Genomic DNA, 171,121 nt, shown 5'->3' with positions numbered 1-171,121 from the left:
ACATTAAGGTTAAACTGTAATTGAGTCATCTTTATTCCTCTTTTCATTGTTTATCGTGGTTGAAAACAGTGTTGCCAAGAGTGAATAAAATGACTCTTTCATTTTACACAATTATATGGACTTAATCGGTAAAAAGCCCTTCATAGCACGGATGATGAGCTTTTTGGAGGCGTGGCCGGGGCAAAAAAAGCCCTTCATTACCCCTGTGATAAGCTTTTTGGCGGTGCGCCAGGGTAAAAAGCCCTTCATAGCACGGATGATGAGCTTTTTGGAGGCGTGACCGGGGCAAAAAGCCCTTCATTACCCCGATGATAAGCTTTTTGGCGGTCCGCCAGGGGTAAAAAGCCCTTCATAGCACGGATGATAAGTTTTTTTGGGTTCCTCCAATAGCAAAAGCCCTTCATAAAACGTGAAGGACTTTTTGCACCATTTGAGAATGGTCGTAATCATATTTTTTTACTCAAAGTATGCCCATTGGCGAACCCCTAGTTTCTTATAGTTCTTTCCAAGTATCTTTCTTATTCTTTCTTTTGATTTCACTACCTCACACCATTCATACATAATATTTGTTGTAATCTTCTTATCGGGAAATAGCATTTTATATTCTTTAACACTCCGCATCACAGCCTCTCCAGCCTTTTCTACATAACCACACTCTCCACAAACACAGTTATGTCCCTCAATAGCAAGGGAAAACGAGGCACACTTCAAACATAATATCCCTTTTCTCAATCCCTCAAGAGTATAAGCGGGTATTTGTTTATAAGGAGAATCTGTGCAATGCAGGGAAACTAGTTGTGCAGCCAGTTGCTTATGTTTGTTAGATAGTTTTGTAGACGTCTTATCTATGCTATTCAAATGTCTATCAAGTTGAGTTGGGAATATAAATGGTTTGTCAAGTGGGGTTTGATAAAGCGTAAAAGCGGGATTGATAAATACCACGGAAGGATCAATCTTCATGTTAATGCCAAGGCTTTGAAGCAATTGCCGAAACAGAGAAACACCTCTATTCAATTGGTTCAACGGATTATTTATTTCCGTTTTGGATTTTGTATACAATCTTTCGGATTCGTAATAAAAATCACCTTCAAAATTTTTCACTTCATAAAAATGCAATACATTAGCAGTAAGGATCAACGAGTCAATTTGAAACACAGTGTTATTAATTTTGAAAAGCAAATCATTTAGAATGAGGCATTCACACTGTAGATTTCCTGTTAATGAATCAAACATCACTTCCCCATCGTAACCCTTTTGAAGAGAATGATAGTGCTGTTTGTCTTTTTCCGACAATTCCATTCTCACGTTTAATGATCTCAATATTAGCAATTCAGCAGATTCGGTACGAGATTTATAAATCATAGCCCACTCCCTTTCATATATCTACTATACCAATTCCACTTAAGTATTTGTTAGAATATTTTAAAAATAACTAAACAAAAACAAGCACCATGTTACTCCTCTCCCAGCACATTCAGAGAACGAAAAAAAACCGCCGGCTTCAACACGTAGCCGGCGGTTCTAATCATTATTATTTATTCAACACATACACTCTAGTTTCATAAGGCTTCAATGTCATTTCAGAAGCATCCTCATGCTCTTCCACTTCATAGTTCTGCATGCGCAGGTCGCTTGAAGAAACGTTCAGGGTATCCAGTTCGATTGCTGCTTCTTCCCCGCTTAGGTTACATAGGACAACCGCCACTTTTTCACCTAATGTTCTTGTGTAGCCGTATACTTGCGTGTCCTCTTCCAGGATCAGATCATATGCTCCATAAACGAATACATCTTCCGCTTTACGAAGGTTGATCATGTCCCTGTAGAAGCTAAGGACGGAATTTGGGTCATTCCATTGGTTTTCCACGTTGATGGTTTTGTAGTTTTCGTTTACTCCCATCCATGGAGTTCCGGTTGTGAATCCGCCGTTCGGCTGATCGTTCCATTGCATCGGTGTGCGGGAGTTGTCACGGCCTTTTGCCCAGATGATTTCCATCACCTTCTGTGCTTGCTCTTCCCCTTTTGCACTTTCGATGTTGTAAAGGTTTTTCATCCCTACATCATCATAGTCGTTGATGCTTTCGAAACGGACATTTGTCATACCCAGCTCCTGGCCTTGGTATATGAAAGGTGTGCCCTGCATCAGGAAGTAAAGTGCACCCAATGATTTTGCACTCTCCACCAAGTACTCCTTGTCATTTCCCCATGTTGAAACAGAACGCGCTTGGTCATGATTTTCAAGGAACAATGCATTCCAACCATTGCCTTCCAAGCCTTTTTGCCATTTGGTCAAGGTCTCTTTTAGTTGAAGAAGGTCCACGCCGCCTTCTGTCCCTTTTTCCCAAAGACCTAGATGCTCGAATTGAAAAATCATATTGAACTTTCCGTTCTCTTCTCCAACCCACTCGTCGGCCTGGTTCAGCTTAACTCCGTTCGCCTCGCCGACCGTCATGATATCATAACGCGCAAACGTTTGCTCTTTCAGTTCTTCAAGATGCTTTTGAATGCCTTCTACATTCATCATGTAATCGAAAGATGGTACATAGTCCAATTTCTTTGGATTTGGAAGATCAGGGAATCCAGGTTCTTTTTTGATATGGGAAATTGCATCCACACGGAATCCATCGATGCCTTTATCCAGCCACCAGTTAACCATGCTATACAGTGCAAATCGGACATCTTTGTTTTCCCAGTTGAGGTCAGGCTGCTCTGTTGCGAAAATATGCATATAGTACTGTTCTGTCTTTTCATCATACTGCCAAGCAGGACCGTTGAAAATACTTTCCCAGTTATTCGGCTCCTTGCCGTCTTTTCCGTCTTCCCAAATATACCAGTCACGTTTCGGGTTATCCTTTGAGGATGCAGATTCAATGAACCAAGGATGCTGGTCACTTGTATGGTTGATAACCAAATCAATGATCAACTTCATTCCACGGTTATGGGTTTCTGCCAACAACTCATCAAAGTCAGCCATGTTTCCGAAGTCTTCCATGATATCCTGATAGTCACTGATATCATACCCATTATCTACGTTCGGAGACTTATACATTGGACAGATCCAAATTACATCTATGCCAAGCTCTTTTAGATAATCCAATTTTGAAATCACACCACGTAGATCACCAATTCCATCTCCATTGGAATCCATGAAGCTTCTTGGATATACTTGGTAGGCGACAGCCTCTTTCCACCATATCTTTTTCATCACGATACACTCCCTTGTCAACAACACTTAAACTTCAGAATTTATATGGTAACGATTGCGTAACCGTTTGCACAAATTGCGAAAAAATATATATAGGAATAAATCCACTACTTTACTATACCATCTTTTTTCAGTTTTTCAACTAGCTTTTTCATGAAATACCAGGTCATAGGGGACACTATCAAGATAGACAACTACTCATTATAGAAAAAATAGGAGGAAGGCACCATGAAAAAAATTTGGCTGACTTTGGTCCTGCTCATCATTATGATTCCCCAAGTAAATGCCGAAGATACCAATGGCCTTCAGGCGGCATTCGTCCGGGACAAAGCGTTATGGCTTTATATGGATGGCTCTGAAGTGCTGCTGCAGGAAAATCTGGCTATTTCCAATCTAGGCTGGTCCTTTGATGGACAGTGGCTCACCTTTGAGGCAAAAAACGACGTGGAGGGGGAAGAACCTGATATCTGGCTCTACCATGTTCCCACCAATACACATACTAAACTAAAAATGGTTGGCCATGACGTTCAATGGAATCCAAAGAAGAACAGTTTCGCTTTTTTGACTGGATCCTTTTTAACAGTCGTAGAGCTTAAGGAGAACAAGCCGATCATTCACCAGCTGAACGGCGGCGTTTCCCATTTCTCATGGGATGCCGATGGCGAAAATCTGATTGCCTCTGCAAGTGCCGTCATGTTTCCGGACGGATGGAGCCACCCAAGGCTTTATGAGGTCAATTGGGAGATGGAAAAGCAAAACCAGGAAATGGATGTCAAGGTGGAACCTCTTTTAACAATCTCCTCGCCCATGAAGCTTGATGAATTATCAATTCTATCCATTGATGCAGAGAATTTCAACTGGTCCAAGGATGGGAGGCTCCTGGCATTCGTCGTCTCCCCTACTGCATCGTGGTCAGAGGACAGCAATATGTTGAGTGTGTTTGTAAAAGAAAACAAAGTGTTGATTCCGATGGGAGAGATTCTCCGTGAAAAGGATTGGATTAAATGGGCTCCCACGAAATCTCTGCTTGCCTCCATCCAGGGCGGCGGCCGTTTGCGAGGCGGTGTCAAAAATAAAACACTGACTGTACAAAGCGTACTTCCGAGTCAAACGAAACGCTTTACCCCGAACGGATTTGCAGACGTAAACTTTGACTGGCTGGATGATGATAGACTTGTCGTTGCACGGGGGAAAGAATCCGACACCTTATCCGATTTTCGCTCCAGCTTAATTTTGGTCAATAGCAAAGAGGATGAACAAAAAAGTGCAGGCAAGCCTTTTGTCGATCTGCCCGAGGGATTTTCTGATGACTCCCCAGTCACATTGGATAAACAGAAAACGCTCAGCTGGATCCGTACGGATGCAAACGGCTGGAAGAGTGTATGGATGAGCGCGCTGGACGGTTCGGATGCACGGAAGGTAATTGAAGGGGTTAAAGAAGTGGTTTGGTATGAAAATTAGTACGGAGTGGCCTGCCTTAGTGCAGGCTTTTTTTCCATATAAAAAGGAAAAGGCCAACTTCAGCCCTTTCCCTTCTCTTAAAATTATGCTCTGGATACGTAAGATCCGTCAGTTGTATTAACAATCAGCACGTCGCCTTCGTTTACGAAGAATGGTACGTTTACAGATAGGCCAGTTTCCACGATTGCCGGCTTGGAACCGCCGGAAGCTGTGTCACCTTTAATACCTGGCTCCGTTTCTACCACTTTCAGCTCTACTGTGTTAGGAAGCTCTACTCCAAGCGTTTCACCTTGGTACATCATAATTGCAACTTCCATGTTCTCTTTCAAGTACTTCAACTCATACTCGATTTGGCCTGCTGGCAATTCAAGTTGGTCGTAGGACTCATTGTCCATGAATACGTGCATGTCGCCATTTGCATAAAGGTATTGCATTCTGCGGTTGTCGATTTGAGCTTTCCCTACTTTTTCACCAGCACGGAAAGTTTTTTCCTGGATCGCGCCTGTACGCAGGTTGCGAAGTTTGGAACGAACGAATGCCGCTCCTTTTCCTGGCTTAACGTGTTGGAAATCCATTACACGCCAAATTCCGTTGTCTACTTCAATAGTCAAGCCTGTACGAAAATCGTTTACTGAAATCATTAATATGTTTCCTCCTAATGCTATGTAAATAGTAGTCCTATCGGTATTGTATCCCCGAGTGATTCAGTCTACTCCACCAGACTAATGGATTACCTTTACAAAATAATAAGTTCTTTTGTGGAATAGGACAGAGATTCATTGCCGGATTCTGTGACAATCGTATCATCCTCGATACGAACTCCACCTAGTCCTGCAACATAGATACCCGGTTCTACGGTTACCACCATTCCTGGTTCCAATACAGTTTCGGATTTCACCGATAAGGATGGCCCTTCATGCACTTCCATTCCCAGTCCGTGGCCTGTTGAGTGACCGAAGTACTCGCCATAACCCTTTTCCGTAATATAGTCACGAGTAAGAGCATCCGCTTCACGGCCAGTCATGCCAGGCTTGATGCCTTTCATCCCTCTCAATTGAGCTTCCAATACGACGTTGTAGATGTTGCGCAATTCGTCACTTGGCTCTCCAACTGCAAGGGTACGCGTAATATCGGAGTTGTAGCCTTTATAATAGGCACCGAAATCAAGCGTGACAAACTCACCTTTTTCGATGATTTTATCGGACGCAACACCATGCGGCAGGGCAGAGCGATACCCGGAAGCAACGATGATATCAAAAGAGGATGACACCGCACCTTGTTTTCTCATGAAGAATTCAAGCTCGTTGGAAACATCCAGCTCTGTAAGGCCAGGCTTTATGTACGTGATGATATGCTCAAAAGCTGCATCAGCAATCTGCGTAGCTTCCTTTAATATCTTAATCTCTTGTTCATTCTTAATCAAGCGTAACTTTTCAATAACACCGGAAACCGGTACAAGATCCGCTTTGATGGTCGTTTTATAGTTTAAGTAGCTGGAGAATGTAACATGATCCTGCTCAAAGCCAAGCTTGTTTATGCCGAGTTCTTTTACAACCGCAGCTATTTCTTCCACAAGTCCGCCTTTATGCTGGACGATATCAAAGCCCTCACACTGCTTTGCCGCCTGCTCGGTGTAACGGAAATCGGTGATGAATACCGCTTTATCCTCCGTGATGACAGCTACTCCAGCGCTGCCTGTAAAGCCTGTTAAATATTGACGGTTTTTTCCACTCGTCACCAATAATGCATCGATGTTCGATTCTTGAAAGCTCTCTCGTAATCTTGTTAATTTTTCCATTCCCTTACTCCCCCTTAATTATCCTTACCAACCCTTGTACTGCCAAGTGATAGCCATACAGTCCCAGACCTATTATCTGCCCGTGTGTGACAGGTGCGGTGACGGATGTATGACGGAACTCTTCACGCTTATGTATGTTTGAAATATGTACTTCCATTACCGGAATTGAAATGCTTGCGATGGCATCGCGGATCGCGTAGCTATAGTGCGTGAATGCACCGGGATTGATGATAACTCCCTCGTAGGCATCGTCGGCGGCGTGCAGCTTATCGATCAGATTGCCCTCATGATTGCTCTGATAACAGTCAATCGAGATCCCCATCTCCACAGACAAGCTTTCCAGCTGCTTTTCCAAATCCTTTAATGTGTCTTTCCCGTAGATTGCCGGCTCTCTAAGTCCAAGTCGATTGAGATTCGGTCCATTCAGCACAAGTAGGCGCATAGCATGACTCCTTTTACTAAATATGAACACGTAAAAAAAGAATGTCCAATTACTGAACATTCTATCACATTCCAACTTTTCCTACTACCTATTTGCTGAGGGCTGATCCTGTTGCTGCTGCTTTTGTGTCACCATTTCAGAATGTTCGAACGAAATGGAATAGCCGACGAATACACCGAAGAGAATATAAAGGCAAATATTCGTGATATTTGTATCAAGCGTCAACTTCGGGACAGTCTTAATGGATGGAAACATGGGATTGAGCAGAAAGAAAACAACACCCCATAGTACAATTCCATAGATGATTCCTATCCAATAATGCCTGAATTTTTTTAGTGTGGCTGCGTAGATAAGCGCAGCACCGATACCGAACAGGCCAAGCAGGATAAAGCTGATGATATACCCCAGCACCCCTTTTTTCCAATCGCCCAAAGCCCATGGCTGCAGCACCACGTTCGGACTTATTTCTGTAAAATGAAACAAATAGGCGAAAAATCCGATCAAACTCCAGAAAATCCCACCCACAAACCCTGTTACCATCACCTTGGTCATAAAGCTCATTGGCTGCTCGCGTTTATTCTGTTCAAGCTCTTGGTTTTCATTTTCACTCATACACGGACTACTCCCTCTCAAAATGGCATATAAACATATCTTTCCATTATAAAAAAGAACCATTCATGAGATTTTAAAAAAATGAAAAGTAACTGGAGTAGAGGTTTTTTCAAGATTCAGGTAGAATATTAGTAAATAGGAAATATTTATCCTCTTAGAATAAGTTAGGTTGGTGTCTATATGTCAAATGAATCAAAGCCCGTCTATGGTGGACAGGCCGTGGTGGAAGGTGTTATGTTCGGCGGGAAACGCCACTATGTAACTGCAATCCGCAGAAAAGATGAGTCCATCGAGTATTTACATGTTCCGAGAAAAACAAACCCTACCATGCAAAAATTGAAGCGAATTCCCTTTCTTAGAGGGGTGGTCGCAATCGTGGAAGCTGCCGGAAACGGCTCCAAGCATCTGAACTTCTCTACAGAACGTTATGATGTGGACCCAAGTCAGGACGAAGAGGTCATCTATAACAAAAAGGAAACTTCCAAGCTTGAAATGTTCCTCAGCGTTGCGGCTGTCGGTATCCTTTCCTTCCTTTTTGGAAAATTCATTTTTACACTTGTGCCTGTATTCCTGGCTAACTTGACAAAGCCTATATTTCCAGGTGATTTCGTACAGGTTTTAGTCGAGACGATCATTAAGTTGATGCTTCTATTAGCCTATATATATTTCATTTCTTTCACTCCGATTGTGAAAAGAGTGTTTCAATATCATGGGGCAGAACATAAAGTGATTAACGCTTATGAAAACGGGAAAGAATTAACTGTAAGCAATATTCAGGCGCAATCGAGACTTCATTACCGTTGCGGCAGCAGTTTTATCCTTTTCACAGTGATCGTCGGCTTTTTCATCTACCTGCTAGTCCCTACAGATCCGCTATGGGCACGCGTGTTGAACCGTTTGGCGCTTATCCCTGTGGTACTGGGCATCTCATTTGAAGTACTGCAGCTTACAAACAAGGTTCGTGAAGTACCTGTACTGCGTGTCCTGGGATACCCTGGTCTGTGGCTTCAGCTCCTTACGACAAAAGAGCCTTCTGACGATCAGGTGGAAGTGGCAATCCACTCCTTTAATAAACTTTTAGAGCTTGAACAAGATTCAGAGAAAAAGAATACCGAAGAAATAGTATAAAAATCCGCAACAAGCCTTATCCTATAAAATATACTATTTACACAAACTTAAATTATCGGAAACACTTTTCTAACAGACGACCAGGGAGGTGACTAGGGTGAAACGAGGCTTTGGCAAACCGATTTTAATCATGCTGTTATCTTTGGCTGGATTCTATCTTGCTATCCAGCTGTTCCAGAATCCCGGAGGACTATTCAAAAGCCTTCTTTTAATCGTTGGGGCAGCAACTGTCCTCTATCTCTTCTTCCGTTATTTCCTTCAAGGAAGAATCGGCGGTGGTAAGACGGATGCAAGGTACAGCAAGGCGGTTAAGCAATCAAAAAAGAAATATCCTGCTGCGAAACCAAAAACCAATGTGACTCCCCTCATTGGCAAAGATAGGAACGGCGTTAAATCCGCTGCACAAAAAAGAAGAAGCTCTTCCCACCTGACAGTCATTGAAGGGAAAAAGGGCAAGAAAAAAAATCGGGCGTTTTTTTAAACGGACCGATTTTTTTATGTGAAAAATCAAAAGCTCCATGTTCTCAAAAATGCTTCCGCCCGCTTTTTCCCGATCTCCACCAATCCCCTTTTTCTTTCTTCCGTCAAGGCGAACTCCGTGACCGCAATGTGGTCCATCGGAATGAAGATGATGTTCTTCTCGTGTTTCCTGTCGATGTATCTTGCATCATGTGCATCCTTCATCGTTTCAAATAGAGCACCAAACATGGTAATTGCATTATTTATTTTATTTACCGGCAAATCCCGCTGTTTGGCGCTCAGTTTGATTCCAAGTACAGGTCGGATTTTCGGGATTCGATCATTATCAAATAGCCAGATAGGGAAATTGCTGAGCACGCCACCGTCCACAAATAGATGGCAGACTCCCTTCCCCTTTATTTTCACCGGCTCAAAAAAATATGGGATACTACAGCTCATCCTCACTGCCTTCGCAACCGAGAATTTCGATGGATCTATATGATATCTAGGAAGATCATCAGGCAGGACAGCCATTCTCCCGCTCGTCAAATCAGAAGCAATGATCCGCAATCTCTGTCCGGGAAGATCGCCGAATGTATGCACTCCTTTAGCTGCCAGTTTCTCTTTTACCCAATTCTCCAGCAATTCCCCCTTGTACAATCCCAATCGCCAATATAGCAAAAGCCATTTTGCTACAGGGGAAGGCAGGAACGTTCTTCGCTGGTCCAGGAAATCCAAGACATCCGTCTCCCCGAGCATCTTATATATCTCATCCGCCGTATAGCCTGCAGCAACAAAGGAAGCGATGATGGAACCGGCGCTTGTACCTGCAAGACATTGAAATTTCAATCCCCGTTGTTCCACTGCTTGAAGTGCCCCTATCAACGCGAACCCTTTAATCCCCCCACCGGAAAACACTCCATCAATTACCAATTGTCTCCCTCCATTCACATCCAACCAAAAACCTCTATAACCTTTTTTATGTAAAGGAATGGGAATTATAACTATTCAAAAGAAAAAGGCCGACCATCCAGCATAACGCCTGGTCCAACCTTTTATTGATTTTCTTCATTTTGCTTTTGGATGAGCTGCAGAGCCTCTGTTCGATCTTTGCTTTCTTCAAAGTATTGCACTAGGTCCCCGATGCGATCAATCGCATTCCAGCTCAGATGATGCTCGATGCCTTCCACATCTTCATAGATGTTCTCTTCATCCACACCGATCACCCGCAGGAACTGCTCTAAAAGCTCATGGCGATAGACGAGACGCTTTCCGGTCTTCTTGCCTTTAGCAGTCAAAACGAGGCCTCGGTACTTTTCATAAATCAGATACTTATCCTTGTCGAGCTTTTGAACCATTTTCGTTACAGATGAGGGATGTACCGCCAATGCTTCAGCTATGTCTGATACACGCGCATATCCTTTATCTTCAATTAGCATATAAATTTGTTCTATGTAATCTTCCATACTTGGGGTAGGCATAATATCCCTCCATTTCCAATCCACGATCGTAACCGTCATTAAAATGATACATTAACTTGGCGCTACTGACAAGTTATGTAGAAAGGTTCGAAGATTTCAATTTTTCATTAAAGCGCTCTAAATGATTCTTAGAGTTAGTGACTCCGTTAAACACCCCTGTTGATTTCCGTTCCAGGCATTCGCTTATCCAGGGCGGCCTCGGGAGCCTCCTCGGCGCTATTGCGCCTGCGGGGTCTCCCTCGACACGCTGCTTTCGCATGAGTCTCATGCCTTGCACTCCAATTAACAGGGGGCGAGCAAAATAAATAATTCGCTTTTTTAACAATTTAGTCATCCAATACGGACAATTTTCAAGCCACTCAGTGACAGCCAGGAAAAGGCAGAATGTCCTGTACGGTCTGGTACTCATATTGCTTGATGGCAAACTGTGTGTGATATAGATATTCCATCACATAGAGCTTTTGACCATCGGCACTGCATAGGACTCCTGAGGTGCCTGTGCCGTTTGTAAAGGATACACCGATTGGCCGTCCGATCAGGTATGGTATTTTCATTTGCCACATTAGGCATTCCCCCTTTTTGGATAATGTATGAAAAAGGGGGATGATGAGTACATAATAATAAAAGACCTATTCAAACTAAGCGAATAGGTCTTTTACTTTATTCATTTATAGACCGCATTTCAGCTGTGCACCACAATCTGTACATGTGTTGCATCCGCCGATTTCCTTTACCGTCCCGATGCGGCATACCGGGCATGTGTTTCCGACTTCCGAACCGAATTGTACGTTCGTGGAACGCAGATCATTGATCGTTTCCACCAGCACAACAGGTTTTTTCACGACATCTTCCATTTGGATCTGTTCGCTTTCTTCATCCATCGTGTTCTCTTCAGCTTTCAGAGTCAACACTTGGGAATCACGACTACCATCCACGTAAACCGTTCCGCCTTTTGCGCCACCTTTGTAAAGTCGTTCATACACTTTTTTCACCTGATCAACCGTATAGCCTTTCGGTGCGTTTACGGTTTTGGAGATGGAACTGTCAATCCATTGCTGGATGATGCATTGTACGTCCGCATGCGCTTGTGGAGCCAATTCCATCGCAGAGATGAACCAGTTTGGCAGGTTCTCCGGATCTGCTTCCGGATTGGCATTCAAGTACTCCTGCACGATATCAGCCTTCACTTCAATGAACTTCCCTAAGCGTCCGCTGCGGAAGTAGGAGAAGGAGAAGTATGGCTCAAGTCCTGTTGACACACCTACCATTGTTCCTGTAGAACCAGTTGGTGCAACTGTCAGCAAGTGAGAGTTACGGATACCGGAAGTCAGGATACCTTCTTTGATATCTTCCGGCATTTTGCTCATAAAGCCCGTTTCCGTGAATGCTTTACGCAGACGGTTCGTTTCTTCTTCTGTTGCGCCCTGTAAGAACGGGAAGCTTCCCTTCTCTTTTCCAAGCTCAACGGATGCACGGTACGCTGTCGTTGCGATTGTTTCAAATACTCGATCCACTAGCTCATTTCCTTTTTCGGAGCCGTATTCCGTTTCGCAATAGATCAGTAGGTCATGTAGACCCATTACTCCTAAGCCGACACGGCGCTCGCCAAGTGCCTGCTTTTTGTTCTCCTCGAGGAAATAAGGTGTTACATCGATCACGTTGTCCTGCATTCTCACGCCGACTTCCACTGTTTGCTTCAGCTTTTCGAAGTTGACGGTCTTTGTTTCTTTGTCTGCCATCTCTGCAAGGTTTACTGCAGCAAGGTTACAGACACTGAAAGGTGCGAGGGGTTGTTCCCCACATGGGTTCGTTGCTACAACCTTCTGACCGTATGCTTTCGCATTTGTCATGTCGTTTGCATTATCAATAAAGAAGATACCAGGCTCTGCAGAATAGGTGGCACAGATGTTCACAAGGTTCCAAAGCTCTTTCGCCTTGATTTTTCTGTACACTCGTACTTTATGGCCAAGTTTCTCCCATTCACGTACGTCGCCAACCTCCGACCATTCCTTATTGTAAATTTCCATTTCCTCTTTATCATAGCCCTCTACATCAGGGAAGCGAAGGTCGTAATCCGCATCATTTTCCACAGCTTCCATAAAGTCCTTTGTCAAGGTGATGGAAATATTGGCGCCGGTCAGGAATTCCGGATTATGCACCGTATACGTTCCGCCCACTTTCAACTTCTGCTCTGCGTCTCTGATGATCTGTTCCGTAAATCCACCATAGCCAGGGATGTGCTTGAAGTTTGTCACTGATTGGTACATCGTAACTTCTTGATCTGTCAGGGGAGTGAATTTCAATTTGTCCTCTGCCGCTTTTTTGATGCTTTCATCATTTGTATTTTCAATTAAGTAGCGTAGAATTCTTGGGTTTTGCATTTTGGAGATGATGAATTCCACGATGTCGGGATGCCAGTCTGCCAGCATGATCATTTGAGCCATTTCGTTACGTCGATTCGCTATATCGACTCTCTATGTCACCATAGAGTTCAGACCATATCTTACACTTATTAAAAGTGTCCTCGCACTTCGGATTCGCTTGAATCCTACTCTACTCACTTCTACCCTAAATGGGTATGTTTTCGATGGTCGTTGAACCTTCACCATTTTATAGGTGCTTGGCTGCTGATTATCTTTAACCACTCGTTGTTTTCAAGCATTCACGCTCACCGTTTCCAGTCACGTTGTAGCCAACAAGTCATAAAAAAAGATTTTCCAGCAATTCACGAGGTTTATTTATAGACGAGGCACTTAAGCTGATTTACCACGTCTTGATCCACCCTGTTCCACTAAATGCGTCAATTTCGCAATGTCATCTAACCAGGATACACTTCCGGATGATTTTCCGTTTACTCCTCTAGCAAGTGCATTTCTTGGTCGAAGAGTAGATCCGTTCGTTCCTACCCCACCGCCGCGGCTCATGATCTCCATCACCTGCTTGCGGTGCTCGGAAATGCCTTCGCGTGAATCCTGGACAAACGGCATCACGTAGCAGTTGAAATAGGTTACGTCCGTATCCGCTCCCGCTCCGTACAATACCCGTCCTGCAGGTACAAAGTTGAGGTTGACTAGCTCGTGGTAGAACTTTTCGAACCACTCCTGGCGCTTCTCTTCAGTTGTTTCAGCTGCAGCTAGTCCTGTTGCATTACGTTTGGCGATCTGCTCGTAAAACACTTCCAGTGGCTTCTCGATGACGTCCAGTGTGCGGACCACGACACCCGTTTCCACTTCGCCCTGCTTAGTTAGAACTCCACGATACTCCTCTTCAATTAATACGGAAGCTTTTTTGGTAGACCAGTCTATATCTTGTATATAACCTAGTCCTCTTGCTGGGAATTTCGGATCCTCCTTGATCGTCAATACAACAAAATCTCCAGCTGTCAAGGTTACTTTTTCTGTATCTTTGAATGCGTAACGATCGAGCATCACTAGACGGGAAACACCTCTGTGCGTCGTTGTCATGTCTTCTGTAATAGGATGAACCTGAGGAAACAAAGTAATATCCTTATTCAGTCGTTCTACATCAATTTTCGGTTTATTTTCATTCATGGCTATGGTCATTATTACAACTCCTCTAAAACTAGTAGTTCTACCAACATTTACTTCAGTAAAAATTGTGTGTACAGATAAGGTATCATATCTTCACATATAATATCAATATATAGTGTCTGATATTTTTTCGACAATACTATATATTGATTTTCAGTTTGATAAATCAATTTTTGTCAAATGGAAAATCAATCAAAAAAATGAGATTGAGAGAGGAAAACAGAGATTACTTCGACAAAATCTCTTATAATGACGTATTTTGTCACTTGCGAAATATCACGAATTATAGCGAGGTTTATGTATCAACCTTTCAAGAAATTCCTTCCTTTTGCAAGAAAAATATTTTTTATTTTTTTTGGTTGACTACTACCTATATGGGCGCCACATTTTTAGTACCCTACTATATCTAGTGTAAAACAAAAAGATAACGAGGAAAAAATTCCCCGCTACCTTTTATAATTCCACTCATCAGTCGAATATTTACTATCCATGATTGCCTGTACTTCCTCAAGCTCGGATTCCGTTAGTTCATATGGCTCCAACTTTATGTTCAAGCCTTTTTCAAATCCTTTATAGAAGGCTGCCTTCGCCTCTTCTATCGTCACCGGGGTTTCTCTCAGCGCATTGATAGCAACAGCCTTTTTCTTGAAATTCTTCTGCATGCGCTCTTTGACGCGTTCGCTTGGATAGTTGAACAGACTGAACAACAGATCCTCATCTATTTCAAGTAAAATGGAGCCGTGCTGCAGTATGACACCCTTCTGGCGGGTCTGTGCACTGCCCGCCACTTTACGGCCTTCCACCACGAGCTCATACCAGGACGGTGCATCAAAGCATACGGCGGAACGAGGATTTTTCAAGCCTTCCTTTTCCTCTTCCGTTCGGGGAATCGCAAAATAGGCATCCAAACCAAGCGCTTTAAATCCTTCAAGTATTCCCTCTGAAATGACGCGATACGCTTCCGTTACGGAGCGAGGCATTTCTGGGTGCTCTTCGGAAACGATGACACTGTATGTCAGTTCTTTATCATGAAGAACGCCACGTCCACCTGTCGGACGACGGACAAAGCCAAGTCCCAATTCCTTTACGCGTTCCATATTCACTTCTTTATCCACTTTTTGAAAATAACCAACCGATAAAGTAGGTGGATTCCATCCATAGAACCGGATGGTCGGGGGAATCTTGCCTGCGCTATGCCAATCGAGCAGCGCTTCGTCCAATGCCATGTTGAAGGCAGGAGACTGCTCCCTTGAATCAATATATCTCCAAATTTCATTTGTCATAGGATGTACCTCTTTTTATTATGTATGATGATTTAGTGTAACAAAACAACACCAGTAATTCAAAGTTAAAGCTTGGCAGTTTTTTGTTGCAGCTTTAGTAAAAGGATGACATTTTGTCCAAGCTTTTATATAATATACTTTGGAATACTAAGATAAAGAGGGGTTGTCAGCATTGTACGTTTTATTAGGAGTTTTGGGAGCTATCATTGCCTATTCGGTGATCATGTTCCTCTACCAACGCAAAATTCTTACCACTCTAACAGAAGAGGATTTTCGTTCCGGCTATCGCAAAGCACAGCTGATTGATGTTCGCGAACAAAAGGAATATGAAGGCGGACACATCCTTGGAGCAAGAAACATTCCTCTTTCTCAACTTAAAATGAGAAGCAAAGAGATCCGCAACGATCAACCAGTCTACATCTACTGCCAAAACACATTGCGCAGCGGCCGTGCAGCACAGATGCTGAAAAGACAAGGCCACACAAAGCTTTATCAGTTAAAAGGCGGCTTCAAGCAGTGGGGCGGAAAGATCAGAACAAAGAACTAATAAGCAAAGAGCACTTACATGGTGAATGTGAGTGCTCTTTTTTGTACTCTATTGGATGGTTTCTTTTATCTGATTGATATGTCTTCTTTCATGAAACCCGATCAGCTGTACCCATTGCTGAGCAGAGAGGTCGCCAATCCAGCGATGGTTGAACCCGTATGCTTGCAGGGATTCATCTTCAACTTCCTGGATGAAGTTATTCAGGTTGGCTCTCGATTTCTCAAGCAGCTGCAAGAGCTCCGCCTTAGTATAAGGATGGCCGGAGGGTACGATATCTTCCGGCGCCTGCACCTTGTATGTACGGTTTGCGAGCATCTTTTCCAGGTTCAGGTCCTTTTCTTCCACAGCAAGTTTCGCTTGAATCGCTTTTTTGAGTCCGTTCACAATCTTGTTTTCTATCAGGTATAGATGCTCCACGTTTTCGCTTACAGACCACAGCTCAGGACTTTTTTTGTGGTGGAGCTTTTCCTCTTCAAGCCCTTTCAGTACATGCAGCAGTTCTTCCCTTGCTTCGTAGGTTTTTGCGTAATACATTCGTGATCCCTCCCTTTGTTTCTACTATTTATCATACTTGGTGGTGAGGAAAATGAGAAGTGATATGATGTTTGGAAAGATTTTTATAAAAACAGGTAATTGGTTCAGTTAATAACGAGGTAGATACGGGATTTATCCCGGTTTAGAAGAGCATGGAATTGGTGATTGGACCCATATGCAGTTCATGTCTGCAAGCCAGCTGACCTCAGAGGACAGTAAGCTCCGCTATTTCGCAAGGATATTATCTCTCCGCTTTTGATTCCCTCACTAGCTCGTTTTGGCCCGAGTGAGGGTAGCATCCTATGCTTTTGATTCCCTCACTAGCTCGTTTTGACTCGAGCGAGGGTATCATCCGATGCTTTTGATACCCTCACTAGCTCGTTTCCACCCGAGTGAGGGTAGCATCCGATGCTTTTGATTCCTTCACTAGCTAGCTTTGACCCGAGTGAGGGTAGCATCCGATGCTTTTGATTACCTCACCATCTCTTTTCCAACAGAGTGAGGGTATCATCCGATGCTTTTGATTACCTCACCATCTCTTTTCCAACAGAGCGAGGGTATCATCCTACGTTAAACCGAATCTATCCAGAATTCACATTAATCAGTCGACTTTCTCCATTAATCTAGCCGGAAGCCCACTGAAACGATCCGAAATGTGCTTTAATCTATCCAAATCCCTCCATTATCTATCCTCCCAACAAAAAACATTAATTTTCGACACCCTGCAAAGCAAACTACAAAAAAAATGAAAGCAGCGACCCCTATCGAAGGGTCGCTGCTCTCAAATTCAATTATTCAAAGATGGGACAAGGAACCTGTCCCGCTTATGCTTCCTTCTGGTAACGCAGAACAGGCTTACGGGCCGCCAGCGTTTCATCCAATCTCTTGATCACGGTCGTATGAGGTGCTTCTTGCACTACTTCCGGGTTTTCTTCGGCTTCGCGGGCGATCTGGATCATCGCATCGATGAAGGAATCCAATGTTTCTTTTGATTCTGTTTCGGTCGGTTCGATCATGATGCACTCCTCTACGTTCAATGGGAAGTAGATGGTCGGCGGATGGTAGCCAAAGTCGAGCAGGCGTTTTGCGATATCGAGCGTACGGACGCCAAGCTTCTTCTGACGCTTACCGGATAATACGAATTCATGCTTGCAATGTCTGTCAAACGGCAGGTCGAAATGCTCTGCCAAGCGACGCATCATGTAGTTTGCATTTAAAACCGCGTATTCTGTTACAGCCTTCAAGCCATCCGGCCCCATGGAACGGATATATGTGTAAGCACGGACATTGATTCCGAAGTTTCCGTAGAACGGCTTCACACGGCCGATGGAATCCGGGCGGTCATAGTCAAAGCCGAAGCTTCCGTCTTCTTTTTTCACGACAAGCGGTTTAGGCAGGTAAGGAATCAAGTCCGCTTTCACTCCAACCGGACCTGAACCTGGGCCGCCGCCTCCATGAGGTCCTGTAAAGGTTTTATGCAAGTTCAAGTGAACCACGTCAAAGCCCATGTCCCCAGGACGCGCTTTGCTTAGTACGGCATTCAGGTTGGCACCGTCATAATAGAGCTTTCCGCCTGCTTCGTGGACGATGTGTGCCATTTCCAGGATGTTCTCTTCAAACAGTCCAAGTGTGTTCGGGTTAGTCAGCATCAATGCCGCTGTGTCTTCCCCTACCACTCTGCGAAGATCCTCCAGATCTACCAATCCGTCCTCATTTGATTTAACAGTAATCGTTTCAAGACCGGCAACAGTTGCTGAAGCAGGGTTTGTACCGTGAGCAGAGTCTGGCACGATAACCTTTGTACGCTTTGTATCATTGTTCGCTTCATGATAGGCACGGATCATCATCAATCCTGTCCACTCACCGTGTGCACCGGCAGCCGGCTGAAGGGTCACTTCATCCATACCTGTGATTTCGATGAGATGCTCCTGCAGGTCATGCATCAATTCCAGCGCACCTTGCACCGTGGATTCGTCCTGTAGGGGATGGATATGGGAAAAACCAGGGAAACGCGCGACGTTTTCATTGATTTTCGGATTATATTTCATTGTACAAGATCCTAATGGATAAAATCCTGAATCCACCCCATGGTTACGGTTGCTCAGTGCAGTGTAGTGGCGCATGATATCAAGTTCTGATACTTCCGGAAGCTCAGGTGCTTCTTCACGAATGAATTCTTTTGGGAACAGCTCGTTTAAATCTACTTCAGGCACATCATTTTCAGGCAGGCTGTAGCCGATGCGGCCTTCTCTGGAAAGTTCAAAAATAAGTGGTTGATCTTGCTTATTCATGGCTGCCATCCCCCAATTCTTTCACTAGTGTGTCAATTTCTTCTTTTGTACGCAGTTCCGTTACTGCGATCAGCATATGGTTTTCAAGCTCAGGGTAGTACGTCCCAAGGTCATAACCGCCAATGATTTCTTTATCAAGCAGCTTACGGTTCACTTCTTTGATAGGAGTGGAAAGCTTCACGACAAACTCATTGAAGAATGGTCCGCTGAACGTCACTTCCAATCCAGCAGCTTCCATTGAGCGTTTAGCATACTGAGCTTTTTGGATGTTCTGTACAGCCATTTCCTTGACGCCCTTTTTACCTAGGGCTGTCATCGCTACAGATGCAGCCAGTGCATTCAATGCCTGGTTTGAACAGATATTGGAAGTCGCTTTATCGCGGCGGATATGCTGTTCGCGCGCTTGAAGTGTCAACACAAAGCCGCGTTGTCCTTCTTCATCCACTGTCTGCCCAACTAATCTACCGGGAACTTTACGCATCAATTTCGTTGTGACCGCAAAATAACCACAATGCGGTCCACCGAATTGAGTCGGGATCCCGAATGGTTGTGCATCACCTGTAACGATGTCTGCACCGAATTTACCAGGAGGTGTCAACGCTCCAAGTGCCAATGGGTTGGAGGAGACTACGAACATCCCCTTACCGGAATGTGCAAGCTTTTCGATCTCCTGCATCGGTTCAATCTGACCGAAGAAGTTTGGATACTGGACCATAACCGCTGCGATTTCATCCGACATCATTTCTTCGAGTGCCGCAACGTCTGTCACACCATTCTTCGTCGGTATTTCCACCACTTCAATGTATTGTCCCTTTGCGTAGGAGTTTACCACTGCCTTCGCTTCAGGATGAACAGCACCTGAGATCAGGACTTTCTTTTTCTTAGTATGTCCTGCAGCAAGCATTGCCGCTTCTGCGAAGGAAGTCGAGCCATCATACATCGAGGAGTTTGCTACGTCCATGCCAGTGAGTTCGCAGATCATCGTCTGGAATTCAAAGATTGCTTGCAGCTCCCCTTGGGAGATTTCTGGCTGGTATGGGGTGTATGCCGTATAGAACTCGGAACGGGAGATGACATGGTCCACGATGACCGGCATGTAATGGTCGTACACACCTGCTCCAAGGAAGGAAGCATGCTTTCTCAAGTCTTTGTTTTTAGCAGCCAGATCACTTAACTCACGCATTAATGCGGATTCTGATTTAGCTTGTTTGATTTTCAGTTCTCCATCAAATCTTACACTTTCAGGGATATCTGAAAATAGTTCATCTATGGAAGATACGCCAATTACGTTCATCATCTCTTTAATATCTTGGTCAGTCATCGGCAAATAACGATGTTTCATGTTGAAAGCCCCTCTCCACTCAGTTTTTTGGACGTTGATAAAATGGTGTTTTGACAACTTTAGCTTTTAAGCGCTTTTTTCGGACCTGAACTTCCACTTCCGTCTCAAGCTCCGTGAATTCCTTCTTTAATAAGGCGAGGCCGATGTTTTTCTTCAGGGTTGGAGATTGTGTGCCAGTCGTCACTTCCCCGACTAGTTCCTCCCCTACATACACTTCATATCCATGGCGCGGGATGCCTTTATCGATCATTTCGATCCCTACCAGTTTGCGTGGTACGCCGTTTTCCTTCTGGTCCTTCAATACTTCTCTTCCAAAGAAATCCTCTTCCTTGTTCACCTTTACCGCAAAGCCGATTCCAGCCTCAAGCGGAGTGATATCCTTGGATAGTTCTTGGCCGTATAAGGCAAGATTTGCTTCAAAGCGCAGCGTATCACGTGCACCAAGTCCACATGGCACCACGTTTCCATCTTTTAGAATTTCATTCCAAAGCTCCACCGCTTTTTCACTTGCACAGTAGATTTCAAAGCCATCTTCCCCTGTATATCCTGTGCGTGAAACCAAGGCAGGGATGCCGTTTATTTCTACATTTTCTTTAAATTTAAAAAATTTGATTTCTGATAGGTCTGTGGTGGTCAATTTTTGAAGAGCTTCCTCTGCCAATGGGCCTTGGATCGCAAGCTGTGCCATGGTTTCTGACACATTTGTAACAATAACTTCCTCTGTCACCTTGCTTGCCAGCCAATCATAATCCTTTTCGATATTGGAGGCATTGACCACAAGCAGATAGTCCTCATCGGCTTTTTTATAGACAAGCAGATCATCCACTGTACCGCCATTTTCATAGCACATTGCGGTATATTGGGCTCCGCCATCCTTCAGCTTGGATACATCGTTGGTCATCATTTTTTGCAGATATGCCAGACTATCTTTGCCTTTGACCTCGATTTCCCCCATATGCGAGACATCGAATAAACCTGCTTTTGTACGTACGGCTTCATGCTCTTCCTTGATACTGGAAAATTGCACAGGCAAGTCCCATCCACCAAAGTCGATGGTCTTCGCACCAAAATCTTTATAAACTTCAAACAACGGAGTTCTTTTTAATTCAGTCAATTTCTTCTCCTCCTCTACCCTTATAAAAGATTGTAAGCCTACTAAAAATGCTGTTTTCCAAAAAAGGACAGAGAAACTCCTTTTTTCAAAAAAGAGTTCCTCTGTCCTTGGCACCTGAAAGTTTACCTTATGTAAGGCTTTCCCCTTTGGTGGTTCATCTAAAGTTGAACGCTCTCCAGAGATGCGTCAAACAAGTGTCTTTTTGCCTGAGAGATTCACAATTAAGGTTGTTTGCTCCTTCGGCGCCGCCATATTTCGGCAGTCTCTCCCCTTGTTCTCATTCGCGAATATATATTTTTGCTGAAAATGGTAACAATAATAGAAAGATAAATCTTTCTCACCATTGAGTACCGTGTTGTAGGTAAATCAATCTTTCAAAGCTCACTATTATCCTACCATTAGAGAAAGCTTTCTGGCAATACAAAAAGACTGACATTATTATTTTTATATAGCTAATTGTTCGTCTTTCAAGCGTGCAATTATCATTATTTTCTAATGAAAACGTTATCTATTTTTCAACCACTATAAATTGGATAATTCAGAAAGGATGCTCATGCATGAACGTGGAGATTGTATTTGACAAAGGTTGGCAGGAAGAACTGTTAAAAAGGATGGATGATGACGGTCCATGGGCGAACTATGAATTATATAAGCTAGCATTGGAAGTGGAAAACCATTTAAGCATACCGGAGTTTGAAGGGTTGCTTGCTCCTTCCCACCTGCCTCAATTGACTCCTCTACCCCATCAGCTTGAGGTGGCAAGGAATGTGGTGGAAGACATGAATGGGAAAGCGATTCTTGCTGATGAGGTGGGACTTGGTAAAACGATTGAAGCCGGGCTTGTCCTAAAGGAATACATGATTCGCGGACTCGTAAAAAAGGTGCTTATATTAGTTCCCGCCTCCCTTGTTTCCCAATGGTCGGTTGAGCTCTATCAAAAATTTTACATACCAGCTATCGCGCAGCGCAAAAGCTATGTGTGGGAGCAGTGCGATGTGGTCGTCTCCTCGATTGATACGGCTAAAAGAAGTCCCCATCGTGAAATTATCAATAGCCTGGAGTACGATATGGTCATTATCGATGAGGCTCACAAACTGAAAAATAATAAAACGAAAAACTATGAATTTGTCCAAAACCTGAAAAAGAAGTTCTGTTTGCTACTGACTGCCACCCCCATCCAGAATAAGGTGGAGGAAATCTTCAATCTTGTTTCGCTCCTGAAACCGGGACATCTGGGCAGTTTAAGCAATTTTGAAGAAGTGTTTCGCGCGAAGGACCGGAAGCTTGAAAACGATGAATACCTGAAGGAGCTTGTCAATAAGGTGATGATTCGGAACCGACGCGGCGATACCGGAATTGACTGGCCGAAGCGTCACGTAGAGTCCTGCATGATTGAATTTTCACCGGAGGAACAGGAGTTGTATAACGCCATCAATAAATTACGTACTGATTCTTCTGTTGCGATTACCAGCCAGTTTTCCATCATGACCCTTCAAAGGGAAGCCTGCAGCAGCAGGGAAGCGGTCTATTATACAGTCAAAAATATGATCGAGCGCAAGCAACAGGAGAATCCAAACTACATTCCGTCGCCTGGGTTGATGGAAATCTTTCAGAAAATCGATCTTGTCGGCCGAAATTCCAAGGCGGAAAAAGTACTGGAGCTTATCCGGAAGGTCAATGATAAAGTGATCATTTTTACGGAATACCGGGCCACCCAGATGTATCTTCAATGGTTCCTGAAACAGCATGGGATTACGTCCGTCCCTTTCCGCGGTGGATTCAAGCGTGGAAAAAAGGACTGGATGAAGGAGCTTTTCAAAAATCATACACAGGTGTTGATTGCAACAGAGGCAGGCGGAGAAGGAATCAATCTGCAGTTCTGTAATCATATCATCAACTACGACCTTCCCTGGAATCCAATGCGGCTCGAGCAGCGGATCGGCCGTATTCACCGTCTCGGACAGGAAAGGGATGTTCATATCTATAATTTTGCAACAAAGAACACGGTCGAGGAGCATATATTGAAGCTGTTATATGAAAAGATCAACCTGTTCGAGCGGGTCATCGGAGAGCTTGATGATATCCTGACAAAGCTTGAAATCAAGAATTTGGAAGACCACATCCAGGATATCATGCTGCATTCGAAGTCGGAGGGTGAAATGAAAATCAAGATGGAGAACCTTTCTTCGATCATAGAATTTGCGGATAGCTTGAAAAAGGAGGAGGAGCCACATGCAGCAGCAGGAAATTCATAGGTTCCTGGAGCGTTATTTTACGGCAAACAGCTGTGAAATCATAGAGAATACGAATAGTCATTTGGCCGTCCAGCTCTCCATCGAGATGGACAAGGAACTGATGAACCGCCCATTCTATTGGCATTATCTCGAGAAAACAGGCGGTGTGCCTAATCCGATGCAATTGACGCTGATTACAAATAACAACGAGGCACCGGATGACCTGAAGGGTGATACCGTACATTTCGGATCCCCGAGACTGCACCAGATCTTTGAATCGACCAAGCGTCTTGCAGGATACATCCGACTATATGAGGATACAAAAGTTGCACCAAATGTCGGCCATCTCCCCCTTCATCCTTGGCTCAATGTGAATATGAAGATCAGCTACCAATGTGATCGGAAAAAGGACGTTATCATGTCACTTGGGATTCACCTTATTTCAGGAAGCATTATAGAAGGGTTTCAGGATGTCCTGAATAATACCCTGGTCACTCCCAAGATTCCCGATTTCTGTTTCACCATGTCGCCTATCATTAAGCCGGCAAGCGGACTTTCAAGATTGGAGCATTATGTGAATGGGTTTATTGCAAGCGAGGACCACACATGGGCGGATGCGGCAAGAGAGCGCTGGAAAAAGGATCTTCAGCTTTTGGATCATTTTTATGAGGATGAAGAGGAAAAACCCGAATCCTATGAAACGGAGAAAAAGGCACTCCAGGAGCAGTATGAACCAAAGATTCATGTGTCCATCATCAATGGCGGGCTTTTTTATCTTACTCCAGGATTTATGAACCGCGTCCAGAATGGTAGGTAGGAGTTGGCCATCAAATTAATGTAAAAGAGAGCGATCCGTGGATTTCACATTGAACCGGATTGCTCTTTTGTTATTTATTTGGTCCCCTTCCTTCTGATACTATAAAGCTGAAGGTCAATCGTTGTGAAGGGAGTGGTTTGGTGATAGTAATTGAAACGGATAGACTTCTTCTACGAAAGGTGGAAGAGACCGATGCGGCATTTATACTGCGATTGTTGAATGAACCAGGTTGGTTGGAGTATATTGGGGACAAAGGGGTCCGTTCTATGGAGGATGCTGTCCATTATATTAAAACCGGCCCTCGTGCCATGTATGAGCGAGAAGGCTTTGGATTGTTTCTGGTCGAATGGAAGGGTAACCAAGCACCTATCGGTTTATGCGGGTTAATCAAGCGGGATGGTCTTGAAGATGTGGACATCGGGTATGCACTTCTTGCCGATTATCATGGGCAAGGATTCGCCTTTGAAGCAGCCCAAGGAACTTTTGAATACGCCAAAGAAATTGGACTGAAAAGGATTATCGCCATCACAACAAAAGATCACCATTCATCTGTTAAGCTTTTGGAGAAGCTCAGAATGAAGCCAGATGGATTTGTAATTCTACCAAATGATAAAGAGGAATTGAAGAAGTTTACATTAGATTTATAGAAATACAGATGGGACAAGGAACCTGTCCCTCTGTTTCAAGGCATGATAATGATGATCACAACAGTAATCATAATAAAGGCGGTCAGCAGGCCAAATAAGATACCAAAAATAATGTTGAATCGGTTTTCCCTTTTTGTAAATCCCATCACTTCCCAAGGGGCAATATTGTCCACTTTTTTAGCATGCCTGATAGCTGAGAAATTACTGACAACCGTTAGAATAAGCAATACAAAAACTCCAAACAAGGATCCGGGAAAGGCAATCATAGCATCCATAGGAATAATGAAAGAGTTAAACATTATGATAAATATCAAAACCACATTTCCAATCAGTTGGGATTTTTTCAGAGCTATATATTCTGTACCTAGTTTAGCTTTTTCATGATCTTCAATCTTCTTTAACACCGGGAACATTCTTCGGATAAAGTCCACTTTTGGATTAAAGTGGGCAATAATATGATGAGTCACTGCTATAAGTGCGAAGGTGTTTATATATAATAGTTGTATTCCATAAAATGAGACACCCAAAAATACAAAAGCAACAGTTAGCATGATGAGATTCATGAGCAGTAGCTGCTTTTTCCGAAGCAACGCAATAGATACGTCAGATTGCATTCTCTCTCCCCCTCTTCATTTTCTCTTTAATTCTACGGTTAGTATGGGGAAAAATTTCGTACTTATGATATATAATGGAAAATCCAAAACAGATGGACACCCGCAACTGCTCCATAACCTAGAACAGCAGCGAAGCTTATGTATTGGACTAGTAAGGATCTAATATCTTTTACATAAAGAAGAAGGAATAGCAGGAAGAACGAAAAGGATGCTTTTACCCCAAGAAACAGAAAAGGATCTTTTTTGTAGAGAGTTGCCATCATAGGATTCGCTTCCTCTATCATATTCACCTTCAAGCCGATGAAGGTAGCAATAGCATCAAATAGATTTAAAACAAGTAATAGGATTAATAGCTTCTTCATCAGCCTCTCCTCCTCTCGTTCTTTTTTAAGAACATTATACAACGTTTCGTTCACTTAAAACAAATAATTGTTCTTTTTAAAGAAACGCCAAACATTCGACATCTATTAAATTGCCCAGTTATAATGGAAAGAAAAAAGTTTTAAGGGGAAAAGTTATGAAAATGAAGCTTATCTGCCTCATGTTGATGCTGATACTAGCAATGTTGATAAGTGGCTGTAGCGGAAATGACAAATCCAAAGAAAACGAGAATGTTGACGCGGATCGGGAAATTACCATTATTGGGCATACAGGGACGGAAGTGGATGACTTCTACTTCGAGCCTTCCGAGATTACTGTTAAAAAAGGAGAAACTGTCAAACTTATCATGGAGAGTGCCAATAATGTCGGCCATGGCATACAGGTACCTGCTCTGAAAATCAATTTGACTGAAAGAGAGCCTGAGGTTTTCACTGCGGATAAGACGGGAGAATTTGAAGGAAGATGCAGCGTATTATGCGGAGCCGGACATTCTGTGATGAGCTTTAAAGTGATTGTGGAGGAAGAATAGAAAAAAGCAATTCTCTCTCGTATCTTGGAGAGAAGATTGCTTTTTTAGTAGGAAACGCTGTAATAGCTATCATTTGATCGGTATCCATACCTCCGAATACAAATCAGGGCTGGATGGATCCTCTTCCGTGTACAGTTCAAACTCTGGTGTTCCTGCATGCTGATAGCTGTTGGACGGAAACCACTCGGAATAGATCTGCTTCCACGCTTTTTGCATTGCTGTTGGCATAGGGCCGTGCACTTCGAATACAACCCACTTGGATGCAGGAATCTCAAGGCTCTCCATTCCGCCCGGCACTTCCCCGTCATATGACGCCGCTACCCAATAATCCATCACCTTGTTGCTGCGTTTTTCTTCACTTGAACCATCGCAGACGCCAAGGACACCCTTTACGACTCCATCATTCAGTTCAAACAGGCGGTCACATGTACCGTTCCCATTCACTTCATCCCAAAGCTTCGGGATACCCATCTGATTTTCTTCACCAGTACATGAAAACTCCCTCTTAACACCAACAATACGAAATGCTTCTTTTTCCACCACACTATACTTCATCGGTTCTGCCCCTTTCAATGTCACCTGAATCACCAGGCGGTTATAGGATTGCAGCTTGCCACTGTTCTTTCGCACTTCACTTGGTGTCACACCATGCTGCCTGCGGAAAGCTTTCGTGAAAGCCTCGGGAGTGTCATAGCCATACTTCATCGCGATATCAATGATTTTGGAATCAGTTGTCAGAAGGTCCTGTCCAGCCAGCGTCAGCCTTCTTCGCCGCAAATACTCACCTATTGAAGAATCAGTCAAAACTGAGAAAATCCGCTGAAAATGAAAGACGGAAACATTCGCTTCCTTCGCAATATCCTCCATTTGCATATCCTCCAGCAAATGATCTTCCATATATTCAATTGCCTTCTGTATCGACTCCACCCATGCCACTATTAACCCTCCCTTACTTTTTATTTTATCGATTATGTATACAGCCTTCCTGTCATTTTCTGCTCATCGATGACAGGTCTATCTTTTTTCCATCTCTTTGATTTTTGAATTTCTCACGATGCTGTATACACCAAAGGAAAACAGAACAACCGCGAGAACCGTAAAGGTGATTCCGGGACCGACATTTTTCAATTGAATATTATCGATGGCAAACAACACCATTGCCATTCCATTTATAAACAATGCCAGAATAATCATTAGATGTGTTTTCTTTTTCTGCAAATTAATTTCTCCTTTCTATTTCAGCTTCTATACTTATTCTGCATTAAATTCCTGCTTCCTCTAAAAACATGCATACACTTCCAATATAAGTAAATAATAGTTAATACTATTAACAAGAGGAAATGATATTTATATGCATGTTGTCTATAATCTAATATTCCTACTAATTGCATGGAAATGGGGAGATTGGAAAAACTGGGAGAAATATTATCCGACCATTCTTTTTTTTATACTTGGGGATCTCCTTCATAATTTTATCTTGTATAACCATCATGTTTGGTTATTCCACGAGAACCTGCTACCTAAATTGTTGCCAAATCACACCTTTATCTCATTAGTCATCATGTTTATTTGCTATCCGGCAACCATATTGATATACCTTAAATACTTCTTTCGAACAAAAAACATTATTGGTCGTGCACTTCAATATGTATTCTGGGTAGGCATATATCTTGTTGTGGAATATGTCAATCTCCATTTGGGACTCATCTCCCATCATAATAGCTGGCACATGGGGTGGTCCACATTATTCGTGATGGTGATGTTCGCTTTATTCCCCATTCATTTTAAGAAACCATTAGTTGCTCTAATACTATCCATACCTTTCGTATTATTTTTGTGGTTTCATTTTGATATTCCAATTGAAAAATTGAAGTGATGTAAATAACTAATTTTTAAATAATGGAGAGATGATTATGGAAATTACACACAACCCGAAACTGACTTCCGCAGAATTGGCTACCTTATGGAATACCTATGTGGCTGATTCATTAGCAATATGCGTATTGCAGCACTTTTTGAAAACCAATGAAACAGCAGAGTTTCAATCAATTTTAGAGTTCGCCCTATCCATTTCAGAAGAGCATATACAGGATATATCGACCCTTTTCATCAAGGAAAACATCCCAGTTCCCCATGGTTTCGATGAAAGTGATGTAAATCTTAACGCTTCGAAACTTTGGTCCGATACTTCTTATATTCGTTATCTCCAACATATGGGAAGAACAGGATTGTCTACCTATGGACTTGCTAAAGCCATTTCCTCGAGGCAGGATATTCGCGCACTATACAAAAAGTATTACAGGCAAACAGAGGAGCTTTACGATATGGTTTCAGACAGCCAGTTAGCAAAGGGTGTTTATATTCGTTCGCCTTTTATTACCTATCCGACAGAAGTGGAATTTGTCAAAGACACGTCATTCCTTGGCAGTATTATCGGACAAAAAAGAACGTTGTTAGCAGTTGAAATAGCTCACCTTGGAACAAATATCGAAGTGACAAACGTCGGCAAAACACTCTTTCTCGGCTTCAGTCAGGTGGCACAGTCCCGTAAACTAAGAGATTATTTCAGAAAAGGATATGAAATTGGAAAGAAACAGGTAGATACTTTTTTAGACATACTAAGGGAAAATGATACCGCCTATCCCTCTACTTGGGACGGAACATTAACCACTACTACGGATGCCCCATTTTCGGACAAGCTTATGCTATTTCATGCAAATATGCTGGGGGCCATCGGAATTGCAGATTACGGTACTGCCATAAGTGCAAGTCTCCGGAAAGATCTTGGCGTGCATTATTTACGTCTCCTATCAGAAATAGCAGATTATACAGAGGAGGGTGCAAAGATTCTAATCAATAATGGCTGGTTTGAGCAGCCCCCATCTTCGGTTGATCGCAAACAATTAAGAAAAGAGCCAAGATAAGCAGTCTTGGCTCTTTTCTCTGTCTACCGCTGCCCTTCCCATCGCATTTCTCTTTCACTGAAAATCTTTTTTAATTGGCGCTTGCTTATATGAAATACTGCAATCAAAATAAGGGATGACACTGGGTAAAAGGGAATGGAATAATACAATTTCCAACCGGTATAAACCAAAACATTATTTTTAATGCAAAGCCATTCATAAAAGATAGAAACCCCTGTCCAAAAAAGGATATACAAAACAAGCTTTCTTCCCTGCAGTTGGAACTTATCATAAAAAAATAGAAATATCATGGAAAAGCTCGGATATAAAAAAACATGAATTAATGCAGTCGATACTTCATAGGTGGAATTATCCCCAAAGTAATACAATTCATATGGGGTGGCAGCCAAAAAGTAATCAATCATTTCAAGGAATGCTATATTAAATATCCAAATAATAATAATTATCACTGGATGAAAGTATTTTCGTATTGCCCAAAATAACAAAAAGATTATTACGGAGGAAATAATCATGAACATCTCATTCCAATCAAAGGTAAAGTTCATGGCTGATTTCTCCCTTCGACGAGTTTCTTTTGAAAATACTTCATGAATAGTATGGATAAGAATAGAGACAATGCCCAATACAAATATGACCACCAAAGCTTCCAATCAACATGATCAAAAACACCCAACAAGTCACTCAACCATTCCAGACCCGTAAGAATCACTACAAAAAGCAGGAAAATAAAAAACCTGTATTTCTTTGACTTGCTCACTCTATAGACTTGAAGAAATATGACAAAACAGATTGGCAAAAGCACAAGTCGATTTAACACATGGGCATACTCAAGACTTGGATATGCCGAAATAATCAACGTCTTCCAGTTCATAAAATGTATAGCTGAAAAATTTTGGACGAAAATGGAACCTATCATCCAATACATGAATATCTCAAGAGGATAGAATATTTTCTTTCTATCACGAAAAAAGAAAAATAATACAAGAAGATTCAAGATGATGTAAAAGGAAAGTATCATGGATATGCTCCCATTGTACGAACTGTTATCTTTCCTTGATTATTATGTCGTTTTTTGTCGACGTGTATGCGTTTTTTATCCAAGAGGTTCAATTGCTACACAAATGACATACGCCTTCTAAAACTATCATAAGCGTATAATAGCAGATTGATTTCATGCTTATAAAAGATGTGATGAGAAATGGCCCGTAGTCAAATATCCTGGTTCTTACTATTACCTGAAAAAATGATGAAAGGGACAGTCCCTGCTAGAGGGCACTGTCCCTTCCTTTTCTCCGTGTAACTTTTCTTAATCAAATAACTACAGCCAAAAAGGATAATCAAACTGCCCATCTGAGATCCGGATAAACCTCCCCATAATCCCAAGGTGGGTGATTCCCTTTTCCAAATAAACAACTGGTGTATAAGTGGAAAAGATGAAAAAGTTGATTCTTTCTATATCCATTTCTACATCATCAGGTGGGTGCCCGTATTCCTGCTTGGAGAACTCTTCATAATCCTGTTGGCTAGGATTGAAATAAATGAGGGCCAGAAGAACTGTCACTAGGCATAGTACCCATAACAACTTTTGCTTTCTATTGTTTTTAGACACCTTTTTGATCCTAATTGAGTTCAAGCCTTGCAAGCTGCTCCCCCCAAGACGCCATTTCGGTTTCAACAAATCCTACCTTTTCATAAACATGCTTTGCCACTTTGTTCTCCGGGTGAAAACCAAGAATGATACAAGGTATGCCACCTGTGTTGTTTACCTTGATATCTTCTATTATTTTTCCGATAGCCTGCTTCCCTACTCCACGGCCCTGATACTTCTTATCTACCATCAACCGATAGATCCAATAGTTCCCATCATCCGGGTCGATTCCATACATGGCAAACCCAACCATCTGTTCATCCATATACAGTCCCACCGCTTTAAAGGCCTTTAGAAATTGAAACTGTGCAATGGAATACAAATTGGAAGCAACAAATTCCTCTTGATCCTCACTAACCTTTAACTGTATCGCTTCTTTCCAGTTTGTTTCATCTATTTTTCTTAGATTGATAATATTCACCATTATCTTTAACCTCTCTCTATATATAAATACTTTCAACCTTAGTTATTCTACTTAAGATATACCAATACCTTTCATCTTTATAGCAATATTCAGTGGCTTGGCATGAACTCTGGGTGGTTTGGCACGAACTCTCCTTAGTTTGGCATCAACTTTCCTTAGTTTCGCACGAACTCTCCTTAATTTCGCATGAACTTGATTAAAACCTTGGAAAAATACTGCCCGCAAACTAAAAAATGGAACTCCTCAAGGGGAATTCCATTTTCTACTCTATCTATATCGCCCATTCGCCATTCTCAATTACAGTTTTTAGTGTTCCATCCACGGTTTCCCCTTGAATGGTCAACTCTGCCGAACCAATCATGAAATCCACGTGAATCATGCTGGTATTCACGCCTTTTGCTTCTAATTCTTCCTTAGTCAGGGACGCGCCGCCTTCGATACAAATCGGGTAAGCGGAACCTAGCGCTAGATGGCAGGACGCATTTTCATCAAATAGCGTATTGTAGAAAATGACCTCCTGCTTGGAAACAGGTGAACTATGTGGAACCAACGCTACTTCACCAAGGTAAAGTGCCCCTTCATCCGTTTCAAGAAGCTTCTTCAATACCTCATAGCCTTCTTTAGCCGTAAACTCCACAATCTTTCCATCCTTGAACGTCAGTGTGAATACATCTACAAGGTTACCATTTAGATTTAAAGGCTTCGTTGAGGATACCACGCCGTTCACGCCGGTTTTCACTGGAAGCGTAAAGACTTCCTCGGTAGGGAGATTCGGCACAAAGTATGTTCCTTGTTCATTGTTCATACCGCCTCCGAGCCAAACCTGCTCTTTTGGAAGTTCAATCGTAAGATCTGTGCCTGGCGCTTTGTAATGCAGCTTTGTGAATTTCGTTGTATTTAGAAGCTCCAGCTTTTCCTGTAAGGTTTTTATGTGCTCATTCCATGCAGCTATCGGATCCACTTCATTGATTCTCGTAACAGCAAAGATGTTCTCCCAGAGGCGTGCAACCTGTTCATCCGACGAAAAGCCTGGATACAGCTTTGCAGCCCACTCCTTTGAAGGAACAGAAACTACTGCCCAACTGACTTTAGCCGTCTGGATATAAGTACGATACTTCTGAAGAGCCTGCGCCTGAGCTTTGTTTGCAATGGAAACACGCTCTGGATCAACCGCTTTCAGAAGGTCAGGATTGGATGCAACAACGGTCAAAAATGCCGCTCCATCTTCCGCCATCTGTTCACGGCCTTGAACAATCCAGTCTTGGACATCTTTTAATGTTTCTTCGGATGCCAATTCAAATTTGATTTTTGTAAGTTCCTCGTCATTCCAATCCGTATGTACAAACTTCGCACCGATCTGATACGCAATCTTTGCCACTTCCCGCACAAAGGGAGCAGCTGAAATAGGGGCATTGATGACTAGTCCCTGATTTTCCTGCAGGTTGATTCCAACCTTTACTGCCAATTCTGCATACTTAGATAATTTTTCTTGTAGCACCGGTTTTTCCCTCCTATTTACGAATGGTCTAATTGTATCATAGGTTGGATTTCCGGGGTAAAAAAGTGGCGTGCACCATACTATTCCATATCCTCCATTTTTATCGTCCGGTTTTTTATCGCGCCGGTATGAAGAAGGGTAATATCCAATTTTACGTCTTTTAATAAATCTTCCTTTAAGAAATCAGATCCACTACTAGAGGCCACATTCTTCCACGTTTTATGTTTCTTCCGATACAAAATATGTTCCAATTGAAGAAAATCCGTCCCTGTTTCAACTCCCAATTCAAATAAATCATTAATCTCTTTTTTTATTGCATCCCGGATGTGGACTTCCATTTCATTAAGATTAGTAATATTATTTTCGTCCCGGTCCGCCATGACCCCTTTTATTCTCAGATGAACATTAAATTGGGTGTTTCCAGTACTTTTATCCGTTACTGGTTCTATTTCCACGTCATTCTCTTCAAATACTATATTGAAGTCAGGTATATCCTTTTCATCATAAATTTGAACACCTGCTCTTTCCGTTTCTGGTGAAACCCACCTTAAACCTTTTAGCTCAGACAAGGAATAGTAACCTTTATATTCTGTATTTTTAATAAAGAAAGCCCCATCTATCTCAAGTTTCGAATCCTCTTCCAAATTTTTTACCCAGTCTTGCTTGTTTATACTCACAGATGGAAGGTAGGTGGTAAGGGCGGGTTCAAATAATTCTCTAGCAAATTGTTGGAGCTTCAATGGCCTGATGGAGGAGTTCTGTTCAAAGGTACCTATTGGTTGATGAAGTATTGTCTCTAAAGCAGATTGTTCAAAAAAGCTTGTTGTAGAGAACACTTCTTTGATTGGATCATTGGTACCAAATATCCAAGTTGTTAAACGTAGCTCATAGTACCTTGTTAAAACGTCAAAGATATGATGAAAGCCTTCTTTCAAGGCTGCATCACTCACTAGGATTGTATTGACATGAGCCCATATTAGCTTCTGCTGTGCAGTGTTGTATACCTCGGAAAGTGCCTCATCGAATGTTTCCCCTTTTGTTTCCGAAACCCACACAGAAGGTTTACCCCCCCCATCTTTGGCCTCCGATTGAAAGCTGATTAATTGAATGTATCCAACATATTCATCATCCTTAAAGTCCACCCCTATTGCCGTTACATAACTCATTTTTTGTATCTCTTTTATATCGGAGCAGCTCGAAAGGATTAATAACAGGAGAATAACCATTCCGCATTTATAGAACTTTTTTTGAAACTTCATTCCTTTTCGCTCTCTTTCTGAATCATCGGTGCAGTGAATTTATGGTTGATAAATGGATTTACTATTAATGCTGAAAGGAATTCTTTGAAACTCAGCTTGGAAACAGGCTCCAGATACCCAACCTTAAAGGACTCCAACCGAGCCATATAAAATAACACACTAAACAATCCGATAAACACTCCGTAAATTCCTAAAAAAACACTTAATAGCATAATGTAGATTCTTAATATACTCACTGTACCAGTTAAAGATTGATTAACAAGTGTAAAGGTTGCAACAGCTGTAAGTGCTACGACTACAATCATTGTTGCTGAGGCTAGACCTGCACGAATTGCTGCATCCCCGATGATGAGTCCACCTACTATTGCCACTGTCTGTCCAACTGCCTTTGGCATGCGAATCCCCGCTTCTCTCAGCAGCTCAAAGAGCCCCAAAATGAAGAATGCCTCCAGTGCTAATGGAAAAGGCAGACCTTTTCTAGATGCAGCAACTGTATTTAATAAAAGAAAGGGAAGTTGGTCGATATTTACAGCTGATATCGCAATCCAGAATCCAGGAAGCATTACTGCTATCGTAAATCCGATAATTCGAAAAAAACGTTGGAAAGCGACAGTGTGATATGGATAATGAATATCCTCCGGTGACTTTAAAAGGACAAAAACATTATTTGGACCGATAAGTACCATGGGAGATCCGTCGACAATAATAATAAACCTGCCTCTCAATAGGCATTCAACAGCAAAGTCAGGTCTTCCTATATAGTCGAATAGAGGAAACAAAGAAAAAGTCCTGTTAGATAACCATTGCTCTAATTGCCCACTGCTTATCACACTTTCCGTTTTTAAATTTTCAAGACGATTCCGCACTTCACTCAGCATTTCCTTGTTTACTTTATTATCAATGTACATTAATGAAACGTTTGTTTTACTTAATGTTCCCAACACAAAATGTTCATTATGCAACTCTGAGGACTTCAGCCTTTTCCTGATGAGGGACACATTGATGTTTATCTCTTCGGTAAATCCATCTTTCGGCCCTTTGATGGATACCTCTGTATTCGACTCAGAAGGCTCTCTTTGCGGAATCTTGGATAGTTCAAATCCATAGAAGTAAGGCAATCCTTCCTGATAGAACATTAGGTAGCCCGAAAAAACTTTATCAACCAGGTCATTGAAGGAAAAAATTTTATCTATAGGTGGAAAGTCCTTTGCCCCAAACGCACTGTCCCCCTTATTCAAGTATTCAAGAATAGAATGGAAATAATCATTAACCTGATTGATTTCTATCATTCCAGCAGAATAAAAGGAAGAAATTCCATCATACTTTTCATCCAAAGGTAAGAAATGCACATCTGCATGATTTTTGAAAAAGGCTTCAATGCTTTTACTGCTTAGCACTTGCTTCTTTAATTTCTCATCTAATTTCTCCAGATTGGCTTCATCTTGTTTTTGGACCTTCATAAACTCTTCGTCCCCTTCACCTTTTGAGGTATAAAACAGATGACAACCAATATACAAGTAAGAAACACTCCGATTGAGAGTACTGCTGGATAAAAATACTTTCCAATAGCTGTTTGCATCCATATATCACTTATAGGCAACACCCCAGCCAAAAATAATATGGAAGCAGAAGTCCAAAACACCGACATCTTGAACACCTTATTTTTCATTCCTAAATCTTTAAGAAAGTACAAACATAACGCCACCCTTATTACCGCACCAGATATTAGTTGAAAAACCGCCAAAAAATCCAAATGAGATACATGCTCTCCCAATTCCACCAAACGCCATTGTTCAAAGGCTGGAAAACGTAGTACAGAAGCCACATTCGGTCCAAATGCAGAAATGGAACCTAGTGCAGGTCCAAGGACAAGTCCAAGCAATATGGTGACCAATAAAAGTATATGCCACCACGCAAATTGTTTATTGATATACGGTTGTAATAATAAGAGCAGCAGAATATCCACACTCCCGCCTAAAACGATAATTACACCTTGTATTATCGGGGTACTGCCACTGACCAACACAGGAAAAATATACGAATAGTCCTTATTGGACATGGTGGAAAAGGCCACAAAATAACCAAGAAGCCAGACAATAGGCAAAAGAAATGTGGAACTATAGACTATCGTTTTCAAATTGGAGCTTGCTCCCCACACACATAAAAGCAAAAATGGCAGTACCACAATCCATTGCGGAGTTAATGGCAAAAAATATATTTTGATAGAAGTGATGAAGTCATAAAAAGAGATAAAGGCAATTAATAGAATGTGGATGAAAAAGATAATTATAATAATACCCGAGATCAATTTACCGGTTTTCAAAGATATCCAAGCTGCAAGCTTCTTATTTTGTTTATTTTTTGACATGATAATATAAAGGATGGATCCCCAGAACAGCAGGATTATATAACCTATTAACACACATACCCAAGCATCGCGTTTCGCTACATAGAGAAGGTGCGGCAACATCAGAACATGATTGGAAATCCCAATAAATAAAATCACGACAAAGGATATCTGCAAGCGAGAAAATATCATGGCTCTCCCTTCCCTCCTATATAATCGTAGTATTTAGTAGTATGAGTGGAAACGGCTAATTTATTAAGTTACTTAACCTGTACCACAATCGATTCGTTTCTTTCTTACCTACAAGAAAAATTGCGCAACAGAAAAAGCCAATCCCTCATCAAAAGGGATTGGCTTATCATCTATCATTACTTCATGAATTTCTCTTTTACAAACTCTACCACTTCTTCTGCTGTGCCCATGGATAGAATCTGCTCTCTGTAGGAAGCTGCTTCTTCCTTGGAGATGCCTCTCAGCTGGGTCCGTGCCGGAAGGATGCTTGTGGCGCTCATACTGAACTCGTCCAGTCCAAGACCAAGCAGGATCGGAATCGCAATCGGATCACCAGCCATCTCGCCGCACATACCGGCCCATTTGCCGTTTTTGTGCGCAGCCTGGATGACGTTATCGATCAAGCGAAGGATTGCCGGATTGTATGGCTGATACAGGTAGGAAACCTGCTCGTTCATTCGGTCGGCAGCCATCGTATATTGGATGAGGTCATTCGTCCCGATACTGAAGAAATCTACTTCTTTTGCGAAGATATCAGCCAGGACAGCTGTGGATGGAATTTCCACCATGATACCAAGCTCGATATTTTCGTTCACTTCTGTACCGTTCTTCACTAACGCTTCTTTCTCTTCTAGAAGAATAGCTTTCGCTTGGCGGAATTCATCCAGCGTCGCAATCATAGGGAACATGATTTTCAGGTTTCCATATGAGCTGGCACGCAATAGCGCTCGAAGCTGAGTACGGAAGATTTCCTGCTCCTCCAAGCAAAGTCGGATAGCACGGAAGCCAAGGAAAGGGTTCATCTCTTTAGGAAGATTCAGATAAGGAAGCTCTTTGTCCCCACCGATATCCAATGTACGGACAACCACAGGTTTGCCATCCATTCTTTCCAATACTTCTTTATATGCTTTGTACTGCTCTTCCTCTGTCGGAAGCTCGGTTCTGCCCATGTAAAGGAACTCCGTGCGGTAAAGGCCGACACCTTCTCCACCATTTTCAAGAACCCCTTTAACATCCTTAGGCGTTCCGATGTTCGCAGCAAGCTCCACTTGCTGACCGTCTGATGAAAGACTGTCTTCGTTTACAAGCTTTGCCCATTCTTTCTTCTGCTCTTCATGCTTTTTCTGTTTTTCGGTGTATGTAGCAATTTCGACGTCAGTCGGATCAACAATTACTACCCCATCCAGGCCGTCCACTATGACCATGGTGTCATTCTGGATGATTTCCGTTACATTTTTCGTTCCCACTACCGCAGGAATTTCCATGGAACGGGCCATGATTGCGGAATGGGAAGTGCGCCCGCCGATATCGGTTGTAAAAGCTTTTACATATTGGCGGTTCAATTGAGCTGTATCGGAAGGAGTTAGATCTTCAGCAATGATGATCACTTCTTCGGAAATAAGGCTCGGATTGGATACGCCTACACCAAGTAGATGAGCAAGAACACGTTTCGTCACGTCGCGGATATCCGCTGCACGCTCCTTCATGTATTCATTATCCATCTGTTCAAACATGTTGATGAACATGCCAGCCGTTTCATCTAAAGCAACTTCCGCATTTACACTGTCGCTTTTGATTCTATCATTGATTGGATTCAAAAGTTCAGGATCACTTAATACGAGCAAGTGAGCAGAGAAAATCTCAGCTTTGTCCGCACCTAATTCGCGATGGGCATGCTCCTTGATCTTTTCCAATTCATTCTTGGAGGTTTCTACAGCTTTTTCAAATCTTTCCACTTCCGCTTGGGCATTGTCAATCGTCTTTTTCTCCACAGTCAATTCCGGGTTTTCAAGACGATATGCTTTCGCAATGGCAATACCGCTAGAAGCAGGTATACCTTGGATCGTGTTTGACATTATTCCCCTAACCCTTCTGATTTCAAAGTTTCTTCAATAGCAGAGATTGCCTCGCTCTCATCAGAACCTTCTGCAACAATCTTGATTTCCGCTCCTTGAGGAATCCCTAAGGACATAACACCCATGATGGATTTAAGGTTTACGGATTTTCCGTTGTACTCAAGGTTAACTTCAGCATCGAATTTACCTGCTGTTTGCACCAATTGAGTAGCTGGACGTGCGTGAATTCCTGAATCTGCTGTTACTTTGAATGTTTTTTCTGCCATTGTAATCGAACTCCTTTAAGTATGTTTTATTTTATTGATAGTACTTAATGTACATGGTTCCTCTAATAGTTTTCAACAAATAAGCAACTATCACCTTTAAATTTGTTGAAAATCAGCCTCAAGGAATTTTCAGAAACCCTCATTACATAAATAACTCCCTATTCCATTTTTCCTATACCCTGTTGCCGCTGCTGCTAACCACGAGGTAAAAGGGAAAATCAAAAAAGGCATGAGAAAGAAGATTGATCAAATTCAAAGGGTATGTCTTCCTCCCTTAGTATTGGTCAAAACCTCTTTACTCATGCCTGATCGTATCAGTAACACGTAAAGTTCCTATGCTCACTTTGAAAGCATTTGCATAGATATGTAATTGATTGCTTCTAACTGTCCGAAGAGATTGTAGCATAAAAATCTAAAAGCATGCAATACTTTTCTCCCTTTTGCACCTTTACATTTTTTTCTTTTTGAAGAACATCATGATTGCGAAAGGGATTACTCCAAAGAGCTGATACACGACAGGTGACCGTTCAAGCTTTCGCTGGTTGCGCTGCGCCTTCTTCACTTCTTTGGGCTGATCCATATAGGTTACTAATTGCTGTGTCACATATTTGACATAATCATTCGTTTTCAATGGGCTCACCACCAGGTTTTGATTGCCTATTAGTGTTGACGAGAATGCCAGCTTTTAATCGCATCAGCCAACTTTTCCACTGCTTCAAGAATACTAAGAGAACTCGTATCCATCATGATATGCGCCATTTTATATAAAGGGAGCCTTTCGGAAAATAGTGCCTTGATTTCCTCTTTGCTTTTTTGTTGAATCAGCGGTCTGGTGATGTCATTTTCCAGCCTTTGAAGCACTACTTCCATGTCACAATATAAAAATACCATTAAACCATTTTCTTTCATCAAGGAGATATTATCCGCTCTTTTAATGATTCCTCCGCCGGTCATGATAATGGAATCGGTCACAGGCAATCTCTTTAGCACTTCCTCCTCCAACCTTCGAAAATCCGCTTCCCCATATTTTTCAAAAAATTCACTGATGCTCTCATTTATTTTTTCTTCTATTAGAATATCTGTATCATATACGGCCAGGCCTAGCTTCTCTCCCAAAGCATGTCCTATTGAAGTTTTTCCCGCTCCCATGAAGCCTGTAAGGTAAATGCTTTTCATCAAACTCCCTCATTTCCTTGTTGCTATTCACTCCATTATAGGAAAATATTGCGGATTTCTCCACTATAAAAGGTGCTTAATCAGTTTTATCAAATGATTAAACACCTTATTTTGGTTAATCAGGCATGACCCATATAATTTCTGCTGTCCGAACAAAGAAATTTGAATCTCCTTCATATAAAACAATATGATCCGGCTTAACATCACGTAACGTTCCTCTGATCGACCCGCGGGAGGTTTCGACCACGACCGTACTTCCTTTTATACTCATCAACGTTTGATAAACAAATGGCTCAACAAGCATGTATTGAATCGGTTCTCCATTTTGACCTTGGTTCACCTTACATATACCTCCTTTATCACACGGTACATTTATATGATAAAAGATGTGCTTTGGTGTAGGCATTCGCCCAAATCAATTGGATTCCACCCAGGATACTACTCTATACGTTGTCCGTTCATATAGGATGGTTGCTTCGTATTTCCTGTCTTTTGTGGTCGTACAAATTATTTTGATCTGTGTCACGGGATACTCATCGTTTGCGGTGATCACTGCATTCCCATTTGGAAAATTGATGTTGGATAAGGGAGGAAAACGATCCACTTCGAGTTCCCCCTCTACCTTCTCCCAGGAATATCTCATCATGCCTTCCAATTCGAATAGCTCCCCTGACTCTGTATAAAATGCTTTTTCCATCCTGTAAAGCTCTATTTGGTGAAGCAGCATGGAAGATAGCAATAAGGATATGAGGAGCGTCACCGGGAAAATATATCCCTTTTCCTTTCTATTCATGCGGCCAATCCATCAAGATGGCATAGATTGGAATCTCATAGAAATCACCTTCTTCTCCGGTAATAAAAAGTATCGCTCCGTTCCTTGCTTGCACAAATACCACATCCTTTACATTCTGCAGCATTATCTCATGACCTGTGCCATTTACACGCCTTCTGATGTTACCTTGATATTTCTCATAGGTGATACTCTGATTGTTCCTGTTCTTGATTGTTAGTATCTTATCTGTTGCCGTTACCGATTTTGCCGTTCGGATCTCTACCTTTGCCTGTTGAGTGAATACCTCCAGCTCAAGGGGGTGGATTCCCTTCTCTTCCTTCAGCAAGGTGTAGATTGTCTGGAATAGAATCGGGAGAAATGCAGTAATGATCAGTACGACCGAAAAACTGACAAGTGCCTCCATAAGTGTAAACCCTTGTTCATTCCCCTTCTTCATCCCGGTACACACACCTTCTTTTTTCCCTTTTTCGATAATCCAGGTATTCGGCACAAATAGCCGGGAGGGTAGTTTCAACTGATTGGTAAAGCCGAAATCTGGTTCCATTACTTTCAATTTCCTTTCCGATAAACATACCTCCACTCAATCGCACATTTTCCAATTCTTTTGTAAGAAGAAGCCTGGCTTCCCGATCGAGCTTAAAGTTGTTTCTTTCTTGATTGATCCTGACAAGGCTTGGCAGCAATAAGGTCATGATGATCATCCAAACGATTAGTGCGGCATGCACCTCAAGTAGGGTGAACCCCTTAGACTGATTCCACATAGAATCTACCCTTTCCCAATTGGAAAACTAAACGGTAATTTTCCAGATTCTTATAGGATATTCCCATTGTTCCTGCTTTTTGGATGCTTCCATGAGATTGAAATACCAATAACGTTCCCATTGTCCGCGGGTCGATCTGGATGTCCTCATGATAGTTTCTTCTTAGGAGTTCATTTCCTGGCCCTTGGGTGACCCGGTAATAGTGATTGCTTGGACTGAAAGTGATGGTTACCGACCTTCTTGTACTCATGGCATATTGCTGGGCAAATAACAGGTCGTTGGTAAGCTCACTGAAAAAGTTTTTTGTTACATGTTTTTCTTCTATCGCAGCTATTTTCAGGATGGTAAATGAAAGAATAACAGACACTACCGATAGGACCAGAAGCGACTCGACAAAGGTAAAACCTTTTTGTGATTTACCTTTACGGCGTTTCCGGGGCATCAACCGCTTCCACTACTCCGTCAACAGTAAGTGCTATCACCTTGTCATTCGGACAATAAAGGACATCATCATCTGCAAATTTATCCTCTAAATAATCCGGAGTATTCAAATCCTGAAGATCTGATGGTTCCCGGTCATTTTCCAAGCGGTAGGCCTGCATCTGAGCCTCGACCATCTTCACCAGGGCATCGCACCCCTTATCACCGATCAGCCCGGAATTCTTCGATACATTCGGCAGCATGATCAATAGTAGAATCGTAATGACAAGCATCACCAAAAGCATTTCCACCAGTGTAAAACCTTGTTCATTTTTGAATAGCTTTATCATTTTATAACCCTCCTAATAATTGAAACATCGGAATGAAAATACATAGATATAGCAGCAGCACGAACAAGCCAATAGCCAGGAAAAGGCAAGGCTGTATTTTTCCAAGTGCACTCTCCATTTTTCTTTGGAGCTTATCCAGCAGAAGTCCACTGAAATCATCCAGCTCCCGAGGCAGTCTCCCATTCTTCTGTCCATGTAAAATAGTCGGTGCCAGACCCTTATCGAAAACAGATTCGTTTTCTACAACCTTCTCCAATTTTTCCCCTTCTAACAGTCGCTCCCTGTATTCGGATGCTCTGTATTTGAAATAGGGATTATATGTTTGCTGCTCAAATACGCCGATGGCATCATTGATGGTCATTCCGCTAGCGAGCAGACTACTGAGTTGCTGGGAAAAGTAATGGGAGTAGTGAAGGGTTAGAAACGTTCTAAGTATAGGGATTTTCATCATCCAGGAGATTTTATGGACGGGATGAATGGTTTTGGCATAGGTTTTAATGAGTAGGAGAAGGACACCTGCCAGAAAACATACGGAAAGCAGGAAAAATGGAAGATTGCTTGTTACGGTGAAGAAAATTTGTATTCCTTTGTTTATCGAAATGTTCATCTGTTGAAATAATAGCGTAAATTGTGGCAGCAGTACCGTTTGCACAAAGAATAGCATCAACATGACCAGGATCATCAAAAAAATTGGGTAGCGTATCAGTGTAAGCAGCTTTTGCTTGTAATACCTCTTTCTTTTCATCAACTGTCCAGCAGTCCGAAATGCCTCACCAAGATTACCGTGTCGCTGGGAGAAGAAGAGCAGGGATAAAACATCCTGATGAAAATGGAGCAACTCCAGTACCTTGTGGATGCTATAGCCGTTTTTCAATTCATTGACGGCAAGATGCAAATCAGTCTTTTTGTGACCTTCATAATGAATGCACATCAATTCTATGGCCTCAAGGAGCGCATATCCATTCACATACAGATCCCCTATACGAAGAAGAAATTCCTCCTGCTCCTTTAGGCTCCACCCTCTATTTCTCCATTCCATCAAAGACCCACCGCTCATACTCGCTCTGTTTGATAAACCCGAGAGCTATCCCTTTTTTTATCACTTCTTTAAGCGTCGGGTACGTCAACTCCACTTCCGCCCCATTGCATTCTTTCATAACCTTTCCAAGCTCTTTCCCATAGAGCAGTTCATGGACACTTGCAAGGCGATGGATGCGATATTTTCTGCAGAATGCTGTGCATTCCTCCAGACAAAATGGACACTTCAGCTCCACGAGCCTCTGCGCAGAAATGGCAATTAGCGTCTGTTCCAGCTCTTGTGGAGTGACGCCGAATTCCAAAAGCCGATAAACCGCCCCTTTTGCATTCCTCGTATGCAAGGTGCTCAATACAAGATGTCCGGTCATGGAGGCTCTGATTGCAATCTTCGCTGTTTCCTCGTCCCGGATTTCCCCAACCATAATGATATCGGGGTCATGTCTGAGTATCGCTTTTAAACCGGTGGTATACGTAATTCCGGCCTTTTCATTCACTTGAACCTGCAACACATTCTTGCTTTTGCGTTCCACAGGATCTTCTAGGGTGATAATATTCCGTTGTAAAAGGGATTTCGTTTCTTCAATTAAGGAGTAAAGGGTGGTGGTCTTGCCCGATCCGGTAGGACCCGTAAAAATAATCAATCCATGGGAGTATTTCATTAAGGAAAGAAGCTTGGTGGTGGAGTTGGGAAATAGGGTCATGTATTTCAATGGTTGATGAGAATCCTGTGGGAGGATGCGAATAACTACACTTTCGTTATAAAGGGTCGGTAAAGTCGAGAGTCTGAGGTTGATCTGTTTGGTATCAATGGTGAGCGTTAGGGCGCCGTTTTGCGGTTTTCTTGTTTCTCCAATGTCCATGGAGGCTTGGAATTTAAGATGGGAGACCATTCTCTCATAGATGTCGAGTGAAATTTCCTCCTGCTCATATAGGTAATGGTCTACCCTGAACATGAGGATTGCGGAAGATTCCAAAGGCTTTATGTGGATGTCTGAAACCCGAAGCTTAAGCGCTTGACGAACGAGGTCTTCACACTTTTGTTCAATAGTCATTTTTCACCTCGATTATTTTTTTACGGTACGTTTCTCCTCTCCTAAATTTTTACTTGCTCCTATGATTTCTACAAATATCGAGCAATTCCTGCAAGTTTTTTATTTTTTTCAGAAATGCTCTTTTAAACACCGCTATTGATTTCCGCAATAGGCTGCGCTTTCCGCGGGGCGTTTGGGAAGCCTCCTCGGCTACGCCTGTGGGGTCTTCCCTAAACGCTACCTCCCGCAGGACAAGGAAGGCTGCGGCAGCGATACATCGCACGAGGAAAATGCTCGCATTTTCGAGGAGTCTTCGCCTATTGCTCCAATCAACAGCTAGTATACAGAAAAATACCAGACCGTCAATTCGGCCTGGCTTAATTGAATTTTATTTCAATAGTTTCAATGATTCACGAATGAAGGCTGGAAGGTCGTCAGGTGTTCTGCTTGATACCAGCTGTTCATGGCAAACGACCACTTCTTCGTCATGGAAGTTTGCTCCTGCATTTTTCAGGTCCACTTTAATGGAGGTGTAGCCAGTTATATCCCGTCCTTTTAACGCCTCCGCTGTAATCAGCAGCTGCGGTCCATGGCAGATTGCAAAAACAGGCTTCTGGTCATCCATAAATGCTTTGGCAAACGTCACGAATCGATCATCAGCTCTTAATATATCAGGTGAGAAACCACCGGGAATAAACAGAGCATCAAATTGATCAGGCGTCACATCATCAATCCCAGTATCTGATGTCACTTCCGTATCTTCAGTTTTACCAGTCAAGGTTTCCCCCTTCGACTTTTCGATGACAGTCAGGCTATGCCCAGCTTCCTTGAAGGCTTTTGCCGGTTCTGTGTATTCCGAGTCCTCGAACATATCTGTCATCACTACCGCAATTTTTTTACTCATATCTATCGACTCCTTCTCCTATTAGTTACATAGATTAGGTACCCGTCCATCATCAGAATAAACTTAGATTTCCACATCGGGCATGAATTGCTGGAACACCGCATCGTTTGTAATAGGATAGATTTCCTGTTTTGCTATCTCATTAATGATGATCTGATTTCGCATCACGGCGAGGCTCAGGTTGGTAGCTGCCGTCCCGTGGCTGTGCTCCAAATTCGTTGAAACAAAAATCTGATGGATGCGTGTTTCTTTCCAGACAAGCCTGAACCTTTCATCCACTTTATATTCCTTCTCACTTTCCCAGACAAGCTTATCCTTCATGTCCCAGATCCATCCGGGGATATGCGGCTTGTATCCGGTTGCCAGTACCACCTTTTCCGCTTCCCTTCTGAAGTGCTCCCCTTTTTCCCATTGCAGGCAGGTCAGTTCCACTTCAAGGCCATTGTCTACTATTTCTTCCACCTCTGTCAGAGGCTGTATCGTTATCTTCTTATCCCTGCCTTCCACCGATCTATTATAAAGTAAATCATAGATTCTCACTAAAGTGTCCCTATCGACCCCATTACGGACCGTATGCAGCCTCTCTAAGGCTTCTTTTCTTTTTTCATAGTCCAATCCATGGAAATAGCGGACATACTCTGGTGAGAATACCTCCTGGCCAAGCTTTGCCATTTCCAGCTGGGAAAAGGTCGCTGCCCTTGTATACCAGGTTAACGTATAATCATAATGCTTCTGATCCTCCAACAGCTCATAAAAGACCTCGGCAGCACTTTGTCCAGACCCCACAACTACAATGGAGCCCGAGTCTTTAATCCTTTTTGCATGTGGCAGATACTCGCTCGTATGCACCACATTGTTCCTGCTTCCCTTTTTCAATTTCTCTGGAATAAACGGGACATTTCCTGTTCCCAGAACGATATGCCTTGAAAAGTAGGTGTTTGTGTCCTTTGTAATCACGTCCCTGACCTTCACAGAGTAGACCATTTCCCCTGAATGGTTGTCTTCTGAGACATCTATCACTTCTTTACCGAAGTGACAGGATGGCAATTGATCCACTACCCATTTTGCATAAAGATTGTAATCCCGGCGCGGAATATCAAATCGTCGAAAAAAATAAAACTGGTACAACCTATTCTGTTTATGTACATAGTTCAAAAAGCTGTATTTACTGGTAGGATCGGCAAATGTGACCAGGTCCGCTATAAACGGCACTTGCAGATCAGATTGCTCTATCAGCATTCCTGGATGCCAGTTGAACCCTTCCTCTTTATCAAAAAAAAGCGCCTGCATGCTCTTCTGTGTGTCCAGCAGTGCAGCCAGTCCAAGGTTAAACGGACCAATGCCTACCCCAATGCAATCATAAATGATAGTTTTTTCCATTCCTGTTCCCCCAATAATCGTTTCTTTCGTCACTTGTGTCAGCATTTTATTATTACCCTTTTTCCCTGAATTTCTTATCTTCATAAAAAAAAGGACAGAAAAGTTTCTGTCCTAAAAGTATTACGTGCACGAAAGGAGAAGGAAGTTGTACACCATACATTCTATGTGTTTTTTTTCGAACTGCTTGGTCATCTATCTTCTATCAAACGCACATTTTTTAAGAGGTCGGTAGAGATAGAGTAACAACAGTACCTACGCCTTCCTTGCTTTCAATGGATAAGTGGCCATTATGCTCCTGGATGATTTTATAAGTAATCGTTAATCCGAGCCCCATCCCTTTTTCCTTGGATGTGAAAAAAGCATGTCCGAGAAGTTTCTGGTTTTCCACACTTATGCCCATCCCATTATCGCGGATTTTTATCGTTATATAATTTTTACTTGTCCCAAGGGAAGATATATCAATTACGCCTCCGTTCGGCATTGCCTCCATCGCATTTTTGATGAGATTGAGGAATACCTGCTTCAACCCATTTATATCACCTTTCACCATGGTTGACTCGTCAATGTTATTCAAATGAATATGTATATTGTTTTTCAATGATTCATTACTCACTAAATCGATCACATACTGAATCGCATCCGTCAGTGGGACAACCACCAATTTCTTGGTATGCGGCTTGGAAAGTATCAGCATTTCACTAACAATGTCATTGATTCGATCAATTTCCGACAGCACCAGATTTACATGATCCTTGTTTGTTTTTCCTGATTTCTGGATAAGCTGGATGAACCCTTTTATCGCAGTTAACGGATTTTTTATTTCATGAGCAATACCAGCGGATAATTCCCCTACTACCGACAGTTTTTCTTTAGTCACCAGCAGCTGTTCCGCCTTTTTCAAGGAAGAAATGTCTCTCCCGATGGTTACAAGCGCTCTTCTTTTCCCATCAGGATAGAACAGTGGAACCTTGATGACATCAAAGGTCTTCTGTTCTCCACAAGGAATCGCAAATGATTCCTCGTCTCGGGTGATTTTACCTTCTTTCCATGTCCGCTCATCCGTATCTGTGCAATAGGCAAACGCTTCTTTGAAATGAGGAGAATATTCGCCCAGTTCCATATCCGTTTTGCCCTTATAATCGACATTTTGCAGTTCATATAAGGAAAGGCCATATTCATTTGCCAGCAGCCACCTGCCCTCTCCATCTTTGAAACAGACAAAGTCCGGCATATTATTGATGAGAGTCAAGAGCTCGTGTTCTTTCTGCTCCAAAGCTTTTAGGGCCTCATGTTTTTTAATGATTAAATATATAAGTACGGCGGTTATGATGATGAATACCCATCCCTTTAACAGGTTGATATATTCCGCCATAACGAGATTATTATTTTGCCGTAGGCTGTATAGCCAATAATCAGTCAGGGTAACCCAAAGGATTCCAAAAAGCAGATAGATTAATGGCAATAGCCGTAGCCAATTATTTTTCATACAATACCCCTATTATCTTAGATAGTCTAATTTTGTCAGGTTCCGCTTTTTCGACTTGTGCTCCCTATATTATAAAGGTTTCCTTAAAAAATAAACACAAAGTCCTTGTTGGGAAAGTAACACCACAAAACATCGTTTAATTCATCATTTTCATTATACACTTTCCCAAGTCCCAATTTCCATCTTCTTATTCAATCGAACCTACCTTGCTAAAAAGCTTGGCAGGTTTAGAAGGATTCTTACAGGGTATATATACCATATACAAAAACAGTGATGAAAGGATGAGGATGAACATGATCGAAGACAAAGATGTCAGAGTGGAACGGAGAGAAACAAAAGAAGATAGAGGATTAGTTGCATCCACATTTATCAAATATACCGCATACTTGGTAATTTTCTTTGGTATCATCTGGTTTATCATTTCTTATCTGCTACCTATGTTCCAATAATATTATTAACAGTAAAGATAAAGACAGGAAAGGTCCATAAGACCTTTCCTGTCTATTTTGCATTTTAGTAGAATGATTTGCCTACAATCACTAGTAAGATAAACAATACTAAAATTAACACAAAGTTGTTGCCATAAGACCCACTCATCTATCCACACTCCTTCCCGCAAGTGATACTATATACTATGAAAGGCTATTTAATTGTGTATAGACAAGTGTTCTTAGTATCCAACATTTTTACTAGGATAAAATCAAAAAGTACAGGAAATCCCTTAATGGGCCTGCGCTTATTCCTGTTGACCATGACTAGTGTGCATGAAACAGCATCGGGGCCATGATAGCGAGAACCGTGGCTGCAACCCCAATAAGTAAAAGTAGTACATAGGTGATAAACCTGGCATTCTTTTGATAGAGCATGACACAGGTAAAATAGAGGAGGGCTGATATCGCGATAAAGACGAGTGCCTCCACCCTGGTGTCCCATCCATGTTTTTCCAGCTCAAACTGCAGGAATGTCTGCAAAATAAGACCACCGAAAATTAACAGACCAATCCAATAAGCGAGTGTGTTACGTTTCATCCAACTCATCCCTTTATTTTTCTCTTTCTCTACTGTAACACACCAGCCATCCTCAACAGAAGCGATACCCTCCACTTATAGTGCCGTTCCTGAGAATTGGGGCATTTGCAAAGTAATGGATTTTATCCTTTCTCCATTCAGATCCAACGCCCATAGCTTGAAATTGGCTTGTCCTTTTGTCCAGCTTTGATCTTGAATAAAAAGCACCCGATTGGATTGGTGAAAGAATGTCGGTTCCGTAATGAAAGTGCGGAAGCTTGTCACAGGCTCGACTTTATCCCCATTAATATCCATCGTATATAATTCATAGATGGTCTGTGATTCTTTCCGGGGATTCGCACTACCAGCTGAAAAGGCAATAAGAGACCCGTCAGGAGAGATCCTTCCACTGTAGATAAGATCTGAAGCAACGCCTTTGTTGTTCGGCTTTACCATTTTTGCTTCCTTCTGTTCTTTATCGTATACAATGTAGTTTGAAGTCGTTTTCCCTTCTTCCCCTTCATCCACCTGGACATACCCAATCTTTTTCCCATCCTCGGTAATGGACAGGCTTCGTTTCTTTAAGCTTTGCGTCTTCGTTAATCTTTCTTTGTTTTCTCCCGTTACCGAAATGGAATAAAGGTCCACATTAACCGGGCCTGCCTTTGGACCGATACCTTCACTATTGTAGTTTTCAGCCCCCAGATAGTAGATTTTTTTGTCATCCTCGGAAAAAATGGCGTCAATGATAAGCTCCTTATTTTCCGAGAGCCTCATGAGATCATTGCCATCCCTGCTCATGATATACAGCGACTGCTTCAAGTTTTCCGTTGTTTTCTCTTGCGATAAGAATAGAAGTTTCTCTCCACTCCTGGAGTACCTTGGATGAACATGACTTTCATTCTGCCTAGGGTAGGTCAGCTGCACAACCTCAGTGCCATCAAGATTAGCTTTATATAGTGCTCCATCTCCACTTTGATAGAAAGGAAAAACTATCTTTTGATCATCCGGTGACAAGGTGACGGTATCTCCAAAACCATGGTCGATCGGAATCCACGACCTAGTAAACCGTTCCGAGAAAAAATACAGTAGCACCGATATGATAATGACAAACGCAATGAGAGATATAGTAAATAGCTTCAATGTTTGTTTTTTCAATAGAATCGCCATCTTTCATTTTTTTCTCTGCATAGTTTACCCAAAACCATGGAAATCCTTACAAAAAAACAATCTTTAACAGAGGTGCCTGTTAAAGATTGTTCCTGTTATTTTGCTATCTTGATAATTTCAGAAAGAATGATTTCCAGTGTATTAGGCGCACTGTCCTTCTCCATATTGCCTACAAGTAACTCTTTTTCATTCTGCAATTCCTGTATTTTGGCCGCTAGAGATGATTCAGTAAGCTCCTCCTCAAGCAATACTTTGGCAAATCCTTTTTTCTCAAAGGAGTTGGCATTTAGAATCTGATCGCCTCTGCTTGCTGCCCGGGAAAGCGGAATTAGAATCATAGGCTTGCGCAGCGCCAGAAATTCAAAAATGGAATTCGCTCCAGCCCTTGAAATAATATACTGGGAGGCTGCCAAAATGTCAGGCAGTTCGTTGGAAATGTACTCGAACTGCTTATAGCCTTTTAGTTGGAGCAGGTTTTCATCGACATTCCCTTTTCCGCAAATATGGACAATTTGAAAGTTCTCTGTCAACGAAGGAAGGATCTTTCTTACCGTTTCATTGATTTTCTTCGCACCTAAACTTCCACCCATAATCGTAAGAATCGGTTTTGGCTCATGAAAGCCTAGAAGCGCTTTCCCTTCTGTTGCTCTGCCTTTGAATAGTTCTTCACGGATAGGTGACCCGGTGAACAGAACCCGATCCGACGGAAAATGCTTTAACGTTTCATCAAACGTAACAAAAACCTTTGTTGCAAACTTGGTTGCGATTTTATTTGCAAGACCAGGTGTGATATCCGATTCATGTATGACAACCGGTATCTTCAGCATCTTCGCTGCAACTACCACCGGAACTGTCACGAATCCACCTTTGGAAAATACAACCCTAGGTTTTTCTTTTCGCAGAACGAAATAGGCCTCCATTGCCCCTTTCATAATTTTCAATGGATCGGAAAAATTCTTCCAATCAAAATATCTTCTCAGCTTTCCGCTTGAAATGCCGTGAAAGGGGATATTTTCCTTTTTGATGATATCCTCCTCTATGCCTTTTCTAGATCCGATATATGTAATGTCCCAGCCTTTTTCCTTCAGCTTGTTCATAATGGCAATATTAGGGGTAACGTGTCCGGCAGATCCTCCACCAGTAAAAACAATTTTATTTTTTTTCATACCTTCATCATCCTTTTTTATTCCTCTTAAGTCTCTACCCTATATTATTATCGAAATGCACCAGAAAGGCAAAAATATTTTCAAACAAGAAAAAGCCCAGAAGACGGGTCTGTCCGCATTCTAGGCTTTTCTACCTATTTTGTGCTTCGCTTGGGCTGGGTGTGGAAAGTCATTTGGTAAGGCAATTGCTGCAGCGTTTTGGTCACATTATCAAGCCTCTGCTCGATCCTGTGCAACAGATAGAACGTCACAACAATCGGGAATCCCACTTCACTGATCCACGTCCACCATTGTTCCATATATAAACCTCCTTTCTTTAGTTGAGATTGTTTAACACTTTAAACACCGCTGTTGATTTCCGCAATAGGCTACGCTTTCCGCGGGGCGTTTTGTGGAGCCTCCTCGGCTACGCCTGTGGGGTCTCCACTAAACGCTACCTCCCGCAGGAGTCTTCGCCTATTGCTCCAATCAACAGCTAGATTCTTAATAAATCAATACTAGATACTAACAGAAGCCCTCATGTAAAAGATTTACAACATGAGAAATGAAAATATAGTGCAGACGTTATGGGTAACTTGCCGCCCGTGTTGATTGGAGTGCAAGGCGTGAGACTCCTCGAAAATGCGAGCATTTTCTTCGTGCGATGTATCGCTGCCGAAGCTTTCCTTGTCCTGCGGGAGATAGCGGTAGACTTGAGACCCCGCAGGCATACCGAGGAGGCTCAAGCACCGCCCCGCGATCGCTGCCACCTGGAACGGAAATCAACTGGGAGTTAAACCGAACAGACACTATTTTCATTGTTGCCTTTCTGTAAAAGAAAGGGCCTACTGATGTAGACCCTTCCCTTTGGATTATGCTATTTCGATTTCGGTTACGTTGCGCTCAATGACTTTTGCTCCAACAGCTGAAACCAGATTCCCGCCACTGGAAGTGAAGACATCAGCTGCAATAATGGAATCCATCGCAGTTGCCAACTCTTCACCTGTCACATCTGAACGAGGATCATCGACCGTGATTTTCACGGATTTTGCTTCCTCATTTAAGAAAAACAATTCCAATGTGAACATTCCCATTCCTCCTTTCCTCTAGTTTAGTAGGGGTTACCCTAAGTGTTGAAGCTCGTTACGCTTGACACTTGCAACAGGTGTGTTCTGTAAGCCGGAAATGGCAAATCCAGCTGCCAATAGTCCGTCTGCTGTAGCATCCACCTTGATGTTGTTGTAGTTCTTCGTACGATACTGCATCTTACCGTTCTCATCATCCCCAAGCTCATACACCAGACGCAATTGGGAATTCTCAATAGTTACTTCCGCCATGTTCTCACCCCCTTTCACCTCTTATATAAAGGGAAATGAGAAGAAAGTAGCGCCTTTTTAAAAAACATAATAAAAAGACTTATTCAGCCAGGAGGAATAAGTCTTCTTAAGGGTGCACCTTATGCATTTATGATACGGACTGCTTTAACTCCTGCTTCGCCTTTTTCTTCGCGATCTTCAGCAGCCCTGATTCATTGTAGCCCACGATCAGTTTATTTCCGTTCGTAATGATCGGTCTTCTAAGTAGTTTCGGCTCCTCGATCATCAACTTGATTAACTCCGAGAGGGACAGCTCATTTACATCTATCCCCAGATCCTTGAATGTCTGGCTTCTAGTTGCAAGTATTTCATCAATTCCATCTGTCGTTAAGGAAAGTATTTTCAGCATTTCTTCATATGATGGCGTTTCTCTGAAAATGTGCTTTTCACGAAAATTGACATTGTTGCTGGTTAGCCACTTTTTAGTCTTACGGCATGATGTACAACTTGGATAGCTGTAAAATATGATTTCATTCATCACAAATACCTCCCAATAAATTTTTACGAACAGGATATTTTCTTTGTTGCATTCATTGTACATCACTTGTATAACTTTTGTATAGTATTTTGTTCAATTAATTTTGATATATTTTTCCCCATAATTTTTGCAAGGTTTGTCACCCGCTCAGAAAGGCAATACATAATAAAGAGATTCCTTGAGAAACAACCTAATTTGACCATGCGGATCTTTTTAATTGCTGTATAATATGTAGATAGATAGCGAAAAATGTATTTATTATGTAATCGTCACAAACTAGAAACAAACGCTTATTTACAAGTAAAGTCTTGGTACATTATAATAAGTAAGTGACAAGCATATGGATAAGTGCGTAAGGAGGGGATACATATGGATCGTATGTACCGTGTAATGGGTTTCTGGACAGGGATATTTGCTGTTATGTTCTACCTTGGACACATGACTCAAACGTCTTTACTATTCTTTGGACAAACGGTATTCTTCATTTTATTAAGTTACTTAAAGCTATCAGAACGTATGTACATTTATATCTTTGGTGCATATTTAACAATTTTCTTCGTCGGCTTTACGTATTGGACAACATTTATGATGGTACCAGGTGCTGATACTGGCGGACATTAAGCCGTAAGCACTTTGCCATCACAAAAAGCGATGACTCCTGTCATCGCTTTTTTTCGTTGTCATCGACTATTCCAGCCCATGAACCGTTACTATTCTTTTCATGGATCAGGACTTGGAATCCATGGCTCCATCCTGAATCCAATATTAAATTTCTTATCGCCCTGTTTCTTTTGCTTTGTTCCGAAAAAGGGTTGGGATCATAATTTTCCTGCAGGTATTCCAGGATACCCGCTGAGACGAGGAATTCCCCTTGATGTTTTGTGAGAATCGACAGCATGCCCTCAACCGATAAAGCATGATTCAAAGCATCAAGGTGAATGTGTGAGGTCAAATCCATTTCACCCGGATGGAGAAGCGGGTCTCTGATCATCTTATGCTGATAATAGCCTCTCAAGCTTCCGTCGTGGTGCTCAGGCTGCATCAGCTCTTCGAAGCTATACCCGTAATCCACTGTAATGATGGAACCTTTGGTGAGGAAGCAGGATAGCTTCTTTGCATAATTCATCATGGCTAAGGGAATTTCCATCCGCTGTCCTTCCTTCAGGTCCAGGTCGAAGCAGGTCAGGTATTGCTCGATTTCGGGTGAGGATGGACTATCTGTGCTTTCCATCAACTCCCCACCATCACTCACACTAACAAATACCTCCAACAGTTGCCCGTTCTTTCTTTCCACCACATGAACAGGAAAAGCATCAAATAGTTCATTGGAGAAGATGATGCCTTTCATTTCCTTTTCCGGCATCTCATCCAAGGATGAATAGAAAGAAACACCGCTTTCCCCTGCCAATACCGCACGTTGACACTCTAAGTGAAAGGGACTGGACTCTATCATCCTATAGGAGACCATATGATATAAATCCTCATCAAGTATCTTCATTTCTTCTAACAGCTGCTTGGCAAACCTTCCAGTTCCACCACCTATCTCACAGATAACCGGAGCAAATGCATTTTGTTTAAAATAACGGACAAATAATCCTGCAAATACCCTGCCATATATATCCGAAACATTACTGGAGGTCAGAAAATCCCCTTTTGCACCCACCTTGTCCTTGTGCTTCATATAATAACCAAACTCGGGATGGTACAGGACTTCATTCATATAGGTCGCATAACTGATTTTCCGCCCTGCCGAATTTCTTATTTTATCTGCCAGGAAATCCGGAACCATGATCAGAAGCCGTTCAGGAAAGGATTACTGTCCATTTCCCGTTCGATGGTAGTAGTCATTCCATGCCCTGAAAGTACTGTCGTCTCCTCAGGCAACACCAAAAGCTTATCATGTATACTTTTAATCAGCCTGTTATGATCTCCGCCTGCCAGATCTGTTCTACCGATGCTTCCTGCAAAAAGGGCATCTCCGGCAAAAACCACCTTGCTCGCTTCATGATAAAAACTGACACTTCCCGGTGAATGGCCAGGAGTAAATAAAACATCCAGCGTAAAATCGGAAATGACAAGCTTCCCTTCTTCCCCAATCAATTGATCGGCAGGTTGAGCGGTGATAGGGCCAAGTTGAAAGAACTGCGACCCGTTCAGGCTGGGATCCATCAACCAATTTTTTTCTTTCTTATGCAAGTAGACAGGAACCTTCCAATGGTCGCGGACAGCATCCACTGCTCCGATATGATCGAAATGTGCATGTGTCAAGAGAATAGCTATCGGCTTCCATCCTTTTTCTTCTATGTATTGGATCAATGCTTCGCCCTCACTCCCAGGGTCGATGACCAAGCATTCTTTTTTCGAATTTATTAATAGGTACGCATTGGTCTGTAATGGCCCAAGCGGCAACTGCATCCATTTCATTTTTTATTCACACCTTTCTTGAAGTATCCTCCCAACTATTTTACACTATAGGAAGAAGCTTGAGAAATGAAAGGATACGTGCCTATGAAGTCGATGTTTGGATTGGAAATACAATGCGCCGATGATACTCCACAATACTTACAGAATCTTTTGTTGCAAATTAAGCACACAGCGAGCATCTATGATGTGGACGAGAATTTATTGATTACCGATTCCGCGATGGAAGCAAAGGTGGTCAAGAACCTGTTGAAAGATCGATGCCTGCTCGAAGAAACCTACATACTATCCCTATTGGAGAATCCTGCTCCCTCCTCTCTCTTTACCGACTATGGGTTTATATCGGAAAAGGAAAACCATTACCTGTATCAGGCCATGACAGCTGCTTTTCATATCAAAAGCGGGAAAGTGGAGGATATCAATATGGCGCTCATTCAAATGGATGAATCAATCATCGCCGTGGAGGAACAATATAAAAAGCTGTATTTCATTGATAAGGAAAGCAGGGAATACATCCTTAAGGTCGCAAAAGCATATGACATAGAAGTGTCATTTTTGGACCTCGACAAATAGTGGGAAAAGATTTAAAATATAAAAAGAGTGTAATGTCTTATTACATACTTTTTTACCGCCATTTCTCATAAATATGAAATGATTCCGAAAGGAGCGTTAACATGCCATTAGTTATTATCTTTGGTCTAGTAACGATATTGTGTTTATTCGCTATCGTTCGTTCTTTGCGTGAGAAGAACTTCCTAGCACTGCTATTCGCTTTAGGTACAGTTGTTGTATTCGGAGCATTTACGGTAGCTACCCTGATCACATCGGGTTACCCTGTAGCCCACTAATCTAATGAGAAAAAGAGTACTTCGCAAATATGCGGAGTACTCTTTTTTTTGACAACACATTATTCCCGATCTGAATATACTGATACTATCTGAAGTGTTGATAGAATCAGCGTATAAATTGATCGCACTTTATACAAAATTAAAGTAGGAACATGACATTGAATTCTACTTATTCTAAAGAAGGGTGTGACGGGAGATTGTCGGTAAAAACAGTTTGTGGTATTTGTAATGGGTCCGGTAGGATAAAGCTCGGTTTCCTGCCTATTATGAAAAAATGCTCGAGGTGCAATGGGTGCGGAAAATTGAAACGGCCTATTTCTTTCTAAAGATACATTTCCCTTGAATTTCTTGAAGTTTTTTTATTTCAACAAACGCCTGACATTCCTTTTAGAAATCCCAGGCGTTTATCTTTATCGTTGTGACCTTTTGGCTGCGACCGCAGCCAGTTTGTCCTGCATTTTGACCTTTTTATCTCGACGGTCATCGATACGTATATTGGTTGCAACACGATGTAAACCTTGTTGAAAAGGAGCCTCATGTATTGCCAAGATCACGTTAAAAAGTTCCGGCAGATCCCCTTCAATAATCGTGCTCATCGGAGTCAACTGATAATTGATTTTACCTTCTTCTTTGTAGCCCTCCAGTATCTCCTGGATCTCGGCCACATAATCACTTACACTCGGTCCGTCTGTTCCAATTGGAATAACGGTTACGTCCACAATTGCCATAATCGTCCCACCATCCTTGCTACGAATATTTAACTAAGTCTATCATCTCTTTTTCAGGAATGAAAATCAACTGTTCCAATTGATAGCCGTACAGACAAAATAGCCCGTTTGGAGAAAATTTGATCGGTTTGTTTTCGAGCTTTTCTAGCAGGACTTCCTTTTCACCTTCTTCGACATGGAAGGATATAAATTGGAACGAATCTGTAAGTCCTTCAACAGTCCCTCCACTAGAAGGAATAAAAGTATAGAACTGGTTGGCGGAACTGACATATTCATAAAACGGTGTAACATAATTGGAGTACATGGATAATAGGGGTGCCTGGAACTGATGCACATTCTTGTATGTGATTGTATTGAGAAAATTGTATTGTGCCAACAGTTCATTTTCCATGTTAGTGGTCATTGTCATCACTAAATCTGAAAGTGAAGTAAACATGATCACATTCTCCATGAGTTGTTCTGTTTGGTCTGTCAGCACATCATATGAAAGTAAAGGAGCCGTTAAGGATGGTTCATCCTGATTCCAATTAATGTAGCCCACTTTGCTCTCTCCAAGCCATTGAACAAATGGGTTGGTGAAATTCTTCTTTTTCATTTCTTTAGTTGAGATATCCAGCAGATACCCTTCAAATGTCCAGTCTTCATGAAAAGAAGAGACGGCGATATGTTTGTTGGTATATGGGTTCCACGAATAGACCAAATCTTGAGAATCAGGGAATTTCCAATGGGTGACAAGATTTCCGGAGGCATCCACCACACTTATGTGTCCTTCAGTGAAGGATGGGGCAGTTTGGATGACAAACAATTCATTGGTGCTGTTTGCTTCCACGGTCATAATAGGTGAATCAGAGGTATAAAACAGGGTACTTTCTCCTGATCGTACGTTGAAGGTATGGACTTCAAACTTTCCTGAGGACTCCATAATATATAAAACCGTTTCATCATTCAGCCATTCCACTACAGCACTGAACGATTCGAAAGGAGTTTCAATTTGTTTAATTTCATCTATTTCGTAAGGAACAGGATTTTCTTTCACCACTCCCTCCGATATAGGAGGGGAATCCACTACTTCCTTCGGTTTCTGAGATGGCTGGCATCCTATAAGAAGACTACATATCACACTTAAATAGACCATTCCTTTTTTCATTCCAGCCCCCCTAAATTTTCCTTTTCTTCTATTACGATTATGAGGCAGGAATAGTTTCAATACAAGGGTAAAAAGGGAAGAAAAATTAATAATTTTTTAAAGGAACGTTCTTGTAAAACACCGCTGTTGATTTCCGCATTAGGCGCAGCGACCCAAGGGGCGTTTGTGGAGCCTCCTCCCGCAGGAGTCTTCGCCTATTGCTCCAATCAACAGCTAGACAACACCTTAGTAATCTTCACTAGTCTTTAACAAAGAACGACCCTCACTAAAAATATTTACACCATGAGAAATAAAAATATAGTGCGGACGTTATGCTTCACCTGCCTACCCTGTTGATTGGAGTGCAAGGTGTGAGACTCCTCGAAAATGCAAGCATTTTCTTCGTACGATGTATCGCTGCCGAAGCCTTCCTTGTCCTGCGGGAGATAGCGGTAGACTTGAGACCCCGCAGGCAAAGCCGAGGAGGTTCAAGCACCGCCCCGCGATCGCTGTCGCCTGGAACGGAAATCAACAGGGAGTTTAACAGGACACACACTTATTTTCTAGGTAGCCAAAAGAAAAAAACGCATCCTCCAGATATGGACACGTTGGTTAAAATAAAACTATATATAGAGCGAAGCGAGACAGATGCCGAACACTTTCTGATAGATGTTTTCAAATTGTGAGAGGGGTAAAGGGTTAATCCCTTTGCCAAGCTCCAGGGTAAAGCCAGGCTTTTTAAACTCCTGGATAAACCAATCTTTATAACCTGCATGACTGTCCACATACCGCACGCTCTTATAGTTGCTTACCCGTTCAAACTCCTCCGCCATTCTTTCTGCTTCAGCAGGTTCGAATCCTTCATAGCCCCAGTAGAACTCTTCCCCTTGCGTATGAAAGGCTACAACCATGTCGAAGTTTTCCCTTTTCGTCAATTCCGCCATTGCAACCACTTCCGGTTCCGTCAGCGCATCATCACCTGGGTAGTCTCTCGGCGCAGGGGCTTTCGGCTCTTTACGCTCCTTTTCAATCTCCCACTTTGCCGGAAATTGATTATTCAAATCCACTCCACGAATATTGGCCTTCCATCCTGTAAAATCAGGATGATCCCGATTGATGGTCGCAGCTTCCTGATGATACCGCTCTTCTTCTAATGGCCCCATAAGCACAAGATCTACTCCATCAGGATTGACCATCGGCACGATAGAAAGTGTCACCTCTTCGAATAAGGGATAAACCGGCACCCCTCTCAGAGGTTGATTATTTGTTAGTGCTAGCAGATAATCATTCAGAAAAGTCATAATCACAGAGCTCGTAATCCACTCATTTGCATGAAAGCTCCCATTCCAATGTATTTTCTTTTTCCCTCTCCCTAGCTTCAGATGGTAAAGTGGCTTTCCCATGACAGATTGTCCGATAGTGGCACACTCTAGAAAAGGATAAACATCAATCAATTGGTTAAGGTCTTCCGTGTATACGTTAGAATCATATTTACGAGTGGAGTCTACGATACGGTCCGCCAATCTTTTTGGTAAATCAATCGTTTCCCCTACGTTTAACATGGTAAGATCCTTATTGTGATTGACTAAATAGAGGGCATCCAATCCAATATGAAGACTTCTTGCAAGACTATATGCGGTATCTCCACTTTTGACCCTATACGCTTCCCTTACAAACCCGGCAATCGCAACTTCAGAGGCTTGCTGCAGGTTTTCTGCATTCAGCTTTTTATTAGCTTCTGTTAAAAGCTCAAGCCGCACTCCAAATAGCTGACTGTAATACCAAATTGTATCTCCACGTCTCGGATTCACCTTCAATGCAGTGAACTTGTTTTCTGTTGCACTGTTTAAACCTTTATCTTTTTTCATCACTATCTGTCACCATCCGGTCCATGTCGAAATCTACCTCTATTTGCCCTTATTGTTTCTACTACTGTATGAAAGGCTTTCATTCGCTAGAACAGAAATTTGGCAACAAGAAAGGGGATGTTTCAAATAGGTGACAATATGCGTTTTACTCCTGAAAAGCAAAAAACTCACAGACATTAAATCATTCCGGACAGACGAAAAACCCCGACAAAGCGGATGCTTCATCGGGGTTAGATTTACATTATTCTTTTATTTTAGTTTGATCCATTTGAATGGAAGTTCCATCGTAGAATCTCAATAGATCTCCATAGATGATCTGATCGGAGTATTGAAGCTCTTTTTTGGCTTTCTCCATGTAAGGTTCACATGCTTCCTGATCAACTTCTTCCTCAGACTCTTTATCGTAGCAAGCATTTTTTGTGTAAATGACTTCATCTGTCACGAAGCTTCCGTCACGGAACACTACAAATTCGCTGTGGTCCTCAGAGAATAAGTCTTCCCCAAACTGGATATCGTTCTTCGTTTCCATGCCAAGTAAATGTTTGATGGTAGGCTTAAGGTCGATTTGACCACTTACCGTATCAAATTCCTTTGGATTCTTATCCGTTACACCTGGAATGTGTACAATCATCGGTACACGCTGCAGTTGTGCGTTTTCAAACGGACGAATATCTTTCCCAAGATATTGCGCCATTGCATCATTGTGGTTTTCAGATATTCCATAATGGTCACCATACATGATGATGACTGAGTCTTCATAAAGGCCAGCCGCTTTCAATTCATCAAAGAAATGCTTGATGGACTGATCCAAATAGTTTGCTGTTGGGAAATAGCGGTTCAATGTACGGCTATTAGAATCAAACTCATCAACAAGCTTATCTTCTTCATCCAATACGAATGGGAAGTGGTTAGTTAATGTGATCATTTTCGCATAGAAAGGTTTTTCCATTTCCTTCATGTAAGGAACGGACTGCTCAAAGAAATCTTTATCCTTAAGTCCCCAGCCAACTGAGTTCTCTTCCGTTACTTCATAGCTATCCACGTCATAGAAATTTTCGTAGCCTAATGCGTTATACATAACATCACGGTTCCAGAAGCTTTTGTTGTTCGCATGGAACACTACTGGGTTATAGCCTTTTTCTTTTAAAACATTCGGTGTAGCAGTATGGTAGTCATTCGTACCATGCGTAAAGAACACTGCTCCACGGCCAACAGGATATAAAGAGTTATCTAAGATAAACTCTGAATCAGATGTTTTACCTTGCCCGGTCTGATGGAAAAAATTACTAAAGTAATAACTTTGATCTTTAATTTCATTTAAGAATGGTGTAACAGGCTTTCCATTGATTTCTCGGTCAATGACGAAGCTCTGCAAGGACTCCATTTTTACAACAATGACGTTTTTACCTTCCGCAATCCCGTAGAAGTCGTCATTTGGAGCTTTATAATTGGCATTGATATAGTTCTGAATTTCTGCCAGTTCACTTCCATCCGCCAATGCACGCTGCGCGCGTGTCTTGGATTGAAGGACAGCATCATATACGTGGTAATTGTAAGTTCCAAGGTTTTTCACAAGGATTTCACGGTCGAACGTACGTGTCAATAGCTGTGGTCTTTCCGTTTCTGCCAATCCTAGGTTGAACAGGAAAATTCCTACAATAGAAAGGAAATACATTTTTCTTACCTTTGGACGCCATGTTGCAAAGCTTACGAATGCAGGAGTCCATTTGGAAAGTACGATAAGAATCACCACATCAAGGAACATAAGCACGTCTGCGGGATACATCAATCCAGTAATACTTCCACCAAGATCACTCATGTTACCTGATTGGAACAACAGTGGGATCGTGATGAAATCGTTGAAGAATCGATAATATACGGCATTTGCATAAAGTACAAATGAAATGATAAAGCTTGTAATGATTAAATATCGCTTGGCACCCTTTTCACCAAAGAAGAGCGCGATACCGGCTATCAATAAAATAAAGCTCAATGGGTTAATAAAAAGGATAAATTCTTGTTTAACGGATTCAATGGTAATGTTAAATGCTGTTTTGTATACAATATAGGTTTTTACCCATAGCAGAACCACTGCAATTAGGATAAAAGGAACTTTTGATTTAAAAGCTTGCTTCATCTTTTTACCTCCTTATAACGAAAGACAGGGAAGCTCTTTTATTTATCTTCTTCATTATCTTTAGAAATAATATCTGTTGTTTTTTTAAAGAAAAAATGACTACGACATATCTTAAAACTTTTTTAACAAAAAATCAATGGATAATTAATACTGTGAGAAAAAGGGATTGATAGAATAGTAGTATTTAGGCTATTCAACTTACTATATACATAGACGTTGAACAAGCATAAAAGTTTCATCTTTTTCTGAAGTTTATATATTTAGAATTTTCAAATAAATAATAACTGTTATACACCGCTGTTGATTTCCGCACTAGGCGCAGCGACCCAAGGGGCGTTTGTGGAGCCTCCTCGGCCTTGCCTGCGGGGTCTCCACTAAACGCTTCCGCCAGCAGGAGTCTTCGCCTATTGCTCCAATCAACAGCTAGTATATATTAAAGCAATTCATTCTTTAACAAAGCCAAAAAAAAGAAGACTTGCACAAGAAGCCTCCTTTTTAGTTTATTTCGCTTCTTTCTTTAGTAGATACCCTCCTTTAGAAAGATTCAAACGAAAAATTGATGTTAAATTTTTGTTTTTGCCAGATAAGCCGCTCCGATTACCCCGGCATCATTCCCCAACGTTGCAGTCGCAATTTGAACACCAACTTTAGTCCTTGGGAACAGGAATTGATCGAAGTGCTTGCGCAATGGATTTAATAATGCCTCACCAGCCCGTGATACTCCACCGCCGATCACAATCTTTTCAGGATTCAGTGCATTTGCCAGGTTTGCCAGAACAAGCCCGAGTGGTGCTGTCACCTGATGAACAACCATGGAAGCGACTTCTTCTCCTTCACTAGCAAGTTCAAAGACCACTTTTGCGGTAAGGCCTTCTTCTTTTGCCACTTGGGCAAGCCTGCTTTCAGGGTGCTTCTCCACTTGCTCACTAGCTGTACGGACAATTCCTGTTGCAGATGCAATTGTCTCGAGGCAACCCGTCTTACCACAATTGCAAGGTGCCCCGCCTTCAGGAATGACGGTAATGTGGCCGATTTCCCCGCCGGCTCCGTTAATGCCATGGACAATATCACCATGGGTAATGATGCCTCCACCAACACCCGTTCCCAGGGTTACACAGATAAGATCTTTCGACCCTTCTCCTGCACCCTTCCACATTTCGCCTATTGCAGCAAGGTTTGCGTCATTATCTACTACGACAGGCAAACCTGTTTCCACTTCCAGCAGGTCTTTCAAGGGATAATTCTCCCACCCTAGATTTACTGCTTCATAGATAAGACCTGTTGCCATATTTACCGGACCAGGCGCCCCCATGCCGATAGCTTGAAGCTTTGATTTTGGCTCTTGAAGCTCATCCAGTTTCATATCGATCGCCTTTGCGATATCGGTTGTAATGTTCTTCCCTTTTTCACTTATGTCTGTGACAATCTCCCACTTGTGGACGATTTCACCATATTGGCTGATAAAAGCCATCTTAATTGTTGTACCACCTAAATCAACGCCGACTAACCATTTGCTCTCCATATTTTCCACCTTTTCTTTATCTTTGTTTGGATATTTCCTGTTTTATCAACAACATCGCCGTCCCGAAGCTTTGTGCATCCAGGACACCTGAGTGATAGAGCTCTCTTACTTCATCCTCCATCATCTCCAGGTCCCCGATTTTGTCGCCTGTATAGATGTATGTACCATATCTTTTTAGTAGCTGTCTTATATCTAGAATCGATTTCATATTTCCACCTATTCTCCTTGCGAAAGAAGCGCTTTCTCCTATTAAGTATAAAGAATTAGCTTCGTTCGTCAAGACCACCACATCCGCATTCAATGCATCGATGAAGAGTCATCCCCCTCAAAACAGAAAAAAAGCCGCTACCACGGCTTTTCTATCTGTCAGGATCCCCAGGATGCAAGATGGTGGGTCTTCTATTTTTCAATGGCATCGGGGCTCTGATCAATACATCCCTCATTCCGCGGTAGTTGAATGGAATGAATGGCCACATATACGGCACATTGAAGGACTGCATGCGTAGAAGCAGCATGATGAATGCCAGCAGGCCGATCATGAATCCAGGTATACCGAATAATGCAGTCAGTACAATCAGGACAATCCGAACCAGGCGATTCGCCAGGCTGAGTTCATAGCTTGGCGTGGAAAAGGTTCCTATTGCAGCAATGGCGAGATAAAGTATGATCTCGGGGACGAACAATCCTACTTTTACCGCAACATCTCCAATTAGTATTGCAGCCACCAGGCCAAGAGCCGTTCCGAGCGAGGTAGGCGTATGGATGGCTGCCATCCTCAGCATGTCCATCCCAAGCTCAATGATGAGTATCTGGGCAATCAACGGGACGGTTCCCATTTCTGATGGACCGATATAGGACAACTGCGGTGGCAGAAGCTCCGGATTCAAAGCGAATAGATACCATAAAGGCAAGATGAAGAGGGATGCCCACACGGCAAGAAACCTTACTAGTCTTAGATAGGCACCAACCAATGGCTTGTTCCGATATTCCTCGGCATGCTGGAGGTGATGCCAGAAAGTACACGGAGTGATGATGACACTTGGTGAGCCATCTACAATTACAAGCACATGGCCTTCATACAGATGGGCCGCTGCAGTATCCGGCCTTTCCGTATAGCGTACGGTTGGATATGGGTTCCAATGTCTTCCGCCTACGAATTCTTCGAGTGTTTTTTCTGCCATCGGCAAGCCGTCTGTATCAATCTTCTTTAGAGCATGCTTGATGCGTTCGACAATATGAGGGTCCGCTATCTCCTCCAGATAACAGAGACTGATATCTGTCTTTGACCGGCGTCCCACCTGCAGATATTCCATCCGGAGGGAGCTGTCTCTGACTCTTCGGCGAATGAGTGCACAGTTGAAAATGATGGTCTCGACAAATCCGTCCCTTGATCCTCGGACCACCCTTTCCATATCCGGTTCTTCCGGTCCCCTGACAGGATAGGTTCTGGAGTCGATCATAATCACTTCAGGCACACCTTCCACAACAAGTGCTGTAGGTCCTGAAAGCACCTGGTCGACCACCTGCTCCAGATCGTCTGTTTTGCTCAATTCCACATAAGGAATATATTTTTGGAGTAATTTATCAAGCGGGTGCTCTTCCAGCTCCTCAGGCTCCAAGTCGGAAAGGAATTTCATCAGGAAGAGCATGATGTCATCTTTTCCGAATCCATCTACAAGAAACAGGCCGATTTTTCTGCCTGCATAGTGGAGGTCAAGAAATATCAAATCAAAGCTTTTATCGACAGCCAGTCTATTTTTCAGATAGGCGATATCTTCGTCAAAATTCCCTGTCATCTTTTTTGTTTGCTTGGTCCAAGTCAACGTCTGTTCCTCCTCGCTGCAGCTATCTCTTACATTTTTTACTTATTCGAAAAAAAAATACCAAATAGTAAAAACTAATTAACCGTTTCTTGATCTATTCATAAAAAAATAGACAAGCTCATAAGTTGGTAGAAAGTCTACTTTTGGAGGAGCAAGATGAAAAAAATTTATATAGTAGGAATTGGACTTATATTCGGTTTGGCAGCCACTGTCTTCTTGCTTTTCATGTTTAAGCAGAAAGCCGTCGAAAGCATTATTTTCTTTCCGATTGACCCAACCATTCAAATAAAAGAAGCAGATACAAGTTTGCATCTACTTAATGAAAAGGATAACGACGAATATGTAATAAACTGGGAGGTTACATCAGATACCGGTGAGCCGGTCTACCTTAGACAGGATATTTCTCTTTTATTTGCTGATGGAAGATTAAAGGCAGTTTTATCCGATTGGAAGGATAACAGCAGCGAGTTGACTCAATATGCCACCTATTCAGGCGAGGACAGCAGTCATTTTGTGGCGCTTACCTTTCATCACGGGGAAATTCATCATAAGGATGAAAAGATTACGAGTACCCATAGAATGAGCAAAGACCAGTTATATGTGATCGACTCTTCCTTCAGCCCCCTACAGTCATTCAAGGATGCTGAAACAGAAGAGCAAAGGGAATGGAAAGAGGTCTTGGACAAAGTGACTGCTCAGCAGCTGGAATACTCGTGGGAAAAGGCGGTTGATTTCTTTGATATTCCTGTACAGAATTATGACTTATATTCATTGGAGGAGATTATAGACCTCCAGGAAAAAGGATTGCCTGGAATAGATAATGCCCGTTCAAAGGAGATTGTCGGGAGGCTTTGGGAGGGATTATACAAGGAGTACTTTCTTGGAATAAAAACAGCGGCCGGAACTACCATTCCACCGATAGATAGCTCCCTGCCACTGATATTGATTTCCAAAGACTATTCACATTTGCTTGTTTTATTCGAAACGAGAGAAGGAGAATCCGTCAAGCTCATTCAGAATCTAGGGACTGAATGATTTCGGAACGGAGATTTTGATAATTTGCGCCATCCTCCTCAATTTCAATGGCTCGTTCAATTGAAACGAGCGCTTTTTCTGTTTTCTTCAATTCCAGATACACCAAAGCCAGGTTATAGTGAGCTTCATGGAAGTCGGGTTGTAAGGAAGTAACGTCAACGAGCCGTGACTCCGCTTCTTCCAGCCGCCCTTTTTTAATATCTATAAAAGAAAGATAGAAAAGTACCTCCGGATATTCCTCCTTCTGCTCTTCAAGTGGCAGAAGTATATCATGAGCTTTGTCATACTCCCCGTTTTGAAGAAGCGTTTCTGCTTCGGATATCCTGGTATACGGATTTTCATTGTTATAACCGTAATCGAGCATGTAAAAGGTGATGGTGCAGGCTAGGAGAAGGCCTATTATTCTTGGGAGAGGTTTCACATGCTTCGGCAGATGGACAATAGCCGCTGCAAGGAATCCACCAACCAGCCCGCCGATATGCCCTGCATTATCAATCCCGGGTATAGCGAATCCTATTGTAAGATTGACCCCTATCAACACAAGGATATTCATCCCCATGGTGCGGAGAAAGAGCTTCGGATAGGCAGTACCGACAAAAAGCAATGCCCCGAAGCAACCAAAAATCGCACCCGATGCCCCAGCTGAAATGGAGGGTGTATAGACAAAACTTGCAAGTGAGCCTGCAAAGCCTGCAAAAAGATAGACAAATAAGAAACGGGTATTACCATAGATTCTTTCGACTGCAGTTCCCAGATAATAAAGGGCAAGTGTATTCAGCAGCAAGTGGATAATCCCGATATGCAGGAATATCGGTGTAAAAAACCTCCACCAATCCCCTTCAAGGATCAATGGGTTGAATTTAGCCCCATACTTGATGAGGGTCTCTGTATTCTGACTTCCTCCATTCATTTCCAGGAGAAAGAAGACGATCAATTGTATCCCAATAAACAGATAAGTGAATAATGGCTTGCCGAACTGGAATATTTCCTTTTCTTTCTTGATTGCCCGTGCGGACGCATCCAACACTAGTTGTTTTAAAGGAAAGAGAGCATCCTCTTCTTCATTTTCCACTTCCACCTTAACTTCTTTTCCAATCAGATTGGATATTCTGTTGCAGGAATTCTCAACATTCCCTTCATGGACAATAACGCTATTTACCGTGGCATGATTCTTCTCCAGAGGCTCCTGCACCCGGAATTCCCAGTCATCCACAGGGGGGTAGGTGGAAACATATATATTGACAGCAGCTAGCTTGCTTTTTCTTAGCTGTTTCCTGAAGTTCGCAACCTGGAATACCGTCTTTTCCATATCCCGCTGAAGCCATGTGCTCCAATCGAGATCATAGCGGTACACTCGTATGATCGGGGCTTGTTTATTTCCCAGTCCCTCCAGCCATACTTCCTTATGGTCGGGGGAGATATGTATGATTTTATATTCATGCGTTACAACCAAGCTATATAAAAGATGCCAAAATACAAAATCCTGCTTCAACGGCACACCTCCTCATTCATTACCATTTTATATGGTAGGAATTGAAAAGTAAAAATATTAACTTCTTATACAAAAAAGAAGATACCTATATCTATGAAGGCATCTTCCCTTTAGAAGCACTGTTCAAACTAACAGATTAAATTATTGTAGATGAAACCTCGAAGTGATTGCCGAGAGAGAGTTTGACAATTCATTGAGATGTTTTCCTATGTGGTGATTCCCTTCCATCTGGTCGATCTGATATTCACTGGCAGCAAGCATTTCATCCGAGCTTGCAGAGGTTTCCTGGGACACAGATAAAAGTCCGTCTGCAGACTGTTCAAGTTCAGGTAGAATATATTCCAATTCTTTAAGTTTCCCTTGCATGACCTTCATGTTTTCATTTACGTCCCCAATTTCCTTCATCAGCTCATCAAAAGTGAGCTTTGATGAATTTGCCAAGGTCAGGTTTGACTTCATTTTTGATAGCATTTCATCAAACTCTTCGGTTGCACTTACTGTTACTTCTTCCATGTGAATGATAGAATTGGTGATTTGCTCTGCAGCGTGGGAGGACTGTTCGGCAAGTTTTCGGATTTCCTTGGCAACTACCGCAAAACCTCTTCCTGCCTCTCCTGCTCTTGCCGCTTCAATGGTGGCATTCAATGCCAAAAGTTTTGTCTGCTCAGAAACACCCTGAATAAGCACTACCAGATTGGATATAGAGGATGCATAGTTTTTTACATGCCTGATTGTGGTGTTCAACTTATCAAAATCCTTTTCAAAGGTGGCAATCGTGCCAATCAATTCTTTCATGGTATGCTCACCACCCTTGGCGGACCTGTTCATCGTTTTGGAACTGTGGAATACCACATCCATGTTTTCCATTGTCTCCTCAATCTTTTGTTTCATATCTCTAAAACAGTTTACACTGTCCTCTGAACTGCTTGCAGTCTGTTCTGCACCATGCTTTACCAACTGAATGGCAGATACGAGCTGTTTACTCGATGCAAGGGCATGTTCGGACGAGGATTGAAGCTTTCCACCGGTTTCCTCAAGCTCCACTGTTGTACTTTTAAGTTCATGCACCATACTTCTCATCTGGTCAATCATTGCATTATAGCTTTTATGCAAGGAAAGAATCTCCGGAACCGTTGTATTAATGTCTGCGGCTCGTTCCAGCTTTCCTTCCCTGACCTGCTTCATTGTTTCTCTAAGTATGGAAAGGGGTCTGGTCAAGGTTTTGACAAATAGGACCATCAATAACGTAAAGATAACCAGACTGATAGCAGTGACAATCAAGGTGAAATGAGCCATTTTATCCACTGGTCCCAAGTAGGTTTCTGTTGGGATCAGGATTACATAAGTACCGCCAATTTCCTTCATCGTCCTATATGTAATGGTGTAATCCTCCCCATCCAATTCTTTATGTAAAAGACCGATGCCGCTTTTATCCATTTGAGCAATGAGAGAATCTGATATTTCGGGCAGCTTATCCTTGCTTACTTCAAAAGGGATGATTTGCTGGTCTTTTATGTAGAAGAATTCAGAGAGTATTCCGTCTTTCTCCAGCTTTTTCTGCTGATCCCTGATACTGATCTGAAGTTGCTGCATGAAATAGCTATCTTCACTGACATAGAGGAATTTGAGGTTTTCAGCAAGATGCCCCATCAGTTCTGATTCCCTGAAAAATCTATTTTCCATCGTCTCCATGGTCATTTCTTTTGCCTTCACATAGGAGCTGATGCCGACCGATAGAATGGATCCTACTAACAATGAAACAACCAGAATAAATAATCGTGTGCCCAAATTAACTTTCTGAAAAGCCCGTTGAAACCAATCTTTTATACTTTTTTGTATGTTATCTGTTTTTTCCAAGGTGAACCCCCCGTTGTATCAAAAATGCTAACAGGATAAATTATACAGGTGGAATATTAATCCATTGTAAATATAGTGTAAGGTTTCAAAAGTTAGCTTCAACAAAAAAACTACCCACTAAACCACTCCCAGTTAAGAGAGGATTGACAGGTAGTCCATCATTTTAATTTCCAGCCTGAATTTTCACCCACGAAAAACGGTTTGCAGGAAGCGATCCCGGACAAATGGGATGTCCATTCCAAAGGCCACCACAAACCTTCTAATCGGACTTATGCCAAGAATAGAATTCAAGATCCGATAGCGGTTCTGGTAAATCGCATAGGCTCCTGCGATGATAAAAACTAATCTGATTAAATATCCCATTATCATCCCTCCTGCTATTATGATGCTTCAAATAAAAGAAAAACATGCCTAATATCAGACATGTTTTTCCACCTTATGTTAAAAGACATTCTCTTTAATGCTAGTAAGTACTTCTACAGAATGATGAAACTGTGCTTTTTCTTTTTCATTCAACTCTAACTCTACCACTTGACGGATACCATTTCTGTTTACGATTGACGGGACACCTATATAAATATCCTTGCTGCCATATTCCCCGTCCAAGTAAGCGGAAACTGTCAGGATGGAGTTCTCGTTTCGTAATATCGCTTTCGTCAGACGTACAAGGCCCATGGCAATTCCATAATAGGTGGCACCCTTGCGTTCAATAATCTGGTATGCAGCGTCCCTGACATTTACAAACAGTTTCTCGAGGTCTTGCTCTTTATACTCTTCTTTTTCTTTCATCAATTCAAGGATCGGCTTACCGCCGATGTCCGCTTTACTCCAAACCGGGAGCTCCGTATCTCCATGCTCCCCGATAATATAGGCATGAACATTCCTGGCATCGATTTGAAAATAGTCTCCCAAAAGAAAGCGAAACCTGGCCGTATCCAAAATGGTTCCGGAACCGATTACCCTTTCTTTCGGTAATCCGGAAAACTTCCATGTAGCATAGGTAAGGATGTCAACCGGGTTGGTCGCTACAAGGAATATTCCGTCGAACCCATTTTCCATTACCTGATCGACAATCCCCTTGAATATTTTGGCATTCTTTTCGACCAAATCCAACCTGGTCTCACCAGGCTTCTGGTTCGCACCGGCACAAATCACCACAATATCAGCATCCCTGCAATCCTTATAACCCCCATACCAGATCTTTGTCGGAGCAGGAGCGAAGGCAATACCATGATTCAGGTCCATGGCATCCCCTTCCGACTTTTCCTTATTAAGATCAATAAGGACGAGCTCCTCCGCTACACCTTGGTTCAGCAAGGCAAATGCATAGCTTGAACCAACGAATCCCGTACCAATTAAAGCGACTCTACTGATTCCATTTCTCAAACCAATCTCCCCGTTTCTTATCAAGGATTAACTATAACTGTATTTTACACCGAAAGTTTGTGAAACACTGAGCAATATGTTTCTATTCTGTGTCAAATAGATTTATGTAAAAGCGAGCATCGCGGCCAGGAATGAGACAAATACGATGGATCCGATATTCACCATATCATTATTTACAGCTCGAAATCCTTTCACCAGTTCAGCAGGCTTTCCGCAGTGATGAGGACTTTCCACAGTCCTTCCACAGAATGAGCATCGGTACGAAGCCTGGATCGAAGCGCCAAGAAAGGTATCAACAAAGCAGCCAAGTATGCCAAATAAGGAAATTAACACAGCTGTGCCAAGCGATACCTCTGTCCAAAACAGAAAAGCCGCAACAGCAATGAGTCCAGCTCCGGCAACAGAAGCTCCCGTCCCCAAAAGACTTATGGCCCCTGATGTTCCCCTGCTTACTCTTTTAAGTGTAAGAATGGAAACTGGATCCTTCTTGCTAAGAGTGCCTATTTCGGATGCCCAGGTATCTGAATTTGCCGCTGCTATCGCTGTTACAAACCCGACCAACCATGCTTCAGAGGGATATAGTAAGAAGCTCAAACTAAACAGTGCCGGGACCATCCCGTTTGCAAACACTTGAAAGATGTCGCGCTGGGACCCTTTTTCCAGAACTTCATCTACTTTTAACTTGCTCTTCTTTTTATACCTGCTCCAAAGGCTTGAGGTTACAAAAAAGATACCGATCAATAGAAGCCCATAGCCTTTGAACCCGGCAGCAATCATGATGCCGATGATGCACGTTCCGATTGCGCCTGACCTTGAAAGTGCCTTGGCTTTATACCCCAGCCCTGCAAGCAGGAGGATTCCCCCAAGCAGCACCGCGCTATTCTCCAAGAGTACAGTCATATGTAGTCTCATCCGTCATGATTTTGCTTACAGGAATATCAAATGTTTCATGTTCCAACTCTTTTTTCACCTGTTCTTCGAAGGCCAATGAAACCGTGATCCCGTTGTAATCTGTTAAAAAGCGGTCATAGTAGCCTCCACCAAACCCGATCCGGTAGCCCTTCTTATCAAATACGAGTCCCGGTACGAGTATGAGATCTATAGCTGATTTTTCACAAGGCCAGGTTCGAGTGGGGTTTGGCTCCCGTAACCCAAAGTAGACAGTCTCCAGTTCATCGAATGATTTCAATAGATAGAATTCCATGCTTTTATCCCTGGGATGGCATTTTGGAACAGCAACTAGTTTCTTTTCAAGCCATGCCTGTTCGATAATGGAGATGGTGTCCACTTCCGGAACCCTCGAAACCGTCACCCCAACTGTCTGCACTTTCTTCCAATCAGCCGATGAAAAAAGTGTTTGATGAATTTTTTGTGATTTCTGCTCGTATTGATTTTTCGAAAGTCCAGACAACCATTTTTTCATTTCTTCCCGCTGTTTTTCTTTGTCCATATCAAAAACGCTCCTTACCATTATCATTTCTCTCTATAAAGAATATACCAAGAAACACTTCTTTCTTCTATTGGAGGAGAGGAAAAGATGCAGGATTTCCCGTCTATTTTGCCACCTCTGAAAAAAGACTGGCATTCCGAAAAAAAAGGTGATATTATAGTAAGGTCTGAATTGAAAGCTTTATATGTTTGGAGGGATAACGATGCGCGTAAACGTAACTTTAGCTTGTACTGAAACTGGTGATCGTAACTATATCACGACTAAAAATAAACGTAACAACCCAGATCGTCTTGAGCTTAAAAAATATAGCCCAAGATTGAAAAAAGTAACTGTACACCGTGAAACAAAATAAGCAGCAGGATTTTCCTGTCTGCTTATTTTTTTTGCCTACACTTAAGATCCCGCTTTCACCAACGTTTTGCTCTTGCCGCTTTTTGCAGAGAAGGAGGATCCCCTGATATATCGGACATGTGAGCCAACCCACAACTTTGGCAGGACATCTTCCTCTTGCAGGGAAACCTGCACTTTTCTCTCAAGCATATCATACTGCGCTTGGCGGTAATCCTCATGGCTTCCGATATCCTTCCAATACCCCTTCGCCTTGAATCCATATAGCCCCATATTGTTTTCCATGAGTTTAGGAAAGAGTTCCTTGCTGAAATCATATTCCCTGTTTTTCTCCATCAAGCAAAGTACTAGGGGATCTACAATATAGATTCCGGTATTCACCACTCTGCTGAATTCCTGATTCTTTTGCGGTTTTTCCAAAAAACGCTTTATTTTCCCATTAAGGTCGGTTTGGATGATGCCGAATTTTGCAGGTTTTTTTACTTCTTTCATGAAAACGGTGAAAAGTGATTTATTCTGTAGATGGAATACCAATCCATCAATCAGATCAAAGTCCGTCAGGGCATCACCGCTTATAACAATAAATGGCTCATCCAACAGTTCTTCCGCATTTTTCACACTTCCTGCAGTACCAAGTGGGGCATCCTCGAATACATAAGTAAGATTCACTCCCCACCTCGATCCGTCTCCAAAATAGTTCATGATTTTGTCCCCGAGATACTGAAGCGTGACGATGATATCGGAAATGCCATGTTTTTTTAGCAACTCAATACTATATTCCATGACAGGTTTATTAAGCAAAGGTACGAGTGGCTTTGGCATTCTTCTTGTAAAAGGATGCAGGCGTGTGCCCCTTCCACCAGCCAGTATAACTGCCTTCATACATAATCCCTCCTAGTGGACGGAAGAAGTAGTGATGGTGCTTTCGTAGATGTACTCTGTTTTTCGTCTTACATCTTCCCAATCATATTCTTTCAAAGCTATTTCTCTCGCATTCTCCCCAAGCCTTTTTCCTAAAGCGGGATCTTCCAATACATTTGCAATCTGACCTACTAACTGTTCGACTTTTCCAGGCTCGAAATACAACCCTGAGAATTTATCCTCCAGTATGGTTGCTAGACCCCCTGTTCTGGACGCGATGACGGGCTTTCCTGCCATCATTGCCTCAAGCGCCACGATACCAAATGGTTCATAAGTGCTCGGTACAATCATTAGATCACATTGTTTCAGCATCGTTGTTTTTTCCTTCTCATACAAAAACCCTACAAACATAATCGACTTTTCCAATTCCAATTGGATGACCCGATTTCGGTAGGTATCCAATAACGGGCCTTTCCCACCTGCTACAAATAGACAATCCGGGTAATCCTTTAAAATTGTGGCGGCTGAATCTATAAATAAATCGAATCCCTTTTCCGGTACCATTCTTCCAAGAGCAAGCACGAGTCGATTATGCGTATACCGCTCCAAGAGCAGCTTGATGTTTTCACTTTCCTCGATTTCCTCCACCTTGCTCACACCATTCGGGATAACGGCAAACTTCTCTTTTCTAAAAGCAAATTCACGTTGCAATTCCTTTTCCATATAATCGCTGCAGACAATCACCCTATCCGAATAGGAAATCAGATCCTCTTCCTGCTGGATCGTCATTTCCTGGAGAAGAGTAGGACGCTTCCCGTTCAAACGGCCTGTTTCAGACGCATGTATCGTTGTAATCAAGGGGATGGATAGACTATCCTTGATGCTTCTTGCTGCAAGCCCTACCATCCAATCATGCGCATGGATGATCGTAAAATCCGATTGAGCGTTCAGCTCCATCGCCTTTTCCACCATATTCATATTGAATCTCGCTACATACAGATGAAAATCATCCAAGGTTTGATGAAATTCCTTTATACGATGAACATGAATGGAATTGCATAGTTCATAATTCGGCGCACCGACAAAGCTTGGTGTCAATACAGTGACATCATGACCTTCCATCGTCAAAGAGTTCGCAAGTTCCCAAACATGCTTTCCAAGCCCCCCTACCACAGAAGGCGGAAACTCCCAGGAAAGCATCAGGATCCTTTGCTTACCGGTCTTTTTTTCTACGCGTATCAAATGATTATGACTCTGGATAGAAGAATAGAATAGTTCCTTCCTATCCACTTCTGGAAAAGTTGCTTCTTTCTTTTTTTCAAGATTGAAGATTGCTTTTCCGTTCATCATAACTTCTGGAAATAAGGTAACTTCATTATCTCTAATACCAGAAGGTGTAATCCATTCCATCCAACTACTTGCCACAACTTTCCTCATAAACACTTCCAGGAAATCCGGTAATTCCAGCCAATCCGTTCCGATTTTCCCCAGGGAAAGGGTAACATTCAAGTTGGATGGATTAGAAGTTTCTTTTGCAGCTGCGTGTAAATGCTCTACGAGATGTATTGCATGTTTTTCCAGGGATTGATGTGCAACCGTGCTCTCATACCACATTCGGTTCGCTCGATTCTTCATGCCTTTTTTAAAAAGCTTGATGCCTATCGGTCCGCGATAATCCTGCCATACGGAATAGTCCTTAATCTCATCCCATGTTCTTTCATATACCACATCACTCACGGGATCGAGATAATTTGAATCACTGGAAAAGCCTGTTTCCCCAAATAGCTGATCCTGCAAGACCGTTCCCTCATCCCGAACTTTTGAAATGGCAATCAGTTTTCCACTTTCCACCAAGCTTTTAAGCAGCAGTTTTATATTTTCTTTATATTCCGCCAGCAGCTGGGTGAGTTTATCAGATTGGTTTTTATGGAAGGAGAAGACCGCCTTTTCGTCAGGGAGGGATGTATTGGCGATCTCCTGTTGAAGGAACGCCGATCTTTTATGCAGGTAGGAGGAGTAACGCCGTATTAAACGTTCATCGGAGAGGTTTTCTAGAAAAGAAGTGGAAAAGGCCACCGTTAACGGGATATCGAAATCATCGTTGTGACTGTGTGAGAACAATGGAAGATATAAAAGGGTAAGCTGTTCAAAAAAATTGACTTCCGATTGATAATCCTCCTGTTCCACGAAAGGAAAGTCGGCTTTAATCACCATGGAAAAAAATGTTTTTTTCATTCTACTTCCCTCCTTCATTTTCATAATAGGTGTATGTAGAAAACTGTGAATACCAAGTTTTGCTATCCATCTGGAGTGAAGTCCATTCAGCTTTTTCGGAGTTGCAAAGCCTTTGTTTTCCATTAAATCTTGCACGTTCTGATTGCAGAATCGGGAAAAATTCTCCCCCATAACCGAAACCAACCTCGACAATGATTTCATGCAATTCAGGTAAAGAATGTACTGCAACAATATTAGAGCCTTCTTCTACCACTATATCGAGATACTGCCCATAATGGCTATTAATCTGAAAGTTTTCCTTCCATCCAATAATTCGGACCGTAACAGGCAAAGACAGTTCATCTTTTCCTTTGTACATGTGAACAAAGGACTTGCGCCAGGAGGCGTATTGCCATTGGACAATCAATTTGCCATGTTCATCACTATGAATATGGAGGAATTCTTTATGGGGTTCAGACATTTTCAACCATTCCTCCTCACGTTCATGGACCTAGCTTTCTTTCATCATATCATGTGAAAATTCTTTCCCACAACCACCCTTTTTTGTCGTCTTTTCAGTTATTGTGTTAATTTTTCAAAGATTTTTTATGACCGTACCTTAAAAAAATTCACAAATATGTCATATTTAAAAGAAGAAATTGTCGAAGAGGTATGTTGCCTTGCTTTTGTGTATGTTATAAAAAAGAGAGAGAAATTTAGATGAGGTGACAACATGTTAATCGCAAGCATTCTACTAATAGCCATCGCTGCCGGGCTAATCGCCCTTTCATTCTTTGTGGGTGACAAATATTCCGAGCTTCAAGAAGAAGTGGAACAACTGTCCTTGGACGTTGTACAGGATAAATACAAGCTTGAAAGAAAAATCAAAGTATTGGAAGAAGAGCTTCTAATTGGAGCAGCACCCTTACATACTAAGAAAGTCCAAGAAAAGAAGGCTGCCCATCAGGATGTCAGCCAGGAAGATGTAACCATCTCCCTTTTCAAAAAAGGATACACCGCTTCCCAAATCTCCCAATTCACTTCCACTTCCATCGAAAAAGTGGAGAGTGTATTACAGTCAGCAAAACTGAAAGGGAATGCAGTCAATGAAAACTAATTTACGTGCATTTGCAGTTGGAATCATTTTTGCAACAGGAGTAATGGGAGTCGCTTATTCTATTGTCAGCTCTGATACTTTAGGAGAATCGGATGTCAAAGCTTTTGCTAAAGAGAACAATATGCATCTATTGACAAACGAAGAATACCAGGAGCTTCTTCCTTCCATTGAAGAAGAGAAGCCTGAAGAACAAAATACTGAACAAAGCCCTCCTGACGAGGAGCAGCAAAAGCCGGAAGACGAAGCCCCAGCGGAAGAGTCGAACGAACCTTTTGATGTAAATATACCGGATGGAATGGCAACCTACGAAGTTTCTGAGCTTTTGGAAGCTGAAGGTGTCATCAAGGACGCAGATGAATTTGATGCTTTCCTGGAAGATCGTGATATTGCCACTCGCGTAAGAGCAGGTACTTTCACAATGAAAAAGAACATGAGCTATGAAGAAGCTGCAGGCGTTCTGATTCGCCAATAATCATAGAAAAACGAGGATGATGCTTGATTGCATGATCCTCGTTTTTTTGTTGGCTGTTTCCGAAAGTAAAGATTGTTGCTTTAAAACTAGTATCTCTGTTCTTATACCCCTGTTGGTTTCCGCTCCAGGGGTTCGCTTTCGCGGGCGGTACGGTAGAACGCTTGGGATGAAGATATTAAATCAGTGTTGCGAATCACGTTGATTCGCAACACTGATTTAGTAGATAATAGTTATTGTCCTCTTGCTGTTTAGGGTGCGAATTAGCCTGCTTTTTATGATGCTACTTGTTATTTTCTATCCTTAAATGGAACCCCTTAGTACCTTTCTCTGACGGGGTTTACTGCATATAAAATAACTCATGATCAATTCTAACTGAGTCTATTTTCTCACTTTCAAAAGTCTCAATGAATTGATGATGACAATCAAGGTAGCTCCCATATCGGCAAGGATTGCCATCCATAAGGTCAGCAAGCCCGGAATAATCAACAACAACGCTAAAATTTTCAATCCTAGTGCAAGAAGAATATTCTGCTTGATGATGGCTAGTGCTTTGCGGCTCAGGTTAATGGTATATGGCAGTTTTTCGAGATCATCGGCCATGAGAGCAATGTCTGCCGTTTCCAAAGCTGTATCTGTTCCTGCTCCACCCATTGCAATACCTACCGTTGCAGCAGCTAATGCGGGGGCATCATTTACACCGTCGCCAACCATCGCAACTTTACCGTATTGAGCGCGAAGTGACTTGATTGCTTCAAGTTTATTCTGTGGAAGCAACTCAGCTTTCACTTCGTTAATACTTACCAATTTCCCGATCGCTTGGCCTGTTGCATCATTGTCGCCCGTTAACATAATCGTTTTTCTGATTCCGATACTTTTTAGCTGTTCAAGTACTCGTTTACTGCTTTCCCGGACCTGATCTGCAACTGCGATCAGTCCGATGATGTGTTCACCAGTCCCAACAAGCATGACTGTCTTCCCTTGTGTCTGCAGGTCTCTTATTTGTTCATTAATGCCAGGAGACACAACCATCAACTCGTCAAATAGTGATGGACTTCCGATAAAGTAAGTCTTATTTTGAATGGTTGCTTTTGCACCTTTACCGGTTATCGATTGGAAGTCTTCAGCATGATAGTCTGCTTGGAAAATACCTTGCTGTTCCGCTTTTCTCATAATCGCTGAAGCAAGGGGATGCTGCGAGTACTTTTCAATGGCCATGCCGATGCTAAGTATCTCTTTTTCCTCCATGTCCTCAAAGGTGAGTATATTGGTAACCTCAGGTGTTCCTTTAGTTAATGTACCGGTTTTATCAAAAGCGATGACATTCAATCGGCCAGCTTCCTCCAAATGAATGCCGCCTTTTATCAACACTCCCATCTTTGCTGCGTTTCCTATTGCCGTTACAATGGCGACAGGGGTGGATATGACTAATGCACACGGACATCCAACCACCAATACCGCCAATCCCCGATAGATCCATTCGGACCAATCCCCTCCAAGAAACAAGGGTGGAATCAGGACTATCAAGAGTGCAATGACCATGATTGCAGGAGTATAGTATTTCGCAAATTTATCAATGAAGGCTTGGGTAGGTGCCCGCTCCGCCTGTGCCTCCTCCACAAGATGGATGATTTTTGCTATCGTGGTGTCTTCCACCCGCTTGGTTACTCTTACTTCAAGCGCCCCTTCTTCATTTAAGGTTCCGGCAAAAACTTCATCCCCTATGACTTTCAGAACAGGGATCGACTCGCCGGTAATGGTTGATTGGTTAATGGATGACTGCCCACTTACCACTTCCCCATCCATGGCGATTTTCTGACCGGGTTTGATGAGCAGGATATCATTGATTCTAATATCCTCTACATCCAGTTCCAACTCCTCTGTCCCTCTTCTGACCACTGCTTTTTTAGGGGCAATATCCAAAAGGGAACGGATGGACTCCCTGGCCTTATCCATGGAATAGCCTTCAAGAGCCTCACTTAGAGCAAACAGGAAAACAACTACTGCACCTTCGCCCCATTCCCCAATGATGGCCGCCCCGATGATGGCAACGGTCATCAAGGTTTTCATATCAAATTCCAGCTTGAAGAGATTCCTGATCCCGACTTTGAATAACGGGTATCCCCCAACAATGATAGATACACCGAATAAAAGGATGGTAGGAAAATACTCCTCTCCGTACCTATAGACGGAAATATAGCCTAAAAGAAGAAAGAACAAGGATACCATCGTGTTCCTGTTTTCTTTCTTTTGCCAGAATGGGATTTTCTGCTCCTCATTCCTTTTTTGCCTCTCGGGTATCACTTTTATTCCATCAAAAGCTCCTGCTGCTTCCAGTTGTTCAACTGTTGCTTCTCCATATACCGTAATTTTTGAAGCACCAAAATTAAGCTGCACTTCATTCACCGTCTGGATATCACGGATATTTTTTTCGAATTTAGCTGCGCAGTTCGTACAGGACAGCCCCTGCAATCTATATGTCTCTTTGCTATTTTGTAATGCTTTCTCCTCCATGATCTACACCTTCTTTGGAATGTATTAATGCAATGGAAACCAATTGATGAATATGATCGTCAGCCAAGGAATAAAATACGAGCTTCCCTTCCTTGCGAACCTTCGCCAGGTTCAAACCTTTTAGCAATCTCAGATGGTGGGAGGCTGTTGCAGTGGAAGATCCGATTATATTCGCAACATCACAAACACACAGTTCCTTTTCCAACGTTAATGCGTAAGCAATCTTTATTCTGGTGGAATCGGAGAGTGCTTTGAATAGCAATTCCACTCCATTGACTTCTTCCACCCTATTTTTAAGAATGTCTACCTTCTGCTCATCATAACAAAATGTCTCACAAGTATCTTTTTCCACAGCTTGCATCACTTTTTCAGTCACCATTGACCCTCCTATTCAAACGGTCATTTGAATGTTTATTATAGTTTTATCGTATGTGATGATGTGACAATTGTCAACGGTTATTCAAACAAACTTTTGAATAACTAAAAAAATGACATCTTCCCCTTTAGTATCCTGAAGTGGGGAAGATGTCATCCACATAAACTTTTCTTTACACAAGGTAAAACAAGAATCCTGACACCGTACTCATACTAATCACAGAAAACACAAATGCCGCAACTAGCTTCTTTTTAAAAATAGAATTCAGGAGGGCCAATTCCGGTAAGCTTGCGCCAGCCGAACTGATGACAAGCGCCATAACTGGACCGAGCGCCATTCCTTTTGCAATCATCATTTGGGAAATCGGAATCATCGTACTTAGCCTGATATATAACGGTATCCCGATTATTGCAGCAATAGGTACCAACCACCAATTATCCCCGCCAAAATATTGTGTAATGAAGCTCGTTGGAACAGCTCCGTGAATGATCGCTCCGATCGCGGCACCGATAATGAGATACGGAAACACTGTCTTCATCAGCACTAGTGTTTCTGAGACCGCTTGTTTGAAACTGAAGCCTTTGTTTTCAGGATTATAGCTTTTCAGAATGACATTTTTCACTTGCTTTTCAAAACCCAATTTTCCAAGTGTCAATCCAATCGCCACAGAAAGAGTCGTCGTGATGATGGTGTAGAATAGTGCCACCTTCCAACCGAGAAATGCAGTCATGATGGTGAGTATCGTTGGATCCAACACAGGGGAAGCAAAAAGGAACACCATGACAATGCCAAAGGGAACCTTCTTCTGGAGCAGCGTTACGACAACCGGAATGGTGGAGCAGGAGCAAAATGGTGTTATAAAAGCGAACAGCACTGCAAGAATGGAACCGAGCCAAACATTAGGATGATTCATCCACTTTTCCATTTTGTGATAGGGGATGACCATTTGAACAACGGAAACCAGGAATGTAACAAGAATAAATAATAATGTAAGCTCAAGCGCAATATAGAAAAAACTTGAAAGGACTTCTTTCCACATTATAAACACCTCTGCTTTGGATTTACTTGCATTTTACAAGTATTGTTTTATTTTAAAAGCAAGCTTTTCACTTGCTTAGGAGAAAGGTTTGCAGCACATATTACTTTTGCCCATTGCTTCATTCAGTATTTGTAGAGATTTGATTACTTCGTTTTGCTCTTTTTCATTTAAGTGGGAAAAGACACTTTTCAGGTAATGCTTCATTTGATCGTTGATGCCTTCCTCTACTTGCTTCCCTTTGGTAGTCAAGCTTAGGTGGTATACTCTCTTATCCAATGCCGATTGGCTTTTTTCCACAAGCTCCATTTTTTTGAGTGTTTGTATCTGTCTGCTGAAGGTGGTTATGTCCATCCCAATGGTATCAGCCACCTCCTGCATGGATGGGAGATGCTTTCGTGCTATTTCATATAGGATATGACTTTGCACCATTGATATATCCAGACAGTCGACTGTACAGCAGTTTTTGTTCAACATACCGAATCTACGCATGGTGACTTGTAGCATTGCTCTAATATCTTCCATTATTTTCACCTCTTACCATTATTATATAAAATTATTTGTATTTTGCAAGTATTATTTTGAGTTTGATGAACTTTTTTATCTACACCTAAATGGGCAGTTCTACTGAAATGTTTTTTGTCGAAAAATGCGCTTTATCGATATCTCACCTGTTTTCGTGGATATATGGAAATATTCGTGGATAAATTTTTTTATTCTTTGATATTTGGTTCGAATTCGTTGAAATATTCATTTTTTTGTGGATAACAGACTTTGAGGAACAAATATTTTAACCACTAGGGCATACTTTTATTATAAAAAGAACATTTCTTTAAAAATTTGGAAACTTTTTTAGTATTTCCCTCGTATTTATTATAGGATAGTCGATCAGAAAAGCTTTAGGTGGGTTGCGAATGGAGAATAGTACGAAAACAGAAGTCTTCTCATGGATGAAGTCCCTTTTGGCTGTGGTGGTGCTTGTTATTATATGCCGCCAGTTTCTCTTTACACCAGTCACTGTTAATGGAGGTTCCATGAGTCCTACATTTCATCATAATGATCGGGTAATGGTGATGAAAATGAGTGAGATCGAACACTTTGATATGATTGTCTTTGAAGCACCAACCTCAAGCGATAAGCATATTAAAAGAGTGATCGGGATGGCAGGAGATAGGCTAAAGGTACAGAATGATAGGTTATACATAAACGATGTACTCGTGGAGGAACCATATTTGGAGGAAAACAAGGCGTCTTCCCCTTTTGCATTAACCGAGGACTTTGAAGTAGTGGTCCCTGAGGATTGTTTGTTTGTCATGGGGGATAACCGATTGCACAGCGGAGATAGCAGAATGTATGGATTTGTCCCGGAAGAGGATGTGTTCGGGGAAGTGAAAATCCGCTTTTACCCTTTAGTCGGGGTAGGTATACCTGAGTAAAATACAGCAAAAAGGGGCATTTCCTCCCCTTTTTTCTGTATTTTTTTTGCTCTGTTATACATCCCGCAGCGGTCTTTGTCCCTTGCTCCAATCAGCACCTTAATCAACAATATTCTTTAAGATCCTTTTTTAGGAAACCCTTCTTTCATTGACAATCTCTTTCTTTTGAGGCTTTTGGGATATAAACGCTGAAATTATTCCTAATAATGGAAAAATCATCATAAAAAATAAGATTTCCTGATAACCGCCATAAAAATCATAAGCAATGGCGAACGGTAAGGGACCAAATGCTGAACCTATGACCATAACAGTGGATGATACTCCTTTAATGCTCCCAATATTAGCTCTTCCAAAGTAATTTGACCAAATGATTCCTAGACTAATTGTCTCAAACCCTCCAACTACGCCTCTTGCAACTCCAAATAATATAGCTTTCCCATAAGAATCTGTAAACGCAAGCATCGCCATAATACCAATTTGTCCACAGAAGGAAATGGCAATAATATTATTAACCTTCATTCGTTCGGCTATAAATCCCGCAATAAAAGTGACAGGGAAAGAAACAAGGGCCATGATACTTAGAATGAATGCAGCCTGAGTGCGTCCGATGCCACTCTCAGCTAAAATCGGGACAAAGTGAAATATAATACCTGTGTTGACCATTGCAGGAACCGCCACACAATAGAGCAATAACCAGAACTCTTTAGTTTGCTTTGCTTCCTTTAACGTCCAAGCTTCTTCAAAAATTGCTGACTTGATAATATTTTCATTTTCTTTCATTGATACATTGTCCGGAAGAAGCCCCACATCTTCGGGTTTATTTCTAATAAATATATATGCGAGGGGCATAAAGACGAGAAAAAGCAGACCTGCCCAGATCAGCCAGGAGTTTTGCCAACCAACCTGATTAATCAGCCAAGCATTAAAGGGAGGCAGAGCTGCAGCACTTACAAAACTTCCAAATGCCATAAAGCTTAATGCACGACCTCTCTTTATTACAAACCATTGCGGAACTAATGTCCCAGGTAGTAAAGTTAGAGAACCCTGCCCAAATAATCTCAGCATAAAAAATCCAATAAACAGCATCGTAGGGCCTAACAGAAAACTATTAAAAATGCACGCCACTCCAAGAAGGCCTGCAACTAGTACAGTCATTTTCCTCTGGCCCAACCTGTCTACCATTTTACCTATTAAAAATAACAGAAAACCAGCAAGCATGGTTGCAAATAAATACATTGTAGAAATCAAGGTACTACTCCACCCAAAATGATCTAAGTATGCATCAATAAAAATAGAGATGGAATATGTCTGACCCGGACCAGAGAAGAAAACCGAAAGAGCAGCTAAAAAAACAATGACCCAACCATAAAAAAACGGTGTAGATATAGGAACGTTTTTATCTTGGAACATACCTTTTACCCCCAAGTTATTTCGATAACCTAAATAATATAGGATAACTATAACAAATATGAGGTATATCGTAAATATTCACTTCCTTTTTATCAAAATAGACCCAGTCAGAATGATGAATCTGACTGGGTCTATTCTTAACAGCAATCGCTATCCTTCATACCATGTAGCACAAGACCTTTACCTTGTGGGCCCTCTTGGACATCCAGCACCAGATCGGTTGTCATGCTTTCGATTTTCGGATCGATTGCGACTTTGATACTATTTAATGTTTCCACTTTATCATCCGCTTTTGCCTCATCCAGAGACAATCCTAATTGTGGGCTTCCTCAGCCCCAGCCTGCAAAGTAGACACGTATGTTCCCTGCTCCGTTTTGACGGAGTACATCAACAAGGACGTCTCTTGCTTCGTTTGTAACCTTCACGGCCAGTCACCTTCCTTATTATCTTATTTTTGATACATTTTCTGAAGTACTTCCTTCAATTCAGGCTTTACGCTAATGATGGGACGAATGGCAACCGCTTGTTTCTCCGCATCATCAACGGTGTTAGCCTTCCCCATCTGCAGAAGGGTACCCATGGCGACCGTCCCTGTTCTGTTTCTTCCACCTGAACAATGAAAGTAAACCTTTTTTCCTTCTTTTTGAGCCTGTACTACGTAGTCGATAGCTCTTTTCACCGATTCATCCTGTTTGGCTTCATCGTCTACAATAGGCATATGGATTCTTGGGAGACCATCCTCTAAGTTGTTTGATTCTGCACGGAGGTCGATGATAACATCAAGTCCTTCACTTTCATGAGCTTCTCTTGCTTGGTCTGCACCACCAATAAAAATGTTTTCCATTAATGCCTGATAGCTTTTTTCTTGTGACATTTCAATCCCTCTTTTCTGTCAGTTGCTTGGTTGACGCCATGGTATGATGGCGCAATTCAAATGTTCATTTGCGACTCTTTTTATCCAGCGGAATTCGTGCTTTCCTCGTCCACCCAATACTTTATCAACTGTCTTCGTTAAGGCAAAGCTTTGGTTGATAATCCACCACCGGGGCGAAATCGAGGCACGTTCAAGGTCGGCATGCAGCCGCTCAGCTTCCAGAACAGGTGTAGCCTCTGGCAGGGTAACAATGAGAACAGCAGTTTCCTCTTTATTTCTCAGACGCGGTAAGAGATTCTCCACTTCCGGGGAGACCTCCCCTGTCGAACGGAGCAGCTCTTTATGATAGGACTGTGCAGCATCCAAGAGCAGCAGCGTATGACCAGTTGGTGCCGTGTCAATGATGACAACCTCTTCATCTGCCTGCGCTACAATTTTCGCAAACTTCTGGAATACGGCAATTTCTTCTGTGCATGGAGAGTTCAAATCTTCCTCCAGGTATGCTAGCTGTTCGTTTTCTAGCCCCTCGCCGGCCTTATCTAGCACCGTTTTCTTGTATAGTTCCACTTCACGCTTTGGATCAACCCGGCTTAAGGAAAGATTTCCCGCGACCTTCCGGGAATGCAGCGCCTGCTCCAAATGGGCCGCCGGATCGGTAGTTGTAAGATGAACGGCAACACCTTTTTCTGCAAGCTTAACTGCTAACTCTGCTGCCAACGTCGTTTTTCCTACTCCTCCCTTCCCCATTGTGAAAATAACCCTCAGATTCTCTTGAATGACATCCTGAACGACATCATCGAAATCAGATAGATCAGTTAAGAGTGTGGGTGACATAGCTCCCGACTCATCAAGCTTCATCGTTTCGCCTTTCAACCACGCTTTCAACGATTCCATGCCGGTCAAAGAGAAGGAAACATACGGTAAATAAGAAATGTCCGTTTCTTTGAATGTATCAGTAACCATCACCAAAGCTTTTTGCTGCTTTTCATAAAATGCATGGGAGACTTTGTCGCCAAGCACCGGATTTTCGAATAGACCATTTACAATAAGGTGCTGGTTCTTCAAGCCGATTTCCTTCAATTCAGCTGAAGCACGAGCCGCTTCCACAATGGGGGACTCATCTGGACGGGTTACAAGGAATAGCTGTGTCTGATCCGGATCTGATAGAGCTTTCACTGTCTGCTCGTATAGCGCCTTTTTTGTATTAAGTCCTGATAGGGGTCCCAAACAGGATGCACCGTGTGTACTTTCCTCTAAAAAGTTGTTCCATGCAGTTGGCAGTGACAAGAGTCTTAGCGTATGTCCCGTTGGTGCCGTATCAAAGACAATCACATCAAACTGTTCGGTAATTTCTTTTTTCGTCAAAAGTGTCGAGAACTGGTCAAACGCAGCAATTTCAACGGTACATGCCCCTGATAACTGCTCCTCCATGGTGGCAAGAACGGAATCTGGCAACCTTCCTTTATACGGACCAATCACACTTTCCCGATACTCCTTCGCCGCTTCTTCCGGATCGAGGTTACATGCGAACAATCCACTTACCCCTTGAACCTGCGAAATCTCATTGGTTAGGTCCTGTTCAAAAACATCCTGCAGATTTGAGGCAGGATCTGTGCTGACAATCAATACCCTTTTGCCCTCTTCAGCAAGGGAAATCGCCGTGGCACAAGCAGTTGAAGTCTTCCCTACCCCTCCTTTTCCTGTGAAGAAAAGATAAGGGGTCCTCACCATCTCTTTCGGATCAAAAGTCGAAAGCATAGTCGACACTCCTAGCCTTTTGGATTTAACGTGATATTCAGCTTTGTTTTAGGTTCTTGGTGTGCAAGTTCCTCTTCCTTTACCTGTGTCCAGGAAGCAAGCTCTTCATTAGTCGGATATGAGGCAACTTTTTTCACTTGCCCATCGACGATAACAACCGGCAAACACTCTGGACCTTTTTCCATCAACAAGTCATTTACCTGTTTATTTGTTACAAATGGTTCAGGTTCGGAACCAAGGTTGTATCTGCTGATCCCTATACCTTTTTGCTGCAAAGAGAATATGGCACTTGCCACTCTTGTCAGCTCTGGATCGACAGTTGGTCCACATACACCAGTAGAGCAGCACATCGCCGGATCAAATATTTCAATCTTTGTCATTTCTAATTCCTCCCCTTTTTTTAATAAAGAGCCGAGAAAAAAAGACTCGGCTCTTCGTTTTTATTATTATTTTCCAGTCTCAGCGAATGTCTTGATGCGATCGCCGATTTCATCACGTACTCGTTGGAAAAACTTCCATTTTTCCTCTTCTGTTCCTTCAGCTTTAGCCGGGTCATCAAAGCCCCAGTGCACTCTTTCCTTGTTTGGAGGAGTAGCAGGGCATACATCTGCTGCATGTCCGCAAAGTGTTACAACAAGATCTGCTTTTTTGAGGATTTCAGGGTCGATCGTATCGGACGTTTGGTTTGTGATATCCACGTCCACTTCATTCATCGCTTTCACGGCACTCGGATTTACGCCATGTGCTTCAATACCCGCACTGTAAACATCCCACTCATCGCTCAAATATTTTTTTCCCCAGCCTTCTGCCATTTGGCTGCGGCAAGAGTTGCCTGTACATAGGAAGTAGATAGTCTTTTTTGTCATGATGAAAAGCTCCTTTTAATTATATTTGATGTTATTTTATATAAACAGAAATTCTCTGTTTTTAGCCAATGATCAATAGCCAGAAATACAAACCAAGCAAGGTAATGAATAATGTTGGTATGGTTAGGATGATACCCACTTTGAAGTAGTATCCCCAAGAAATTTTTACACCTTTAAGACTTAATACATGAAGCCATAGAAGTGTTGCCAAGGAACCGATCGGCGTGATCTTTGGTCCCAAATCTGATCCGATTACGTTCGCATAGATAAGTGCATCTCGAATGACACCATCTGTCGCTGTATCCTTGATAGCTAAGGCGTCTATCATCACAGTAGGCATATTGTTCATGAAGGACGATAGTATTGCTGCAATAAAGCCCATGGAGATCGTTGCTACAAACAACCCTTCACCTGCTGCCATCTGGATGAGATCGGTCAGGACATTTGTAAGTCCTGCATTTCGAAGTCCATATACCACCACATACATTCCAATGGAGAAGAATACGATGGCCCATGGTGCGCCTTTGACAATTTCCTTAGTATGAATGGCTGGGCTTCTTCTACTTACGATTAAAAAGAAAACCGCTACTGCTGCTGCTACAAATGAAACTGGAATTCTTGCAAACTCACTGATGAAATATCCAACAAGAAGAACTGCTAAGACAGCCCAGGATAGTTTAAAAAGCTTTAGGTCTTTGATGGCTTCCTCCGGCTTTTTCAACACGGACATGTCGTAGTCCTTTGGTATGCTTTTGCGGAAAAACAGGTAAAGTACTGCTATACTCGCACCAAGAGCAAAGAAGTTCGGCACAATCATGTGAGTGGCATATTCCACAAAACCTATGTCAAAGAAATCTGCAGAAACAATATTAACCAGGTTACTTACTACAAGCGGTAAAGAGGTCGTATCCGCAATGAACCCACTCGCCATAATGAATGGCAGGATCATCTTTTCTTTAAAGTTAAGGTTTCTTACCATTGCCAGTACAATCGGAGTCAGAATAAGCGCTGCTCCGTCGTTGGCAAAAAACGCTGCAACGAGTGCTCCAAGCAAGGTAATATAGATGAACATTCTTATTCCGCTTCCTTTTGCGAAACGGGCCATATGAAGTGCGGACCATTCAAAAAAGCCAATCTCATCAAGTATCAAGGAAATGATGATGAGTGCGACAAACGTCAAGGTCGCATTCCAGACAATACCGGTTACATCATACACATCCTGTAGTGATACGACTCCAACAAGCAAAGCCAAGAGTGCTCCAGCGCAAGCTGACCAGCCAATGGACAAACCTTTAGGCTGCCAGATGACAAATATCAAAGTAAGTAAAAAAATGGATGATGCTAAAATAATTTCAAGCAAGCGTATACCCCCGTTTAATTACAAGTTATTCTAAGTCCTTTTCTCTCAAGCTCCAGCATTTTCTCCTCTAGCTTAGGTACGTGCTCCAAAATGGAACTTACCAACTCATAGTGAGCATGACTACTGTTGAGTGAATACATGATCCACTGGCCCTTTCTGGACTCCTTTACAAGCCCAATGTCTTTGAGCTTCTTCAAATGCTGGCTGATGGAGGGTTGACTCATCTGAAAGATTTCGACAAACTCACAAACGCAGCAATCATGATCCTGGAGCAATGCCACCATGGATAGCCTTGTTTTGTCCCCTAGCAGTTTAAGGGTTGACGCCGCTTCTTCCATTTTCAAGACAGTTTGCATAGTTTCACCAACCTTTGGAAAAAATAGATATATAATAAAACACTTATATAACAATATACTTATATAATAAGACACTTATATGTTATTTTCAAGCACTCTTTTGTAAAGAATCTGTAAATGAATAATTGCAGAATTATCAGTTAATTGATATAATTTATAAAGAAAACGCTTCCAAAATATCATATAGATAGAAAGGTGATGCTGTTTTGATGGATTATCAGTACAGACGTAAAGCTTTTCAGAATCTGCATGTGGAACAAGAAGAAGCTAAGAAGGAATTAAAAGAACAACTTAACAAAAGTAAATCAGTGATGGCTTACCTATCATCGTTTTTTTCCTTTTTTCATCACACTTCATAAAGGAGCCTTTAAACGCTCCTTTTTATTATGCTCAAATTTATTTTTGAACTACTAAAAAAAGAGTGAGACAGTTTCGTCTCACCCTAGCTACACATTAATGCCCCGACGGAACAGATAATCCGACTCTGTTAACAAGTGCTTCACTTTCTTCATTCAGCCCGATTATCGTAACCTTTTTGCCTAAGCGTTGATATTTTAATACCGTTTTGGAAATTGCCGTAACGGCTGATTGATCCCATATATGTGTGTTGCTGAAGTCAATCACGATTTCTTCTGGATCGTTCTGATAGTCGAACAAGTCAACAAAATGACTCATTGTTCCAAAAAACATCTGTCCTGTAATTTTGTAAACCATTTTGTCGTTCTCCAGTAGTATAGTTGCTCGGATCTTTGCCATTTTCCAGCCAAAAATCAAAGCACTCAAAACAACCCCTGCTCCCACACCTTTTGCAAGATCATGCGTATAGACAACAATGGCTACTGTTACAACCATTACAACTGCATCTGCACGCGGTATCTTGTGCAGTTCTCGGATAGACTGCCAATCAAACGTTCCAATGGAAACCATTATCATGACACCGACCAAGGCGGCCATTGGAATTTGCACCACTATGTCACCTAGGACCATGATCAGGAACAATAGGAATGCCCCGGCCACAAATGCTGAAAGCCTTCCTCTTCCGCCCGACTTCACATTGATGACAGATTGCCCGATCATCGCACATCCTGCCATCCCTCCAAAGAATCCAGTAACAACATTCGCGATACCTTGTCCTTTCATCTCACGGTTCTTATTACTTTTTGTATCAGTCATTTCATCTACGATTGTTGCTGTTAATAATGACTCCAATTGACCCACAATCGCTAGTGTAAATGCGTATGGCAAAATGATCATGAAAGTTTCCCATGAAAGCTCCACCATAGGGACATGAAACATAGGTAATGACCTGGTTATTTCACCCATATCACCAACAGTATTTAATCCGAATCCTCCTCCGAACACTACAACCGCAGTAATGACAACAATTGCAAATAATGCGGAAGGAATTGCTTTTGTAAATCGAGGCAAGATATAAATGATTGCAAGTGTCGCTGCAACAAATGCGTACATCACCCATGTTGCATCTACAAACTGCTCTAACTGAGCCATAAAAATTAAAATTGCCAAGGCATTCACAAATCCAATAATTACAGCCTGTGGTAAAAAGGAAATAAATTTACCCAGCTTAAATACACCCATCAATATTTGAATGATTCCGGTAAGGATGGTGGCAGCAAATAAATACTCCAGACCATGATCGGCTACTAAAGTTATCATCAATAGTGCCATCGCTCCGGTTGCTGCAGAGATCATACCAGGTCTTCCACCAGTAAATGCAATAACCACTGCAATACAGAAGGATGCATATAGTCCTACCATTGGGTCAACACCCGCAATGATAGAGAATGCAATTGCTTCTGGAATGAGGGCTAAGGCAACGGTCATCCCTGAAAGAATATCCCCACGCACATTACCAAACCATTCTTGTTTTAAAGTTGCTATGTTCATAGCACACCTCTTCCCTGTTATTTAGTTTTTGTGACTTTCTACTCTCAAGAAAGTCGGGTCCGTTTGCAACAGGAAAAATCATAACATATATTTGAAAATGTGAAAATCACCACGAAAACGGAAACAAACTAATATATGTCTCTCTATCTCTTCATTTCTCTCTTTTCCTCCTCTTTTCGTATAATCTTTCAAAAAAGACAAATTTCATTTCCAAAAACAAAAGCTCTGTCTATGGAGTTAGACAAAGCTTTCCGTTTCTATTCATTCAATTCGTAGTGACGACCTTTTACAAGGTATAAGATATTTTCAGAAATATTTGTAGTATGATCAGCCATTCTCTCAATGTAACGGCAGATGAAGGATAGCTGAGTAATCTGTGGGATCATGTCAGGAAAATCCTTTGTAAGCTTCAATAGCTCACGGATGTTTTCACCATAGAGCTCATCAACGCGATCGTCCATCTCTGCTACCTGCTTGGCTAAAATAACATCTTCATCGTAATAAGCCTTCAAAGAGAGTGACAGCATCTCCGTAGCGATGTTATGCATCTTTACAATTTTCTCGATTGGAATAAGATCCTCTGACTTTTCTCCAATCCGGATAGTTGACTTTGCAATATTTACAGCAAAGTCCGCAATGCGTTCCACATCAGTTGAAATTTTGATAGCAACAATGATTCTGCGCAGGTCTACAGCAACTGGCTGCTGCTTTGCTATCAAAAGAATCGCGAAATCATTAATTTCTTCATCAAGACGGTCTGCTTTATAATCATCTTCAATAATCATAAGTGATTGTTCTATGTCCTTGTTAGTTAGGGCATTAATGGATTTGCCTAATGCAATTTCCGCCAGGCTTCCAAGTTCCAATAACTTATCTCTTAGTGTATTCAAATCTAATTGAAACTGTCCGCGAACTGTCATTGTAGTACTCTCCCCTTATCCGAAGCGACCGGTAATATAGTCTTCTGTACGTTTATCTGTCGGGTTGGAGAATAGCTTATCCGTTTCGGTGTATTCTACCACTTCCCCGTTTAAGAAAAATGCTGTTCGATCCGAAATACGAGCTGCCTGCTGCATGTTATGTGTCACAATTACGATACTGTAATCCTTTTTCAGTTCCTGAACCAGCTCTTCCACTTTTAGTGTGGAAATTGGATCAAGGGCGGACGTAGGTTCGTCCATCAGGATCACGTCCGGCTCAATAGCAAGACAACGGGCGATACACAGACGCTGCTGTTGCCCACCGGAAAGTCCATAGGCATTTTCCTTCAGACGATCCTTTACCTCATCCCAAATGGCAGCTCCACGTAAGCTTTTTTCCACGATTTCATCAAGAATTTTCTTGTTGCGGATTCCATGAATTCTTGGACCATATGCAATATTATCGTAGATGGATTTCGGGAACGGATTAGGCTTTTGGAACACCATCCCGACATTTGTTCTTAGTTCTTCAACTTTATACGATTTCGCTAAGATATTCTTCTCACGATATAGGATGTCACCAGAGACCTTTACACTTGGCACTAATTCCACCATACGGTTCAATGTTTTAATATAGGTAGATTTCCCACAGCCAGAAGGTCCGATAATTGCCGTCACTTCGTTTTCATAAATCGGCAAATTGATGTTTTTCAACGCCAGGTTTTCTCCGTACCATAGGTTTAAATCTTTTGTATGATAAACGATTCTTTTATCTTTTGGGGTGTTGGTTGTTGAAGAAGAATTGTTCTTCGCTTCACGTTCTGGTACCACAACTTGCATGAATGATTCCTCCTTTAAGGGTTAAAATCTTCTTTGAAATTTATTTCGAATGAGTACAGCAATAGAGTTCATGACCAACAATATGAAAAGTAAAACCACGATTGTAGCTGCAGCTAAATTTGCGTATTCTGCCACAAGAGCCGCGTCAATGGTCCAGTAGTAAATCTGCATTGGAAGTACCGTGAATTTGTCAAATATCCCTTCAGGTAGCGGGAGCAATAATGCAGGTATACCCAATACAACTAGTGGAGCAGTTTCCCCGATGGCACGTGATAACGCTAATATTACTCCTGTTGAAATACCCGGAATAGACGCAGGCAACACAATATTTTTGATTGTCTGCCATTTCGTCGCACCCATTCCATATGATGCCTCTCTTAGATAACCGGGTACTGCGCGAATCGCTTCTTGACTAGCTACTACCACAATAGGAAGAACTAATAATGCCATAGTAAGCCCACCAGCCAAAACGATGTTTCCAAGGCCAGCTGCCCTTACAAAAATAGTTAATCCTAAAATACCGAATACAATCGAAGGAACACCAGCCAAATTGGAGATATTTGTTTGCAGAAAGCGTTGTAGGCGTCCTTTTTTTGCATACTCTTCTAAATAGATTGCCGTTCCGACTCCAAGAAACATGGTTATTGGTGCAACCACCAGCATCAGCCAAAGAGTACCCATAATGGCTCCCATGATTCCGGCCCTATCTGCCATAGTAGATAGTTTATTCGTAATAAATTGAAGATCAATCCAACCCATACTTTGTGATATAACACGGTAAAATAAGATTACGAGTACTACAAGACCAATTAGAGTAGCAGCTAGAAATAAAGTTTTAACTAAACTGTTCACCTTTAATCTTGTATTCATTTTCTTTTGTACTTGTGCAGCATCAACATACTTCATCTTAATATTCCTCCCTGTACTTGCGAGAGATATACTGGGCGATCAAGTTCATTATAAGAGTAAAAACAAATAATGTCATCGCAACAGCATACAAGCTATAATATAAAGTTGAACCAGCTGGTGCATCTCCACCGGTTACTTCCACAATGTACGCAGTCATCGTTTGCATAGATTGCGTGATATCAAACGTGAAATTCTTCGTACTTCCGCTCGCAATGGTTACAATCATTGTTTCACCAATTGCACGGGAAATAGCAAGAACAAAAGAAGCGACAATTCCAGACATAGCTGCAGGGACAATAACCTTCCAAGCTACCTCTAATTTGGTTGATCCGAGTGCTAAAGCTCCTTCTCGCATAGCATTAGGAACCGAACTCATCGCGTCCTCCGATAATGAGGCAACCATCGGAATTATCATTATTCCCATCACTATTCCTGGACTGAGGATATTGGTTGGTTCTAAACCAGGAATGATTGCTCTTAATAGAGGTGTTACAAAAGTAAATGCAAAGAATCCGTAAACGATTGTAGGGATTCCCGCAAGCACTTCAAGAATCGGCTTTAAAATTCTCCTTACTCTATCGGATGCATACTCACTTAAATAGATTGCAGACATTAAACCAACAGGAATTGCAACTATCATGGCTATGACAGATGAAATGATGGTACCAGTCAATAAAGGCAGTACGCCAAATTGTGCATTTTCACCTAATGGCTTAAGTTTGGTACCTGTAAAGTAATCCAGAAATGGGACAGCTTTAAAAAACTCGATTGTTTCAAAAACTAATGTAAGTATGATCCCGATTGTCGTAAATATAGAAATTGTAGCAATTGCCAATAAAAATTTCGGAATAAATGCTTCCATAAAACGGTTTGTGTTAAGAGTTGTTTTTTTCTCATTAATCAACTCTCTAACGTTGACGCTATCTTTCTTAGCCAATTTGAAATACCCCTTTCATCTTAAAACCAGGTTCATCCATTGCCTGTTTTATAAAAACATAGAGGAAGATGAGCAGCATAATAGCTCCCCATCTCCCAAGAGACTTACTTTAAACCTTCAAGTTCTTCTACATAAGTGGTAATTTCTTCGTCAGTCAGTGGGGCAAACCCAGTTTCAGATGCAACAGTTTGTGCGTTTTTCATTGTATAGATTGCATAATCTAATACTTGAGGTTTTTCCTTAGCCATGTTTGTATTCAAGTAAGTGAATACTGGACGTGTAAAGTTTGCATAGTCTCCATCTTCAGCAATCGTGTCAAGAGAAGGTGCAACTGGTCCATTTCCAAAGTCAACTTTTACAGCTGTTAACTTGTCTTTGTTGCTTTCATAGTAACCATACCCGAAGAATCCGATCGCATTTTTATCTTTAGAAACAAGGTCTACTAGTGTTGAGTATTCTTGTTGTAGGTTTGTGCCTTCAGCTAAATCTTTTTCTTCAAGGATAACTTCCCAGAAGAATTCATATGTTCCGTGGTTTTCGTTAGGGCCGTAAGTTTTAATTGGCTCATCCGGGAATTCAGGACGTACATCAGACCAATTTTTCTTTCCTGTATCCGCTAGGAAAATATCGATAATTTCTTGTTCTGTTAACTCTTGAGCCCAGTCGTTATCTTTATTGATTACAATTGTTAATCCATCAAGTGCTACCTTTAATTCTTTTACATCGATACCAAGCTCTTCAGCTTGTGCTTTCTCTTCGTCTTTGATAGCACGGGAAGCATCGTTAAAATCTGTTCCATTTTCCACTAGGAATTTCTTGAATCCTGCAGATGTACCAGCACGGCTCACTTCAACAGATACACCCTCTTGAGCTTCTGTCATGTATTTTTCAGCCATTACTGACATGAAAGGAAAAACTGTTCCAGATCCATCAATTACTACACTACCTTCAAGTTCTTCTCCACCTTCAGTAGCTGCTCCTTCTGAAGATCCTTCATTACCACCGTTGTTGTTTGCATTTCCACATGCTGCAGCAAATACTGCGAGCGATGCAACGATAGCTAGTAATAAAAAACGTTTGAAGCTTTTCATTTCTTAATTCCCCCTAAGGTTTTTGTTTTTTGATGTTTCTGTTTATCTTGCCCTACGAGATATATAATATAATCAACGTATTAACCACGTATGAACCAAGTGTAAAGGTTTTGTAAATCTCTTCTTTTTTGATGAAATGTGGGGAATACTAGCGATTTTTGTGAGGTATTAGCTATTGAAATCTGGCTTTCTAGGTAGAATGCAATAAAAAAAGCACTCGCATTGAGTGCTTTTTTCAGTCTATTCGTCGTCTTCTTGGTTTTGTTCTTCATCTTCTGGTAATGTGCCATCTTCAGTTGTGATGGTATTCTGCTCTTCCGGATTATCCACACCATTCGTCCGTTTCTCTTTGAGTTCAAAATATGCCTTCATTATTTCGTCCCCGATTTCGGTACTGATTCCTCCAGTTACGTTGAAACCAGTGGAAGCATAAGGAACCATGATGGCAAAGGCAAGTTCGGGATTATCGTATGGCGCATAGCCGATCAGATTAAAGTTTAGCGTGTCATGTCCAACTTTTTTTCCGTTTTCCAATATCTGCACATATCTTGATTGTGCCGTACCTGACTTACCTGCCGGCTTATATTCCTTCATTTCAGATCCTCTTGCAGTACCCTGATTGCCATTATACACTCGGATGAAACCTTCCTGGACGCGCTTGATTTCCGCATCTGTCATATCCACCCTGTTAAGGATTTCCGGCTTGAATGGCTGAAGGACAGGTCCTAGACCATCTTCTTCAACTGGTTCCCTTACTTCTCTTACAAGTTGTGGCTTTACACGATAACCTCCATTTGCAATGGTAGATACATATTGTGCCAATTGAAGCGTAGTATAGTTGTCATACTGACCGATGGATAAATCCAGTAGCAAACCTGGCAATGATTTGTCCGGGCCAATTACCCCTGTGGATTCATTCGGTAAATCTATACCGGTGTTCACACCCAAACCAAATTGAGCAAAGTAGCTTCTTAATGTATCATATGCTTCCGGCTTTACGTAGAGCGATTCTCCAGGTCTGTAATTTGCCCCTGCGATTGCAAGTGCAGTCTTAAACATATACACGTTCGAGGAACGTTCAAGAGCAGTGAGGTCATTGATACTCCCCATATTTACATAGGATCCTTTTTTAAGACGCTGTTGCCCTAGATATAACGGGGTATCTAATTGATAGCTTCCAGGTTGGATGACTCCATGCTGAAAACCTGCCAATACTGTGGCACCCTTTACGGTAGATCCAGGTTCGAACGCTGATTGGAAAGTTCCAAGTGCATGATCCAGCACTTCCAGTTTACCGTTTTCATCCTTGACTAGCTGTTTTCCGGCAAGTGTAAGAATTTCACCTGTCTTAGGATCCATGACTACTGCATAGGCACGATCCAAGAATTCCGCTTTTGCTGCAGGATTGGCTTTAGCTTCCAGCATCTTTTCAACCAAAACTTTTTCAACAATTTGCTGCAGTTCCATATCTATAGAAAGAACTAGGTCTTTTCCTCTTTGTCCTTCAAACACTTTTTCCTGGCGCAACAGGTTCCCAGAGGAATCTGTCACATTTTTCACTCTCGCCTTTTGACCCTGCAGCACATTTTCGTACTCCGCCTCGATCTGACTCATACCAACACGGTCATTACGGCTGTATCCTTTTGCAAGGAATTCCTCGAGACGTTCACTTGGTATACCACTATCGGTGTCTGACACCCTACCCAATATGGAACGAAGCGTGTTTCCAAACACATATTGGCGGTCCCAGTCCGTCATGATATCAACACCAGGTAAATTGCCGAGGCTTTCACTGATGATTGCATACTCTTTTGCTGTAACATCCTCATTTTTCACTATTTGCGGGGTAAGTGGATAGCCTTTGATTAGTTCACGGAAGATAGCAAGGACTTTCATATCCTCTTCGGATTCTGTAATTTCCTTCAAATGATCTTCGGTTATCCGATCCAACTGAAGCTGATACAGGTCCCCTTCTTCAATCTCGCCATCTTCGACTTTTTTCATATCTGCATCTGTAATCAATTTCTTGGCTTCATCCGGATGAGTCAGGATCCAATAGTCCTTTTTGTCCCGCTCCTGAATTTCCTCCGTATCAAGCGTGATGACCTCGGATAATTCCCTTGCTATTTCCAACTGTTCCTTGGAAGAGGTGGATTGCATTCTCGTATATGTAATCGCATTTAATGGGGTATTATCCACCACCACGTTATGGTTGCGATCAAATATTTTCCCTCTTGGGGCCAATGTATTTACAGTAACATTCTCTTCTCTATCCACTTCCTTGCGATAGTCCTCTCCAAACACGATCTGGACAAATCCTAAGCGAAGTATTAGGGCAGAAAACAACAAGAATACCGCAAAAAACAAAAGATTCAACCTATATGGGACATAATTCTTTTTCTTCTTTTTTTGTTTCTGATTGGTCATACCCTACACCTTTTCATTTGAAATTTTTGCATAACAAGCAATAGACACCTATTTGTAATCTCCCTAGGTGTCTTTGTCTATCTTTATTGTATAAGAAATCACTTCAAATATCTATTAATAAATGGAACTAAGGCTTAGATTCTCCCTCGCCATCCCTCAAAGTTGTCACAAATGGGTGCGGTTCCTCTTCTATGACTGGTTTCGTCGGTTCCAATTCAATTTTCCTTACAAAAGGATAGATCATAGCATGACCGGCCCCAATGATACACATGAGGACCGGTATACTTTTTTGCTGATCGAAAAAAAGGACAGCTATAAGGAAAAGTAAAACGGAAAAAGTCCTGCCTCCATTCAGGAAAATCTCGCGGACCACAATATACTCAATGCGCATCTCGCCAGCCTTCCAGCTTTTGCCGATCACGTCATATGTCAGGGAAACGTATGGGACCAATAACAATGGATAAGCGATCGCAATCGTGACTGCATAGAAGAGTAGTTTCACATATGTAAGCTCGAATACTAGGAAGAATATCGCCCCGTACAAGATCAGCCCGCCAATCAGGATAGCTTTTTTTCGATGGCGCTTCTTAATAAGCCTTGTGGCAAAATAGTAGGCTACAAATGCTACAGCCGAATTCAGCAACCCAAAGGTTCCGAGTGCCATCTCACTGTTTGTTGTGATATACACCAATACGGATACTGCAAAAATGAATGTCCCTTCCCTTATACCTTGAAAGAAGTGTGCATTGGTAATATAACGCCAATTGTCATTGTTTTTTCTTTCCTTTATGATGCGCTTCAGTTCATAATTTCCCTCTGCTCCTCTTCGCTTAATGAATAAGCTTAAAACGACCGCAGCAGAAAAAAGGATCAGGGAAATCGTAAAAATGACCGTGTACCCAGTAAACTTCTCCAAAGTGGAAATGATGTAGCCTGCAGCAAACGGACCTATCATCCCGCCTACAGATGTCAGGATTCCTAAAAACCCGTTGAAAAAATCCCGGGTTTCCGGTTCCGTAATTTCAAATGTAAGGACATTAAAGGCAAGCCAATAGAACCCGTAGCCGATTCCAAGTAAGGAACCGAGCATCAATAAGTAAGTGGATGCCTGATCCCCAATAAAGAGTACAGACAAATAAAAAAGTGCTAAGAATACGACTCCTAAACGTAGCACTATGACTCGATCGATTTTTTTTGCCCACCTCCCTGCCAGGATGAATGTCAGAGGCTGAAAGATGACCACCGCCAGGTTATAGAAGCCCAGATCACTGAACTCTCCCGACTGCTTCCACAAGTACACATTTACAAAGGTGTTCGATAACGCGATGCTTAGTGAATAGAGTCCACCAATGACCAAGAGCAGCAGCAAGTCTTTATTCACTTCCACATCACCAATTAACTTTTTTAATGCAACCATATTACCCTCGCTCCTTTATCTACGTTTATTGTGGCTTAATGGAGAGGTAATATGTATTGTTTTTGGATACTTATAGTCGCTGCCTGAATCGAAAATTTATGACTTTGCCTTTATGATGAGCTTTTCACTTTGGATTCCCCTTCATATAGCTCTTCATACACCTCATGATGAGCTTTTCACTCGATATCCCCCTTCAAAAAGCTCTTCATACACCTCATGATGAGCTTTTCACTCGATATCCCCCTTCAAAAAGCTCTTCAAATTCCTTATGATGAGCTTTTCACCCTTAATCCCTCATCAAATTGCCTTTCATCTAGCATGTTGGCTATACACTTGCTCCAAGGAAAATAAAAAACTCCCGCCCACAAAGGACGAGAGTCATCAAACAAAAATTATTTTGCTTCGTTATAAAGCTTTCCAACCACATCCCAGTTGATTACATTGTAGAATGAAGAAATGTAATCCGGACGGCGGTTTTGGTAGTTCAGGTAGTATGCATGCTCCCAAACGTCAAGACCTAGGATAGGCGTTTTGCCTTCCATTAAAGGAGAGTCCTGGTTTGGTGTGCTTGTCACTTCAAGCTCACCGTTGTTTACTACTAACCAAGCCCAGCCAGAGCCGAAACGGGTTGTAGCAGCTTTCGTGAACTCTTCTTTAAAGTTTTCAACGCTACCGAATTTGCTAGTGATGGCATCTGCCAATTCACCAGTTGGAGAAGTTGAGCCGCCTGGAGTCAGGATGTTCCAGAAAAGGCTATGGTTCGCGTGTCCACCACCGTGGTTGCGAACTGCAGTTTGGATTTCTGCAGGAACAGCTTCCATGTTGGAGATCAGCTCTTCCACACTTTTGCCTTGAAGTTCAGTTTTTCCTTCAAGCGCTGCGTTAATACCAGTTACATAAGTATTGTGGTGCTTTGTGTGGTGAATGTTCATAGTTTCTTTGTCGATATGAGGCTCCAATGCGTCATAAGCATAAGGTAATTGTGGTAATTCGTATGCCATAATTATCTCCTCCTAATTTGTTATGTAGTATAAATCCGGGTTGGCTCTCCCATCCCATGATTCATTATTTTCAGATTACCAAAACTTGTAGTATCTTTCAATTAATCTGCCTTAAACTTGTCACATTTATTTAAATGGATAGTTCCTGAGAGAGGCGATACATGCTCTCATCTATTTTATGGGGCATGGAAAAGACCTCATCAAAGGAATAGTCAACGATACGATTTTGTTCCATACCGACTGCACGTCCACCTTTACCTTCTATCAGCAATTCAACTGCACGTCCTCCAAGTCTGCTCGCAAGCACGCGGTCAAATGCCGTCGGAGTGCCACCACGCTGTATGTGACCCAATACAGATACACGTGTTTCAAGACTTGTTTCCCTTTCAATCAGCTTCGCGAAGTCCATTCCATTGCTTACACCTTCAGCCAAGACGATAATGGTATGCTTTTTGCCACGCTTTTGTCCGCTTTGGATACGGCCTACGACGTCTTCGAGTTTAAAATCTATTTCCGGAATGATGATTGTTTCCGCTCCACCGGCCAATCCCGCCCATAAGGCAATATCACCGGCATGGCGTCCCATCACTTCGATAATAAAGGTACGTTCATGCGATGTGGCTGTATCCCTTATTTTATCAATCGCATCAATGACAGTGTGCAAGGCAGTATTAAATCCGATCGTATAATCGGTTCCTGCAATATCATTGTCAATGGTACCAGGCAGTCCGATACATGGGAATCCGTGCTCGGTCAGCTTCTGCGCTCCTCTATAGGAACCGTCTCCACCAATGACGACAAGTCCCTCCACACCATGCTTATTCAGCTGTTCTATTCCTTTTTCCTGACCTTCTAGTGTCTTAAACTCTTCGCTTCTTGCTGTATAGAGAATCGTTCCTCCGCGATGAATGATATCCCCCACCGACCCTAGCTCAAGTTTCTTGAAGTTGCCCCCCATCAGACCAGCATACCCCTGATATATTCCATACACATTTAAATTATGGTAGATTGCTTTCCGCACTACAGCACGGACGGCTGCGTTCATGCCAGGCGAATCTCCGCCACTCGTCAATACCCCGATCGTTTTCATTGTCTTCACTCCCTATAATTGAACATACCATTCCATAACACAAAAGCTTGCCAGTTAAACAAAGATTAGTATATCCATATTAAACCATTCCATGATGCTAAAATGCCAATGTTATGGTATTTGATTTCAAATAAAGAATAGAAAACAAAGAATCATCACCATTTGTATCAATCCTTTTGCAAGAACACTGCTGAAAAGTCCTACAACAGAGCCGAAGCCGATTTTCACCGCGGCCTTCCATTCCTTTTTATTGAAAAGCAGTTCCCCAAGAATTGCCCCCAAAAACGGGCCGAGAATAATCCCTGCAACCGGTATGACAAAGGGGCCAGCCAGTAGACCAATCGTACTGCCCCAAATTGACGCTTTGCTTCCGCCGAACTTTTTGACTCCCAGTAGGTTGGCAAAATAATCGGCAACAAATAGAAGCACGACAAACAAAGAAGTAATAATCCAAAACCAGACATTCAGCTCTTCAAAGGAAAAGAACACTCCATATAATAGAAATCCCCCTACAATGAATAGCACACTAGGAATGATCGGGTAGATCAATCCTACAAAAGAGATAACAAACAGTGCAATGATGATGATCCAATAGACGATATCCATATTCATCCTCCAATTCGATAATATGCAAGAAAAGCCGGACCCCCTAGAGAGTCCGGCAATTTCTAAGTTACTATCTATTATAGCGTTTCGTGGTCCTCACCTAAAACTGCTTCTGCAATATTTACGGCATGGTCCCCGATTCGCTCTAAGTTGCTCACGATATCGACAAATACGATACCGGCTTGACCGGAGCATAATCCTTCGTTTAGACGAAGAATATGCTTTTTACGTAAAGAACGTTCCATTTTGTCAATCTGATCTTCTTTTAGTCTTACATCGTTTGCAAGGTCTTTGTTGTTTGTACGTAATGCTTCAACTGCTTCTTTTACAGTAGTAATCGTCAATGTAAACATTTCTTCAAGATCTGTATCAGCAGCCTCAGTCAAGTCCACCTTATTTGCTTTTTGGTAATCCACAAGTTCCACGATGTTCTCGAAGTGGTCACCGATTCTTTCGATGTCTCGAACAGTGTCCATTAAAGTAGAATGTTCTTCAGACTCATGATCTGATAATGAACTTGAAGACAATTTCACTAAATAGTCCGTGATTTTTCTGTCCAGATTATTGATTGCATCCTCAATTTGGTAAGCCTGTTCAGAGTATTTTGTAGTACCAGTTTTCAAATATTCATGCGTAGACTCTAGACCCTTAATGGAAAATTCACCCATTCTGAGCACTTCTTCTTTTGCTTGACCTAATGCAAGTGATGGTGACTGTTCAATAAAGATCGGATCCAAGTGTTTTGCTTTATATTCAACGATAGCATCTTCACCAGGAATGATTTTCGTCACGATAAGGGCCAGTAATCCAATGAATGGGAACTGTATAATTACATTCGCTACGTTGAACGTTCCGTGTGCAAATGCTATCGTCATTTCCGGATTCAGGTTTAGCGAATTTTGGAAAAACACGATCAATTTTTCAAAAGGTATTAAAAGTATCAATACTAAAGTAGTCCCTAACAGATTGAAAAGAACATGTGATAAAGCAGCTCGTCTCGCAGCAACAGAAGCACCGATTGCAGCAAGAACCGCGGTAATCGTTGTACCGATGTTATCACCGAAAAGTACCGGTAAAGCAGCGTCTAAGCTGATTGCACCCTGACCGAACAGTTCCTGTAGAATTCCGATTGTGGCACTTGAACTTTGAACAATAACTGTAAACACTGTTCCAACTACAACCCCAAGAATCGGATTGTCACTCATTGATACAGTCAAGTCATAGAATGCTTGAAGCTCGCGCAACGGTTTTAGACCGTCTCCCATTGTTTTCAAACCGTAGAATAATGCACCGAATCCAAATACGATTTGTCCGAAATATTGTATTCTTTGGTTTTTGAAGAAGAATAAAAGCACTGCCCCAGCTGCAATAATCGGCAACGCATACTCATCTATCTTGATACCTATAATAAAAGCCGTTACGGTAGTACCTACGTTTGCACCCATAATTACACCAATTGCCTGGCGAAGGGTCATGAAACCTGCACTAACCAATCCTACTGTCAGTGCCGTTGTTCCGGAACTCGTTTGGAGCAGGATGGTAACGAGAATACCTGCCAATACACCCATAAATGGATTCGTTGTGAATCGATCTAAAATATCTCTCAGCTTGTCTCCTGCTGATTTTTGCAGTCCGTCACCCATGTATTTAATACCAAATAGGAATATACCCAGACCACCAACAAATTCAAATATCAACCTCTGAACATCCAAGTCCAATACTTTCAACCCCTTAATTTATGTACTTATTATCGACAAAAATCAACAAAACCAAGTACAATTATTAACCTAATGTAGAGGTAATGTAAATAGAAAACCTGATAAATTTACATTATCTTTACAAACCGACACTTGAAATTAACAAAGGATTCTGATACTTCACTAAAATATTGTATACATACCCATATTAAGGTAACATTAGGATGACTAATCATTATCACTAAAGGACTGATCCATTTGAATATTTTCAAACAATTCATCAAAAGCCTATACTCACCTAAAACGATGGCGAGCTTTCGTTTTCAGGGTATCGGAAAGACGATTCTTTTTGTATTTTTCCTTGTACTCCTTACTTCTATTCCCAAGTTTGTCAATATTGGAACCGATGTAACAAATTTTTATAATAGCGCACAAGAAATATTCGAATCCGATGTTCCCGATTTCTACATAGAAGAGGACAGATTTCACGCTGATGTGCAGGAGCCATATGTTATGGAGGAAAGTGGAATGACCATCATTTTTGACCCCGAAAATGAACTTTCCTTAAGTGAAATTAAAGCATATGAGGAAGTGCTTGCTTTCCAGCAGGATGAAGCACTTCTTGTATACCAGGGCACTGTCGAATATATTCCCTTCTCGGATTTTCAAGGTGCATATATAGGAAAGGAAGAGGTTGTCGCCTTTTTGGATTCTATGGAAGGAACGCTTCCTGTCTGGATTACCCTCATCATCATTGCAAGCTATGTTTTCTTCAGTGCCACTAAATTTATTCAAGTGACCATTCTTGGTCTTATCGGACTGGTATTAAAGAATGCCCTAAAACGCACGAACCTTAACTTCCGTCATACATGGATCATGTCAGCATACGCTGTTACGATACCAAGCGTATTTTTTGCCATCATGGAGGCCCTTGCCATTCCTGTACCTGGCGCGGTGTGGTTGAACTTTGCCATTGCGGTATTTGTTCTCTTCCTTATAATCAAAGAAGTAAAAATCAGAAAAGCACAGGAATAACCTCTCTAACCGCCGGTAAAAGCCCGGCGGTTTTTTTGTTCTGTTTTGTCATAACCTCCGTGGACAAGCATATAGTGAACTAACTATATTGTCTTAGGAGGAACTTTTTCATGATTCGACTATTCATTGCAGCCCTTATATGTATAACCATCTTCAGCATCTATTACGACCTGTCAAAAGGCACAATACCCATTGCAAACGAACAACAGGCAGCCCCGGTCATGACCACACCTTCTTTGACAGAGGAACCGGATACGGAAACTGATTCCAATGTAACCTACATAGAGGTGGAAGTGAAAGCCGGAGATACCGTTCTTACTGTTGCTGAGCGAATCGCCAATAAGCCCATCCCTGTGTCAATCACCCAACTGGTGGAGGACTTTCAGATTCTTAATGAAGGAATGGCGCCTGAAAAGATCCAAGTAGGCAAAATATATAAGTTTCCCCTATACTAGAAGCACTTAAACATTTCCACTTGTCTTTCTAAATCGCAATTGTTAAAATATGTTGGGAGCTAGTGGATAATACTAGCTTTTTTCCTGGATTAAAGGTAATCTGATGAAGATAGATGTTTTGATTTTAGATCATTCCTAAAAGGAGCGATTCACTCGTGAATGAAATGATACATCGTACTAAAACCCGTCCGGTAAAGGTTGGCGACATTACTATCGGCGGAAGCAATGAACTATTTATCCAAAGTATGACTACAACAAAAACTCATGATGTCGAGGCGACAGTTGCTGAAATCAAACGCCTGGAAGAAGCGGGCTGTCAGGTAGTCCGGGTAGCAGTTCCTGATGAGCGTGCTGCCAACGCCATTCCAGACATCAAGAGACAAATTAATATTCCATTAGTGGCAGACATCCACTTTGACTATAAGCTAGCGTTAAAAGCCATTGAAGGCGGTATAGACAAGATCCGTATCAACCCGGGGAATATTGGACGCCGTGAAAAAGTGGAAGCTGTAGTAAATGCAGCCAAAGCCAAGGGCATTCCGATCCGTATCGGAGTAAATGCAGGTTCCCTCGAGAAGCGTATCATTGAAAAATACGGCTACCCTACTGCTGACGGCATGGTGGAAAGCGCGCTTCACCACATCAGGATTCTCGAAGACCTGGATTTCCACGACATCATCGTATCCATGAAAGCATCAGATGTGAATCTTGCGATTGAAGCTTATGAAAAAGCCGCTAAAGCATTTGACTACCCTCTTCACCTAGGTATCACTGAATCCGGAACATTGTTTGCAGGTACGGTGAAAAGTGCAGCAGGACTAGGAGCGATCCTTAGCAAAGGAATCGGGAACACTCTACGCATCTCCCTCAGTGCCGATCCTGTTGAAGAAGTAAAGGTTGCCCGTGAATTGCTGAAATCATTCGGACTTTCTTCCAACGCCGCTACATTGATTTCCTGTCCTACTTGCGGACGAATTGAAATCGACCTGATCAGCATCGCAAATGAAGTGGAAGAATACATTTCCACAATCAAAGCACCAATCAAGGTCGCGGTTCTTGGATGTGCGGTAAATGGTCCAGGAGAAGCACGCGAAGCGGATATCGGAATTGCAGGGGCACGCGGCGAAGGACTTCTTTTCCGTAAAGGTGAAATCGTCCGCAAAGTTCCCGAGGCAGTCATGGTCGACGAATTAAAGAAAGAAATCGATAAAATTGCAGAAGAATACTTTGCAAAACAGGAAGCCGAAAAAGCAAAAGCTTGACACTGAAAAGTGCCAAGCTTTTTTCTTTGCTTCTTCTAAAAAAGTGGAAGTACAAACAAACCAACGACGATTGATACTATACCGATACCAATCGCCCATGCTCCTAACCCTGCAGCACCTCGTTTGCGGGCAATGAAGCCCACAATGATACCAGCAGCACCCATGATGATCGGTAGGAAGAATAAAGATAGTATAGAAAGAGCAAGCCCTAGAAACCCAAGGCCTCTGCCGCTCATTCCCATTACATCGCTTCGTTCCTCCTCAAAGATCTCTTCTTTTTCCCTGCTTCTATCTGAGCGTAGTACAGGAGGAGCAACCGCAACCTCTGCCGCATTTTCTTCCAAATACAGCTGTTGCGATTTTCCTGCGGCTACGTGAGGATCTTGATAAGCCAATTCTGAATCAAAACGTTCTCGTGCTTCTTCGTTTTTCTCCATTTCATTTGCCATTCGTATCCCTCGCTTTCATAAGAAGTTAGGAGCATTACTTATTATGACCTCCGCCATCGAAAGAATAGATGTTAACTTTTTCCGAAGCGAAATGCATTTTTCATTATTTTAGGCTTCCCTTAAATAAGTGTGTCCCGTTTAACTCCCTGTTGATTTCCGTTACAAGTGTTCGCTTTCCGCGGGGCAGTGCTTGAGCCTCGGCTTTGCCTGCGGGGTCTCAAGTCTACCGCTGTCTCACACCTTGCACTACAACCAACAGGGGCGGCAAGTGATGCATAATGGCCCCACTTTATTTCATTTCCTGGTGTAATTTTTTTACATAAGAGGCTCTTAAAAGAGTTGATGTTTATTGTGTATAATAGCTGTTGATTGGAGCAATAGGCGAAGACTCCTGCGGGAGGAAGCGTTTAGGGGAGACCCCACAGGCGAAGCCGAGGAGGCTCCACAAAACGCCCCTTGGGTCGCTGCGCCTAGTGCGGAAATCAACAGCGGTGTTTCACAAATCTCTACTTTATAAGTTGAAACTTAGTTCTTATTAACTGTTTTTTGGACAAAATATGATAAGATGTCCTTATGAAGAAAAGCGGGAGGTACTACATGAGAAAAAGACTTGGCATCGATATCGACGGAACATTGACCTGCCCTACCACCTTTGTTCCTTTTATCAATAAAACCTTAAATAAAAACATTACCCTCGAAGATATGACACAATACGACTTGACACCTCTTATGGGATTAACGGAAGAAGGATTCTGGAACTGGATGGACGAAATGGAGCCTGTCATCTATCAAGATGCCCCATTGGCAATAGGCGCCAAGGAGATTGTTCAGAAATGGCAGGGGGAATTGGATTTATTTTTTATAAGTGCACGAAGAAGCCATCTATTCGAGATCACGAATAATTGGTTCGCCAAGCAAGAGATTGATTACGATCATTTGGAGCTTTTGGGCACCCATAATAAGATTAGCGCGGTAAAGAAGCATCATATCGACCTCTTTTTTGAAGATAAACACGATAACGCAGTGGATATCAGCGAACAATGCCAAATCCCTGTCATTCTCTTTGACACACCCTATAACAGAAATCCAATCCCGGATAATGTACATAGAGTGAGCAACTGGTTTGAAGCAGAGAAAATAGTACAAAATCTCCTTCAAACTACCGTTTCCCTAAAATAAGACTTTATACCTATCTTTCGACAATTTTCTTTACAAATTGGATAACATTGTCGATAATTATGATGAAAAAGCCGTACGAAAAGGCAAAATCATTGAAAAGTGATGACGCAAAGCTATGGAGCTAAAGTTCTTTCATGAAGAGAGCCATGCTAGCCAGCTACCGAACACGCACACGAAACAACCTCCGTACGGGCTTAAACGTTAAAGGAGGAAAATAATCATGCATAATGAAGAAACATGGTTCACACCTGAAAGAAAAGAAAAGGTATTATATGCTTCCCTTATTGCTTTTTCTGTATTTGTTGGTGCTGGAATTACAGTTCTAGTCAACACTGCCATTTAATAATCCAAAAAAGCTGACTTATCTACGCAAAAGTGCGTCTGATGAGTCAGCTTTTTTCAATTCCAATCAACCATGTTTTCTCATGGCTTTGATTAACTGATTTTTTATGCTGTCAACAAAATCAATCGTATTGATTTCCTGATTTTTCGTGCCCATTTCCTTTGCTGTTTCCAAAATGACAACCAGGTCCTCCTTATTTAAAGAGGACTGCTCTACCTTCTCCCTGGACATTGCATACACCCTTATTTTTTCATATACCAAAAAGTTCGACTGCTTTCCCTTTTTTTCGAGGGCTAGTATTACATATAAGACTATAGTACCTTTATATGTTGGTGTTGGAGAAAAGGTGAAGTAAAAAAACGACTGCAGGTACGCAGCCGTTTTTATTTCATCTTCTATAGTTTCTAAACACATTCAGGACATTTCCCATAGATCTCAAACTTATGCCCTGTTACATCGTAGCCGATTAGATCTTCTCCAAGATTTCTCATCGGACAGGTTTCGATTTCTTTCGTTTTTCCACAGTCCAGGCAAATAAAATGATGGTGATGGTGGTTTGTTGAACAGGTAAAGCGGAAATGCTTTTCACCGGACAGTTCCGTACTTTCCAAAATATCAAGCTCCACAAAGAGTGCAAGATTACGGTAGATTGTATCAAAGCTAAGGCCAGGATAGTTTTCCTTCATAACATCCAATACGTCCTTAGCAGTCAAATACTTATCCTCTGCTGCAAACAACTCCAGCATTTCCTGCCTTTTACCTGTATATTTGTACCCTTTGTTTTTCATTAAGAGCAAGGCTTGTGAGACATTCATTTACTTTCCTCTCCTTACTTTATTCCAAAGAATTGTAATAATGAGAATCAAGACAGAAATAATGACGATCGTTCCACCAGGAGCAAGGTCCAGGTAAAAAGAAGTGGCAAGTCCACCTATCACCGCAATTTCCCCAAACAGCACCGACAAAAAAATGGTCTGCTTAAAACCGCGGCTCAGACGCATGCTTGCAGCAACAGGCAATGTCATAAGAGAAGAAACAAGCAGTATCCCTACAATGCGCATACTTGCGGCAATAACAAGTGCTACCATGATGATAAAAATCAAATGAAACATTCTTGCATTCACACCTGACACCTTCGCATGCTCCTCATCGAAGGATAGGACGAAAAATTCTTTATAGAAAAGGACGATGGTTGCAACAACCGCAATCGCGATAACAAAAATGGTCCAAAAGTCGACACTTGTTACCGCACTGACACTACCGAACAGAAAATTGAACAAGTCGGTGTTAAATCCATCCGCAAGTGAGATGAAAATGACTCCTAGTCCGATCCCTGACGAAAGAATGATAGGTATGGCAAGCTCCTGATAATGCTTATACACACCTCTCAATTTCTCAATAAAGAGGGCACCAGTGACGGAAAACGCCATCCCAAAATATATCGGGCTTAACCCGGTGAAAAGACCGAACCTCTTTTCCAAAAGCAGGCTCGCTGCTATACCCGCAAGCGTCACATGGCTAAGGGCATCCGCAATCAAGGACAATCTCCGGACGACAACAAAGACACCCAATAACGGCGCTAAAAATCCAATCAATAAACCTGTATAAACCGCATTTCTTAAAAATTCGAATTGCATGAGTGCTGAAATCATTACATATGCCCTCCATCATGGTGGTGATGACTAAGAACATGGACGTCATGACCATAGAACTGAGATAAGTCATGGGAACATAACTTTTCAAATTCATCCGTTAAACCATGGAAGTGCAGTGTTTTGTTCAGACATGCCACATGTGTCACTTTTTCTGTTATTGTCCCGATATCATGCGTCACCATCACCAAGGTGATTCCCAGATCTTTGTTAAGCTTTTCAAGCATCTGATAGAAATTATGGACATTCTTTGCATCCACGCCTACAGTCGGCTCATCCAATATAAGCAGCTCCGGGTCACTTACCAAGGCTCTTGCGATAAAGATGCGCTGCTGCTGACCACCAGAAAGATCGCCGATATTCCTATGGGCAAACTCCTCCATCCCAACGGCTTTGATCGCATCCAACACTTTCCGTCTGTGCTCCTTATTGAAGAAACGAAGCAAACCGACTTTTGAAACAAGACCTGTAGATACCACTTCAAAAACGGTCGCAGGAAAACCTGAATTAAAGCTATTGGCCTTTTGTGAAACAAAACCTATTTTGTTCCACTCTCTAAATTTCCGGATGTCCTTGCCAAAAAGCTGAATGGATCCTTGCTGAGGTTTCAATAAGCCAAGGATACATTTAAGCAGCGTGGATTTTCCGGAACCATTAGGACCCACCAATCCAAGGAATGCTCCTTCAGGTATCGTAAGGTGGATATCCTCCAATACATTCTGCTGTTCATATTTAAAGGAAAGTCCTTTTATTTCTAACACATTTTCGATAGGTTTCATCTATTTCACACCTTATAAGATAAGAATCATTACGATTTTTCAACAATAGATTAGTATACAGGAGACAAGTAGAAAAGTAAATCTTTTGAACCTGCTGTTTTTATTATCCTCCACCCTCTTCAAAGCTAAACAAAAAAGCCTGGAAATCAGGCTCTTTTATGCAGAGGCAGACGATAGCAAAAAGTGGACCCTTCTCCAAGCTTACTATCGATAAAAAGCTCCCCATCGTGATCTTCAATTATTTTTTTGCATAGCGGAATTCCAAGCCCGTTCCCTTTTTCCTTGGTTGTAAAGAATGGCTTTCCAATACGGTCAAGCACATCCTCAGCCATGCCTTTCCCGTTATCCATGACAGTTATTTCATAAAACATATCCGATTTTTTTGCTCGCAATAGGAAGAACTTGCTCTTCTGGTTCTCCGGATACGCTTCAATTGCATTTCTAAGAAAGTTGAGCATAACCTGCTTGATCATTGCTTCATTCACCACTACCTGGTCTTCCACTTCGTCAATTTCAAAATCAAAATCGATGTTATGCAACAAACATTCTGATTGGAAAATGTAAACAAGTGAACGAAAAATCTGTTGAGGCTGAATCGGCTGCTTTTTCACTTTTTTACGGGAAACCGACAGGAAATCCTCAATAATGGAGTTCATCCGATTGATCTCGGCCATGATGGTATCATAGTATTTGCTCCAATTGTTCGTAATCTGTGATAACTGAATAAACCCTTTTATCACGGAGAGCGGGTTTCTCAATTCATGGGCCATCCCAGCGGAAATCTGCGAAACAGACTCCATCTGCTGCTTATAAATGAGTAGATTTTCAAATTTTTGCTGGTATGAGCGGTCATGGATAATAAAAATCACTTTCTCCGTCTGTTCAAAGTAAAGGCCTTGTATCTGAAAAAGCATTTCATCATCATAACAGATACGTTCTTTGAAGTTTTTATTAAAATAGACCTCTTCGTGGATTTCCATTAGTTTCTGCTTCAAAAAGCTTGGAGTATGAATGCTTGAGAAATCGGCATTGCGGTATGTATCTTCTTCCACATCAAGCTCCAGAACGGTCAAGCAGCGCTTGTTGATATATTCAATGGTAGCCTGTTTAGTAAGAACCAATATGGCTACATCCAGTGCGTTTGTAGTGAATTCATTCAATTTAAGTGATTGCTCGATGGTCCCATAATGCAATGGGAGGATACTCATCACATCATTGGTTTCAATGACATTCCCTGACAAATAAATGCGGTTCTCCGCAAACTTTCCATTGTACACCACTTCTATGTATTTCCCATCTATTCGGTGAAAAAGAATCTTTTTTCGCATTTCCCCATTAGCCATGACTAGTTCTTGAATGTATGTAAAGACTTTTTCCCTGTAGCTGGTCGGAAAAGTCAAGAAAAATGATCTATCCCCATCCATCAACGAGAAAAAAGAGGCAGCATGCTCATTCCACTCCTCAATTGAACCGTTTACATTCAATATCAAACGCAAATCAGAGCTCAATGTACGAAAAATATCTTGTTCCTTCTGATCTATGATAAAAGACAAGGCGACTCCCCCTTGTTACCTTTAAATATCGTTAAAAATGAATTATTGTTTATCTTTTTTTAATTATACAATAATTTCCTAACTATTGTCATATTATTTCGTAAAGGTAGCACTTTTGTTTATTTTCCATAGGCTATCATGGGAGGGATTCTATGAATATTTACCAGCAGATTGTAAACAAGAAGCTTCACAACATTTCACCCGAAGAACTGATGAACTACAGCGCTCAGTACAATATTTCATTGACTTCAGATCAGGCAAAGAAGGTTTCGGCTCTATTACAATCAAAAAAAGTGAATGTCTTTAACACATCGGAACGAATCCAGCTGATGAAGGAAGTTGCAAAAATCACCGGCCATGAGACGGCAAAAAAAGTGAATCAATTGTTTATGGAGTTTACAAAATGACAAAAAGGAGCAAGGGTGTGAATCCCCTGCTCCTTTCTACTTTAGTCATTTATTATTTTCGTCAATATATCTTCCTCGAACACTTTGTTTCTCAGCATTGCAATCTCGTGTTTGTAAGGCGGCTTTCTGTCTTTTTTATCTTCTCCGACATAAGGCGTCTCCAGTATTTTCGGGATGGAGGACAGCTGGTCGTGATGCACAATATAATTCAATGCATCAAACCCGATGTTTCCAAATCCAATATTCTCATGACGGTCCTTCGCTGCCCCACGTACATTTTTACTGTCGTTGATATGAAGTACCTTGATTCTATCCAGCCCTACAATGTCATCAAATTGTTTTAATACGCCATCAAAGTCATTGACAATATCGTAGCCTGCATCATGAACATGGCATGTATCAAAGCAGACGGAAAGCTTTTCGTTGAGATGAACACCATCGATGATAGCTGCAATTTCTTCAAAGGTTCTTCCGCACTCCGAACCTTTTCCTGCCATCGTTTCCAGTGCTATTTGCACATTTTGTTCTTTTGTAAGAGCTTCATTGAGTCCCCTTATTATCTGGGAAATACCAATTTCCGCTCCCGCTCCCACATGTGCGCCTGGATGAAGCACAATCTGCTTTGCTCCGATTGCTTCTGTTCTTCTGATCTCTTCCGCTAGGAAGTTCACTCCGAGCTCGAAAGTTTCCGGCTTTTCGGAGTTTCCAATATTGATGATATACGGGGCATGAACAATTATATCCTTGATCCCATGGTCCTTCATATGCTGAAGACCCGCTTCAATATTAAGATCTTCTATTTTCTTTCTTCTTGTATTCTGGGGAGCACCTGTATAGACCATAAATACATTCGCCCCATAAGAAGCAGCCTCTTCACTTGCAGCCAGAAGCATTTTCTTTCCGCTCATCGATACATGAGAACCGATTAAAAGTTTATTTTCCACTACAACATCACCTCATTAAAAAATCCATCTTTATTTTACCATAATGTTGTCGGGAAAGGTCAGATTAGAGCTCGGCTTATCTTTTCTTTAAACGACGTTGTCTTTTCTTGAATTGCTCCACTTCGTACTTATGTTTCTTTTTGTAACCCGGTTTTACCTTTTCGGACTTTTTAACTGCTGTTTTCGCAGCCACATCTATCTCATTGATTTTCTTTTGACGGTTCTGACGCTTATTACGAGCACCGATCTCTACAAGCTCGCCGCCTTTAAGGTCCATCTGAGTAAAGGTAATTCCAAGCTTTTCGATTTGAGACAATGCATTTTCATCCGTGGGTTCATAAAATGTAATTGCTTTTCCGGAATATTCTGCACGGCCAGTACGGCCAACACGGTGTACATAGAAATCCAAATCTGTTGGAATTTCAAAATTAATGACATGACTGACACCATCAATATCGATACCTCTGGCAGCCAGATCTGTTGCAACCACATATTGGTAGTCCAGTTCATTGATTTGCTTCATCATTTTCTTGCGTTCACGTGGATTCAAATCCCCATGGATTCTTCCTACCTTCAACCCTTGCTCAAGGAGAGCATCCGCCACTTCATCGGCTTTCTTCTTTGTATTCGTAAACACAATTGCAAGGAAGGGATTCAATCGCACAAGGACATCATGCAAAAGAGTCATTTTATTTTTTGATTTAACCGGGATGAGCAAGTGATTGATTTTCGTTGCAGTAACTTGCTTCGGTGCTACATGTGTATATTTTGGATTTTCCATATATTTGCGCAGGAATGGCTTTAACTTTTCAGGAATCGTTGCGGAAAATACAAGTATCTGAAGGTCTTTTGGCATGGCAGAAGCGATTTTATCTATATCTTCAATAAAGCCCATTTCGAGCATCAAATCCGCTTCATCGACTACGATTGTTTTAGCTGTATAAACCTGTAGTGCTTTTTCACTCATCAGGTCCTTGATACGACCTGGAGTTCCCACGACAATTTGAGGCTGCTGCTTCAAACGATCTATCGTACGTTGTTTGTCTGTTCCGCCAATATAGCATCGAGCGGTAATTTCTTCGTCAGGTGCACAAAACTTTGTCATTTTTAAAACTTCCTGATAGATCTGGTTGGCTAATTCTCTTGTAGGTGCGGTGATGACAGCTTGCACCTCTTGTACAGATGGATCAATTTTGCTTAAGATGGGAATCAAATATGCATGAGTTTTACCGGTACCTGTTTGCGATTGGCCTATTGCGCTTTCTCCATTCAATAATGAGGGAATCATTCTTTCTTGAACCTCAGTCGGTTTTTGAAAACGAAGTTCTTTCACCGCTTCCAATATAAACGGTTTCACTTTGAATTTCTCAAATTGTGTATTCATTTATCTTCCTCCAGCATTTCTAATTTAAAATCATGATTATCTATGTTAATGTTCCATAATTTTCAAAGAGATCATTTTTTTAGTTTGTCTCATTTTTTACCCAAACTACTATTATAAATGACTTTCTCCGTTTTGGCTACATTACGGTTGTGCCCATTCTTATGGGACGATAAACATTTCAAGTACTAACGGCATAAATTATAAAAGAATAAGCAATTGTCTCATGTAAAATGTTAATGTCTTTCTATTTTCCCCATTAATCACGCTGATGTAACAAACACACAAGAATTTTTAAGAAAGAAAGGAGGATTACCATGTTTTTTGGACCAAACCGACCGATGCCAACAAATAATGCTTCACCTTTTCAGTTCGGAGGCGGCATGCAACCATTTGGGCAGATGCAGCCACCAAATATGTCAAATATGCCTAATCCAATGATGATGAGAAACCCATCTCCTTTTATGGGGGGAATGGGAGGAGGTTCCAGGGGACCATTATTTGGTGGTAATTTCGGAGGATCTGGTTTTGGTGGTTCCGGATTTGGCGGACCTGGATTTGGAGGCGCGAACGTTGGCGGTTCCGGTGGCGGAGGGGGCTTGCTTGCCAAGCTTTTTGGCCGAGGAGGAGCAAGGAGCATTGGCGGTATGGGCGGACTGGGGCAACTGGCTAACACCGGCGGAGGCTTAGGTCAGTTGGCAAACAGTGGCGGCGTCCTTCAGCAACTTGCAAATCCAGGGAATCTTACCGGGATGTTAACGAATGTTCAAAAGGCGCTTAAGATGGCGGAATCCGTCATGCCAATGGTTCAGCAATATGGGCCTCTCGTTCGAAACGTGCCTGCCATGATCAAATTATATAGCGAATTGAAAAATGTCGATGTGGATGATGAGGAAGAAACTGCTGCCGCGGAGACAACTGATGAAAACGCGGATTCTGACAGCAAAAAGGATACGGCTGCCTCGTCTAAACCGCGTCGAAAGAAAAAAACAGAAACAGATACGAAAGAAGTAAAAAATGCAAAATCAAAAGGGGCACCCGGACCAAAGCTTTATGTTTAGAACTGCCCTTATCTTCCTTTTGTACTATCCGTCCCATTTATATTATAATAAGAGAATAGTAGCGAGAGAGTGTGTATCGTATATCACTCTCTTTATTTATTAATAAGGAGGGTAACATAGTATGGAGATTATTAAGATTGCCCCACGTGGCTATTGCTACGGCGTAGTGGATGCTATGGTTATTGCAAGAAATGCAGCTTTAGACAAAACGTTACCACGCCCAATCTACATTCTTGGTATGATTGTTCATAATAAACATGTTACAGATGCATTTGAAGAAGAAGGAATCATAACGCTCGACGGTGCGAACAGAAAAGAGATTCTGGACAAGATTGATCACGGAACCGTCATATTCACAGCTCACGGTGTGTCCCCGGAAGTGAAAAAGCTTGCCAGTGAAAAAGGTCTGAACACCATTGATGCTACATGTCCGGATGTTACCCGTACACATGACCTGATTCGTGCAAAGGAAGCAGAAGGCTATGATGTCATCTACATCGGCAAAAAAGGCCATCCAGAGCCGGAGGGAGCCGTTGGTGTCGCACCGGGCATCGTCCACCTTGTAGAAAACGAGGCTGACGTGGCAGGACTTGACATTAATAATGAAAAGATTATCGTAACGAACCAAACGACAATGAGTCAATGGGACGTTGCTGACATCATGGTAAAGGTGCAGGAAAAATATCCGCACGTGGAGCAGCACAAAGAAATCTGCCTGGCTACCCAGGTCAGACAAGAGGCTGTTGCCGAGCAGGCTGGAGAAGCGGACGTCACGATTGTTGTCGGTGATCCAAAAAGCAACAACTCTAATCGCCTTGCGCAGGTTTCCCTTGAGATTGCCGGCACTCCTGCATACCGTATTTCAGACATCAGCGAATTGCAGGTAAAGTGGCTGATGGGTGCAAAAAAAGTTGCTGTGACTGCTGGAGCATCCACTCCAACGCCTATCACGAAGGAAGTCATCACGTTCATCGAAAACTTCGATCCAACGAACGAAGCAACATGGAATACGACGAAAAATGTTCCTTTGCAGAAGATATTGCCAAAGGTGAAGAAGAAGACAGTTTAAAAAGGATTGCTGCCGGGATTGCTGCCGGTAGCTTTTTTTGGTTGATGTTAATCTAGTGCAGAAGTACTTTCTGTTAGAAAGTGACCGATCGGGTGATGATATCATTCCTGTCTTTTGATTCCTTCACTCCTTCTGTTCCGACCAGGTGAAGGTATCATTCCTCCCTTTTGATTCCCTCACTCCTTCTTTTCCGATTGGGTGAAGGTATCATTCCACCCTTTTGATTCCTTCACTCCTTCTGTTCCAAGCGGGTGAAGGTATCATTCCTCCCTTTTGATTCCCTCACTCCTTCTGTTCCGACCAGGTGAAGGCATCATTCCTCCCTTTTGATTCCCTCACTCCTTCTGTTCCGATCGGGTGAAGGTATCATTCCACCCTTTTGATTCCCTCACTCCTTCTGTTCCAAGCGGGTGAAGGTACCATTCCTCCCTTTTGATTCCCTCACTCCTTCTGTTCCGACCAGGTGACGATATCATTCCTGCGTTCCCAAATAACAAAAAAGCAGCCCGACACCACATGTGCCAGACTGCCCCATAAATACCAATCACAAAAACGTAAAAGGGTCTGTATTTGATTCCGAGACCACCACTTCCAGCTCCCATTTACTATCAGCAGCGGCAGCATCAAGCTTATCAGCTATTCCTTTTTTCATAATCTTTTCTGCATAGTGACCGGGATCTACTACATTCAACCCGATTGCCATCGCATCATGCGCAGTGTGGAAATAAAGATCTCCCGTTACATATACATCAGCTCCTGCAAACTTGGCATGGTTGATGTACTTGTTCCCATCTCCACCCACCACAGCGACTTTCTTTACCATATCGTCCAAACCGCCTACAACACGGACATTCTTCACATCAAGCGTCCGCTTCACAAGCTCGGCAAATCTATCCAGAGTCATCGGCTCAGCAAGCTTTCCTACTCTTCCTAACCCGAGCGTTTCCCCTTCGTTTTTCAAAGCAAAAATATCATAGGCGACCTCTTCATATGGATGCGCCTTTATCATCGCATTCAACACTTTTCTCTCGAGTGATACAGGATAGATGGTTTCCACCTTCACTTCCTCGACCTTTTCAAGCGCTCCCTGCTTACCGATAAAAGGATCTGTTCCTTCCATCGGGAGGAAACAACCTTCCCCTACCGAACTGAAAGAGCAGTGGCTGTAATTGCCAATATGACCAGCTCCGGCTTCCCCCAATGCTGAACGCAAATCTTCCGCGTGAGAATCAGGAACAAAAACACTCAGCTTACGCAGCTCCTCGGTCATGGTTGGTACAAGTATCTTTGTATCGACCAAGCCAAGCGCTTCAGCGAGCATATCATTCACCCCACCAACTGCAATATCCAGATTCGTATGGGCCACGTATACACTAATATCATGCTTGATACATTTCGTCACTATCCGTCCTGCTGCATTGCCGTCCGTCACATGAGGCAACGCACGGAAAATTGGTGGATGATGCGCGATTATTAAATCTATTTCTTTCGCAATCGCTTCATCGACTACGTTGTCCAAAACATCTAAGGTGATCATCACTTTTTTCACAGGCTTATTCAATGTTCCGATCTGCAAGCCGATCTTATCGCCTTCCATCGCATAGCGCTTTGGTGAAAATTGCTCAAACCATTGTATGATTTCATGGCCGTTAGCTGTTTTCAATTCCAAGTTCCTCCTCTACCAGCTTGATTTTCGCTTTCAATTCCGCTTTCTTCTTTTCGTTCGCATCTGTAACAGGAGCATCATCAAGCTGACTGACAATTTTCTTCCAGTGCTCTCTTTCATTTGTCCATTTTTGTACGAAAATGTCATTCTTCTCATTGCTTAGAAATGGTCCCATCAACAGTCCTGCTTCTTTATTATTCAAATATGGCTTCCTGCTATCGCCACGGTCTGCAACAAGGATTTCATAGATACGTCCTTCATCATCCAGGATCTTCTCCGCAGTAAGCTCCCAGCCATTGGACAACAGCCATTCTCTTACCTTCTTTGCACCGATATTCGGTTGAAGGATCAATCTTTGAACACCTGCAAGCTTGTCCTTCCCCTTCTCGAGAATGGTCTGGATAAGCGTACCTCCCATTCCTGCAATTGTAATGCAGGTCACTTCATTCGGTGAGATGACCTCAAGTCCATCCCCTTTTCGCACATCAATTACATGGGAAAGGTCCGTTCTTCTTACCTGATCCAATGCAGATTGAAAGGGTCCTTCCACCACTTCCCCAGCAACCGCCCGTTCAATCATACCTTGCAGATAGACATAGCACGGGAGGTAGGCATGGTCAGATCCGATATCTGCCAATATGCTGTTTTTAGGAATATAGGAAGCGACCGCCTCCAGCCGCTTCGATAATTTTAATTCATTCATCAAAGATCACCACAATTATTATGTATTTTGTTACAGATACGATAAGTATAAAAAAAAATCCTTCACAAATGCAAAGGACCTTTTATATGAAAACATGGTTGTAAAGATTGAGGGATTAATGGCCTCCGCCGTCTTCTTTCGCTTCGCCTTCAGCGCCTTCTTTACCGTAGTTTGCCAACCATTCGGCTAAGACTTCAGCTTCCTGCGCATTAGCTTGGCCAGCTGGCATCGCGCCTTGACCATTAATGATAATATCCTTGATTTCTTCTTGATCTAATCTTTCGCCTACATCAACAAGAGCTGGTGCTCCCGCTCCCCCTGCAAGGTCATTACCATGACAGCCAATACAAGATTTTGATGCATAGATCTCCTCAGCAGACATATCCGCTGTCGCACCATCTTCACCGTTAGCAATTTTCTCGGCTTGATCTAAACCAATAAAAGAGAATAAGAACATTAATCCCAGTCCTAAAACTGCAATAAATGCAAAAGGAATAAGTGGATTACGATTCATAATTTTCAAACCTCCTTATGTACATGTACGAATGTCGAAACTTATACAAGCACTATCTATTTTACTTTATATTTTACTATAGGAAAAGACCAAAATGCCAACTTCTGTTTTAAATTCACAGTTTAGACAAAAACCTTCATCCTGGATGAAGGTTTCAGACTGTTGGCAACATATTTAGTTTTCTCTAATGCCCATTCTATATTCTACCTTTTAAAAAGTTTTTCACAAAAATATTTAGCAGCCTAAATGTCTAGCAATCACCATTCTTTGAACTTCCGAGGTTCCTTCTCCAATTTCCAGGAGCTTGCCGTCCCTCATGAACCTCTCTACATGATATTCCTTCATATAGCCATATCCGCCGTGCAGTTGGACAGCCTGGTCTGCAATTTCCATACAGACCTCGGACGCGTAGAGCTTACACATCGAAGCTTCTTTGGAAAAAGGTCTTCCCTGATCTTTCAGCCATGCCGCTTTATACACCATCGTTCTTGCAAGCTCAAGCTTCATTGCCATGTCGGCAAGCTTGAATTGGTTCACCTGGAAGCTTGATAAGGATCTGCCGAACTGTTTCCGTTCTTTTGAATAAGCGAGCGCTCGCTCAAAGGCCGCCTGAGCTATCCCTAAAGCCATTGCACCAATTCCGATGCGTCCACCATCCAGCGTGATCAGGAACTGTCTGAAGCCCTCTCCACGCTTTCCAAGAAGGTTCTCTTGCGGTACCCGGACATCTTCAAGTACCAATTCAGTCGTATTGGAAGCGTTCAGCCCCATTTTTTCATAGTTATCAATTACCTGGAAGCCTTGTGCATCCGTTGGGACAATCACAGCAGATATTTCTTTTTCATTACCATTTCTGCCTGTAATGGCAGTAAGCGCCAAATGCTTTGCATAGGATGCATTGGTAATGAAGCATTTATTTCCATTGATGATATAGTCATTTCCATCTTCCACTGCTGTCGTCTGGGTTCCCCCGGCATCAGAGCCTGCGTTCGGTTCTGTCAATCCGAATGCTCCCAAGGACTCACCTGTACAGATAGGAACAAGGTATTGGCGTTTCTGTTCTTCCGTCCCAAAAAGGTTGATTGGTGCCCCCCCTAATGAAACGTGGGCGGAATAGGTAATCCCAGTGGAGCCGCATGCACGACTGAGTTCCTCTACCACAATGGCAAAACTTACTGTATCAGCCCCAGCTCCTTCGTATTCTTCCGGAAACGGCAGACCCATCATTCCCAGATCAGACAGTTGGCGAAAAACTTCAACCGGAAATTTTTTGTCACGATCCCTTTGAAGGGCTCCAGGTGCTACCACTTCATCAGAAAACTCTCTAATCGTTTTTCTTATCATTGTTTGTTCAGATGTTAAATCGAAATTCATCATTTTCCCCCCTTGATGTTTAGCAAAAAAACCTTTTCCCGTGTAAAACTGTGTATCAAAAGGAAAAGTAATTTCCATCTACACTTACATATTGAATACGCTTTCAAATGTATTATAATAGAAAGGAGGGAATATTCTCAACTTTTAAAAATAACAAAATTATATGTAAATTACTTTAATATAATAACTCCTAAGATTAAAAGACCAGTGATAATGGCAGCCACATTCAGGTAGTACCATTTCTTGAGAAATCCGACTACAAACCACCCAATAGCCTGAGCACCTACTGTAACTAGCATCTTTGTGGAATGGTAGCCGGTCGCTTCCACCAATTTCAAGGATAGGAGAAGCACAAGCAGAGCGGTTGTAACTATTGGTATATGTATAAAGAAATGTTCTTTCCGAAAAACAAAATAGCCCAATAACGACAGCAGAATAAAAAATATTATCGGGAGCATTTGCAAATCAATTGACAATTCAGTAAAATAAATGACAAGAAATGTTATTGGAACGAACAATGGAATAAGGAATGCAAAAAATATATGAAAGAGATTCTTTTTTTGAACTTTTGCTTGTTTATTGCTCCCCTCCCCCTCGGTATATAGCGCTAGCAGATAGTCACAATAGTGTTCCGGAAGCAAGCGGCTTTCCTTCCAATAATGTATCTCTTGAATGATAGTATCTTTTCTTTGTCTATTCAAAGTAAATAACACTCCTCTTGCAGGTGCAGATAACTGAAAATTAAAAATAAATATAATGAAAAAAAGAAATAGTTCACCTTATAAATAAAAGCGAACTATTTCGGAGTTTAGATTCTATTCGAGGAAATCCTTTAAGCGTTTGCTGCGGCTTGGGTGTCTCAGTTTTCGAAGTGCTTTCGCTTCAATTTGTCGGATACGCTCTCTAGTCACACCGAATACTTTACCAACTTCTTCGAGTGTACGTGTACGTCCGTCATCAAGGCCAAAGCGGAGTCTTAGCACATTCTCTTCACGGTCTGTCAATGTATCCAGTACATCCTCCAGCTGTTCTTTCAGCAACTCATAGGCAGCATGATCAGATGGGGATGTAGCATCCTGGTCTTCGATGAAATCACCAAGATGTGAGTCATCCTCTTCACCAATTGGCGTTTCCAAGGAAACTGGCTCTTGTGCAATTTTCAGGATTTCACGTACTTTATCCGGTGTAAGGTCCATATCTTCTGCAATTTCTTCCGGACTTGGTTCACGTCCAAGGTCCTGAAGAAGCTGTCTTTGAACACGAATCAACTTATTGATCGTTTCCACCATGTGTACCGGGATACGGATGGTTCTCGCCTGGTCTGCAATGGCACGGGTGATTGCTTGACGAATCCACCATGTGGCATATGTAGAAAACTTGAACCCTTTTCTGTAATCAAATTTTTCTACCGCTTTAATCAGACCCATGTTACCTTCCTGAATCAAATCAAGGAACAGCATTCCGCGTCCTACATAACGCTTTGCAATACTTACAACAAGACGCAGGTTCGCTTCAGCCAGACGACGTTTTGCCTCTTCGTCTCCTTCTTCGATGCGGTTTGCCAAGCTGATTTCTTCTTCAGCAGACAACAGGTCCACACGTCCGATTTCTTTTAAGTACATACGGACAGGATCATTGATTTTCACACCGGGTGGTACCGTCAGGTCATTAAGGTCGAATTCCTCTTCCTTTGCAAGCTGTTGAGTGTTTGGGTCATCATCTGATTCAGCTTCCCCGATTATTTCGACACCCTGCTCCCCAAGGAACTCATAGTACTCATCCATCTGGTCGGACTCCATCTCGAAGCCGGACATTTTTTCTGCTATCTCTTCATACGTCAGGACTCCACGTTTCTTCCCAACTTCTGTTAGTTGCTCTTTTACTTGATCGATGGTCAATTCTGTTTCCATCTCTTTTGATTGCGCTGATTTTTCAGCCATCAACAGTCCCCTCCTTCCAACATTGAACGCGATAAAGAGGCATATTTATTGTTTTAACTCTTTTTTCAATTGGATAATTTCCATCGCGATTTGTGCAGCACGCAAAAAGTCGTTTTGAACTTCTGCCTGTTTCTTTTCTTGTTCTTTTTCCTTTATTGTTAACAACTTTGGATAATTAAACACCTGTTTCATGTAATCCCGCAGAACTGCCTCACTTAATTCTTCCTCAAGTGTCAGCATTCCGAGCTCGGAGATTTTTTTCTTCAGCTCCACCTCAGGGATGCGCTCCATGAATACGCTAATATTCGGTTCATATCCTTCCTCATAAAAGGCATAAAGGTAAGCGGCTATAGCCCGATGCTCCTCCATGATGAAAGCTCCTTCGATGGATGCTTGCACTTTGTCGGAGACCGCTCTATTTTTCAGCATATGTGCCAATAGAAAGCGTTCTGCGTTTTCGTAGGCAGGTTTTAACGTTTTAGAAAAGAGCTTTGGCTGGTTAGATATATTAATTCTATTCTGCTCCCGATAATCCTTTTTTTGGTTAAGAGATTTATACACTTGAAACTGCTGTTGCTTCAGCGCATCAAGGGAGATGGAAAATTCATCTGCCAGCTGGCGTAGATAATGATCCCGCTCCACCGCTTTTGAAAGCATACTGATTTCCTTCAGAACATCTTCTATATACCTGATCTTTTCTCCTTCGTCTTTTAAGTTTCTGCCTCGGCGAAGGTATTGCAACTTAAATGCCATAAACGTTAAACTTGCCCCTATTACATCCTGCTTGAATGACTCAGGCCCTTTTTTGCGGATATAGTCATCAGGATCTAGTTTATCTGGCATCAAGGCGACTCGCACATAACAACCCTGCTCAATCAGAATCTTAGCCGCACGATATGCAGCCTCGATCCCTGCATTGTCCCCGTCATAGCAGATGATGACACTTTCTACATGACGGCGGATGATCCTTGCCTGATCCTCTGTCAGGGAAGTCCCCATCGTTGCAATGGAATGATGCAATCCTGCACGATCGGCAGCAATTACATCTGCAAACCCCTCAAAGAGTATCACTTGCTCCTGTTTGCGTATGTGTGGTCTTGCCTGGTGGAAGTTGTACAGGATTTTGCTTTTATTGAAGAGTGCCGTTTCAGGAGAGTTCAAGTATTTTGGCTCCCCTTTTCCCAACACACGTCCGGAAAAAGCAATCACGTTTCCTTTATGATCATGTATCGGAAACATGATCCGGTCCCGGAAACGGTCAAAATATTCGGCGGTGTGCTCCTTTTCAATAAGAAGACCCGCTTTTTCAAGAAGCTTTTGGTTGTATCCTCTTTTGGTCAAAAACTTAAGGGCAAAATCCCAGCTGTTCAGCGCATATCCAATACCGAACTTTTTCATCATTTCATCGGTAAATTCTCTTCCGCTTAAATAGTCGTAGGCTTCCTGACCCTCTTTTGTATTTAAAAGTAAATGATGGTAAAATTTCTGTAAGAGCAAATGTGCATCCATCATCCATTTTGTTTCTTTTGACTGACCTGAATTTCCGGAAGGTTCATTTTCCGGGACTTCCATTTCAATATTCGAGGATTTGGCAAGCTTTTGGGCCGCCTCTACAAAACTGACGCCTTCTATATCCATGATAAAGTTAAAGGCATTCCCTCCAGCTCCGCAGCCAAAGCAATGAAATATCTGTTTATCCGGGGAAACGGAAAAGGAAGGTGTGCTTTCGCCATGAAATGGGCACAGTCCAAAATAGTTACGACCTTGTTTCTTTAATTGTACATATTCACCAACTACATCGACTATGTCGGATGATTGTCTTATTTGATCAATGGTCTGTTCAGGAATTCTATAGTTCATAACAACACTCCGTGACTAACTATTCGCTTTCTATTCCCGAATTCCTGCAATATTCGACAAAGTTTTTTTGAATGAATGCACAAAGTTTTCCCGGTTCTGCTGAGAAAACGCTTTAGGCCCTTTTGAATAGTTTCCTTTTCTTCGTTCTTTTGCCGATAAAAATCTCATGTGAAGCATCATGTCCATTTCGCTCTCTTCGTATTGTTTTCCACGAGGAGATAGAACATAAACGTTCCGCGACACCAACATACTGGCCAGCCCTTGATCCTGGGTTACCACCACATCATTTTTTCTTGCATGGTTGAGTATGTAAAGATCTGCAGATTCCTTTTCATCATCCACATATACCCATGTACCTTTTATTTCGTTTTTGACTACGTGGGAGTAGGATGCTACAAAGTAAACGTCCAATTGATATGTATGACCGATACTACTGATCTCTTCTTTAACAGGACAGGCATCTGCGTCGACCAAAATAATAGGTTGTCGATTATTTTGCATGTTAAATGGTTTCTACATCCCTTCCCAAAAACCTTCTTTTTTCGCTAGTTTTTTTATGGTTGTCGAACGAAACTGTCTCCTCGCTATTGACTTATAGCTAGTTTTAGTTTATTCGATTAACTGGAACTCTAAACCCTATACGGGAATTTTTTTATCACAATTTTTTATTATAATATAAACCTTTTGAATTGACCACTAAAATACATCCGAAAAAATCATGTTTTCCCCGAAGAAAAAGAGCACTTTGTATAAGCGCTCCTTCTTATAATTATGATTTGTTCTCCTCGAACACCGCTGTTGATTTCCGCGCAAGCCAGCAGCGACACGCGGGCTTTCGCCTGCGGGGTCTCTCCGACTCCGCTTCTCCCGCAGGACAAGGAAAGCTTCGGCAGCGATACATCGCACGAAGAAAATGCTCGCGGAGTCTCCGACTTGCGCTCCAATCAACAGCTGCAGACGGTATAGATCAATAATCTGCCCTAACGGGGATTAAAACCAAAAAGGGCAATCTACTTTAACCGGTTGTTGTAGATGTTTGAGATGAGGTTGGCTGTTTCTTCTACTGCTTTGTTGGTGACGTCGATTACCTCACAACCTATTTTATTAACGACAGTCTCAAAAAATGCAAGCTCTTCTTTAATTCTTTCCATATTGGCATAGGCTGCCTTATCGTTCAATCCCAGTGCCTTTAGACGCTCTTTTCGGATGTCATTCAGCTTTTCGGGACTGATTTTCAGGCCGAAGCACTTTTCAGGAGAAACCTTGTACAGCTCTTCCGGAGGATCTACTTCAGGGACAATGGGCACATTCGCTACTTTCAGTCGTTTATGCGCCAGGTATTGGGATAGCGGAGTCTTGGAGGTTCTGGAAACTCCAACCAATACGATGTCAGCTTTGATAATCCCTCTTGGATCACGGCCGTCATCATATTTTACCGCAAACTCAACCGCTTCAATTTTCTTGAAATAATCATCATCCAGCTGTCGCACCAGTCCTGGCTGATACTTTGGCTTCACTTTATATTCGTGTTCCATCAAGTCGACCAATGGACCGATAATATCGTAAACCGGAACCCCCTCCTTCTGGGCAAGGGAAATCAGGTGTTTCCTCATTTCAGGGACAACAAGGGTGAACGCGATAAGTCCGTGATTAATTTTTGCTATGGAAATTACTTCTGTGATGGTTGCGATATCCTCCACATAAGGTATTCTTTTCAAATGGAAATTCGCTCCATTAAACTGGCTGATTGCCGCCTTCACTGCGAGTTCTGCTGTTTCTCCAACTGAATCTGAAAGAATGTATACCGTTCGCTTTTCCATGATTCTCCTCCAATCTAGATTATTTCGTTATGCGCAAGAGCAACAAGAACCTTGGTAATATTTGTTTTCGTAATTCTTCCGACCACTTCATAGCCTTTGTCTGTTTGCTTTACGACTGGAAGAGCATCAATCTGCTTTTCGATCAATTTCTGTGCAACATCGATAATCAGATCCTCTTTAAAACAATAGGTGACATTCGGCATTCTTGTCATGATGATATTAACCGGGATGGAGGTGAGCTCCTGTTTCCCGATGCTTGCACGCAACAGGTCTTTCCGGGAGAGCACTCCCACAATGATAGAAAATTTATCCACCACGAAAAGTGTTCCGACATCCTCTAAAAACATCGTGCAGATTGCGTCATAAACCGAGACGCTCTCATGAACTACGACGGGAATCGATGAATGGTCATGAACCTGGATTTTATTGATTTTATCAGACAGAAGTTGGGATCCCGTCTTTCCTGTATAGAAATACCCCACTCTTGGCCTAGCATCCAGATAGCCTGCCATGGTCAGAATGGCCAAGTCGGGACGCAGTGTTGCTCTCGTCAGGTTAAGTTGATCTGCAATAGCTTCTCCGGTGATAGGTCCTTGGTCTTTTACAATCTGTAAAATATGTTCTTGCCGTTTATTCAGTTCTATTGTCGTTCACCACCTATCTTAGAAATGCTTCTAATTGTGACATACTTTATATGTAAATATTATATACTAATTATACTGAAATACGACAGAAATGGAAAGAGGCTGACTAAATAATGTTTGCTATTATTAGTCAGCCTCTTTCTTCAATTTTCTTATTTTATCACAGGATGTTTCGTTTGTCTCAGGATATTACTTTACAATAATGACGTTTATATTTCCAAAAATAGAAATCAATCGAGACAGACTTGCCATTAAGGCAAGACGGTTGCTACGGATTTCTTCCTTGTCTGTCATTACCATGATATTGTCGAAGAAGGCGTCAATCGCCGGTTTCAAGGTAGCGAGCTCCTTCCAAACCTCCGTATAATCCTGGGATTCTGAAGCCTGAAGTACCTTTGCTTCTTTTTCTTTGAACAAGGAGTAAAGTTGTTGTTCCTCCACGTCGATGAGAAGTTCTTCTTTTACCTCGTCATTATTAGTAGCCTTTTTGGCGATATTTCTAACGCGGCTCAATGATTCCATCGTTTCCTTGAACTTCGCATCCGCTTTTGAAGAGTCCAGAACTTCCGCTTTTTTCACGCTTGCACTCATATCATGCAGAGGCAGCTCCAGTATGGCATCCACTATATCATAGCGAATTCCGCGTTCTGACAGGTTATTCTTTAAGCGCATTTTGAAAAATTGAATCACTTCGGCAGCAATTTCTTCTTTTGTACGCTTTCCGATATTCTGTTCCTCATAATAAGTGACAAATTTAGTGATCAGTTCTTCAACAGAAATCGGCCATTTTTTATTGATCAGCGTCTGGATGATCCCGGATGCTTGGCGTCTTAATGCATATGGGTCCTGGGATCCTGTTGGAATGACACCAATTGCAAAGAAACCGACTATTGTATCCAATTTTTCCGCAATGCTTAGAATTGCTCCAACATCGGAATTCGGAGTATCATCATCGGCAGATCGTGGCATATAATGCTCATTTATTGCACGAGCCACTACCGGGTTTTCCCCTTTCGCTGTCGCATATTTCTCACCCATGATACCTTGCAGTTCCGGGAATTCATATACCATGTGTGAAACCAAATCAAATTTATAGATGGAGGCTGCGCGGCTTACATTCTTCACAGTCTCTTGATCCACCTGAAGGAGATCTGCTAATTGAAGAGAAAAGTTGTGCACTCTTTTTACTTTTTCTCCAGTTGTTCCTATTTCTTCATGGAAAACGATTTTATCTAGTCTTCTTACCGCGTCTTCAATGACAAGCTTTTCGTCTTCCTTTGAAAAGAAGGCTGCATCTGATAGTCTTGCACGAAGCACCTTTTCATTACCTCTTGCTACTAAATCCAGATTTTCGTGGTTCCCGTTTCGGACTGTCACAAAATAAGGAAGTAGCTTTCCATCTTGGCTTTTCACCGGGAAGTATCGCTGATGCTCTTTCATGGATGTAATCAACACTTCCTCCGGCAAGGAAAGATACTCGGACTCGAATGTACCGAATAGTGCTGTAGGATACTCAACCAGGTTGTTTACTTCTTCAAGCAGGTCCTCATCCACGGGGATTTCCCAGCCATTTTCCTCTCCGATGATGGACAGTTGCTGTCTGATCGCTTCTTTTCGCTCAAAAGCATTTACAATGACGTAATGGGAAAGAAGGGCATCCACATAGCTCGCTGCTTCCTTCAACTCCACTTGCCCTCCTAGGAAACGGTGACCGGTTGACACTCTTCCGGACTCCACACTGGTGATTTTCATGGGAATGATCTCGTCACCGAATAAGGCGACCAGCCACTTGATTGGACGAACATAGCGCAGCACTTCACTGCCCCAACGCATGTTTTTCGGGAAATGCAGGCCAGTAAGAACAGGAACGATCGTTTCAAGGATCTCTTTTGTTTCTTTCCCTACGACATGCTTTTGTACGTGTGCATATTCCACGCCGTTGATTTCTTTGAAGTAGATATCATCTACAGTCAGACCTTGACCCCTTGTAAAGCCTTGTGCCGCTTTGGACCATTCCCCATCCTCATTCTGGGCAACTTTCTTTGCAGGACCTTTTGCTTCAACAGTAACATCCTCCTGCTTTTCCACCAGGTCTTCTACCAGCAGAGCCAAACGACGTGGCGTGGAATAAACGTGAACATAACCGAATTCCAATTGATTGGCCATCAACCATTCCTTCACTTTCGCTTCCAGTTGGTTCATCGAGTCTGTCACAAAGCGAGCAGGCATTTCTTCTAGTCCGATTTCAATTAAAAAATCCCGTTTACTCATTTGTGTTCTCCTCCTTATTCAAAATTGGAAAACCTAGTTTCTCTCTTTCATCATAGAACGTTTTCGCTACTTTCCTTGCGAGATTACGAACACGTCCAATATAGCCGGTACGCTCTGTTACAGAGATCGCGCCTCTGGCATCCAATTGGTTAAAGGTATGGGAGCATTTCAAAACATAGTCATAGGCAGGATGCACGAGTCCATGGTCCATTTGACGATGTGCTTCCTTTTCATAGATATCAAAAAGATTGAATAGCATGTCAGGGTCAGACGTTTCAAATGTATATTTGGAATGCTCGTATTCCGGTTGAAGGAAGATGTCACGGACCGTAAAGCCTTCTGTCCACTCCAGATCAAAAACATTTTCCTTATCCTGAATATACGAAGCCAAACGCTCGATACCGTATGTGATTTCTACAGATACCGGCTTACACTCCAAGCCGCCTACCTGTTGGAAATACGTGAATTGAGTGATTTCCATTCCATCCAACCAAACCTCCCAGCCCAGTCCAGCTGCACCGAGTGTTGGAGCCTCCCAGTTATCTTCCACGAAACGGATATCGTGTTTTAACGGGTCGATCCCTAGCTTTTTAAGGGATTCCAGATAAAGCTCCTGAATATTATCAGGTGAGGGCTTCATGATCACCTGGAATTGATGATGCTGATACAGTCTGTTCGGATTTTCCCCGTATCTACCATCTACCGGTCTACGGGAAGGCTCTACATAAGCCACATTCCACGGCTCTGGACCAATACTTCTAAGGAAAGTATAAGGGCTCATCGTTCCGGCACCCTTTTCGACATCATAGGCCTGCATCAAAATGCAGCCCTGTTCGGACCAATGATTTTGCAGTGTTAAAATCATATTTTGAATGTTCATTTTCATTTCCCTCCAATTCTTATTTTCATGTTGACCAAGAGATGAAAATAGAAAAAACCTCCCATCTCTATGCCAACTTTCATCAGCATAGGGACGAGAGGTTTTCCCGCGGTTCCACCCTATTTGTAAAGGGTCAGCCCTTTACCACTTTATCCGTATTGCTCCAGAATGCCTTCTCCATCTCTCTAATCCCTAGCTTCCACTATCCTAGGTTCGCTTTATTAGAGGGCGACAGGTACTACTTTCCTTCACCGCAATCATTATGAACGTAATAGGATAATAAATGATTTTTTTCACAAAGTCAATGTATCACCGCTATTTTTTATCAAGATTTACTTTTAACGTACCAATCTGTTTAAGGAACCGTTTGGATTTTAACATTATCCCTGAATATGCCTCGTAATATTCATCAATGATCAGACGCAGCTCAGCTCGAGTCTCCTCTTTAAGAGACAGATTCCCTATTCGATGCAGATCGTAATAATAAAAGGTTCTCAAAAGCCTTAAAGCTGCTGGTGATGCCTTTATAAGATATGGGTCCTTATGAAAGCAGCGATGACAAATAAAGCCCCCTTCCTTGATTGAAAAAGCAAATGTACCTTCCGTGCTTGCACAGGAAGCACATTTATTCAATTCAGGTGTTATTCCGATCACATCGAGCATTTTCATCTGATAAATGAACGTTAATATTTCTGCATCCATTCCATCATTGATATAGTGTAGAGTCAGGTAAAGTAGGTCGTATAGATGAGGGTTGCGGTTTCTTTCTTCTGTAACACGGTCCATGAGTTCCACCACAAATGAGCAATAGGCGGTCAGGAATATATCTTCCCTTATGGCCCGCATCGACTCCATAATATCTCCCTGCTGTAGACTTCCAAGGCCGGTGCCTTTCTGGAATACATAAGTGCCATGTGAAAACAGCTGGGAAACTGCCGTCAACCGGCTGCTCGGTTTATTGGCCCCTCTTGCCATTACACCCACTTTCCCCAATTCCTTCGTATACAAAGTCACAATTTTATTGTTTTCCCCGTAGGCATTTGTTCTGATAACTATCCCTTCACACTTATGTAGCAATTCGTACACCATCCCGCACTGATAATCCTGTCTTTATCAATTGTATAGACCTATATGCAAAAAGGCAATCTACAAGGGTAGATTGCCTTTATCGGGTAGTCATCATCGTCATGAAATTGGTAAGTCTTGATTCGCCAGCTCTTCTGATTGTTCGGGTATATCGACATTCTCCTTTTCAAGCTCTTTAAAAAGAAGATAGGTATCAATATTACCTGTTTCTTTAAACACTTTCCAGGTAAAATCCAACATTGTAAACCCCACCCTTTCTGTAGTAAAGACCAGCATACTTATTCCAATTCCTATATGACTATGATGACCGTTCAAGGGCCAAAACATGTTAGATAAATAATGTAAATTTCCTGCAAAGTTAAGTGCTGCGTATATGCTTGCCTTTTATTTCCCATAAGGTTTGAATAAGTAACTGTTTGCCAAATGGCTTTAGTATTAACGGCTCTGTGTAACACCGCTGTTGATTTCCGCACTAGGCGCAGCGACCCAAGGGGCTTGCGAGAGCCTCCTCGGCTTCGCCTGCGGGGTCTCCACTAATCGCAACACCCGCCGGAGTCTTCGCCTATTGCTCCAATCAACAGCTAGCATAGTTAATAATAACACTTTTATTTCTGATTAATATTCATCCGCATTAAAGCCGAAGTCTCTTAGCTGGGATTGCTTGTTGCGCCAGTCTTTCTGGACTTTTACCCATAGCTCGAGGAAAACTTTTGAGCCGAGGAGCGCTTCAATATCCATTCTTGCTTTTTGTCCCACTTCTTTTAATACCTTACCTTGTTTTCCGATGACGATGCCTTTTTGAGAATCACGTTCCACCACAATCGTTGCCTGAATATCCACGATATCTCCACGTTCGCGCTTTTTCATCGAGTCGATAGCAACAGCAATGCTATGCGGCACTTCTTCCCTCGTTAAATGCAGTACCTTTTCCCGAATAAGTTCTGAAACAATGAATCGTTCAGGATGGTCTGTCACCTGGTCAGCTGGGTAGTATTGTGGTCCCTCAGGCAAGAATTGCTTAATCTGCTCAAGTAATGTTTCAACATTATTTCCTTGAAGTGCAGAAATGGGAATGATCTCTTTGAAATTGAATAGAGATTTGTACGTTTCCATTAAAGGAAGCAATTCGTCAGGGTGAACCTCGTCGATTTTATTTATGACCAAGTATACTGGAGTACTTGTTTCCTTCAGCTTCTCAATAATAAATTCATCGCCTCGACCCAATCCTTCTTTTGCATTGATCATGAATAGGATGAGGTCCACTTCTTTCAGGGTATTCTGGGCTACTTTCATCATGAAATCGCCAAGTTTATGTTTGGGCTTATGGATACCAGGGGTGTCGATGAAGACAATCTGTGCGTCATCCTGAGTAAATACACCTTGTATTTTATTACGGGTCGTTTGAGGTTTGTCGCTCATAATGGCAATTTTTTGTCCGATGACCCTGTTTAAAAATGTCGATTTTCCTACATTCGGTCTGCCAATAATGGAAACAAAACCTGATTTGTAGTTTGTATTGGTATTAAGCATTTAAGTCCTCCGGCGAAAAAGCTCCTGGCAGCAATTCAGCTACAGTCAATTCCTGTACATCACCGTGAAGGTTGGTTAAGATGACTTTCATTTCAGGTGCACATAATTCAGAGATAACTTGGCGACAGGCTCCACAAGGGGGCACAGGGCGGCGAGTATCAGCTACAACTGCAATTGCGTCAAACTCTTTCTGACCTTCTGAATACGCTTTAAATAATGCCGTACGTTCTGCACAATTGCACATACTGTAAGCGGCATTTTCAATATTGCATCCGCGATAGACATTTCCGTCTTTTCCTAGTAGGGCTGCACCAACTTTAAATTTGGAGTATGGTACATAGGCTAATTCTCTTGCTGCTTTTGCTTCTTGGATCAAAGCTTCGATGTTCAATATTGTTCTTCCTTTCTACTATAAGCTTCAGGGTTCGCGTTACTTTTATTTTACCTTAATTCACGTGGTAAATCACGTTAAAATTAAATAAAAATTTAAAATTTTCAATTTATTTAATAACAGCCCACAAATAAGGCGAGAATAAGAGTATTCCTATTATAACAGAGATAAAAGCAAATACCAGCGCAGCCGAAGCCGCTACATCCTTTGCAATTTTTGCCAAAGGATGATATTCCTCCGTTACAAGGTCCACCACATTCTCTATTGCAGTATTGAGTATTTCAATGACGAGAATACCTCCAATGACCATAAAAAGGATGAGCCATTCCACTTTGGATATATTCAAGAATAGGGAGAGCGCTATCACGCAAAAAGCTATACCGACGTGAATTTTGATATTCCTCTCTGTTCGGAGGACGAACATCAATCCACTCCACGCATAGGTAAAGCTTTTTGCGAAAGAGCTCCTATAACCCTTCTTATTCCGCTCTTTTGAGTCCATAGGCGTCAAGAATTTCCCTTTGTTTATCGAACATTTCCTTTTCTTGCGCTTCGGTTTCATGGTCGTAGCCCAGAAGGTGGAGTAGTCCATGGAGCGCAAGAAAACCAAGCTCCCTTTTCATTGAATGGCCATATTCCTCCGCCTGCTCCATTGCCTTTGGAACCGAAATGATGATATCTCCAAGCATTCTTGGTGCATCCTCTTCATAGATGATCTCCATTTCCCCTTCTCCCATTTCTTCCATTGCAAAAGAAATGACATCCGTAGCCTGGTCCTTATTGCGATAATCACGATTGATTTCCCTTATTTTTTCATTATCAACAAAAGTAACAGAAAGCTCTGCGCCTGGAGTTATCTCTTCTTTTTTCGCTGCAAATTGAAGCAGCTGCTCTATATCCTTCCATTGCTCATCTGATATTTCCGTAGTTTCATCCATCATATCTATTTCCAGCATCATTCATCATCTCCCTTTTTCTTGGTGGCATCCGGATATTCTATTCGAGAATGAAAAATTCCCTGGAGGGTTTCACAGAAAGATTGTCCAACCGTCTCCAGCTCTCTGAAGGTCAGGGAGCAGTCACTATATTGCCCGTCCTGTAACCGGTCACTGATAATAGCTTTTACGATGCTCTCGATTTTATCTGGTGTCGGATTGTTCAGGGATCTTACTGCTGCTTCAATGCTGTCAGCAGTCCCAACAATGGCCGCTTCTCTTGTTGTAGCTTTCGGGCCAGGGTATCGGTATTCCTCTTCCCTGATATCTTCATTCTTCTCTTTCGCTTTATGGTAGAAGAATTTCAATAAAGTGGTGCCATGATGCTCGGCAGCAATATCCACAATTTCTTTCGGCATATTATGCTCGCGCAATATTTGAGCTCCGTCGGTAGCGTGTGCCACAATGATATTCCTGCTGGTTTGCGGTGGCAATTTATCATGTGGATTACTGCGACCCATTTGATTTTCGATAAAATAATGCGGTCTTCTTGTTTTTCCGATGTCATGATAATACGCCGCCACCCTTGCCAACAGCCCATTTGCCCCCACCGCTTCACATGCTGATTCAGAGAGGTTGGCGACCATGACACTATGGTGATACGTTCCTGGTGTTTCCATCAAAATCTTTCTTAACAATGGATGATTAGGATTAGACAATTCCAACAGTTTCATGGTGGAAAGCATGCCGAAACCTACTTCAAAAAACGGCAAAATCCCTATTGTCAGTACTGCTGATACGACTCCAGATCCAATTGCCATGGTGCTGTGCGTACCAATTTCCAGCCATTGACTGACTCCTGAGAGATCACGGTTTGTCAGCAGCATCATTGCAATGACCGTAATCACATTGATCAGGGACACAAATAGCCCTGTCTGGAGAATCGTCAGACGGCGATTATGCTGATTAAGGAACAGGACGGAAGCTATTGCTGAAATGATCAGATAAGCCCCTACCGTATAATTCATAGCTCCTGGGACTGTATTAAATATGAGACTTCCACATATCCCGAAAATAATACCTGAAATGATCGCTATCCTGTCATCTATTAACATCTTTATCAGCATGGCCCCCATTGCTACCGGTGCAATAAAGCCGATTTCCGTTGCATTAAGAGTCTGGAACAAGCTGAAGATTTTCAATAATAATAACGTGATGGAAAACACGAGTAGATACATGGTCAAGTAGGTATTCTTACTATGGATGCTCGTGTCAATTCTCCTGAATAGGTAAGCCAATGCAGTCACCATCAATGAAATGATAATTCCAAGCCCAATATACGGGGTAATGGAATTGGATTGATTAACAAGGCCTGCAGCTTCAAGGATCCTGAATTTTTCCCGATCCACAAATTGTCCCGCTTTCACGATAGTATCTCCTTGGGAGATGCGCACCGGTTCTACCGAATCTTCGGCTTGTCGTCTTAGATCCTGCGTCAATTCTGAATCATAGATAACATTTGGAATAATGGCCATATTTGCTAGCGAAATTCCGATATTCCTCACATTCATGGGAAGATTTCCGTACACTTGCATTTCTTGGACGGCATCATTTTTAGCTTCTTTCACATCGGCTTCAAGGCGGATTGTTTTTGACATCGCATTATTGATAGCAGTAACAGTCGCATTTCTTAATGTTGTAAGATCTGCTTTGTTCATTTTAAGAAGCATCAAGTATTCCTCATTGGCAATCGCTTCTTTCCAATCATCTGTAACTTGTCCCACCAATTTTTCTTTAAGCAAAGAAAGCTTCTCTTCATCCGTAAGTGTAACAGGCTCTGCAACCTGTTCCTCCTCGGCTTCTTCCGTTTCTTCTGTCGTGGTTTCTTCAGGCTGCTTTTCCAATGCTTGTATCTCTACCTGTACTTCTTCCACCACATCAAAAACCTTATGTACACGTTCCGCTTGTTGAATGACTTTTTCACGATCATGAATGTACTGGTCCTCTACAGCGTCCGCTTTTTCCCTTTGTAGCATGGCAGTAGCTTCCCTATCCTCAAAATTGTGTGGAGCCACAATTGTTTTTTCAGCGTTAGAGAAAATGCTTACATTTATTTCATCCGGTTTTACATTACTGTACATCAGACCGAACATGATGACACCCAGTAAACAGTAAATGACTATATGGTAAAATTTGAACCCTCTCAACTGCTGAAAGGATTTACCCAAATTTAATGGACGTTTCTTCTTCATATTCTCCCCCCTTTTTAGAAAAGCGTAGCCGGCTCGCTCTGGCCCGACAAGCATAAGACAGTTTTCCGCAAGAGGTTGGGTTTTACCTCTGGTGGAAAAATGGCTTATGACCTCGAGGGCCAAGCCGGCGGAGCTAGACAATAGAAAAGCGTAGCCGAATCAATCTGGCACTACATAAAACCAAGACTTATCCCTCTTTCAAGCGAAAGAGCCCCATTAGAGGGGCTATTTATTTTCTTCCAATTTTTCATATGCTGAAATGATGCGAGCCACAAGTGGGTGACGGACCACATCCGACTGCTCAAGCTCAATAAATTGTATGCCTGAGGTGTTTTTCAAGATTTCTCTAACCACATTCAAACCGGACTTCATCCCCTTAGGCAGATCCACCTGGGAGATGTCCCCGGTAATCACCATTTTGGAGCCGAATCCAAGTCTGGTTAAAAACATTTTCATTTGTGCAGGTGTTGTGTTTTGTGCTTCGTCGAGTATGACAAATGCATCATCAAGGGTTCTCCCTCTCATATATGCCAAAGGAGCAATCTCGATTGTTCCCCGTTCAATTAAACGTTGCGTATGTTCCGATCCAAAAACATCGTGCAGTGCATCGTATAACGGACGCAGATATGGATCCACCTTTTCCTTCAGGTCTCCCGGCAGGAAACCTAGGCTCTCTCCTGCTTCAACAGCCGGACGAGTAAGGATGATACGTTTAACCTGTCCATTTTTCAGGGCCATGACGGCCATGACCACCGCAAGATATGTTTTCCCCGTACCAGCAGGGCCAATCCCGAACACCAGATCCTTTTTCTTGATGGCAGATACATACTGCCTTTGACCCAATGTTTTTACACGGATGGACTTACCCTTAACGTTCTTTGTCAATTCCTCTTCATAAAGATCTTGGAAGGAATCCATTTTACCTTCGCGCGCAAGCTGGATGGCATACACCACATCACGCTCGGAAATCGTAATTCCTTTTCTTATAACCAGCAAAAGGTTCTGCAGGACATTGTCCACCATTTCCACATCAGAAAGTTCTCCTGAAATATTCACGGCTTCTCCTCTTGTTACGATGGAAACCTTCAGTTCTTCTTCAATTCTTTTTAGATGAACATCTTGGTTGCCAAATAGAGCAATTGCTTCATTCGGATTATTTACTTGCTGCTTCATCATCACTAGTTCTTCTGACATTCCTCAGTCTCCTTGAATAATTGGTTCTATTTTTACAATATTTTCAATGACTTGGTAATGAATTGATACTTTCACTTTACCATTCTCCGTTTCATGGTGCAAAACTTTTTCACCAATAATGGTGGCATCTTCAGCTAATTTCTCTTTTAACTCCTTTTTCCCAATCACTAGGGCTTCTTCCACCGCTTCTTCCTCATCATAGATTCTCTCCACCATTTCAGACTCATGAATCGTTTTCCCCATGTATGAGATAGGAAGCTTCCACTTGAAGAAGTAAAATGGCCGTTTTGCTTCATATTCTTTTTTCATCTTGTATTCCGGTTCGAAAAATCCCCAAACCGGTATTCGTACATTCCCTATTTCAACATAGTGCTTTTTATAAACCTCACCGGTAAACACTGGTAAAATGGTCTTTAAAGGTATTGGCACCACAGACATGTACCATGTTTCCCCGAGCACTTCCCCAACAGCCGCAGTCGACTTTTGTTCTCCCTCTTTGCCAATGGTGCCCGAGATGAGTAGCTGGCCTTTTTGCACATGATCGTTTCTTTCTACCATTGGTTGTCCTTTTTCAACGAACATGTTGACCACTACCGCTTTTTTGGACGCAACCAGATTCCTTGGAGATAGGCTTTCAATCTTTTCCGGCTCATTCTTTTCTACGACTTCAAAATGATAGGATGTTCCATTCAGGACTACTCCAATCCATGTAATCTCACTGATTGTATCTGTCAGATCTCGCTGGATGCTCTCCACATCCTTGATAAAGAACTGAAGCTTGCCCTTTTTTAAGCCAAGCTTGTTCAATTCCTGCATAATCTTGTGCTCTGTCGCAGGATTGGCACCTTTTATCTCAATACTCCACACCATATTGGAAAGAACGAAGATGGTCAGCAGACACAACAGGATGCCAGCAATGATTCCACTATTTCTAAGGGAATATTGCAGCATAAAAGGGACGCCCTTTCTTGTCAGAAAACGAAATTTGCATTCCTGATTTTTGATCAGCCTTCTTACTTTTTTGACATCCTTGAGCAGAATATAGCAGGTGTATGCCTCTGCCCCCATTTTTTTCACTTGCCATACTTGAATTCCATTTCTTGTGCAGTCATTGAGGAACCTTTCCACTCCTCTTCCATGAATAATGATTTTGACACTACCTGAAAAAAAGTTCATCCATTGGTTTTTCATGAAAATCCTCCTATATCATTCATTCAAATAGAGTACTTGGCTTATTTTTCCTTCCAGTAGTATCTCTTCCGGAAGGATGGTCCTTATGACAAAAGAATCCCCTTTGACAAGCAGCTGGCCCTGTTTGAGCATAAGCCTTATCTCCGTGTCGCTGAAGGTAAGCAATCCTCGATGATTTTCAATATATATATGTATTTGTCCAATCATGGTTATGCGGGGCAGATCCATCATGACATCTGCGGGTAGTTCCATATTTTCCTGAATCCAGCTGTTCATTCTCGCACGAAACTTCTTGAGCATGGAAAAACCCCCTTTCACTCATATGTATGAGAAAAATGAGGGTTCTATCACAGAATTTACATGGCAATCAAAAAAATCCCATACCGTTCATAACGGCATGGGATTTCTTTAACCTTTCCTTCTAGAGGCAGCGTAATGCTGCGAATAGATAGGGGTATGAGGGTTTCTCGAACGTGGCTGTCCTAGGATTTCTGCCCACATGACACCCTCCACCACACGTTTCGGGTTGATTTTATGGTTTTTAACTACTCTTCCTTCAGAAAGTTGCAGCTCCTGCTTTAAAATGGGGCTGCTTTTAGCAATCTCCTGTTGTTTGATGGAAAGCTCCTGGACTTTCTCTTTCATCGCTGATGGAGAGGTTTCTTTTGCTGTGACGACTTGCTCTTTCTTTTTCTCCAAATATGGCGAAAGTGTTTCTCTGACTTTCTTTTCCAGTTCTTCCTTTGTTTCAGTGAAAATGTCTATATCCCAGTCAAAGCTTTCCTGCTTTTTCTCGTGTTTTGCTTCTCTATATCCAGTTTCATTGTTTGGATAAGAAGATTGTGTCTGCGCTTCTGTTTGCTGCTCGGCCTGTCTTTGCTGCCTTTGCTGCTGACGTCTCTTTTGTTCCTCTTGTTTCGACTTCTTCCCGAACAGTCCGGTAATGGCACCGATCAGAAGGACCAAAAGAAGCGGATTTTGAAGGAATAATTCAATTATGTTACCCAATGGTCAATCTTCCTCCCTTCCTAAAGGAGCAGGGAAAACGAACGTTTCCCCCATTTCATTTATTACTTCTTGTCACCATCTTCAGGTGTATCATTCAACTTCCCGATAGAATCTCTCATGTCAGTATCAGCAGTGATGTTTTTAATGTTCATATAATCCATCACGCCAATATTTCCAGAACGTAATGCTTCTGCCATCGCTAGTGGAACTTCCGCTTCAGCTTCTACAACCTTCGCACGCATTTCCTCTACGCGGGCGCGCATTTCCTGCTCTTGAGCAACGGCCATCGCACGGCGCTCCTCTGCTTTAGCTTGAGCAATTTTCTTATCTGCTTCCGCTTGGTCAGTTTGCAATTCCGCACCAATGTTTTTCCCGATATCAATATCAGCAATATCAATGGACAGGATCTCAAACGCAGTACCTGCATCCAAACCTTTGGATAAAACAGTTTGTGAAATCATATCCGGATTTTCCAATACTTTTTTATGATTATCAGCAGAACCGATCGTACTAACGATACCCTCACCTACACGGGCAATTACGGTTTCTTCACCGGCACCCCCTACTAGACGTTCAATGTTTGCACGAACGGTAATACGTGCTTTCGCCTTCACTTCGATGCCATCCATTGCGACACCGGCGATAAATGGTGTTTCGATAACTTTAGGGTTAACGGACATTTGAACTGCTTCTAATACGTCACGACCTGCCAGATCAATTGCAGCTCCACGTTCAAAAGGTAATTCAATGTTTGCGCGTTGTGCAGCAATAAGCGCATTAACAACACGGTCCACATTTCCTCCAGCTAAGTAGTGACTCTCCAATTGGTTTGTTGTTACATCCACGCCTGCTTTATGCGCTTTGATCAAAGGATTAATAACTCGACTTGGGATAACCCTTCTTAATCTCATCCCTACAAGTGTGAAGATACTCACTCTGACTCCTGCAGCTAATGCTGAAATCCAGAGCATAACCGGTACAAATGTCATCAATACCGCAAAAAAGATTATACCTAAAACAACTGCTACTAAAATTATCAATGAAGTTGGATCCATCATATCATTTATTTCCTCCTGTCAAATCTTCTGTGTGTATTTCCCTTACAACAATTCTGGGACCTTCCGCTTTTACAATTCTTACTCGTTTGTTGGAGCCGATAAAATTACCTTCCGTTACAACATCAATACGCTCTTCTTTGATGACGGCTGTACCTGCAGGTCTTAAAGGCGTCAATGTTACACCTTCCTGCCCAACCAGTTCAATACGCGATACATTTGATACATATCCCTGCTCCGTATTGGTGGAATCCCGAAGAATGATGCGGTCAAAAAGACGAATCCGCTTTCCGAATACGGTAAAAAGCAATACCATCGCAACAACCGTTACAACCATGGCAATCAACAAAGAAATGCCTGTCTCCACTATATTACCAGTGGCAAAAAAGAAACTTGTTATCACTGCCCCTAATCCCAACACGCCTAATATCCCCCCAGGCACAAATATCTCTAGCACTATAAATATGACACCGAGTATGAACAATATCATCGTTTCCATCCCAGCCAGGCCTGCAACCAGATGCCCGTAAAAGAACAGTAACAAGGAACTGATCCCCATCAAACCAGGAATTCCAAACCCGGGAGAGTACAATTCAAGGACAAGCCCCAAAGATCCTACGGATAACAGGATCGATACTACAATCGGGTTTGTCAGGAAACGTGCCACATTCTCTGCGAAGGAAACCTCGACATTTACCACTTCCGCCTCCTCATAACCCAAAGTTTGGAGTAGCTCGTCAAGATTTTTCACAGTCCCTTCGGAATACCCAACCTCCAATGCTTCTTTTGGACCCAGTGTCAGTAATTCTCCTTTAGGAGCACCCAGATCTGGCAAATCCACTTCTGTATCAGCCATGGCTTGTGCATACAATGGATTCCTTCCACTTGACTCTGCGGCATTTTCCATTTCCTGCAGCCAGTAGGATTGGGATTTTTTATCTGCTGCATTTCCATCACCGGTGATCACAGCAGCAGCCCCCATGGTAGCTCCTGGAGTCATATAGATTTCATCGGCATACAGGGCGAGATAAGCACCTGCCGACAATGCCCTCGTATCAATAAAAGCAACACTCGGGATAGAGGTGGATTTGAAGCTCTTGGATATATCACTTGCAGCATCCACCAGTCCTCCTGGAGTATGCAGCTTGTATATGATAAGATCTGCACCTGCATCCTCCGCTTCCTCTATCGACCTGTTTATAAAGGCAAGCAGCCCACTTTCAACAGTATCCTCAACCGGAATGACGTAGACAAGCTTTTCTGCACTATCTACAGTTGACGGCGCCATAGGAAAAAGAGAAAGTATTAAAGCAAGTAAAAAAGCACTAACATAACCTATACGAAGAACCTTTTTCATGATGTCCCCCTCTCCAACCATTCTTCCTTTTTATCTTTCACCGTGCCTAATAAGTAATACGCACAAACTCCAGTCAGGTTTCAGATTTTATGTATTTTTTATTGAAAATATTTTTATAAAGGCGGAGTTTATAGAAAAAAACTGGAGGGTAAGGAAATGAATGTAAAAATAGCACCTTACATATGTAAGGTGCTATTTTAATGTTTTTATGAAAGATGTTGTTGTACAAGTTTGTTAACAAGGCTACCGTCCGCTTTGCCCTTAACTTTAGGCATTAAAGCTCCCATCACTTTACCCATGTCAGCTTTTGAAGTAGCGTTCACATCAGAGATTGTCTGTTGAACAATTGCTGATACTTCTTCTTCAGATAACTGTTCAGGCAAATAATGTTCGACTATCGCAAGTTCACCTTGTAATTTATGAACCAAGTCTTCACGACCGGCTTTATCAAATTCATGGAGGGAGTCTTTACGTTGCTTTAATTCACGAGACAATACGGTAAGTTCTTCCTCTTCAGTTAAATCTCTACCATGCTTGATGGCTTCGTTTTGAATTGCAGACTTAACCATTCTGAGTACGGAAAGCTTCTCTTTGTCCTTATCCTTCATAGCTTGCTTTATATCGGTATTTAAACGCTCGAGAAGACTCATTCTTACACCCTCTTGTTAAAATTTACGCTTTCTAGCAGCCTCAGACTTTTTCTTGCGCTTTACGCTTGGCTTATCATAGAATTCACGCTTTCTTGCTTCTTGCAACGTCCCAGTTTTTGAAACTGTACGTTTGAAACGGCGAAGAGCATCTTCAAGCGATTCGTTTTTACGAACAACTGTTTTTGACATTCTAATTCCCTCCCTCCAGAACAACCACTAACATTTTCAGAAAAAACATGTACCTAACGCAAAAAAATCATGTATGGAACATGTACTTTCCAATTATAATATATCTGTTTGTGATGGTCAACAATTATAAGGAAATGCTTTTAAACATTCTTCTTCATACTGTTATCGTGATATAGATTTAAAACACGCGCTTCCTTCCCAGCCATCATATACTGGGATCTCCCCACATAAAGCGGTATAGAAAGCTTTTCCCACTGCGGAAGACCGCTTTCCTGAAAAAGCTCTTCATCTTTATAAAAACCGGTCATCTCGCCAACAAACCAATCATGGTCTCCATATGTCCGCTGATCCATCACCTTGCACTCGTAGGCAACATAGGCATGGTCGAGAATTGGTGCTCCTATTGTTCTCCCTTTCGTATAGGGTGCGTTCATTGCCGTCAATTTATCAGTCTCGGCGCCACTTTTTGTCCCTGAAAATTGTATGTAATGTGCATAAGCCTCCGGCACAAAATTTATCGCAAATTCCCCTGACTGTTCTACCAGATGATGCGTGAACCTTTCCTTGGCTATCGCGACCCCATAAATAGGGGGCTCGTATGAAATATAACTATGCCAGCCGGCAGCCATTATATTTATTTTCCCGTTGCACATTGCTGTAACAAGCGCCACCATTCCAGGGTAGCTGTGCATCACTGTTTTTTCCGTCCATTTCCTCATGCATCCAACTCCTTTTTGTCATTCTTGTCCACCTTTCTCCATATAGTTGAAGAGAGGTGATGGGCTTGTTTACTATTATAACGTTGTTTTGTGTTTATTTAGCGATATTTTTATTTGGAATGGCTGTTATGCGCACCGGTCTTCTGAATCTGACGGAGGACAGAACAAAAGGGTTTCTTCAGCATTTTACCGATCACCCTGTAAAAGGCATGATGGTAGGTGCGGTACTGACGGCATTGCTTCAAAGCAGTTCTGCAGTCATGGTCATCACAGTGGGCCTTGTAGCTGCGGGTTATCTCAGTTTTTATCAGTCCATCGGGATTATGCTTGGAAGCAACATTGGAACGACATTGACAACAGAATTAATCACCCTTGATATTTCTAATTATGTCTTCCCCTTGTTGATAATCGGGTTTCTATTCCTTTTCTCAAAAAGGAAGCTTCCGTTCAGTATCGGATCTTCTATTTTCGGTCTTGGATGCCTCTTTGTCGCAATGGGTGGATTTGAAAGTCTGGCACTTCCTCTTTCCCTTTTCCCGAATGTACAGGAGTTTCTGCTGCATACGAATGACCGGCATTTAATCGGGGTATTTATCGGGACTGTCATTACGGCACTCATCCATTCAAGTTCTGCAACTGTCGGAATCAGTATGAGTTTTTTGAATAATGGGCTGTTGTCTCTGCCGGCAGGGATAGCAATTATGCTTGGAGCCAATATCGGTACATGCATCACTGCCTTCATGGCAAGCATCGGTGGGATAAAAGAAGCAAAGCTCACCGCCTACGCACATATTTGGCTGAATGTTTTCGGTGTTCTGGCTTTCTTTCCATTGATTCCTTTACTGAGTAAGCTTGTGGAGTATTTGGCTGTGAGCGCCGACGTCCAGCTTGCCCATTCGAGCGTAATTTTTAATATTGTCTGTTCTTTTGTGGCACTGCCGTTCGTAAAGCCTTTTTCGAGGTTTGTGGAGAGGTTGCATAGGTAGAAATGATTTTTCACGTTGAGAAGTTGGTCTGTGTGGTTATTCAAAGGGGAATTGCAGGGCTGGATGCATTCAGCTTACTCCTATCTTCACATTTTCGGCGTTATTCTCACGGAACTCCGTTTTATCTTCACATAACGATAAGATATTCTCACGCAAGTCGGTCCTATTCTCACGCAACTCGAAAAATTCTCACGCTTCGATTTTCTCAATGAAATATAGCTTATTCACTTACACAAAATGCCAAAAGAAACCACTCACGCATAGGTGTAAAATACAGAAAAAGAGCATCCCAATAATCAGGACGCTCTTTCTCATCTATATTAATAGTCGCTATCTGCAGTCAATCCGTTAACGATTGCAATACCGGAGCTTGCTCCGATACGAGTAGCACCAGCTTCAATCATTTCTTTTGCTCCTTGCGCGTCACGAACGCCACCGGAAGCTTTTACTCCGATTTCTGGTCCAACAGTTTTTCTCATTAATGCGATGTCAGCAACTGTTGCTCCACCTGTAGAGAAACCTGTAGAAGTTTTAACGAAATCTGCGCCAGCTTTTACAGCAAGTTCACATGCTCTTACTTTTTCTTCATCAGTAAGTAGGCAAGATTCGATGATCACTTTTGTCAGGGCTTTTCCTTTAGCTGCTTCCACAACTGCACGGATGTCTCTTTCCACAAGCTCGTTGTCGCCGTCTTTCAATGCTGAGATGTTGATAACCATGTCCACTTCAGTAGCGCCGTTTTCAATGGCATTGGTTGTTTCAAATGCTTTTACTTCTGGAGTATTGGCTCCTAGTGGGAATCCGATAACTGTACAAACATCCACTTCGCTGCCTTTTAGCAATTCTGCAGAGGTTTTTACCCAAGTTGGGTTAACGCACACAGAAGCAAAGTTGTATTCTTTAGCTTCGTTACATAATTTTACGATTTCTTCTTTTTTAGCGTCTGCTTTTAATAATGTATGATCAATGATTTCTCCAATGTTTGTATGCATGTTTCATGCTCCTTTCAATATAAGAGGTCTGACCTCTAACATCACCTAGACATCATAACATGTTTGATTGTTTTTGGCGAGTACAATGATAGTATTTCCTTTAACTTTTTCTCCACAAAAAAAAGTGATTCCATCTTTTCCAATGGAATCACTACATTTACTATTATGAACTTAGGCGAACCTGTTCTTCTTCCAGACGCGTGGCTTCGTCCAGGATACGAACAAATTGCCCTTCGTTATAAGGATAGCCGGCTTTGGTTATTTTCACTTTTACCAGCTTGCCGACCATTTCTTCGTTTGCTGGGAATACCACTTTCAGGTAGTTGTCGGTATATCCTACATACAACCCTTTTTCTGATTCTTCTTTATAGATTTCCTCTGGAATCACTTCCAATACTTCCTCTTCGAACATGGAAGCATATTCCTTTGCAAGCTGATTGGAAAGTTCAATAAGACGGTGTACGCGTTCATTTTTGACTTCTTCATCCACTTGATCTGTCATACGAGCTGCAGGCGTTCCTGTACGCTTTGAGTATGGGAACACATGAAGCTCAGAGAATTTATGCTCTTTGATGAAATTGTATGTTTCCATGAATTCTTCTTCCGTTTCACCTGGGAAGCCGACAATTACATCAGAGGTAATCGCAAGTCCAGGTAATGCTTCCTTCAATCGGTTCAAACGGTCAGCAAAGAATTCCATCGTATATTTACGGCGCATTCTTTTCAAAACCGTATTGGAAGCGGATTGAATTGGAATGTGAAGATGGCGCACAATTTTATCGGAATCGTTCAATACTTGAATTACTTCATCGGTAATTTGACTTGCTTCAATAGAAGAAATACGGATTCGCTTCAAACCCTTGACTCTTTTGTCCAGTTCACGAAGAAGCATGGCAAAATTGTAGTCCTTCATATCTTCTCCGTATCCGCCTGTGTGAATTCCGGTTAGTACGATTTCCTTGTAGCCGGCATCCACTAATTGTTGAGCCTGTGTGATAACTTCTTCCGGATCACGGGAACGCATCAGACCGCGTGCCCATGGAATGATACAGAACGTACAGAAGTTGTTGCACCCCTCCTGGATTTTCAAGGATGCACGGGTACGGTCAGTGAAAGCAGGCACATCAAGCTCCTCATAAACACGCGCTTTCATGATATTTCCTACACCGTTTATCGGTTGGCGTTCCTGCTTGAATTGTTCAATATACTCAAGCATTTTTACGCGATCCTGGGTTCCCACTACGATATCAACGCCAGGAATGGCCATTATTTCAGCAGGCGAGGTCTGCGCGTAACAGCCTGTAACACAGATAACTGCGTCCGGATTTTTTCTGATCGCACGGCGAATGACCTGGCGACTTTTCTTGTCACCTGTATTCGTTACCGTACATGTATTGATGACATACACATCTGCCGTTCCTTCAAATTCCGTTCTTTCATAATCATTCGCTTTGAATAACTGCCAGATTGCTTCTGTTTCGTAATGATTTACTTTACATCCAAGTGTGTGAAAGGCAACAGTTGGCATGTTTTTCACCTCACATTAATTCATTAGTTCAAAATGATACGATATGGCACTGAGCGCATAGAGCGGTGCCGTCTCTGTTCTTAGAATCCTTGGGCCCAATGCACAGCAGACAAAACCGCATTCGGTAAGCTTATCTATTTCTTTTTCGGATAATCCACCTTCTGGTCCGAACAGAACCAGTACAGATTCCCCCGCATTCATTTTACGAAGCGCCTGGGCAAAAGCTGAACGCTCCCCCTCTTTGGCACTTTCTTCATAAGCGACAAGTTTATGATGGTAGTTCCCGCTTTCCTTCAACAGCTCTGTAAATGAAAGTGGAGCTGTTACTTCAGGCAGGGAGGAACGATGGGATTGCTCGGCAGCTTCCTTGGCAATCTTGTTCCAGCGCTCCACCTTTTTCTGACCTTTTTTTTCATCCCATTTCACGATGGAACGGGCAGCATTAAAGGGGATAAACATTTCTGCGCCAAGCTCTGTTCCCTTTTGAATGACAAGTTCCAATTTATCCCCTTTGGGCAGCCCGTTCGCAATGGTAACACGAACCGGTAATTCCACTTCAGCACTTATCCATTCTACAATAGTGGCGACAACCATATCATTGGTAATTTCAGCAATTTGACAGAGGGCCGTCCTCCTTGTATCAGAAAGGCTGCAGAGTAATTGATCCTCTACATTCATCCGCATCACCCTGACTATATGATGAACATCTTCGCCAGTAATGGTAACTGCTTGATCCTCTATTTGATTGGAATGGACAAAATAACGCTGCATGGCTATCCCGCTTTCTTAGTGTTCTTTTTTCGCAATAAAGGCAACCCAATCTTCCATCATCATCGTTTCTTCAATTTTGAAGCCGGATTTGATCAGTGCATCCTTTACTTCCTGCTTTTTCGTACTGATTATACCTGAAGAAATAAATGTGCCACCGTTCTCCAATATCCTGTTAACGTCATCTGTGAATCGGACAATGACTTCAGCAAGGATGTTGGCAACCACCACATTAACAGGCCCTTCCACATTGTTAAGAAGGTTGTTCTGTTTCACTGTAACACGTGGATGCACTTTATTCAGCTTGATATTGAGCTTGGCGGATTCCACTGCTACATCATCCAAGTCCAAAGCGAGTACCTGTTGTGCGTCCATCATGGCTGCAGCAATGCTTAAGACACCAGAGCCGGTTCCTACATCAATGACCTTGTCGTCAGGTTTCACGGTGCGTTCGATGGCCTGAATGCAAAGGACGGTTGTAGGGTGGGTTCCCGTTCCGAATGCCATACCTGGGTCAAGCTCAATGATTTTTTCATCCGAGCTGACAGGCTCATACGTTTCCCAAGTTGGGACGATGGTGAATTTCTCGGATATTTTGACAGGATTATAATACTTTTTCCAGGCTGTCGCCCATTCCTCTTCATTTACTTCGCTGATGGAAATATTGTTGAGTCCAAGGTCGATATCAAATAAGAGCAGATTGTTGATCGCCTCTTTAATCCCCTCTACCGTTTCCCCCAAAAAGCTGTTAACCGGCAGGTAGGCCTTCATGATAACTCCTTCTTCCGGATAATCATCAGGATTGAGTTGGTATATCTCCCCGAATTTATCTTCTCTTTCCTTCGTGAGATCAAATGGATCCTCGATCACCACTCCACTGGCGCCAGCCTCGTGAAGAATATGTGAAATCGGTTCAACCGCTTCATTTGTTGTATGAATACTAATTTCTGACCATTTCATAATACCAACTCCAATCCTACCATTAATGATTATTCTCCCTTAAGCACTCGTTTCACTTTTGCAAAAAAGCCATCTTCATTTTCGTCCGGAGATTGGCCGCTGATTTCAGCAAACTCACGCATCAGCTGCTTCTGCTTTTCTGTAAGCTTTGTAGGAGTAACAACTCGAATCTTTATATGCTGATCTCCTTGTCCGTATCCACGTACATTGGCAATTCCTTTTCCTTTTAAGCGGAAATTCGTACCTGTCTGTGTACCGGCAGGAACTTTCAATTTCACTTTTCCGTGCAGTGTCGGCACCTCTACTTCATCACCAAGTGCAGCTTGTGCAAACGTGATCGGCATTTCGCAGTATACATCATCACCATCACGTTCGAAGAATTCATGATTGCGAACATGGAATACAATGTATAGGTCACCAGCAGGTCCACCATTCACGCCGGCTTCCCCTTTGCCCGCTACACGCAGTTGCTGTCCATCATCGATACCCGCAGGAATTTTCACATGGATGGTATTGCGTTTTTTCACACGGCCTGCCCCATGGCAAGCTGAACATTTATGAGGAATCGATTTTCCTGTTCCTTTACACACCGAACATGTACGGCGGTTGACAATACGTCCAAATGGAGTGTTCTGCTCGACACTCTCCTGACCTGTACCACGGCAATTTGAACATGTTTCCACTTTCGTTCCAGGCTTCGCGCCTGTTCCGGAACATGAGTCACAGGATTCTTCCACCGGTATTTCAATGTCGGTTTCCTTGCCGAACGCCGCTTCCTCAAAGTTAAGCGTCATGGTGTATTGAAGATCAGATCCTTGTCTTGGAGCATTCGGATCACGGCGTCTTCTGCCGCCACCCTGTCCGCCAAAGAATGTTTCAAAAATATCTTCAAACCCGAAGCCTCCACCGAAATCGGAGCCTCCACCAAACCCTTGGTTAGGGTCGGTATGGCCGAATTGGTCATAGTGCGCTCTCTTCTGATCATCACTTAGTACTTCATAGGCTTCCTTGATTTCCTTGAATTTATCAGCTGCATCCGCTTCTTTGTTGATGTCTGGATGGTATTGTTTTGACAACTTGCGGTATGCCTTTTTCAGTTCATCTTTCGACGCGCTTTTACTGACGCCAAGTACTTCATAGTAATCGCGTTTACTCATTAAATACCCACTCCCGATCTATTCACATAAAGGTTATTGTATCACTTTCGAGCCTTAAAAAGCAATAAAAGGTTAGACCTCTCCATCCCATTTTGTGATTTCTATTTACATGAAAAAGAAAGTCAAAGCCTAGGCTTCGACTTTCTTCTTTGGATGTTTCAAAAGTCCGGAGACTTAAGCTTATTTCTTGTCGTCGTTCACTTCTTCGTACTCTGCGTCCACAACGTTGTCGTCCTGGTTTGCAGATCCGCCTTCTGCGCCTTCCGCTCCTTGTGCGGCTTGCTGTGCTTGTGCTGCCTGCTCATAAAGCTTCATGGAAAGCTGTTGTACGATTTCCTGAAGTGCATCTTTCTTTGTGCGAATTTCCGCTAAATCGTTTTTCTCGATTGCAGCTTTCAATTCTTCCTTCGCATCTTCCGCTTTTTTCACTTCTGCTTCTTCCACTTTACCTTCTACTTCCTTCAGTGTTTTTTCAGTAGTGAATACAAGTTGGTCCGCTTCGTTGCGAAGTTCCACTTCTTCCTTGCGTTGCTTATCTGCATCCGCATTTTCCTCCGCTTCTCTTACCATGCGTTGGATCTCATCCTCAGATAGACCGGAAGAAGATTTGATTGTGATTGTTTGCTCTTTGTTTGTGCCAAGGTCTTTCGCACGAACGTTTACGATACCATTTTTGTCGATATCAAAGGATACTTCGATTTGTGGCACGCCACGAGGTGCTGGCGGGATGTCCGTCAATTGGAAACGACCTAGTGTTTTGTTATCGTTTGCCATCGGGCGCTCGCCTTGAAGCACATGGATATCTACTGCAGTTTGGCTGTCAGCAGCTGTTGAGAATACTTGGGACTTACTTGTAGGAATTGTTGTGTTTCTTTCGATAAGCTTCGTGAAAACTCCGCCCATTGTTTCAATTCCTAAAGAAAGTGGTGTAACGTCAAGAAGTACAACGTCTTTTACGTCACCAGTCAATACTCCACCTTGGATTGCAGCACCTAATGCAACAACCTCATCCGGGTTAACCCCTTTGTGTGGATCTTTTCCAGTTTCTTTCTTGATTGCATCTTGTACTGCAGGGATACGAGTAGATCCACCTACAAGAATTACTTTATTAAGCTCAGAAGCGGAGATACCAGCGTCTTGTAGCGCTTGGCGAACAGGACCCATTGTACGCTCCACTAGAGAGGAAGTAATATCGTCAAATTTCGCACGGGATAAGCTCACTTCCAAGTGAAGTGGTCCAGCTTCTCCAGCCGTGATGAAAGGTAGGGAAATTTGCGTGCTTGTTACACCGGAAAGATCTTTTTTCGCTTTTTCAGCAGCATCTTTCAGACGTTGCAACGCCATTTTATCTTTAGAAAGGTCAATACCGTTCTCTTTTTTGAATTCTGCCACAAGATAGTCGATGATCACTTGGTCAAAGTCGTCTCCACCAAGTCGGTTGTCACCGGCTGTAGAGCGTACTTCAAACACGCCGTCTCCAAGCTCAAGTACAGAAACGTCAAACGTTCCGCCACCAAGGTCATAAACCAGGATGGTCTGATCTTCGTCCATTTTATCCAAACCGTATGCCAATGCAGCTGCAGTCGGCTCGTTGATGATACGTTCCACTTCCAAGCCAGCAATTTTACCGGCATCTTTAGTTGCTTGACGCTCGGCATCGTTGAAGTAAGCAGGAACAGTGATAACCGCTTTTGTTACTGTTTCCCCTAAATACTCTTCAGCATAGCCTTTTAAGTGTTGAAGGATGATAGCAGAAACCTCTTGTGGAGAGTACTCTTTGCCTTCCACTTCCACTTTATAGTCTGTACCCATGTGGCGTTTGATGGACATGATCGTGTTAGGGTTCGTGATTGATTGACGCTTTGCCACTTCCCCTACTTGACGCTCCCCATTTTTGAATGCCACAACGGATGGAGTTGTTCTGTTGCCTTCCGGATTTGGAATTACTTTCGGCTCGCCGCCTTCAAGGACAGCAACGCATGAGTTGGTTGTACCTAAGTCAATACCGATAATTTTACTCATCTTGTTTTCCTCCTAATGCTTATATGTAGTTAAACTATTTCTGTTGAATTATTGCTTTACTTTCACCATGGATGGGCGAATGATGCGGTCTTTCAGTTTGTATCCTTTTTGGAACTCTTCCAGGACTGTATTGGATTCGCCTTCGCCTTCCTCCACCTGCATCACTGCCTGGTGTAGATGCGGATCGAATTCCTGGCCTACAGAATCAATAGCTTCAAGGCCTTCATTCTTTAATGCTTCCATTAACTGGCGGTGCACCATTTCCATGCCTTGCAAGAATGTTTTTGTTTTTTCATCCTCAGCTTCCACTTTAAGTGCTCGCTCAAAGTTATCCAAAGCAGGAAGTATATCTGTAACAAGATTTTGCGCGCGATATTTTTGCGCAGCCTCCTGGTCAAGTCTTGTTCGACGGCGGAAGTTATCGAAATCAGCCTGCAGGCGAAGATAACGGTTTTCCGATTCTTCAAGCTTAGCTTCAAGCTCTTCAATCTTCTGCTGTTCAGGTGATACCTCCACCTCTTGTACAGCTTCTGCAGCTTCCTCATTCTCTTCTACAGTCACTTCTTCATTTTCAACAGTTGCTTGTTCGTTCTTTTCTACCAATGGTTTCACCTCCTCTAAAGTGTATGGATCTTTTTTGTGTTGCGTTAAACGCCGCTGTTGATTTTCGCACAAGTCTGCGCTTTCCGCGTGCGGGTAGGGAGCCTCCTCGGCTTCGCCTGCGGGGTCTCCCTGACCCGCTTCTCCCGCAGGACAAGGAAGGCTCCGGCAGCGATACATCGCACGAAGAAAATGCTTGCATTTTCGAGGAGTCTACGACTTGTGCTCCAATCAACAGCTGGAGACGGTTAGAGCATCAAGATAGAACATTAACAGAGCATTTTTTATTACTTAGATCATGAGAAAAGTGCGGTATCTTACAACACCCCTCTAACAATATTTCCATGCTCAGTCCTTTTGATACAGCTTTGACACGACATGTGAAAGGTCGGAACTGACAAGTTGAAGGAGACTGATCACGCGTGAATATTCCATCCGTGTGGGTCCGAGTAACGCTATCGTACCCAATTGTTCCGGACCGATGGAATAGGTTGCGGATATGATACTGCATCCTTCCATACCTGGAATGTTGTTCTCACTGCCGATCTTCACGTGAATGCCTGCCTCTTTTGCCCGAATGTGCTGAGACAGGTCCTTCCCTTGATCAATTAAAAGCATCAGGGAACGAATCTTATTAATATCATTGAACTCGGGCTGCGTGAGCATATTGGTCTTTCCACCAAAAAACACTCGGTCCTTCTCTTCCATGTACAGAGTGGTACTTAACGATTGCAGGATATTTTCATAATTTCCTATATGAGAACGCAGGAGAGTGGCCACCTCTTTGTATAGCTTGTTGATAAGCTCGGATAACGGCACCCCTACCAAACGCTCGTTTAAAATGTTCACCATTTTTTGAATGTCAGATGCATCCATATTGGCTGGAAATGTTATCATGCGGTTTTCTACATGACCTGTATCCGTTACAATAATCGCAACTGCCTGCTCATGGTTTATCGGGATGATCTGCAAATTCTTCAGCTTATGATCCCTAACACCCGGTCCAAGGACAATGGACGTATATTTCGTCAGATCGGAAAGTATCTGAGCGGATTTCTGCACGATCTTTTCCATTTCATAAATCTGCTCTCTAAAAATGGATTTTATCTCAAACACATCCTGCTTTGTCAGCCTTTCAGGAGAAAGCAAGTGGTCCACATAATAGCGATACCCTTTTTCTGATGGAACCCTACCTGAAGAGGTATGCGTTTTTTCGATAAAACCGAGATCCTCCAAATCTGCCATTTCATTTCTGATTGTGGCAGAACTGAAGGATATTTCATCTTTTTTAGAAAGCGTCCTTGAGCCCACAGGTTGTGCAGAACGGATGAAGTCGTCAATAATAACTTGCAACACCAACAACTGTCGTTCTGTAAGCACTCAGCATCACCTCTGTTAGCACTCCTGTAAGTCGAGTGCTAATTCTATAAATAAATTACCAAATACCCATTCACATGTCAATCAGATCGCACCAATAAATGCTTGAAAAACTTCATTACCGAGAAATTTCCCTTTTCTGGTCAGTCGGACATAGTCTCCTTGTATTTCCAGCAGCCCTTTATTAACGTTTTCATCAATCGGTTCTTTCAGTATCCTAAGTGGATCATCGCCAAATTTCCGTTCAAACCCGGAAATGGATACTCCCTGTGTTTTTCGCAGTCCAAGGAACATCTCCTCTTCAATCATTTCTTCCCGGGTCACCTTATGTTCTTCTTTAACGGCGAGGCCCGTTTCCGAAATGGCATCCATATATTTCTTCAAGGGACCATGATTGGCAAGGCGCACTCCTTCTACATACCCATGCGCGCCGGCTCCTATTCCGTAATAGGATGCATTGTCCCAATACGTGATATTGTGCCTGCTCTCGTATCCCTTTTTTGCAAAATTGGATATTTCATACTGATGGTAGCCATGCTTTTCCATTTCATTCATTAGCACGTCATACATCTTTACTTCCTCCTCCTCGGTGGGAAGGGGAAGTTTTCCTTTGTTCATCAGATTATAAAAGACCGTCTTCGGTTCGATGATCAGGGAGTAAGCAGAGTAATGCTCCATATCCAGCGAGAATGCTGTACGAAGTGTGTCCTGAAAATCCTCCACCGTTTGGTCAGGCAAGCTGTAAATCAGATCCACACTGATATTATCAAAACCGGCTGCCCGCGCGTGCTCGATCGATTTGAATACATCCTCTTTCCTGTGCGTGCGGCCGATTCTTTTTAAAAGCTCATCGTTAAAGCTTTGTACACCAAAGCTTAGGCGATTGACCCCTCCTTCTTTTAAAAGGCGGAGCTTCTCAAGGGAAAGATCTCCCGGGTTTGCTTCAAAGGTATACTCCATATCCTGCGTCACAAGGAAATTCCCCTGAACCGACTGCAGCAAGAATGCCAACTGCTTTTCATTTAATGCCGTCGGAGTTCCGCCACCAACAAAAATCGTCTCAAGTTGATCGGCAGGAAACCGCTCCAATGTATGTTTCATTTCCATATCCATAAACTGCAGATATTCATCCACCGGCTGGTTTTTCAAAAAGACTTTATTAAAATCACAGTAATGGCAGATATGATGACAGAATGGTATATGGAGATATGCTGATTTAATCATAAAAATCACACTTCCCTTAATTTATCCCTACAAATTTTTTATGAAAAAATACCGCAGTAGGTCTGCGGTATTTTTCGGCTGAGGCTATATATTACTTTTTCTTCGCAGAATCGTCCATTTTCAGAACTGCCATGAAGGCTTCCTGCGGCACTTCCACAGAACCAACCTGCTTCATGCGTTTTTTACCTTCTTTTTGCTTATCCAAAAGCTTACGCTTACGGGAAATGTCTCCACCGTAACATTTTGCCAATACGTTTTTACCCATGGACTTTATCGTCGATCTGGCAATGATCTTTTGACCGACTGCCGCTTGGATCGGAACCTCGAACTGTTGTCTCGGGATAAGCTCTTTAAGTTTCTCCACGATTATTTTCCCTCTGTCATAGGCAGAATCCCTATGCACGATGAAGGAAAGTGCATCGACTTTTTCTCCATTTAGAAGAATATCCATTTTCGATAAAGCGGAAGGCTTGTACCCAATCAGTTCATAATCAAAGGAAGCATAGCCCTTTGTATTCGATTTTAACTGGTCAAAGAAATCATACACGATTTCTGCCAAAGGAATTTCATATACGATACTCACTCGAATATCATCCAGATACTGCATATCAATAAAGTTACCGCGCTTGTCCTGGCAAAGTTCCATAACCGCCCCAACATATTCATTCGGGACCATTATTGTTGCTTTTACATAAGGCTCCTCGACACGATCAATCGTTTGCGGGTCAGGAAAATTGGACGGGTTATCAACATTGAACGAGTCTCCATTTGTTAAGTGTACCTGATAGATAACGGATGGAGCTGTAGTAATCAAGTCGATATTAAACTCACGCTCAATACGCTCCTGAATGATTTCCATATGAAGCAATCCAAGGAATCCACAACGGAAACCAAAGCCCAGCGCCTGGGAAGTCTCTGGCTCATATTGAAGCGCTGAATCATTCAGTTCCAGCTTTTCCAATGCATCACGAAGATCATTGAACTTTGCGGAATCAATCGGATAAAGTCCGCAATATACCATCGGGTTCAATTTACGGTACCCTGGAAGGGGCTCTGTTGCACCATTCTTTGCACTAGTTATGGTGTCACCCACTCGAGTGTCCCCTACGTTCTTGATTGCAGCTGTCAAGAACCCAACATCGCCGACCGTCAATTCATCAAGCATCAACGCTTTTGGAGTAAATACACCCACTTCATTGACCTCAAACTCCTTGCCGGTTGCCATCATTCTAATCTTGTCGCCAACCTTGACGGTTCCGTTCACGACACGAATGTACGCAACAACTCCACGATATGGATCGAATAGGCTGTCAAAGATAAGTGCTTGCAATGGCGCATCCGGATCACCCTGCGGCGCTGGAATCTTTGCCACCGCTTGCTCAAGGATATCTTCAATCCCTATGCCAGCTTTTGCACTTGCCAAAACAGCATCCGATGCATCCAAACCGATTACATCTTCAATTTCCTGGCGAACTCGCTCCGGCTCAGCACTCGGCAAGTCAATTTTATTGATGACCGGCATGATTTCAAGGTTGTTATCCAATGCCAAATAAACATTAGCAAGCGTCTGGGCTTCAATTCCCTGCGCTGCATCCACAACTAAAATGGCTCCTTCACAGGCAGCCAAGCTTCGAGAAACTTCATATGTAAAATCCACATGTCCCGGAGTGTCGATCAGATGGAAAATGTATTGCTCTCCATCCTTCGCTTTATATTTTAACTGCACGGCATTTAATTTAATGGTAATTCCACGCTCACGCTCAAGGTCCATCGAATCCAAAAGCTGATTCTTCATTTCCCTTTGAGTCAAAGCCGATGTCTTTTCCAAAATACGATCGGCCAAGGTCGATTTACCATGGTCAATATGGGCGATAATGGAAAAGTTTCTGATCTTTGCTTGTCTTTTTAAACGTTCTTCTCTGTTCATCTCTTTCACTCCTACACTTTCGGCAACGTACACTATTTCTGATTATAACAATAGCGTAGGGAAGATTCAATGGTAATCGGTGAAGGGGGGCAATCTGCAAGGGGAGGTTGGTTGAATGTAGCCCCCTGCCCAGTGAACCAAAAAACGGCCCTACATAGGACCGCCCACTCTATTCACTGACTTGCTCTTCGATTTTATCGGCAGCATCGTTCAACAGCCCTGACATCAGGCTGCTCACTCCGTCTGCCAGCTTCTTTCCCATGGAGGAGAAAAAATTGAACCCCTTGATTCCTTCCAGTTTTTCCTGCTTTTCTTTTATATCCTGTGAAGTGATCTCGTTGCCGAGGAATGTACCATTATAGCCTTCAGTGGTCTCGACGACATGAAACGCTTTGCCATCGGAGGGATCGTCATAGCCCTTCATCTTGCGCATGCCCTCATTGGCCTGCTGCATGCCCAAAAGCACTCCAAGAAATAAAACCATTGTAATGAGTCCACTCATGAACAAAAATCTTTTCATCGCACTTTCAGCTCCTATTACACTTTATTGACGTTCTCCCTCTGGAGTACCATCCACTTTTTCAGCATCCCAGTAGATTTCACTGAATACATCCGCAAATACTTCAAGAGTTCTGTTCATCTCTTCAAAAGTATTGTCAACTCCACCGACTTCTATAAGCAGAGAGTTTGGAGATAGATCTTGATTGTAGAGACCGTTACGTGTTGCCACAACCTTAGGGGCAAACAAACCTTTGCTGAGACCTGGATACTTCTCATTTAGTTTCTGATGTATCTTGTTCGCTATTGCTTGATTCTTTTCAAAATTAGGGTTTTTCTTTCCGATTACAAAATATAATTTTGCAAATGATTCACCATTTATATCGATTGTCGTAGCTGCCCTGCGCCCCGAATCCCGATGGATATCTATCAAATAGTTGAGATCCTGGTTACTTGCAATCGCTTCTTGCACGATCGGACGTGTGATGTCATAGGACTTCCCGTATGTCCAACTCTTTTGCTTCAACCCTAAAGCTGTATCTGTTGTATCAATGTCAGTCCCGATTCCTCTATCAATCAGTTCTTGTTGAAGTTTTTCACCGAGTTGTGTGACGTTCACTTCCGGATGACTGGCATGATCTGGATTGGTCACACCCTTCAAATATGGGAGAAACGATTCACGTGAATGGGAATGGTAGATGAAGACCGTCCGCTTATCTCCAGTAGTTTGAGCAGGAGGTGGAGTGGAGTCATTTTCCTCTTCCAATTCCACGACTGAAGCCTCCCTTTCAGCTAACAGCACTTCCATCGGTGGTGAAGATTCCATCGGCATATTCGAATAGTTCACCCCTTCACCAGCCACGAGAATTTCACCATCAAAATGTACGAATCCGGGTATTTCATTTCTTATCAAACTTCTCGGATCATCCAGATTGATGCTGGTTGTCAGCTCAAACAGTGCAGAGCCATAATTTGGCTTCTTCGCCTCCTCCGACAGACCCTGTGTAAAATACGCATTTGTATATCCTAAAATATATAAAAGAGATTCTCCATTCAGTCTTTTGGAAAATTCATTGATAGAACTCGAAGTGACCCTATATTCCGGCTTAAGTGATGTCATTAAACCGGATACCGCAAATACGAGTATGAATCCCAAGATCACTGCTACGATTGCTTTTTTCAAGCTTGTCCCATTTACTGTTACGACGACGTTTGACGAGCGGTAGCCCTTCATGCTTTCACCCTTTCTATGCTAATTGCTACTATGTGTATGCATTAGTGGGAAAGAGTAGAACAAGCTGTCGATTAATGGGTATAGGCGCCTACATTATCCTGGCCAACATGTGCATGCAAGGCTGCATTCAGTCCTTCCGCAATGACATTTGCCATATCGCCGATAAAATCATCCACTTCTTTTGGTGTAACCATCAGGTTATGGCCAAGTGGGGAAAGGACTTCATGGATCAGTCTTCTTTTTTCTTCATCAGGCAATGTCCCGACAAGGCCAAGGAAGTTTTGACGGTGCTCATCTGCAGGCAGATCCTCTTCTGTCAGCTTCCGTTTTTCACCGAAACTCATTCCGGCAGGCACTAGTGATCTTGATGGATTATCGCCTTCACGCATTTCCCTTCCAAAATGTTTCAAAATGAAATCTATTGTATCGCTCGCCATGGATACCGCATCGACAACAGTAGGTATGCCAATCGCGATAACCGGGATTCCAAGTGTTTCTAGACTCAGTTCTTTTCTTTTGTTCCCCACTCCTGATCCTGGGTGAATACCTGTATCGGAAATCTGGATTGTTGCATTAACTCGTTCAATAGAACGGGCCGCCAGTGCATCGATGGCAATGACAAAGTCAGGTTTCGTTTTTTCAACTACCCCGACGATGATGTCACTCGTTTCGATCCCCGTTAACCCCATCACTCCCGGTGTGAGCGCACTTACCGGTCGAAAGCCGTCCTGTACCGATTCCGGCTGAAGGGTGAAAAGGTGTTTTGTAATGAGCAGGTTCTCGCATGTTAGCGGTCCGAGTGCATCCGGCGTCACATTTTTATTTCCAAGTCCAACGACTAGACAACTTGCATCCTTGGATATTTTCATGCCATCCAAAAATGCGCTAAATTCTTTTGCAAAAACCCTTTCCACCTTCTGCTGCAGATCAGTGTCCTGTTGACGGATTGCCGTGGTTTCCAAGGTCAAATAATTACCAGCTTTTTTGCCTGTCATTTCTGCACCTTTTTCAGAGATGGTTACAGTTGTAATGTTAATTCCGTCGGTCTGGCGTTCTTTAACCACCACTCCTTCGATCGCCGTGGAAGGCTGGCCACCAGGCTGAGCGGTTGTGGATCCTCCCGTTTGTGACGTGGTTGATTCCCTTTCCTGTTTCTCCATCGCCATCTGGTTTGCTTCGATTGCCAAATCCGTTCTTACACTATATTGACTTAAATCCAATGATTGATTATTCATAAGGACCTCCAGTATTGCCAAATTTTAGTTTTATTTTTACCTTTTCCGCGCTTTTCATGCATCCAATATTCTTAGGTTCAAATCGGCTTTTTTACGATATTTGAAACAATAATTTCATGGAAGAAACCACTTTCAAGAAAATTACCTTGACTCCCTATTGCATAATCATCATGGATTTGATAGAATATCACTTGTTCTTATAAGTATAGAAATGTCGAGTTTTATATAATCTCGATCGTCGAATTGTATGGAGGTGAAAGATATGCCAAACATTAAATCTGCTATTAAACGTGTAAAAACTAACGATGTACGTCGTGCTCATAACGCTACTATTAAGTCTTCTATGCGTACTGCTGTGAAGAAAGTAGAAGCTTTTGTTGCCAACAACGATGTTGAAGGTGCCAAAACTGCTTACTTAGAAGCTGCGAAGCGTTTAGACAAAGCTGCTCAAAACGGTATCATCCACAAGAATGCAGCAAACCGTCAAAAATCTCGCCTAGCGAAAAAAGTAAACGGCGCTACTGCCTAATGAAAGACGATCCACTTGGGTCGTTTTTTATTTTGGGCTTTTTTTCACTTGGCTTCCCACACAACAGTGCTTGGCCCCTCCACCAACCACCCAACCTCTCTCTCCCCAAAACAAAAAAAGAGGGGCCTGGCACTAATAAGTCCCATCCCCCACATATACCAATCCAAAAACAAAAACAAAACACAACTTTCACCACAACACCAGTGCCTGGCCCCTCCAACCACCACCCAACTCTCTTTTCCCAAAAACAAAAAAAGAGGGGCCTGGCACTGATAAGTACCATCCCCCACCTAATCCAATTCGAAGTCAACCACTCCAAAACTATTTCACCGGTGCCAGCTTCAGCAGAAGCATCTCAATCGCCAGCTGTTTGTCCACTTTCCCGCTTTTCATTTCATAATCGGCTTCCGCAAGGTCCTGGATCATCCGCATCAGTTCATTTCGAGAGAAGTAGCGGCTTTGTTGCGCTGCCAGTTTCACTCTGTACGGATGCACCCGAAGAATGCCCGCCATTTTCTGTTGGCTGTAGCCTTGTTCACTCAAATCCTTCACCTGATATAACAGTCTGAATTGCGTGGAGATCAGGGCGAGCAGCTTGATCGGCTCTTCATTGTTACGGATCAATTCGTAGAAGATTGCCAGTGCCTCATCAATTTTACGATGCACCATTTTTTCGATCAGCTCGAAAATGGTATGCTCGATCGATTTGGCTGCCAGAAGCTTTACTATCTCCACAGTGATTGTCTGTTCAGCCGCTCCGATATACATCGCCATTTTGTTGATTTCCTGTGCCAGGACGGAAAGGTTCACTCCCGCAATCTTCAGCAGTTCCTCCGCTGCATCGTTTGCAAGCACAGCCCCGTTCTGCTCCGCCCTATCCTTCATCCAGGCCATCAGTTCCCTTTCGCCGAGAGGTTGTCCTTCGATGACTTCCGCTAAAGATTTCAACTGCTTCACGATTTTCTTGCGCTCGTCCAGCTTTTCGTATGGCGCATGAATCACAAGAATGGTGTAAGGTGCTGCCTGCTGTATGTATGACAAAAACCGATCCGTATTGTGCTCCATCTTGCTTTTGCTTTTTTCTCCTGTTAGAAAGAATGGATTGGTGAGCACCACCACTCTCCGCTCTCCCATAAACGGCAGGGTTTCCGCATCTTCAATCGCGATATCCACCGGCTGCTCTTCCATATCATAATAGGACAAATTGAAGTCATGCTCCTCCGGTTCAAGGGCATGATTGATAATGCTGTCCCGCACTTCTTTTAATAAAAAACCTTCCGTTCCTAATAATAAGTAGATAGGCGCAAAATGTTTTCCTTTTATTTTTTTCAATGCTTCAAATCCCATAGAATTGCTCCCGTCAGTTTTCGTTACTATCCTATCGTACATGAGGAAGCGCGGTGCTGACAAGTATAGAAAAGGCAAACAGAAAAAACGTCTATAAAAGTCAAAGGAGATTAGTTTCGACTGTAAAAACTAATCCCCATTTTATATGAACGTCAACGAAGCGAGCCCCAGGTAACTCACTAGTTGACGATTGACCCCTCGGGTGTAATACTATGTTCTCCCGTTATTTCCGAACTATTTGTGACAACTCTTGTCAAAGGTGGAAAAGCATATTTGTTAGGTAGATTTTTTTTAATGAATAGCTTATACTAATGAATGATAAGGAGGGATACTTATGAACGAATTTGAAAAAAGCGTCCAAAGTAAACGTAACGATGCAGTTGATTCTGGTGTCGGTTTTGTCGTATCCTTCGGCTTTTTCGCAACGATTTTTCTAATGGGAACCCTTATACAGTACCTAGGATCTTAATTACGGTTTTATACATACCGTAGTGATTCTTTCTCAAAGCTCGTTGTGGAAAGAATGAGGATAAAACTCAAAGCTTCGTCTTAAAAGAGACTGCTGATAATTGGCAGTCTCTTTTTCATTTCTTCTAATGTATCCTATGGTAATTGGGTGAAAAACGTTCCTCCGTGTTTTGTAAAAATATACACGATGGCGCCTTGTTCATCAGTTCGGAAATAAATAGAACCTGCACTTTCCAAACGCTCCAACACCTCTGCATGAGGGTGCCCAAACCGGTTGTTCCGACCTGCTGAAATCAGAGCATAATCAGGCTCCACCCTATCCAGAAAAGGTGCCAGGCTGGACGTACCGCTGCCGTGATGCGCTGTTTTCAGAACATCCGCTTTCAGTTGTGGATAGTTTTGCAAAAGATCCCGTTCCCCAGCTTCCTCAATATCCCCTGTAAACAGCCAGGAAAGCCCGCCAAACTCTGCGTATATAACGATCGAACCGTCATTTTTGTCCTTATATACCTTGGATGGATGCAAAAACTGAAAAGAAGCATCCCCTGCTTCCCATCCAGACGTCCCATCTACCTCCATTACGTTCAACTTTCTTTTCAATGCTTCTGCAATGACCTCCCGTTCCATTTCACCCCCACCTCTCCCAAAACCCACCGGGACAAAAATATCCTTTACTCTTATCTCCTTCAGCAGGCTCGGAGCATTGCCGATATGATCATAATCCCCATGCGTCAAAAATAGTTTATCCAGCTCTCTTATCCCTTCGGCTTTCAAAAAAGGGACAAGAATTCTTTTTCCTCCATCAAAATCTGCTCTTCGCTTTTCCCACGCCTCCACCTCAAACCGGAAAACCCCTCCCGTATCAATCAGGTACGTCCCGCGGTTGTGGGGCAGCCTGATATAGATGGCATCTCCCTGCCCGATATCCAGTACCACGACTTTGCCTTCCCATTGGAAAAAGCCGATATTCCAGTGAAAAACAAAGCAAATCAATAGGGCGCATATGGCCTTCAAGCTTCTTTTGATGGTGGTTGTGGTTTCCATTTTGAAAAAGAAAAAAACAACCGATAGAATATATCCAACCATCAAAAAATGCGGTGGCCTTCCGAATACGAGAGAACCAAAGGAAAAACTGGCGACCTTTTCGGCTAGACCATTCATAAGAAGCAACGGGTACTTCAACAGCGGAAGAATCATGGGTACAAAATCAGGTAATAGCAAAAGGCAAAAGAAAATGAAAAAAGAAAGCGGTAATACAAACAAAGAGAAGAACGGGATAAAAATGAGGTTCAAAAGTGGACTCCATAAGGAGAATTGAAAGAAGTGATAAAGGATGATTGGCAGCGATGCAAGTTGTGCTACTAAAGAAACGTAAAGCAATTGAAAACCTTTATGTCCGATTGAATTCAGTCTTTTGGCAGAAAGCAGCAAACTAAGACTGACGATGAAGGAAAGCTGAAATCCAATATGATAAAGGTAATAAGGGCGGATCAATAGGATGGTCATGCATGCTACTCCAATGGAATCGATGGATAGGAACCTTTTTTTCATCATCAGGTACAATAGCACCACACCGGTCATCATGGCAGCCCGCATAACAGATGGAGCCGCTCCGGCAATGATGACGTACATTGGGAGAAACAGAAGAAGCGTAACATTCATGAATCCTCTTGTAGCACCAAGTCTGATCCCAATAAGAAAAACTGCTGCTGTTATCACCCCTACGTGAAGGCCTGAAATTGCCAGCAGATGGACAAGACCCAACAACTGATATGCTTCGAGAATCTCTTCATCCATATAGTCTCTTTCTCCAAATATCAAACTGATCATGAGTCCCGATATCGGCTGTTCCACTTTGTCATGGATCAGTTGCATACCTTTTACTCTCCATATCTTCAAGGTCGTTAGAATGCTTGGGGGAGATGGCGACATACAATCTGAAGGAGCATCAATTAACGTGAGGGTCCAGTGAATGTGCTGGTGATAGAGAAATTGCTTGTAGTCATAGGCATGAGGATTTGTTGGAGGCAAGGGTTCTTTTATCATTCCGGTAAAATTGCAACGGTCTCCAATTTGGAGTGACGAGTAGCTCTGCAACTCCGTTTCCGTCTGCATGTAGTACTCAACAAGAAGGGGTTCCTCTCTTATGTTGATTTGGAAGGATATTTTATTTCCATCGCGGGTAATCTGTTGGGTTATCTCTCCAGAAAACTCTGTATTGTATTCCGTAAATTGTGAAGTATTTGTCCGGTCTGAAATGGTGGTATATACGGCAAAACCAATACCAACTGTCAAAGCAGTCCAAACCAATCCGGTTCTCTTCATACCGAACCATATCCAAAGAAGAAAACAACCGGATAAAGCTAGCAGTCCCCAGTGAAACGAAAAACCGGAGACTGCAATGCCTAAACAACTGGAAATGGCAAGATAGGCAAAATTACCTGTTTGTTTCATGAGAGCCTACACCCTGGAGCTAAACAAAAAATCAGCCTTTTCATGCCACTCTTTGATTTCTTCCACTGATGCACCGGACTGTTCCAGTTTACCTATCAATTCAGAAATGAATTTCAGCTTTTCCGGATCATTTTGACCGAGATCGTGGAACTCCACATATTGAACCCGGACTCCCGCCTGATCAAACATTTCCATCGCATAAGGGTGATTCTTATAGTCCATGGCATAATAGACCGTTTTTATTCCTGCTTGGATAATGGCTTTACAGCAATGCAGACATGGAAAATGCGTGATATAGATTTCAGCACCCGTTGTCGGCACCCCAAACTTGGAACATTGGAGGAGTGCATTCATTTCAGCATGGATGGTCCTCACACAGTGGTTATCGATCACATAGCATCCTTCATCTATACAATGGGTTCCGCCGGCAATGGACCCGTTATAACCGCCTGCTATGATACGCTTGTCCCGAACAATGGTAGCGCCGACAGTCAATCGTGTACATGTGCTGCGTAATGCGAGCAAATGGCTTTGCGCCATGAAATATTGATCCCAAGATATTCTAGCCATAAATAAACCCTCCAGCTTCAAATTTACAATAAGTATAGTGTATCGACTTATCCAGTGCCTCGTCAATTTAATTTGTCGTCGTAATGTCGTCCCGTATTTTTTCGAGCGATTTCTCTCCGATCCCAGTTACATTCAGCATCTCATCAACCGACTTGAACAATCCGTTTTCTTCACGATATTCGATGATGGCATTAGCTTTTGATGGTCCGATCCCAGAGAGTGTGGTAAGCTCTTCTACTGTTGCGGTATTAATATTCACCTTACTTTGACCCGGCTCTTTGCCATACTCCGGACTAGGCGTCTCCAGAAGTGATAGTTCCTCCACGTCTTCTCCCTCTTCCGGGACATAAATCACCATTTCATCCACAAGCAAGGCAGCAAGATTCACCTTTCTCGTATCGGCACTAGCCAAAAAGCCTCCAGCTTTGTCTACAGCGTCAATGATGCGCTTTCCATTTGCCAGTTCGTACACACCGGGAAGCTTTACTGCGCCTTTTATATCAATCAGGACTGTTGCGGGTGGGAGATGTACTTCTTTTTCACTTTCAAAATCCGTTTCGATACTCTCGTCCACCTCACCTCCCTCCTCATCCACTACGAGTTTTTGGAAAGCTTTTGGTTCGGTTGTCTGAGAAGCCGGAAACAGTCTAGGCCAGAGGATGAACACGAGCGCAATGACACCTATTGCACCGAGCATCCATTTCTTTTTATGAAGATATAGGAATTCTTTCACAGGGGTTTCACCTTCTATTCATAATTTTTTCAAAAAAAACATATAGTGTATGAGAAACTTTTTGGATGAAGGAGGGCATGAAAGTGAAAATTGGAATCATCGGGACCGGTAATATGGGAAAGATATTAATCGAAGCATTTATCGAAGCTGGCGCAGTACCTCCTGAAAATATGACGATAACCAATCGAACATTAAAGAAGGCGTATAGCATTCAGAGCCTATACGAAAATATAGTGGTAAAAGAAACAGCAGAGGAAGTTGTGAAAGCTTGTGACATCATATTTCTTTCAGTCAAGCCTTTGGATATTCACCCCCTTTTATTGAAAATAGATCACTTACTGACGAAGGATAAATGTGTAATCTCCATTACTTCGCCTGTGTCGGTGAAGCAATTGCAAACTCTCGTTTCCTGTCAGGTGGCACGTATTATTCCAAGTATTACCAACCGGGCTCTCTCCGGAGTTACACTCATGACATTCGGTGATGATTTAAATCAGGAGTATCAGGATTATCTGACAGAAATCTGTGCAAAGATTTCCAAACCAATTATCATAAGCGAAAATGTGACAAGAGTGGCTTCAGACATTGTCAGCTGCGGACCGGCATTTTTCAGCTATCTTCTGCAACGGTTCATTGATGGGGCAGTGAGTGAAACCGAGATTACCAAGGAACAGGCTACCGCACTGGCAAGTGAAATGATAGTCGGTATGGGAAAACTATTGGAGAAGAACCTTTATACGTTACCTACCCTGCAGGCAAAAGTGTGTGTAAAGGGTGGAGTAACAGGAGAAGGAATAAAGGTACTGGAAAATGAGCTTGGTGATGTATTCCACCATTTGATACAGAAAACCCACGAGAAGTTTGATGAAGATTTGTGCGAGGTTAAAAAGCAGTTTCACTAACGTATTCGACTTGTTCGACAGAATTCCTTTTTCTTTTGCAAAATTCTCGAAAAAAAATCGATGATGAAAAACCATCCTTGGAACTGCCGTCAAAGGATGGTTTTTCAGGTTAGTAGTAGTTCATTTTTGTTTCAGATTCCCCTCCACCACGCTTTGGAGTCAATAGCCTTCCTCAGCAGCCATAGCATCAGCTTTGGTAGGATGAACAGTACCAAATGGATGATTAGGAGGTGCGTATATCGAGTAAAGTTTTAGCGGAGTATTGCCAGTGTTGGTTAGGTTATGCCATGTACCAGCAGGGATTATTATTGCAGAATCGTCATATACATTTCTTTGAAAGTTTAAATCGTCTTTACTCTTGCCCATTTGAACAATCCCCTGTCCTTGCTCAACGCGCAAGAATTGATCAACGTCCGGATGCATTTCCAGACCGATATCCTCTCCTGGATTGAGACTCATCAAAGTAAGTTGCAGATGGGTTCCTGTCCATAGAGCTGTACGATAAGTATTGTTTTGCTTTGTGGCTTCATTAATATTTGCCACAAAAGGATTGGGTCCATAATCTTTCAACAAAATTCTTGAATCACCGTGGATGTAGCCAAACGAGTCATAACGATATGAATGCCCTATCCCAGGGGTATTCCTGTAAACAGGCTGTTTGCCATAGTTATACATAGGTGCATAAACATAATAAGGATTTGGATATTGGTATCGAATCAAATTAGGGTCATAGTACATTTTTTTCATTCCCTTCCCAGTTTATAAAATTATCCTATGCACCGGTAAAGGGAATGTACTTTATCTACAACAAAAGCCTATCAAATCGGAAAATTTGATAGGCTCTTTTGCTTGTACATCTATAACTTCCTTGCAGCAAAAAATACTCTCTCTGCCTGATCTGCGAGGTTTTCCAAGGAGAAATCGCCTGTAACAGATAACAGTTCAAAGCCCGCCTCCTTCAGCCATTTCTTATAGAGCTCCACACTATGTGTACGCTGATAATGCACTTCGTCAAAGCGGGAATAAAGGCCGGTTTCCTCTTCCAGGACGAAAAAGCTCAGTTCATGCTCCACACTGTTCGCTTCTTCCCCTGCATAGCAGTTCCATATGTAGGACACTTCTTCCTCAGCATTTGTAAACGTGCTATTTATAAAGATTTGGGACATTTTATAAATGGAATGAACATCAAATAAAAGGAGTCCGCCTTCTTTAAGCTGGCTTGAGACCGCCTTGAATGTATCCTGAACCTCTTCTTCTGTTTGCAGATAATTGAGGGAGTCACAAAAGATGGTCACGCAGTCCGAGCCAGTAAAGCCATCAAGCTCCGTCATATTCTGTTCAAAATAGGGTATCGCCACACCCGCTTGTACAGACTTTTCATGCGCCACCGCAAGCATGCTTTCGGACAGGTCCACCCCGGAAACCTCCCACCCCTCTTTTGCAAAACGGATGGTCATTTCCCCGGTCCCGCACCCTACATCCACGATGGAAAAGTCCGATTCCCCATTCGCATAGCGATCCTTTACGCTTTTGACGTATTCCACCCATTGATCATACGGGACGTCCTCCATCAAATGATCGTAAATGAAAGCAAATTGACCATAAGCCATTTACGTCAGCTCTTTAAGTACGTCTTCGCGTGGTGCATCTCCCCAAAGGCGCTCCAGGTTGTAATAGCCGCGCTCATCCTTATGGAATACATGGGCAACTACATCCCCAAGGTCAACAAGGATCCAGCGCGCCTCATCGAAGCCTTCCATTCTGCGGACATTTTGGCCCTGCTCTTCTGCTGCTTCCTTGATCGCTCTGGCAATCGCTTGTACCTGTTTGTCGGAGTTACCATGAC

Annotated in this window: 177 protein-coding genes, 2 pseudogenes and 2 riboswitches (1 of these 181 only partly in view); of the genes and pseudogenes, 31 read left to right on the top strand and 148 right to left on the bottom strand. The window is 42.3% G+C overall.

Annotated elements, in window-relative coordinates:
* Nucleotides 1–456 precede the first annotated feature (456 nt).
* A complete protein-coding gene (locus ACQCT5_RS09310; protein WP_499641154.1) occupies nt 457–1,362 on the bottom strand; it encodes a nuclease-related domain-containing protein in 906 nt (301 codons plus the stop codon).
* A gap of 169 nt (nt 1,363–1,531) precedes the next feature.
* Entirely contained in the window at nt 1,532–3,202 is a 1,671-nt protein-coding gene (locus ACQCT5_RS09305) for a glycoside hydrolase family 13 protein (RefSeq protein ID WP_499641152.1), read from the bottom strand.
* Nucleotides 3,203–3,430: 228 nt separating this feature from the next.
* On the opposite strand from ACQCT5_RS09305, the gene ACQCT5_RS09300 reads away from it, so the two are divergent.
* On the top strand, nt 3,431–4,663 hold the full coding sequence (locus tag ACQCT5_RS09300) for a hypothetical protein (RefSeq protein ID WP_499641150.1): 1,233 nt from the start codon (nt 3,431–3,433) through the stop codon (nt 4,661–4,663).
* An 83-nt stretch (nt 4,664–4,746) separates the two neighbouring features.
* Here ACQCT5_RS09300 and efp read toward each other — a convergent pair whose 3' ends face one another.
* The 4 genes from efp to ACQCT5_RS09280 form a co-directional block, all read right to left on the bottom strand.
* On the bottom strand, nt 4,747–5,304 hold the full coding sequence (gene efp, locus ACQCT5_RS09295; protein ID WP_204415579.1) for an elongation factor P: 558 nt from the start codon (nt 5,302–5,304) through the stop codon (nt 4,747–4,749).
* Between the two features lie 95 nt (nt 5,305–5,399).
* Nucleotides 5,400–6,461: a M24 family metallopeptidase gene (locus ACQCT5_RS09290; protein WP_499641147.1), complete on the bottom strand. Its 1,062-nt coding sequence runs from the start codon at nt 6,459–6,461 to the stop codon at nt 5,400–5,402.
* A 4-nt stretch (nt 6,462–6,465) separates the two neighbouring features.
* The gene (aroQ, locus tag ACQCT5_RS09285) at nt 6,466–6,903 is read right to left on the bottom strand and encodes a type II 3-dehydroquinate dehydratase (RefSeq protein ID WP_499641145.1); all 438 of its coding nucleotides are present in this window, start codon (nt 6,901–6,903) and stop codon (nt 6,466–6,468) included.
* A gap of 84 nt (nt 6,904–6,987) precedes the next feature.
* Nucleotides 6,988–7,515, bottom strand: coding sequence for a YqhR family membrane protein (locus ACQCT5_RS09280; protein WP_417899663.1), 528 nt, complete (start codon nt 7,513–7,515; stop codon nt 6,988–6,990).
* A 180-nt stretch (nt 7,516–7,695) separates the two neighbouring features.
* Here ACQCT5_RS09280 and ACQCT5_RS09275 point away from each other — a divergent pair, with 180 nt between their 5' ends.
* A complete protein-coding gene (locus ACQCT5_RS09275) occupies nt 7,696–8,643 on the top strand; it encodes a DUF1385 domain-containing protein (RefSeq protein WP_499641142.1) in 948 nt (315 codons plus the stop codon).
* 97 nt (nt 8,644–8,740) lie between these two features.
* Complete coding sequence (locus ACQCT5_RS09270; protein ID WP_499641140.1) at nt 8,741–9,124, top strand: SA1362 family protein; 384 nt, start codon at nt 8,741–8,743, stop codon at nt 9,122–9,124.
* Nucleotides 9,125–9,150: 26 nt separating this feature from the next.
* On the opposite strand, the gene ACQCT5_RS09265 is transcribed toward ACQCT5_RS09270, so the two are convergent.
* The 6 genes and pseudogenes from ACQCT5_RS09265 to ACQCT5_RS09240 all read right to left on the bottom strand — a co-directional run bounded on the left by ACQCT5_RS09265 (nt 9,151) and on the right by ACQCT5_RS09240 (nt 15,417).
* On the bottom strand, nt 9,151–10,035 hold the full coding sequence (locus tag ACQCT5_RS09265; protein WP_499641138.1) for a patatin-like phospholipase family protein: 885 nt from the start codon (nt 10,033–10,035) through the stop codon (nt 9,151–9,153).
* Between the two features lie 122 nt (nt 10,036–10,157).
* A complete protein-coding gene (mntR, locus tag ACQCT5_RS09260; protein ID WP_499641137.1) occupies nt 10,158–10,583 on the bottom strand; it encodes a transcriptional regulator MntR in 426 nt (141 codons plus the stop codon).
* 359 nt (nt 10,584–10,942) lie between these two features.
* Nucleotides 10,943–11,146, bottom strand: a complete 204-nt coding sequence (locus tag ACQCT5_RS09255; RefSeq protein WP_499641135.1) for a hypothetical protein — start codon at nt 11,144–11,146, stop codon at nt 10,943–10,945.
* 105 nt (nt 11,147–11,251) lie between these two features.
* A pseudogene (locus ACQCT5_RS09250) lies at nt 11,252–13,024 on the bottom strand (vitamin B12-dependent ribonucleotide reductase); the annotation flags it as partial.
* Nucleotides 13,025–13,348: 324 nt separating this feature from the next.
* Nucleotides 13,349–14,146, bottom strand: a pseudogene (locus tag ACQCT5_RS09245) (ribonucleotide reductase barrel domain-containing protein); the annotation flags it as partial.
* A 434-nt stretch (nt 14,147–14,580) separates the two neighbouring features.
* Nucleotides 14,581–15,417, bottom strand: coding sequence for a lipoate--protein ligase family protein (locus tag ACQCT5_RS09240; RefSeq protein ID WP_499641133.1), 837 nt, complete (start codon nt 15,415–15,417; stop codon nt 14,581–14,583).
* Between the two features lie 223 nt (nt 15,418–15,640).
* Here ACQCT5_RS09240 and ACQCT5_RS09235 point away from each other — a divergent pair, with 223 nt between their 5' ends.
* Complete coding sequence (locus tag ACQCT5_RS09235) at nt 15,641–15,964, top strand: rhodanese-like domain-containing protein (protein ID WP_386636032.1); 324 nt, start codon at nt 15,641–15,643, stop codon at nt 15,962–15,964.
* Between the two features lie 48 nt (nt 15,965–16,012).
* Here ACQCT5_RS09235 and ACQCT5_RS09230 read toward each other — a convergent pair whose 3' ends face one another.
* The 4 genes from ACQCT5_RS09230 to gcvT form a co-directional block, all read right to left on the bottom strand.
* Nucleotides 16,013–16,498 (bottom strand): DinB family protein, encoded by a 486-nt coding sequence (locus tag ACQCT5_RS09230; protein WP_499641131.1) that lies wholly within the window; start codon nt 16,496–16,498, stop codon nt 16,013–16,015.
* Nucleotides 16,499–17,322: 824 nt separating this feature from the next.
* Complete coding sequence (gcvPB, locus tag ACQCT5_RS09225) at nt 17,323–18,789, bottom strand: aminomethyl-transferring glycine dehydrogenase subunit GcvPB (protein ID WP_499641129.1); 1,467 nt, start codon at nt 18,787–18,789, stop codon at nt 17,323–17,325.
* Nucleotides 18,782–20,131, bottom strand: coding sequence for an aminomethyl-transferring glycine dehydrogenase subunit GcvPA (gcvPA, locus tag ACQCT5_RS09220; protein WP_499641127.1), 1,350 nt, complete (start codon nt 20,129–20,131; stop codon nt 18,782–18,784). Before gcvPA ends, gcvPB begins: the two co-directional genes overlap by 8 nt.
* Before the next feature lie 19 nt (nt 20,132–20,150).
* Nucleotides 20,151–21,245, bottom strand: a complete 1,095-nt coding sequence (gene gcvT, locus ACQCT5_RS09215) for a glycine cleavage system aminomethyltransferase GcvT (RefSeq protein WP_499641125.1) — start codon at nt 21,243–21,245, stop codon at nt 20,151–20,153.
* A gap of 184 nt (nt 21,246–21,429) precedes the next feature.
* Nucleotides 21,430–21,526: riboswitch (glycine riboswitch) on the bottom strand.
* Between the two features lie 276 nt (nt 21,527–21,802).
* On the opposite strand from gcvT, the gene ACQCT5_RS09210 reads away from it, so the two are divergent.
* The 3 genes from ACQCT5_RS09210 to ACQCT5_RS09200 all read left to right on the top strand — a co-directional run bounded on the left by ACQCT5_RS09210 (nt 21,803) and on the right by ACQCT5_RS09200 (nt 24,943).
* Entirely contained in the window at nt 21,803–23,500 is a 1,698-nt protein-coding gene (locus tag ACQCT5_RS09210; protein WP_499641123.1) for a DEAD/DEAH box helicase, read from the top strand.
* Nucleotides 23,478–24,296 carry a YqhG family protein gene (locus tag ACQCT5_RS09205; RefSeq protein WP_499641122.1) on the top strand — a complete coding sequence of 273 codons (819 nt, stop codon included), beginning with the start codon at nt 23,478–23,480 and terminating at the stop codon, nt 24,294–24,296. Before ACQCT5_RS09210 ends, ACQCT5_RS09205 begins: the two co-directional genes overlap by 23 nt.
* Nucleotides 24,297–24,436: 140 nt before the next feature.
* Entirely contained in the window at nt 24,437–24,943 is a 507-nt protein-coding gene (locus ACQCT5_RS09200) for a GNAT family N-acetyltransferase (RefSeq protein WP_499641120.1), read from the top strand.
* Nucleotides 24,944–24,978: 35 nt separating this feature from the next.
* Here ACQCT5_RS09200 and ACQCT5_RS09195 read toward each other — a convergent pair whose 3' ends face one another.
* Nucleotides 24,979–25,557 (bottom strand): hypothetical protein, encoded by a 579-nt coding sequence (locus tag ACQCT5_RS09195; RefSeq protein WP_499641118.1) that lies wholly within the window; start codon nt 25,555–25,557, stop codon nt 24,979–24,981.
* 62 nt (nt 25,558–25,619) lie between these two features.
* Nucleotides 25,620–25,919, bottom strand: coding sequence for a DUF5658 family protein (locus ACQCT5_RS09190; protein WP_499641116.1), 300 nt, complete (start codon nt 25,917–25,919; stop codon nt 25,620–25,622).
* Nucleotides 25,920–26,074: 155 nt separating this feature from the next.
* Between ACQCT5_RS09190 and ACQCT5_RS09185 the strand changes: the two genes are divergently transcribed.
* On the top strand, nt 26,075–26,467 hold the full coding sequence (locus ACQCT5_RS09185; protein ID WP_499641114.1) for a cupredoxin domain-containing protein: 393 nt from the start codon (nt 26,075–26,077) through the stop codon (nt 26,465–26,467).
* A gap of 69 nt (nt 26,468–26,536) precedes the next feature.
* Here ACQCT5_RS09185 and ACQCT5_RS09180 read toward each other — a convergent pair whose 3' ends face one another.
* Nucleotides 26,537–27,403 (bottom strand): AraC family transcriptional regulator, encoded by an 867-nt coding sequence (locus ACQCT5_RS09180; protein WP_499641112.1) that lies wholly within the window; start codon nt 27,401–27,403, stop codon nt 26,537–26,539.
* 78 nt (nt 27,404–27,481) lie between these two features.
* Entirely contained in the window at nt 27,482–27,685 is a 204-nt protein-coding gene (locus ACQCT5_RS09175) for a hypothetical protein (protein WP_499641110.1), read from the bottom strand.
* 133 nt (nt 27,686–27,818) lie between these two features.
* Between ACQCT5_RS09175 and ACQCT5_RS09170 the strand changes: the two genes are divergently transcribed.
* Nucleotides 27,819–28,343, top strand: a complete 525-nt coding sequence (locus ACQCT5_RS09170; RefSeq protein WP_499641108.1) for a CBO0543 family protein — start codon at nt 27,819–27,821, stop codon at nt 28,341–28,343.
* A 37-nt stretch (nt 28,344–28,380) separates the two neighbouring features.
* Nucleotides 28,381–29,391 carry a DUF3231 family protein gene (locus ACQCT5_RS09165; RefSeq protein WP_499641106.1) on the top strand — a complete coding sequence of 337 codons (1,011 nt, stop codon included), beginning with the start codon at nt 28,381–28,383 and terminating at the stop codon, nt 29,389–29,391.
* 541 nt (nt 29,392–29,932) lie between these two features.
* On the opposite strand, the gene ACQCT5_RS09160 is transcribed toward ACQCT5_RS09165, so the two are convergent.
* From ACQCT5_RS09160 to ACQCT5_RS09055, 22 genes are all read right to left on the bottom strand, one after another.
* Nucleotides 29,933–30,409: a hypothetical protein gene (locus ACQCT5_RS09160; protein WP_499641104.1), complete on the bottom strand. Its 477-nt coding sequence runs from the start codon at nt 30,407–30,409 to the stop codon at nt 29,933–29,935.
* A 300-nt stretch (nt 30,410–30,709) separates the two neighbouring features.
* Complete coding sequence (locus ACQCT5_RS09155) at nt 30,710–31,000, bottom strand: hypothetical protein (protein ID WP_499641102.1); 291 nt, start codon at nt 30,998–31,000, stop codon at nt 30,710–30,712.
* A 10-nt stretch (nt 31,001–31,010) separates the two neighbouring features.
* Nucleotides 31,011–31,460 carry a GNAT family N-acetyltransferase gene (locus tag ACQCT5_RS09150; RefSeq protein WP_499641193.1) on the bottom strand — a complete coding sequence of 150 codons (450 nt, stop codon included), beginning with the start codon at nt 31,458–31,460 and terminating at the stop codon, nt 31,011–31,013.
* Between the two features lie 274 nt (nt 31,461–31,734).
* Nucleotides 31,735–32,961 carry an aminopeptidase gene (locus tag ACQCT5_RS09145; RefSeq protein ID WP_499641100.1) on the bottom strand — a complete coding sequence of 409 codons (1,227 nt, stop codon included), beginning with the start codon at nt 32,959–32,961 and terminating at the stop codon, nt 31,735–31,737.
* Between the two features lie 80 nt (nt 32,962–33,041).
* Nucleotides 33,042–34,220 (bottom strand): Ger(x)C family spore germination protein, encoded by a 1,179-nt coding sequence (locus ACQCT5_RS09140; protein WP_499641098.1) that lies wholly within the window; start codon nt 34,218–34,220, stop codon nt 33,042–33,044.
* A complete protein-coding gene (locus ACQCT5_RS09135) occupies nt 34,217–35,680 on the bottom strand; it encodes a spore germination protein (RefSeq protein ID WP_499641096.1) in 1,464 nt (487 codons plus the stop codon). Before ACQCT5_RS09135 ends, ACQCT5_RS09140 begins: the two co-directional genes overlap by 4 nt.
* Nucleotides 35,677–36,759: an endospore germination permease gene (locus tag ACQCT5_RS09130; RefSeq protein ID WP_499641094.1), complete on the bottom strand. Its 1,083-nt coding sequence runs from the start codon at nt 36,757–36,759 to the stop codon at nt 35,677–35,679. The genes ACQCT5_RS09135 and ACQCT5_RS09130 overlap by 4 nt, the downstream gene beginning before the upstream one ends.
* Before the next feature lie 176 nt (nt 36,760–36,935).
* Nucleotides 36,936–38,654, bottom strand: a complete 1,719-nt coding sequence (gene ptsP, locus ACQCT5_RS09125) for a phosphoenolpyruvate--protein phosphotransferase (protein WP_499641092.1) — start codon at nt 38,652–38,654, stop codon at nt 36,936–36,938.
* Nucleotides 38,654–38,920, bottom strand: coding sequence for a phosphocarrier protein HPr (locus tag ACQCT5_RS09120; RefSeq protein ID WP_204415634.1), 267 nt, complete (start codon nt 38,918–38,920; stop codon nt 38,654–38,656). Before ACQCT5_RS09120 ends, ptsP begins: the two co-directional genes overlap by 1 nt.
* A gap of 448 nt (nt 38,921–39,368) precedes the next feature.
* Nucleotides 39,369–39,551, bottom strand: a complete 183-nt coding sequence (locus ACQCT5_RS09115; RefSeq protein WP_499641090.1) for a YqzE family protein — start codon at nt 39,549–39,551, stop codon at nt 39,369–39,371.
* Nucleotides 39,552–39,580: 29 nt separating this feature from the next.
* The gene (locus ACQCT5_RS09110; RefSeq protein WP_499641088.1) at nt 39,581–40,096 is read right to left on the bottom strand and encodes a shikimate kinase; all 516 of its coding nucleotides are present in this window, start codon (nt 40,094–40,096) and stop codon (nt 39,581–39,583) included.
* A gap of 115 nt (nt 40,097–40,211) precedes the next feature.
* Entirely contained in the window at nt 40,212–40,436 is a 225-nt protein-coding gene (locus ACQCT5_RS09105) for a YuzF family protein (RefSeq protein ID WP_499641086.1), read from the bottom strand.
* Nucleotides 40,437–40,511: 75 nt separating this feature from the next.
* Nucleotides 40,512–40,889: a hypothetical protein gene (locus tag ACQCT5_RS09100; protein ID WP_499641084.1), complete on the bottom strand. Its 378-nt coding sequence runs from the start codon at nt 40,887–40,889 to the stop codon at nt 40,512–40,514.
* A complete protein-coding gene (gene comGF, locus ACQCT5_RS09095; RefSeq protein ID WP_499641082.1) occupies nt 40,882–41,325 on the bottom strand; it encodes a competence type IV pilus minor pilin ComGF in 444 nt (147 codons plus the stop codon). Before comGF ends, ACQCT5_RS09100 begins: the two co-directional genes overlap by 8 nt.
* Complete coding sequence (locus ACQCT5_RS09090; protein WP_499641081.1) at nt 41,309–41,650, bottom strand: hypothetical protein; 342 nt, start codon at nt 41,648–41,650, stop codon at nt 41,309–41,311. The genes comGF and ACQCT5_RS09090 overlap by 17 nt, the downstream gene beginning before the upstream one ends.
* The gene (comGD, locus tag ACQCT5_RS09085) at nt 41,634–42,092 is read right to left on the bottom strand and encodes a competence type IV pilus minor pilin ComGD (protein WP_499641079.1); all 459 of its coding nucleotides are present in this window, start codon (nt 42,090–42,092) and stop codon (nt 41,634–41,636) included. The genes ACQCT5_RS09090 and comGD overlap by 17 nt, the downstream gene beginning before the upstream one ends.
* Complete coding sequence (gene comGC, locus ACQCT5_RS09080) at nt 42,073–42,420, bottom strand: competence type IV pilus major pilin ComGC (protein WP_499641078.1); 348 nt, start codon at nt 42,418–42,420, stop codon at nt 42,073–42,075. The genes comGD and comGC overlap by 20 nt, the downstream gene beginning before the upstream one ends.
* Before the next feature lies 1 nt (nt 42,421).
* Nucleotides 42,422–43,459 (bottom strand): competence type IV pilus assembly protein ComGB, encoded by a 1,038-nt coding sequence (gene comGB, locus ACQCT5_RS09075; RefSeq protein WP_499641077.1) that lies wholly within the window; start codon nt 43,457–43,459, stop codon nt 42,422–42,424.
* Complete coding sequence (gene comGA, locus ACQCT5_RS09070; RefSeq protein ID WP_499641075.1) at nt 43,443–44,510, bottom strand: competence type IV pilus ATPase ComGA; 1,068 nt, start codon at nt 44,508–44,510, stop codon at nt 43,443–43,445. The genes comGB and comGA overlap by 17 nt, the downstream gene beginning before the upstream one ends.
* A gap of 367 nt (nt 44,511–44,877) precedes the next feature.
* Nucleotides 44,878–45,393, bottom strand: a complete 516-nt coding sequence (locus ACQCT5_RS09065) for a type 1 glutamine amidotransferase domain-containing protein (RefSeq protein ID WP_499641073.1) — start codon at nt 45,391–45,393, stop codon at nt 44,878–44,880.
* Between the two features lie 63 nt (nt 45,394–45,456).
* Nucleotides 45,457–46,818, bottom strand: a complete 1,362-nt coding sequence (locus ACQCT5_RS09060) for a lysine N(6)-hydroxylase/L-ornithine N(5)-oxygenase family protein (protein WP_499641071.1) — start codon at nt 46,816–46,818, stop codon at nt 45,457–45,459.
* 172 nt (nt 46,819–46,990) lie between these two features.
* Nucleotides 46,991–48,259, bottom strand: coding sequence for an ATP-binding protein (locus ACQCT5_RS09055; protein WP_499641069.1), 1,269 nt, complete (start codon nt 48,257–48,259; stop codon nt 46,991–46,993).
* A gap of 293 nt (nt 48,260–48,552) precedes the next feature.
* Between ACQCT5_RS09055 and ACQCT5_RS09050 the strand changes: the two genes are divergently transcribed.
* Entirely contained in the window at nt 48,553–48,708 is a 156-nt protein-coding gene (locus tag ACQCT5_RS09050; protein ID WP_386635782.1) for a hypothetical protein, read from the top strand.
* A gap of 64 nt (nt 48,709–48,772) precedes the next feature.
* Here the strand turns inward: ACQCT5_RS09050 and ACQCT5_RS09045 are convergent, their stop codons facing one another.
* The 8 genes from ACQCT5_RS09045 to ACQCT5_RS09010 form a co-directional block, all read right to left on the bottom strand.
* Nucleotides 48,773–48,856: a YjcZ family sporulation protein gene (locus tag ACQCT5_RS09045; protein WP_078379727.1), complete on the bottom strand. Its 84-nt coding sequence runs from the start codon at nt 48,854–48,856 to the stop codon at nt 48,773–48,775.
* A 158-nt stretch (nt 48,857–49,014) separates the two neighbouring features.
* Nucleotides 49,015–49,362: a hypothetical protein gene (locus ACQCT5_RS09040; RefSeq protein WP_499641067.1), complete on the bottom strand. Its 348-nt coding sequence runs from the start codon at nt 49,360–49,362 to the stop codon at nt 49,015–49,017.
* On the bottom strand, nt 49,363–50,424 hold the full coding sequence (locus ACQCT5_RS09035; protein WP_499641065.1) for a TolB family protein: 1,062 nt from the start codon (nt 50,422–50,424) through the stop codon (nt 49,363–49,365).
* A gap of 107 nt (nt 50,425–50,531) precedes the next feature.
* Nucleotides 50,532–51,602 carry an undecaprenyldiphospho-muramoylpentapeptide beta-N-acetylglucosaminyltransferase gene (gene murG, locus ACQCT5_RS09030; protein ID WP_499641063.1) on the bottom strand — a complete coding sequence of 357 codons (1,071 nt, stop codon included), beginning with the start codon at nt 51,600–51,602 and terminating at the stop codon, nt 50,532–50,534.
* Between the two features lie 134 nt (nt 51,603–51,736).
* Complete coding sequence (locus tag ACQCT5_RS09025) at nt 51,737–51,901, bottom strand: YvrJ family protein (protein WP_499641061.1); 165 nt, start codon at nt 51,899–51,901, stop codon at nt 51,737–51,739.
* 552 nt (nt 51,902–52,453) lie between these two features.
* Entirely contained in the window at nt 52,454–52,669 is a 216-nt protein-coding gene (locus ACQCT5_RS09020) for a DUF2922 domain-containing protein (RefSeq protein WP_499641059.1), read from the bottom strand.
* 33 nt (nt 52,670–52,702) lie between these two features.
* On the bottom strand, nt 52,703–52,918 hold the full coding sequence (locus ACQCT5_RS09015) for a DUF1659 domain-containing protein (protein ID WP_386635795.1): 216 nt from the start codon (nt 52,916–52,918) through the stop codon (nt 52,703–52,705).
* A gap of 127 nt (nt 52,919–53,045) precedes the next feature.
* Nucleotides 53,046–53,435 carry a Spx/MgsR family RNA polymerase-binding regulatory protein gene (locus ACQCT5_RS09010; protein WP_499641057.1) on the bottom strand — a complete coding sequence of 130 codons (390 nt, stop codon included), beginning with the start codon at nt 53,433–53,435 and terminating at the stop codon, nt 53,046–53,048.
* Between the two features lie 369 nt (nt 53,436–53,804).
* Between ACQCT5_RS09010 and ACQCT5_RS09005 the strand changes: the two genes are divergently transcribed.
* The gene (locus tag ACQCT5_RS09005) at nt 53,805–54,056 is read left to right on the top strand and encodes a DUF2626 domain-containing protein (protein ID WP_499641055.1); all 252 of its coding nucleotides are present in this window, start codon (nt 53,805–53,807) and stop codon (nt 54,054–54,056) included.
* Between the two features lie 40 nt (nt 54,057–54,096).
* Here the strand turns inward: ACQCT5_RS09005 and ACQCT5_RS09000 are convergent, their stop codons facing one another.
* Together ACQCT5_RS09000 and ACQCT5_RS08995 are read right to left on the bottom strand one after the other, a co-directional pair.
* Nucleotides 54,097–55,224: a class I SAM-dependent methyltransferase gene (locus tag ACQCT5_RS09000; protein ID WP_499641053.1), complete on the bottom strand. Its 1,128-nt coding sequence runs from the start codon at nt 55,222–55,224 to the stop codon at nt 54,097–54,099.
* 2 nt (nt 55,225–55,226) lie between these two features.
* On the bottom strand, nt 55,227–55,859 hold the full coding sequence (locus ACQCT5_RS08995; RefSeq protein WP_499641051.1) for an MBL fold metallo-hydrolase: 633 nt from the start codon (nt 55,857–55,859) through the stop codon (nt 55,227–55,229).
* A gap of 84 nt (nt 55,860–55,943) precedes the next feature.
* Between ACQCT5_RS08995 and ACQCT5_RS08990 the strand changes: the two genes are divergently transcribed.
* Both ACQCT5_RS08990 and ACQCT5_RS08985 read left to right on the top strand, forming a co-directional pair.
* On the top strand, nt 55,944–56,429 hold the full coding sequence (locus ACQCT5_RS08990) for a hypothetical protein (protein ID WP_499641049.1): 486 nt from the start codon (nt 55,944–55,946) through the stop codon (nt 56,427–56,429).
* Between the two features lie 101 nt (nt 56,430–56,530).
* Nucleotides 56,531–56,704: a DUF2759 domain-containing protein gene (locus ACQCT5_RS08985; RefSeq protein WP_204415759.1), complete on the top strand. Its 174-nt coding sequence runs from the start codon at nt 56,531–56,533 to the stop codon at nt 56,702–56,704.
* Between the two features lie 410 nt (nt 56,705–57,114).
* Here ACQCT5_RS08985 and ACQCT5_RS08980 read toward each other — a convergent pair whose 3' ends face one another.
* The 7 genes from ACQCT5_RS08980 to ACQCT5_RS08950 all read right to left on the bottom strand — a co-directional run bounded on the left by ACQCT5_RS08980 (nt 57,115) and on the right by ACQCT5_RS08950 (nt 65,881).
* Entirely contained in the window at nt 57,115–57,432 is a 318-nt protein-coding gene (locus ACQCT5_RS08980; RefSeq protein ID WP_499641047.1) for an MTH1187 family thiamine-binding protein, read from the bottom strand.
* 19 nt (nt 57,433–57,451) lie between these two features.
* Nucleotides 57,452–58,579 (bottom strand): YqgU-like beta propeller domain-containing protein, encoded by a 1,128-nt coding sequence (locus ACQCT5_RS08975; RefSeq protein WP_499641045.1) that lies wholly within the window; start codon nt 58,577–58,579, stop codon nt 57,452–57,454.
* Between the two features lie 602 nt (nt 58,580–59,181).
* Nucleotides 59,182–60,426: a M14 family metallopeptidase gene (locus ACQCT5_RS08970; protein WP_499641043.1), complete on the bottom strand. Its 1,245-nt coding sequence runs from the start codon at nt 60,424–60,426 to the stop codon at nt 59,182–59,184.
* A 241-nt stretch (nt 60,427–60,667) separates the two neighbouring features.
* On the bottom strand, nt 60,668–62,563 hold the full coding sequence (locus tag ACQCT5_RS08965) for an LTA synthase family protein (RefSeq protein ID WP_499641041.1): 1,896 nt from the start codon (nt 62,561–62,563) through the stop codon (nt 60,668–60,670).
* A gap of 562 nt (nt 62,564–63,125) precedes the next feature.
* Entirely contained in the window at nt 63,126–64,085 is a 960-nt protein-coding gene (locus tag ACQCT5_RS08960; RefSeq protein WP_499641039.1) for an ROK family glucokinase, read from the bottom strand.
* A gap of 16 nt (nt 64,086–64,101) precedes the next feature.
* The gene (locus ACQCT5_RS08955; protein WP_499641037.1) at nt 64,102–64,293 is read right to left on the bottom strand and encodes a YqgQ family protein; all 192 of its coding nucleotides are present in this window, start codon (nt 64,291–64,293) and stop codon (nt 64,102–64,104) included.
* Between the two features lie 151 nt (nt 64,294–64,444).
* Nucleotides 64,445–65,881 (bottom strand): spore germination protein, encoded by a 1,437-nt coding sequence (locus tag ACQCT5_RS08950; protein WP_499641190.1) that lies wholly within the window; start codon nt 65,879–65,881, stop codon nt 64,445–64,447.
* A 183-nt stretch (nt 65,882–66,064) separates the two neighbouring features.
* On the opposite strand from ACQCT5_RS08950, the gene ACQCT5_RS08945 reads away from it, so the two are divergent.
* Nucleotides 66,065–66,943: a hypothetical protein gene (locus tag ACQCT5_RS08945; RefSeq protein WP_499641035.1), complete on the top strand. Its 879-nt coding sequence runs from the start codon at nt 66,065–66,067 to the stop codon at nt 66,941–66,943.
* Here ACQCT5_RS08945 and ACQCT5_RS08940 read toward each other — a convergent pair.
* The 6 genes from ACQCT5_RS08940 to ACQCT5_RS08915 all read right to left on the bottom strand — a co-directional run bounded on the left by ACQCT5_RS08940 (nt 66,918) and on the right by ACQCT5_RS08915 (nt 73,128).
* The gene (locus ACQCT5_RS08940) at nt 66,918–68,435 is read right to left on the bottom strand and encodes a rhomboid family intramembrane serine protease (RefSeq protein WP_499641033.1); all 1,518 of its coding nucleotides are present in this window, start codon (nt 68,433–68,435) and stop codon (nt 66,918–66,920) included. The genes ACQCT5_RS08945 and ACQCT5_RS08940 overlap by 26 nt on opposite strands.
* Before the next feature lie 141 nt (nt 68,436–68,576).
* Nucleotides 68,577–70,292 carry a methyl-accepting chemotaxis protein gene (locus tag ACQCT5_RS08935; RefSeq protein WP_499641032.1) on the bottom strand — a complete coding sequence of 572 codons (1,716 nt, stop codon included), beginning with the start codon at nt 70,290–70,292 and terminating at the stop codon, nt 68,577–68,579.
* A gap of 183 nt (nt 70,293–70,475) precedes the next feature.
* Complete coding sequence (gene yqgO, locus ACQCT5_RS08930; RefSeq protein WP_386635825.1) at nt 70,476–70,655, bottom strand: protein YqgO; 180 nt, start codon at nt 70,653–70,655, stop codon at nt 70,476–70,478.
* Nucleotides 70,656–70,733: 78 nt separating this feature from the next.
* A complete protein-coding gene (locus ACQCT5_RS08925; RefSeq protein WP_499641030.1) occupies nt 70,734–71,678 on the bottom strand; it encodes an L-lactate dehydrogenase in 945 nt (314 codons plus the stop codon).
* Nucleotides 71,679–71,780: 102 nt separating this feature from the next.
* Entirely contained in the window at nt 71,781–72,578 is a 798-nt protein-coding gene (locus ACQCT5_RS08920; protein WP_499641028.1) for a DUF92 domain-containing protein, read from the bottom strand.
* On the bottom strand, nt 72,556–73,128 hold the full coding sequence (locus ACQCT5_RS08915) for a 5-formyltetrahydrofolate cyclo-ligase (RefSeq protein ID WP_499641026.1): 573 nt from the start codon (nt 73,126–73,128) through the stop codon (nt 72,556–72,558). The genes ACQCT5_RS08920 and ACQCT5_RS08915 overlap by 23 nt, the downstream gene beginning before the upstream one ends.
* A 202-nt stretch (nt 73,129–73,330) precedes the next feature.
* Between ACQCT5_RS08915 and rpmG the strand changes: the two genes are divergently transcribed.
* Nucleotides 73,331–73,480 (top strand): 50S ribosomal protein L33, encoded by a 150-nt coding sequence (gene rpmG, locus ACQCT5_RS08910; RefSeq protein ID WP_010194590.1) that lies wholly within the window; start codon nt 73,331–73,333, stop codon nt 73,478–73,480.
* A 41-nt stretch (nt 73,481–73,521) separates the two neighbouring features.
* Here rpmG and ACQCT5_RS08905 read toward each other — a convergent pair whose 3' ends face one another.
* From ACQCT5_RS08905 to ACQCT5_RS08895, 3 genes are read right to left on the bottom strand one after another with little or no spacing between them, the layout of a single operon-like run.
* A complete protein-coding gene (locus tag ACQCT5_RS08905; protein WP_499641023.1) occupies nt 73,522–74,358 on the bottom strand; it encodes a nucleotidyltransferase family protein in 837 nt (278 codons plus the stop codon).
* A 12-nt stretch (nt 74,359–74,370) separates the two neighbouring features.
* On the bottom strand, nt 74,371–76,572 hold the full coding sequence (locus ACQCT5_RS08900) for a glycosyltransferase (RefSeq protein ID WP_499641021.1): 2,202 nt from the start codon (nt 76,570–76,572) through the stop codon (nt 74,371–74,373).
* Between the two features lies 1 nt (nt 76,573).
* A complete protein-coding gene (locus tag ACQCT5_RS08895; RefSeq protein ID WP_499641019.1) occupies nt 76,574–77,032 on the bottom strand; it encodes a hypothetical protein in 459 nt (152 codons plus the stop codon).
* 252 nt (nt 77,033–77,284) lie between these two features.
* Here ACQCT5_RS08895 and ACQCT5_RS08890 point away from each other — a divergent pair, with 252 nt between their 5' ends.
* Together ACQCT5_RS08890 and ACQCT5_RS08885 are read left to right on the top strand one after the other, a co-directional pair.
* Nucleotides 77,285–77,668, top strand: coding sequence for a hypothetical protein (locus tag ACQCT5_RS08890; protein WP_499641018.1), 384 nt, complete (start codon nt 77,285–77,287; stop codon nt 77,666–77,668).
* A complete protein-coding gene (locus ACQCT5_RS08885; RefSeq protein WP_499641014.1) occupies nt 77,658–78,140 on the top strand; it encodes a hypothetical protein in 483 nt (160 codons plus the stop codon). The genes ACQCT5_RS08890 and ACQCT5_RS08885 overlap by 11 nt, the downstream gene beginning before the upstream one ends.
* Nucleotides 78,141–78,518: 378 nt before the next feature.
* Here ACQCT5_RS08885 and ACQCT5_RS08880 read toward each other — a convergent pair whose 3' ends face one another.
* The 4 genes from ACQCT5_RS08880 to ACQCT5_RS08865 form a co-directional block, all read right to left on the bottom strand.
* The gene (locus ACQCT5_RS08880) at nt 78,519–80,651 is read right to left on the bottom strand and encodes a heavy metal translocating P-type ATPase (RefSeq protein WP_499641012.1); all 2,133 of its coding nucleotides are present in this window, start codon (nt 80,649–80,651) and stop codon (nt 78,519–78,521) included.
* On the bottom strand, nt 80,626–81,030 hold the full coding sequence (locus ACQCT5_RS08875) for an ArsR/SmtB family transcription factor (protein ID WP_499641010.1): 405 nt from the start codon (nt 81,028–81,030) through the stop codon (nt 80,626–80,628). The genes ACQCT5_RS08880 and ACQCT5_RS08875 overlap by 26 nt, the downstream gene beginning before the upstream one ends.
* A gap of 169 nt (nt 81,031–81,199) precedes the next feature.
* Nucleotides 81,200–82,066 carry a permease gene (locus tag ACQCT5_RS08870; protein WP_499641008.1) on the bottom strand — a complete coding sequence of 289 codons (867 nt, stop codon included), beginning with the start codon at nt 82,064–82,066 and terminating at the stop codon, nt 81,200–81,202.
* 75 nt (nt 82,067–82,141) lie between these two features.
* Nucleotides 82,142–82,588, bottom strand: coding sequence for a MarR family winged helix-turn-helix transcriptional regulator (locus ACQCT5_RS08865; protein ID WP_499641006.1), 447 nt, complete (start codon nt 82,586–82,588; stop codon nt 82,142–82,144).
* Between the two features lie 389 nt (nt 82,589–82,977).
* Between ACQCT5_RS08865 and lepB the strand changes: the two genes are divergently transcribed.
* Nucleotides 82,978–83,499: a signal peptidase I gene (gene lepB, locus ACQCT5_RS08860; RefSeq protein ID WP_499641004.1), complete on the top strand. Its 522-nt coding sequence runs from the start codon at nt 82,978–82,980 to the stop codon at nt 83,497–83,499.
* Nucleotides 83,500–83,628: 129 nt separating this feature from the next.
* Here the strand turns inward: lepB and ACQCT5_RS08855 are convergent, their stop codons facing one another.
* The 20 genes from ACQCT5_RS08855 to ACQCT5_RS08760 all read right to left on the bottom strand — a co-directional run bounded on the left by ACQCT5_RS08855 (nt 83,629) and on the right by ACQCT5_RS08760 (nt 104,987).
* On the bottom strand, nt 83,629–84,969 hold the full coding sequence (locus ACQCT5_RS08855; RefSeq protein WP_499641188.1) for an MFS transporter: 1,341 nt from the start codon (nt 84,967–84,969) through the stop codon (nt 83,629–83,631).
* A gap of 77 nt (nt 84,970–85,046) precedes the next feature.
* Entirely contained in the window at nt 85,047–85,220 is a 174-nt protein-coding gene (locus ACQCT5_RS08850; RefSeq protein WP_499641002.1) for a hypothetical protein, read from the bottom strand.
* A gap of 137 nt (nt 85,221–85,357) precedes the next feature.
* Nucleotides 85,358–85,783, bottom strand: coding sequence for a protein-tyrosine phosphatase family protein (locus ACQCT5_RS08845; protein WP_499641001.1), 426 nt, complete (start codon nt 85,781–85,783; stop codon nt 85,358–85,360).
* Nucleotides 85,784–85,801: 18 nt separating this feature from the next.
* A complete protein-coding gene (gene arsA / locus ACQCT5_RS08840; RefSeq protein ID WP_499640999.1) occupies nt 85,802–87,541 on the bottom strand; it encodes an arsenical pump-driving ATPase in 1,740 nt (579 codons plus the stop codon).
* 11 nt (nt 87,542–87,552) lie between these two features.
* Complete coding sequence (arsD, locus tag ACQCT5_RS08835) at nt 87,553–87,921, bottom strand: arsenite efflux transporter metallochaperone ArsD (protein WP_499640997.1); 369 nt, start codon at nt 87,919–87,921, stop codon at nt 87,553–87,555.
* Between the two features lie 66 nt (nt 87,922–87,987).
* Nucleotides 87,988–88,407: an arsenate reductase (thioredoxin) gene (arsC, locus tag ACQCT5_RS08830; RefSeq protein ID WP_386635853.1), complete on the bottom strand. Its 420-nt coding sequence runs from the start codon at nt 88,405–88,407 to the stop codon at nt 87,988–87,990.
* Nucleotides 88,408–88,468: 61 nt separating this feature from the next.
* Nucleotides 88,469–89,767, bottom strand: a complete 1,299-nt coding sequence (locus tag ACQCT5_RS08825; RefSeq protein WP_499640994.1) for an arsenic transporter — start codon at nt 89,765–89,767, stop codon at nt 88,469–88,471.
* Nucleotides 89,768–89,781: 14 nt separating this feature from the next.
* Nucleotides 89,782–90,123 carry an ArsR/SmtB family transcription factor gene (locus tag ACQCT5_RS08820; protein WP_499640992.1) on the bottom strand — a complete coding sequence of 114 codons (342 nt, stop codon included), beginning with the start codon at nt 90,121–90,123 and terminating at the stop codon, nt 89,782–89,784.
* 453 nt (nt 90,124–90,576) lie between these two features.
* Nucleotides 90,577–92,031 carry a SulP family inorganic anion transporter gene (locus tag ACQCT5_RS08815; protein WP_499640989.1) on the bottom strand — a complete coding sequence of 485 codons (1,455 nt, stop codon included), beginning with the start codon at nt 92,029–92,031 and terminating at the stop codon, nt 90,577–90,579.
* A gap of 257 nt (nt 92,032–92,288) precedes the next feature.
* Nucleotides 92,289–92,951: a phosphate signaling complex protein PhoU gene (gene phoU, locus ACQCT5_RS08810; RefSeq protein ID WP_499640987.1), complete on the bottom strand. Its 663-nt coding sequence runs from the start codon at nt 92,949–92,951 to the stop codon at nt 92,289–92,291.
* A gap of 15 nt (nt 92,952–92,966) precedes the next feature.
* Nucleotides 92,967–93,791, bottom strand: coding sequence for a phosphate ABC transporter ATP-binding protein PstB (pstB, locus tag ACQCT5_RS08805; RefSeq protein ID WP_499640985.1), 825 nt, complete (start codon nt 93,789–93,791; stop codon nt 92,967–92,969).
* A 21-nt stretch (nt 93,792–93,812) separates the two neighbouring features.
* Nucleotides 93,813–94,697: a phosphate ABC transporter permease PstA gene (pstA, locus tag ACQCT5_RS08800; RefSeq protein WP_499640984.1), complete on the bottom strand. Its 885-nt coding sequence runs from the start codon at nt 94,695–94,697 to the stop codon at nt 93,813–93,815.
* A gap of 1 nt (nt 94,698) precedes the next feature.
* Nucleotides 94,699–95,637 carry a phosphate ABC transporter permease subunit PstC gene (gene pstC / locus ACQCT5_RS08795; protein ID WP_499640983.1) on the bottom strand — a complete coding sequence of 313 codons (939 nt, stop codon included), beginning with the start codon at nt 95,635–95,637 and terminating at the stop codon, nt 94,699–94,701.
* A 104-nt stretch (nt 95,638–95,741) separates the two neighbouring features.
* Nucleotides 95,742–96,728 (bottom strand): PstS family phosphate ABC transporter substrate-binding protein, encoded by a 987-nt coding sequence (locus tag ACQCT5_RS08790; RefSeq protein ID WP_499640981.1) that lies wholly within the window; start codon nt 96,726–96,728, stop codon nt 95,742–95,744.
* Between the two features lie 240 nt (nt 96,729–96,968).
* Nucleotides 96,969–99,155 (bottom strand): peptidoglycan D,D-transpeptidase FtsI family protein, encoded by a 2,187-nt coding sequence (locus tag ACQCT5_RS08785; RefSeq protein WP_499640979.1) that lies wholly within the window; start codon nt 99,153–99,155, stop codon nt 96,969–96,971.
* Nucleotides 99,156–99,282: 127 nt separating this feature from the next.
* Nucleotides 99,283–100,572 (bottom strand): MFS transporter, encoded by a 1,290-nt coding sequence (locus tag ACQCT5_RS08780; RefSeq protein ID WP_499640977.1) that lies wholly within the window; start codon nt 100,570–100,572, stop codon nt 99,283–99,285.
* Between the two features lie 392 nt (nt 100,573–100,964).
* Nucleotides 100,965–101,573: a superoxide dismutase gene (locus ACQCT5_RS08775; protein WP_417899577.1), complete on the bottom strand. Its 609-nt coding sequence runs from the start codon at nt 101,571–101,573 to the stop codon at nt 100,965–100,967.
* A gap of 130 nt (nt 101,574–101,703) precedes the next feature.
* Nucleotides 101,704–102,663, bottom strand: a complete 960-nt coding sequence (pfkA, locus tag ACQCT5_RS08770) for a 6-phosphofructokinase (RefSeq protein WP_499640974.1) — start codon at nt 102,661–102,663, stop codon at nt 101,704–101,706.
* Between the two features lie 126 nt (nt 102,664–102,789).
* Nucleotides 102,790–103,269 (bottom strand): DUF456 domain-containing protein, encoded by a 480-nt coding sequence (locus ACQCT5_RS08765; protein ID WP_499640972.1) that lies wholly within the window; start codon nt 103,267–103,269, stop codon nt 102,790–102,792.
* Between the two features lie 77 nt (nt 103,270–103,346).
* Nucleotides 103,347–104,987 carry a Na/Pi cotransporter family protein gene (locus ACQCT5_RS08760; protein ID WP_499640971.1) on the bottom strand — a complete coding sequence of 547 codons (1,641 nt, stop codon included), beginning with the start codon at nt 104,985–104,987 and terminating at the stop codon, nt 103,347–103,349.
* Between the two features lie 237 nt (nt 104,988–105,224).
* On the opposite strand from ACQCT5_RS08760, the gene ACQCT5_RS08755 reads away from it, so the two are divergent.
* From ACQCT5_RS08755 to ispG, 3 genes are all read left to right on the top strand, one after another.
* A complete protein-coding gene (locus ACQCT5_RS08755; protein ID WP_499640969.1) occupies nt 105,225–106,001 on the top strand; it encodes a DUF1189 domain-containing protein in 777 nt (258 codons plus the stop codon).
* Nucleotides 106,002–106,111: 110 nt separating this feature from the next.
* The gene (yqfZ, locus tag ACQCT5_RS08750; RefSeq protein WP_499640967.1) at nt 106,112–106,456 is read left to right on the top strand and encodes a protein YqfZ; all 345 of its coding nucleotides are present in this window, start codon (nt 106,112–106,114) and stop codon (nt 106,454–106,456) included.
* A 164-nt stretch (nt 106,457–106,620) separates the two neighbouring features.
* Nucleotides 106,621–107,718, top strand: coding sequence for a flavodoxin-dependent (E)-4-hydroxy-3-methylbut-2-enyl-diphosphate synthase (ispG, locus tag ACQCT5_RS08745; protein ID WP_499641186.1), 1,098 nt, complete (start codon nt 106,621–106,623; stop codon nt 107,716–107,718).
* A 35-nt stretch (nt 107,719–107,753) separates the two neighbouring features.
* On the opposite strand, the gene ACQCT5_RS08740 is transcribed toward ispG, so the two are convergent.
* On the bottom strand, nt 107,754–108,167 hold the full coding sequence (locus ACQCT5_RS08740; RefSeq protein ID WP_499640965.1) for a hypothetical protein: 414 nt from the start codon (nt 108,165–108,167) through the stop codon (nt 107,754–107,756).
* A gap of 597 nt (nt 108,168–108,764) precedes the next feature.
* On the opposite strand from ACQCT5_RS08740, the gene ACQCT5_RS08735 reads away from it, so the two are divergent.
* A complete protein-coding gene (locus tag ACQCT5_RS08735) occupies nt 108,765–109,346 on the top strand; it encodes a 5' nucleotidase, NT5C type (RefSeq protein WP_499640963.1) in 582 nt (193 codons plus the stop codon).
* Between the two features lie 72 nt (nt 109,347–109,418).
* Nucleotides 109,419–109,511, top strand: a riboswitch (cyclic di-GMP riboswitch).
* A gap of 55 nt (nt 109,512–109,566) precedes the next feature.
* On the top strand, nt 109,567–109,689 hold the full coding sequence (locus tag ACQCT5_RS08730) for a hypothetical protein (protein ID WP_499640961.1): 123 nt from the start codon (nt 109,567–109,569) through the stop codon (nt 109,687–109,689).
* Nucleotides 109,690–109,755: 66 nt separating this feature from the next.
* On the opposite strand, the gene ACQCT5_RS08725 is transcribed toward ACQCT5_RS08730, so the two are convergent.
* From ACQCT5_RS08725 to ACQCT5_RS08705, 5 genes are all read right to left on the bottom strand, one after another.
* The gene (locus ACQCT5_RS08725; protein WP_499640959.1) at nt 109,756–109,920 is read right to left on the bottom strand and encodes a YwzD family small protein; all 165 of its coding nucleotides are present in this window, start codon (nt 109,918–109,920) and stop codon (nt 109,756–109,758) included.
* Nucleotides 109,921–110,093: 173 nt separating this feature from the next.
* Nucleotides 110,094–110,504: a zinc uptake transcriptional repressor Zur gene (gene zur, locus ACQCT5_RS08720; RefSeq protein ID WP_499640957.1), complete on the bottom strand. Its 411-nt coding sequence runs from the start codon at nt 110,502–110,504 to the stop codon at nt 110,094–110,096.
* Nucleotides 110,505–111,341 carry a metal ABC transporter permease gene (locus ACQCT5_RS08715; RefSeq protein WP_499640955.1) on the bottom strand — a complete coding sequence of 279 codons (837 nt, stop codon included), beginning with the start codon at nt 111,339–111,341 and terminating at the stop codon, nt 110,505–110,507.
* Nucleotides 111,341–112,111, bottom strand: coding sequence for a metal ABC transporter ATP-binding protein (locus ACQCT5_RS08710; RefSeq protein ID WP_499641184.1), 771 nt, complete (start codon nt 112,109–112,111; stop codon nt 111,341–111,343). The genes ACQCT5_RS08715 and ACQCT5_RS08710 overlap by 1 nt, the downstream gene beginning before the upstream one ends.
* A 155-nt stretch (nt 112,112–112,266) precedes the next feature.
* Nucleotides 112,267–113,673 carry an ATP-binding protein gene (locus ACQCT5_RS08705; protein ID WP_499640953.1) on the bottom strand — a complete coding sequence of 469 codons (1,407 nt, stop codon included), beginning with the start codon at nt 113,671–113,673 and terminating at the stop codon, nt 112,267–112,269.
* Nucleotides 113,674–113,825: 152 nt separating this feature from the next.
* Here ACQCT5_RS08705 and ACQCT5_RS08700 point away from each other — a divergent pair, with 152 nt between their 5' ends.
* Nucleotides 113,826–114,080, top strand: a complete 255-nt coding sequence (locus tag ACQCT5_RS08700) for a DUF2624 domain-containing protein (RefSeq protein ID WP_417899565.1) — start codon at nt 113,826–113,828, stop codon at nt 114,078–114,080.
* A 41-nt stretch (nt 114,081–114,121) separates the two neighbouring features.
* On the opposite strand, the gene ACQCT5_RS08695 is transcribed toward ACQCT5_RS08700, so the two are convergent.
* Nucleotides 114,122–115,024 (bottom strand): deoxyribonuclease IV, encoded by a 903-nt coding sequence (locus tag ACQCT5_RS08695; RefSeq protein ID WP_499640951.1) that lies wholly within the window; start codon nt 115,022–115,024, stop codon nt 114,122–114,124.
* A gap of 76 nt (nt 115,025–115,100) precedes the next feature.
* Nucleotides 115,101–116,408, bottom strand: a complete 1,308-nt coding sequence (locus tag ACQCT5_RS08690) for a DEAD/DEAH box helicase (RefSeq protein WP_499640949.1) — start codon at nt 116,406–116,408, stop codon at nt 115,101–115,103.
* A gap of 314 nt (nt 116,409–116,722) precedes the next feature.
* On the opposite strand from ACQCT5_RS08690, the gene vrrA reads away from it, so the two are divergent.
* Together vrrA and ACQCT5_RS08680 are read left to right on the top strand one after the other, a co-directional pair.
* A complete protein-coding gene (gene vrrA / locus ACQCT5_RS08685) occupies nt 116,723–117,466 on the top strand; it encodes a VrrA/YqfQ family protein (RefSeq protein ID WP_499640947.1) in 744 nt (247 codons plus the stop codon).
* A gap of 121 nt (nt 117,467–117,587) precedes the next feature.
* Nucleotides 117,588–118,535, top strand: a complete 948-nt coding sequence (locus ACQCT5_RS08680) for a 4-hydroxy-3-methylbut-2-enyl diphosphate reductase (protein WP_499640945.1) — start codon at nt 117,588–117,590, stop codon at nt 118,533–118,535.
* 544 nt (nt 118,536–119,079) lie between these two features.
* Here ACQCT5_RS08680 and ACQCT5_RS08675 read toward each other — a convergent pair.
* From ACQCT5_RS08675 to ACQCT5_RS08540, 28 genes are all read right to left on the bottom strand, one after another.
* Nucleotides 119,080–120,198 carry a Nif3-like dinuclear metal center hexameric protein gene (locus ACQCT5_RS08675; RefSeq protein WP_499640943.1) on the bottom strand — a complete coding sequence of 373 codons (1,119 nt, stop codon included), beginning with the start codon at nt 120,196–120,198 and terminating at the stop codon, nt 119,080–119,082.
* Nucleotides 120,185–120,904: a tRNA (adenine(22)-N(1))-methyltransferase gene (locus ACQCT5_RS08670; protein ID WP_499640941.1), complete on the bottom strand. Its 720-nt coding sequence runs from the start codon at nt 120,902–120,904 to the stop codon at nt 120,185–120,187. Before ACQCT5_RS08670 ends, ACQCT5_RS08675 begins: the two co-directional genes overlap by 14 nt.
* Before the next feature lie 115 nt (nt 120,905–121,019).
* Nucleotides 121,020–121,418 carry a cytochrome c550 gene (gene cccA, locus ACQCT5_RS08665; protein WP_499640939.1) on the bottom strand — a complete coding sequence of 133 codons (399 nt, stop codon included), beginning with the start codon at nt 121,416–121,418 and terminating at the stop codon, nt 121,020–121,022.
* A gap of 234 nt (nt 121,419–121,652) precedes the next feature.
* Nucleotides 121,653–122,792, bottom strand: coding sequence for an acyl-CoA dehydrogenase family protein (locus tag ACQCT5_RS08660; RefSeq protein WP_499641182.1), 1,140 nt, complete (start codon nt 122,790–122,792; stop codon nt 121,653–121,655).
* 170 nt (nt 122,793–122,962) lie between these two features.
* Nucleotides 122,963–123,493 carry a hypothetical protein gene (locus ACQCT5_RS08655; protein WP_499640937.1) on the bottom strand — a complete coding sequence of 177 codons (531 nt, stop codon included), beginning with the start codon at nt 123,491–123,493 and terminating at the stop codon, nt 122,963–122,965.
* A 114-nt stretch (nt 123,494–123,607) separates the two neighbouring features.
* Complete coding sequence (gene rpoD / locus ACQCT5_RS08650) at nt 123,608–124,732, bottom strand: RNA polymerase sigma factor RpoD (protein ID WP_204415861.1); 1,125 nt, start codon at nt 124,730–124,732, stop codon at nt 123,608–123,610.
* 45 nt (nt 124,733–124,777) lie between these two features.
* A complete protein-coding gene (gene dnaG, locus ACQCT5_RS08645) occupies nt 124,778–126,592 on the bottom strand; it encodes a DNA primase (RefSeq protein ID WP_499640935.1) in 1,815 nt (604 codons plus the stop codon).
* Between the two features lie 30 nt (nt 126,593–126,622).
* Nucleotides 126,623–127,093 carry a YaiI/YqxD family protein gene (locus ACQCT5_RS08640; RefSeq protein WP_499640933.1) on the bottom strand — a complete coding sequence of 157 codons (471 nt, stop codon included), beginning with the start codon at nt 127,091–127,093 and terminating at the stop codon, nt 126,623–126,625.
* Nucleotides 127,094–127,602: 509 nt separating this feature from the next.
* Nucleotides 127,603–128,412, bottom strand: a complete 810-nt coding sequence (locus ACQCT5_RS08635; RefSeq protein ID WP_499640931.1) for a pyruvate, water dikinase regulatory protein — start codon at nt 128,410–128,412, stop codon at nt 127,603–127,605.
* A gap of 14 nt (nt 128,413–128,426) precedes the next feature.
* Entirely contained in the window at nt 128,427–129,056 is a 630-nt protein-coding gene (ccpN, locus tag ACQCT5_RS08630; protein ID WP_499641180.1) for a transcriptional regulator CcpN, read from the bottom strand.
* 189 nt (nt 129,057–129,245) lie between these two features.
* Nucleotides 129,246–131,327 carry a glycine--tRNA ligase subunit beta gene (gene glyS, locus ACQCT5_RS08625; protein WP_499640929.1) on the bottom strand — a complete coding sequence of 694 codons (2,082 nt, stop codon included), beginning with the start codon at nt 131,325–131,327 and terminating at the stop codon, nt 129,246–129,248.
* Nucleotides 131,320–132,207, bottom strand: a complete 888-nt coding sequence (gene glyQ / locus ACQCT5_RS08620) for a glycine--tRNA ligase subunit alpha (protein WP_224838459.1) — start codon at nt 132,205–132,207, stop codon at nt 131,320–131,322. The genes glyS and glyQ overlap by 8 nt, the downstream gene beginning before the upstream one ends.
* Nucleotides 132,208–132,522: 315 nt before the next feature.
* The gene (gene recO, locus ACQCT5_RS08615) at nt 132,523–133,284 is read right to left on the bottom strand and encodes a DNA repair protein RecO (RefSeq protein WP_499640926.1); all 762 of its coding nucleotides are present in this window, start codon (nt 133,282–133,284) and stop codon (nt 132,523–132,525) included.
* Between the two features lie 108 nt (nt 133,285–133,392).
* Nucleotides 133,393–133,533: a YqzL family protein gene (locus tag ACQCT5_RS08610; protein ID WP_499640924.1), complete on the bottom strand. Its 141-nt coding sequence runs from the start codon at nt 133,531–133,533 to the stop codon at nt 133,393–133,395.
* Nucleotides 133,534–133,908: 375 nt separating this feature from the next.
* Nucleotides 133,909–134,823 (bottom strand): GTPase Era, encoded by a 915-nt coding sequence (era, locus tag ACQCT5_RS08605; protein ID WP_499640922.1) that lies wholly within the window; start codon nt 134,821–134,823, stop codon nt 133,909–133,911.
* Nucleotides 134,816–135,214 (bottom strand): cytidine deaminase, encoded by a 399-nt coding sequence (locus ACQCT5_RS08600; protein ID WP_499640920.1) that lies wholly within the window; start codon nt 135,212–135,214, stop codon nt 134,816–134,818. The genes era and ACQCT5_RS08600 overlap by 8 nt, the downstream gene beginning before the upstream one ends.
* A gap of 109 nt (nt 135,215–135,323) precedes the next feature.
* Nucleotides 135,324–135,716 carry a diacylglycerol kinase family protein gene (locus ACQCT5_RS08595; protein WP_499640918.1) on the bottom strand — a complete coding sequence of 131 codons (393 nt, stop codon included), beginning with the start codon at nt 135,714–135,716 and terminating at the stop codon, nt 135,324–135,326.
* Nucleotides 135,694–136,173 carry an rRNA maturation RNase YbeY gene (gene ybeY / locus ACQCT5_RS08590; RefSeq protein WP_499640916.1) on the bottom strand — a complete coding sequence of 160 codons (480 nt, stop codon included), beginning with the start codon at nt 136,171–136,173 and terminating at the stop codon, nt 135,694–135,696. The genes ACQCT5_RS08595 and ybeY overlap by 23 nt, the downstream gene beginning before the upstream one ends.
* Nucleotides 136,170–138,401 carry an HD family phosphohydrolase gene (locus ACQCT5_RS08585; RefSeq protein WP_499640914.1) on the bottom strand — a complete coding sequence of 744 codons (2,232 nt, stop codon included), beginning with the start codon at nt 138,399–138,401 and terminating at the stop codon, nt 136,170–136,172. Before ACQCT5_RS08585 ends, ybeY begins: the two co-directional genes overlap by 4 nt.
* Before the next feature lie 225 nt (nt 138,402–138,626).
* Entirely contained in the window at nt 138,627–139,595 is a 969-nt protein-coding gene (locus tag ACQCT5_RS08580; protein WP_386635941.1) for a PhoH family protein, read from the bottom strand.
* A gap of 3 nt (nt 139,596–139,598) precedes the next feature.
* A complete protein-coding gene (yqfD, locus tag ACQCT5_RS08575) occupies nt 139,599–140,786 on the bottom strand; it encodes a sporulation protein YqfD (RefSeq protein WP_499640912.1) in 1,188 nt (395 codons plus the stop codon).
* A gap of 15 nt (nt 140,787–140,801) precedes the next feature.
* Nucleotides 140,802–141,086 (bottom strand): sporulation protein YqfC, encoded by a 285-nt coding sequence (gene yqfC, locus ACQCT5_RS08570; protein ID WP_499640910.1) that lies wholly within the window; start codon nt 141,084–141,086, stop codon nt 140,802–140,804.
* A 108-nt stretch (nt 141,087–141,194) separates the two neighbouring features.
* The gene (locus ACQCT5_RS08565; RefSeq protein ID WP_499640908.1) at nt 141,195–141,794 is read right to left on the bottom strand and encodes a YqfB family membrane protein; all 600 of its coding nucleotides are present in this window, start codon (nt 141,792–141,794) and stop codon (nt 141,195–141,197) included.
* A gap of 62 nt (nt 141,795–141,856) precedes the next feature.
* Complete coding sequence (gene floA, locus ACQCT5_RS08560) at nt 141,857–142,849, bottom strand: flotillin-like protein FloA (RefSeq protein ID WP_204416453.1); 993 nt, start codon at nt 142,847–142,849, stop codon at nt 141,857–141,859.
* 4 nt (nt 142,850–142,853) lie between these two features.
* On the bottom strand, nt 142,854–144,206 hold the full coding sequence (locus tag ACQCT5_RS08555; RefSeq protein WP_499640906.1) for an NfeD family protein: 1,353 nt from the start codon (nt 144,204–144,206) through the stop codon (nt 142,854–142,856).
* Nucleotides 144,207–144,412: 206 nt separating this feature from the next.
* Nucleotides 144,413–144,856: a GatB/YqeY domain-containing protein gene (locus tag ACQCT5_RS08550; RefSeq protein ID WP_499640905.1), complete on the bottom strand. Its 444-nt coding sequence runs from the start codon at nt 144,854–144,856 to the stop codon at nt 144,413–144,415.
* A 15-nt stretch (nt 144,857–144,871) separates the two neighbouring features.
* Nucleotides 144,872–145,045: a 30S ribosomal protein S21 gene (gene rpsU / locus ACQCT5_RS08545; RefSeq protein ID WP_047969380.1), complete on the bottom strand. Its 174-nt coding sequence runs from the start codon at nt 145,043–145,045 to the stop codon at nt 144,872–144,874.
* A 140-nt stretch (nt 145,046–145,185) separates the two neighbouring features.
* A complete protein-coding gene (locus tag ACQCT5_RS08540; protein WP_499640902.1) occupies nt 145,186–145,764 on the bottom strand; it encodes a flavin reductase family protein in 579 nt (192 codons plus the stop codon).
* Nucleotides 145,765–145,823: 59 nt separating this feature from the next.
* Here ACQCT5_RS08540 and ACQCT5_RS08535 point away from each other — a divergent pair, with 59 nt between their 5' ends.
* Nucleotides 145,824–146,750 carry a Na/Pi symporter gene (locus ACQCT5_RS08535; protein ID WP_499640900.1) on the top strand — a complete coding sequence of 309 codons (927 nt, stop codon included), beginning with the start codon at nt 145,824–145,826 and terminating at the stop codon, nt 146,748–146,750.
* 320 nt (nt 146,751–147,070) lie between these two features.
* Here the strand turns inward: ACQCT5_RS08535 and deoC are convergent, their stop codons facing one another.
* The 13 genes from deoC to gpr form a co-directional block, all read right to left on the bottom strand.
* Nucleotides 147,071–147,742, bottom strand: a complete 672-nt coding sequence (gene deoC, locus ACQCT5_RS08530; RefSeq protein WP_417899538.1) for a deoxyribose-phosphate aldolase — start codon at nt 147,740–147,742, stop codon at nt 147,071–147,073.
* Nucleotides 147,743–147,905: 163 nt separating this feature from the next.
* Entirely contained in the window at nt 147,906–149,270 is a 1,365-nt protein-coding gene (gene mtaB, locus ACQCT5_RS08525; RefSeq protein ID WP_499640898.1) for a tRNA (N(6)-L-threonylcarbamoyladenosine(37)-C(2))-methylthiotransferase MtaB, read from the bottom strand.
* A gap of 15 nt (nt 149,271–149,285) precedes the next feature.
* Entirely contained in the window at nt 149,286–150,041 is a 756-nt protein-coding gene (locus ACQCT5_RS08520; RefSeq protein WP_499640896.1) for a 16S rRNA (uracil(1498)-N(3))-methyltransferase, read from the bottom strand.
* A gap of 15 nt (nt 150,042–150,056) precedes the next feature.
* Complete coding sequence (gene prmA, locus ACQCT5_RS08515) at nt 150,057–150,998, bottom strand: 50S ribosomal protein L11 methyltransferase (protein WP_499640894.1); 942 nt, start codon at nt 150,996–150,998, stop codon at nt 150,057–150,059.
* Nucleotides 150,999–151,027: 29 nt separating this feature from the next.
* Complete coding sequence (dnaJ, locus tag ACQCT5_RS08510; protein WP_499640892.1) at nt 151,028–152,155, bottom strand: molecular chaperone DnaJ; 1,128 nt, start codon at nt 152,153–152,155, stop codon at nt 151,028–151,030.
* 180 nt (nt 152,156–152,335) lie between these two features.
* On the bottom strand, nt 152,336–154,177 hold the full coding sequence (gene dnaK / locus ACQCT5_RS08505; RefSeq protein ID WP_499640890.1) for a molecular chaperone DnaK: 1,842 nt from the start codon (nt 154,175–154,177) through the stop codon (nt 152,336–152,338).
* A 48-nt stretch (nt 154,178–154,225) separates the two neighbouring features.
* The gene (grpE, locus tag ACQCT5_RS08500; protein WP_499640888.1) at nt 154,226–154,789 is read right to left on the bottom strand and encodes a nucleotide exchange factor GrpE; all 564 of its coding nucleotides are present in this window, start codon (nt 154,787–154,789) and stop codon (nt 154,226–154,228) included.
* 336 nt (nt 154,790–155,125) lie between these two features.
* Nucleotides 155,126–156,157, bottom strand: a complete 1,032-nt coding sequence (gene hrcA, locus ACQCT5_RS08495) for a heat-inducible transcriptional repressor HrcA (protein WP_499640886.1) — start codon at nt 156,155–156,157, stop codon at nt 155,126–155,128.
* A gap of 81 nt (nt 156,158–156,238) precedes the next feature.
* Nucleotides 156,239–157,378, bottom strand: a complete 1,140-nt coding sequence (gene hemW, locus ACQCT5_RS08490) for a radical SAM family heme chaperone HemW (RefSeq protein ID WP_499640884.1) — start codon at nt 157,376–157,378, stop codon at nt 156,239–156,241.
* A 91-nt stretch (nt 157,379–157,469) separates the two neighbouring features.
* Nucleotides 157,470–159,305 carry a translation elongation factor 4 gene (gene lepA, locus ACQCT5_RS08485; RefSeq protein WP_499640882.1) on the bottom strand — a complete coding sequence of 612 codons (1,836 nt, stop codon included), beginning with the start codon at nt 159,303–159,305 and terminating at the stop codon, nt 157,470–157,472.
* A gap of 169 nt (nt 159,306–159,474) precedes the next feature.
* Nucleotides 159,475–159,825, bottom strand: coding sequence for a DUF3679 domain-containing protein (locus ACQCT5_RS08480; protein ID WP_499640880.1), 351 nt, complete (start codon nt 159,823–159,825; stop codon nt 159,475–159,477).
* Nucleotides 159,826–159,849: 24 nt separating this feature from the next.
* Nucleotides 159,850–161,037 carry a stage II sporulation protein P gene (gene spoIIP / locus ACQCT5_RS08475; protein ID WP_499640878.1) on the bottom strand — a complete coding sequence of 396 codons (1,188 nt, stop codon included), beginning with the start codon at nt 161,035–161,037 and terminating at the stop codon, nt 159,850–159,852.
* A gap of 71 nt (nt 161,038–161,108) precedes the next feature.
* Complete coding sequence (gene gpr / locus ACQCT5_RS08470) at nt 161,109–162,272, bottom strand: GPR endopeptidase (protein WP_499640876.1); 1,164 nt, start codon at nt 162,270–162,272, stop codon at nt 161,109–161,111.
* Nucleotides 162,273–162,534: 262 nt separating this feature from the next.
* Here gpr and rpsT point away from each other — a divergent pair, with 262 nt between their 5' ends.
* Complete coding sequence (gene rpsT, locus ACQCT5_RS08465; RefSeq protein WP_010196181.1) at nt 162,535–162,801, top strand: 30S ribosomal protein S20; 267 nt, start codon at nt 162,535–162,537, stop codon at nt 162,799–162,801.
* 321 nt (nt 162,802–163,122) lie between these two features.
* On the opposite strand, the gene holA is transcribed toward rpsT, so the two are convergent.
* The gene (holA, locus tag ACQCT5_RS08460) at nt 163,123–164,148 is read right to left on the bottom strand and encodes a DNA polymerase III subunit delta (RefSeq protein ID WP_499640873.1); all 1,026 of its coding nucleotides are present in this window, start codon (nt 164,146–164,148) and stop codon (nt 163,123–163,125) included.
* A gap of 334 nt (nt 164,149–164,482) precedes the next feature.
* On the opposite strand from holA, the gene ACQCT5_RS08455 reads away from it, so the two are divergent.
* Nucleotides 164,483–164,617 (top strand): YqzM family protein, encoded by a 135-nt coding sequence (locus ACQCT5_RS08455; RefSeq protein WP_204415950.1) that lies wholly within the window; start codon nt 164,483–164,485, stop codon nt 164,615–164,617.
* A gap of 134 nt (nt 164,618–164,751) precedes the next feature.
* On the opposite strand, the gene ACQCT5_RS08450 is transcribed toward ACQCT5_RS08455, so the two are convergent.
* The 3 genes from ACQCT5_RS08450 to ACQCT5_RS08440 all read right to left on the bottom strand — a co-directional run bounded on the left by ACQCT5_RS08450 (nt 164,752) and on the right by ACQCT5_RS08440 (nt 168,373).
* Nucleotides 164,752–167,070: a DNA internalization-related competence protein ComEC/Rec2 gene (locus ACQCT5_RS08450; protein ID WP_499640870.1), complete on the bottom strand. Its 2,319-nt coding sequence runs from the start codon at nt 167,068–167,070 to the stop codon at nt 164,752–164,754.
* A 6-nt stretch (nt 167,071–167,076) separates the two neighbouring features.
* Entirely contained in the window at nt 167,077–167,640 is a 564-nt protein-coding gene (locus tag ACQCT5_RS08445; RefSeq protein ID WP_499640868.1) for a ComE operon protein 2, read from the bottom strand.
* Nucleotides 167,641–167,707: 67 nt separating this feature from the next.
* Nucleotides 167,708–168,373, bottom strand: coding sequence for a helix-hairpin-helix domain-containing protein (locus ACQCT5_RS08440; protein ID WP_499640866.1), 666 nt, complete (start codon nt 168,371–168,373; stop codon nt 167,708–167,710).
* 83 nt (nt 168,374–168,456) lie between these two features.
* On the opposite strand from ACQCT5_RS08440, the gene comER reads away from it, so the two are divergent.
* Nucleotides 168,457–169,275 carry a late competence protein ComER gene (gene comER / locus ACQCT5_RS08435; RefSeq protein ID WP_499640864.1) on the top strand — a complete coding sequence of 273 codons (819 nt, stop codon included), beginning with the start codon at nt 168,457–168,459 and terminating at the stop codon, nt 169,273–169,275.
* Between the two features lie 159 nt (nt 169,276–169,434).
* On the opposite strand, the gene ACQCT5_RS08430 is transcribed toward comER, so the two are convergent.
* The 3 genes from ACQCT5_RS08430 to rsfS form a co-directional block, all read right to left on the bottom strand.
* Nucleotides 169,435–170,013, bottom strand: a complete 579-nt coding sequence (locus tag ACQCT5_RS08430; protein WP_499641178.1) for a cupin domain-containing protein — start codon at nt 170,011–170,013, stop codon at nt 169,435–169,437.
* Between the two features lie 119 nt (nt 170,014–170,132).
* Nucleotides 170,133–170,885, bottom strand: a complete 753-nt coding sequence (locus tag ACQCT5_RS08425) for a class I SAM-dependent DNA methyltransferase (RefSeq protein ID WP_499640862.1) — start codon at nt 170,883–170,885, stop codon at nt 170,133–170,135.
* Nucleotides 170,886–171,121 carry the 3' portion of a ribosome silencing factor gene (gene rsfS, locus ACQCT5_RS08420; RefSeq protein ID WP_204415961.1) on the bottom strand. It continues 115 nt past the right edge of the window, so 236 of the gene's 351 nt are visible here — the last part of the coding sequence; its start codon lies beyond the right edge, outside the window — the gene reads right to left on this strand; the stop codon is at nt 170,886–170,888.

Source organism: Sutcliffiella halmapala, assembly GCF_050107295.1.
In the GTDB taxonomy this organism is placed as follows: Bacteria; Bacillota; Bacilli; order Bacillales; family Bacillaceae_I; genus Sutcliffiella_A; species Sutcliffiella_A halmapala_A.
This window is presented reverse-complemented; position numbering and strand designations above follow the sequence as displayed.

What these genes read in the sequence shown, in the direction of transcription:
- pstA (WP_499640984.1), bottom strand. Translation starts at nt 94,697, where the DNA reads ATGAAGTATGTTGATGCTGCACAAGTACAAAAGAAAATGAATACAAGA.
- ACQCT5_RS08895 (WP_499641019.1), bottom strand. Translation starts at nt 77,032, where the DNA reads ATGTCTGAACCCCATAAAGAATTCCTCCATATTCATAGTGATGAACAT.
- ACQCT5_RS08700 (WP_417899565.1), top strand. Translation starts at nt 113,826, where the DNA reads ATGAATATTTACCAGCAGATTGTAAACAAGAAGCTTCACAACATTTCA.
- pfkA (WP_499640974.1), bottom strand. Translation starts at nt 102,663, where the DNA reads ATGAAAACGATCGGGGTATTGACGAGTGGCGGAGATTCGCCTGGCATG.
- ACQCT5_RS09065 (WP_499641073.1), bottom strand. Translation starts at nt 45,393, where the DNA reads ATGAGTAAAAAAATTGCGGTAGTGATGACAGATATGTTCGAGGACTCG.
- ACQCT5_RS09050 (WP_386635782.1), top strand. Translation starts at nt 48,553, where the DNA reads ATGATCGAAGACAAAGATGTCAGAGTGGAACGGAGAGAAACAAAAGAA.
- rpmG (WP_010194590.1), top strand. Translation starts at nt 73,331, where the DNA reads ATGCGCGTAAACGTAACTTTAGCTTGTACTGAAACTGGTGATCGTAAC.
- ACQCT5_RS09310 (WP_499641154.1), bottom strand. Translation starts at nt 1,362, where the DNA reads ATGATTTATAAATCTCGTACCGAATCTGCTGAATTGCTAATATTGAGA.
- ACQCT5_RS09190 (WP_499641116.1), bottom strand. Translation starts at nt 25,919, where the DNA reads ATGAAGAAGCTATTAATCCTATTACTTGTTTTAAATCTATTTGATGCT.
- ACQCT5_RS08880 (WP_499641012.1), bottom strand. Translation starts at nt 80,651, where the DNA reads ATGGAGGAGAAAGCATTACAAAATAGCAAAGAGACATATAGATTGCAG.
- ACQCT5_RS08425 (WP_499640862.1), bottom strand. Translation starts at nt 170,885, where the DNA reads ATGGCTTATGGTCAATTTGCTTTCATTTACGATCATTTGATGGAGGAC.
- ACQCT5_RS08950 (WP_499641190.1), bottom strand. Translation starts at nt 65,881, where the DNA reads ATGACAGGGAATTTTGACGAAGATATCGCCTATCTGAAAAATAGACTG.
- yqgO (WP_386635825.1), bottom strand. Translation starts at nt 70,655, where the DNA reads ATGGGATATTTAATCAGATTAGTTTTTATCATCGCAGGAGCCTATGCG.
- ACQCT5_RS09280 (WP_417899663.1), bottom strand. Translation starts at nt 7,515, where the DNA reads ATGAGTGAAAATGAAAACCAAGAGCTTGAACAGAATAAACGCGAGCAG.
- ACQCT5_RS08540 (WP_499640902.1), bottom strand. Translation starts at nt 145,764, where the DNA reads ATGAGGAAATGGACGGAAAAAACAGTGATGCACAGCTACCCTGGAATG.
- ACQCT5_RS08520 (WP_499640896.1), bottom strand. Translation starts at nt 150,041, where the DNA reads ATGCAGCGTTATTTTGTCCATTCCAATCAAATAGAGGATCAAGCAGTT.
- ACQCT5_RS08890 (WP_499641018.1), top strand. Translation starts at nt 77,285, where the DNA reads ATGTTAATCGCAAGCATTCTACTAATAGCCATCGCTGCCGGGCTAATC.
- era (WP_499640922.1), bottom strand. Translation starts at nt 134,823, where the DNA reads ATGCTTAATACCAATACAAACTACAAATCAGGTTTTGTTTCCATTATT.
- aroQ (WP_499641145.1), bottom strand. Translation starts at nt 6,903, where the DNA reads ATGCGCCTACTTGTGCTGAATGGACCGAATCTCAATCGACTTGGACTT.
- ACQCT5_RS08445 (WP_499640868.1), bottom strand. Translation starts at nt 167,640, where the DNA reads ATGGCTAGAATATCTTGGGATCAATATTTCATGGCGCAAAGCCATTTG.
- ACQCT5_RS08995 (WP_499641051.1), bottom strand. Translation starts at nt 55,859, where the DNA reads ATGAAATGGATGCAGTTGCCGCTTGGGCCATTACAGACCAATGCGTAC.
- ACQCT5_RS08900 (WP_499641021.1), bottom strand. Translation starts at nt 76,572, where the DNA reads ATGAAAAAAACATTTTTTTCCATGGTGATTAAAGCCGACTTTCCTTTC.
- ACQCT5_RS09135 (WP_499641096.1), bottom strand. Translation starts at nt 35,680, where the DNA reads ATGAAGGTCCAAAAACAAGATGAAGCCAATCTGGAGAAATTAGATGAG.
- arsA (WP_499640999.1), bottom strand. Translation starts at nt 87,541, where the DNA reads ATGCTTTCGACTTTTGATCCGAAAGAGATGGTGAGGACCCCTTATCTT.
- arsD (WP_499640997.1), bottom strand. Translation starts at nt 87,921, where the DNA reads ATGACAAAGATTGAAATATTTGATCCGGCGATGTGCTGCTCTACTGGT.
- ACQCT5_RS08640 (WP_499640933.1), bottom strand. Translation starts at nt 127,093, where the DNA reads ATGCAAAATAATCGACAACCTATTATTTTGGTCGACGCAGATGCCTGT.
- ACQCT5_RS09170 (WP_499641108.1), top strand. Translation starts at nt 27,819, where the DNA reads ATGCATGTTGTCTATAATCTAATATTCCTACTAATTGCATGGAAATGG.
- ACQCT5_RS09025 (WP_499641061.1), bottom strand. Translation starts at nt 51,901, where the DNA reads ATGGAACAATGGTGGACGTGGATCAGTGAAGTGGGATTCCCGATTGTT.
- mntR (WP_499641137.1), bottom strand. Translation starts at nt 10,583, where the DNA reads ATGCCTACCCCAAGTATGGAAGATTACATAGAACAAATTTATATGCTA.
- ACQCT5_RS09305 (WP_499641152.1), bottom strand. Translation starts at nt 3,202, where the DNA reads ATGAAAAAGATATGGTGGAAAGAGGCTGTCGCCTACCAAGTATATCCA.
- glyQ (WP_224838459.1), bottom strand. Translation starts at nt 132,207, where the DNA reads ATGAACATTCAAAATATGATTTTAACACTGCAAAATCATTGGTCCGAA.
- prmA (WP_499640894.1), bottom strand. Translation starts at nt 150,998, where the DNA reads ATGAAATGGTCAGAAATTAGTATTCATACAACAAATGAAGCGGTTGAA.
- ACQCT5_RS09000 (WP_499641053.1), bottom strand. Translation starts at nt 55,224, where the DNA reads ATGGTTCCGGATTTCCTGGCAGATAAAATAAGAAATTCGGCAGGGCGG.
- ACQCT5_RS08690 (WP_499640949.1), bottom strand. Translation starts at nt 116,408, where the DNA reads ATGAATACACAATTTGAGAAATTCAAAGTGAAACCGTTTATATTGGAA.
- ACQCT5_RS08450 (WP_499640870.1), bottom strand. Translation starts at nt 167,070, where the DNA reads ATGAAACAAACAGGTAATTTTGCCTATCTTGCCATTTCCAGTTGTTTA.
- ACQCT5_RS08635 (WP_499640931.1), bottom strand. Translation starts at nt 128,412, where the DNA reads ATGGAAAAGCGAACGGTATACATTCTTTCAGATTCAGTTGGAGAAACA.
- ACQCT5_RS08550 (WP_499640905.1), bottom strand. Translation starts at nt 144,856, where the DNA reads ATGAGTCTTCTCGAGCGTTTAAATACCGATATAAAGCAAGCTATGAAG.
- pstB (WP_499640985.1), bottom strand. Translation starts at nt 93,791, where the DNA reads ATGCAAGTTGTGGTACCAGAACGTGAAGCGAAGAACAATTCTTCTTCA.
- ACQCT5_RS09195 (WP_499641118.1), bottom strand. Translation starts at nt 25,557, where the DNA reads ATGCAATCTGACGTATCTATTGCGTTGCTTCGGAAAAAGCAGCTACTG.
- ACQCT5_RS09290 (WP_499641147.1), bottom strand. Translation starts at nt 6,461, where the DNA reads ATGGAAAAATTAACAAGATTACGAGAGAGCTTTCAAGAATCGAACATC.
- ACQCT5_RS08905 (WP_499641023.1), bottom strand. Translation starts at nt 74,358, where the DNA reads ATGAAGGCAGTTATACTGGCTGGTGGAAGGGGCACACGCCTGCATCCT.
- cccA (WP_499640939.1), bottom strand. Translation starts at nt 121,418, where the DNA reads ATGAATCGTAATCCACTTATTCCTTTTGCATTTATTGCAGTTTTAGGA.
- deoC (WP_417899538.1), bottom strand. Translation starts at nt 147,742, where the DNA reads ATGCATACAAACATTGGAGAAATCATTGATCATACATTATTAAAAGCA.
- rpsU (WP_047969380.1), bottom strand. Translation starts at nt 145,045, where the DNA reads ATGTCAAAAACAGTTGTTCGTAAAAACGAATCGCTTGAAGATGCTCTT.
- ACQCT5_RS08965 (WP_499641041.1), bottom strand. Translation starts at nt 62,563, where the DNA reads ATGAAGCAAGCTTTTAAATCAAAAGTTCCTTTTATCCTAATTGCAGTG.
- ACQCT5_RS08610 (WP_499640924.1), bottom strand. Translation starts at nt 133,533, where the DNA reads ATGTTGGATTTTACCTGGAAAGTGTTTAAAGAAACAGGTAATATTGAT.
- ybeY (WP_499640916.1), bottom strand. Translation starts at nt 136,173, where the DNA reads ATGATGCTGGAAATAGATATGATGGATGAAACTACGGAAATATCAGAT.
- vrrA (WP_499640947.1), top strand. Translation starts at nt 116,723, where the DNA reads ATGTTTTTTGGACCAAACCGACCGATGCCAACAAATAATGCTTCACCT.
- ACQCT5_RS08455 (WP_204415950.1), top strand. Translation starts at nt 164,483, where the DNA reads ATGAACGAATTTGAAAAAAGCGTCCAAAGTAAACGTAACGATGCAGTT.
- ACQCT5_RS08480 (WP_499640880.1), bottom strand. Translation starts at nt 159,825, where the DNA reads ATGAAAAGATTTTTGTTCATGAGTGGACTCATTACAATGGTTTTATTT.
- ACQCT5_RS08430 (WP_499641178.1), bottom strand. Translation starts at nt 170,013, where the DNA reads ATGTACTATGACCCTAATTTGATTCGATACCAATATCCAAATCCTTAT.
- ACQCT5_RS09255 (WP_499641135.1), bottom strand. Translation starts at nt 11,146, where the DNA reads ATGTGGCAAATGAAAATACCATACCTGATCGGACGGCCAATCGGTGTA.
- ACQCT5_RS08870 (WP_499641008.1), bottom strand. Translation starts at nt 82,066, where the DNA reads ATGTGGAAAGAAGTCCTTTCAAGTTTTTTCTATATTGCGCTTGAGCTT.
- zur (WP_499640957.1), bottom strand. Translation starts at nt 110,504, where the DNA reads ATGAATGTCTCACAAGCCTTGCTCTTAATGAAAAACAAAGGGTACAAA.
- ACQCT5_RS08715 (WP_499640955.1), bottom strand. Translation starts at nt 111,341, where the DNA reads ATGATTTCAGCACTCATGCAATTCGAATTTTTAAGAAATGCGGTTTAT.
- ACQCT5_RS08680 (WP_499640945.1), top strand. Translation starts at nt 117,588, where the DNA reads ATGGAGATTATTAAGATTGCCCCACGTGGCTATTGCTACGGCGTAGTG.
- ACQCT5_RS09230 (WP_499641131.1), bottom strand. Translation starts at nt 16,498, where the DNA reads ATGTATTACGCAAAAACCTACGAAGCAAGGGAAGAACTGCTGCATGTA.
- ACQCT5_RS08915 (WP_499641026.1), bottom strand. Translation starts at nt 73,128, where the DNA reads ATGGACAAAGAAAAACAGCGGGAAGAAATGAAAAAATGGTTGTCTGGA.
- ACQCT5_RS08730 (WP_499640961.1), top strand. Translation starts at nt 109,567, where the DNA reads ATGCATAATGAAGAAACATGGTTCACACCTGAAAGAAAAGAAAAGGTA.
- ACQCT5_RS09210 (WP_499641123.1), top strand. Translation starts at nt 21,803, where the DNA reads ATGAACGTGGAGATTGTATTTGACAAAGGTTGGCAGGAAGAACTGTTA.
- ACQCT5_RS09055 (WP_499641069.1), bottom strand. Translation starts at nt 48,259, where the DNA reads ATGAAAAATAATTGGCTACGGCTATTGCCATTAATCTATCTGCTTTTT.
- ACQCT5_RS09140 (WP_499641098.1), bottom strand. Translation starts at nt 34,220, where the DNA reads ATGAAGTTTCAAAAAAAGTTCTATAAATGCGGAATGGTTATTCTCCTG.
- lepA (WP_499640882.1), bottom strand. Translation starts at nt 159,305, where the DNA reads ATGAACAGAGAAGAACGTTTAAAAAGACAAGCAAAGATCAGAAACTTT.
- ACQCT5_RS09165 (WP_499641106.1), top strand. Translation starts at nt 28,381, where the DNA reads ATGGAAATTACACACAACCCGAAACTGACTTCCGCAGAATTGGCTACC.
- arsC (WP_386635853.1), bottom strand. Translation starts at nt 88,407, where the DNA reads ATGACAAAAAAGACTATCTACTTCCTATGTACAGGCAACTCTTGCCGC.
- ACQCT5_RS09205 (WP_499641122.1), top strand. Translation starts at nt 23,478, where the DNA reads ATGCAGCAGCAGGAAATTCATAGGTTCCTGGAGCGTTATTTTACGGCA.
- ACQCT5_RS08875 (WP_499641010.1), bottom strand. Translation starts at nt 81,030, where the DNA reads ATGGTGACTGAAAAAGTGATGCAAGCTGTGGAAAAAGATACTTGTGAG.
- dnaJ (WP_499640892.1), bottom strand. Translation starts at nt 152,155, where the DNA reads ATGAGTAAACGCGATTACTATGAAGTACTTGGCGTCAGTAAAAGCGCG.
- ACQCT5_RS09045 (WP_078379727.1), bottom strand. Translation starts at nt 48,856, where the DNA reads ATGAGTGGGTCTTATGGCAACAACTTTGTGTTAATTTTAGTATTGTTT.
- ACQCT5_RS08820 (WP_499640992.1), bottom strand. Translation starts at nt 90,123, where the DNA reads ATGCAAACTGTCTTGAAAATGGAAGAAGCGGCGTCAACCCTTAAACTG.
- mtaB (WP_499640898.1), bottom strand. Translation starts at nt 149,270, where the DNA reads ATGCCAACTGTTGCCTTTCACACACTTGGATGTAAAGTAAATCATTAC.
- ACQCT5_RS09185 (WP_499641114.1), top strand. Translation starts at nt 26,075, where the DNA reads ATGAAAATGAAGCTTATCTGCCTCATGTTGATGCTGATACTAGCAATG.
- ACQCT5_RS09010 (WP_499641057.1), bottom strand. Translation starts at nt 53,435, where the DNA reads ATGAATGAAATCATATTTTACAGCTATCCAAGTTGTACATCATGCCGT.
- comGC (WP_499641078.1), bottom strand. Translation starts at nt 42,420, where the DNA reads ATGATAAAGCTATTCAAAAATGAACAAGGTTTTACACTGGTGGAAATG.
- spoIIP (WP_499640878.1), bottom strand. Translation starts at nt 161,037, where the DNA reads ATGAAGGGCTACCGCTCGTCAAACGTCGTCGTAACAGTAAATGGGACA.
- ACQCT5_RS08970 (WP_499641043.1), bottom strand. Translation starts at nt 60,426, where the DNA reads ATGAAAAAAGATAAAGGTTTAAACAGTGCAACAGAAAACAAGTTCACT.
- comGB (WP_499641077.1), bottom strand. Translation starts at nt 43,459, where the DNA reads ATGGAATGGAGAAATAGAGGGTGGAGCCTAAAGGAGCAGGAGGAATTT.
- ACQCT5_RS09160 (WP_499641104.1), bottom strand. Translation starts at nt 30,409, where the DNA reads ATGATACTTTCCTTTTACATCATCTTGAATCTTCTTGTATTATTTTTC.
- ACQCT5_RS08945 (WP_499641035.1), top strand. Translation starts at nt 66,065, where the DNA reads ATGAAAAAAATTTATATAGTAGGAATTGGACTTATATTCGGTTTGGCA.
- lepB (WP_499641004.1), top strand. Translation starts at nt 82,978, where the DNA reads ATGGAGAATAGTACGAAAACAGAAGTCTTCTCATGGATGAAGTCCCTT.
- ACQCT5_RS08765 (WP_499640972.1), bottom strand. Translation starts at nt 103,269, where the DNA reads ATGGATATCGTCTATTGGATCATCATCATTGCACTGTTTGTTATCTCT.
- ACQCT5_RS08865 (WP_499641006.1), bottom strand. Translation starts at nt 82,588, where the DNA reads ATGGAAGATATTAGAGCAATGCTACAAGTCACCATGCGTAGATTCGGT.
- ACQCT5_RS08780 (WP_499640977.1), bottom strand. Translation starts at nt 100,572, where the DNA reads ATGGTTGCATTAAAAAAGTTAATTGGTGATGTGGAAGTGAATAAAGAC.
- dnaK (WP_499640890.1), bottom strand. Translation starts at nt 154,177, where the DNA reads ATGAGTAAAATTATCGGTATTGACTTAGGTACAACCAACTCATGCGTT.
- dnaG (WP_499640935.1), bottom strand. Translation starts at nt 126,592, where the DNA reads ATGAACTATAGAATTCCTGAACAGACCATTGATCAAATAAGACAATCA.
- ACQCT5_RS08595 (WP_499640918.1), bottom strand. Translation starts at nt 135,716, where the DNA reads ATGGACTCAAAAGAGCGGAATAAGAAGGGTTATAGGAGCTCTTTCGCA.
- ACQCT5_RS09005 (WP_499641055.1), top strand. Translation starts at nt 53,805, where the DNA reads ATGGATCGTATGTACCGTGTAATGGGTTTCTGGACAGGGATATTTGCT.
- ACQCT5_RS08660 (WP_499641182.1), bottom strand. Translation starts at nt 122,792, where the DNA reads ATGAATTTCGATTTAACATCTGAACAAACAATGATAAGAAAAACGATT.
- gcvPB (WP_499641129.1), bottom strand. Translation starts at nt 18,789, where the DNA reads ATGAATAAGCAAGATCAACCACTTATTTTTGAACTTTCCAGAGAAGGC.
- yqfC (WP_499640910.1), bottom strand. Translation starts at nt 141,086, where the DNA reads ATGCTCAAGAAGTTTCGTGCGAGAATGAACAGCTGGATTCAGGAAAAT.
- ACQCT5_RS08785 (WP_499640979.1), bottom strand. Translation starts at nt 99,155, where the DNA reads ATGACCAATCAGAAACAAAAAAAGAAGAAAAAGAATTATGTCCCATAT.
- ACQCT5_RS08920 (WP_499641028.1), bottom strand. Translation starts at nt 72,578, where the DNA reads ATGACTGTACTCTTGGAGAATAGCGCGGTGCTGCTTGGGGGAATCCTC.
- ACQCT5_RS09020 (WP_499641059.1), bottom strand. Translation starts at nt 52,669, where the DNA reads ATGTTCACATTGGAATTGTTTTTCTTAAATGAGGAAGCAAAATCCGTG.
- floA (WP_204416453.1), bottom strand. Translation starts at nt 142,849, where the DNA reads ATGGATCCAACTTCATTGATAATTTTAGTAGCAGTTGTTTTAGGTATA.
- ACQCT5_RS09130 (WP_499641094.1), bottom strand. Translation starts at nt 36,759, where the DNA reads ATGATATTTTCTCGCTTGCAGATATCCTTTGTCGTGATTTTATTTATT.
- ACQCT5_RS09015 (WP_386635795.1), bottom strand. Translation starts at nt 52,918, where the DNA reads ATGGCGGAAGTAACTATTGAGAATTCCCAATTGCGTCTGGTGTATGAG.
- phoU (WP_499640987.1), bottom strand. Translation starts at nt 92,951, where the DNA reads ATGACAGTTCGCGGACAGTTTCAATTAGATTTGAATACACTAAGAGAT.
- ispG (WP_499641186.1), top strand. Translation starts at nt 106,621, where the DNA reads ATGATACATCGTACTAAAACCCGTCCGGTAAAGGTTGGCGACATTACT.
- rpsT (WP_010196181.1), top strand. Translation starts at nt 162,535, where the DNA reads ATGCCAAACATTAAATCTGCTATTAAACGTGTAAAAACTAACGATGTA.
- glyS (WP_499640929.1), bottom strand. Translation starts at nt 131,327, where the DNA reads ATGAGTAAACGGGATTTTTTAATTGAAATCGGACTAGAAGAAATGCCT.
- ACQCT5_RS08815 (WP_499640989.1), bottom strand. Translation starts at nt 92,031, where the DNA reads ATGAACATAGCAACTTTAAAACAAGAATGGTTTGGTAATGTGCGTGGG.
- ACQCT5_RS09300 (WP_499641150.1), top strand. Translation starts at nt 3,431, where the DNA reads ATGAAAAAAATTTGGCTGACTTTGGTCCTGCTCATCATTATGATTCCC.
- ACQCT5_RS09275 (WP_499641142.1), top strand. Translation starts at nt 7,696, where the DNA reads ATGTCAAATGAATCAAAGCCCGTCTATGGTGGACAGGCCGTGGTGGAA.
- ptsP (WP_499641092.1), bottom strand. Translation starts at nt 38,654, where the DNA reads ATGTCAAACACGATCCAAGGTATACCTGCTTCTAGCGGTATTGCCATT.
- comGF (WP_499641082.1), bottom strand. Translation starts at nt 41,325, where the DNA reads ATGAAGAAGGGGAATGAACAAGGGTTTACACTTATGGAGGCACTTGTC.
- ACQCT5_RS09240 (WP_499641133.1), bottom strand. Translation starts at nt 15,417, where the DNA reads ATGACAAATGAAATTTGGAGATATATTGATTCAAGGGAGCAGTCTCCT.
- rpoD (WP_204415861.1), bottom strand. Translation starts at nt 124,732, where the DNA reads ATGGCTGAAAAATCAGCGCAATCAAAAGAGATGGAAACAGAATTGACC.
- ACQCT5_RS09235 (WP_386636032.1), top strand. Translation starts at nt 15,641, where the DNA reads ATGTTCCTCTACCAACGCAAAATTCTTACCACTCTAACAGAAGAGGAT.
- yqfD (WP_499640912.1), bottom strand. Translation starts at nt 140,786, where the DNA reads ATGAAAAACCAATGGATGAACTTTTTTTCAGGTAGTGTCAAAATCATT.
- ACQCT5_RS08670 (WP_499640941.1), bottom strand. Translation starts at nt 120,904, where the DNA reads ATGAATGAATTAAAATTATCGAAGCGGCTGGAGGCGGTCGCTTCCTAT.
- ACQCT5_RS08885 (WP_499641014.1), top strand. Translation starts at nt 77,658, where the DNA reads ATGAAAACTAATTTACGTGCATTTGCAGTTGGAATCATTTTTGCAACA.
- ACQCT5_RS09060 (WP_499641071.1), bottom strand. Translation starts at nt 46,818, where the DNA reads ATGCTGACACAAGTGACGAAAGAAACGATTATTGGGGGAACAGGAATG.
- ACQCT5_RS08980 (WP_499641047.1), bottom strand. Translation starts at nt 57,432, where the DNA reads ATGGCAATTGTGGACGTAACCGTTATTCCAATTGGAACAGACGGACCG.
- ACQCT5_RS08735 (WP_499640963.1), top strand. Translation starts at nt 108,765, where the DNA reads ATGAGAAAAAGACTTGGCATCGATATCGACGGAACATTGACCTGCCCT.
- ACQCT5_RS09110 (WP_499641088.1), bottom strand. Translation starts at nt 40,096, where the DNA reads ATGAAAAGCATTTACCTTACAGGCTTCATGGGAGCGGGAAAAACTTCA.
- ACQCT5_RS08535 (WP_499640900.1), top strand. Translation starts at nt 145,824, where the DNA reads ATGGGCTTGTTTACTATTATAACGTTGTTTTGTGTTTATTTAGCGATA.
- ACQCT5_RS08975 (WP_499641045.1), bottom strand. Translation starts at nt 58,579, where the DNA reads ATGAAAAAAGGAATGGTCTATTTAAGTGTGATATGTAGTCTTCTTATA.
- comGA (WP_499641075.1), bottom strand. Translation starts at nt 44,510, where the DNA reads ATGACTATTGAACAAAAGTGTGAAGACCTCGTTCGTCAAGCGCTTAAG.
- hemW (WP_499640884.1), bottom strand. Translation starts at nt 157,378, where the DNA reads ATGATTAAATCAGCATATCTCCATATACCATTCTGTCATCATATCTGC.
- ACQCT5_RS09100 (WP_499641084.1), bottom strand. Translation starts at nt 40,889, where the DNA reads ATGAATAGAAAGGAAAAGGGATATATTTTCCCGGTGACGCTCCTCATA.
- ACQCT5_RS08580 (WP_386635941.1), bottom strand. Translation starts at nt 139,595, where the DNA reads ATGTCAGAAGAACTAGTGATGATGAAGCAGCAAGTAAATAATCCGAAT.
- yqfZ (WP_499640967.1), top strand. Translation starts at nt 106,112, where the DNA reads ATGATTCGACTATTCATTGCAGCCCTTATATGTATAACCATCTTCAGC.
- ACQCT5_RS08740 (WP_499640965.1), bottom strand. Translation starts at nt 108,167, where the DNA reads ATGGCAAATGAAATGGAGAAAAACGAAGAAGCACGAGAACGTTTTGAT.
- ACQCT5_RS08985 (WP_204415759.1), top strand. Translation starts at nt 56,531, where the DNA reads ATGCCATTAGTTATTATCTTTGGTCTAGTAACGATATTGTGTTTATTC.
- ACQCT5_RS08585 (WP_499640914.1), bottom strand. Translation starts at nt 138,401, where the DNA reads ATGAAGAAGAAACGTCCATTAAATTTGGGTAAATCCTTTCAGCAGTTG.
- comGD (WP_499641079.1), bottom strand. Translation starts at nt 42,092, where the DNA reads ATGCCCCGGAAACGCCGTAAAGGTAAATCACAAAAAGGTTTTACCTTT.
- murG (WP_499641063.1), bottom strand. Translation starts at nt 51,602, where the DNA reads ATGAAAAAAAATAAAATTGTTTTTACTGGTGGAGGATCTGCCGGACAC.
- ACQCT5_RS09120 (WP_204415634.1), bottom strand. Translation starts at nt 38,920, where the DNA reads ATGGCAGAAAAAACATTCAAAGTAACAGCAGATTCAGGAATTCACGCA.
- holA (WP_499640873.1), bottom strand. Translation starts at nt 164,148, where the DNA reads ATGGGATTTGAAGCATTGAAAAAAATAAAAGGAAAACATTTTGCGCCT.
- ACQCT5_RS08960 (WP_499641039.1), bottom strand. Translation starts at nt 64,085, where the DNA reads ATGGAGAGCAAATGGTTAGTCGGCGTTGATTTAGGTGGTACAACAATT.
- ACQCT5_RS08555 (WP_499640906.1), bottom strand. Translation starts at nt 144,206, where the DNA reads ATGAAAAAGGTTCTTCGTATAGGTTATGTTAGTGCTTTTTTACTTGCT.
- ACQCT5_RS08775 (WP_417899577.1), bottom strand. Translation starts at nt 101,573, where the DNA reads ATGGCATACGAATTACCACAATTACCTTATGCTTATGACGCATTGGAG.
- ACQCT5_RS09090 (WP_499641081.1), bottom strand. Translation starts at nt 41,650, where the DNA reads ATGTGGAATCAGTCTAAGGGGTTCACCCTACTTGAGGTGCATGCCGCA.
- ACQCT5_RS08955 (WP_499641037.1), bottom strand. Translation starts at nt 64,293, where the DNA reads ATGAAATCGATTCTAGATATAAGACAGCTACTAAAAAGATATGGTACA.
- gcvPA (WP_499641127.1), bottom strand. Translation starts at nt 20,131, where the DNA reads ATGAAACATCGTTATTTGCCGATGACTGACCAAGATATTAAAGAGATG.
- efp (WP_204415579.1), bottom strand. Translation starts at nt 5,304, where the DNA reads ATGATTTCAGTAAACGATTTTCGTACAGGCTTGACTATTGAAGTAGAC.
- ACQCT5_RS08990 (WP_499641049.1), top strand. Translation starts at nt 55,944, where the DNA reads ATGAAGTCGATGTTTGGATTGGAAATACAATGCGCCGATGATACTCCA.
- ACQCT5_RS08845 (WP_499641001.1), bottom strand. Translation starts at nt 85,783, where the DNA reads ATGTCACAAGAAAAAAGCTATCAGGCATTAATGGAAAACATTTTTATT.
- ACQCT5_RS08725 (WP_499640959.1), bottom strand. Translation starts at nt 109,920, where the DNA reads ATGTCCAGGGAGAAGGTAGAGCAGTCCTCTTTAAATAAGGAGGACCTG.
- gpr (WP_499640876.1), bottom strand. Translation starts at nt 162,272, where the DNA reads ATGAATAATCAATCATTGGATTTAAGTCAATATAGTGTAAGAACGGAT.
- ACQCT5_RS08790 (WP_499640981.1), bottom strand. Translation starts at nt 96,728, where the DNA reads ATGAAAAGCTTCAAACGTTTTTTATTACTAGCTATCGTTGCATCGCTC.